Annotated in this window: 167 protein-coding genes and 3 pseudogenes (1 of these 170 only partly in view); 95 read left to right on the top strand and 75 right to left on the bottom strand. The window is 73.2% G+C overall.

Annotated elements, in window-relative coordinates:
• Window positions 1-997, bottom strand: a 997-nt coding sequence (locus ABD332_RS28310) for an intradiol ring-cleavage dioxygenase (RefSeq protein ID WP_344505242.1), incomplete at its 3' end; no start/stop codon positions are given.
• Window positions 998-1,322: 325 nt separating this feature from the next.
• On the opposite strand from ABD332_RS28310, the gene ABD332_RS28305 reads away from it, so the two are divergent.
• Window positions 1,323-4,553, top strand: a complete 3,231-nt coding sequence (locus tag ABD332_RS28305) for a GH92 family glycosyl hydrolase (RefSeq protein WP_344505241.1) — start codon at window positions 1,323-1,325, stop codon at window positions 4,551-4,553.
• A 170-nt stretch (window positions 4,554-4,723) separates the two neighbouring features.
• Here the strand turns inward: ABD332_RS28305 and ABD332_RS28300 are convergent, their stop codons facing one another.
• Together ABD332_RS28300 and ABD332_RS28295 are read right to left on the bottom strand one after the other, a co-directional pair.
• On the bottom strand, window positions 4,724-5,623 hold the full coding sequence (locus tag ABD332_RS28300) for a CE1 family esterase (protein ID WP_344505240.1): 900 nt from the start codon (window positions 5,621-5,623) through the stop codon (window positions 4,724-4,726).
• Window positions 5,624-5,665: 42 nt separating this feature from the next.
• Complete coding sequence (locus ABD332_RS28295; RefSeq protein ID WP_344505239.1) at window positions 5,666-6,085, bottom strand: hypothetical protein; 420 nt, start codon at window positions 6,083-6,085, stop codon at window positions 5,666-5,668.
• Between the two features lie 112 nt (window positions 6,086-6,197).
• Between ABD332_RS28295 and pdxR the strand changes: the two genes are divergently transcribed.
• Window positions 6,198-7,613 (top strand): MocR-like pyridoxine biosynthesis transcription factor PdxR, encoded by a 1,416-nt coding sequence (gene pdxR, locus ABD332_RS28290; RefSeq protein ID WP_344505238.1) that lies wholly within the window; start codon window positions 6,198-6,200, stop codon window positions 7,611-7,613.
• Window positions 7,614-7,653: 40 nt separating this feature from the next.
• The gene (locus tag ABD332_RS28285; protein ID WP_344505237.1) at window positions 7,654-9,294 is read left to right on the top strand and encodes a DUF6461 domain-containing protein; all 1,641 of its coding nucleotides are present in this window, start codon (window positions 7,654-7,656) and stop codon (window positions 9,292-9,294) included.
• Between the two features lie 5 nt (window positions 9,295-9,299).
• Here the strand turns inward: ABD332_RS28285 and ABD332_RS28280 are convergent, their stop codons facing one another.
• Both ABD332_RS28280 and ABD332_RS28275 read right to left on the bottom strand, forming a co-directional pair.
• Entirely contained in the window at window positions 9,300-9,470 is a 171-nt protein-coding gene (locus tag ABD332_RS28280) for a hypothetical protein (protein WP_344505235.1), read from the bottom strand.
• Window positions 9,471-9,534: 64 nt separating this feature from the next.
• Window positions 9,535-11,319: a putative bifunctional diguanylate cyclase/phosphodiesterase gene (locus ABD332_RS28275; protein WP_344505234.1), complete on the bottom strand. Its 1,785-nt coding sequence runs from the start codon at window positions 11,317-11,319 to the stop codon at window positions 9,535-9,537.
• A gap of 254 nt (window positions 11,320-11,573) precedes the next feature.
• Between ABD332_RS28275 and rph the strand changes: the two genes are divergently transcribed.
• The 5 genes and pseudogenes from rph to ABD332_RS28250 all read left to right on the top strand — a co-directional run bounded on the left by rph (window position 11,574) and on the right by ABD332_RS28250 (window position 17,368).
• Window positions 11,574-14,117 (top strand): rifamycin-inactivating phosphotransferase, encoded by a 2,544-nt coding sequence (gene rph, locus ABD332_RS28270; RefSeq protein ID WP_344505233.1) that lies wholly within the window; start codon window positions 11,574-11,576, stop codon window positions 14,115-14,117.
• Window positions 14,118-14,175: 58 nt separating this feature from the next.
• A pseudogene (locus tag ABD332_RS60115) lies at window positions 14,176-14,637 on the top strand (FAD-binding protein); the annotation flags it as partial.
• Window positions 14,638-15,232: 595 nt separating this feature from the next.
• The gene (locus ABD332_RS28260; RefSeq protein WP_344505230.1) at window positions 15,233-15,532 is read left to right on the top strand and encodes a BBE domain-containing protein; all 300 of its coding nucleotides are present in this window, start codon (window positions 15,233-15,235) and stop codon (window positions 15,530-15,532) included.
• 69 nt (window positions 15,533-15,601) lie between these two features.
• Window positions 15,602-16,279: a GNAT family N-acetyltransferase gene (locus ABD332_RS28255; RefSeq protein WP_344505228.1), complete on the top strand. Its 678-nt coding sequence runs from the start codon at window positions 15,602-15,604 to the stop codon at window positions 16,277-16,279.
• Window positions 16,280-16,543: 264 nt separating this feature from the next.
• Window positions 16,544-17,368: a hypothetical protein gene (locus tag ABD332_RS28250; RefSeq protein ID WP_344505226.1), complete on the top strand. Its 825-nt coding sequence runs from the start codon at window positions 16,544-16,546 to the stop codon at window positions 17,366-17,368.
• Here the strand turns inward: ABD332_RS28250 and ABD332_RS28245 are convergent.
• A complete protein-coding gene (locus ABD332_RS28245; RefSeq protein WP_344505224.1) occupies window positions 17,338-18,813 on the bottom strand; it encodes an MFS transporter in 1,476 nt (491 codons plus the stop codon). The genes ABD332_RS28250 and ABD332_RS28245 overlap by 31 nt on opposite strands.
• Before the next feature lie 61 nt (window positions 18,814-18,874).
• Between ABD332_RS28245 and ABD332_RS28240 the strand changes: the two genes are divergently transcribed.
• The 5 genes from ABD332_RS28240 to ABD332_RS28220 all read left to right on the top strand — a co-directional run bounded on the left by ABD332_RS28240 (window position 18,875) and on the right by ABD332_RS28220 (window position 22,673).
• Window positions 18,875-19,486, top strand: coding sequence for a TetR/AcrR family transcriptional regulator (locus ABD332_RS28240; protein ID WP_344505223.1), 612 nt, complete (start codon window positions 18,875-18,877; stop codon window positions 19,484-19,486).
• Window positions 19,487-19,585: 99 nt separating this feature from the next.
• Entirely contained in the window at window positions 19,586-20,248 is a 663-nt protein-coding gene (locus tag ABD332_RS28235) for a DUF4097 family beta strand repeat-containing protein (RefSeq protein WP_344505221.1), read from the top strand.
• 14 nt (window positions 20,249-20,262) lie between these two features.
• On the top strand, window positions 20,263-21,240 hold the full coding sequence (locus ABD332_RS28230) for an ATP-binding cassette domain-containing protein (RefSeq protein ID WP_344505220.1): 978 nt from the start codon (window positions 20,263-20,265) through the stop codon (window positions 21,238-21,240).
• Complete coding sequence (locus ABD332_RS28225) at window positions 21,240-22,016, top strand: ABC transporter permease (RefSeq protein ID WP_344505219.1); 777 nt, start codon at window positions 21,240-21,242, stop codon at window positions 22,014-22,016. The genes ABD332_RS28230 and ABD332_RS28225 overlap by 1 nt, the downstream gene beginning before the upstream one ends.
• Before the next feature lie 3 nt (window positions 22,017-22,019).
• Entirely contained in the window at window positions 22,020-22,673 is a 654-nt protein-coding gene (locus ABD332_RS28220; protein ID WP_344505217.1) for an ATP-binding cassette domain-containing protein, read from the top strand.
• A 77-nt stretch (window positions 22,674-22,750) separates the two neighbouring features.
• Here ABD332_RS28220 and ABD332_RS28215 read toward each other — a convergent pair whose 3' ends face one another.
• Window positions 22,751-25,804, bottom strand: coding sequence for an AfsR/SARP family transcriptional regulator (locus ABD332_RS28215; protein WP_344505215.1), 3,054 nt, complete (start codon window positions 25,802-25,804; stop codon window positions 22,751-22,753).
• 9 nt (window positions 25,805-25,813) lie between these two features.
• Entirely contained in the window at window positions 25,814-25,969 is a 156-nt protein-coding gene (locus ABD332_RS28210) for a hypothetical protein (RefSeq protein WP_344505213.1), read from the bottom strand.
• Window positions 25,970-26,103: 134 nt separating this feature from the next.
• On the opposite strand from ABD332_RS28210, the gene ABD332_RS28205 reads away from it, so the two are divergent.
• The 5 genes from ABD332_RS28205 to ABD332_RS28185 all read left to right on the top strand — a co-directional run bounded on the left by ABD332_RS28205 (window position 26,104) and on the right by ABD332_RS28185 (window position 30,241).
• Window positions 26,104-27,255, top strand: a complete 1,152-nt coding sequence (locus ABD332_RS28205) for a hypothetical protein (RefSeq protein WP_344505211.1) — start codon at window positions 26,104-26,106, stop codon at window positions 27,253-27,255.
• A gap of 121 nt (window positions 27,256-27,376) precedes the next feature.
• On the top strand, window positions 27,377-27,787 hold the full coding sequence (locus ABD332_RS28200; protein WP_344505210.1) for an ATP-binding protein: 411 nt from the start codon (window positions 27,377-27,379) through the stop codon (window positions 27,785-27,787).
• A 31-nt stretch (window positions 27,788-27,818) separates the two neighbouring features.
• A complete protein-coding gene (locus tag ABD332_RS28195; protein ID WP_344505208.1) occupies window positions 27,819-28,745 on the top strand; it encodes a GIY-YIG nuclease family protein in 927 nt (308 codons plus the stop codon).
• A complete protein-coding gene (locus ABD332_RS28190; protein WP_344505207.1) occupies window positions 28,745-29,215 on the top strand; it encodes a hypothetical protein in 471 nt (156 codons plus the stop codon). The genes ABD332_RS28195 and ABD332_RS28190 overlap by 1 nt, the downstream gene beginning before the upstream one ends.
• 171 nt (window positions 29,216-29,386) lie before the next feature.
• Window positions 29,387-30,241 (top strand): formate/nitrite transporter family protein, encoded by an 855-nt coding sequence (locus ABD332_RS28185; protein WP_344505205.1) that lies wholly within the window; start codon window positions 29,387-29,389, stop codon window positions 30,239-30,241.
• Here ABD332_RS28185 and ABD332_RS28180 read toward each other — a convergent pair whose 3' ends face one another.
• Window positions 30,242-31,711: a hypothetical protein gene (locus ABD332_RS28180; RefSeq protein WP_344505203.1), complete on the bottom strand. Its 1,470-nt coding sequence runs from the start codon at window positions 31,709-31,711 to the stop codon at window positions 30,242-30,244. It abuts the gene before it with no gap.
• A gap of 81 nt (window positions 31,712-31,792) precedes the next feature.
• Here ABD332_RS28180 and ABD332_RS28175 point away from each other — a divergent pair, with 81 nt between their 5' ends.
• On the top strand, window positions 31,793-32,077 hold the full coding sequence (locus ABD332_RS28175) for a helix-turn-helix domain-containing protein (protein ID WP_344505201.1): 285 nt from the start codon (window positions 31,793-31,795) through the stop codon (window positions 32,075-32,077).
• 84 nt (window positions 32,078-32,161) lie between these two features.
• Here the strand turns inward: ABD332_RS28175 and ABD332_RS28170 are convergent, their stop codons facing one another.
• The 3 genes from ABD332_RS28170 to ABD332_RS28160 all read right to left on the bottom strand — a co-directional run bounded on the left by ABD332_RS28170 (window position 32,162) and on the right by ABD332_RS28160 (window position 36,192).
• Window positions 32,162-33,631, bottom strand: coding sequence for a glycosyl hydrolase family 18 protein (locus ABD332_RS28170; protein WP_344505199.1), 1,470 nt, complete (start codon window positions 33,629-33,631; stop codon window positions 32,162-32,164).
• Window positions 33,632-33,742: 111 nt separating this feature from the next.
• Window positions 33,743-34,663: a carbohydrate-binding protein gene (locus ABD332_RS28165; protein WP_344505197.1), complete on the bottom strand. Its 921-nt coding sequence runs from the start codon at window positions 34,661-34,663 to the stop codon at window positions 33,743-33,745.
• Window positions 34,664-34,716: 53 nt separating this feature from the next.
• Window positions 34,717-36,192: an ankyrin repeat domain-containing protein gene (locus ABD332_RS28160; protein ID WP_344505195.1), complete on the bottom strand. Its 1,476-nt coding sequence runs from the start codon at window positions 36,190-36,192 to the stop codon at window positions 34,717-34,719.
• A gap of 102 nt (window positions 36,193-36,294) precedes the next feature.
• Between ABD332_RS28160 and ABD332_RS28155 the strand changes: the two genes are divergently transcribed.
• Both ABD332_RS28155 and ABD332_RS28150 read left to right on the top strand, forming a co-directional pair.
• Window positions 36,295-37,323 (top strand): Gfo/Idh/MocA family protein, encoded by a 1,029-nt coding sequence (locus tag ABD332_RS28155; protein WP_344505193.1) that lies wholly within the window; start codon window positions 36,295-36,297, stop codon window positions 37,321-37,323.
• A 189-nt stretch (window positions 37,324-37,512) separates the two neighbouring features.
• On the top strand, window positions 37,513-38,094 hold the full coding sequence (locus ABD332_RS28150; RefSeq protein ID WP_344505192.1) for a hypothetical protein: 582 nt from the start codon (window positions 37,513-37,515) through the stop codon (window positions 38,092-38,094).
• A 44-nt stretch (window positions 38,095-38,138) separates the two neighbouring features.
• Here ABD332_RS28150 and ABD332_RS28145 read toward each other — a convergent pair whose 3' ends face one another.
• Window positions 38,139-39,413, bottom strand: coding sequence for a protein kinase domain-containing protein (locus tag ABD332_RS28145; protein WP_344505191.1), 1,275 nt, complete (start codon window positions 39,411-39,413; stop codon window positions 38,139-38,141).
• On the opposite strand from ABD332_RS28145, the gene ABD332_RS28140 reads away from it, so the two are divergent.
• Window positions 39,390-39,704 carry a hypothetical protein gene (locus tag ABD332_RS28140; RefSeq protein ID WP_344505190.1) on the top strand — a complete coding sequence of 105 codons (315 nt, stop codon included), beginning with the start codon at window positions 39,390-39,392 and terminating at the stop codon, window positions 39,702-39,704. The two genes, ABD332_RS28145 and ABD332_RS28140, sit on opposite strands and share 24 nt — an antisense overlap.
• Before the next feature lie 335 nt (window positions 39,705-40,039).
• Window positions 40,040-42,163: an MMPL family transporter gene (locus ABD332_RS28135; protein ID WP_344505189.1), complete on the top strand. Its 2,124-nt coding sequence runs from the start codon at window positions 40,040-40,042 to the stop codon at window positions 42,161-42,163.
• A gap of 43 nt (window positions 42,164-42,206) precedes the next feature.
• Here the strand turns inward: ABD332_RS28135 and ABD332_RS28130 are convergent, their stop codons facing one another.
• A complete protein-coding gene (locus ABD332_RS28130; protein ID WP_344505188.1) occupies window positions 42,207-42,881 on the bottom strand; it encodes a 2OG-Fe(II) oxygenase in 675 nt (224 codons plus the stop codon).
• On the bottom strand, window positions 42,878-43,702 hold the full coding sequence (locus ABD332_RS28125) for a tryptophan 2,3-dioxygenase (protein ID WP_344505187.1): 825 nt from the start codon (window positions 43,700-43,702) through the stop codon (window positions 42,878-42,880). The genes ABD332_RS28130 and ABD332_RS28125 overlap by 4 nt, the downstream gene beginning before the upstream one ends.
• A 266-nt stretch (window positions 43,703-43,968) precedes the next feature.
• Between ABD332_RS28125 and ABD332_RS28120 the strand changes: the two genes are divergently transcribed.
• The 3 genes from ABD332_RS28120 to ABD332_RS28110 all read left to right on the top strand — a co-directional run bounded on the left by ABD332_RS28120 (window position 43,969) and on the right by ABD332_RS28110 (window position 48,099).
• Complete coding sequence (locus ABD332_RS28120; protein WP_344505186.1) at window positions 43,969-46,194, top strand: MMPL family transporter; 2,226 nt, start codon at window positions 43,969-43,971, stop codon at window positions 46,192-46,194.
• Window positions 46,195-46,258: 64 nt separating this feature from the next.
• Entirely contained in the window at window positions 46,259-47,431 is a 1,173-nt protein-coding gene (locus ABD332_RS28115) for a sensor histidine kinase (protein ID WP_344505185.1), read from the top strand.
• On the top strand, window positions 47,428-48,099 hold the full coding sequence (locus ABD332_RS28110) for a response regulator (RefSeq protein WP_344505184.1): 672 nt from the start codon (window positions 47,428-47,430) through the stop codon (window positions 48,097-48,099). The genes ABD332_RS28115 and ABD332_RS28110 overlap by 4 nt, the downstream gene beginning before the upstream one ends.
• Here the strand turns inward: ABD332_RS28110 and ABD332_RS28105 are convergent.
• The 3 genes from ABD332_RS28105 to ABD332_RS28095 all read right to left on the bottom strand — a co-directional run bounded on the left by ABD332_RS28105 (window position 48,096) and on the right by ABD332_RS28095 (window position 54,297).
• A complete protein-coding gene (locus ABD332_RS28105; protein WP_344505183.1) occupies window positions 48,096-49,064 on the bottom strand; it encodes a serine hydrolase domain-containing protein in 969 nt (322 codons plus the stop codon). The two genes, ABD332_RS28110 and ABD332_RS28105, sit on opposite strands and share 4 nt — an antisense overlap.
• Window positions 49,065-49,202: 138 nt before the next feature.
• On the bottom strand, window positions 49,203-49,997 hold the full coding sequence (locus ABD332_RS28100) for an alpha/beta hydrolase fold domain-containing protein (RefSeq protein WP_344505182.1): 795 nt from the start codon (window positions 49,995-49,997) through the stop codon (window positions 49,203-49,205).
• 40 nt (window positions 49,998-50,037) lie between these two features.
• Entirely contained in the window at window positions 50,038-54,297 is a 4,260-nt protein-coding gene (locus tag ABD332_RS28095; RefSeq protein ID WP_344505181.1) for an MBG domain-containing protein, read from the bottom strand.
• A gap of 153 nt (window positions 54,298-54,450) precedes the next feature.
• Between ABD332_RS28095 and ABD332_RS28090 the strand changes: the two genes are divergently transcribed.
• Window positions 54,451-55,128 carry a hypothetical protein gene (locus ABD332_RS28090; protein WP_344505180.1) on the top strand — a complete coding sequence of 226 codons (678 nt, stop codon included), beginning with the start codon at window positions 54,451-54,453 and terminating at the stop codon, window positions 55,126-55,128.
• 76 nt (window positions 55,129-55,204) lie between these two features.
• Window positions 55,205-56,467: an ammonium transporter gene (locus ABD332_RS28085; protein ID WP_344505179.1), complete on the top strand. Its 1,263-nt coding sequence runs from the start codon at window positions 55,205-55,207 to the stop codon at window positions 56,465-56,467.
• 88 nt (window positions 56,468-56,555) lie between these two features.
• Here ABD332_RS28085 and ABD332_RS28080 read toward each other — a convergent pair whose 3' ends face one another.
• Entirely contained in the window at window positions 56,556-57,257 is a 702-nt protein-coding gene (locus ABD332_RS28080; protein WP_344505178.1) for a TetR/AcrR family transcriptional regulator, read from the bottom strand.
• 67 nt (window positions 57,258-57,324) lie between these two features.
• Here ABD332_RS28080 and ABD332_RS28075 point away from each other — a divergent pair, with 67 nt between their 5' ends.
• The 5 genes from ABD332_RS28075 (at window position 57,325) to ABD332_RS28055 (ending at window position 64,514) form a co-directional block, all read left to right on the top strand.
• Window positions 57,325-58,524 carry an FAD-dependent monooxygenase gene (locus ABD332_RS28075; RefSeq protein WP_344505177.1) on the top strand — a complete coding sequence of 400 codons (1,200 nt, stop codon included), beginning with the start codon at window positions 57,325-57,327 and terminating at the stop codon, window positions 58,522-58,524.
• Window positions 58,525-58,587: 63 nt separating this feature from the next.
• Window positions 58,588-60,417, top strand: coding sequence for a glycoside hydrolase family 15 protein (locus tag ABD332_RS28070; protein WP_344505176.1), 1,830 nt, complete (start codon window positions 58,588-58,590; stop codon window positions 60,415-60,417).
• Complete coding sequence (locus ABD332_RS28065) at window positions 60,417-61,757, top strand: glucose-6-phosphate dehydrogenase (protein WP_344505175.1); 1,341 nt, start codon at window positions 60,417-60,419, stop codon at window positions 61,755-61,757. Before ABD332_RS28070 ends, ABD332_RS28065 begins: the two co-directional genes overlap by 1 nt.
• 2 nt (window positions 61,758-61,759) lie before the next feature.
• Window positions 61,760-63,499 (top strand): IlvD/Edd family dehydratase, encoded by a 1,740-nt coding sequence (locus tag ABD332_RS28060; RefSeq protein WP_344505174.1) that lies wholly within the window; start codon window positions 61,760-61,762, stop codon window positions 63,497-63,499.
• Window positions 63,486-64,514, top strand: coding sequence for a C-terminal binding protein (locus tag ABD332_RS28055; RefSeq protein ID WP_344505173.1), 1,029 nt, complete (start codon window positions 63,486-63,488; stop codon window positions 64,512-64,514). The genes ABD332_RS28060 and ABD332_RS28055 overlap by 14 nt, the downstream gene beginning before the upstream one ends.
• Before the next feature lie 49 nt (window positions 64,515-64,563).
• Here ABD332_RS28055 and ABD332_RS28050 read toward each other — a convergent pair whose 3' ends face one another.
• Both ABD332_RS28050 and ABD332_RS28045 read right to left on the bottom strand, forming a co-directional pair.
• Window positions 64,564-65,241, bottom strand: coding sequence for a response regulator (locus tag ABD332_RS28050; RefSeq protein WP_344505172.1), 678 nt, complete (start codon window positions 65,239-65,241; stop codon window positions 64,564-64,566).
• The gene (locus ABD332_RS28045) at window positions 65,238-66,398 is read right to left on the bottom strand and encodes a sensor histidine kinase (protein WP_344505171.1); all 1,161 of its coding nucleotides are present in this window, start codon (window positions 66,396-66,398) and stop codon (window positions 65,238-65,240) included. The genes ABD332_RS28050 and ABD332_RS28045 overlap by 4 nt, the downstream gene beginning before the upstream one ends.
• 131 nt (window positions 66,399-66,529) lie before the next feature.
• On the opposite strand from ABD332_RS28045, the gene ABD332_RS28040 reads away from it, so the two are divergent.
• Together ABD332_RS28040 and ABD332_RS28035 are read left to right on the top strand one after the other, a co-directional pair.
• A complete protein-coding gene (locus ABD332_RS28040) occupies window positions 66,530-67,441 on the top strand; it encodes an ABC transporter ATP-binding protein (protein WP_425552296.1) in 912 nt (303 codons plus the stop codon).
• The gene (locus tag ABD332_RS28035; RefSeq protein ID WP_344505169.1) at window positions 67,438-68,286 is read left to right on the top strand and encodes an ABC transporter permease; all 849 of its coding nucleotides are present in this window, start codon (window positions 67,438-67,440) and stop codon (window positions 68,284-68,286) included. Before ABD332_RS28040 ends, ABD332_RS28035 begins: the two co-directional genes overlap by 4 nt.
• Window positions 68,287-68,386: 100 nt before the next feature.
• On the opposite strand, the gene ABD332_RS28030 is transcribed toward ABD332_RS28035, so the two are convergent.
• Window positions 68,387-69,040, bottom strand: coding sequence for a peptidoglycan recognition protein family protein (locus ABD332_RS28030; RefSeq protein ID WP_344505168.1), 654 nt, complete (start codon window positions 69,038-69,040; stop codon window positions 68,387-68,389).
• Window positions 69,041-69,249: 209 nt separating this feature from the next.
• Between ABD332_RS28030 and ABD332_RS28025 the strand changes: the two genes are divergently transcribed.
• Entirely contained in the window at window positions 69,250-69,969 is a 720-nt protein-coding gene (locus ABD332_RS28025; RefSeq protein WP_344505167.1) for a lysozyme, read from the top strand.
• Window positions 69,970-70,343: 374 nt separating this feature from the next.
• Here ABD332_RS28025 and ABD332_RS28020 read toward each other — a convergent pair whose 3' ends face one another.
• The gene (locus ABD332_RS28020) at window positions 70,344-70,679 is read right to left on the bottom strand and encodes a hypothetical protein (RefSeq protein ID WP_344505166.1); all 336 of its coding nucleotides are present in this window, start codon (window positions 70,677-70,679) and stop codon (window positions 70,344-70,346) included.
• Between the two features lie 164 nt (window positions 70,680-70,843).
• Between ABD332_RS28020 and ABD332_RS28015 the strand changes: the two genes are divergently transcribed.
• The 4 genes and pseudogenes from ABD332_RS28015 (at window position 70,844) to ABD332_RS28000 (ending at window position 77,282) form a co-directional block, all read left to right on the top strand.
• Window positions 70,844-74,527, top strand: a complete 3,684-nt coding sequence (locus ABD332_RS28015) for an nSTAND1 domain-containing NTPase (protein WP_344505165.1) — start codon at window positions 70,844-70,846, stop codon at window positions 74,525-74,527.
• Window positions 74,524-75,252 (top strand): DUF1963 domain-containing protein, encoded by a 729-nt coding sequence (locus tag ABD332_RS28010; protein WP_344505164.1) that lies wholly within the window; start codon window positions 74,524-74,526, stop codon window positions 75,250-75,252. Before ABD332_RS28015 ends, ABD332_RS28010 begins: the two co-directional genes overlap by 4 nt.
• A gap of 315 nt (window positions 75,253-75,567) precedes the next feature.
• Window positions 75,568-76,722: pseudogene (locus ABD332_RS28005) on the top strand (diguanylate cyclase domain-containing protein); the annotation flags it as partial.
• Between the two features lie 374 nt (window positions 76,723-77,096).
• Complete coding sequence (locus tag ABD332_RS28000; RefSeq protein WP_344505163.1) at window positions 77,097-77,282, top strand: EAL domain-containing protein; 186 nt, start codon at window positions 77,097-77,099, stop codon at window positions 77,280-77,282.
• A gap of 81 nt (window positions 77,283-77,363) precedes the next feature.
• Here ABD332_RS28000 and ABD332_RS27995 read toward each other — a convergent pair whose 3' ends face one another.
• Window positions 77,364-77,933 carry a dihydrofolate reductase family protein gene (locus tag ABD332_RS27995; RefSeq protein WP_344505162.1) on the bottom strand — a complete coding sequence of 190 codons (570 nt, stop codon included), beginning with the start codon at window positions 77,931-77,933 and terminating at the stop codon, window positions 77,364-77,366.
• A gap of 285 nt (window positions 77,934-78,218) precedes the next feature.
• Here ABD332_RS27995 and ABD332_RS27990 point away from each other — a divergent pair, with 285 nt between their 5' ends.
• Window positions 78,219-79,802, top strand: coding sequence for an ABC transporter transmembrane domain-containing protein (locus tag ABD332_RS27990; RefSeq protein ID WP_344505256.1), 1,584 nt, complete (start codon window positions 78,219-78,221; stop codon window positions 79,800-79,802).
• Window positions 79,799-81,505, top strand: a complete 1,707-nt coding sequence (locus ABD332_RS27985; RefSeq protein WP_344505161.1) for an ABC transporter ATP-binding protein — start codon at window positions 79,799-79,801, stop codon at window positions 81,503-81,505. Before ABD332_RS27990 ends, ABD332_RS27985 begins: the two co-directional genes overlap by 4 nt.
• Before the next feature lie 159 nt (window positions 81,506-81,664).
• Here ABD332_RS27985 and ABD332_RS27980 read toward each other — a convergent pair whose 3' ends face one another.
• The 4 genes from ABD332_RS27980 to ABD332_RS27965 all read right to left on the bottom strand — a co-directional run bounded on the left by ABD332_RS27980 (window position 81,665) and on the right by ABD332_RS27965 (window position 85,755).
• Entirely contained in the window at window positions 81,665-82,627 is a 963-nt protein-coding gene (locus ABD332_RS27980; protein WP_344505160.1) for a nitroreductase family protein, read from the bottom strand.
• Window positions 82,628-82,712: 85 nt separating this feature from the next.
• Window positions 82,713-83,783 carry a GNAT family N-acetyltransferase gene (locus ABD332_RS27975; RefSeq protein WP_344505159.1) on the bottom strand — a complete coding sequence of 357 codons (1,071 nt, stop codon included), beginning with the start codon at window positions 83,781-83,783 and terminating at the stop codon, window positions 82,713-82,715.
• Entirely contained in the window at window positions 83,780-84,232 is a 453-nt protein-coding gene (locus tag ABD332_RS27970) for a DUF4188 domain-containing protein (RefSeq protein WP_344505158.1), read from the bottom strand. The genes ABD332_RS27975 and ABD332_RS27970 overlap by 4 nt, the downstream gene beginning before the upstream one ends.
• Window positions 84,229-85,755 carry a phenylacetate--CoA ligase family protein gene (locus tag ABD332_RS27965; RefSeq protein WP_344505157.1) on the bottom strand — a complete coding sequence of 509 codons (1,527 nt, stop codon included), beginning with the start codon at window positions 85,753-85,755 and terminating at the stop codon, window positions 84,229-84,231. Before ABD332_RS27965 ends, ABD332_RS27970 begins: the two co-directional genes overlap by 4 nt.
• A 110-nt stretch (window positions 85,756-85,865) precedes the next feature.
• Between ABD332_RS27965 and ABD332_RS27960 the strand changes: the two genes are divergently transcribed.
• From ABD332_RS27960 to ABD332_RS27950, 3 genes are read left to right on the top strand one after another with little or no spacing between them, the layout of a single operon-like run.
• Window positions 85,866-87,476 carry an amidohydrolase family protein gene (locus ABD332_RS27960; RefSeq protein WP_344505156.1) on the top strand — a complete coding sequence of 537 codons (1,611 nt, stop codon included), beginning with the start codon at window positions 85,866-85,868 and terminating at the stop codon, window positions 87,474-87,476.
• Window positions 87,477-87,515: 39 nt separating this feature from the next.
• Window positions 87,516-88,337 carry a hypothetical protein gene (locus ABD332_RS27955; protein WP_344505155.1) on the top strand — a complete coding sequence of 274 codons (822 nt, stop codon included), beginning with the start codon at window positions 87,516-87,518 and terminating at the stop codon, window positions 88,335-88,337.
• On the top strand, window positions 88,334-88,996 hold the full coding sequence (locus ABD332_RS27950; RefSeq protein ID WP_344505154.1) for a tyrosine-protein phosphatase: 663 nt from the start codon (window positions 88,334-88,336) through the stop codon (window positions 88,994-88,996). Before ABD332_RS27955 ends, ABD332_RS27950 begins: the two co-directional genes overlap by 4 nt.
• Here ABD332_RS27950 and ABD332_RS27945 read toward each other — a convergent pair.
• Entirely contained in the window at window positions 88,952-89,494 is a 543-nt protein-coding gene (locus ABD332_RS27945; protein WP_344505153.1) for a MarR family winged helix-turn-helix transcriptional regulator, read from the bottom strand. The two genes, ABD332_RS27950 and ABD332_RS27945, sit on opposite strands and share 45 nt — an antisense overlap.
• 60 nt (window positions 89,495-89,554) lie before the next feature.
• Between ABD332_RS27945 and ABD332_RS27940 the strand changes: the two genes are divergently transcribed.
• Entirely contained in the window at window positions 89,555-90,370 is an 816-nt protein-coding gene (locus ABD332_RS27940) for an LLM class flavin-dependent oxidoreductase (protein ID WP_344505152.1), read from the top strand.
• Here ABD332_RS27940 and ABD332_RS27935 read toward each other — a convergent pair.
• Both ABD332_RS27935 and ABD332_RS27930 read right to left on the bottom strand, forming a co-directional pair.
• Entirely contained in the window at window positions 90,367-91,164 is a 798-nt protein-coding gene (locus ABD332_RS27935; protein WP_344505151.1) for an SDR family oxidoreductase, read from the bottom strand. The two genes, ABD332_RS27940 and ABD332_RS27935, sit on opposite strands and share 4 nt — an antisense overlap.
• A gap of 120 nt (window positions 91,165-91,284) precedes the next feature.
• A complete protein-coding gene (locus ABD332_RS27930) occupies window positions 91,285-92,121 on the bottom strand; it encodes an alpha/beta fold hydrolase (protein ID WP_344505150.1) in 837 nt (278 codons plus the stop codon).
• A 56-nt stretch (window positions 92,122-92,177) separates the two neighbouring features.
• Between ABD332_RS27930 and ABD332_RS27925 the strand changes: the two genes are divergently transcribed.
• From ABD332_RS27925 to ABD332_RS27905, 5 genes are all read left to right on the top strand, one after another.
• Window positions 92,178-92,780, top strand: a complete 603-nt coding sequence (locus ABD332_RS27925) for a TetR/AcrR family transcriptional regulator (protein WP_344505149.1) — start codon at window positions 92,178-92,180, stop codon at window positions 92,778-92,780.
• A gap of 1 nt (window position 92,781) precedes the next feature.
• The gene (locus ABD332_RS27920) at window positions 92,782-94,056 is read left to right on the top strand and encodes a lanthionine synthetase LanC family protein (RefSeq protein WP_344505148.1); all 1,275 of its coding nucleotides are present in this window, start codon (window positions 92,782-92,784) and stop codon (window positions 94,054-94,056) included.
• A 296-nt stretch (window positions 94,057-94,352) separates the two neighbouring features.
• On the top strand, window positions 94,353-94,862 hold the full coding sequence (locus ABD332_RS27915; RefSeq protein WP_344505147.1) for a hypothetical protein: 510 nt from the start codon (window positions 94,353-94,355) through the stop codon (window positions 94,860-94,862).
• A 122-nt stretch (window positions 94,863-94,984) separates the two neighbouring features.
• The gene (gene fxsT / locus ABD332_RS27910; protein WP_344505146.1) at window positions 94,985-98,821 is read left to right on the top strand and encodes an FxSxx-COOH system tetratricopeptide repeat protein; all 3,837 of its coding nucleotides are present in this window, start codon (window positions 94,985-94,987) and stop codon (window positions 98,819-98,821) included.
• 34 nt (window positions 98,822-98,855) lie between these two features.
• Window positions 98,856-99,941, top strand: coding sequence for a CapA family protein (locus ABD332_RS27905; RefSeq protein ID WP_344505145.1), 1,086 nt, complete (start codon window positions 98,856-98,858; stop codon window positions 99,939-99,941).
• 27 nt (window positions 99,942-99,968) lie between these two features.
• On the opposite strand, the gene ABD332_RS27900 is transcribed toward ABD332_RS27905, so the two are convergent.
• On the bottom strand, window positions 99,969-101,027 hold the full coding sequence (locus ABD332_RS27900) for a hypothetical protein (protein ID WP_344505144.1): 1,059 nt from the start codon (window positions 101,025-101,027) through the stop codon (window positions 99,969-99,971).
• A 164-nt stretch (window positions 101,028-101,191) separates the two neighbouring features.
• On the opposite strand from ABD332_RS27900, the gene ABD332_RS27895 reads away from it, so the two are divergent.
• Together ABD332_RS27895 and ABD332_RS27890 are read left to right on the top strand one after the other, a co-directional pair.
• Window positions 101,192-102,418, top strand: a complete 1,227-nt coding sequence (locus ABD332_RS27895) for an ROK family protein (protein ID WP_344505142.1) — start codon at window positions 101,192-101,194, stop codon at window positions 102,416-102,418.
• A gap of 47 nt (window positions 102,419-102,465) precedes the next feature.
• Window positions 102,466-102,954, top strand: a complete 489-nt coding sequence (locus ABD332_RS27890; protein ID WP_344505141.1) for an LGFP repeat-containing protein — start codon at window positions 102,466-102,468, stop codon at window positions 102,952-102,954.
• On the opposite strand, the gene ABD332_RS27885 is transcribed toward ABD332_RS27890, so the two are convergent.
• The gene (locus ABD332_RS27885) at window positions 102,951-104,618 is read right to left on the bottom strand and encodes a right-handed parallel beta-helix repeat-containing protein (protein WP_344505140.1); all 1,668 of its coding nucleotides are present in this window, start codon (window positions 104,616-104,618) and stop codon (window positions 102,951-102,953) included. The two genes, ABD332_RS27890 and ABD332_RS27885, sit on opposite strands and share 4 nt — an antisense overlap.
• Window positions 104,619-104,726: 108 nt before the next feature.
• Between ABD332_RS27885 and ABD332_RS27880 the strand changes: the two genes are divergently transcribed.
• The 5 genes from ABD332_RS27880 to ABD332_RS27860 all read left to right on the top strand — a co-directional run bounded on the left by ABD332_RS27880 (window position 104,727) and on the right by ABD332_RS27860 (window position 110,732).
• Entirely contained in the window at window positions 104,727-106,613 is a 1,887-nt protein-coding gene (locus ABD332_RS27880) for a sensor histidine kinase (RefSeq protein ID WP_344505139.1), read from the top strand.
• Between the two features lie 148 nt (window positions 106,614-106,761).
• On the top strand, window positions 106,762-107,442 hold the full coding sequence (locus tag ABD332_RS27875) for a hypothetical protein (RefSeq protein WP_344505138.1): 681 nt from the start codon (window positions 106,762-106,764) through the stop codon (window positions 107,440-107,442).
• Window positions 107,443-107,453: 11 nt separating this feature from the next.
• Window positions 107,454-108,470: an NAD-dependent epimerase/dehydratase family protein gene (locus ABD332_RS27870; RefSeq protein WP_344505137.1), complete on the top strand. Its 1,017-nt coding sequence runs from the start codon at window positions 107,454-107,456 to the stop codon at window positions 108,468-108,470.
• Window positions 108,471-108,501: 31 nt separating this feature from the next.
• Window positions 108,502-109,482: a glycosyltransferase family 2 protein gene (locus ABD332_RS27865; protein ID WP_344505136.1), complete on the top strand. Its 981-nt coding sequence runs from the start codon at window positions 108,502-108,504 to the stop codon at window positions 109,480-109,482.
• Window positions 109,479-110,732, top strand: coding sequence for an ATP-grasp domain-containing protein (locus tag ABD332_RS27860; RefSeq protein WP_344505135.1), 1,254 nt, complete (start codon window positions 109,479-109,481; stop codon window positions 110,730-110,732). The genes ABD332_RS27865 and ABD332_RS27860 overlap by 4 nt, the downstream gene beginning before the upstream one ends.
• Here the strand turns inward: ABD332_RS27860 and ABD332_RS27855 are convergent.
• The 7 genes from ABD332_RS27855 to ABD332_RS27825 all read right to left on the bottom strand — a co-directional run bounded on the left by ABD332_RS27855 (window position 110,693) and on the right by ABD332_RS27825 (window position 120,240).
• On the bottom strand, window positions 110,693-111,586 hold the full coding sequence (locus ABD332_RS27855; RefSeq protein ID WP_344505134.1) for a hypothetical protein: 894 nt from the start codon (window positions 111,584-111,586) through the stop codon (window positions 110,693-110,695). The two genes, ABD332_RS27860 and ABD332_RS27855, sit on opposite strands and share 40 nt — an antisense overlap.
• Window positions 111,583-112,170, bottom strand: coding sequence for an RNA polymerase sigma factor (locus ABD332_RS27850; RefSeq protein WP_344505133.1), 588 nt, complete (start codon window positions 112,168-112,170; stop codon window positions 111,583-111,585). The genes ABD332_RS27855 and ABD332_RS27850 overlap by 4 nt, the downstream gene beginning before the upstream one ends.
• Before the next feature lie 50 nt (window positions 112,171-112,220).
• Window positions 112,221-113,510 carry a phenylacetate--CoA ligase family protein gene (locus ABD332_RS27845; RefSeq protein WP_344505132.1) on the bottom strand — a complete coding sequence of 430 codons (1,290 nt, stop codon included), beginning with the start codon at window positions 113,508-113,510 and terminating at the stop codon, window positions 112,221-112,223.
• Window positions 113,497-114,741, bottom strand: coding sequence for a hypothetical protein (locus tag ABD332_RS27840; RefSeq protein ID WP_344505131.1), 1,245 nt, complete (start codon window positions 114,739-114,741; stop codon window positions 113,497-113,499). The genes ABD332_RS27845 and ABD332_RS27840 overlap by 14 nt, the downstream gene beginning before the upstream one ends.
• Window positions 114,742-115,148: 407 nt before the next feature.
• Entirely contained in the window at window positions 115,149-115,664 is a 516-nt protein-coding gene (locus tag ABD332_RS27835; RefSeq protein WP_344505130.1) for an SMI1/KNR4 family protein, read from the bottom strand.
• 229 nt (window positions 115,665-115,893) lie between these two features.
• A complete protein-coding gene (locus ABD332_RS27830) occupies window positions 115,894-119,472 on the bottom strand; it encodes an AfsR/SARP family transcriptional regulator (RefSeq protein ID WP_344505129.1) in 3,579 nt (1,192 codons plus the stop codon).
• A 162-nt stretch (window positions 119,473-119,634) separates the two neighbouring features.
• Window positions 119,635-120,240 (bottom strand): VOC family protein, encoded by a 606-nt coding sequence (locus ABD332_RS27825; RefSeq protein WP_344505128.1) that lies wholly within the window; start codon window positions 120,238-120,240, stop codon window positions 119,635-119,637.
• A 225-nt stretch (window positions 120,241-120,465) separates the two neighbouring features.
• Between ABD332_RS27825 and ABD332_RS27820 the strand changes: the two genes are divergently transcribed.
• The 3 genes from ABD332_RS27820 (at window position 120,466) to ABD332_RS27810 (ending at window position 122,211) form a co-directional block, all read left to right on the top strand.
• Window positions 120,466-121,185, top strand: coding sequence for a winged helix-turn-helix transcriptional regulator (locus ABD332_RS27820; protein WP_344505127.1), 720 nt, complete (start codon window positions 120,466-120,468; stop codon window positions 121,183-121,185).
• 72 nt (window positions 121,186-121,257) lie between these two features.
• Window positions 121,258-121,608: a DoxX family protein gene (locus ABD332_RS27815; RefSeq protein ID WP_344505126.1), complete on the top strand. Its 351-nt coding sequence runs from the start codon at window positions 121,258-121,260 to the stop codon at window positions 121,606-121,608.
• 129 nt (window positions 121,609-121,737) lie between these two features.
• A complete protein-coding gene (locus ABD332_RS27810; protein WP_344505125.1) occupies window positions 121,738-122,211 on the top strand; it encodes a hypothetical protein in 474 nt (157 codons plus the stop codon).
• A gap of 20 nt (window positions 122,212-122,231) precedes the next feature.
• Here ABD332_RS27810 and ABD332_RS27805 read toward each other — a convergent pair whose 3' ends face one another.
• On the bottom strand, window positions 122,232-122,744 hold the full coding sequence (locus ABD332_RS27805) for an SRPBCC family protein (protein ID WP_344505124.1): 513 nt from the start codon (window positions 122,742-122,744) through the stop codon (window positions 122,232-122,234).
• A gap of 83 nt (window positions 122,745-122,827) precedes the next feature.
• A complete protein-coding gene (locus tag ABD332_RS27800) occupies window positions 122,828-124,024 on the bottom strand; it encodes a cellulose binding domain-containing protein (protein WP_344505123.1) in 1,197 nt (398 codons plus the stop codon).
• A 128-nt stretch (window positions 124,025-124,152) separates the two neighbouring features.
• Between ABD332_RS27800 and ABD332_RS27795 the strand changes: the two genes are divergently transcribed.
• The 3 genes from ABD332_RS27795 to ABD332_RS27785 are packed head-to-tail and all read left to right on the top strand — an operon-like array spanning window position 124,153 to window position 126,633.
• On the top strand, window positions 124,153-124,953 hold the full coding sequence (locus ABD332_RS27795) for a hypothetical protein (protein WP_344505122.1): 801 nt from the start codon (window positions 124,153-124,155) through the stop codon (window positions 124,951-124,953).
• The gene (locus ABD332_RS27790; protein WP_344505121.1) at window positions 124,889-125,248 is read left to right on the top strand and encodes a PadR family transcriptional regulator; all 360 of its coding nucleotides are present in this window, start codon (window positions 124,889-124,891) and stop codon (window positions 125,246-125,248) included. The genes ABD332_RS27795 and ABD332_RS27790 overlap by 65 nt, the downstream gene beginning before the upstream one ends.
• Window positions 125,245-126,633 carry a permease prefix domain 1-containing protein gene (locus ABD332_RS27785; RefSeq protein ID WP_344505120.1) on the top strand — a complete coding sequence of 463 codons (1,389 nt, stop codon included), beginning with the start codon at window positions 125,245-125,247 and terminating at the stop codon, window positions 126,631-126,633. The genes ABD332_RS27790 and ABD332_RS27785 overlap by 4 nt, the downstream gene beginning before the upstream one ends.
• Here the strand turns inward: ABD332_RS27785 and ABD332_RS27780 are convergent.
• Together ABD332_RS27780 and ABD332_RS27775 are read right to left on the bottom strand one after the other, a co-directional pair.
• On the bottom strand, window positions 126,626-128,089 hold the full coding sequence (locus ABD332_RS27780) for a sensor histidine kinase (protein WP_344505118.1): 1,464 nt from the start codon (window positions 128,087-128,089) through the stop codon (window positions 126,626-126,628). The genes ABD332_RS27785 and ABD332_RS27780 overlap by 8 nt on opposite strands.
• 1 nt (window position 128,090) lies before the next feature.
• Window positions 128,091-128,768 (bottom strand): response regulator transcription factor, encoded by a 678-nt coding sequence (locus tag ABD332_RS27775; protein WP_344505116.1) that lies wholly within the window; start codon window positions 128,766-128,768, stop codon window positions 128,091-128,093.
• A 154-nt stretch (window positions 128,769-128,922) separates the two neighbouring features.
• Here ABD332_RS27775 and ABD332_RS27770 point away from each other — a divergent pair, with 154 nt between their 5' ends.
• The 4 genes from ABD332_RS27770 to ABD332_RS27755 all read left to right on the top strand — a co-directional run bounded on the left by ABD332_RS27770 (window position 128,923) and on the right by ABD332_RS27755 (window position 132,888).
• Entirely contained in the window at window positions 128,923-129,933 is a 1,011-nt protein-coding gene (locus ABD332_RS27770) for an ABC transporter ATP-binding protein (RefSeq protein WP_344505114.1), read from the top strand.
• A complete protein-coding gene (locus tag ABD332_RS27765; RefSeq protein WP_344505113.1) occupies window positions 129,930-130,835 on the top strand; it encodes an ABC transporter permease in 906 nt (301 codons plus the stop codon). Before ABD332_RS27770 ends, ABD332_RS27765 begins: the two co-directional genes overlap by 4 nt.
• Window positions 130,836-130,840: 5 nt before the next feature.
• Window positions 130,841-131,314: a hypothetical protein gene (locus ABD332_RS27760; RefSeq protein ID WP_344505112.1), complete on the top strand. Its 474-nt coding sequence runs from the start codon at window positions 130,841-130,843 to the stop codon at window positions 131,312-131,314.
• A 104-nt stretch (window positions 131,315-131,418) separates the two neighbouring features.
• Window positions 131,419-132,888, top strand: a complete 1,470-nt coding sequence (locus ABD332_RS27755; protein WP_344505110.1) for an SMI1/KNR4 family protein — start codon at window positions 131,419-131,421, stop codon at window positions 132,886-132,888.
• A 544-nt stretch (window positions 132,889-133,432) separates the two neighbouring features.
• On the opposite strand, the gene ABD332_RS27750 is transcribed toward ABD332_RS27755, so the two are convergent.
• The 6 genes from ABD332_RS27750 to ABD332_RS27725 all read right to left on the bottom strand — a co-directional run bounded on the left by ABD332_RS27750 (window position 133,433) and on the right by ABD332_RS27725 (window position 137,472).
• On the bottom strand, window positions 133,433-134,071 hold the full coding sequence (locus ABD332_RS27750) for a hypothetical protein (RefSeq protein ID WP_344505108.1): 639 nt from the start codon (window positions 134,069-134,071) through the stop codon (window positions 133,433-133,435).
• Between the two features lie 140 nt (window positions 134,072-134,211).
• Window positions 134,212-134,934 (bottom strand): nucleotidyltransferase domain-containing protein, encoded by a 723-nt coding sequence (locus tag ABD332_RS27745; protein ID WP_344505107.1) that lies wholly within the window; start codon window positions 134,932-134,934, stop codon window positions 134,212-134,214.
• A gap of 197 nt (window positions 134,935-135,131) precedes the next feature.
• Entirely contained in the window at window positions 135,132-135,347 is a 216-nt protein-coding gene (locus ABD332_RS27740; RefSeq protein WP_344505105.1) for a zinc-ribbon domain-containing protein, read from the bottom strand.
• The gene (locus ABD332_RS27735) at window positions 135,341-136,282 is read right to left on the bottom strand and encodes a hypothetical protein (RefSeq protein WP_344505104.1); all 942 of its coding nucleotides are present in this window, start codon (window positions 136,280-136,282) and stop codon (window positions 135,341-135,343) included. The genes ABD332_RS27740 and ABD332_RS27735 overlap by 7 nt, the downstream gene beginning before the upstream one ends.
• Complete coding sequence (locus tag ABD332_RS27730) at window positions 136,279-136,593, bottom strand: PadR family transcriptional regulator (RefSeq protein ID WP_344505103.1); 315 nt, start codon at window positions 136,591-136,593, stop codon at window positions 136,279-136,281. The genes ABD332_RS27735 and ABD332_RS27730 overlap by 4 nt, the downstream gene beginning before the upstream one ends.
• Before the next feature lie 21 nt (window positions 136,594-136,614).
• Window positions 136,615-137,472, bottom strand: coding sequence for a DNA-3-methyladenine glycosylase family protein (locus ABD332_RS27725; RefSeq protein WP_344505102.1), 858 nt, complete (start codon window positions 137,470-137,472; stop codon window positions 136,615-136,617).
• Between the two features lie 64 nt (window positions 137,473-137,536).
• On the opposite strand from ABD332_RS27725, the gene ABD332_RS27720 reads away from it, so the two are divergent.
• Window positions 137,537-138,478, top strand: coding sequence for a helix-turn-helix transcriptional regulator (locus ABD332_RS27720; RefSeq protein ID WP_344505100.1), 942 nt, complete (start codon window positions 137,537-137,539; stop codon window positions 138,476-138,478).
• On the opposite strand, the gene ABD332_RS27715 is transcribed toward ABD332_RS27720, so the two are convergent.
• Entirely contained in the window at window positions 138,475-138,792 is a 318-nt protein-coding gene (locus ABD332_RS27715; RefSeq protein WP_344505098.1) for a hypothetical protein, read from the bottom strand. The two genes, ABD332_RS27720 and ABD332_RS27715, sit on opposite strands and share 4 nt — an antisense overlap.
• A 111-nt stretch (window positions 138,793-138,903) precedes the next feature.
• Here ABD332_RS27715 and ABD332_RS27710 point away from each other — a divergent pair, with 111 nt between their 5' ends.
• The gene (locus tag ABD332_RS27710) at window positions 138,904-139,437 is read left to right on the top strand and encodes a hypothetical protein (protein WP_344505097.1); all 534 of its coding nucleotides are present in this window, start codon (window positions 138,904-138,906) and stop codon (window positions 139,435-139,437) included.
• A gap of 820 nt (window positions 139,438-140,257) precedes the next feature.
• Here ABD332_RS27710 and ABD332_RS27705 read toward each other — a convergent pair.
• A pseudogene (locus tag ABD332_RS27705) lies at window positions 140,258-140,974 on the bottom strand (IS256 family transposase); the annotation flags it as partial.
• On the opposite strand from ABD332_RS27705, the gene ABD332_RS27700 reads away from it, so the two are divergent.
• On the top strand, window positions 140,960-141,295 hold the full coding sequence (locus ABD332_RS27700) for a hypothetical protein (RefSeq protein ID WP_344505257.1): 336 nt from the start codon (window positions 140,960-140,962) through the stop codon (window positions 141,293-141,295). The pseudogene ABD332_RS27705 and the gene ABD332_RS27700 sit on opposite strands and share 15 nt — an antisense overlap.
• 92 nt (window positions 141,296-141,387) lie before the next feature.
• Here ABD332_RS27700 and ABD332_RS27695 read toward each other — a convergent pair whose 3' ends face one another.
• Window positions 141,388-142,782 (bottom strand): MFS transporter, encoded by a 1,395-nt coding sequence (locus ABD332_RS27695; RefSeq protein WP_344505095.1) that lies wholly within the window; start codon window positions 142,780-142,782, stop codon window positions 141,388-141,390.
• Window positions 142,783-142,841: 59 nt separating this feature from the next.
• Here ABD332_RS27695 and ABD332_RS27690 point away from each other — a divergent pair, with 59 nt between their 5' ends.
• A complete protein-coding gene (locus tag ABD332_RS27690) occupies window positions 142,842-143,423 on the top strand; it encodes a helix-turn-helix domain-containing protein (RefSeq protein ID WP_344505093.1) in 582 nt (193 codons plus the stop codon).
• Between the two features lie 43 nt (window positions 143,424-143,466).
• On the opposite strand, the gene ABD332_RS27685 is transcribed toward ABD332_RS27690, so the two are convergent.
• The 3 genes from ABD332_RS27685 to ABD332_RS27675 form a co-directional block, all read right to left on the bottom strand.
• Window positions 143,467-144,198, bottom strand: coding sequence for a CbtA family protein (locus ABD332_RS27685; RefSeq protein ID WP_344505092.1), 732 nt, complete (start codon window positions 144,196-144,198; stop codon window positions 143,467-143,469).
• A gap of 14 nt (window positions 144,199-144,212) precedes the next feature.
• On the bottom strand, window positions 144,213-144,428 hold the full coding sequence (locus ABD332_RS27680; protein ID WP_344505090.1) for a CbtB domain-containing protein: 216 nt from the start codon (window positions 144,426-144,428) through the stop codon (window positions 144,213-144,215).
• A 248-nt stretch (window positions 144,429-144,676) separates the two neighbouring features.
• Complete coding sequence (locus ABD332_RS27675; protein ID WP_344505089.1) at window positions 144,677-145,723, bottom strand: type III secretion system chaperone family protein; 1,047 nt, start codon at window positions 145,721-145,723, stop codon at window positions 144,677-144,679.
• Window positions 145,724-145,823: 100 nt separating this feature from the next.
• Between ABD332_RS27675 and ABD332_RS27670 the strand changes: the two genes are divergently transcribed.
• Entirely contained in the window at window positions 145,824-146,228 is a 405-nt protein-coding gene (locus ABD332_RS27670; RefSeq protein ID WP_344505088.1) for a hypothetical protein, read from the top strand.
• Here the strand turns inward: ABD332_RS27670 and ABD332_RS27665 are convergent.
• The 3 genes from ABD332_RS27665 to ABD332_RS27655 all read right to left on the bottom strand — a co-directional run bounded on the left by ABD332_RS27665 (window position 146,207) and on the right by ABD332_RS27655 (window position 147,855).
• A complete protein-coding gene (locus ABD332_RS27665; protein ID WP_344505086.1) occupies window positions 146,207-146,827 on the bottom strand; it encodes a hypothetical protein in 621 nt (206 codons plus the stop codon). The genes ABD332_RS27670 and ABD332_RS27665 overlap by 22 nt on opposite strands.
• Window positions 146,828-147,098: 271 nt before the next feature.
• Window positions 147,099-147,431 (bottom strand): ArsR/SmtB family transcription factor, encoded by a 333-nt coding sequence (locus ABD332_RS27660; RefSeq protein WP_344505085.1) that lies wholly within the window; start codon window positions 147,429-147,431, stop codon window positions 147,099-147,101.
• On the bottom strand, window positions 147,418-147,855 hold the full coding sequence (locus ABD332_RS27655; protein ID WP_344505083.1) for an SRPBCC domain-containing protein: 438 nt from the start codon (window positions 147,853-147,855) through the stop codon (window positions 147,418-147,420). The genes ABD332_RS27660 and ABD332_RS27655 overlap by 14 nt, the downstream gene beginning before the upstream one ends.
• A gap of 86 nt (window positions 147,856-147,941) precedes the next feature.
• Here ABD332_RS27655 and ABD332_RS27650 point away from each other — a divergent pair, with 86 nt between their 5' ends.
• Window positions 147,942-148,427 carry a YfbM family protein gene (locus tag ABD332_RS27650; RefSeq protein ID WP_344505081.1) on the top strand — a complete coding sequence of 162 codons (486 nt, stop codon included), beginning with the start codon at window positions 147,942-147,944 and terminating at the stop codon, window positions 148,425-148,427.
• A 28-nt stretch (window positions 148,428-148,455) separates the two neighbouring features.
• Here ABD332_RS27650 and ABD332_RS27645 read toward each other — a convergent pair whose 3' ends face one another.
• Window positions 148,456-151,935, bottom strand: coding sequence for a discoidin domain-containing protein (locus tag ABD332_RS27645; RefSeq protein ID WP_344505080.1), 3,480 nt, complete (start codon window positions 151,933-151,935; stop codon window positions 148,456-148,458).
• A 240-nt stretch (window positions 151,936-152,175) separates the two neighbouring features.
• Here ABD332_RS27645 and ABD332_RS27640 point away from each other — a divergent pair, with 240 nt between their 5' ends.
• A complete protein-coding gene (locus ABD332_RS27640; RefSeq protein ID WP_344505078.1) occupies window positions 152,176-153,084 on the top strand; it encodes an aminoglycoside phosphotransferase/kinase family protein in 909 nt (302 codons plus the stop codon).
• A 90-nt stretch (window positions 153,085-153,174) separates the two neighbouring features.
• Window positions 153,175-153,558 carry a hypothetical protein gene (locus tag ABD332_RS27635; RefSeq protein WP_344505077.1) on the top strand — a complete coding sequence of 128 codons (384 nt, stop codon included), beginning with the start codon at window positions 153,175-153,177 and terminating at the stop codon, window positions 153,556-153,558.
• Between the two features lie 190 nt (window positions 153,559-153,748).
• On the opposite strand, the gene ABD332_RS27630 is transcribed toward ABD332_RS27635, so the two are convergent.
• Genes ABD332_RS27630 through ABD332_RS27620 form a run of 3 tightly spaced genes read right to left on the bottom strand, consistent with a single transcriptional unit; the run spans window position 153,749 to window position 155,118 of the window.
• Window positions 153,749-154,204 carry a DUF4259 domain-containing protein gene (locus tag ABD332_RS27630; RefSeq protein ID WP_344505076.1) on the bottom strand — a complete coding sequence of 152 codons (456 nt, stop codon included), beginning with the start codon at window positions 154,202-154,204 and terminating at the stop codon, window positions 153,749-153,751.
• A gap of 9 nt (window positions 154,205-154,213) precedes the next feature.
• Window positions 154,214-154,729, bottom strand: coding sequence for a DinB family protein (locus tag ABD332_RS27625; RefSeq protein WP_344505074.1), 516 nt, complete (start codon window positions 154,727-154,729; stop codon window positions 154,214-154,216).
• A gap of 26 nt (window positions 154,730-154,755) precedes the next feature.
• On the bottom strand, window positions 154,756-155,118 hold the full coding sequence (locus ABD332_RS27620; RefSeq protein ID WP_344505071.1) for a group I truncated hemoglobin: 363 nt from the start codon (window positions 155,116-155,118) through the stop codon (window positions 154,756-154,758).
• A 114-nt stretch (window positions 155,119-155,232) separates the two neighbouring features.
• On the opposite strand from ABD332_RS27620, the gene pgm reads away from it, so the two are divergent.
• Complete coding sequence (pgm, locus tag ABD332_RS27615; protein WP_344505069.1) at window positions 155,233-156,858, top strand: phosphoglucomutase (alpha-D-glucose-1,6-bisphosphate-dependent); 1,626 nt, start codon at window positions 155,233-155,235, stop codon at window positions 156,856-156,858.
• Window positions 156,859-156,933: 75 nt separating this feature from the next.
• On the opposite strand, the gene ABD332_RS27610 is transcribed toward pgm, so the two are convergent.
• Entirely contained in the window at window positions 156,934-157,554 is a 621-nt protein-coding gene (locus ABD332_RS27610; protein WP_344505068.1) for an adenylate kinase, read from the bottom strand.
• 178 nt (window positions 157,555-157,732) lie between these two features.
• The gene (locus ABD332_RS27605) at window positions 157,733-158,110 is read right to left on the bottom strand and encodes an FKBP-type peptidyl-prolyl cis-trans isomerase (RefSeq protein ID WP_344505067.1); all 378 of its coding nucleotides are present in this window, start codon (window positions 158,108-158,110) and stop codon (window positions 157,733-157,735) included.
• Between the two features lie 137 nt (window positions 158,111-158,247).
• On the opposite strand from ABD332_RS27605, the gene ABD332_RS27600 reads away from it, so the two are divergent.
• From ABD332_RS27600 to ABD332_RS27590, 3 genes are read left to right on the top strand one after another with little or no spacing between them, the layout of a single operon-like run.
• Complete coding sequence (locus ABD332_RS27600) at window positions 158,248-158,820, top strand: hypothetical protein (protein ID WP_344505066.1); 573 nt, start codon at window positions 158,248-158,250, stop codon at window positions 158,818-158,820.
• A gap of 56 nt (window positions 158,821-158,876) precedes the next feature.
• Complete coding sequence (locus tag ABD332_RS27595) at window positions 158,877-159,467, top strand: hypothetical protein (RefSeq protein WP_344505065.1); 591 nt, start codon at window positions 158,877-158,879, stop codon at window positions 159,465-159,467.
• A gap of 35 nt (window positions 159,468-159,502) precedes the next feature.
• Complete coding sequence (locus ABD332_RS27590; RefSeq protein ID WP_344505063.1) at window positions 159,503-160,090, top strand: hypothetical protein; 588 nt, start codon at window positions 159,503-159,505, stop codon at window positions 160,088-160,090.
• Here the strand turns inward: ABD332_RS27590 and ABD332_RS27585 are convergent.
• Window positions 160,087-160,755 carry a type 1 glutamine amidotransferase domain-containing protein gene (locus ABD332_RS27585; protein WP_344505061.1) on the bottom strand — a complete coding sequence of 223 codons (669 nt, stop codon included), beginning with the start codon at window positions 160,753-160,755 and terminating at the stop codon, window positions 160,087-160,089. The two genes, ABD332_RS27590 and ABD332_RS27585, sit on opposite strands and share 4 nt — an antisense overlap.
• Before the next feature lie 70 nt (window positions 160,756-160,825).
• Here ABD332_RS27585 and ABD332_RS27580 point away from each other — a divergent pair, with 70 nt between their 5' ends.
• The 6 genes from ABD332_RS27580 (at window position 160,826) to ABD332_RS27555 (ending at window position 168,695) form a co-directional block, all read left to right on the top strand.
• Complete coding sequence (locus ABD332_RS27580; protein WP_344505060.1) at window positions 160,826-161,686, top strand: LysR family transcriptional regulator; 861 nt, start codon at window positions 160,826-160,828, stop codon at window positions 161,684-161,686.
• 9 nt (window positions 161,687-161,695) lie between these two features.
• Entirely contained in the window at window positions 161,696-163,093 is a 1,398-nt protein-coding gene (locus tag ABD332_RS27575; RefSeq protein WP_344505059.1) for a sigma 54-interacting transcriptional regulator, read from the top strand.
• Between the two features lie 4 nt (window positions 163,094-163,097).
• Window positions 163,098-165,059 (top strand): vWA domain-containing protein, encoded by a 1,962-nt coding sequence (locus tag ABD332_RS27570; RefSeq protein WP_344505058.1) that lies wholly within the window; start codon window positions 163,098-163,100, stop codon window positions 165,057-165,059.
• A 77-nt stretch (window positions 165,060-165,136) separates the two neighbouring features.
• Complete coding sequence (locus ABD332_RS27565) at window positions 165,137-165,292, top strand: DUF6131 family protein (protein ID WP_203853177.1); 156 nt, start codon at window positions 165,137-165,139, stop codon at window positions 165,290-165,292.
• 1,119 nt (window positions 165,293-166,411) lie between these two features.
• Complete coding sequence (locus ABD332_RS27560; protein ID WP_344505056.1) at window positions 166,412-167,863, top strand: hypothetical protein; 1,452 nt, start codon at window positions 166,412-166,414, stop codon at window positions 167,861-167,863.
• Between the two features lie 346 nt (window positions 167,864-168,209).
• The gene (locus tag ABD332_RS27555) at window positions 168,210-168,695 is read left to right on the top strand and encodes a peptidase inhibitor family I36 protein (RefSeq protein ID WP_344505055.1); all 486 of its coding nucleotides are present in this window, start codon (window positions 168,210-168,212) and stop codon (window positions 168,693-168,695) included.
• 43 nt (window positions 168,696-168,738) lie between these two features.
• On the opposite strand, the gene ABD332_RS27550 is transcribed toward ABD332_RS27555, so the two are convergent.
• Window positions 168,739-170,565, bottom strand: a complete 1,827-nt coding sequence (locus tag ABD332_RS27550; protein ID WP_344505054.1) for a tetratricopeptide repeat protein — start codon at window positions 170,563-170,565, stop codon at window positions 168,739-168,741.
• Window positions 170,566-170,649: 84 nt separating this feature from the next.
• Between ABD332_RS27550 and ABD332_RS27545 the strand changes: the two genes are divergently transcribed.
• Complete coding sequence (locus ABD332_RS27545) at window positions 170,650-171,996, top strand: hypothetical protein (RefSeq protein WP_344505053.1); 1,347 nt, start codon at window positions 170,650-170,652, stop codon at window positions 171,994-171,996.
• A 3-nt stretch (window positions 171,997-171,999) separates the two neighbouring features.
• Here the strand turns inward: ABD332_RS27545 and ABD332_RS27540 are convergent, their stop codons facing one another.
• Genes ABD332_RS27540 through ABD332_RS27530 form a run of 3 tightly spaced genes read right to left on the bottom strand, consistent with a single transcriptional unit; the run spans window position 172,000 to window position 174,501 of the window.
• Window positions 172,000-172,506, bottom strand: coding sequence for an NUDIX hydrolase (locus ABD332_RS27540; RefSeq protein ID WP_344505052.1), 507 nt, complete (start codon window positions 172,504-172,506; stop codon window positions 172,000-172,002).
• Complete coding sequence (locus tag ABD332_RS27535) at window positions 172,493-172,879, bottom strand: PPOX class F420-dependent oxidoreductase (protein WP_344505051.1); 387 nt, start codon at window positions 172,877-172,879, stop codon at window positions 172,493-172,495. The genes ABD332_RS27540 and ABD332_RS27535 overlap by 14 nt, the downstream gene beginning before the upstream one ends.
• Window positions 172,876-174,501: an ABC-F family ATP-binding cassette domain-containing protein gene (locus tag ABD332_RS27530; RefSeq protein ID WP_344505050.1), complete on the bottom strand. Its 1,626-nt coding sequence runs from the start codon at window positions 174,499-174,501 to the stop codon at window positions 172,876-172,878. Before ABD332_RS27530 ends, ABD332_RS27535 begins: the two co-directional genes overlap by 4 nt.
• A 125-nt stretch (window positions 174,502-174,626) precedes the next feature.
• Between ABD332_RS27530 and ABD332_RS27525 the strand changes: the two genes are divergently transcribed.
• The 3 genes from ABD332_RS27525 (at window position 174,627) to ABD332_RS27515 (ending at window position 179,441) form a co-directional block, all read left to right on the top strand.
• Window positions 174,627-176,735 carry an MDR family MFS transporter gene (locus ABD332_RS27525; RefSeq protein ID WP_344505049.1) on the top strand — a complete coding sequence of 703 codons (2,109 nt, stop codon included), beginning with the start codon at window positions 174,627-174,629 and terminating at the stop codon, window positions 176,733-176,735.
• Between the two features lie 1,726 nt (window positions 176,736-178,461).
• Complete coding sequence (locus ABD332_RS27520) at window positions 178,462-178,800, top strand: hypothetical protein (RefSeq protein ID WP_344505048.1); 339 nt, start codon at window positions 178,462-178,464, stop codon at window positions 178,798-178,800.
• The gene (locus tag ABD332_RS27515; RefSeq protein ID WP_344505047.1) at window positions 178,797-179,441 is read left to right on the top strand and encodes a nucleotidyl transferase AbiEii/AbiGii toxin family protein; all 645 of its coding nucleotides are present in this window, start codon (window positions 178,797-178,799) and stop codon (window positions 179,439-179,441) included. The genes ABD332_RS27520 and ABD332_RS27515 overlap by 4 nt, the downstream gene beginning before the upstream one ends.
• 48 nt (window positions 179,442-179,489) lie before the next feature.
• On the opposite strand, the gene ABD332_RS27510 is transcribed toward ABD332_RS27515, so the two are convergent.
• Complete coding sequence (locus tag ABD332_RS27510) at window positions 179,490-179,759, bottom strand: hypothetical protein (RefSeq protein ID WP_344505046.1); 270 nt, start codon at window positions 179,757-179,759, stop codon at window positions 179,490-179,492.
• A 199-nt stretch (window positions 179,760-179,958) separates the two neighbouring features.
• Here ABD332_RS27510 and ABD332_RS27505 point away from each other — a divergent pair, with 199 nt between their 5' ends.
• The 3 genes from ABD332_RS27505 (at window position 179,959) to ABD332_RS27495 (ending at window position 183,539) form a co-directional block, all read left to right on the top strand.
• The gene (locus ABD332_RS27505; protein WP_344505044.1) at window positions 179,959-182,130 is read left to right on the top strand and encodes an acyltransferase family protein; all 2,172 of its coding nucleotides are present in this window, start codon (window positions 179,959-179,961) and stop codon (window positions 182,128-182,130) included.
• Window positions 182,131-182,223: 93 nt separating this feature from the next.
• Entirely contained in the window at window positions 182,224-182,934 is a 711-nt protein-coding gene (locus ABD332_RS27500; protein WP_344505043.1) for a sigma factor-like helix-turn-helix DNA-binding protein, read from the top strand.
• Window positions 182,892-183,539 carry an FAD-dependent oxidoreductase gene (locus ABD332_RS27495; protein WP_344505042.1) on the top strand — a complete coding sequence of 216 codons (648 nt, stop codon included), beginning with the start codon at window positions 182,892-182,894 and terminating at the stop codon, window positions 183,537-183,539. Before ABD332_RS27500 ends, ABD332_RS27495 begins: the two co-directional genes overlap by 43 nt.
• 12 nt (window positions 183,540-183,551) lie before the next feature.
• On the opposite strand, the gene ABD332_RS27490 is transcribed toward ABD332_RS27495, so the two are convergent.
• Genes ABD332_RS27490 through ABD332_RS27480 form a run of 3 tightly spaced genes read right to left on the bottom strand, consistent with a single transcriptional unit; the run spans window position 183,552 to window position 185,661 of the window.
• Window positions 183,552-184,781 carry an ATP-grasp domain-containing protein gene (locus tag ABD332_RS27490; RefSeq protein WP_344505041.1) on the bottom strand — a complete coding sequence of 410 codons (1,230 nt, stop codon included), beginning with the start codon at window positions 184,779-184,781 and terminating at the stop codon, window positions 183,552-183,554.
• Window positions 184,684-185,412: an alpha/beta hydrolase gene (locus ABD332_RS27485; RefSeq protein WP_344505039.1), complete on the bottom strand. Its 729-nt coding sequence runs from the start codon at window positions 185,410-185,412 to the stop codon at window positions 184,684-184,686. The genes ABD332_RS27490 and ABD332_RS27485 overlap by 98 nt, the downstream gene beginning before the upstream one ends.
• Window positions 185,413-185,661 carry a PspC domain-containing protein gene (locus ABD332_RS27480; RefSeq protein WP_344505038.1) on the bottom strand — a complete coding sequence of 83 codons (249 nt, stop codon included), beginning with the start codon at window positions 185,659-185,661 and terminating at the stop codon, window positions 185,413-185,415.
• Window positions 185,662-185,768: 107 nt separating this feature from the next.
• Here ABD332_RS27480 and ABD332_RS27475 point away from each other — a divergent pair, with 107 nt between their 5' ends.
• Entirely contained in the window at window positions 185,769-187,637 is a 1,869-nt protein-coding gene (locus ABD332_RS27475) for a hypothetical protein (protein ID WP_344505037.1), read from the top strand.
• A gap of 35 nt (window positions 187,638-187,672) precedes the next feature.
• Here ABD332_RS27475 and ABD332_RS27470 read toward each other — a convergent pair whose 3' ends face one another.
• Window positions 187,673-188,815 carry an AI-2E family transporter gene (locus tag ABD332_RS27470; protein WP_344505036.1) on the bottom strand — a complete coding sequence of 381 codons (1,143 nt, stop codon included), beginning with the start codon at window positions 188,813-188,815 and terminating at the stop codon, window positions 187,673-187,675.
• Window positions 188,816-188,901: 86 nt separating this feature from the next.
• Here ABD332_RS27470 and ABD332_RS27465 point away from each other — a divergent pair, with 86 nt between their 5' ends.
• Window positions 188,902-188,978: the start of a lysophospholipid acyltransferase family protein gene (locus tag ABD332_RS27465; RefSeq protein ID WP_344505035.1), read on the top strand. Its footprint extends 637 nt past the window's final position; 77 of the gene's 714 nt are visible here — the first part of the coding sequence; the start codon lies at window positions 188,902-188,904; its stop codon lies off the right edge, out of view.

Below are 188,978 nucleotides of genomic sequence, written 5' to 3'. Positions count from 1 at the left end.
CCTCGCGGCCCGGCGGCGGCCCGCTCGGGCGCGGGCCGCCCGAGCCGCCCGGGCCGCCGCCGGGAGGGGCTCCGGACGGGGCGCCGTCACCGCCGCCGCCGGGAGGGGCGCCGCCGCCGGTCGGGGTCGTCGTGGTGTCGACCTTCGCCGTCAGGGAGACCGAGTAGCCGCCGGTGACGTCGCCGGTGACGGTGCCGAGCTGGAGGGCGCCGCCGTCGTTGCCGAAGACGTTGTCGTTCTGCAGGGTCACCTGGGACAGGTTCTGCACCGAGGCGGAGTAGCCGGTGGTGGCGTACACCGTGTCGCAGACGTCCTTCGGCAGGGCGACCTGGGAGGTGGCGATGGCCTTGGACGCGTCGGCGATGCTCGCCTGGTCCGGGTACACCTCGAAGTGGATGTGCGGCCAGCGGCCCGAGTAGCAGGCGGGGAAGACGCTGGTGAACTTCACCTTGCCCTGCGCGTCGGCGATCTGCACGCCGCGCAGGTAGTTCTGGTCGGTGACGCCCTCGGAGTACAGCGAGTACCGGCCCTCCCGGTCGCAGTGCCAGACGTACACCGCCACGCCGGCGAACGGCGTGCCCGCGCCCTTGGCGAGGTCGACGATGCTGAGCTCCAGCGTCATCGGCACGCCCGCCGCGGTGCCGCTCGCGGTGCCGAAGGACGAGCGGATGTCGCTGCGCACGACGCCGCTCGTGGTGAGCACGTTCGGCCCGTTGGAGCCGTCGCCCGGGTACGGGCCGGCGGTCTCGTCAGGGATCTCACCGGTGGTGGACGTCGCACCCGACGAGCTCGCGCCGGCGCTGGGCGTCCCGCTGCCGCCGGTGTCGTCGGAGTCGCAGGCGGCGGTGAGGCCGATCGCCGCGGCGCCGAGGCCGAAGACCCGCAGCAGCTGCCGGCGCCGGACCATCGTGCCGAGGTCGAAGCCCAGCCCCTGGTCGTACAGGTCCTCTTCGGGCCGGGAGTACGCGCGGCCTTCGTATGACGGTGCCTGTTCCACGATCAAACCTCCCTGACGGTCGCTTGCCTCACAACCTGACCGTCGAAGCTGGCAGCCGCCTGGCAGCGACCTGCAACCGAACCTCGTAACGTATCGACTACCGAGCGTAGTCAGTACCGAGGTTCGGTAAAAATTTGGCCTTCGTGTTGAATGGAGGTGGGGAAGTGTGCGCGGACGTGTTGGTTTTGAGGCGTACTGTTGCACGCTCGGTGCTGACCAACGTGCGATTCGTGATGCGATGTCGCAGGCATCGAGGCTGGTATTGACGTCGATGCGCGGTTCTGTGCAATCTTGACGAAACCGCCGACACCCGCGAGGTGTGACCATGTCGCAGCGCCGCCGCGCCCGGAGCTGGGTGGCCCTCGCCGCCATGGCCGCCGGGCTGTTCACCGTCCTGTCGCCGCCGCAGCCGGCGGCCGCCGCCGGGACCGGCTTCAGCTCCGGCTTCGAGGCCGGCGACCCGCAGCCCACCTGGACCAACAGCGTCGACAGCAGCGCCGGCGTCGGCGGGTACTGCTGCGGCCTCACCGGCATGGAGAGCGGCACCCGCAACGAGTCCGCGCACACCGGCACCGCCGCGCTGATGTACTCCGGCGCCGACACCAGCGCCACGACCAGCTACTCCTACAACCGGGTGTTCGACGTCGACATTGCCGTCGGCGCGGCCACCACGCTGTCCTACTGGGTGTTCCCGCAGGGCGGCGGCAACCTCGACGTCGCCGTGGACCTCGTGTTCACCGACGGCACCCGGCTGCGCGACTCGGGCGCCGTGGACCAGCACGGCGTCCGGATCCACCCGCACGACCAGGGCACCGGCTGGGTCCTCAACTTCGACACGTGGAACTACGTGACGTCCAACATCGGCGCGAAGGTCGCCGGCAGGACCATCGACCGGATCCTCGTCGGCTACGACAAGCCCGAGGGGACCGGCACGTTCCGCGGGTACTTCGACGACATCACGATCGCGGCCAACACCGCCGGGCGGCTGTCGGACCTCGTCGACACGCGCCGTGGCTCCGACTCCACCGGCGACTACTCGCGGGGCAACACGTTCCCGGGCGCGACCGTCCCGCACGGGTTCAACTTCTGGACGCCGGTGACCAACGGCAACAACGACGGATGGCTGTACGAGTACAAGGCCACCACCGTGCAGGGCTTCGCGATCAGCCACCAGCCGAGCCCGTGGATCGGCGACTACGGCCAGCTGCAGATCATGCCGATGACCGGCGCGCTGAAGACGACGCCGGACGCCCGCAAGTCCACGTTCAGCCACGCCAACGAGGTCGCGAAGGCGCACTACTACAAGACGCGCCTCGACACGTACGGCATCACCGCCGAGATCGCGCCGACCGACCACGCCGGCGTCATGCGCTTCACGTTCCCCACCGCGTCGGACTCGACGATCCTGTTCGACGTCGTCGACAGCGCCGCCGGCTCGTTCGCCGTCGACACCGCGAGCCGGACGATCTCCGGCTACGCCGACCACCGCGGCGCGAAGCTGTACTTCTCCGCGACCGTCGACACCGCGATCGCCGCGTCCGGCACCGGCGGCACCGGCTGGGTCCGCTTCGCCACCGGCGCGAACCAGCAGGTCACACTGCGCGTCGGCACCAGCTGGATCAGCGTCGCGCAGGCCGCGGCGAACCTGAGCCAGGAGGTCGGCGGCAAGTCCCTGGACACCGTGCGGGACGAGGCGCAGGCCCAGTGGGACGCGACGCTGGGCAGGATCCGCCTCGAAGGCGCGTCCGGCGACCAGCTCGTCACGTTCTACTCCAACCTGTACCGGACGTTCATGTACCCGAACAACCGCGCCGAGATGGTCGGCGGCGTGCGGCGGTACCACAGCCCGTACGACAGCCAGCTCCACGACGGGCAGATGTACGTCAACAACGGCTTCTGGGACACCGCCCGCGCCGAGTGGCCGCTGCTGACGCTGCTGGAGCCCACCCGGGCCGGGGAGATGCTCGACGGGTTCGTCAACGTGTACAAGACCGTCGGCTGGACGCCGAGCTGGTCGGGGCCGTGGAACCGGGCCGCGATGCCGGGCACCAACCAGGACCTCGCGTTCGCCGACGCCTACATGAAGGGCGTCCGCAACTTCGACGTGAACGCCGCTTACGCGTCGATGGTGAAGAACGCCACCGTGTACTCGCCGATGATCAACGGCCGGGTCGGGCTGGACGTGTCGACGTTCAAGGGCTACCTGCCCTCCGACGTCCGCGGCGACTCGGCGTCGTGGACCCTGGAGAGCGCCACCAACGACTTCGGCATCGCGCAGATGGCGCAGGCGCTCGGCCGCACCGACGACGCGGCCTACTTCCGCAACCGGGCCCTCGACTACACGAACCTGTACTCGCAGTCGGTCGGGTTCTTCCGCGGCAAGCAGAGCAACGGCGCGTGGCGCACCAGCGACGCCGACTTCAAACCCAACCGGTGGGGCTGCGAGTTCGTCGAGGGCGCGCCGTGGCACTACGCGACGCCGGCGCCGCAGGACCCGCAGGGCATGGCCAACCTGTACGGCGGCCGCGCCCAGCTCTCCGCGAAGCTCGACGGCATGCTCGCCGCGCCCCGCGACTACCTGCCGGGCTGCTACGGCGGCACCATCCACGAGATGCGCGAGACCTACGACGCGAACATGGGCCAGTACGCGCACGCCAACGAAGAGACGCACCACATGCTCTACATGTACAACTACGCCGGCACCCCGGCGAAGACGCAGAACGCGGTCCGCACCACGCTGCAGCGCTACTACAACTCCGGCGCCGGGACCGGTGGCGGCTACCTCGGCGACGAGGACAACGGGGAGATGTCCGCCTGGTACATCTTCTCCGCGCTCGGCTTCTACCCGGCCCGCATGGGCAGCACCGACTACACGATCGGCGCGCCGCTGCACGCGAAGGCGACGGTCAACCTGGAGAACGGGCGCACGTTCACCGTCAACGCGCCCGGGGTCAGCGACACCAACCGGTACATCCAGAGCGCCACCCTCAACGGCGCCACCTACACGAAGAACTACCTGACCCACGCCGACCTCCTCGCGGGCGGCACACTGAGCTTCGTGATGGGGCCCAACCCGTCCTCCTGGGGCACCGGCGCCAACGACGTCCCGGCGTCCATGACCACCGGGAGCGCCGTGCCGGTGCAGCAGAAGGACAAGGCGACCGGCAGCACCGTCACCGTCACCGGTGAGAACCCGCCGGGGGAGAGCAAGGCCGCCCTCACCGACGACAGCTCGATGACCAAGTGGCTCGCCTTCGCCGCCACCGCCACCATCACCTGCCAGCTGTCCGGCGCGACCACGGTCCGCCAGTACACCCTGACCTCCGCCGACGATCTACCCGGCCGCGACCCCAGGAACTGGGTCCTGCAGGGCTCGAACGACGGGGTCACCTGGACGACGGTGGACGCCCGCGACAACGTCGACTTTGCCGACCGTCGACAGACGCGGGCGTTCACCGCCCCGGCCACCGCGACCTACTCGCGGTTCCGCCTGCAGATCACCGCCAACCACGGCGCCGCGGAGACCCAGCTCGCGGAGCTGCAGCTGCTCGCCTGACCCGGGCCCGACCGCGCCGGCCGTGCCCGTCAGCCGGCCGGCGCGGCGCGCTCGGACCCCACCGATCCGGTCAGCTCTGCGGTGGGATCGCACGGACCCGTGGCGAAGTCCGCCGACGCGGAGGCCCTGCGGGTGCTGCAGGGCCCCGCCTGGTGCCGTGACCCGCGCGCCTACCGGGACTGCGCCAGCAGGTGGTCGAGGACCGACGCGGAGAACGTGGCGGACAGCGCCGGCACGTGCCCGCCGTCCTTGATCGTCCACAACGTCACCAGGCTGCCCTGCCGGCAGCCGGCCTGATACGTCGTCACCGTGGTCTCCGCTCCGGGGAGCGTGGCGTCGAGGTCCAGCGGCGCCGACGCGGCCGCGGCCTGGTCCGTGCAGCCGTCGTACTCCCGCCACCGCTCGACCGAGGCCGCGGCGGACGGGTATGCCTGGCCGCCGTTCGTGCCCCCGTCGAAGCGGATGGTGTCGTCCGCGGTGCCGTGGATCTGCAGGACGCCGACCGGCCGGGACGGCGCGCACCCGGCGGCGTCCAGGTCCACGGCCCCGGCGAGCGAGACGATCGCCGTGACACTGTCCGCGTGCTCACACGCCATGCGGTACGCCATGAACCCGCCGTTGGAGTGCCCGACGAGATAGACGCGGCTCGCGTCGACGGGGTGCGCGGCCTTCACGGCGTCGATCAGCCGTTGCAGGTAACCGGAGTCGTCGACGCCGGAGCGTTCGAAGTCGCAGCACGCGCTCGTCGCGTTCCAGAACCGCTGGCCCCGGGCGTTCCTGGTCCCGTCCGGCACCGCGAGGAGAAACCCGCGCCGGTCGGCCTCGGCGGTGAACCCGAAGTACCGCTCCGCCTCGGCCCCGCCGGACCGGTACCCGTGCAGCAGCACCACCAGCGGCAGCTTTGTCCCCGTGGCGTACGAGGTGGGCAGGTGCAGCTGGAACGGCCGGCCGTCGAGGGCGACGGTCAGCGTCGCCCCCGGCCCGTCCGCCGGTCGCTCGACCGGCGGCGCCGCGGAACACGCCGCCAGCCACCACACCAACCCGACGATCAGCACCCCGACTCTCGTCATTCCGCCGATCCTGCCCGGCCGGACGTGGTCAAGGGAAGCCCTTTACCTCGTCAGCAGCTCGCTGGTCGTCCATTGCGTGTTGCCGATCCGCATGTGCCCGACCCAGCACGAGTTGTACGAGATGTACTTCGCCCGGCTGCCGTACCTGGTGCCCGGCACGGTGATCGAGCCCTGGTACACGAGCTCCTTCACCGTCCCGCACGCCGACAGGTACAGGCTGATGGAGCGGTCCGGGCCGGAGTTCTTCCGGTACGACGTCATCACCGTCGCCGTGCTGTTCAGCGCGCCGTTGACGCTGATGCACAGGGGCGAGCCGGAGATGTCGTTGCACCTGGCCCAGCCCGCGGCGACGGTGACGTCGCCGGGCTCCGCGGCGTGGGCCGGCGTCGCGAACACGGTCAGCGGCAGGACCGCCGCCGACATCAGGGCGACCGCCGCGCGGGCGCCGATGTGCGGTTTCATGATGCTCCGTCCTGTGGTCCGTCGAGGTCGTGACCACGACGCTACGGTGGGGACCTGGACGTCCATCAGGTCCAAGTCCGCAGGGTTCGACCAGACCAAGTGGAGGTGGGCGGTGGAGCTCTTCCTCGACCCGGACGACCCGCGCAGCAACACCCGGCAGCTGTACGAGCAGATCCGCGACGCGATCGACAGCGGCGGGCTCGAACCCGGCGACCGGCTCACCCCGACGCGGACCGTCGCCGCGGAGTTGAGGATCGCGCGGTCGTCGGTCACCGAGGTGTACGAGCGGCTCACCGCCGAGGGACACATCGAGGGCCGCGCCGGCGGCGGCAGCTTCGTGCTGGCGGGCGCCGACCCGGTCCCCAGCGGGCCGCCCCCGGCCGCCCTCGAGCCGACGCCGCTGGCCGCGTCGCTGCGCCGGTACGACCAGCGTCCGGAGACCGTGGCGCGGTTCGACCTGCGCTCGGGCCGGGTCGACCCGGCGCTGTTCCCAACCGCGGCCTGGCGGCGCTGCGTCGCGGCCGCGGCGCACGGGCCGGCGACGCATCACGGCGACCCGGCCGGCAACGAGGACCTGCGCGCGGCGATCGCGCATTGGATCGGCATGTCCCGCGGCGTGACGGCCGGCCCGGAGCAGGTCGTCGTGACGTCCGGCGCGGCGCACGCCGTCGACCTGGTGACCCGCGTCCTGGCCGAGCCCGGCGACGTCGTCGCGATCGAGGAGCCCGGCTACCCGCCGGTGCACGAGCTGCTGCGCTCCCACGGCGCGGACGTGGTGCCGGTGCCCGTGGACGACGACGGCATCGTCGTCGACGCGATCCCGCCGGCGGCGCGGCTCGTCTACGTCACGCCGTCGCACCAGTACCCGCTCGGCGTGGTCATGGCCCGGTCCCGGCGGGCGCAGCTGCTGCGATGGGCCGGCGCGCACAACGCCGCGGTGCTCGAGGACGACTACGACACCGAGTTCCGGCACACCGCCCGGCCGCTGGAGCCCCTGTTCCGCATGGACCGCGACGGCCGCGTGATCTACATCGGCACGTTCAGCAAGACGCTCGGCGCGGCCGTGCGCGCGGGGTTCCTGGTCACCCCGCCGACCCTGGCACCGGCGATCACCGCCGTGCGGCAGGCCGTCGACTGGTGCCCGCCGCCCCTGATCCAGGACGCGCTCACCGCACTCATCGCCGGCGGCCACTTCGGCCGGCACCTGCGGCGCGCCCGGGCCGCGTACAGCCGCCGCAGGGACCGGCTCTGCCGCGAGCTGCGCGCCCGGCTCCCGGCCGGATACCACCCGCTGCCCGCGCAGGCCGGGCTGCACCTCACCGTCGTCGGCCCCGGCACCCCGCCGGACGCCGCCTTCGACGGCCTGGCGGAGGACCACGGCATCCTGCTGAGCTCGCTGCGCCGCACGTACCAGCGCCGGCACCCACGGGACGGGTTCCTCGTCGGCTTCGGTGGCCTGCCGACCGCCGACGTCACCCCGGCGATCACCGGGCTGTGTGCGTGGCTGTCCGGGGAGCGGCCGCGCTGAATCGCCTGCGGCCGGGCGGTCCGCGGGGCACAGTGGAGCTGTGGTCGCAGGGGTCGAGCAGGTGCTGCCGCTCGACTTCTGTGTCACGTTGGTCCGCGGCGCGGGGCCGGACGAGGTCATCGGCATCCTCGGCGGGGCCGACCCCGTCCCGATCGTGTCCGCGCAGACGGCGCTGCTGGCCGAGGACGCCGTGCGGGAATGGGTCGACGAGGACGGGGCCTCGCACCCCACCGACCTCAAGTACGTCGTCGCGACGCGGCTCGGCGACTGGACGATGGTCATCGAACCCAACGGGTACCTGTGCACGGACCGCGACGTGGTCCGGGCGCTGTCCGCGGCCGGCGAGCTGGTGTCGTTCTACTACAACGAGAACACCACACCGAGCTTCACGTGGGCGGCCGGCGGCAGCGAACTGGTGTGCTTCAACCCGGGGTACCCGGACGACCCGTACGGCGCCGAGCCCGGGCGGCTCGACGGGCTGCTCACCGAGCTGGGCTTCACGTTCGGCGGCTACGGCGAGGACCTCGACGACGACGGGAACGGCTTCGACGCGGACTTCCAGGAGCGGACGTTCGCGTTGATGGAGCGGATGACCGGCGTACGGTGGGACATCGAGCTCCTGGACGCCGCGACCTTCCACTGCGCCGGCGTCGGCGGCCCGGGCAGCCGGGTCGCCACGGAGCCGTGGTACGCCGAGGTGCGGGAGGAGCTTACGGCCTGCGCGCAGGACCCGTACGGCTGGAACGACCACGACTTCGGGGACTTCGCAGGGTGGCGGCGGCGCGGGGTCACCGACCCACGGGTCAAGCGGGCGCTCGGCCACGCCGGGACGACCGTGCTCGACGAGGACCGTGCCCTGGCGCTCGCGCTCGCGTTCGCCCCGGCCGGGCTCATCGAACGGATGGATCTGTGGGTTCGGCAGCAGCCGTACCGGGTCGTCGGGCGCCTTGACGAACCCTGGCACGGCCCGGCGGAGGACCTGTGCTGGCAGCTCGCCACTGCGGACGGGGGCGGGTCCACGGCGGAGCGGATCGCGGACCTGTGGCGAGACTTCCCCGAGCTGCGCGACGTCGTGATCCCGCCCCCGCAGCCCCCGCCGCCCGAGCGCGCCGCCGTGCGCCGCAAGCGGGAGGCGCGGGAGCGCGACGAGGAGCGGTGGCGGCTGGAGGACCTGCGCACCACGTGGGGCGGGCGGATCCCCACCGATCCGCGGCTGTTCGAGCCGGACGTGCAGCTCTACACGCTGGGCCTGGTCCCGTACGACCGGGACCTGATCGACCGGATCGCCGGGTCCGACGCCGGGACGCAGCGCGCGATGGCGTTGTGGGCGGCACGGTTCTGCTGCACCCGGTCCGGCCTGATCGACAAGGACTGGGCCGAGGCCGGGCTGATCGCCCTGGAACGCGGCGCGCCGCCACCGTCCTGGCTCGCCGACCACGACGCCGCGTACGCCCACTGGCGCGGGGTGCCGCGGGAGTCCATCGTGCACGTCGGGAGGCTGGGTCTCAGCGGCGAGGAGCCACCGCCGCCCGACCCGGAGCTCGCCGCGCTGCACGCGCTGGTCCACGCCCACCACGACGACCCACTGATCGCCGCCATGGCCACCGTCCGCCCCGCGGTGCAGTTCGGCGACCCGCCCGCGGTGATCGCCGCCTTCCGGGCGGCGTTCGACCTGCCGTAGGGGCGCTACGAGGGCTTGTTGGCGATCGCCGTGCCGTTGTCGAGGCGGTTGTTCGTCCAGACGTTCGCGACCCGGATCTCCAGGTCGCACTTCACGAGCTTGGCGCTGATGACCGTCCCGGCCTTGGTGATCGTGCACGGCCCGTCGTACCTGCCGAGCGTCACCCCCGCCGGCACGCCCGCGGTGTCCCGCTTCTCCGTGGGTACTGACGACTCGCACCGCCGCGAGCGAGGCGGCGGGTCAGACGCGGTGGCGGCCGGCTGTGGCGGGGCGGGCGGCCGGCTCGGCCGGGATGCTGGCGACGCCGCGGGGGCGGGCGCCGGTGCGGAGCAGGGCGGTGAGGTGCTCGGCGGGGGCGGGCAGGCCGAGGTGATAGCCCTGCGCGAACCGGACGCCGAGCTGCCGCAGCGCCTCCAGCTGCTCGTCGGCCTCGACGCCCTCGGCGGTGACGTCGATGCCGACGCTGCGGCCCAGGTCGCCGAGGAGCTTGACGACGGCGAAGTCGCTGCGGTTGTCGAGCATGCCCGCGACGAACGAACGGTCGATCTTCACGCCGGTGACGGGCAGGGCGGAGAGGTTGCGCAGGGTCGCGGAGCCGGCGCCCATGTCGTCCAGGACGATGCCGACGCCGGTGTCGCGCAGGTCCCGCAGCCGGCCGGCGGCGTCCTGCAGCTGGGCGAAGTCCGCGGACTCGGGCAGCTCGACCCGCAGCCGGCTGGGCGCGGAGCCGTTGCGGCGCAACGAGTCCAGCACGAGCGAGGTGAACTCGGCGGCGCCGAGCGTGTCGATGGTGAGGTTGACGTTGACGCACCGCGGCGCCCGGTCGCCGAGCACCGCGTCCCACCGTGCGACGTCGGCGCAGGCGCGGTCGAGCACCCAGCGGTCCAGCTGCGGCAGCTGCCGGAGCCGGCGCAGCTCCGGCAGGAACCGGTCCGGCGTCAGCAGCCCCCGTAGCGGGTGCTGCCAGCGGACGAGCGCCTCCACCGACCAGACGCGCCCGTCGTCGATGCCGATGATCGGCTGGTAGAACAGCCGCAGCTCGCCCCGGTCCATCGCGGCGAGCACGTCGTCGTCGCGGCCGTCGGTGAGCGCCCCGACGCCGTGGACCGTCTGGACGCGGTCGGCGCCGGCCTGCTTCGCGCGGTACATCGCGGCGTCGGCCTCCCGCAGCAGGGTCGCCCCGTCGGCGCCTGGCCCGGCCACCGCGACCCCGACGCTCGCCGTGCTGTGCGCGCCCGCGGGCAGCGCCGGATCGGTCGCGGCGACGGCCCGGCGGAACCGCTCGCCGAGCGCGAGCGCCGCATGGTCCTGGCGCGGGCCGGCGACGCGGGTGAGCACCGCGAACTCGTCGCCGCCGAGCCGTGCGACGACGCTGCCGGGGTCGGCGGCGGCGGTGAGCCGGTGCGCGACGGAGACGATCAGCCGGTCGCCGACCGTGTGCCCGAGCGTGTCGTTGACGTGCTTCATGCGGTCGAGGTCGAGGTACACGACGGCGAGGCCGGTCTGGTCGCCGTCGCGGCAGGCGGCGGTCAGCCGGTGCAGGAACCGCGCCCGGTTCGCCAGGCCGCTCAGCGGGTCGCGGATCGCCTGGACCGCCATGAGCGCGGCGAGCGTCTCGTACAGCCGTGCCGCGGACACCCGCGCGAGCCGGCCGTCGGGGCGGCGGACCAGCACGTCGTCGTAGCGGCGCACCTGGTCCCGGCGGCTCACCTGCTCGCACACGTCGGCGACGAGCGCGGTCTCCTCGACGATCATCGGGGCGGGGTCGGCGGTCCGCCCGGCCGGGGTCCTCGCCCACAGCGCCCGCCCGTACCCGAACGGGCCCGACATCAGCTGGGCGAAGCGGCTGCGGCTGATGAGCCCGATGCCGCCGTCGAGGTACATGACCGCGACGCTGTGCAGCGACGGGTCCGCGCGGAACATCAGGTCGAGGTCCTCGCACCGCATGGTGGACTCGACAACGCCGACCGGCCGCGCGAGTGGCCCGACCGTGTCGGACGGCATGGCGGCATCCCCGTGATCCACGGCGTCAATCATCAGCGAGCAAACCCGTGGCACCAAGGGCTGTACTCGCCGGTAATCGGCCTGTCACCTGCTATTCAACCGGCGCAGCGGCCCGCATGCGGACGGCCACCGACGGTGCTCGGAAGCGGGCCCGGAAACAACGAAAGGCAAGGAGATAACCCCTCGCCACTCTTAACGTATACCGCACCGGGGGTCTTGCGGCAAGACCCGGGTCCTGGCGCAGAATCGTCGGCCGGAGCGAGGGGGGATTCGGAATGCCCGAGCAGTACGTGCTGGGTCTGGACGAGGTCGACGAGGCGAGCATCGATGCGGTCGGTGGTAAGGGCGCGCACCTGGGCGCGCTGATGAGGATCGGCGGCGTCCGCGTGCCGCCCGGCTTCTGCGTCACCACGGCCGCTTTCCAGCGGGTGATGGCGGCGGTACCGTCGCCGGACCCGGCGGCGCCGAACGCGCGGATCCGTCGCACGATCGAGGACGCCGCGTTCCCGGACGACGTGGCGGCCGCGATCACCACCGCCCTGGGACGGTTCGGCGCGCAGGTGACGTTCGCCGTCCGGTCCAGCGCGACCGCCGAGGACCTGCCGTCCGCGTCGTTCGCCGGCCAGCAGGACACCTACCTCAACGTGCCCGCCGCCGAGGTGCTGCGGCACGTCAGCCGGTGCTGGGCGTCGCTGTTCACCGACCGCGCAGTGCTGTACCGGCGACGCAACGGCATCCCGGACGGCGCGGCGCACATGGCGGTGGTGGTCCAGCGGATGGTCCTGCCGGAGGCGTCCGGCGTCATGTTCACCGCCGATCCCGTTACCGGCGACCGGCGGTCCGTCTGCGTCGAGGCGGTCAACGGACTCGGCGAGGCGCTCGTGTCCGGTCTGGTGAACGCCGACTCGTACACGGTGCGCGGCGGGACGATCGTCGCCAGGACGATCGGCGTCAAGCGGCTCGCCGTCGACCCCGCGCCGGCGGGCGGCACGTCGGAACGGGAGATCGACCCCGACGAGCAGGCCCGGCCCGCGCTCGACGACGCGCAGGTCGTGCGGCTGGCGGAGCTCGGCCGGCGGATCGAGACGCACTTCGGCCGCCCGCAGGACATCGAGTGGTGCCTGGCCGGCGACGACCTGCACGTCGTGCAGAGCCGGCCGATCACCACGCTGTTCCCGATCCCGGAGACCACCGACGGGGCCAACCACGTGTACCTCTCCGTCGGCCACCAGCAGATGATGACCGACGCGATGAAGCCGCTCGGGCTCTCGTTCTGGCAGATGACGACCCCCGCGCCGATGGCGGAGGCCGGCGGCCGGCTGTTCGTCGACGTGACCGCGCGGGTCGCCGCGCCGGCCGGCCGGGCCGCGCTGCTGGAGATGATCGGCAGGTCCGACCCGCTGACCGGCGACGCGCTGCGGACCGTCCTGGACCGCGACGGGTACATCGCGCCGGCGCTGGACGGGGCGGCCCCGCCCCTGCTGCCGGCCGGCGCCACGCCGGAGGAGCTCCCGACCGACCCGGCCGTCGTCGTCGACCTGATCGCGCAGCACCAGGCCTCGATCGCCGAACTGCGGGAGGCCATCCGCCCGCTGTCAGGGACGGCGCTGCTCGACTTCGTCCAGGCCGACCTCCAGGAGCTGCGGCGGCTCCTGTTCGACCGGCGCAGCCACCAGGTGTTCATGTCGGCGATGGAGGCCGCCTGGTGGCTCAACGAGCACCTCGAGACGTGGCTGGGGGAGAAGAACGCCTCCGACCCGCTGACCCAGTCGGTGCCGCACAACGTCACGTCGGAGATGGGCCTGGCGCTGCTCGACGTCGCCGACGTGATCCGCCCGCACCCGGACCTGGTGGCCTACCTGGAGCACGCCGAGTTCTCGTTGGAGGACATGGCGAAGCTGCCCGGCGGTCCCGAGGCGCGCGACGCCATCGAGGCGTGGCTCGACATGTACGGGATGCGCTGCGCCGGCGAGATCGACATCACCCGCCCGCGCTGGAGCGAGGAGCCCTCGACCCTCGTGCCCGTGATCCTCGGCAACGTCAGGAACTTCGAGCCGGGCGCCGCCGCCCGGCGCTTCGAGGAGGGCCGGCGGGACGCCCTCGCAAAGGAGCACGAGCTGCTGGAGCGCCTGCGCGCCCTGCCGGACGGCGCCGCGAAGGCCGGCGAGACCAAGCAGAAGATCGACCGGGTGCGGACGTTCATCGGGTACCGCGAATACCCGAAGTACGGGATGGTCAGCCGCTACTTCATCTACAAGCAGGCACTGCTGGAGGAGGCCGGCCGCCTCGTCCGCTCCGGCGTGCTCCGCGACCGCGACGACATCTACCAACTGCGCTTCGACGAGCTGCACGACGTCGTGCGCACCGGCCACGCCGACGCGTCGCTGATCGACCGCCGCAAGGAGGACTTCCGCTCGTACGCGACGCTCACCCCACCCCGCGTGCTCACCTCGGACGGCGAGGCGATCACCGGCGCGTACCGCCGCGACGACGTCCCGGCGGGTGCGCTGGCGGGACTGCCGGTGTCCGCGGGCGTCGTCGAGGGCCGCGCCCGCGTCGTGCTGGACCTCGCGCACGCCGACCTCGAGCCGGGCGACATCCTCGTCACCGCCTACACGGACCCGAGCTGGACCCCGCTGTTCGTGGCGATCGCCGGACTGGTCACCGAGGTCGGCGGCCAGATGACCCACGGCGCCGTCATCGCCCGCGAATACGGCCTTCCGGCGGTCGTCGCCGTCGTCGGCGCCACCACCGCCATCGAGGACGGCCGGCGCATCCGCGTCCACGGCACCGACGGCTACGTCGAGATCCTGTCCTGAGGCCGGGTGCCCGATTCGTTCAAGCGCCGCCCCCGCCGGCCGTCGTACCGTCGCAGCCATGACGCAGACGACGGCGGCCGGCTGGGCGGCGCTCGCCCGGGTCGCGGACGAGGTGGCGCTGCCGGGGTCCGCCCGGTTCGAGGCGCTGCGGCGGCCGGCCGACCCACGGTTCCACCACGTGCGGCCCCTCGCGGTGGTGCGGTGCGGCACGCCGGCGGCCGTCGCCGCGACGGTCGCGTTCGTCCGGGAGGAGGGACTGCCCGCCGTCCTGCGCGGCGGCGGGCACGACTTCGCGGGCCGCTCCACCACCACCGGCGTGGTCATCGACCTGGCGCCGATGCACGCGGTGGCGGTGGGTGACGGCATGGTCCGCGTCGGCGCGGGGGCGACCCTCGCCGGCGTGTACGACGCGCTCGACGGGACCGGCCGGACGATCCCGGCCGGCTGCGGCCCGGGCGTCGGCATCGCCGGCCTGACCCTCGGCGGCGGGCTCGGCGTCCTCGGCCGCCTGCACGGCCTCACCTGCGACCGGCTGCGCGCCGCGGAGGTCGTCCTCGCCGACGGCCGGGTCGTCACCTGCGACGAGCGCACCCACGCCGACCTGTTCTGGGCGCTGCGCGGCGGGACCGGCCGGTTCGGCGCCGTCACCGCGCTGACGTTCGCCACGGTGCCCGCACCGCCGATGCTCGGCTTCCGGCTGGCCTGGCCGCCGCGTCACGCGGCCGCCGTCGTGCGGGTGTGGCAGGCGTGGGCGCCGTCGGCACCCGACGAGCTCGCCGCCAGCCTGCACCTCACCGTGCCCGCGGACCCCGCCCTGCCACCCGCCGCGTCGGTGGTGGGCACGATGGCGGGCCCGCCGGCCGCGGCGGACGCCGTCCTCGACGAGTGCGTCGCGCTGGTCGGCGCCGCGCCCGCGTCCGACGAGCGGCGGGCGGCGGGCGGCGTCGCACCGCGAGACGAAGCGGCTGCTGGCCGCCGGCGCGGACCACACCGGCCGGCACACGTTCAGCAGGTCCGGGTTCTTCGCCCGTCCGCTGCCCGGCGCGGCGGTCGACGCGCTGCTCCGGCAGCTGACGGAGGGCCGCCGCCCGGGGCAGTCGCGGACCCTGGACCTCATGCCGATGGGCGGCGCCTACAACCGCGTCGCGCCGCACGCCACCGCGTTCGTCCACCGCGCCGAACGGTTCCTGCTGCACCACGTCGCCACCGCCGACCCGGGCGACGCACCCGAGGCGCTGCGGTGGCTGGACGGCTCCTACCGGCTGCCCGCGCCGTGGCGGTCCGGTGGCGTGTATCAGAACTTCCCCGACCCGGACCTGCCCGACGCCGCCGAGGCGTACTTCGGCGCCAACCTGCCCCGGCTGCGGGCCGTCAAGGCGGCGTACGACCCGGACGGGTGCTTCGGGACCCTGTAGATCACGGTGCCGGGTGCTCACCGTGGATCGCGGGCCTGACAGGATGATCGTCCACGACGAGGGGGCGACATGGTGGAAGTACTCGACGATCCGGTGGGGCAGTCGCTGCGCGGCGCGCACGCGCACCTGGCCCGGCGGGTGGGCGACGCCGCGACGTACCAGGAGGGCGTCTCGACGTTCGTGGCGGTGCCCGTGCGGCCGACGGCGGCCGACTGGGACGACCTGGCGCGGCTGCTGGGCAGCGGCGGGTTCGCCGACCTGTTCAGCGCCGACGTCACGCCGCCGGCGTCGTGGGAGCCGGTGTTCGAGCTGGACGGGTTCCAGATGGTCCTCGACCGGGCGGAGCCGGAAGCTCCCGCCGATGGGGTGGTGGAGCTCGGCCCGGGCGACGTCGAGGAGATGCTGGCGCTCACCGAGCAGGCGCGGCCCGGGCCGTTCTGGGCGCGGACCGCCGAGCTCGGGGCGTTTCACGGCGTGCGCGAGGACGGCGCGCTGGTCGCCATGGCCGGCGAGCGCCTCCGGCCGCCGGGATGGACCGAGATCAGCGCCGTGTGCACCGCCCCGAGCGCCCGCGGCCGTGGCCTCGCCGCGCGCGTGACGAGGGCGGCCATCGACCGGATCACCGGCCGTGGCGAGCGCCCGTTCCTGCACGTCGCGTCGAGCAACACTGGCGCGATCCGGGTGTACGAACGACTCGGCTTCGTGGTCCGCCGGCCCGTCCGGTTCCACGGCTACCGCGTGCCCTGAGCGTGTACCGCGCCGTGTACCCCCGCGGCGGCGGGACGGGCATCCGCCGGTGCGGCATCGCCCGGTCGCGATGTTCCAGACATCCACCGCCGTCGCGGTGGGTGGCGCGCGCCGGTCGGCCGCGCCGGCGAGCCGTGGGGGCGGGCCGCCCGAGCGATGGGGCGGGGCGCCCGAGCCGGGCGGGCGCCGGGTGGTGGCCCGTCGCCCGATGACCGTCCGCAACCGCCGTGCCACGCTCGGCTCACCAGCGGACGGGAGGCGGCGATGTCGGGTTCACCGGGAAGCGTCAGGAACGGCACGGACAGCTTCAGCATCTGGCGGGTGCCCAACTTCTTCTTCCAGCCCCGTGGCATGTACCTCGGCGGGCTCGACGAGGCGATCGGCGGGCTGAACCGGCTGCGCTCGCTGCTGGGCCTCGCGACGCTCATCGTCGTCGCGATCGTCTACCAGGGCTTCGGCCGGGTCGTGAGCGCGCCGTACCAGCCGGGGCAGGCCAAGCCCGAGGCCTCCAACGCCGTCGTCAACGGCCGCGTCTACACGTTCGCCGCCGCCGAGGACCGGCTCGGCGAGATCGCGCTGTCCGCGATCCTGACCGCTGTGGCGGGCATCGGGGTGTCCGTGGTGGTGAGCCTGGCCCTCGTCGTGGCCGCGCGGCGGGGCGCCCGGCTCGCCACCGCCCGCCAGCTGCTGTGGCCGATCGGCACGGTGGTGGTCTTCGTGGCCTACTTCTGGAGCTTCAGCGTCGCGTTCCCCTGGCTGGACGCCCGCCTGCCCGGCATCGTGAACTTCCTGATCCTGATCCTGCCGGTGATCTGGTTCTTCAAGTCGATCTGGCTGGTCGTCACCGGCCTCTTCCGCGCCGACGACGGGCATCCGCTGCTGGCGCCGATCACCTCGACGATCACCGCCTGGATCTTCGGTGTGCTGGCCGTGCGCGGGGCGCAGCCGGTGGGGATGCCGCACCCGGTCTGGCTGGTCACGGTGCTCGGCGGGCCGCTGTCGATCACGGTCGTCGCCTGGATCGCGACGCGGCGGCTGAAGCGGCTGTACCCGGAGAGCTACCCGTTCCGCGACGGCCCGCTGGCGTGAGCAGGCTGCCCGCTGGCACCGGCGGAGCGGGGCGGTGCTGAGGGTGTGGCGGCGCGGCGGGTGCGCAGGAGGGCCCAGCCGACGAGGGCGGCGGCGGCCGTCGTCAGCGTCAGGCCGGCGACGGTGACCGCCCCGTCGAACTGGGCGGTCTGCGCGGCGCTCCAGTGCGGGGCGGTGATGGTGCCGGTGAAGAGGGCGGCGAGGATCGTGCCGGTGACAGCGATGCCCGCGCCGGAGGTCACTTCGGTGGCGGTGTCGGTGAGGGCCGCGCCGATCGTGGTGCGCTCCGGCGGCAGGCCGCGCAGCACGTTCACGCCGGCGACGACGCCGACGACGCGTAGGCCCGCGGCGACCAGTACCAGGGCGGCGGCGACGAACACGTAGCCGGCGCCGTGCAGGAGGGTGAAGACGGCGAGCCCGGCCACGACCGAGGTGGCGCTGATCCAGGCGGCCCGCTCGAGGCCGACCCGCCGCACGAACGGGTCGACGAACAGCCCGCCGGCGATGAGGACGGCGACCTGCGGCAGCATGCCGAGCGCGGCGTGCGCGGGCGTCCAGCCCCGGCCGAGCTGGAGGTCGAGGGTCACCATGTAGCCGAGGCCGGCCGTCGCCAGCCCCGCGGCGGCCTTGTACGCCAGGCCGCTCGACACCAGCGGGTGGGCGACGAGGCGCAGGTCGAGCAGCGGGTGCCGGGCGGTCCGCTCCCGCACGACGAACAGGGTCGCCGCGGCGACGGCCCCGACGGTCGCCGCCCACCCGGCCCGCGGGCCGTCCTCGACGAACAGGGTCGGCGCGAGCAGCGTCAGCACGATCGTGGCCGTGCCGAGGACCGCGCCGGGGACGTCGACCGGGTCGCGGTGCAGCCCGGCCGGCGTGTCCGGGGCGATGCCGGCCCGGACCCCGACGATGGCGAGCACCGCGATGGGCGCGTTGACCAGCAGGAGCGTCTGCCAGGGCAGGGCGGCGAGCACGAAGCCGCCCAGCGAGGGGCCGACCGCGAGACCGGCCAGTCCGACGGTCGAGATGAGGGTCATCGCGCGCACACGCAGGCGGTCGTCGTCGAACAGCCGGAAGGCGAGGGCGGCGGAGCCGGGGGTCGTCATCGCCGCGGCGACGCCCATGACCGCCCGGACGGCGATGAGCTGCCCGGCGGTCGTGACCAGCACCGTCGCCAGGCTCGCGGCGCCGAGCAGGGTCAGGCCGGCGAGCATGACGCGGCGGCGGCCGAACCGGTCGGCGACGGCGCCGAAGGCCAGCATCAGCCCGCCGAACGCGACCGAGTACGCGCCGGTGACCCACTGCAGCGCGACGGTGGAGGTGTGCAGGTCGCGGCCGATGGTAGGCAGCGCGACAGTGAGGATCGAGTTGTCGAGCATCTCGAACAGGAACACGGCGGCGAGCCCGGTCAGTGCGGGCCACGCCTGGCGGAGCGAGGTGGGGGCCATGGGTAGAGCGTAACCCAAACTTAGAGTCCACCCTAGAAATGTGGTGCGGTACACTTCAGGAATGGCTGGCACCGGACTCCGTGACCTGAAGAAGGCGCGCACGCGCCGGCTCATCGCCGAGACCGCCGCCCGGCTCTTCGCGGAGCGCGGCTACGAGCGGGTGACGGTGAGTGAGGTCGCCCGCGCGGCGGAGGTGGCGGAGCAGACGCTCTACAACTACTTCCCGACCAAGGAACACCTGGTCACCGACCGTGAGCAGCAGATACAGGACCAGCTGGGCGACCTGATCCGGGCCCGGCCGGCGGGGACCAGCCCGGCCGCCGCCGTCCGCGGCTTCGTCCTGGAGACGGTGGCGGCGATCCGCGACATGCCGGCCGAGCTCGCCCGCGGCAACCTCGGGTATCTGGCGGCGATCAGCCCGGCCGTGCACCGGCTCGCCCTGGAGATGAGCGACCGGCAGGCCACCGCGCTCGCCGCCGCCATCGCCGAGACCTCCGGCGTCGCGCCGGAGGTCGCCCGCCTGCAGGGGATCGCCCTCGCCGGCGTCTTCCAGATCCTCATCAGCGAGTCCGGGCGCCGCACCCGCGACGGCGAGTCGCCCGCTGACATCGCTGACGCGCTGTATCCGCAGGTGGACGGCCTCCTGGCCGAGCTGGACCGCTGGCTGCGGTAGCCGGGATCTGCGCGCTGTCAGTGCGCTGTCAGCGGGGCTCGCGATGGTCCTTGTGCACGCCAGAACGGCGGGCACACGGACCAGGGAAGCGAGCCCACCATGCAGACGTTCGACACCCCCGCCCCCATCTCCGCCGTCCTCGACATCCCCGCCGGCCGCGTGCGGTTCATCGCCGGCGACCGCGCCGACACGACCGTCGAGGTGCTGCCGGCCGACGCCGCCAAGGGCCGCGACGTCAAGATCGCCGAGCGGACGACCGTCGAGTACGCCGACGGCGTCCTGCGGATCGAGGCCGACGCCGGGCACCAGATCCTCGGGGCGTCCGGCTCCGTCGACGTGACCGTCCAGCTGCCGGCCGGGTCCCGGCTCGAGGTGAAGGCGGCCAGCGCCGACCTGCGGGCCGCCGGCCGGTTCGGCGACGTCGCCTACGACGGCGCGCACGGCGCGGTCGACCTCGACGAGGTCGGCAGCGTCCGGCTCACCACGCTCGCCGGCGACGTCAGCGTCGGCCGCCTCAACGGCCCCGCACAGATCAGCACCGCCAAGGGCGACATCCGCATCACCGAGGCCGTCCGCGGCGAGGTCGTGCTGCGCACCCAGGCCGGCGACGTGACGGTCGGCGCCGCGCCGGGCGTGTCCGCCGCCCTGGACGCCGGCACCAGCCACGGCCGCATCCACAACGCGCTGAGGAACACCGGCACCGCCGACCTGACCATCCGCGCCACCACCGCCACCGGCGACATCGCCGCCCACAGCCTGTAGAAGGAGCCACCACCATGACGAACCTGGCCATCGCGGCGCACGGACTGCGCAAGTCCTACGGCGACAAGCTCGTGCTCGACGGCGTCGACCTCGAGGTCCCCGCCGGCACGATCTTCTCCCTGCTCGGACCGAACGGCGCCGGCAAGACCACCGCCGTCAAGATCCTCTCCACGCTCGTCTCGCCCGGCCCGGGCTCCGGCGGCATCCGGATCGGCGGACACGACCTCGCCGCCGACCCGCAGGCCGTGCGCGCCGCGATCGGCGTCACCGGCCAGTTCTCCGCCGTCGACGGGCTGATCACCGGCGAGGAGAACATGCTGCTCATGGCGGACCTGCACCACCTGTCCAAGCGCGACGGCCGCCGGACCGCCGCGCAGCTGCTGGAGCGGTTCGCGCTCACCGACGCGGCGCAGAAGCCCGCCTCCACCTACTCCGGCGGCATGAAGCGCCGCCTCGACCTCGCCATGACCCTGGTCGGCCACCCTCGGGTCATCTTCCTCGACGAGCCCACCACCGGCCTCGACCCGCGCAGCCGGCACAACATGTGGCAGATCATCCGGGAGCTCGTCGACGACGGCGCCACCGTCTTCCTCACCACCCAGTACCTGGAGGAGGCCGACCAGCTCGCCGACCGGATCGCGGTGCTGCACGGCGGGAAGATCGTCGCCGAGGGCACCGCCGGCGAGCTGAAGCGGCTCGTCCCCGGCGGGCACGTCCGGCTCCGCTTCACCGACCCGGTCGCCTACCAGGCGGCGGGCCTGGCGCTGCGCGACGCCGCCCGCGACGACGAGTCCCTCGCGCTGCAGATCGCGAGCGACGGCAGCCAGCGGGACCTGCGGTCCATCCTCGACCGGCTCGACGCCGCCGACGTCGAGGCCGACGAGCTGACCGTCCACACGCCCGACCTCGACGACGTGTTCTTCGCCCTGACCGGCGACGCCCGCACCGACGCCCACACCGACGCCCACACCAATGACAAGGAGACTGTGTGATGAACGCCCTCGCCATCCGGGATTCCGGCACGATGCTGCGCCGCAACCTGCTGCACGCGCGCCGCTACCCGTCGCTGACCCTGAACCTGCTGCTCACCCCGATCATGCTGCTGTTGCTGTTCGTGTACATCTTCGGCGACGTCATGGGCGCCGGCATCGGCGGCGGCCGCTCGGAGTACATCGCCTACCTGCTGCCGGGCCTGCTGCTGATGACCATCGGCAGCACCGTCATCGGCACCGCGGTCTCCGTCTCCAACGACATGACCGAGGGCATCATCGCCCGCTTCCGCACGATGGCGATCCACCGCGGCGCCGTCCTCATCGGCCACGTCATCAGCAGCGTCCTGCAGTCGGTGGCGAGCGTGGTGCTCGTCGGTGCCGTCGGCGTCGCGATCGGCTTCCGGTCCACGGACGCCTCGGTCCTGGAGTGGCTGGCCGCGTTCGGGCTGCTGGTGCTCTTCGCCCTCGCGGTCACCTGGATCGCGGTCGGGATGGGCCTGATCAGCCCGAGCGCCGAGGCGGCCAGCAACAACGCGCTGCCGCTGATCCTGCTGCCGCTGCTGTCCAGCGCCTTCGTGCCGATCCACGCCATGCCCGGCTGGTTCCAGCCGATCGCGAAGTACCAGCCGTTCACGCCGGCCATCGAGACCCTCCGCGGCCTGCTGCTCGGCACCGGCATCGGCTACAACGGGTGGCTGGCGGTCGGCTGGTGCGCCGGGCTCGCGGTGCTCGGCTATTTCTGGTCGACCTCGAAGTTCAACGGCGACGCGCAGTAAGCGATGCGGTACGCGATCGAGGCCGGCGGTCTGGTCAAACGGTTCGGGGACGCGGTGGCGCTGGACGGGGTGGACCTGCGGGTCACCGCCGGACAGGTCACCGCCGTCCTCGGCCCCGCCGGGGCGGGCAAGACGACCCTCCTGGCAGTGCTGGCGGCGTCGGTACGACCTGACGCCGGCTGGACGAAGACGGCCACGCCGGTCCTGCTGCTCGACGAGCCCGCCGCCGACCCCGCCGCCGACCCCGCCGATGACCCCGCCGATGACCCGGCCCGGGCCGGCACGGTGCTGTTCACGACGCGGGACCCCGCGCAGGCCGAGCGGTGCGCCGACCGGATCGTGGTCCTGGACCGGGGCCGCGTGCTCGCGGAAGGCCGGCCGGGGGAGCTGCGGCGGCGCGTCGGCGGCCAGATCCTGCACGTCCACCCGTCGGTGCCCGCAGACACGGACGCGATCACCCGGATCCTCACCGAGCTGACCGGCGCCGTCCCGGCCCGCGACGCCGGCGGCCTGCTCACCGTGCCGGCCACCGACCCGATGCTGCTGTCGGCGCTGGTGCGGCGGCTGGACGCGGCCGGCGTCACCGCCGACGAGCTGGGCCTGCGCCGGCCCACCCTCGACGAGGTCCTCGCCGCGCTCACCGGGTCGCCGGAATGACCTCCCGCGACCGCCGGTCAGCCGATGGCTCGGCCGGTGACTCGGCCGGTGGTTCAGGCGGTGGTTCAGCCGGTGGTTCAGGCGGTGGCGAGGGCGACGACCCGGGCGATCGCGTCGGGTCGCGGCGTGCCGGCGCCGCGCCGGAACGCCTCGGCGTAGCCCTCGTCGCCGAGCCGGGCGGTCAGCCGGTCGGCGAGGGCGCGCAGCTCGGGCTCGCCGTGGTCGAACTCGCCGCGGATCACCTCGCTCATGCCGAGCGCCGCGGCCGCGTCCCCGGGCCGGTCCCGCAGCGCGAGGAGCCCGGCGAGCAGCTCGGCCGCCCACGCCAGACCGGCGCTGTAGGCCTGCGCGACGAGCGACGCGACCGCCTCGGGCAGCAGCGCCGCGGCCGGCGTCACGTCCCCCTCGGCGAGACGGTTCTCCAGCCGGGTGCTGACGATGAGGTCGCGGGCCAGTGGCTCGGGGATGGCGCCGCGCCGCACCAGCGCCTCCAGCTCGTCGAGGGTCCGGTCGGCCTGCGCGAGGTCGCCGGCGAGGCGGTGCACGTTGGCGAGGCCGACCAGGATGTTGACCTCCATCCGGCGGTGGCCGCGCTCGCGGGCCCGGCGCTGCGCGGCCCTGATGTCGCGCAGCGCGCCGTCGATGTCCCCGCTGCGCCGGCGCTCCCGGGCCAGCCGCGCCCGGCTCAGGTACAGGTAGTCCTCGACGCCGAGCTCGGAGCTGAGCACGACGGCCCGCTCGAACGCGGCGATCGCCGGGCCGTGCTCGCGCCGCAGCGAGTGGTCGCGGCCCAGCGGCAGCAGGCTCAGCACGAGCCCCCACCGGTCGCCGACCGCCTCGAACCCTTCGAGGGCGGCACGCCGGGACGCGGCGCCGGAGCGCAGGTCGCCCTCCTCGGTGAGCAGGAAGTCCTTCGCCCAGTGCGCGCTGGCCCGGATCCACGGGTCGGGCGAGTCCAGCGCCTCGAGCAGGTCGGACTCCTCGGTGGTGTGCGCCAGCTGCGTCATGCGCATCAGCGGCCGCGCGGGGTGGAACTCGCGGGCGCCGGCCGAGTCGACGTCCATGCTGGCCCGCACCACCCCGAACGCCGTCCGGGCCTGCTGCGGCAGCGCGCCGCCGTAGCGCAGGTACGTCTCGAACTGGGCCGTCATGCCGCTCATGCCCCAGTACCAGAACATCGCGCCGACGAACCGCTCGGCCGTCGCCGTGTCGCCGGCGTCCACGGCCAGCCGTAGCGCGTGCGCGAGGTTGTCGTGCTCGGCGTCGAAGACCGCGATCGCCGCGAGCTGGTCCCGGGTGCGCAGCAGCGGGTCGTGCTCCTCGGCGAGGTCCCGGTAGTAGCGGCAGAACCGCTCGCCGATGTCGTCGCCCTCCTGGCGGGTCAGCGCGTACGCGCGGACCGTCTCCAGCATCCGGTACCGGTCGCCGGACCGTCCGGCGATCGACTTCTCCACCATCGCGTCGAGCACGTAGAAGATGTCGCGGGCGGGCAGCGTACCGTCGGCGCAGACCGCTTCCAGGGCCGCCGTGGTCGCGCCGCCAGGGAAGGTCGCCAGCCGGCGGGCGAGGACCCGCTCCGGCTCCTCGAGCAGGTCCCAGCTCCATTCGACGACGGCGAGGAGGGTGCGCTGGCGGGGGAGCGCGGACCGGCTGCCGGAGCTGAGCAGGCGGAACCGGTCGTCGAGCCGCCGGGCGATCTGGTCCACGCTCATCGACCGCAGCTTCGCGGCGGCGAGCTCCAGCGCGAGCGGCATCCCGTCCAGCCGCCAGCAGATCTCCACCACGTGGTCGACCGTCGACTCGTCGAGCGCGAACCCGGGCCGCACCGTCGCCGCGCGGTCCACGAAGAGCCGCACCGCCGCCGCCCGGGCGGCCTCCTCGGGCTCCACCGAGTCGCGGGGCACCTCGAGGGGCCCTAGGTGGCACAGCGCCTCACCGGTGATGGCGAGGGGCTCGCGGCTGGTGGCGAGGACCCGCAGCCGCGGCAGCCGGGTCAGGAGCTGGTCGGCGAGCTCGGCGGCGGCGTCGACGAGGTGCTCGCAGTTGTCCAGCAGCATGACGGCGTCGCCGACGTCGAGCAGCTCCACGACCCGGTCGAGGGTGGTGTGGCCGCCCTCGTAGAGCCGGCCGTCGGAGGCGTTGAGGGCGGCGACGACGGCGTCGGCGAGGTGGTCGGGGTCGCTGACCGCGGCGAGGGACACGAACCACACCCGCTGCCGGGCGGCCCTCGCCGCCTCCAGCACCAGCCGCGTCTTGCCGGCGCCGCCGGGACCGACGACGGTGACGAGCCGGTTGGCGTCCAGGAGCGCGGCGAGCTGCGCCAGCTCCGCGTCCCGGCCGACGAAGCTGGTGAGCTGCGCCGGCAGCCGGTTCGGCGCGACCGTCTCGGCCCGCCTGGCGGGCTGCTCCATCTCGCCGCGCAGCAGCGCCAGGTGCAGCTCCTTCAGCGCGGCGCCCGGGTCGACGCCGAGCTCGTCGCCGAGCCGGCCCCGGATCTCCTCGTACACGGCGAGGGCGTCGCTCTGGCGGCCGGTCGCGGCCAACGCCTGCATCCGCAGCCCGGCGAGGCGCTCGCTCAGCGGGTGCTCGGCGGCCAGGGCGCCCAGCCGCGGCAGCACCTCGGCGGGCCGGCCCAGCTCCAGCTCCGCCTGGAACAGGTCCGTGGCGACGTCCCGCCGGCGCTCGTGCAGCCCGGCGGCGACGGTCCGCGCGAACGGCGCGTCCTGCAGGTCCGTCAGCGCCGCGCCCCGCCACAGGCCGAGCGCCGCGTCGAGGGTGACGGCCGCCTGCGCGGGCGCTTCCCGCCGGCCCTGCGCGGCGAGGTCCTCGAACCGGTGCGCGTCGACGTCCTCCCGACGCACCGTCAGCCGGTATCCGCCGGCGACGAGCTCCACGCCGCCGGCGTCGCCCAGCGCGCGCCGCAGCCGGGACACGAGCCCCTGCAGCGCGGCAGCCGCCCCGGCCGGCGCGTCCTCGCCCCACAGGTCGTCGATCAGCAGCTCCGCCGACACCGGCCGGCCCGCCTCGAGCGCCAGCCGGGCGAGCAGCATCCGCAGCCGCACCCCGGCGATCTCCACCGGCGCCCCGGTCTGCGTATGGACCTCAAGTGGGCCAAGGACGGCAATTCGCACGGCGCAAAGCTAACCAGACCGCGCCTCGTCGATGCCGTGAGGTGCGCACAGCACGCTCCGCAGCGCGGCGGGCACGGGGCGTTCGCCGGAGCCGTCGGGGGCGACGGTGACATACACGATCTTCGCGGCGCAGGTCTCGACGCCGTCGCGGCGGACGCCTTCCACGGCATGACGAACGCGTCCATGACTGACGATCCTGCCGCACGGCGCTCCGGTGGTGGGGTGCCGCCCGTCACGACGGGGCGGTCGGCGAGGTGGCGATGTGTTACAAAAGGCGTCCAACGGGGGGAGGGCACGGCATGCGCCGTCAGTTCGTGGTGCTCGCAGCGGTGGTGATCGGCCTGGCGGGCTGCGGTTCGGGCGGGGGCTCGAAGGCGTCGCAGGGCGCGTCGTCCTCGCCGTCGCCCCAGCCGCCGCCGAAGGTCGCGGGCAAGCTGCTCGTCACGACGACCGGCGGGCTGAAGCTGCTCACCCAGGAGGCCGACGGGCACCTGTCGATCGCGCCCTTCGACGTGCCGCGCTCCTCCGACTTCGAATACGAGGTCACCGCCGACCACAAGACGTTCGTCTACCGCAGCGGCAAGGTCGTGACGGCCCGAACCATCGCCGACGGCAGCGAGCGCAAGGTCGCCGGGGACGCGTCGACCAACAAGCTGTGCCTGCGCACCTCGCCGGACAGCAAGCGGGTCTCGTACCTGCGCGGCGAGGAACTCGTCGTCGCCGACTTCGCCGGCAAGGTGACCGTCGTCGACAAGGTCAAGTCGGCGAAGTACACGCTGGGCGCGACGACGGTGACGGCCACGACCGAGCTGGACTGCGGCGAGTGGCTGGACGACACGCACCTGAAGTTCGACCGGCGCAAGGCCATCCCGGACAGCATCTCGGTCGACATCACCGCCACGGCGCCCGTCATCAAGGCCGACACCACGACCGTCGCGGTGCTCGGCGGCAAGACCCCGAAGCTGGTGGACTCGCCGGGCATGTGGCACCCCACCGCCGAGTGCGGCAAGCGGGTCGCGGCCACGGCCGGCTCCACCAAGGACGCGCTGCACCTGCGGGAGCGCACAGGCGACGCCGAGCTGAGCAAGGCCGGCACCTTCACCGGCTCCGACATCGCGCTCGCCGGCACCACCGGCGGCACCCACAGCGTGCTCTTCGTCCCCGGCAGCTGCCGTCCGCTGCTCTACACCATGGAGAAGCGCACGTTCCAGTCCATCGACCCCGCGACGCGGGCGATCGGCGCCGAGCCGACCGTCACCCTGCCCGACGGTGGCATCGACGTCCGCCTGTACGACGACCCGCAGACCTGGCAGCCGGTGAAGGACGCCGAGGTGCTCGCCGCGGTCGTCGACAAGCAGATCGTCATCGTCGACCTCGCCGCCCGCACCGCGAAGCTGGTCCCGGCGGACGGCCTGGACGCCTCCGCCCGGGTCATGGCCTGGCTGCCCTGACCGCAGCGGGGTTTTTCCGCTCCCGACCCGGCGACGAACCGGCCGTCGCGATCGTTGGCCGTTACGGGTGGGCGTTCGCGGGGTACCCCGTGCGGCATCCGGACGAGGCGGGAGCGAGCTCATGACCGACGCGGTGCATCTGCAGATGTCGCTGGATCTGCCGCGGGAGTCGGCACGGGTGGGGCAGACCCGCCGCATGCTGGACGGTGCCCTGGCCGGGGCGGGCGTCGAGCAGGATTGCCGCGACGACATCCGGCTGGCGCTGACCGAGGCGTGCACCAACGTCATCGAGCACGCCGGCCTCGCCACGACGTACCACGTCGATGTGAGCGTGGACGGCGACCGCTGCGTGATCGAGGTGACGGACGACGGCGGCGGCTTCGACCCGGCCGGCGTGCGGCCCGGCGACCTGTGGTCGGACTCGGGGCGAGGGCTGCAGCTGGTCGCGGCCGTGGTGGACGGGCTCGACGTCGTGTCGGTCGACGGGACCGGGACGCTGCTGCGCTTCACCAAGCAGCTCACCTGGCGGTGACCGCCCAGCTGGGGACCGTAGGATGCCGGGCGTGACGACGGCGGCGCGGGCGGCGGTGGCGAGCCTGCCGAAGACGCCCGGTGTGTACCGGTTCCGCGACGAGAGCGGCAAGGTCCTGTACATCGGGCGCGCCACCGACCTGCGGCAGCGGGTCGGCTCGTACTGGTCGGACCTGCGCGGCAGGCGGCACCTCAAGCGGATGGTGACGCAGATCGTGCGGGTCGAGGCGGTCGTGTGCGACTCGGTGCACGAGGCGGCCTGGCTGGAGCGCAACCTGCTGGAGCGGTCGAAGCCGCGCTGGAACCGGATCCGCGGCGGCCTGGAGGTGCCGATCTACCTGCGCCTCGACCGCCGCGGCGGGGTGCCGCGGCTCGTCGTCGACTACGGACCCTTCACACCCGATGTGCAGGACGTGTTCGGCCCGTACCTGGGCGGGACGAAGGCGCGGCTGGCGCTCAACGGGCTGGGCCGGGTGCTGCCGCTCGGGTACACCGGCGACCGGCTCACCGGCTCGGAGCGCGACATGGCCCGCATCCGCGGGGTCGACGCCGCCGACCGCGACACCCTCGTCGCCACCACGGCCGGGTTGCTGCGGCGGGAGCGGGCCGCGATCGACGCGGTGCGGGAGCTGCTCACGCGGCAGCGGGACCGGGCGTCGGAGGGTCTCGCGTTCGAGGTCGCGCAGCGTGTACAGGAGGAGCTCGAGGCGATTGACTGGCTCGTCGCGGAGCAGAAGGTGACGGTCGACGGCGCCGCCGACTGTGAGGTGTACGGCTGGGCCGACGACCTCCTGGTCCGCTTCCACGTCAAGGGCGGCCGGCTGTGCACCTGGACGCAGCGCGACTGCCGGGAGGCCAACGCGCAGCGGTTCCTGGAGCGGACGCCGGAGGCATGGGCGCCGTTCGCGGCCCGCAGCGCCGAGCTGGCGAGCCGGCTGGCCGTCGCGCACGCCCGCTGATGGACCGGCCGCGCTTCCAGGATCCGCAGGTCAGCCTGTACGAGCTGGCGGCGGACGACATCCTGGTGGTGTGCCCGCGCTGCGGCGGCCGCGCCGTGAACGCCGCTCGGCCCACCGGGAGCCGGTGGGTGGCGTCGTGGCCGCGCCGGCTGACGTGCGCCGCCTGCGGCTACGCCGCCGCGTGGGAGCCGGCCGGGGCGACCTCCGTGTGGGGCGGCCCGGTCGACCCGTTCTTCGGCGGGCCGCTGTGGTTGCGCGCCGAGTGCTGCGGCGGGCGGGTCCTGTGGGCGTTCAACCGTCGGCACCTGGACATCCTCGGCGGCTTCGTCGGCGCGAAGTTGCGCGAGCGCGGCCCCGGCCCGGGCGGGTTGACGCTGGTCGCGCGGCTGCCGGCCTGGATGACGGCGGCGAAGCACCGCGCGGAGATCCTGCGCGCCGTCGACCGGCTCCGGGCGACGCTGGAGAACTGACGTCGCACTGGGTGTGCGCCGTCTGTGAGCGCGACGTGACCCGGGGCTTTCGAGCGCGCAACATGTTGGTAACAGGCACTCCGCAGACTCGACCCGCACCGGAAACGTCCGAGCAATCAAGCCTGCGGCGCCCCCTGATCCATTCCTGAGCCGCCCCGGAGGAGCAACGCTGTGTCGTATGTGACCCCACCTGAACTCGCCAAGAAGATGATCGACGCCGGTGAGGCGAAGGTCTTCATGTCCACCCGGGACACGCTGATCCGGGCGTACATGGCGGGTGCGATCCTCTGCCTCGCCGCCGCGTTCGCGGTCACGGTCACCGTGCAGACCGGCCAGCCGATCGTCGGGGCCCTGCTCTTCCCGGTCGGGTTCTGCCTGCTGTACCTACTGGGCTTCGACCTGCTCACCGGCGTGTTCACGCTGGTGCCCCTCGCGCTGATCGACAAGCGGCCCGGGGTGCGCTTACGCGGTGTGCTGCGCAACTGGGGGCTGGTCTTCGTCGGCAACTTCGCCGGCGCGCTGACCGTCGCCGTGATGATGGCGGTGATCTTCACCTACGCGTTCACGGTCGAGCCGAACGCCGTCGGCCAGGCGCTCGGCAAGATCGGTGAGAGCCGGACGGTCGGCTACGCCGACCACGGTGCCGCGGGCATGCTCACCCTGTTCATCCGTGGCGTCCTGTGCAACTGGATGGTCTCGACCGGCGTCGTCGCCGCGATGATCTCCAGCAGCGTGTCCGGCAAGGTCATCGGCATGTGGATGCCGATCCTGGTCTTCTTCTACATGGGCTTCGAGCACTCCATCGTCAACATGTTCCTCTTCCCGTCCGGGCTGATGCTCGGCGGCGACTTCTCGATCGCGGACTACTTCATCTGGAACGAGATCCCGACCGTCATCGGCAACCTCGTCGGCGGCATCACGTTCGTCGGCCTCACCGTCTACTCGACGCACGCCCGCACCGGCGCCTCCCGCCGCGCGCCCGTCGCCGAGCAGGCGGCCGAGGAGGCACCGGTCCTCGTCAAGTAGCTACGGGTACCCGCCGAACGAGTGGCCGCCACCACCCATGCTGCTCGGCCAGGTGGTGACGTGCACACCCGACCGGTAGCGCTCCGGGGGCGGCTCGTAGGGCGGCCACGGATCGTCGCGCCCGTTGCGCTCGGCGACGGTCCGGAAGTGCTCGTGCTCGTACGGGTGGCGCCGCTCGGCCAGGGCGGCGCGCAGCTTCGTGCCGTCGGGGTCCTCCCGGTCGTACCGGTCGAACTGCTCGGTGAGGAACAGCAGCGGGAGCAGGGCACGCTCGTCGTCCTCGGGCAGGTAGCCCGCGTCGACGACGGCCGCGACCGCCTCCGGCTCCAGCTTCACCGCACGGGCCAGGACCCCCCGGCGCATCCACAGGCGGCGGAGGTCCTGCATCGAGTCGCCGGTCCCGGCGCCGAGGTCGCGCAGGGACCGGCGGACCGCCGCGGCGACGTCCTCGGGCGGGTCGGTGTCCAGGAGCGCCAGCACCAGGCCGACGACGGTGTCCTCCCTGATCTCCGGCTTGTCGAGGGCGCACGCCAGCTGCAGGACCCGCCCGTCGGGGTCGTGCTCGCGGTACGCGTCGAACTGGCGGGTGAGCAGCAGCAGGCCGGACGTCCAGGCGGACCGGTAGCCGGCGTCGCGGGCCGCGGCGGCCGCCTCGGGGTTGCCGAGGACCGCCTGGTCGCACACCACCGCGACGGCCTTCGGCGACGTGAACCCGCGCAGCGCGTGGCGGCACAGGTCGAGGGCGTCCTCGGGCAGGTCGGTGCCCGCGTACTCGACGAGGCGCCCGGCGAGCGCCCCCTGGTCGAACGCGGGCAGCAGGTCCGGCCGCTGCTTCAGCACCGCGAGCAGCGCCAGGTCGACGTCGCCGGGGTCGGCGGGCGGGCGGGGCAGCTCGGGGTTGGCCAGGACGATGCGCAGCAGCGCCCCCTGCTCGCCGAGCCACATGTCCTGCCGCGCGTCCCGCCCGGCCGGCGCGGTGCCGATGAACCGGTGGCCCGGCCGCGCGTACGGCCGGACCGCGACCTCCAGGGCGTCCAGCAGCCCGGGCTGGTCCGTGCCCGCCAGCAGGTCCGCCAGCCGTTGCCGCAGGCCCTCGTCCGGGAAACCGACGGCGGCCTCGACGATGCGCTGGACATACGGGTCGCCCAGGTACACGCCGCTCGGCGGGTCCGCGGCGGTCTGCGGCAGGCACGCGGTCAGCCGGACCTGCGGCCGGTAGGTCGAGGTGGGGTCCGGCTCGAGCAGGAACTCCAGCACCGGGGCGACCCGCGCCGGCTGCTCGTGGTTGCCGAAGCGGAACGACGCCGCGCTGAGCAGGAACCACGCCCCGCGCCACACCTTCTCGCGGTCGTCCCCGCCGGCCGCCCACCACCGCTCGACCCGCTCCCGGGCCCGGCGGTCGCCCTCGTACACCGCGGCGGCCAATGCGTGCTGGACCCGGTCCTGCCTGCTCGATCGACGGAACACCATCGTCCCATCATGCTATCCGCGCAGCCGCCGCGCCCCGCGGTCGTGCTTTACCGGGATGGCATTCATCGGCATGCTTGGATGATGGACGACGCCGTCAAGTTGGGGGCACTGCGCAGGCGGCTGGCCGAGGAACTGATGGAAGCCCATCGGGAGGCCGGGGAACCTTCGTACAGTGCGATCGCGGGACAGGTCGGGATCTCGAAGTCGACCGTGTTCCGGGTGCTGAACGGGATCGGTGAGCGGTCGCCGAAGTGGCACCACGTCGACGACATGCTCGAGGTCTTCGGGCGCAGCGACCGGGAGGTCGAGCGGCTGCGCGCGCTGTGGGTCGAGATCCGCGCGCTGGAGAAGGCCGCCGGACCGTAGTGACGGGCCGGAAAGCGGCCGCGCCGCCGCAGCCCGGGACCGGCTGCGGCGGCGCGACGTTGGTCAGGCGAGACCGTTCAGGCGTCAGGCGAGACCGTTCTTGATGGCGGTGATGAGCTCGCCGTTGCTGGTGTCGCCGGAGAACTCCCAGAAGAAGGCTCCGCCGAGGCCCTGCTGCTTGGCGTAGGTCATCTTCCCCGCGATGGTGGCCGGGGTGTCGTAGCCCCACCAGTTGCTGCCGCACTTGGCGTAGGCGGTGCCGCCGGCGGTGCCGGTGGCCGGGCAGGAGTTCTTCAGGACCTTGTAGTCCTCGATGCCCTGCTCGTACGTGCCGGGCGCCGGGCCGGTCGCGGTGCCGCCCGGGCCGGCCTGGGTGACGCCGGTCCAGCCGCGGCCGTAGAAGCCGATGCCGAGGAGCATCTTGCTGGCCGGGACGCCCTTGGACTTGAGCTTCTGGATCGCCGCGTCGGACCAGAAGCCCTGCGTCGGGATGCCCGAGTAGGAGTTCAGCGGCGAGTGCGGGGCCGTCGGGCCCTGCGGGCTGAAGGCGCCGTAGTAGTCGTAGGTCATCGGGAAGACCAGGTTCAGCTTGGAGATGCCGGCGGCGTAGTCGGCGGCGTCGAGCTTGCCGCCGTTGGAGCCGTCGGCCGAGATCGCCGAGGTGACCAGGAAGTTCTGCCCGAACTTGTTGCGCAGCGCCGTGATGACGTTGTTGTAGCTGGCCGGGCCGCTGGCGTCGCAGCTGAGGCCACAGGCGTTCGGGTACTCCCAGTCGATGTCGATGCCGTCGAAGACGTCGGCCCAGCGGGAGTCCTTGACCAGGTTGTAGCAGGAGTTCGCGAAGCCGGTCGGGTTCGCCGCCGCCTGCGTGAAGCCGCCGGACCAGGTCCAGCCGCCGAACGACCAGATCACCTTGATGTTCGGGTACAGCCGCTTGAGCTTGCGCAGCTGGTTGAAGTTGCCGCGCAGCGCGCCGGTGTCCCAGGTGTCCGCGACGCCGTCGACCGAGTCGGCCGCGGTGTACGCCTTGTCGTAGTCGGCGTACGAGTCACCGATGGAGCACTGCCCGCCGCTGGTGTTGCCGAAGGCGTACAGGATGTGGGTCAGCTTCGCCGCCGAGCCACTGGTGACGATGTTCTTCACGTGGTAGTTGCGGGCGTAGACGCCCCACTCGGCGAAGTAGCCGACGACGTTCTTGCCGCCGGGCGGCGGCGGCGAGGTGGGCGGCTGCGACGTCGGCGGCTGCGAGGTCGGCGGCTTCGAGGTCGGCGGCGGGGTGGTGGGATCGGTCCCGCCACCGCAGACCCCGTTGTCGGCCCACACGCCCCACTGGCCGCTGGCGGTCGGCACCTCGTTCGTGGTCCACCACTTGGCGGTGTAGTTGTGGCTCTGGTACGAGACGACGTTGTCCTTGACGTAGACGGCCGACGCGCTCCATGCCGGAGCGCATGCGGCGGCGGCGTTTGCCTGGACCAGTGGCACGATAGCGGTCGCTCCGGCCACGGCGGCGACGACGGCCCCGACCAGGAGGACCTGGCGAAGGGATCGTTTCACGTTCACCTCACCAACAGTTAGGAAACTTTGTTAAAAGCGTGTTGAGACGGTAGACACATCAACAACCGTCAGTCAAGACGGCGATCGATTTCGGCACGCCGCGGCCCGGGGTCAGGGCAGGGACAGCACGATGCGGTCGACCGACGGCGCGTGCCCGTCGGGGTTGGCGACCGAGATGGTGTTGCCGCCCTTGCGCAGCTGGACCTTCAGCGTCGACGCGGTGCAGCACGTCGAGCCGCCGTCGAGCGTGACCCGCTGCGGATCGCGGCCGTCGACCGTGACGACGGCGGTCCTGGTGCGCTCGTTGTCGATGTTCACGTGGTAGAGCTTCAGCGTGTACGTGCCGGCGACCGGGACCTCGACGTTGTTGAACGTCAGCACGCCGTCGCCGGCGCGGCTGCCCCAGTCGCCGAGATTGCGCACGATCGAGCCGCCCGAGGCGCCGGGGTAGCGGTCCACCCACGCCGAGCCGCCGAGCGTGTTGCCGGGCGCCTCGGCCTCGAACGAGACCGGCCCGAATTTCGGCGGCGGGGACGTCGTCCGCGCGGCGGCCGGGGACGGCGACGCGGGCGCGGCCTCCGACGGCGTGGCCGGCGCGGGGTCCGGCGTCAGGGACGGCGCGTCGGTGGGTGACGGGGCCGGCGCGGGCAGGCCTACCGGCGGGGTGACGGGAGTGGGATCGTCGTCGCCGAAGTACGCCGCCACGGCCAGGATCACCAGCAGCGACACGGCCGCGGCGACGCCGGCCACGATCAGCCGCGACCGCCAGAACACCCATAGCCCGCGCAGTTCCGACGGTTCGTCGGCGACGTGCCAGCCGTCGCGGTCCGGCGCCGCGGCCCAGTCCGCCGCGTCGCCCGGCGTCTCACCTACAGGGACGGGCTCGTCCTGGATTATGGGAACGGGAGTGGCTGCGTCGGCCGGTTCGGGGCGGAAGGTCCCACCGGCCGCGGGACGGTCCGGATCGGCGCCGAGCCCGGCGAGCCACGGGGGCACGCGCAGCGGTTCGGCGTCTCCGTCGCCATCCGTCATGGACCACGAAGATAGTCACCCCGGTGCCCCTTCGCCAGCCGGGAGACGCGCCGTCATGCCCGCAGCACGGCCGCCGCCTCGGGGGTGCCGGCCAGGTCCGCGGGGCGCTGCCCGCGGTGGTTCACCGCCCGCGGGTCGGCGCCGGCCCGCAGCAGCGCCTCGACCAGGTCGGCGGCAGCGTCCGACGACGACCTCGCCGCCGCGTGCAGCGGTGTGTCGCCGGTGTTGGTCCGGGCGTGCACGTCCAGGCCGAGGGCGAGCAGGCGGGGCAGGATCCGCGCGTGGTCGAGCGAGCCCAGGGCGTGCAGGAGCGTGCCGCCGCCCCGGTCCGCGGCCGGCGGGAACCCGTCGCCGAGCAGCCGCAGGACGCCGTCGGTGTCGCCGTACGCCACCCGCTGCCAGAGCTCGTCGTGCAGGTCCTGGACCGGCGGTGGCAGCAGCCCGGAGTCCGCCCGGCTGCCGGTCCGCCAGCCCAGCAGGACGTCGGCGCAGCCCTCCGCCGGTCCGCCGAGCGCGGCCAGGGCCTCCTCGCGGGCCAGGTCCCGCGGGTCGTGGTCCAGCGGGTGCCACTGGCCGTCGCGGGCGGCCAGCCGGTGGACCCGCCCGCCGCACTCCACCGGCACGACGGCGGGCACCAGCGGCCCGTGCCGCGGCGGCGACTGTGGACGGCCGGGCAGGAGCGCGTCGTGGACGAGCGGATGCAGGGCGTCGGGATCGATGAGGCCGTGGCGGACGAGCTCGGCGTCGAGCGGCTCCTGCCAGTCCGAGATCTGCAGCAGCGGCGCGTGTCGCGGCGGAGGCCCGGCGACGATCGTCGGCCGCTCCCTGAGGTCCAGCCAGCCCTCGCCCAGGTCGACCGTCCCGCCGGGGCTGCCGTGCCGGTGCAGCAGGGCGCGGGCGGCCGGCACCAGCCTCGACCAGACCAGCGGGTGGCTCGCCAGGCTGTCGTCCGACCCCTGCTCGGCCAGGCCGGTGGCGTCGATCCCGGCGGCCGCGGCGGCTTCCCGCTGCCGGCCGGTCGCGTGCGGGCAGGCCGCGTCGGTGCTGACCGGCTCCGGCCCGCACAGCCCGCGCAGCCCGGGCGCCTGCCGGACGTCCCACAGGTGACGGTCGACCAGCGGGGCGACGGGGGAGACGCCGCCGAATCGCAGCCGGAACAGCCGCCGGCCGCCGCTCCTCGGCCCCGAGGCCAGCAGGATGCCGAGCCCGCCGGCGAGCCGGGTCATCGGGACGGGGCGGCTGGCGGCCGGCCACGAGTGGTGGCCGTGCAGCGGCTCGTGCCAGCGCAGCAGGTCGGGCGCCAGGTGCCGCAGGTCGTCCTCGACCGCGGCGGCGACCGCGCGGCCGTGCTCCCACTCGACGGCGCGCAGGTCGATGTCGGGCGTCACGTGCGCGGCGGCGCAGGCCCGGCGCCAGTCCCCGGCGAGCCGGCGTTCGGTCGCCGCGTCGATCATGGCGGGCGGCACCCCGTACCGCCGGTGCCGCAGCCACCTGCGCAAGGTCTGCGCGCTGGGCGGCATGGCGGACATCGGCGCTCCCGGGGTCGGTGGACGGCCGCCAACGCTATCGCGCCGGGTCCGGATCTTCGTCGTGTAGCTTCGGGGAGGACCACACCCGACGTGAGGACGACCGTGAGCACTGCACTGCCCACCGCGCGCACCGCGGACCCCCAGGACGCGCCGCCGATCAAGTGGGGCGTCATCGCGCCCGGCTGGATCGCGGACCAGTTCGCGGGCGCCGTCCACCGGCACTCGAGGTCGCGGGTGGTCGCCGCCGGCTCCAGCTCGCTCCAGCGCGCCGAGGAGTTCATGGCCCGGCACGGCGGCGGCCGCGCCTACGGCTCCTACGAGGCGCTCGTCGCCGACCCCGACATCGACGCCGTCTACGTCGCGTCGCCGCACAGCCACCACCACGAGCAGACCCTCCTCGCGCTGCGCGCCGGCAAGCCGGTCCTGGTCGAGAAGGCGTTCACGCAGAACGCGGCCCAGGCGGCGGAGCTCATCGAGCTGGCGCGCGGCTCGGGGCTGCTGCTGATGGAGGCGATGTGGAGCCGCTTCCTGCCGCACTACGACGTCGTGCGGCAGCTGCTCGCCGACGGCGCGCTCGGCGACGTGCAGACGGTGATCGGCGACCACGGCCAGCACTTCGACATCCCGCCGACGCACCGGCTGCTCAACCCGGCCCTCGCCGGCGGCGCCCTGCTCGACCTCGGCATCTACCCCGTCTCGTTCACCTCGTTCGTCCTCGGCGCCCCCGAGGAGATCCAGGCGACCGGCACCATGACCACGACCGGCGTCGACGCCCAGGTCTCCGCGGTCCTGCGGACCGGCAGCGCCCACGGCATCGTCTCCACCACCCAGACGGCCGCGTCACCGACCACCGCGAGCATCTCGGGCACCGCCGCCCGGATCGAGCTCGCCGGCCCGTTCTACCAGCCGCAGGCCGTCCGCCTCACCACAGTCACGGGCGACGTCAGCGAGTCCGCCCCACCCGCGATCACCGGCCACGAGGGCCTCGTCCACCAGGCGGCCCACTTCGCCGACCTGCTCACCGCGGGCGCCACCGACTCGCCGCTGCTGCCCCTCGCCGAAACCCTGACGATCATGCAGACCCTCGACGAGATCCGCCGCCAGATCGGCCTGACCTACCCCAACGAGTAACACCGCCGCTCACCGTCCACGCATGGCCGTCGACCTGCTCATACGCGGGGCGGCGGCCATCTGCGTGCGGTCCGGTGCCTTCCGGCGGGCAGGCCTGCCCACCGGAAGAGGCCGATGCTCCGCAGACTCCTCGTCGGAGGCCGCGCCAAGGGGTCTCCGACGCGGGAGGACACGAGAGGAGCAGCAATCATGCGATCGATCCCTCGGAGGTTGGGCGTCTCGCTGGGTGCGCTGGCGGTGGCGGCCGGGCTGGTCGTGACGGCGGGAGCGGGACCGGCGTCGGCGGCGGGTGAGCGGAAGTCGATGTGCTCGGCGTACACCAACTTCACCATCTGGCAGACGAGCAACGAGTGGGCCCGGGTCAGCGAACGGACCTGCGTCGACTGGATCAACTACGGCAACCAGGTGCGGGCGCGCGGGGAGTTCCGCATCGACTGGCCCGTCGACTGCAGCGTGTCGCTGCCGCCGGGGGCGAGCTGCCCGTTGAGCCGGCTCACGAAGGCGAAGAACCTGGCGCTGCACGAGCTGCAGGTCAGCATCGGCTGGAACCTCGCCGGCCGGGTCAGCCAGGGCACCTGCACGTGGAAGAAGCAGTACCGCGCGCCGAGCGTGCTGACGACCACGGCGCCGACGTTCAACTGCCAGTCGAACTGGTACAGCCACCCGCGCGGCACGTACACCGCCTGGACCAGCGCCATGGGCGACGTGATGAGCGACGGGGACGGCTGGCGCACGCTGCCCCGCGACCAGCACGGCGTCAGCTTCGGCTAGCGCCACCCGGAGGGCAGGCCGCGCGGACGGAGTGGTCCGCGCGGTCAGCCCGTGTACTGGAAGGCCAGCTCACCGGCGCTTTCCGCCTGCATCTGCAGCTGCCACCGGCTGTCCGCCGGCACCGCCGTCGACAGCGTCACCCAGGCACCGCCGCCCGGCAGCGCCATCCACGCGCTGCAGCCGGTGACCGTGGCGCCGTCGGGGGTTTCGGTGCAGGACCGCGCGTAGGTACGGGCCGGCGCCGAGGTGAGCCTGATGTGGATGTCGCGGCACGCGGCGCTGGTGAAGTTCGGACCTCCGGCGACGACCTCGTTGGCGGCGACGTTGAAACCGCCGTCGACGGCCGTGGCGTAGCAGCCGTCACCGTCGTTCGACGAGACGGGCTTGCCGGTCGCGGGGCCCGGTCGCGGGGGACTCGGGACGGTGATCGTCCCCTGGATGGTGCTCGCCGAGATGAGCGTCGGCAGCGGCGACACGCCGACCGAGGGGGTCGGACTGGCGGTCGCCGACGGCGACGGTGACGGTGCCGGCGACGCGGTGGCGGCCGACGATGCGACGACGACTCCTGACGCCGGATTCGTGGCTGCCGAGTCGGGCGCGGCGTCGCGGGTCGGTGAGTTCAACCACCAGGCCGCGGCGCAGGCGGCGAGCACCGCGACTCCCGCCGTCGCCAGCGTGGCGGTCCGGCGGCGCCTCGCCGGCGCCGGCCGGCGACCTGCGGCAGCCGGCACCGCCGTCCGCGGGCCCTCGTCCTGCGCGGGCCGCTGCGGGGCCGCAGGCGGCACCGGCTGGCGCGAGCCGGCCAGCGCGGCCCGGAAGGCGGCGACGTCCACCGGACGGTCCACCGGCCGCGCGGACGATGCCCGGGTCAGCAGCGCGTTGACCCGTTCGAGGTCATGTGGCGCGAAGAGCGTGTCGATGACGAGCGCCGCGGCGTAGATGTCGCTGCGGACCGTCGGCTGCCCGGCCGCGAGCTCGGGCGCCAGGTAGGGGCCGGTGCCGGCGAGGTTGTGCTCCGTGTGCGCCGCCACCGCGGCCGTCACGCCGAGGTCGCAGAGCTTCGCCCGGCCGCCGTCCAGCAGCACGTTCTCGGGTTTGATGTCGCGGTGCAGGTGACCGCTGCCGTGGATCGCGCCGAGGCCGGCGAGCAGGTCGTCGGCGATCGCGAACGCCTCCTCGACCGGCACGTCGCCACGGCGCAGCCGGGCGGCGAGGGACTCCTCGCAGAGGTCGCTGGCCAGCCACATGGTCGCGGCTCCGGGCGCCGCGGCGGCCCGGAGCCGGATGATGTTCGGGTGGCCGGCGAGCGCCTCGAGCACCGCCACCTCCCGGCGAAATCGTTCCCTGGTCTGGTCAGCACGGCCAGCGGCGCCGGCACGCTGCACGCCGAGCCCCGGGCCTGCCCGTCGCGCCTGCGCCGCAGCGGCGGCTCCGGCGGGTTCCCCGGCGTCGCGATCTGCAGCTCGTGCGTGGTCGACAGGTTCCGCACCCAGAGTTCGTCGCCCCATCGCCAGATCTCCCCGGCGACCCGCGCGAGCGCTGTGCCGTTGTGCGCCGACCAGATCACGATGTCGCAGGCCCGGTCGTCGCGTCCGAACGTCCTGCGGTGACCTTCGGCGTCGAACTCGTACAGCTCGTCCTGGCCGGGGTCGTCGGGATCAACGATGTTGGTGACGGTCAGCAGCGGCGTTCGCATGGTCGTGGCCCTTCAGATCCGAGGACACAGGTGTGGCACGACCTTGCACCCGGCAACGGCTGCGCGGTGGGCAGCCCTGCCCGTCGGCAGCTGGCTCTGGAACGACACGGCGCCGGCAGTCATGACCTCCACGACTACCAGGCACCGGCCTTGTCCAGGGTCCGCCGAACCGGCACTCCGGCGGCGCCGTTCGCTGATCGCCGACCCCGCCCGAGCAACCTTCCGCGCCGTCTGGCAGGTTTCTGCTCCATGGGTTTCATGGCGGGGCTGGGCGGCTGGTGCTTCCGGAACCGGTGGTGGGTGCTCGGGGCGTGGCTGGTCGCGGTGATCGGCGGGGTCCTGGCGGCGGGGCCGCTGCTGGACGCGATCTCCGAGACCAACAGCGTGCGCAAGAAGGTCGAGTCGATCGAGGCGTACGACCTGATCGGCACCGCCGAGGACTCGTCCGGGCAGGTCGTCGGGCTGGTGGACGCCGTCGACCCGAAGGCGGAGGACGTGCGGGCGGCCGTCGACGCGGCCGCCGGGCGGCTGCGCGGGGTCGAGCACGTGCGCAAGGTCGACGCGACGGCGGTGTCGGCCGACGGCCGGGCGCTGCTCGTGGTGGCCACGCTGGAGAAGGTCGACAAGCCGACCCGCAACGCCGCCGTCGACAAGGTCGAGGCCGAGCTCGACCGGCTCCGCGGCGAGCTGCCCGCGGGCGCCGCGGTCCGGGTCGGCGGGTCCGCGACGATCAGCCGGGACGCCGGGCGGACCCTCGACGGCGACCGGAGCCGCGCCGAGCTGCTGTCGCTGCCGTTGACGCTCGTCGTGCTCGTCATCGTGTTCGGCGGTCTCATCGCGGCCGGGGTGCCGGTGCTCGCCGCGGTCGTGTCCGTCGCCGCCGTCTTCCCCGTCCTGTACGTGTTCACCACGTTCACCGACGTGGACTCCAACGCGCTGACCGTGGCGTCGCTGCTCGGGCTGGGGCTGTCCGTCGACTACGGGCTGCTGCTCGTGGCCCGCTACCGCGAGGAACTGGCCGCCGGGTTCGACCCCGGCGACGCGATCGGCCGGGCCTGGGCGACCGCCGGGCGCACCATCCTGTTCAGCGCCCTCACCGTCGCCGCCGCGCTCGCCGGGCTCCTCGCCTTCTCGGTGCGGCAGCTGACCGCGCTCGGCGCCGCCGGTGTGTCGATCGCGCTGGTCGCGATGCTGGTGTCGCTGACGTTCACGGCGGCGCTCATCGGCCTGGCCCGCAAGCGGCTCAAACCGGCCCGCCGCGCCCGGCGGGACGAGGCCGGGCGCGGGTTCTTCGCCGCCCTCGCCGCGCTGGTGCAGCGCCGGGCGGCGCTCGTCGCCGTGGTCACCGCGGCGCTGCTGCTCGCCGCCGGCCTGCCGCTGCTGTCGGCGACCGTGAAGCTGCCAGGCCTCGAGGGTTTCCCACGCAGCATCGAGTCGGTGCGGGTCGCCGACGAGCTCAAGACCCGGTTCGGCCGGGCGTTCGCCCCGACGCTCACGGTCGTCGCCCGGACCGGCGCCGCGGAGCTCGACGCCTACGCCGCCCGCTGGTCCGGCGATCCGGCCGTCGGCAAGGTGCAGCCGGCGAAGCCCGTCGGTGACGGCCTCGCCGCCGTCGAGCTGAGCCTGCGCGGCGGGGCGCAGGACGACGCCGCCCAGGAGCTCGTGCTGCGGTTGCGCGCGGACCGGCCCGCCGGGGTGCAGTCCTGGGTGACCGGTGACGCCGCGGTGCTGGTGGACCTCGTCGACCTCATCGTCGACGACCTGCCGCTCGCGCTGGGCATCACCCTCACCGCCATGCTCGTGCTGCTGTTCGCCATGACGGGTTCGCTGGTCGTGCCGGTGAAGGCGATCCTCGCCAACGTCGTCTCCCTCGGCGCGACCCTCGGCGTCATGGTCGCCGTGTTCGAGCACGGCTGGCTCGCCGGCGTCCTCGGCACGCTCACCGTCGGCGGTCTCGACCCGTTCGTCGTGGTCATCCTCTTCGCGTTCGCGTTCGCCCTCTCCATGGACTACGAGGTGTTCCTCCTCGGCCGTGTCAAGGAGTACGTCGACGGCGGCGACGACACCGACACCGCCGTCCGCCGCGGCCTGCAGCACACCGGCCGCGTCATCACGTCCGCCGCGCTGCTCATGGTCATCGTGTTCGGCTGCTTCGCGGCGGCGCAGATGGGCAGCATCGAGCAGATCGGCCTCGGCCTGACCACCGCCGTGCTCATCGACGCGACCGTGGTGCGCTGCCTGCTCGTGCCGGCGACGATGACGCTGCTCGGGCGGTGGAACTGGTGGGCGCCGGGACCGCTGCGTCGCCTGCACCAGCGGGTCGGCCTGAAGGAGACGACGCTGCCGGAACGGGAACCGGTGACGATCGCCTGAGCCGGCGCCCGGACAGCTGCCCGTCGGGCCCGGAGCGCCTGCGTCAGCGGCCGAACAGCTGCTCGTCGAGCCCGGAGGGCCGGATCGTCTCCGGGCACGACGGGGAGTAGTAGTTCATCGTGAGCACGGCGCGCACGGCGTCGTCGCGTCGCAGCGGCTCGACGTAGTGGGCGTGCCGGCGGGCGTCGAAGAAGTACAGCTGGCCCGCCGACGGGTAGATCCGCATGGCGTCCGCGTCGACGCCGGCGACGTCCCGGGCGGCGCGGTCGCGGGCGACGACGAGGCCGCCGCCGGTCTCCTCGGTGCACGACGTCAGGTACAGCAGCCCCTGCATGGGGTTGCTGTCGACGTGGCACGGGTACCGCATCGTGATCCCCTGCTGGATGTTGAGGCTCAGCGCACGGTTGTCGCTGCTGGTCTCCTCCAGCTTCTCCTCCGCGGTCCGCTCGCCGAGCTGCTTGAACCAGCCGCTGTACAGGTCGAAGGTCCACGGCGCGGCCAGGCGCAGCACCTCGCCGTCGACGCTGTGCATCGGGATCTCGGCGTCGGGGATCTCCCGGGCGGTGGACATGGTGGGCCGGAAGACGCGCCGGACGGCGTGCTCGCGGGCCACGTCGAGCAGCGCCGCGTCCCAGCCGTCGGGCAGCAGGTGCCCCACGTCGTACACGTGCCAGTGGAAGGGCAGGTCCTGCGGCGGCTGCCAGGCGGTGCCGGTCATCGGTGGGTCCCTCCGCATGCCTGTTGCTTGGCCATCGACTCGTGGTGGTCCTGCACGGCCTGCCACAGCCGGGGGAAGCGCATGTGCGCGACGAACCGGTCGAGCACGCCGACGGACCGCCCGGTCAGGCTGAGCGGAGCGGTGCCGTCGTCGAGGGTCGGGTGGCCGCCGAGGCGGGCCCACACCATCCGCTGGTGCTCCTGCTGCCAGCCGAGCATCGCGTCGTCGAGGTCCAGCATCTCCAGCGCGACCGCCCGCAGGTCCGGGTGGGCCTCGCCGGCGTCCAGCAGCTCCGCCTCCGACGCCGCGCCGGCGGACTCCATCGCAGCGCAGAAGCAGCGCCACAGATGCCGGCACGCCTTGTGCAGGTTGCGCATACCGGGTGAGTCCAGGCCGCTGCCGCCGTCCGGGAGCGTCGCCCGGATCTGCAGGAACTCGGTCTGCGGAATGCCGGACCGGACCTGGCCGAGATGGGTGACCGTCAGCCGCTGCAACTCCGTCGCGCGGCGCACCAGGCGGTGCGCGGACCGGTGATTCCCGGCGCGCAGATCATCTGCGGCGCGGACGATGTCGAAATGCATGTTGTACCAGAGCAGTTCCGCGGTGAGATGCAGCGTCTGGAACAGCAGGAAATCGGGGTGCGGTATTTCCGGCAGCGGGCGCAATGCCCTGACCGCGTCGGTGAACCGCACCACTTCGTCATATGCGGTCGGCCCGCCGACGGCGAAGACCGGCCCGGACATTCCGTGCTCATGCTGGTTGTCGCCGGCCATATAAACGGTCCGCTCCGCTTCTACCGCATGAAGCAATACGCCGTTCATGCGTATTTAACAAGCATCACTTGATGCATTTCCGGGCGTCACGCTACCGAGTTTTAGTGACGGGTGTCAATGATCGAATACTGCGTCCGCATGACCTTGGACTCGGGGAACCGGTTCGGATTACGTAGCCGGCCGCCCGGATGTGCACGACGACACGGGACACCCCCGGACGGCATCGTCAAGGCTTCCAGAAGATCCGGATTGGAGACCTCGTGGCGGCGATGTTGGCTCGGCTCGGCCGTTGGTGCTTCAGACGCCGGGGACCGGTGGTCCTCGCCTGGCTGGCCGTCCTCGCGGGGGTGGTCGTCGCGGGGCTGACCGCGCCGCCGGCCCCCGACGACGACTTCTCCGTGCCCGGCGTCGAGTCGCAGCTGGCGTTCGACGTGCTGCGGGAGCGGTTCCCCGGGATCACGGCCGACGCCGGCGGCGCGACCGTGGTGTTCGTGGCGCCGGCGGGCCGGCAGGTGACGGACGAGCCCTACCGGGCGGCCGTCGAGGCGGCGGCCCGGCGGCTCGCCGGCGGCGGCCAGGTGGCGATGGCCGGCGACCCGTTCGAGGACGGCGCGGTCAGCGGCGACGGCTCGGCGGCGTACGTCAACGTCACCTACACCGTCACGGCCGCGCGGGTCAGCGCCGCCAGCCGCGCGGAGCTCGCCGCGGCGGCCCGCGAGGCCAGGGTCTCCGGGCTCACGGTCGAGGCCGGCGGCAGCGCACTGGAAGGGGAGGGCGGCGGCCCGGCGGGCACCGCGGAGCTCGTCGCCGTCGCCCTCGCGGCGGTCGTCCTGCTGATCACCCTGGGGTCCCTGGCGGCGGCGGGCCTGTCGCTGCTGACCGCGCTGCTCGGGGTCGCGGTGAGCATGCTGTCGATCCTCGCCCTCAGTCACGCGTTCGGGCTGTCCGCGACCACCGGCACGCTCGCCCTCATGCTCGGCCTCGCGGTCGGCATCGACTACGCGCTGTTCGTCGTGACGCGGTACCGCGAGGAGCGCGCCCGCGGCCTGCCCGCCGAGGAGGCGGTGTTCCTCGCCGCCGGCACCGCCGGGTCCGCGGTCGCCTTCGCCGGCCTGACCGTCGTGATCGCCCTGGCGGGCCTGGCGGTGGTGGGCATCCCGATGCTGACCAAGATGGGCCTGACCGCCGTCGGTGCGGTGTCGGCGGCGGTACTGGTGGCGCTGACCCTCGTCCCCGCCGTCCTCGGGTTCGCCCCGGAGCGGGTCCTGTCCCGCGCCGCCCGCCGCGCCCCCGCGATGGCCTCAACCGGCCGCGGCGGCCCCGCGATGGCCTCAACCGGCCGCGGCGGCCCCGCGACGGCCTCAACCGGCCGCGGCGGCCCCGCGACGGTCGAGGCCGGACGCGGCGGTGCGAGGTGGGCCCGGTTCGTGCTGCGCCGCCCGGTCGCCGTGCTGCTCGCCGGGGTGGCGCTGCTCGGCGCCCTCGCCGTGCCCGCCGCGGGGCTGCGGCTCGGCATGCCGGGCGACGAGGCCCGGCCGGCGACGACCACGCAGCGCCGCGCGTACGACGCCCTCGCGACCGCGTTCGGGCCGGGGTTCAACGGCCCGCTGATGTTCGTCGTGGACGCCAAGGGCGCGCCCGACCCGCAGGCCGCGGTCGCCGCGATCGCCGGCCGGGTCGCCGCGACGGCCGGGATCGTGTCCGTGTCGCCGCCGCACTTCAACGACGCCGGCGACACCGCGATCCTCGACGCCGTGCCGTCCACCGCCCCGACCGACGCCGCGACCAAGGACCTCGTCCGCGACCTGCGCGCCGCCCGGACCCGGCTGGCCGCCGGCACCGGCGCGACGTTCCAGGTCACCGGCACGACCGCGGTCAACATCGACCTGGCCGGCAAGATCCAGGGCGCGCTGCTGCCGTACCTGGCCACCGTCGTCGGGCTCGCCGTGCTGGTGCTGCTCGTCGTGTTCCGGTCGATCCTGGTCCCCGTCAAGGCGGCGCTCGGGTTCCTGCTCTCCGTGCTGGCCGCGCTCGGCGTCCTGGTGCTGGTGTTCCAGCGGGGCTTCGCCGCCGACCTGCTCGGTGTCGCGCAGACCGGTCCCGTCATGAGCGCGGTGCCGATCTTCCTGATCGGGATCGTGTTCGGGCTGGCCATGGACTACGAGGTGTTCCTCGTGTCGCGGATGCGGGAGGCGTACGTCCACGGCGAGACGCCGCACCAGGCGATCGGGACCGGGTTCCGGCACAGCGCCCGCGTCGTCGTCGCCGCCGCGCTGATCATGATGGCGGTCTTCGGCGGGTTCATCAGCGAACCGGACCAGTTCATCAAGATGATCGGGCTCAGCCTGGCCAGCGCCGTGCTCTTCGACGCGTTCGTCGTCCGGATGGCGATCGTCCCCGCGGCCCTGGCGCTGCTCGGTCACCGCGCCTGGTGGCTGCCGCGCCGCCTGGACCGGATCCTGCCGAAGGTCGACGTCGAGGGCGAGCGCCTCACCCGCGACCCGGTCACGCCGGAGCTGGTGTCCAGTCACGAACGGTGAACCCGGACCGGGCCCGTCCCGGCCCGGGAGATACTCGACGTCGGCGGCACGATGAGGAGCGCGGATGGTCAGCCTGGAGTACGCGGAGCGGCATCCGCGGCTGACCGACGGCGTCATCGCGGTCGCGCTGCTGGCCGGCGCGGTCCTCGGCGCGCACCTCGTCGGCCCGGGCGAGGGCCGCGCCGAGCACGTCTGGGTCGCCGACGTGCTGGCCGGGCTCGCCTGCCTGGCGCTGCTCAGGGCGCGGGAGCACCCACGGGCCACGGTCGTCGTCACCGCCGCCTGCGCCGTCGTGCTGGGTGGCCTCGGCTACCTGCTGACCCCGCTGCTGCTCGCGCCGGTGATGGTCGCGCTGTACTGGCTGGCCGCCTCGACCTCGTCGCGGACGGCGTGGACCTACGGCGGCGTGACGACCGCGCTGGTCGTGTGCGCCGCCGTCGGCGTCGACCACCTCGACGGGACGGTGCTGCTGCGGGTCATCGGGCCCGCGCTGTGGCTGCTGCTGCCCCTGTCGATGGGCAGCCGGTCCCGGCTGCGCCGCGCCTACCTCGACGCGGTCCACGCCCGCGCCGAGCACGCCGAGCGGACCCGCGAGGAGGAGGCGCGGCTGCGGGTCACCGAGGAGCGCATGCGCATCGCCCGCGACCTGCACGACGTCGTCGCCCACCACATGGCCGTCGCCAACGCCCAGGCCGGCACGGCGGCGCACCTCCTCGACGGCGACCCGGCCCTCACCCGGAAGCTCCTCGCCGACCTGCAGGTCACCACCTCGTCGGTCATGCTCGACCTGCGGCACACCGTCGGCGTCCTGCGCCAGGCCGGCGACGCCGACCCCCTCGAGCCCACGCCCGGGCTCGCCCGGCTGCCGGAGCTGCTGGAGGTGTGCGGGTCGGCCGGGCTCGCCGTCGACCTCTCGGTCGAGGGCGAGCCGCGCCCCCTGCCGCCCGGCGCCGACCTGACCGCCTACCGGATCATCCAGGAGGCCCTGACCAACGCCACGAAGTACGCGGCGCCGGCGACCGCCTGCGTGCGCCTGCGGTACACCGGCGGCACCCTCACCATCACGGTCGCCAACGCCACCCGTACCGGCGGGACGGCAGCGGACGGTGCGGGCTTCGGCATCGTCGGGATGCGCGAGCGGGCCCACGCCATCGGCGGTGACCTGCGGGTCAGCGACGGCGGCGGCGGGTTCGAGGTCGTGACCACCCTTCCGCTGCGGGCCCGGGAGGCGCCGTGACCATCCGCGTCCTGCTCGCCGACGACCAGGCGCTCCTGCGCGGCACGTTCCGGCTGCTGATCGACTCCTGCCCGGACCTGTCGGTGGTGGCCGAGGCCGCCGACGGTGCCGCCGCCGTCGAGCTCACCCGCCGGCACCACCCCGACGTGGTCGTGATGGACGTGCGGATGCCCGGCACCGACGGCCTGGCCGCCACCGAGGCCATCTGCGCCGACCCGGCCCTCGCCGGCACCCGGGTGCTGATCCTCACCACCTTCGAGAACGACGAGCACGTCGCCCGGGCCCTGCGCGCCGGCGCCAGCGGGTTCCTCGGCAAGTACGTCACCACCGACACGCTGCTGGAGGCGATCCGCGCCGTCGCGGCGGGCGACAGCCTGCTGTCCCCGGGAGCGACCAAGGCCCTGATCGCGCAGTTCCTCGCCGCCCCGCGGCCGGTGCCCGTCGTCACGCCCGAGCTGCGGGACCTGACGAACCGTGAGCTGGAGGTCATGAAGCTGGCCGCCGACGGCCGGTCCAACGACGAGATCGCCGCCGAGCTGCGCCTCAGCGTCCTCACCGTCCGCACGCACGTGCAGCGGGCCATGACCAAGCTCGGCGCCCGCGACCGGGCCCAGCTGGTCGTCCTGGCGTACAAGAACGGCCTCGTCCCACCGTCCACGCCGGGTTAGCGCCCCATCGCGTCCGCGACGGTCGTCAGCAGCTCGTCGCACCACGCGGCGAACGGCTCGCGGGGTGTACGGACCGGGTGGATGCGGTTGCTCAGCACCACCACGCCGTAGCCGCGGGCGGGCTCGAGCCAGATCCGGTTGCCGACGAACCCCGACATGCCGTAGCCGTCCGCGCCCGCGCGGGGCCCGCCCAGCCCCCGGGTGGGCGCGAGCCACCAGCCGAGGCCGAAGCGCTCCCCACCGCCCTCCGCCCAGCACTCGCGCACCGACCGGTGCAGCGCCGGGGTGCTCACCCGCTCGCACAGCCAGTCCTGCCCGATCCTGGCCACCTGCCCGATCGTCCCGAACGCGCCCGCGTGCCCGGCGACGCCACCCATCGCCGCGGCGTTCTCGTCGTGGACCTCGCCGCAGATCAGCCGGCCCCGCCAGGCGCACCGCTCGGTGGCGACCGCGGGTCCGGGCAGCGGCGCGTACCGCAGACCGTGGCGCCCGGCCGCCTCGGTCAGCGGCCGGCCGGTGAGCGCCTCGACCATCGCGCCGAGGACGATGAAGTTCACGTCGCTGTACGCGGCCCCGGCGCCGACGGTCCGCGTCCGCAGCGCCGCCGCCACGACGTCGGCGCCCTCCCTGAAGAACGGGACGGTGGCGGGCAGCCCGGCGTCGTAGCTGAGCAGCTGTGCGATGGTCGCGCCGGCGAACGGCGCGTGCCGCGCGCCCGGCCACGCGGCGCCCAGCGGCTCGTCCAGCCCGATCCGCCGGCCGGCCACCAGATCCAGGACCGCGGGGACCGTCACGAGGACCTTGGTGAGGCTCGCCAGGTCCCACCAGTCGTGCCGGGTGGCGGGCCGGCCGGTCTCCAGGTCGGCGACCCCGTGCACGACCTCTTCCAGCTGCGCGTCCCGGGTGAACACGGCCACCGCGACGGCCGGCATCGGCGCCTGCCGCACGAGCGCGTCAATGGTCATCGCCTGAGTCTGCCTTGCGCCCGGCCGCGACGGGCGTCGTGCCCGCGCGGCCGCCCGGCCGCGTCACTGCAGTGCGTCGGCATGGACGACACTGCCGGGCCCGACGTCTGCGGTGCCGCGGGCCGGATGTGGCTGCCGTCAGCGCAGGACGTCGTCGAGGAAGTCGGCGCCGGCCTCGGTGAGGGTGCCGACCTCGACGGTGGCGCCGGTGAAGACGTGGCCGGCGCCGTCGACGGGGAGGACGTCGCAGCGGACACCCTGGGCGCGCAGCGCCTCGGCGAAGCCGGTGGCCTCCTCGAACGGGACGGTCTCGTCGTCGGTGCCGTGGACGAGCAGGAACGGCGGCGCGGCGGGGTGGACGTTGTGCAGCGGGCTGGCGTGCCGGGCGAACGCCTGCCGCTCCGCCAGGGGGCCGCCGAGGAGGATCGCCGGGAACATGAACGGGTCGTCCTGGCGCGGGACCGTGGAGAGGTCGGCCGGGGCGTACCAGAGGATGACGGCCTGGATCGCGGTGTCGCCGGTGCCGGTGAGGGCCGCGACCGCCGCGATCTGGCCGCCGGCGGACTCGCCGAGCACGGCGAAGCGGGCCGGGTCGAGGCGCAGCGCGGCGGCGTGGTGGCGCAGCCAGCGGACGGCGGCCTCGACGTCGGCCTGCTGCGCCGGGTAGGTGGCCTCGAGGGCGAGGCGGTAGTCGACGTCGGCGACGGCGTAGCCGCGGGCCACCATCCGCTCGTGGAACCGCTGGTCGACCGTCCATACGCGGCTGCCGGTCATCCAGCCGCCGCCGTGGATCCACAGCACCACGGGAAACGGGCCGTCGCCGGGCGGCACGTGCAGGTCCAGGTGCAGCGGCCGGTACCCGAGCGGCGTGGAGACCACGCAGTTGGCGTGGGTGAGCGTCTTGCGGGGTTCGGGCACGGGATGGAAGGTCACGGCGCCTACCCTACGAGAACGCGTCGCGGCGGCGCTGACCCTACGAGAACGCACCGAGGGCCGCGGCGATGCCGACGGCGACGACCGCGCCGCCGGCGAGCTCGCGGCGCCAGGTCTGCTCGCGCTCCTCGCCCTCGCGGCCGAACAGCTCGACGAGCGAGAACACCAGGCCCGGCAGGGACAGCAGGACGAAGCCGTTGACGATCCGCGCCGCCGGGTCGTCCAGCAGCCAGGCGAGGGCGAGGCCGGAGACGGTGCCGACGAGCATCATGAAGACCGTCTTGACGACGCGCTTCGGCAGGACGCGGAAGAGCCGCGGCTTGTTCGGGAACGCGTCCTCGTACACGCCGAGGACCTGCGGCACGAGGAACAGCGCGGCACCCGCCCACAGCTGCCACGGCATGCCCAGGAACGGAACGGCGACGAAGACGAACAGCGCGGTGCGCAGGCCGATCGCGGCGAGCCGCTGCACCTTGCCGGGCTTGGGCAGCTTCTCCGGCCGGACGGCGCCGAGCCGCGCCGGGTACGCCCAGCCGGCGACGCCCTCCAGCACGATCCGCACGGCGATGGCGGCGAGCGCCGCGAGCGCGATCCGATCCGCGGACCCGGCGATCGGCAGCTCGTGGCCGGCGAGGCCGTCCAGCGCGCCGATGCTCTTCTGCACGGCCCAGCCGCCGGTGAGCGACGCGATGAGCACGTCGCCGCCGCGGGTCCACCAGTCCAGCCCGCGCCGCGGCGGCGGCCGACGGAAGGGGCGCACGACGCCGGCGAGCAGCGCGATCGCGAACCACAGCGCGCTCACACCGAGCAGCAGGCGCAGCGTGCCGGTCGAGGTGACCCCGCCGGCGGCGGCGACGACCGCGCCGAACGCGACGGCCGCGGCGAGGCCGGCGAACGCGTCGAAGATGCCGAGCACGACGAGCGCCAGCATGAGCCCGGCGGGCGGCAGCGGCGAGCCGTGGCCCTGCACGCCGGCGACGGCGCCGAGGACCGCGCCGGCGGCCGGCACCGCCCACCAGGCGCCGCCGAGCATCGCCCGCAGGTAGGAGCCGTCGGTGAGGAGCCTGGCCAGCAGCGGCGACTTCGGCGCGACCCGCTGCGGCAGGTCCAGGCTGCGCCGGTCGAGCCAGCCGGTCGGCAGCAGCCGCCAGCTGGACGAGTTGTCGCCGCGGCCGCTGCCGTCCCACTTCTCCTTGAAGTGCTTGGACGAGCCGGAAGCGATCTTGCCCGCCTTGCGGGATTCGGCCTTCGTACGGACGGTGCCGCCGCCCGCGACGGCCACGCCGCCCGCGCCGGCGGTGATGGCGAGGAGCGTGAAGCCGGCGACGGCGGTGTTGACGACAGCGTCCGCGTGCGCGGCGGGCAGGTACGCGGGGAACTGGGCGAGCACGTCGACGGCGGCCGGGAGGGCCGGCGCCGCGACGGCGGGCCGGTCGACGCCGGGCGGTGCGACGGCGACGGGCGACACCGCCGGCGCGGAGGGGATGTCGGAGAGCAGCAGCCCGACGCTCAGCGACCGCTGCGCGCCACCGGCGGTGACGCCGTTGACCTGCAGCGCGTGCCGGCCCGTGGGCAGCGTCGCCGGCACCGGCAGCTCCGCCGTGACGGTGCCGCGCTCGTCGGTGGTCACCTGCCCGATCAGCACCGGGTCGGAGAACAGCCACACGTCCGTGCGGGTCTTCGCGGCGAACCCCGTCATCGTCACCGACACGCGGTGCCCGCGGTCCACGACGAGGTTCCCGCCGGCGTCGAGCGGCTGCCGGGTGGAGTCCGCGCCGACCGCGGCGACGGAGGCGGTGAAGCCGCTGCCGGTGAGCGTGACGCCGCCCCCGGTCGCGGGCGCGAGCGTGACGGCCGCCGGTACACCATCCACAGTGGACATCGTGGCGTTGGGCGCGAGCGAGGGCCGGGCCCCCGTCGCCGGGTCGGCCACCGGCACCGCCGCCGCCTGGGCGACGGTCAGTGTCGCGACGACGGGGGCCGCGACCCAGTCGGGGTTGTCGAGCGTGGCCACGACCCGGTACGTGCCCGGCGCCGACGGGACCCGGGCGCGGGCGTCGTAGGTGACGGCGGTCCCGGTCAGCCCGGCCGGCGTCGTGCTCACCCGCACGGCCCGCGGGCCGCCGTCGGACACCTGCGAGAGCCCACCCACATGCAGCGTGGCGGTGCCGGGGGAGACCGGGACGGTGGCGGTCGCGGCGGTCGCCGGCAGGTGCGACTCGTCGCCCGGCTGGGCGGCGGTCACGGTGCAGGTGCCGGTGTGCACGGGCGCCAGCGCGGTGCCCAGCGCGCAGGGGCCCCCGACGGTGACCTGGACGGGCAGCCCGGCGCTGGACGTGGCGGTGACGGCGCCGGCCGGGCCGCCGACGGTGAGCCGCCGCGGCGCGGTCAGGGTCACGGCCTGCACGGCGCGGGCCACCTCGACGGAGCGGACCACGGCGGGCGCCGCGAGCCGGTTCGCGTCGCCGTCCTGGTGCGCGGTGACGGCGCACTCGCCGCCCCGCACGAACGCGAGCTCGCCCGCGCGCACCTCGCACCCGCCGGTGGCGGTGAACCGGACCGGCAGCGCCGACGAGGCGGTGGCCCGCAGCGGGCGCGGCGCGTCGCCGAACGTCGCGGCGTCCAGGCCGGCGAAGTCGACAGTCTGCGCGGCCTTCGCGACCGTCAGCGTCGCGGTGAGCCTCCCCTGGTGGTGGGCGCCGTCGACGGTGGCGACGACCCGGTAGGTGCCGGCGGCGGTCGGCGGCGTCCTGGACCCGTCATAGGTGATGTCGACGGCACCGGCGGTGGACGGCTCGACGGTGACGGTCGCCGGCCGGGGCGCGCCGCTGTACACCTGCGACAACCCGCCGAGCGTGATCGTGGCGGCGCCCTTGGCCACGGCGAACGACCGCGTGACCGGCGCAGCGGCGAGACGGTCGGCGTCGCCGGGCTGCGTCGCGGTCACCGTGCACTGGCCGACGCCGGTGACCGACAGGGTCACGCCGTCCACGGTGCAGGGGCCGCCGGCGTCGAACCGGACTGGCAGCCCGGCCCCGGTGGACGCGGCGAGGCGGACGGGTCCGGCGCCGTACCTGCGGCCGGTGAGTTCCGGGAACGTGATGGTCTGCGGCGCCCTGGCGACCACGAGGGTGCCCGAGGCGGTGCCCGTGTGCGTCGCCGACGTGTACGTCGCCCGCACCGCGTAGCTGCCGGCGTGCGCCGGGGCGGTGGCGGCGCCGTCGTAGGTGACGGACATCGTTCCCGTGCCAGGATCCGGGTCGGCGGACGCGGTGACGGCGCGCCCGGAGCCGTCGTACGTCTGCGTGAGCCCGGCGAGGGCCACCGACACCGGCGCCTTGGCCACCTGGAAGACCCGGGTCACGGGCGGCGCCGCGGTGTACGTGCCGTCGCCGGCCTGACTCGCGGTCAGCGTGCAGGCGCCGACGGCGGTGACGGTCACGGTGTCCCCGGACACGGTGCACGCGCCGGCGGCGGCGAGGGTGACCGGCAGCCCGGACGATGCGGCCGCGCCGGCTGGGAACGGCGCGACCCCGTAGACGACGTCGCCGGGTGCCGGGAAGTCGATGGTCTGCGCGCCGGGCGCGCTCGGCTGCCCGCCGCGGACCCGGTGCACGTACCGCCCGCCGGACCTGTGCACCAACCCGGTGCCGGTGTTGGCGTCGACCAGGGCGCCGGCGACCCCCGAGCCCGGGTACACGTACGTGAAGGTGCCGTTGGAGTAGCCGACGGTCAGCCCGCCGGCCGGCTCGTATGCCAGCCGGTCGTAGTTCATGACGATGTCGAAGTTCCCGGCGCCGGTGTCCGACCGGTCGACGAGGACCAGCTGCGAGCTGTTGAGCCGGTCCGAGCCGTTGTTGTAGTAGCCGACGTCGACCCAGTTCACGCAGTAGGCGGGCCGCCCGGCGTACGTGATCGGGCCGAACGACACGGGCTTCGTCCCGGCCGCCCGGGTGTCGACGTCGAAGAACGCGACCGCGATGATCGGGCTGCCGAACGCGGCCAGGTCCAGCCCCGAGAACCCCGTGTACGGGCCGCCGAACGTAACGTCGCCGTTGTTGTTGACGTACATGCTGTCGTACGTCGTGCCGAAGAAGTTGACCGGGAACCCGAGCGGCACCGCCCCCGACGACCCGTCGTCCGTGCGCGCCGCGACGGTCGTGAGGCAGCCGGGATCGGTGACGACCGCGCCCGGTCCGGCCGCCGCGGCCGGCCCCACCCCGGTCCCGAGGCCGATGCCGAGGAGCGCCGCCTGCGTCGCGAGCAGGACCAGCGCCAGGAAACGGTCTCGACGGGTCATAGGCGCCGTATCGGCACCCTGCCCCGCCCGCTTGATCGTCCACCGGTTGCGTGCTCGGTGCCGGGCGGTTGCCATCACCGGGCGACGATCCTCCGGACCCGCTCACCCGCGCGGGGTGATGATCATCGGCGGCCCGCATCCGACGCTGGCGCAGTGAGTCTGAGCGATTTCGAGCGGGAGCGCCTGTTGACGGATGCACTCATGTACGAGGGGCAACAGCACTGGCTGCACTACCGGCACATCGAGCAGGAGCGCAACCAGTTCCTGGGGTACTTCTTCACGCTGCTCGTCGCGATCGTCGGGTTCTTCGTGGCGATCAGCGCGCAGATGGCGAACTGGGAGGACGTCGCGGTCGGGGTTTCCTCCATGGCCTGGGCGCTGGGCCTGGTCAGCCTGCTGATCCTCGCCAGCGTGCGGAAGTTCGGCGCGGCGCTGCGGGCGTACGACCGGGACATCGCCCGCATCCGGGCGTCCCTGTTCGCCGCCGCCGACGGGAAGCGGACCCATCTGGCGACGGACCGGGTCACCGTAGGGGGCGGGGTACGGCCCACGACGCTGCACCGGATGTTCGATCCCCAGTTCACGGCGGAGGCGATCGTCGGCACGACCATCGCGGTGGCGTTCGGTGTGCAGGTCGTCGTGGCGGCCGGCACCCTGCTGTCCGACTCCTTCACGGTCACGCAGCGGGCGTTCGCGTGCGGCCTCGTGTTCGCCAGCGTCGCCGGCGCCGTGGCCGCGGTCCGGATGTGGCTGCGGCCCGGGGAGACCCACCTGGCAGGTCAGGGGTGTGACGGCGGAAACATGTTCGAAACGCGGACGTACAACGGGTGAAACGCATTGCCGCGACGCTGCATGCCACGCGATCAACGGCGATCACGGACCACACCCGAAGAGAGAGGGTCCGTCGATGCCGGAGGGGTTCAGCTCGGGCGACACCGCCTGGTTGCTGGTGAGCGCGGCGCTGGTGCTGCTGATGGTGCCGGGGCTGGCGCTGTTCTACGGCGGCATGGTGCGCATCAAGAGCGCCCTCAACATGCTCATGATGTCGTTCGCCTGCCTCGCCGTCGTCACCGTCGTGTGGGTCGTCGCCGGCTACTCGCTCGCGTTCGGCAAGGACTCCGCCGGCGGCCTCATCGGGTCCCTGGAGCACGTGGGCATGGCCGGGATCGGCCCCACCGACCTCACCGGCTCGGTGCCGACCATGGCGTTCGCGGGTTTCCAGCTGATGTTCGCCATCATCACCGCGGCACTGCTGAGCGGGGCGATCGCCGACCGTGCCAAGTTCGGCGCCTGGGTGGGGTTCGTCGCGCTGTGGGTGCTGCTGGTGTACGTCCCGATCGCGCACTGGGTGTTCGGCGGCGGCTGGATCGCCACCCACCTGCGCATCCTTGACCTGGCCGGCGGCACCGTCGTGGAGGTCAACTCCGGTGCGTCCGCGCTCGCCCTCGCCCTGGTGCTCGGGCCGCGGCTGGGCTTCCGCACCGAGGCGATGCGGCCGCACAGCCTCCCGCTGGTGATCCTCGGGGCCGGGCTGCTGTGGTTCGGCTGGTTCGGGTTCAACGCCGGCTCCGCGCTGACCACCGGCGGCGTCGCCTCGACCGCGTTCCTCAACACGCAGGTCGCCGGCGCCGCCGCGGTCGGCGGCTGGCTGATCGTCGAACGCTGGCGCGACGGGCACCCGACCACCCTCGGCGCGGCCTCGGGCGCGGTCGCGGGCCTGGTCGGGATCACGCCGTCGTGCGGCTCCGTCAACCCGCTCGGCGCCCTCGTCATCGGCGCCGTCGCCGGCGTGGCCTGCTGCTACGCCGTCGGCCTGAAGTACAGGCTGGGCTACGACGACTCGCTCGACGTCGTCGGGGTGCACGGCGTCGGCGGCCTCATCGGCACGGTGCTCATCGGGGTCCTCGCGACCGCGGTGGTCACCGGCGGCGAGGACGGCCTCGTGTTCGGCGGCGGCGCCGGTCTGCTCGGCCGGCAGGCGCTCGCGGTGCTGGTCGTCGCCGTCTACGCGTTCGGCGCCACCTGGCTCGTCGCGAAGGCCGTCGACCGCACCGTCGGCTTCCGGGTCGCCCCGGAGCACGAGCGTGGCGGCCTCGACCTGGTCATCCACGCCGAGAGCGCCTACGAGCAGCACCCCACCACCGGCGGGCGGATCAGCCACCTCGCGTAGCCGTCCCATCGCGCCGCGCGGCGCCCGCAGGTGCCGCGCGGCGGCGGCCGTCCACTGTGGATGGCCGCGGGCTCCGCCGGCCGGCGGTTCAGTGCCGGCGGCTGTCGATGAGCAGGCCGACGCCGTCGAGGATGCGGGCGAGGCCGAAGTCGAGCGCCTGATCCTGCCCTCCGGTCGTCCGGATCGAGGCGAGGGCGGCGGTCACCGCCGGGAACCGGTCCTCGCGCCCGGCGAGCACGGCCTGCATCGGCCCGCCCAGCTCGCTCTCCAGCCCGTCCGGCGCGGACGCCGCCGACATCTGCTGGGCCAGGTTGCGGACGTGGCCGCTGAGCGTGGCCGCCACGTCGAGCATCTCGCCGCCGTGCAGCCCGGTGCCGGTCAGGGCGGCGACCGCGCGCTCCAGCCAGGTCAGCTCGCAGGGGCCGAGCACGCGCGCGCCCACGGCGGCCTCCAGCGTCCACGGGTGCTCGCGGAACCGCGTGAACAACGCCTTCGCCCAGGCGTCGAGGGTCTCCCGCCAGTCCGCGCCCGGCACCGGGTCCGGCGGCGCGCCGACGGCGGTGTCGAGCATCAGGGCCACCAGCTCGGTCTTGCCGGGGACGTACCGGTACAGCGCCATCTTCGTCACGCCCAGGCTCTCGGCGACGCGCTGCATCGTGGTCGCCGCCAGCCCGTCGGCGTCGGCCGCGGCGATCCCCGCACCGGCGATGGCCGCCAGCGTCAGCGTCGGCCGCGGCCCCCGCCGCGGCGGCTCCGCCGGCTCCCACAGCAACGTCACCAGATCTCGCATGGTTGCCTTCCTCTCGAAACTGTGTCTAGCATACTCTGTATCCGACGGACACAGTTTGGAGAATGCCATGTCCACCACCGCGCTTCGTTCCCTCCGTGTGCTCGTCAGCGGTGCCGGGGTCGCCGGGCCTGCCCTGGCGCTCCGCCTCGCCGAGCACGGCGCCCAGGTCACCGTCGTGGAGGTCGCACCCCGGCTGCGCAGCAGCGGCTTCGCCGTCGACTTCCGCGGCCCGACCCACATGGCCGTCCTGGAGCGGCTCGGCGTCCTGGCCGAGCTGCGCGCACGCCAGACCCACGGCGGCGCCATGACCTGCGTCGGCGAGGACGACCGGGAGATCTTCACGCTGCCCGCCGCGTTCGCCGGGGGTGACCTGGAGGTGTTCCGGCGGGACCTGTCGCGCGTCCTGTTCGACCGCGGCGCGGACCGGGTCGAGTACCTGTTCGGCGACACCGTCACCGGTCTGCACGACACCGGATCCGAGGTGCGGGTCCAGTTCCGCGCGGCCGGCACCCGGACCTTCGACCTCGTCGTCGGGGCCGACGGCATGCACTCGGCCGTCCGCCGGCTCGCGTTCGGTCCCGAGCAGGACTTCGTCCACCGGCTCGGCTACCACATCGCCGGATGGGAGCTGCCGAACACGTTCGGGGCGCCGGCCGGCGCGAGCCGCTACTTCACCGTGCCCGGCCGGACGGCGAGCATCTCGGCCGACCCGCACGACCCCTCCCGCGCCACCGCGCTGGCGGTCTTCCGCACCGGCGACGCAGACGGCGGCGGGGACGTCGACTGGCACGACCAGGACGCGCAGAAGAAGCTCGTCGCGCACGTGTTCGCCGGCCTGCCCTGGCACGTGCCGGCCCTGCTCGACGCGTTGCCGGACGCCCCCGACCTGTACTTCGACGCGATCGCCCGGGTCAGCGCCCCGAGCTGGACGCGCGGGCGGATCGCGCTGCTCGGCGACGCGGCCTGGGGTGTCACCCTCGGCGGCATGGGCGTGGGGACGGGCCTCGTCGGCGCCCACGTCCTCGCCGGTGAGCTCGCCGCCGCCCGGGGTGAGCACCGGACCGCGCTCGCCGCCTACGAGCAGCGCATGCGCGCATACGCGGGACGGTGGCAGAAGGGCGCCAACCCCGGTCGGTTCCTGGCACCCGCCACCGGCTGGGGGCTCGCCCTGCGCAACCGGCTCTTCGCCACCAGACTGGTGCAGCGGTCCATGGTCGCCGGCACGAAACGCCTGGCCACCGATGCCGCCCTCCCCACCTACCCGTGACGTTACGGGTCGCCGCGGGCGGGTAGTGCGGCGCCGGAACCCACGCAGCCCTGGAGGCAGGACATGGTGGATGCCGAGCCGGCGTTCCGGCCGGTGCGCCCGCGGGACGGATTTCCGGCACTGGAGGATCTCGGGCTGATCGGGGACGGCGCGACCGCCGCGCTCGTCGGGCTCGACGGCGGCGTCGTCTGGCTGTGCGTGCCCGGGTTCGACGCGGAGCCGCTGTTCTGCGGGCTGCTGGACCGCACCGGCGGCGGGCGCTTCGAGGTGGCGCCGGACGGTGTGGTCGAGGCGCGGCAGCGGTACCTGGGCGACACCGGCGTCCTCGTGACCGAGCTGCGGACCGCGACCGGGCTGGTGCGGCTGACCGACGCCCTCGCCCTGCGCTCCGGCGCGGACCTCGCCGACGACACCCCCGCCGACCGGGGTGAGCTGGTGCGGCTCGTCGAGGTGCTGGACGGCACCGCCGAGGTGCGGGTCGACCTGGAGCCGCACGGCGGCGCCATCGCCCGGGCCGCGCTCGGCGGGCTGGAGATCCAGGCGGCGCTGCTGCCCGGCGTGCGGCTGCACCTGCGGTCCAGCCACCCGCTCAACGGCGGGCTGCGCAACCGGTACACCTTGCGCGGCGGCGACCGGATGGAGCTGGTGCTGTCGTGGGGGCGGGTCCACCGCCACCACCGCCTCGACGCCGGCGAGAGCCTCGATCAGACGGCCGCGGCGTGGCGGCGCTGGATGACCGGCTTCGACTACGCCGGGCCGCAGGAGGCGCTGGTCCGCCGGGCCGCCGTCACGCTCAAACTCTGCGACCACTGGGTCAACGGCTCGATCGTGGCGGCGCCGACGTCCTCGCTGCCGGCGCCGGTCGGCGGCGTGCGCAACTGGGACTACCGGTACACCTGGATCCGCGACGCCGCGTTCGCCGTCTTCGCGATGCGCCGCATCGGCTTCGGCGGGGAGGCCGACGCGTTCCTCGGCTGGGTCCTGGACGCGTTCGAGCAGAGCCGTCGGCCGAGGATCATGTACACGCCGGCCGGCGGGCCCGTGCCCGACGAACGGGTCGACCCGGGACTGCGCGGCTACCGCGACTCCGCGCCGGTCCGCTGGGGCAACGGCGCCGCCGACCAGCGCCAGCACGACGTCTACGGCGAGATCCTCGACTGCGCCGACCAGTGGTCCCGGGCCGGCGGCAGGGTCGAGCCCGGGCTCTGGGACGGCCTCGCCGGCCTCGCCGACGCCGCCGCCCGCACGTGGCGGCAGCCCGACCAGGGCATCTGGGAGGTCCGCAACGAGGGGCACGTCTACACGTACTCCGCGGCCATGTGCCAGGTGGCGCTCGAACGGGCGGCCGGCATGGCCGAGCGGCTCGACCTGCCCGGACCGGCGCCGCGGTGGCGGGCGACCGCCGACAGGATCCGCCGGGCGATCGTCGAGGACGGGTGGGACGACCGCGCGCAGACCATCACCGAGCACCTCGGCAATGGCGGCGGGGTCGACGCGAGCCTGCTCGCCCTGCCGCTGCGACGGGTGATCCCGGCCGACCACCCGCGGATGGTGGCGACCACCAGGGCCGTCACCGAACGGCTCGGCGCCGGCGGCGGGCTGCTGCACCGGTACCGCCACGACGAGTCCCCCGACGGGATCCCCGGCGACGAGGGCGCGTTCCTGCTGTGCAGCTTCTGGCTCGTCGACAACCTCACCGGCCAGGGCCGCCTGGAGGAGGCCGCCGCGCTCTACACGTCGCTGTGCGACCGGGCCAGCCCGCTCGGGCTGCTGCCCGAACAGATCGACCCGGCGACCGGCGAGTTCGCCGGCAACTTCCCGCAGGCGTTCAGCCACATCGGCGTGATCGCCAGCGGGGTCAACCTGTCCCGAGCCATGGCGGGAGTCTCGTGATGCTTGGTGAGCTCGTGATCCTCGGCGCGACCGGGGACCTGACCGCCCGGTTCCTGCTGCCGGCTCTCGGCGCGCTGCGCTCCGGCGGGCACCTCGGCGACGGGTTCCGGGTCACCGGCGTCGGCCGGGAGGACTGGACCGACGACGCCTTCCACGCGTGGGCGGCGCAGCAGCTCGACCGGCACGCCCCCGACATCCCGCCGGACCGCAGGCGCGAGGTGGTGGCCGCCTCCCGGTACCACCGGGCCGACGTCACCGACGCCCACGCCCTCGCCCCCGTGATCCCGCACGACCGGCCGGTCGCCGCGTACCTCGCGCTGCCGCCGTCCATCTTCGCGGCGACGGTGTCGGCGCTGCACGCGGCCGGGACCGCGAGCGGCAGCACCGTCGTGCTGGAGAAGCCGTTCGGCGAGAGCCTCGACGACGCCATCGAGCTCAACCGTCTGTTGTCGCGGCTGTACCTGGAGCGCAGCATCTTCCGCGTCGACCACTTCCTGGCGATGGGCACGGTCCTCAACCTGCTCGGGGTCCGGCTCGCCAACCGGGTCCTCGAACCGCTCTGGAGCAGCGCCCACATCGAACGCGTCGACATCGTCTGGGACGAGTCCCTCGCCCTGGAAGGCCGGGCCGGCTACTACGACGGCGTCGGCGCGCTCAAGGACATGCTGCAGAACCACCTGCTGCAGCTGCTGTGCCTGGTCGCGATGGAGCCGCCGATCAGCCTCGGCGACCGGGACCTGCGCGACCGCAAGATGGACGTCCTGCGCTCGATCCGCCCGCTGACCCTGCACGACGCCGCCGAACGGTCGCGGCGGGCCAGGTACACCGCCGGTGGGGGCGTGCCCGCCTACGTCGACGAGCCGGGCGTCGACCCGATGCACCGCACCGAGACGTTCGCGGAGCTGCGGCTGGAGATCGACAACTGGCGGTGGCGCGACACGACCTTCCGGCTGCGGACCGGCAAGGCGCTGCGCACCGCCCGGCAGGAGGTCGCGATCCACTTCCGGGAGGTGCCGCACCTGCCGTTCGCCGGCGACGTCCAGGCGGTGCCCAACGTGCTGCGCTTCGGCCTCGAGCCGGAGTCGGTGTCGCTGCACCTGACCGGCACCACGACCAGCGGCGACGTGCTCACCCCGCTGACCCTCGCCGCCACGCCCGCGCCCGCGCACCTGCCGCCGTACGGGCGGCTGCTGCTCGACGTGCTCAACCGCGACCCGGCGCTGTCGATCCGCGCCGACGAGGCCGAGCAGTCGTGGCGGGTGGTCACGCCCGTGCTGGAGGCCTGGGCCAAGGACCTCGTGCCGCTGTCGGAGTACCCGGCGTTCGCCTGGGAGGTGTGACCGTGGACCTGCGCAGCCGGCAGTGGTGGGACAACCCCGCCAACCCCGACATGACCGCGCTGTACCTGGAGCGGTACCTGAACTTCGGCCTCACCCGCGCCGAGCTCCAGTCCGGCCGGCCGGTCATCGGCATCGCGCAGACCGGCAGCGACCTGGTGCCCTGCAACCGGCACCACGTCGAGCTGGCCGACCGGGTCCGCGACGGGATCCGCGACGCCGGCGGCATCCCCCTGGAGTTTCCGGTGCACCCGCTGCAGGAGACCGGCAAACGCCCCACCGCCGCCCTCGACCGCAACCTCGCCTACCTGGGTCTGGTCGAGGTCCTGTACGGGTACCCGCTCGACGGGGTCGTGCTCACCACCGGCTGCGACAAGACGACCGGGGCGTGCCTCATGGCGGCCGCGACCGTCAACCTGCCCGCGATCGTGCTCTCGGGCGGGCCGATGCTCAACGGGTACATCGGCGGCGAACGCGCGGGGTCGGGCCTCGTCATCTGGCAGTCGCGCCGGCTCCTCGCCGCCGGGAAGATCGACTACGCCGAGTTCATGGACCGGGTGGCGTGCTCCGCGCCGAGCGTCGGGCACTGCAACACGATGGGCACCGCCCTGTCGATGAACAGCATCGCCGAGGCGCTCGGCATGTCGCTGCCCGGCTGCGCGGCGATCCCGGCACCCCACCGGGAGCGGGGACAGATCGCGTACGACACCGGGCGCCGCGCGGTGGACCTCGTCAGGGACGACGTCACGCCGCGCTCCATCATGACCCGGGAGGCGTTCGAGAACGCGATCGCCGTCACCGCCGCCATCGCGGGCTCCACGAACTGCCCCATCCACCTCAACGCGATCGCCCGCCACGCCGGGGTCGCCCTGACGAACGACGACTGGGAGGCCGTCGGCGGCGGCGTGCCGGTCCTCGTCAACTGCGCCCCGGCCGGGACGTACCTCGGCGAGGACTTCCACCGCGCCGGCGGCATCCCGGCCGTGCTCCACACCCTGCTCGCCGTCGGGCGCCTGCACCCCGACGCTCTCTGTGTGAACGGCCGGACGATCGCCGAGAACGCCGCCCCCTCCTCGGACCCGTCGGTGGTCGCCGCCTCGGTCGACGACGCGTTCTCGCCGCGCGGCGGCTTCCTCGTGCTGCACGGCAACCTCTTCCGCTCGGCGATGATGAAGATGTCGGTGGCCACGTCGGCCTTCCTGCCCGCACCCACGGTGACGTGGCGCGCGGTCGTCTTCGAAGGGCCCGAGGACTACCACCGGCGCATCGACGATCCGTCGCTGGACATCGACGAGGGCTGCCTGCTCGTCGTGCGCAACACCGGGCCGATCGGCTACCCCGGCTCCGCCGAGGTGGTGAACATGCAGCCGCCCGCCGCCCTCATCATGCGGGGCGTCCAGGCGCTCGCGACGCTCGGCGACGGCCGGCAGAGCGGCACGTCCGACGCCCCGTCGATCCTCAACGCCAGCCCGGAGGCCGCGATCGGCGGCAACCTGGCGATCCTGCGCACCGGCGACCGGGTCACCCTCGACATGCCCACCCGCCGGCTGGACGCCGAGCTCACCGACGAGGAGATCGAAGAGCGGTGGAGCGCCTACGTGCCGCCGCCGCGCGTCGACCAGACGCCCTGGCAGGAGCTCTTCCGGGCACACACCGGCCAGATGGACACCGGCAGCTGCCTGGACTTCGCCGTCGAGTATCAGGACATCGTGCACACGAAAGGACTGCCCCGTGACTCCCACTGACTTCGCCCCCGGCGCCTCGGGTGCATCGGGCACGATCATGATCGCGGACTCCGACTTCGGCGACGTCTCGATCGAGCGCGACATCGCCTCCTCGGCCGGCTTCCGCCTGGAATCGCGCCAGTGCAAGACCGAGGAGGACGTCATCCGTTACGGTCGATCCGCCGACGGCATCCTCACCCAGTACGCCCACATCGGCGCGACCGCCATGGCGCACCTGCCCAACTGCCGCGTCATCGCCCGCTACGGCACCGGCGTCGACATCGTGGACGTCGACGCCGCGACCCGCCTCGGCATCCAGGTCACCAACGCCCCCAACGACTGGTGCGCCGACGAGGTCGCCGACCACGCCATCGCCCTCTGGCTGTCCGCTGTGCGCAACATCGTCTCGTACTCGGAAGCGACCCGCGCCGGCACCTGGCAGTGGCAGTCCGGCGCCCCGATCTGGCGCCTGCGCGGCCGCGTCTTCGGCATCCTGGGCTTCGGCGCCATCGCCCAGCTGATCGCCGACCGTGCCCGCCCGTTCGGCGTCGAGCTCATCAGCCACGACCCGTTCGTGGAAGCCGAGGTCCTGCGCGCCGCCGGGGTCCGCCCGGTCGCATTCGACGAGCTCGTCGCCGACTCCGACTACCTCGTCATCCAGGCCCCGCTGACCCCCCACACCCACCACCTCTTCGACGAGGCGACCCTCGCCCGCATGAAGCCGACCGCCGTCCTCGTCAACACCGCCCGCGGCCCCATCGTTTCCGACACGGCCCTGGCCCACGCCCTCACCAACCACACCATCGCCGCGGCCGCCCTCGACGACCTGGAGGAGGAGCCGGCCAAGCAGCGCGACTGGCAACCGGACAACCCCCTCCTGCACCTGCCGAACGCCATCGTCACCCCGCACGCCGCCTACTACTCCGAACAGTCCATGCGCGCCGTCCGCACCCTCGCCACCGAGGAGGCCGTCCGCGTTCTGACCGGCCGGCCCCCGCACTCCCCGGTCAACACCCTGGGCCCCAACGAACTGTGAACCCGGCTCCGGCGGCGGTGAGACTGCGTGGAGAACCGGACCCGGGATCTCAGCGCTGGGGCGCGACCAGCCCGGCGTCGTACGCGGCGATCACCAGCTGCAATCGGTCCCGGGCACCGAGCTTGGTCAGCAAACGCGCCACGTGCGCCTTCGCGGTGGCGACGCTGACCACCAGCTCGGCGGCGATCTCGCCGTTGGACAGGCCGCGGCCGACCAGTGTCAGCACCTCCCGCTCCCGCTCGGTCACACCGGTGAGCACCGGGCGCGGGCGGGCCGGTGTGGGCCGACCGGCGAACTCGGCGATCAGCCGGCGCGTGACGCTCGGCGCGAGCAGCGCGTCGCCGGCAGCCACCACCCGGACCGCCCCGAGGATCTCCTCCAGTGCCATGTCCTTGACCAGGAAACCGCTCGCCCCGGCCCGCAACGCGCCATAGACGTACTCGTCATCGTCGAACGTGGTCAGCACCAGCACCCGGGTCGCCCCGCCGGCCGCGGTGATCCTCCGGGTGGCATCGATGCCGTCCATGCCCGGCATTCGGATGTCCATGAGCACCACGTCCGGCCGGAACTGACGAACCAGTCCCACCGCCTCCGCGCCGTCCGACGCCTCGCCCACCACCGCCATGCCGGGCGTGTCGTCGATGAGCACCCGCAGGCCCGCGCGGATCAGCGGCTGGTCGTCGGCGAGCACGACCCTTACGTGTACGGCGCCGCCCGGCGCGTTCACGCGACACCCGCCGGCGTCGGGAGCCGAGCGAATACCCGGAAGCCTCCGCCCGGGCACGGACCCGCGCTGAGCTCTCCACCGAGCATCGCGGCCCGCTCCCGCAAGCCGGCGAGCCCGAAGCCCGGGGCCGCCACCGCGTCGCCGTGTCCCGGGCCGTCGTCGGCCACCTCGACCGCCAGGTCCCGCTCGCCATAGTCCACGGTCACCCGGCAACGGGCGGCGCCGGCGTGGCGTACCACGTTCGTCAGCGCTTCCTGCACGATCCGGTACGCCGACAGTTCGATCTCCGGTGGCAGCAACCGCTGCTCGCCGCGCCGGGAGAGCTCCACCCGCACCCCGGCATCCGCAGTGGACTCCGCGAGCCGGTCGAGGTCCGCCAGACCCGGCGCCGGGTCCCGAGGCGGCACGTCCCCCGTGGCGTCCGGACCGGCCCCGCCAGCCGGGCGGCGCAGCGACACGAGCGTGCGGCGCAGCCCGGCGAGGGTCTCCCGGCTGGTCGCCTCGATCGTGCGAAGCGCCAGGCGGGCCTCGTCCGGCCGGGTATCGATGACCCGGGCACCCATGCCGGCCTGGATGGCGATGATCCCGACGCTGTGCGCGACCATGTCGTGCAGTTCGCGGGCGATGTGCAACCGCTCAGCTGTCACCGCCCGCTCGGTCGCCTGCGCCGCGATCGCGGCCGCGTGCTCGCGGCGCTGCCGCGCCGAGTTGCCGATCGCCCACGCGGCCACCCCGGTCAGCGCGACGATCGCCACGGTGCTGCGGTAGAGCTGGTCACCGGTGGCGTAGAAGCTCACCGCGGCGACCTGAACGGCGACGACCATCGCGGCCGCGGCCAGCGACACCCGTCGCGGCCGGGCCGCCGCCGTCACCGCCAGCGCCACGTCCACCGCGAGGACCTGACTGTATGCGACCCCCCATACATGCGCGGTCACCGTGACCAGCCACGAACCGGCCAGCATCAGCGCCAGCACCGGTAACGGGTACCGCCGCAGCAAGCCGGTCGGCAGCAGCAGTGCCAGCATCGGCAGCAGCGTCCCCCGGTACTCCGGCACCATGGTCAGCAGCACGACCGGGTACGCCGCCGCGCCGCACCAGGCCAGCACCGTCCAGGCGAGCGAGGCGGGCGGGCGCGTCGGCGATCCGGGGTCGGGCATGCGGCGATGCTATGCGAGGCGGCGGCGCCCGGCATCGGCCTGCGGGCGTACGCCCACGGGCTACCCCTGCGCCGGCCGTTGTGTGCCGCGGCCCGATGCCCGGAGCAGGATCACCCGGCACGGTGAACAGCGTGATCGAACTACGCCACCTCACCAAGCGGTACGGCCGCACCACCGCGGTCGACGACCTCACCTGTACCATCGGGCCCGGCCACGTCACCGGCTTCCTCGGCCCCAACGGCGCCGGCAAATCCACCACGCTCCGGCTGATCCTCGGCCTGCACGAGCCGAGCGGCGGGACCGTCACCGTGAACCGGGTCCGCTTCCGGGACCACGCGCGAGGGCTACGCCACGTCGGCGCGCTGCTCGACGCCGGCGACGTGCACGGCGGACGCAGCGCCACCGCGCACCTCACCGCGCTCGCCGTCAGCAACCGCATTCCCCGCCGCCGGGTGGCCGAGGTGCTCGCCGAGGTCGGCTTGAGCGCTGCGGCCCGGCGCCGGGTCGGCGGGTACTCCCTGGGCATGAAGCAGCGGCTCGGCATCGCGGCCGCGCTGCTCGGCGACCCGCCCGTGCTGCTGTTCGACGAGCCGTTCAACGGCCTGGACCCTGAAGGGGTGCGCTGGGTGCGGGAGCTGTTCGGCCGGCTCGCCGCGCAGGGGCGGACCGTGTTCGTCTCCAGTCACCTGATGAGCGAAATGGAGCACACCGCCGACCGGCTGGTCGTCATCGGCCGGGGACGCCTGATCGCCGAAGAGCGCTTGGCTGACTTCGCCGCCCGCAGCGCCAACCCTAGCGTCACCGTACGTACGTCCGCCCCGGCCGCGCTCGGGGCGGCGCTGGCGGGGGCCGGCGGCGCGGTCGACACCGACGGCACCGGCACCCTAACGGTGACCGGCCTGGCCGCGGAGCGAATCGGCGAGCTCGCCGCCGCCCGGGGCATCGCCGTGCACGAGCTGTACACCCGCACGTCATCATTGGAGGAGGCGTTCATGCGGCTCACCGCCGACAGCGTGGAGTACCAGGCCGGGGAGGAGCGATGACCGCCCTGCGCACCCGGACGGCCTCGCCCACCGCCCGGCCGGCGGAGACGGAACCGCGTGCCCGCTTCGCCGACCTGCTCGCCGCGGAGTGGATCAAATTCTGGTCACTGCGCTCCACGGCCGGCGGCCTGGCGCTGATCGCGGTGCTGATCGTCGGCTCGGCCGTGCAGCAAGCGATGTACGACCGGGACAACTGGGGCCGGTGGAGTCCCGAGGAACGGGCCGCGTTCTACCCGCTGCGCGACGCGTTCGTCCACAACTCGTACCTGGTAGCCATGCTGGCCGCCGGCGCGATCGGGGCGGTGACCCTGGTCAGCGAGTACGGCAGCGGCCTCATCCGCACCACATTCGCCGCGGTGCCCGCCCGGCGTTCCCTGCTCGCGGCCAAAGCTTGCGTCCTGGCCGGCGTCATGTCCGCCCTCGGCGCGCTCATCGCGGTCTCGGCGTTCCTCGCCAGCCAGGCCATCCTGGCCGACCACCACGCCGGGCTGTCGATCCGCCATCCCGGCGTACCCCGGGCGATCACAGGCTGCGCGCTGCTGCTGCCGGTCTGCGCGCTGGTCGGCATGGGCATCGCCGCACTGCTGCGCCACCCCGCCAGCACCATCGTCACCACCACCGGGGTCCTGCTGTTCCTGCCCCTGTTCTTCAGCCCGGAACATCGGTGGAGCCGGGAAGCACGAAACACCATGCCACTCGTGGCCTACGACCGGCTGACGGATATCAACCCGCACCCATGGGGCCTGTACCCGCCAAGCCTGGCCGAGGCGTGGGCCGTGTTCGCCGCCTGGCCGCTCATCGCGCTGCTGATCGGGCTGGCCGTCGTGCACCGCCGGGACGTCTGACGCCGGCCGGCGAGTGCGGGGCTGCACCGGTGGAAGCCGGCGAAGAACCGGGGCCGGACCTGGTGCCACCCCGTGATGCGGCACCAGGCGCAATCAGGGGTCAGAGGCGGGCGGCCACGGCGGAGCGGAGCTCCGGGAGGCGGGCGTGGAGCAGGCCTGGGCACTGGGTGTTGTTGAAGTCCTTGTGGCCGTAGATCTCGGTGGCGGGGATGCCGTACTGGTGGCAGGTGAACGCGCAGAAGGCGATCAGGCTCGACCACAGCGCGGCCGGGGGTTGTTCGGTGAGGTAGGTGCCCTCGTTCTCGATGCCGATGGCCTGGTCGTTCTGGCCGACGCAGTGGGCGCCCTGCACCATGGTCTGGCTGTGCAGCAGCGCGTACAGGCTGCCGTGGCGGCCCTCGGTGAGCCAGCCGCCGCGGCTGTTGGTGAAGTGCTGGCCGCTGTCGATCCAGCCGTTGCCGTCCATGTGCAGGTCCTGGATCTCGCGGGAGGCGGCGAAGGCGTGCGCGCGGGACGTGTCGGTCGAGTTGGCCAGCGCCGTGTGGTGCACGATGATCTTGTTCGGGCGGTGCTGGACGATGGTGAGCGGGCCGGCCGGTGGGCGGGCTCCCCAGGCCCCGCAGCTGTCGATCGACGGCTGGTCGGGTGCGGCCAGCGCCGCGCCGGCGGAAGGGTCGGCGACGGTCAGCAGCGCCGCGGCGCCGCCGAGCAGGACGGCGCCGCGCAGGGCGTCGCGACGGGTGAGACGGGCCATGGCGCGAGCCTCCCGGAACGTCGGTGCTAACTTACCGGATCCATAGAAGTTCGTAAACTTCCTGCACCGCGGCACATTACACCTGCTCAGCGCGCTGTGTCCATCGAAGTCTGTCACGACAAATTTAGATGGATGCCTATTGAAAGTTTCCCACCACCGTGAGCTAATCGGCGAAGCTATCTGCCACCACCGGAGCAAGGAGGCGCATCGTGTCCAAGAGAGCCCTGGCGGCACTGTCCCTGGCGGCCGCCCTCGTCACCACGGTCCTCACCGGCAGCCCGGCCTCTGCCGCCACCGTCACCTACGGCCAGGACGTCTCGGGCCATCAGGGCAACGTCAACTGGGCGGCGCAGTGGAACGCCGGCTCGCGGTTCGCGTACGTCAAGGCGACCGAGGGCACCTACTACACGAACCCGTACTTCGCCCAGCAGTACAACGGCTCGTACAACATCGGCATGATCCGGGGCGCCTACCACTTCGCGATCCCGAACGGCGGCGGCGGGGCCGCGCAGGCCGACTACTTCGTCGCGCATGGCGGGGGCTGGTCCAAGGACGGCAAGACGCTGCCCGGCGCGCTGGACATCGAGTACAACCCTTACGGCGCAACGTGTTACGGGCTGTCGCAGGCGAGCATGGTGAGCTGGATCCGCGCGTTCCTCAACCAGTACCACACCAGGACCGGCCGCTGGGCGACCATCTACACGACGACCGACTGGTGGGTCACCTGCACCGGCAACTACAGCGGCTTCTGGGCCAACTCGCCGCTGTGGCTCGCCCGGTACAGCAGCAGCCCCGGCACTCTGCCCGCCGGCGCGCCGACGTGGTCGTTCTGGCAGTACTCGAGCACCGGCCCGTTCGCCGGCGACTCGAACCAGTGGAACGGCGCCCTCGACCGGCTCAAGGTCATGGCCTGCAACGGCCCCTGCTGAGCCCAGCGCCCGCGCACGGCACGAACGCCGGCGCCTGACAGCACCGCACCTGCGCCGAGCCACCGCGTCACAGCGGCAGAGGGATCCCCTCGCCGCAGCGGGGCTCGGCGCAGGCCCGCATCAGCCCGAGGACGCGCACCGACGCCCCGTCCAGCGAGTCCGTGGACGGTGCGACCGGCGTGGACGGTGCGGCCGGCGTGGACGGTGCGGCCGGCGTGGACGGTGCGGCCGGTCCCCGCCCGCGGGACCTGCGGGCGGGGACCGGCCTGGAGGGGGAGTAATGCCTCAGCCAGGGCGGACGCCCGTGCCGTCCCTGTGGTGACGGCCCGGCGTTCGCCGGCATGCCGGGCGCCGTTACAACGGAACGGTCCTCCTCACGGATGGGTCGCCTTCAGGACACCCTTGTAATAGACCTCGACACCGCCGGACTTGTACGACGTGCCCAGCGTGCAGCGCGCGTAGGAGCCCCGGGTGTCGCCGGCCCAGCGGAACTGGCCGTAGTACGGCTTGCTGCCGCTGGACTGGGCGGCGCACTTCACGAAGCCGCGGTACTGCCAGTCCGGTCCGTTGCCATCACACCAGCCCCCGTATTGCTGCGGATGACACTCACCGATCCAGCCCTGATCGGCGTGCGCGGTGGCACCCCCTGCCACCGTGAGCGCGGCGGCCGCGGCCACCGCGACGCACGCCCCTGCGATCCGTCGAATCATCGACACCTTCCTTCCCGGTGGACGGCAATGCCCTGGTCGGCGGATTGCCTTGCCTCGTCCACCATGGACGGTGCGGGAATTGACCGACAGTGCACCGGGCGCCGGACAAACAACGCCGGACAACCCGCGGTATCGTGCTGACCCCAGATCGCGGAGGTGCAATGGTGGGCCGACCCGAGAAGCCGGTGGATCCTCAGGCCGGTCCGGTGCAGCGACTCGCGTGGCAGCTGCGGCAGCTGCGCGAGCAGGCCGGCAGCCCGAGCTACCGGACCCTGGCCCGCCGGGCCCACTACTCGGCCAGCACGCTCGCCGAGGCGGCGAAGGGCGACCGGCTGCCGTCGCGGGAGGTCACCGTCGCCTACGCCGAGGCGTGCGGCGGCGACCCCACCGAGTGGAACGCCCGCTGGGAGGCCGCCGCGGCGGACCGGCCGGCGCGGACCGCGCAGGTCGAGGAGCACTGCCCGTACCGGGGACTCGCGGCCTTCCAGCCGGAGCAGGCCGAGTGGTTCTTCGGCCGGGCCGAGCTTATCGACCGGCTCCGGGCGAAGATCGACCGGCTGCCGGTCGTCGGCGTGTTCGGGGCGTCCGGCAGCGGCAAGTCCTCCCTGCTGCGGGCCGGCCTGATCGGCACCCTGCCGAAGACGTGGCGCACGATGCTGATGACCCCGACCGAACACCCCCTCGACGCGTTGTCCGACCTGGTCACGAAGTTGTCCGGCGCCGACCGGCACCGCGTCCGGGAGGAGCTCGGCAGCGACCGGTCCGCCCTGGACGTCGCCGTGCGCGGCGCGCTCGCGGCCGCGCCGCCGGACACCCGGGCACTGCTCGTCGTCGACCAGTTCGAGGAGGTGTTCACGCTGTGCGCCGACCCGGACGAGCGCCGCACGTTCATCGCCGCGCTGCTGGACGCCGCCCGCGGCGAGGACCGCCGCACCACGGTCGTGCTGGGCGTGCGCGCGGACTTCCTCGCGCACCTGAGCCGGCACGCGGACCTCGTCGACGCGCTGCGCGACGAGGCGCAGCTGCTCGTCGGGCCGGTGACCGGCGGCGAGCTGCGGGAGATCATCACCCGGCCGGCCGCGCTGGCCGGGCTGAGCGTCGAGCCGGACCTGGTCACCACGGTCCTCGCGGACGCGGCCGACGAGCCCGGCGCGCTGCCGCTCGTCTCGCACGCGCTGCTGGAGACCTGGCAGCGCCGCGACGGCGCCACCCTCACCCTCGCCGCGTACCACGCCGGGGGCGGGGTCCGCGGCGCGATCGCACAGACCGCGGAGCGGGTCCACGCCGGCCTCGACCCGGCCGAGCAGGCGGCGACCCGCCGGATCTTCCAGCGGCTCACCGCCCTCGGCGACGGCACCGAGGACACCCGCCGGCCGATCGCCCGAGCCGAGCTCGACGGCGTCGCCGACCCGGGCGTCACCGCCGTGGTCCTGCACGAGCTCACCGACGCCCGCCTGGTCGTCCTCGGCGACGGCACCGTCGAGGTCGCGCACGAGGCCCTGATCCGGGCCTGGCCGCGGCTGCACCGCTGGCTCACCGACGACCGCGCCGCGCTCGTCGCGCACCGGCGGCTCACCGACGCTGCCCACACGTGGCGGACGCTGCACCGTGACAGCGGCGCCCTGTACCGGGGGGCGCAGCTCGCCGCCGCGCAGGGCCTGACCGGGCTCAACCAGCTGGAGTCGGCGTTCCTCAGGGAGAGCAACGACCTGGCCGAGGCCGAGCAGGCCGGGGTCCGGCGGCAGGCGCGCCGGCTCAAGCGGCTCGTCGCCGGCATGGCCGTGCTCCTGGTGCTCGCCGTGCTCGGCGGCGCCGTCGCCACCCGGCAGCGCCAGGACGCGCGTCGGCAGCAGGTGGCGACGCTGGCCGAGGAGGTGTCCCTGCGCTCCCGGTCGCTGCTGGCCACCGACCCCGAGCTCGCCGGCCTGCTCGCGGTCGAGGCGGAGCGCCTGCACTCGACCACCGAGTCCCGCGGCGCCGTGCTCAGCGCCGCCGTGGCACCGCGCCGGCGCGAGCTCAACGTCGGCGGGCCGTCGATCTACGCCGTCGCCTTCGACCCCGGCCGCACGCTGCTCGCCTCCGCCGCCGGCGACGGCGCGATCGGCCTGTGGGACCCCGTCCGCGGCACCCGCACCGGCACGCTGACCGGGCACACGGGGCGGGCGGCGAGCGTCGCGTTCAGCGGCGACGGCACCCGCCTCGCGTCGGTCGGGATCGACGGCGCCAAGGGCTCCGTCATCGTCTGGGACACCGCCACCCGGCGGCAGCTGCACCGCTTCGACGCCGACGGCCTCGGCTCGGCGATGGCGTTCAGCCCCGACGGCATGACCGTCGCCGTAGCCAAGGGCGCAACCATCGCGCTGTTCCACGTCGGTACCGGCGGCACCACCGTCCTCTCCGGACTGGGGCACGCCGTGGCGTCGGTGACCTTCAGCCACGACGGGTCGCTGCTCGCCGCCGCCGGCGGTCAGGCGCCCAAGGTGTGGGACGTGGCCGCGGGCACCGTCGTGGCCGAGCTGCCCACGCAGCACGTGTTCTCCGTCGCGTTCGCCGGGGAGGGGTTCACCCTGGCCGCCTCCTCGGAGGACCGGGGCGTCACCATGTGGGACGTCACCGGCGGGCGGGCCACGGCCCTGCCGGCGCTGCCGGGCAACGGCGGATACTCGTGGGCCATCTCCGCACCGGCCGGCGGCCGGCTCGCCGTCGCCGACGAGAACGGCGCCATCACCGTCTGGGACCTGCGTCGCCGCGAACCCCTCGAGACGCTGCAGGACCGCGGCCGCACCGAGACGGTCACCGTCGTGCTGAGCCGGGACGGCACCTACCTGGCCTCCGCCGGCTTCAACGGCACGATCGTGGTGCACGACCTCGCCGCCCGGCCGTTCGGCGCGTTCACCGCCCGGGTGCACGACGTCAAGGTCAGCCCCGACGGCACCACCGTCGCGTCCGCCGGCAGCGACGGGACGGTCCGGCTGTGGGACACCGCCGGGAAGGCGTCGACCGTCCTGAGTGGACACGGCGACGAGGTCCAGGCCGTCGCGTTCCACCCGGGCGGACAGATCCTCGCCGCCGTCACCCGAACCAACACCGTCACCATCTGGGACGTCCGGCTGGGCAAACCCGTGACGGCGCCGCTGCGCACCAACGGGTCGGGGGTCACCACCGACCTCGCCTTCGACCCCACCGGCGGGTTCCTCGCCGCGGCGACCCTCGGCCCCTCGATGTGGGACGTGCGCGACGTCGGCGCGCCGGTCGACCGCACCGCGTCGCTCGACCCGCGGATCGTCACGTCGCTGGTGTTCACCCCCGACGGCCGCCGCCTGGTCGGCGCGAGCGCCGGCGGCTACGTCAACACGTGGGACACCGCGACCGGACGCCTGCTGAGCCGGGTCAACACCGGGCAGAGCGCGGTGCAGGACATCGCCGTCAGCCCCGACGGCGGCCTGCTCGCGACGGCGGGCGACACCCGGACCGTCAAGCTGTGGGACACCGCGACCGGCCGGGAGCTCGCCGTCCTCAGTGGACACACCGCGCCGGTGCAGGTGCTCGCCTTCGACCGGGACGGCCGCCGGCTCGCGTCCGCGGGCGACGACCACTCCGTCATCGTGTGGGACGTCGCCGGCCGGCGGTCCGTCGCCACCCTGACCGGCCACACCGCGCGGGTCCGCGGGCTCGCGTTCACCGCGGCCGGCGCGCTCGTCTCCGGCGCCGAGGACGGCCGGATCGTCAGCTGGTCATTCGACGTCGTCGCCGCGCGGGACCGCATCTGCGCCGGCCGCGCGCTGACCCGGCAGGAGTGGGCCTCGCACCTGCCGTCGGCCCCGTTCCGCCCGACCTGCGGCCGGTGAGCACTCGGAGGGCAGGCCGGGACGCCGAGCTGGATCCGTCGATCGTCGCGGCGGTCCTGGCCCTCGCACGGCCCGCGCTGGAGCTGGCGGTGCTCGAGGACTGGGAGCACGAGGACGACGAGATCGCCGACGGCGGCCGGTACGCCGGCAGCTACGGCGGACTGCCGCGCCTTCCGCCCGGCGTCGACTGGCCGGCCGTCGGCGGCGAGCCGCTCACCCTCCTCGCCCAGCTGCGCTGCGACGCCCTCGCCGGCCTGCTGGGCGCGGAGTGGACGCTGCCCCGTGACGGCCTGCTGCTGTTCTTCGCCGCGGTCTGGCGCGACGAGCCCGACGCCGGCAGGGTGCTCCACGTGCCCGACGCCGCGCCGGTACAGCAGGCGCCAGAACACGCGGAGGTCGTCCCGGCGCAGCCGCTCGGCGCGTGGCCGGTCCGGTCCGTGCCGGAGCTCGACGACCCGGCGCTGCGCACCCTGCTGCACGCCACGGGCCCGGCGCTCATCGACGTGCTCCGGGCGCTCGCACCGGAACACACCCCGCACCAGGTCCTGGGCCGGCTCGGCGACGGCTACCACCCGCAGCGGCCCGGCACCAGGCCGCTGCTCCAGCTGGAGGGCGAGGAAGGCACCGCGTGGGGCGAGCTGGTCCGGCTGGCGTTCGTGGTCCCCGACGACGACCTGCGGCAAGGCCGGCTCGACCGGGTCCGGATGACCTACGAGGTCGCCTGACCGCTCGCCGGCCTCGCATCGCCGGGGTTGCCATCGCGGCGCAAGTCGGGTGCGCGCATTCAGGTGCCGGCCGGACCGCCGATCGTGCCCGGCGTGACCGCCGACCATCGCGCCCCGCTGCGCCACGTCGCCGCCACCTTCGGCGTCACGGCCGCGGGCGCGCTCTGGTACGTGCTGTGGACGGTCACCGGCATCGGCCCGGCCGCCGTGTCCTACCTGCCGCTGCCCCTCGCCGCGGCCGGCGCCGCCGCGGCGGTGCTCGACCTGCTGCGCCGCGCCCCGCTCACCCCGCCGGCCGTCCGGTTCTGGCGGCTGATGCTGGTCGCGTTCGGCCTCGTCGGCGCCGGGTACACGGTCCTCGCCGTCGCCGGGTTCCGCGACACGTCGATCCTGCCGCCGATGCCGCTGCCGGCGGCAGCCCTCGCCGGCGCCGGCTTCCTCACCGCGATGTGGGCGATGGTGCGGGTCCCGCTCGGCATCGCCAGCGCCGGCGAACGCTGGCGGCAGTGGCTGGACCGCGCGATCGCCTTCCTCGGCTGCGGCACCGTCCTGTTCCACTTCGGCCTGGCCCCGGTGATGACCGCGGCCACGCCGTGGAGCACGCAGACCATCGTCCTGCTGGGGCTGTCGCTCGCGCTCGCCGCCGGCGGCATCACCAAGGTCGCCTACATCCGCGGCGGCCCCATCGACCGGTCCGCGCTGCGCCTGATCGGCTCGACCGGCCTGACCGGCGCCGTCGTCGCGCTGCTGCTCATCCACGGCGGCGACGCCGGCTCCGTCGCGGACCAGGCGGTGGTCATGCCGTTCGCGGCGGTGCTCGGCGCCCTCGCCGTGCGCCGCCAGTGGCAGCACGCCGCCGCCGGACGTGGCCGCGCCGGGGCGTGGCTGCCCTACCTGGCCGTCGCCGCCGTCGACGTGCCGCTCATCGCCGTCATCCCCGGCGAGCTGACCACGGCCGACCGGTTGGTGATCGCGGCGTCGGTACTGGTGACAGGCCTGGTCACCGTCCGGCAGTTCGTCGCGTTCCGGGAGAACGCGCGGCTGCTCGCCGACAAGCGCGCCTCCCAGGAACGCCTCGAGCACGACGCCACCCACGACGGCCTGACCGGCCTGCCCAACCGCGCCCTGTTCCGGCAGCGGCTCGCCGCCCAGCTCGAACGCGGCGACGCCACCGTCCTGCTGGTCGACCTCGACGACTTCAAGACGATCAACGACTCCCTCGGCCACGACGTCGGCGACCACCTCCTCATCGCGGTCGCCGCCGTGCTGCGCCGCGAGACCGGCACCGACGGCCTGCCCGTCCGCCTCGGCGGCGACGAGTTCGCCGTCCTCGTCACCGACCCGACCGCGCTCGGCGAGACGATCGCGCAGCGCGTCCTGGACGCCTTCACCGGCCCGCTGAGCCAGCACCGGCTGCTCGTGCACGCCAGCGTCGGCATCGCCACCGCACCCGCCGGCACCGCGCTGGACAGTCTCCTGCGCGACGCCGACGTCGCCATGTACGCCGCCAAGCAACGAGGCAAGGCCAACTGGGTCCGCTACCACGACGGCATGGCGCAGCCCGTCGCCAGCCACGCCCAGCTCGGCGGCGAGCTGTGCCGCGCCCTCGACGCCGGCGAGTTCACCGTGCACTACCAGCCCATCATCGCCATCCGCACCGGCCGCATCGTCGGCGTCGAGGCCCTCGCCCTCGACGACTTCGGCACCGGTGAGTCGTCCCTCAGCCTGCTCCGGGCCTTCCCCGCCGCCATCATCAAGCTCGACAAGTCCTTCGTCGACGGCATCGAGCTCGACCCCCAGGCTCCCCGGAAGCCGACGCCAGGCAGGCCGTCGCCCGCGCGGTCGTGCAGCTCTCCCTGGCCCTCGGCCTGGACACCGTCGCCGAGGGCATCGAGAACGCCGCGCAGGCGGACCGCCTCATCGAGCTGGGCTACTCGCTGGGCCAGGGCTACCACCTGGCCCGCCCCATGCCCGCCGCCGAGATGACCCAGCTCCTGTCCACTCAGCGCGACCTCGTCTCCCCGTCCTGACCCTCCTCGGCGACGAGTGCTCGCCGTTGCGCGATCAGCGAATCCTGAGAGGCAGCGGCCAACGCGCCAGGACGAGTCACGTCAGGCCGTTGCTCGCGTGGGCCGGTATCGCAGGGCGATCACCCCCGACCGGAACTCGTGGCGGTCCACGAGCTCGAGCTGGATGCGTTCGCGCAGGCCGGTGAGCAACGTCGGTCCGTGTCCGGCGAGGACCGGCTGTACAACGAACACGTATTCGTCGATCAGTCCCAGATCTGCCAACGCCAGGGGGAGTGTCACGCCACCCATGAACAGGCCTTCGCCTGGCTCCTGCTTGAGCCGTTGAACGGCTTGCTCCAGGTCGCCTCGCACCAGCTCGGCGTTCCAGTCGGCACCGTTCAGCGTGCTCGACACGACGTACTTCTTCGCCTGGTCGATGGTCTCGGCGAACGGGATCTGCCACTCGCCCATCCAGTCAGGCCAGGCGCCTGTGGCCGGCTGCCGCCACGCCGACTCCATCATCTCGTAGGTCACCCGGCCGAAGAGCAGGGCGTCGGCTCGTTGCATCTCAGCGGTCCAGTACCGCATCGACTCCTCGTCCGGGGCGATCCCTGCCTCGTGATGGCAGCAGCCGTCGAGTGTGACGTTGATCGAGTATCGAAGTGGTCTCATCTCGTTGTTCTCCCTTGATCCGCGCAGCGCGTTTTCACCGGTCCGTACTCAGACTGCTGTCGGCGCCATTTCTCATCGGTGTCCGACCCCACCTCCTTAACACCGTCCGTAGACCGAGCGCGCGACCGGCGTCCGCTGTGGGTGGGATATCGCTGACCGCGAACGTCTCGGGCGGGCGGCGTACGGGGTGCATGGGGCAGCATTGGAGGGATGGAGGTCGGGGGGTCCGCGGGGTTTCTGGTCCGGCTCGGGTGGCAGATCAGGGGCAGGGTCGCGCTCGGGGCGATGTTCGGGTCGCTGTGGTTCATGGGGCTGGCGTTCATGCCGTTCCTGATCTCGCAGGCGATCGACAGGGGGTTGCAGTCGCGGCGGCCGGTGGCGCTGGCGGGGTGGGCCGGGGCGGTGCTGGTGCTGGGGGTGGCGAGCGCGGGGCTGGGGATCATGCGGCACCGGAGCATGACGAAGTTGCGGATGACGGCGGCGCTGCGGACGGCGGATCTGATCATGACGCATGCGACGCGGCTGGGGGCGGCGTTGCCGCGCGGGGTCACGGCGGGGGAGGTCGTCACGATCGGCATCTCCGACGTGTGGACGATCGGGCGGGCGATGAACGTCGGTGGGGTCGGGGTGGCGTCGACGCTGGCGTACACGGTGGTGGCGGTGCTGCTGGCCCGGACGTCGGGGACGCTTGCCGTGGTGGTGCTCGCCGGGGTGCCGGTGCTCGTGCTGCTCGTCGGGCCGTTGCTGCGGCGCACGCAGCGGGCCGGGCTGCGGTACCGGGACCGGCAGGGTGAGCTCAACGCGCGGCTGGTCGACGTGCTGGGCGGGCTGCGGATCCTCAACGGCCTCGGCGGCAAGGACGTCTACCACGGGCGCTACCAGGTCGGGTCCGCGCTGCTGCGGGACCAGGGCTACCGGGTCGGCGGCCCGTCCAGCTGGATCGGGGCGCTCGGCGGCGGGCTGCCGGTGGTGTTCCTCGGGCTCGTCGTGTGGCTCGCCGCGCGGCAGGCCGCGGCGGGGGAGCTCACGGCCGGTGAGTTGGTCGCGGTCTACGGGTACACCGCCATGCTCGTGATCCCCGTCGATGTGATGATCTTCTGTGCGTTCGATGCGACGCGGGGGCTCGTCGCGGCGCGGCGGGTGGTGGACTTCCTGAAGCTGCCCGTCGACGACCCGGGCGGGAAGGCCGCGCCGGACGGGCCGGCCACGCTGCGGGACCCGGAGTCCGGGGTGGTCGTGGAGCCGGACCGGCTGACCGCGCTGGCCGGGGCGCGACCCGAGGAGTCGGCGGCGGTGATCGACCGGCTCGGGCGGTACGGGCCGACCGACGTCACCTGGGGGGACCGGCGGCTCGCCGAGATCGCGCAGGCCGAGGTGCGGGCCCGGATCCTGGTCGCCGAGCACGACGCGGACCTGTTCGCGGGGCCGCTGCGGGAGGTGGTCGCCGGCCGCGACGAGCCCGACGACGACCTGGTCAGCGCGGCGATCCGGACCGCGGTCGCGCACGACGTCGCCGCCGAGCTGGACCGCAGGGTCGAGTGGGGCGGGCGGAACCTGTCCGGCGGGCAGCGGCAGCGGGTGCGGCTCGCCCGCGCCGTCCACGCCGACCCGGAGCTGCTGCTGGTCGTCGAGCCGACGTCCGCGGTCGACGCGCACACCGAGGCGGCGATCGCGGAGCGGTTCACGGCCGCGCGGGCCGGGCGTGGCACCGTCGTGGCCACCACGTCGCCGGTGCTGCTGGACCACGCCGACGTGGTGCACTACCTCGTCGACGGCAGGGTCGCCGCATCCGGTACGCACCGCGCGCTCCTCGCCGCCCAACCGGGCTACCGGGCACTGGTGACCCGCGCGTTCGGCGACGACGCATGACGACGACCCTGCCGATCGCCGGCCAGCGGGTGGTCGGGCGGGCGGCGCTGCGGCTGATCGCGGCCGACAAGCCGTCCGTCGTCGCGATCCTCGTGCTCAACTCCCTGGCGGCGGTCGCCGGGCTCGGCGCGCCATGGCTGCTCGGCCGGATCGTCGACACGGTGACCGGCAAGGGCGGCGCCGTCGACCGGCTCGCGCTCGCGGTGCTGGCGTGTGCCGTCGCGCAGCTGCTGCTCACCCGGTTCGCGCTCGCGATCGCGTACCGGTTCGGCGAGCGTACGGCGTTTCGCATCCGGGAGGACTTCCTCCGGCGCGCCCTCGCCCTGCCGGCGGCCGTCGTCGAGCGGGTGCCGGCCGGTGACCTCGCCGCGCGGGGCACCACCGACATCGACGCGGTCGCGTCGACACTGCGCGACGTGCTGCCGGGCATGACCGTCGGCGCCGTGCAGATCGTGTTCATCTGCTCGGCGCTGCTGGTGATCAACCCGTTGCTCGGTGTGGTCGGCGTGCTCGGGCTGTCGGGGATCTGGTTCGTCACGAGGTGGTACCTGCGCCGGGCCCGCACCGCGTACCTCGCGGAAGGGGCGGCCAACTCGGTGCTCGCCGACGAGCTGAGCGCCACCACGGCCGGTGCCCGCACGATCGAGGCGTTCGCGCTGCGGGAGCGCCGCCTCGCCGCCGGGCACGCCGCGATCGCCGAGACCCACCGCACCCGCCTCGCGACGCTCGGGCTGCGCACGGTGTTCTTCCCGCTCGTGGAGACGTCGTATGCGGTGCCGGTGGTCCTCGTGCTGCTGGTCGGCGGCATGCTGTCGATCGGGGGCCGGGTCAGCCTCGGCACGGTCGTCGCCGCCGTCCTCTATCTGCGGCAGCTCGTCGGCCCGCTGGACAGCATCCTCATCTGGATCGAGCAGCTGCAGAGCAGCAGCGCGTCGTTCGCCCGCGTCGAAGGCCTCGCCGCGATCCCGGCGGCGGCCCCGGCCGCGACGGAGGCGCCCCGCGACGACCGGATCGAGGTGCGCGGCGTGCGGTACGCGTACGAGCCCGGACATGACGTCCTGCACGGCGTCGACCTCACCATCCGCCCCGGTGAACGGCTCGCGATCGTCGGCCTGTCCGGCGCCGGGAAGTCGACGCTGGGCATGCTCGTCGCGGGCGTGGACCGCCCCACCGCCGGCACCGTCACCGTCGGCGGCGTCCCGATCGCCGACCTGCCACCGGACGAGCTGCGCCGGCAGGTCGTGCTCGTGACGCAGGAGCACCACGTGTTCCGCGAGTCGCTGCGCGACAACCTCATCGTGGCCGCCCCCGACGAGGAGCTTCACGAGGCGCTGAAGACCGTCGGCGCCGACTGGGCCGACGACCTCGACCGTGACCTGGCACTGCACCCGCTGGACGGCGCCCAGGCCCAGCAGGTCGCGCTGGCGCGGGTGGTGCTGTCGGACCCGCACACCGTGATCCTCGACGAGGCCACCGCGCTGCTGGATCCGACGGTCGCCCGGACGGCGGAGCGGGCCCTCGCCGCGGTGCTGCACGAGCGGACCGTCATCGCGATCGCGCACCGCCTGCAGACGGCGCACGACGCCGACCGGGTCGCGGTGATGGAGGACGGCCGGATCATCGAGCTCGGCACCCACGACGAGCTCGTCGCCGCCGGCGGCCCGTACGCCGCCCTCTGGCACTCCTGGCACGACGGCGTGTGAGGCACGCCAGCGTGTGAGGCACGACGGCGTCTGATGTTGGGCGGTGTGTGATGCTGGGCGGCATGACCGTCAGCGACGACGCGGACCGCCGGTTCGTCGCGGCCGGCCAGCAGACCCTGATCCGGATCGCCGCGGCACCCAGCGAGCCGGCTCAGCGTTCTACGCCGACGGGATACGGGCCGAGCGGACCGGCGGCTGGAGCGGCCGGCCGGTGCGGAACACGGCGAGGGGTGCCTCGTCGGGCGCGAGGCCGAGGCGCTCGGCGAGCCGGGTGCCGGTGGCCGTGCAGTCCAGGAGCTGGCTCAGCGGGTGGACGGCGAGGCCGCGCTCCGACAATGCCAGCCACACCCGCACGAGGGCGCGCCCGTGCTCGATCACCTCTTCCGGGGTGACGGCGCTGCCGACGAGGACGAGGACGCTGCCGTCGTACCGCAGCAGACCCTTCGACGCGGCGGCCAGCAGCGCGGGGCCGCCGAGCCGGCGGGTGACCCGGTAGGCGCGCGGCCCGATCATCGCGGCCAGTCCGGACGCCTCGACGCGGGACATTGCCATCGCGCGGTCCGTGAGGCCGTCGAGCCGGTACCGCGGATGCTTCGGCGACAGGCGCATCCACTCCCGCAGCTCGGCGACGACGGCGGGGGTGCCGAACATCCACCGGTCCGCCGCCGCGAGCGGCTTGACGAGCGAACGGCTGGGCAGCTGCCGCAGGTCGGCGCCGAGCCCGGCCAGCGCGGCGAGCGTCGCGGTGTCCAGGGTTCCGGGCGCGTACCCGCCCCGCGCGCAGCCGCGCTGCCGCACCGACGCGAGGGTAAAGGGCGTCTCGTACACGGCGGAATCCGGCACCAGGCGGGCGGCCCGCAGCGAGGCGCGGTCGACGGACACCGACGCCCGCACCGGCAGGCCCGCGTCCGCCGCGACGATCAGGCAGGTCTCGACGAACGCGCCGAGGGAGAGGAACAGGTCCCGCCGCGTCGGGTCCGAGTCCGGCAGCGCCCGCGAAGGGTCCCAGTGCACGTCGACCGAGTCGTCGCCGTACCGCAGGACCCACGGCTGCGTGTTGTGCGCGCTCGGCGCCCGCCGGCAGTCGTCCTCAAGCGCCCGGAATTCGGAGACCCAGGTCATGCCGTCACCTCCGCTGCGCTCCGGCGCCGGCCTGACCGAAAGACCGCGCCCATGATTCGCAGCCCTCCGCTGCGCTCCGGCCCGCTCATGCCACCGCCCGTTCGTAGAAGGTGTAGCCGTGCAGCGGGCGGCCGCCCATCCGCCGGTACTGCGCCGCGGACGCCGGGTTGTCGCGCTCCACGTACGTGCTGCGCAGCGTGCGGTAGCCGCCGGCGCGCAGCCCCCGGTACAGCTCGCGGGACAGCAGCGTCAGGTAGCCGCGGCCCTGCTCGTCGGGGACGGTGCCCTTGATGATGAGGACGGCGTCCCGCCGGTGGCGGTTGCGGGTGGCGAGCAGGCGCAGCTGGTTGAGCACGCCGAGCCGGCCGCCGACCTTCATGAAGAACTCCGACACGTCGGGCACGGTGACGATGAACGCGACGGGCCGGCCGGCCTTCTCCAGCCACAGCAGCAGCGCCTCGTCGAGCAGGAACGACAGCCCGTCGGTCTGCTTCGCCAACTCGTCGGCGTCGATCTCGGTGTAGTAGCCGAGCTGCGCGAACGACGCGTTGAGCATCTCCCGGAGGATCGGCAGCTGCGCCTTGAACCGGCGGCGGGAGCCGTGCCGCACCACGAGGTCCTCGGCGGCGATCCGCGCGTCGTCGAAGGCGAACTCGCCGCCCGCGCCGACATCGCACAGCCACGTGTCGGCCTCGAAGCGGCGGGTGAAGCCGTGCCGCTCGTACGAGACGGGGTAGTGCGGCGGGTTCCAGGCGGAGTCGATGAACCCGCGCTCGTCGAAGCCCGACGTGATGACGCCGCCGGTCTGGTTGGGCAGCAGCCCGACCGGGCCGAACAGCGCCTCCGTGTCGCGGCCGCGCTCCGCGACCAGCTCGAACAGCGCCGAGGCCGCGGCATCGTCGGCGAACTCGGTGAGGCCGAAGAGCTGGTGCCGCCGGCCGAGCTTCGCGTCGAACTTCGCGTTGCGGTGCAGGGTCGTGCGGCCGACGACCGTGCCGGACGCGTCGCGGGCCAGGAACAGCTCGACGTCCTTGAACCCGGCGATGACCGAGTCGGCCAGGGGCACGTACCGGTCCCGCGGGTGCAGCCGCAGCGGCAGGTCGCAGAACGCGCGGAGCCCGGCCCGGCCGGTCACGGGCTCGATGTGGACGGTCACGACGCCGGCCGGTGCACGGCTGGGCCGTCCGTCTCGCGGGACAGCGGCGTGTAGGTCTCGATGTGCGCCATCGTATTGCCCTCGGCGCGCCAGACGCCGTTGGTGTAGCCGCTCTCCTCGGCGTTGTAGAGCCGGATGTAGCCGCCGGTGGCGTTGCGGGTGCCGTTGTCGGTGATCCAGCACATGAGGTCGCGGTGGTGTTTGGTGCGCGCGAACTGCAGCAGCGCGTCCCGGTCGCGGAAGAACGCGATGGTGCCGAGCGTGAACGGCCACTGCCAGTAGACGGTGTGCCAGCAGTACCCGGGCAGCCGCTTCATCTGGCGCACCATCTTGAACCAGGTGAACGTGAGGATGAAGATCGAGTGCGGGCCGCGGTAGCGGGTGGCGCCGACGAACATCGCGGTCGCCTGCCCGACCGGTGGCACCTTCGAGAAGTCGGTGGTCCTCATGCGGCGCTCCTGGCCAGGTAGACGTTTTTGATCTTACCGTTGCTGGCGGCGAACGGTCCGGCGCCGTGCTCGTGGACGCGCACGCGCAGGTCCGCCGCGCTGGGGTCCTCGGCGAGGGACTCGGCGAAGTCGCGGCTGACCTCGGCGAGGTAGCGCACCACGCCGCGCCGGCACACGTCGGCCAGCTCCTCCTGTTGCTGCTGCGTCAGGTGTACGGCCTCGCGCAGCTGGATGTGGATCACCGGGCGGCTCTCGAGGTCGGTGTGCTCCTCGAGCGTGAGGCAGAAGCTCTGGATCTGGTGGGCGAGGGGGTTGTCCTGGTACAGGCCGTTCTCCACGTCCTGCGGGTAGATGTTCGCGCCCATGTACGAGATCGTGCTGTCCTTCCGCCCGAACAGGAACAGCAGCGGCAGCTTCATCCGGTCGCCCTCGAACGCGCGCTGCATCTCGGCGTCCTTGCCCACGATGCTGGTCAGCTCCGCATAGGACATCAGCTTGCCCTCGTCGCCGATGTTGTAGCGCACCTTCGGGTTGAGCACCGCGGTCGTGTTGATGGTGCAGAGGATCTCGCCGTCGGCGGTGGTCTCCAGGTACGTCTCGAGCGGGTTGTACTGGAAGATCATCGGCAGCCGGTGCTCGTCGGCGCCGAGCAGCGCCTCCCGCAGCGCCTGGTCGGTGCGCAGGCGGCGGCGCAGCCACACCGTCAGGTCGGTCTCGCCGCCCATGCCGATCGTCAGGTCGCTGGCGCCGTAGCCGGAGCGCACCTTCGTGAACCGCTGCTCCAGGTAGTCGCGCAGCGCCTCGGTCATGCCCTCGCCGCCGACCAGCGCGGACAGCTTGTAGGGCGCCCAGTCGAAGCCGACCGCGTCCATCTTGTCCAGCAGGTGCTTCAGGAACGGCGGGTAGGCGGTGATGACGTAGTCGAAGCCGGGCCCGAAGTGCCGCAGCGTGTCGATGATCTTGTCGAGGTCGGGCCCGGTGTTCTTCACCATCGCGACGCGGGCCATCGCGATGCCGGTGTTGGTGCCGGTCGCCCACGCGCCCATCGAGTAGGCGTTGATGACGAACCGCCGCTTCGACGGGAACACCAGCGTGGTGTAGCCGGCGAGGTTCTTGTGCACCGTCCCGAGCTCTTTCTTGCTGCGGATCCAGTTGTACGGCTGGCCCGACGACCCCGACGACTCGTCGACGACGCTGCCGGCGATCTCGATCCGGCCGTGCCAGCAGCGCTGCTCCTCCGGGTACGCCTTCACGTAGGTCAGCTTCGCGGTCGGCGGGTAGGACGTCAGGTCGAACCAGCGGAACCGCCAGTCGTTGCGGCGCAGGAAGTCGCCGTACGCGGGCACGTCGATGGCCGCGAACTGGCACGTCATCCACGCGTGCAGGCGGGCGAACCGGGCCATCCACGGCCGGTAGTTGCGGGCCATCAGCCGCCACACCGCCGGGTGCACCCGGTAGATCGCGTACAGCCAGGTCAGCCCGAAGCTGCTGATCCGAAGCACCCATTGGCGCACGAACGTCACGACTGTTCCCTTTCTCCCTGACCATCCACACGGACCGGTTACATCCTCGGTTGCCGGCCGTCGTGGCGCCTGAGCCGTCGTACTCGCATCCGGGTAAGTATTGTTGCCGCATGGCCGGGACACTCATGACCGGAGCGACGATCTGGGCCGGCCCGACCTGCACCCCGCAGCCTGGCTGGCTGCTGGTCACCGGCGACAGGATCACCGCCACCGGCGCGCACGACACACCGCCCCCGCCGGCGGACACCATGATCGACGTCGCAGGGTGTCACATTCTGCCCGGGTTCGTCGACACACACCTGCACGCCACCGTTGTCGGGTGGCAGACGCTCGGCGTCGACGGCTCCGCCTGGACCTCGCTGCCCGCGGCGCTCGCCGCGATCGGGGTGGCGGCCGCGGCCGACCCGCACGCGCCCTGGCTGCTGGTTTGGAACGCCCGGCCGTTCCGGTGGCCGCAGCGGCGCCTGCCGACCGCCGCCGAGCTCGACGCCGTCGCGCCCGGCCGTCAGATATTGGTCAGCGGCGTCGACGTCCACCGGGGCACCGTCTCCTCCCAGGCGATGCGGGCGCTCGGCATCACCACGCGGCGGGCCCAGGACGGCGACGTGAGCCTCGACCGCCGGGGCCGGCCGACCGGGGAGATCTGGGAGCAGGCCTACGGCGAGGCCCTCGCCCGCGCGCTCGCCTCCGCCCCCGGCGACCCGGTCGCGCTGACCCGCCAGGCCCTCGACCGGTGCGTGTCGCTGGGCATCACGCACGCGCACGAGGCGTACGTCCCGCCGCAGCACCACGAGCGGATGCTCGGCCTCGCGGCGCCCGCATCGCCGCGGCTGTCGTGGGCGGTCGGTGCCGGCGAAGGGCTGCTCAGCCCCCTGGAAGGGCCGTCGGTCGCGCCGGACGGCGACTACGGGGCGAGCGGGCGCGAGGCGAAGCTGTTCCTCGACGGCGGCGACCGGTGCGCCGTCTGCATGCCGGCCCGCGCGCTCGGCCGGCTCACCTGGCAGGCCGTCAAGGAGACCGTCGCCGCCCGGCACCCGGGCCCGCTGCGCGACGCGATGCGCCGGCGCACCACCGTACAAGGGCGGACCCTGCGACTGGAGTACCTGCGGTACTCGGACCGGGAGCTCGCCGACCTGCTGTCCGCGTACCTGTCGGCGGGGCTGCGCCCGCGGATGCACGCGCTCGGCAACCTCGCCGTGCGGCAGGCCGCGACCGCCCTGCGCGCCGTGGGAGCCCCCGCCGGCGCCGCCGTCATCGACCACCTGGTGCTCCTCGACCCGGCGGCCGTCGACCTGGTCGCGGCGAGCGGGGCGTGGGCGACGGTGCAGCCCGGCTTCCTCACCACGTTCGGCCCGCAGATCGTCGACGGCGGCACCGACCGCTTCCTGACGGTCGTCGGCGGGCGGTCGCTGCTGGACGCGGGCGTGCCGCTGACCCTCGCCTCCGACCACCCGGCGGGGCCGCTCGACCCGCTCGGCAACCTCAGGCTCGCGGTGCGGCGGCCGATCCAGCCGGCCCAGGCGCTGACCCCGGCGGAGGCGGTGCGGGCGCTGACCGTGACGGCGGCCGCGTCCCTCGGCGCGCCGGGCGCCGGCGGCCTCGCCGCGGGGGAGACCGCCGACCTGGCGATCTGCGACGGCGACCCGTTCGACCCCGCGACCCGCGTCACCCAGACCTGGATCTCCGGCCGCCGCGTTTGGCCCGCGGCCGCCACCGGGTAAGTTGCTCCGATCGACGGGTTCGCACTGGGAGACCACGGATTGACCGAGGCGCTGACGCCGCGCTGGCAGGAGGCCGACGAGGCGGTGCATTCGCTGGTCGCCGTCCTGGTGGCGGAGGCCGCCCGGACCGCGGACCGCAGCGCCCGCAAACGCCCCCGCGGCCGGACGCGGTCGAAGAGCACGCGCCGGCACATCGCCGAAGTCGTCCGCGCCCACAAGCTCGCGCCGGGGCTGCGGGTGGACCGGAACATGGTCGCGGCGCTGATGCTGGGCCACCGCGACCTCATCAGCAACCCGGTCCTCGTCGTGGCGGTCGCCCAGGCCTGCGGCATCATCACCGGCCGGAAGCTGGCGCCGAAGCGGGCCGCCCGGCTGCGGGCGGCCAGCGTCCGCGTCGGGAAGCTCATCGCCCGCGCGAACGCCGAGACGATCCGCGTGCCCGCACCCCGGCCCGCTCCGGTCCCGCCCGTGCCTTCGGTTCCGTCCGTGCCTTCGGTTCCGTCCGTGCCTTCGGTTGAAGTTGCGCCTGCCCTCGACGTTTCGCCTGTACCTGACGCCGCCGTGCCCGTGCTGGGGGCCGCATCCGTCCCCGAGTCCGCGCCCGTACCGCACGACACGCCCGTGCCGCATGTCGTGCCGGTGCCGGAGGCTGTGCCCGTGCCCGTGCCCGTGCCCGGGGCCGGGGCCGCGCCGGTCAAGGTCGAGGCCCGGCCGTCCGCGAGGAGGGCGTCGCGAGCCGCGGCGAGGGTGGCGGCACGGAAGCGCCGCCACCGCCGCCAGCGGGCCCGGCGGAGGTGGCTCCTCGTGGTCGGCGCGCTGCTGGTGCTGGTCGTGGCCGTCCTCGTCGGCCTGGCGTCATGAGGTTCACCCCGCTGCCGTGGCCCGGGCTGCGCAACGCCCGCGACCTCGGCGGCCTGCCGACCGCGGACGGCGGTCAGGTCCGGCACGGCGCCGTGGTGCGCGCCGACTCGCCGCACCGGCTCACCCCCGACGGCGTGGCCGCGCTGCGGGCGCACGGCGTCACCCGCATCGTCGACCTGCGCAGCGCCGACGAGGCGTTCCTGCGGCCGAACGTCCTGGCCGCCGACCCGATGTACCGGCTGGTCCCGTTCACCGACCCCGACGACGACCCCGCCGACGAGTTGTGGGACCTGGCCGGCATCGACGAGCTGTACCGCTGCCGCATCGCCGGCGACGCCCGGCGCATCACCACCGCGGTCGCCGCCGTCGCCGACGCCCCGCCGGGCGCGGTCCTCGTGCACTGCCAGGCGGGCCAGGACCGCACCGGCATGCTCGTCGCCCTGCTGCTCCGCGTCGCCGCCGTGCCCGACGACGTCATCGTCGCCGACTACACGTTCTCGTCGGTGTGCTGGGAGTCGCCGGGCGAGTGCGAGCCCGAGTCGATCCAGGCGGTGCTGGACCTCGTCGACGAGCGGTGGGGCGGCGCCGAGGGCTACCTGCTCGCCCACGGCCTGTCACCCGACCGTCTCGGCGCCCTCCGGAGCAGGCTGCGCGACTGACCCGCCCGCCGACCGGCGGCGGCGTGGGGGAGTGGGCGGCGTCGCGTCGGTGAGGTGGGCGAGGACCTTGTCGGCGATGCGGCCCAGCGCGGCGACGTCGGACTCGTCGAGGACGTCGATGAAGTGGCGGCGGACCGAGGCGACGTGGTGGACGGCGGCGTCCTGGACCGTGGCCCAGCCGTGGTCGGTGAGGATGACGGTGGCGCTGCGCCCGTCGGTGGTGGAGGGGCCGCGGGCGACCAGGCCGCGCTGCTCCATGCGGCTGACCTGGTGGGACAGGCGGCTCGTCGACCAGCGGATCGAGGCGGCCAGCTCGCCGAGGGGGAGGCGCCGGTCGGGGGCCTCGGAGACCGCGGTCAGCACGTCGTAGTCGGCGTCGGACAGCCCCGAGTCGGCGCCGAGGTCGCGGGTCAGCTGGAGGTCGAGGAGGCCGCGCATGCGCCGGTACCCGCGCCAGGTGTGCATCTCGGCGTCGGTGAGCCAGCGGGGTTCCGTCATGCCGCCAAGCCTAGGCGATCTGCTTGACGTGTCAAACTAAAGCGAGCTAGCGTGCATGACATGTCAAGCATCAGGGTTGGGGTCGACGTGCCCGCGTCGACGGCCGTGGACCCGGTCGCGGCGGCCCGCGCCGCCGAGGCGCTCGGGTATGACTTCGTGTCCACGTCCGACCATCCGAGCGGCACCGATCCGAGCCACGAGAGCTGGACGATGCTCGCGTGGATGGCGGCGCACACCGAGCGGATCGGGGTCATGCCCAGGGTGCTCGGGGTGCCGTACCGGCGGCCCGCCATGGTCGCCAAGATGGCCGAGACCCTCGACCGGCTCAGCGGCGGCCGGCTGATCCTGGGGCTCGGCGGCGGCTCGTCCGACGAGGAGTTCCGCGCGTTCGGCATCGACGTGCCGTCGCCACGCGACAAGGTCGACGGCCTCGCCGAGGCGATCGAGATCATCCGCGGCCTCTGGACCGGCCCCGCCACCACGTACACCGGCCGCATCCATCACGTCGCCGCCGCGCCGATGGAGCCGAAGCCGGACCGCCGGATCCCGATCTGGCTCGGGACGTTCGGGCCCCGCGCCCTCGACGTGACGGGGCGGCTGGCCGACGGGTGGATGCCGTCGCTGGGGTACGCGTCCCTCGAGGCGCTCCCCGCGATGCGCGACCGGGTCCTGGCCGCGGCGGAGCGGGCGGGGCGCTCGCCCGAGGACATCACCTGCGCCCTCAACGTCGAGGTGCGGGCCGGCGACGACACGGCGGACCGTCTGCGGGCGCTCGTCGCGATGGGCTTCACGGTGCTCAACCTGAAGGTGCCCGGCCCGGGCCGGGACGAGCAGGTGGAGCGCCTCGCCCTCGAGGTGCTGCCGCAGCTGCGCTAACGGCGCAGGTCGTGGCGGCGGTGGGTGGCCTTCGACACGAGCGAGGACGGCATGAGGCGGCGCAGCGGGAAGACGACCGGCGCGTTGCTGCCGACGGCGTAGAACGCCTTCGGCCGTGGCGCCTCGACGGCCTTGACGACGGTGGCGGCGACCCGCGCGGCCGGCACGCCCTTGTGCTCGTTGCGGTCGAGGGCGGCCAGCATCCGCTCGAAGTCCGCACGGTGCGGGGAGTCGTCGGCGACGTACTTCGTGCGGCGCTCGCTGATGCCGGTGCTGATCGAGCCGGGCTCGACGGTCGTCAGCCAGACGTCGAACGGTGAGTACTCGTGCCGCGCCCCCTCCGCGAAGCCTTTCAGAGCGGCCTTCGACGCGACGTACGACGAGCGGTACGCCAGCGGGAAGGACGCGAGCATCGACCCGACCATCACGACCCGGCCGTGCCGGCGCTCCCGCATGCCGGGCAGGAGCAGCTGGGCGAGCCGGACGGGCCCGAGGACGTTGACCTGGAACAGCCGGCGCAGCGCGTCGGCGGGGAGGTCCTCGAACGGGCCGGACTGGCTCTCCCCGGCGTTGTTGACCAGCACGTCGACCTGGCCGGCGGCCGCGGCGAGGGCCTCGATGGACGCGTCGTCCTCGAGGTCGAGCGGCAGGAGCTCGACCCCCTCGGGCGGGTCCTGCACGGACGCGGGGTGGCGGCTGGTGCCGACGACGCGGTAGCCGCGCGCGGCGAGGGCGGCGGCCGTCGCCTTGCCGATGCCCGACGATGCCCCGGTGACCAGCGCGGTGCGATGCATCGCTGCACCATATCGCCGTCAGGCGGCGAGGGCGATCTCGGCCGCGACCCGGTCCGGCTCGTCTCGCTGTCAGGCGGCGAGGGCGATCTCGGCCGCGACCCGGTCCGGCTCGTCTCGCTGTCAGGCGGCGAGGGCGATCTCGGCCGCGACCCGGTCCGGCTCGTCGAGGGGCAGGAACGTGCGACCGCCCGCGACCTCGACGAGGTCGGCGTCGGGGAACGCGTCGCGCAGCCGCCGGGCGAGGCTCAGCTTGAAGAACAGGTCGGCGTCGCCCCAGACGAGGCGGACCGGCTTCGTGAAGGTGTGCAGCCGGGTCGAGACGTCGAGCAGCTCCGCGGGCGAGATCCCGCGCAGGAACGCGGCGGTGTCGCGACGGATCGCCGCGTCGGCGCGCAGCGGCGCGACCCAGCGGGCGGTCAGGGCGGCGTCGAGGGGGTCCCGGGCCAGCCCGCCGTAGCCGGCGATGGAGTGGCGCAGGGCCTTCGCCCGTACCGACGCCGCCAACATGCGCAGCCGAGCGGGCCGCCGACCGGCCTTGACGAGCAGGCCGATGGGCGCCGGAGGGAACTGGTCGAACGCGTCGCAGTTGGTCAGGACCAGCCGCCCGATGCGCTCGTGCCCGGCGTCGATGAGGAACTGGCAGATCGCGCCGCCGGTGTCGTTGCCGACGAGCGTGACGCCGGTCAGGTCGAGCGCGGCGATGAAGTCGCCGAGGAGCGCCGCGATGCCCCGCGGGGTGAGGTCGGTCCCGGGCGGCCACGGCACGCGGTGCGACCCGAGCGGCAGGTCCGGCGCGTAGCTGCGGATGCCGCGGGCGGCGAGCGCGTCGGCGGTGCGGGTCCACAGCTCGGCGTTGACGAGCAGGCCGTGGACGAGCACGACCGGCGGCAGCGCGCTGTCCTCCGGGCCGGTCACGCGGTATTCGATGCGCCCCTGCGGGATGTCGACGGCGGGCATGGCGCCTCCTCGCGATATGTTCAGTGCATGGCACAAGAAACATACGTACTGTCTGTATGAAAAGCAACCGCCGAACCCAGGAGCAGCGTTCGGAGGCGACCCGGGCCGCCCTCATCCAGGCGGCCAGGCCGCTCTTCGCCGCGTCCGGCTTCGCCGCCGTGGGCACCGAGGCGATCGTCCGCGCCGCCGGCGTCACGCGCGGCGCGATGTACCACCAGTTCGCCGACAAGACCGACCTCTTCGCCGCGGTGTTCGAGGCGGTCGAGGCGGACCTGACCCGCCGCATCGACGACGCGGTGGGCGGCAGCGGGCTGACCGACCCGATCGCCCTCATGCGCCTCGGCGCGGCGACCTGGCTGGACGCGTGCGCCGAGCCGGAGGTGCAGCGCATCGTGCTGATCGAGGCGCCGTCGGTCCTCGGCTGGGCCCGCTGGCGGGAGATCAGCCTCCGGTACGGGATGGGCCTCGTGCAGAGCCTGGTCAGCTACGCGATCTCGGTCGGCCGGATCGCCGAGCAGCCACCGGAGCCGCTGTCGCACGTGCTCATCGGCGCCCTCGACGAGGCGGCGCTCTACCTGTCGCAGGCCGCGGACCCGGTGCGGGCCCGCGCGGACATCGGCGCGGTCCTCGACCGCGTCATCGACTCCCTGGCGGTGTGACGTGACCTCCTATCAGGAGCTCGGCGAGGCCGCCTGGGCGTGGACGCTCGCCCAGGTCGGCACCGACGACGACGGCCCGGTGCTGCCCGGGCCGGACCGCGACCGCGAGACGGTGTACGCGGGCGTGCCCGGCCTGGCGCCCGTCCTCGCCGAGCTGCGCCTGCACCGGCCGCTGACCGGCGCCGAGGCGGCGCTCGCGGACGGGATCGTCGCGCGCGTGACGGCCGGCGTCCCGGACCGGGTCGAGCCGTCGCTGTACGACGGCCTCGCCGGCGACGTCACCGTGCTGCGCCTGCTCGCGCCCGGCTCGGAGCGGATCGCGCTGGAGCGGCTCGCGCACCTGCGCACCCCGGACGGCTGGGAGACGACGTTCGACATCAGGCCCGGCAGCCGCGCGCCGCTGACCGACGTCGTCATGGGCACCGCCGGGATCGTGCACGCCGCCACGTGGGCCGGCGGCGACCTCGCCGACGCCATCATGACCACGGGCGGCGAGGCCCTGCTGCGGGCCGCCGAGCCGACGGCGCACGGGCTCGACTGGCGGATGTGGCCGGGGCACCGCTCCAGCAACCCGAACTTCTCGCACGGCACAGCCGGCGTCGCCGCCGCCCTCGCGGTGGCCGGCCGGGCGCTGGACCGGGCCGACTTCGTCGACGCGGCGCGGCGCGGCGGCGAGCACCTGGCCGCGATCGCGGACCTGTCCGGCGACGGGTTCGCCGTCGAGCACACGATCCCGCGGTCGCAACGGGAGGTGGAGCCCGTCACGTACAACTGGTGCCACGGCCCGGCGGGCACCTCACAGCTCTTCCCGGCCCTCGCCGTCGCCGGCATTCCCGAGGTCGGCGGCTTCCCGGTCGACGACCTGCGCCGCCGCTGCCTGCACTCCGTCCTCACCTCCGGCGTCCCGGCCCGCCTGCGCCCCGGCTTCTGGGACAACGACGGCCGCTGCTGCGGCACCGCCGGCGTCGGCGAAATCCTCCTCGACGCCGCCCAGTCCACTTCGGACGTTTCGCTGCTCGCGGCCGCCCGCACGATGGCCGACGCGTTGGCGGAGCGCGCGCTGTTCGACGAGGCGGGCGCCCACTGGCGGTTCGTCGAGCACCGCCAGGACCCGCCGCTGCTGCCGCCGAACCCCACCTGGATGCAGGGCTCGGCGGGCATCGCCGCATTCCTGCTCCGCCTCGCCCGCGTCGACCGCGACGGCCTCACCGCCCCCGCCGTCGACCGCCCCGACCAGTGGTGGACCGTCCCGCCGGCGGTGCGGGCCGCCTCGTGAACCCGCCGCGCCGGGCAGTGCCACGCTCGCCGGGGTCCGGACTCCGTCAGGCAGGGGCTCCAGCAACCGTGGTTGCGGCACTGGCTGCTGTCGCACCAGCCGGACACGGACCCGCCGCCCGACCTGGGCCACCTCGCGGCACTGGCCGGCGCCGCCGCGGTCCGTGCCGGCACGGACGCGCGGCTGTGGGTGCCGGTCCGCGACGGGGTGGTCCACCTGCCGGGGCTCGGCAGCGCCGTGACCGGTCCGCGCCTGGCGGTGCCACGCTGTCGGTCACCCCGGTCGGCTTCACCGTGGTGGCGTCCGGGCAGGCACCGGTCGCCGTGTCGTGGCTGGAGGACCGGCCCGCCGCGGGGCCGGGCTGGTTGCCGGCACGGCACGCCGGACCCGCCGGCTGGCGCGTGCTGCTGGACGACCTTGACCCCGGCCGGGACTGCCACGGCTGGGCTGTCACCGGCCGCCTCGGCGACGCCGACGTCACCGCATGGGACGGGCGGCTCAGCGAGGCGTGGACGGTGCTCGCCGAGCAGGCACCCGAGTACCTTCCCGCGTTGCGCGCCGGGGTGCGCACCGTCGTGCCGCTGCGGGCCGACCCCGGCGGCGCCCTGCGCAGCGCCACCCACCGCGACGCGTTCGCGGCGGTCGGGTTGGCCGAAGCGGACGGGGCGCAGACGGCCGTGCGGTCCAGCAGTTCTTCGACGACCTGTCCCGGGAGCTGCGCCGGCTGCTGGGCATCGACGGTGAGCGCAGCGTCGGCTTCCTGGACTGGCCGAGTTCGTGTCCCACATGCCGCAACTCATCAGTGAGGCGGTCCGTCAGTACCTGAAGAACGCACCGTCGAGATCCTCGCGCCAGATCCCGTCGCGGCGGTTGCGCCTGACCACCGGCGAGCAGTCGTCCGACCCCACCTTCTGAGAGCGAGTCGATGATGGATCGCAACGGTCAGGTGATCACCTTCTACTCGTTCAAAGGCGGCACCGGCCGGACCATGGCGGTGGCCAATGTCGCGTGGATCCTCGCCGAGCGGGGCAAGCGTGTGCTGGTGGCGGACTGGGACCTGGAGTCGCCTGGCCTGCACCGGTTCTTCAACCCGTTCCTGGACGAGGCCGCGGTCCGGCAGCGTGCCGGTGTGATCGACATGATCCGCGAGGTCGAGAACAGGGCCATCAACGCCCAGCAGCCGCGGGAGTTGCCGGCGGGCTGGGAGGCGCACTTCGCCAACACCCAGAGGTTCGCGTTCTCGATCGAGTACGACTTCGCCGAGGGCGGCAGCATCGACTTCCTGTCCGCCGGCCGGCAGAACCAGGACTACAAGCCGACCGTCGGCGCGCTGGACTGGGACGCCTTCTACGACAACCTCGACGGCGGCAAGTTCTTCGACGCGCTGCGCGCGGACATGAAGCGCAACTACGACTACACGCTGATCGACGGCCGCACCGGCCTGAGCGACGTCGCCGACATCTGCACCATCCACCTGCCCGACATCCTCGTCGACTGCTTCACGCTCAGCGAGCAGGGCATCGACGGTGCCGCGTCGGTCGCCCAGGCGGTCAGCCAGCAGTACCACAACCGCAAGATCCGGGTGCTGCCGGTGCCGATGCGGGTCGACCTCGCCGAGAAGGACAAGGCCGAAACCGGGCGCTCGCACGCGAGGCTGCGCTTCGCCGGCCTCCCCAGCGGGCTCAGCGACGCGGACCGCGACCGCTACTGGTTCGACGTCGAGGTGCCCTACCTGGCCTGGTACGCCTACGAGGAGACACTCGCCACCTTCGGCGACCAGCGCGGGGCGAAGACGTCGCTGCTCACCGCCTACGAGAACATCACCGCCGAGGTGACCGACGGCGAGGTCACCTCCATGCCGCGGCTCGACGAGACACTGCGGACGCAGTGGCGGGACCGGTTCCAGCGCAAGCGGGCCGTGTGGACCGCCGAGATCGTGCTGCGGCACGCCCCGCGGGATCAGGTGTGGCACGAGTGGATCGAGCGGCTGCTCGCCGCGAGCGGCGTCACCGTGCTCGACCCCGCGCAGGCGCAGCGGTCGACCCGGCCGCCGCGGTCCATGGTGATCGTGTCGTCGTCCTATCTCGAGGCGGGCCTGCCGCTGCCGGAGGGCTCGCTGGCGGTCTACGTCGACGAGACCACGCCGCTGCCGGAGCTCGCCGCGGACACCTCGGTGTTCCTCAGCGGGCTGTCGGCCAGGGACGCGGTCGAGAAGGTCACCGGCCTGCTCGGCCGGCCCGCGCCGGACGCCGACGCCGGGCGCTATCCCGGCAGGGGTCCGGACGTCACCAATGCGCCGGTCGCCAACGTGCAGTTCACCGGCCGGGACCTGACGCTCAGCGGCCTGCGCGCGGCGCTGCGTCAGGCCCGCCCCGGCAACCCGGCCGTCGCCGTGCTGTACGGGCTCGGCGGCGTCGGCAAGACCCAGGTGGCGCTGGAGTACGTGCACCGCTTCGGCGCCGCCTATGACCTCGTCTACTGGATCAACGCCGAGCCGAAGATCCTCATCGACAGCGCCTTCGCCGACCTCGGCGAGCGCATGGGCCTGCCCCGCCTGCAGAACGTGCCGCTGAGCATCCGCGCCGTCCTGCAGGCGCTGAGCCGCACCACCGACTACGCCCGCTGGCTGATCGTGTTCGACAACGTCGACGAGCTCGCCGACATCGAGAGCTTCCTGCCGTCCGGCGGCCACGGCCACGTCATTGCCACCACCCGCAACCAGACGTGGGGCGACAGCGCCGAGACCCTCCCGGTCGAGGTGTTCACCCGTCAGGAGAGCGTCGCGCACCTGCGCCGCCGGGTGAAGGACATCTCCGTCGACGAGGCGGCCCAGATCGCGGAGCTGCTCGGCGATCTGCCCATCGCCGTCGCTGTCGGTGGCGCGCTGCTCGCCACCAGCGGCACGACTCCGGCGCAGTACCGGGGGCAGATCGCCGCCGGTGAGACCGACGCCGCCGTCAACGCGGTGTGGGAGCTGTCGCTCAACCGGCTCCAGGCCGAGTCGCCGGGCGCCTACCGGCTACTGGAGGTCTGCTCGCTGCTCGCCCCAGCCATCGCGCTGGACCTGCTGAACAACAACTCGATGCTGGACCTGCTGCGGCGCACGGACGCGACCCTGCCCCGGCGCCCCAGCGCCGCCAAACTCATCCAGCAGCTCAACCGGCTGGCACTGCTCAAACTCGACAGCAGCGCCCGCCGCGTCCAGGTGCACCGGATCCTGCAGAACGTCGTGCGTGCCCGGATGCCGCGGGAGGAGATCGAGTCGACCCAGCGCGACATCCTGCAGGTGTTCGCCAAGGTGCGCCCCGAGGACGACGTGGACAACGCCAGCACCTGGGACCGGTACCGGATGCTCTGGCCGCACCTGGAGGTCGAGGCCGGGCCCGAGTCCCCGGTCAGGTCGCTGTTCGACATGGCCCTCGTGTCCGACGACCCGGCCGTGCTGGAGTTGATCGTCGACCGCATCCGCTACGTGTGGGTCCGCGGCTCGTTCATGCAGAGCCACGACCTCGCCGTGCGGATCGAGCAGGCCTGGCGGGAGCGGCTTGCGACGCTGACCGACGCGGCGGAGCGGGAGCGGCTGCTCGTGCCGCTGCTGCGCGCGCAGTTCAACCACGCCAACGCGCTGCGCGACCTCGGCCGGGTGCTGGAAGCCCGCGACTTGGACACCGAGACGCTGCGGCAGCAGACCGAGCTGCTCGGCGACACGGCGTTCGACACGCTCATGACGGCCGGTGGTCTCGGCGCCGATCTGCGCGCGCTGGGCTACTACGGGCAGGCGCTGGAGCGCGACCGCACCACGTACGCGGCCTGGTCCCAGGAGTACGGTGAGTACTACCCCAGGACGCTCGCGGCGCAGCACAACCTCGCCTCGTCGCTGCGCCTGGCCGGCCACTTCGCCCTGGCCTGCGAGCAGGACGAGCAGGTCGTGCAGCTCGGCGAGGTCGTCCTCGGCCGCCGGACGTTCTTCCACCTCTTCTCGCAGGGCTCGCTCGCCCGGGACCTGCGCGAGCTCGGCGACTACGACCGGTCGATCGGCCTGCTGCTGGAGGTCGTCGCCGGATTCGGGGAGCTCCGCGGCGACGAGGCGGTCTGGACGCTCAGCGCCCGGGTCAACCTCGCGGTGTCCATCCGCAGCGCCGGCCGCGCCCACGAGGCCCAGCCGATCCTGGACGACTGTTACCGGACCCTGGACCGCCAGTTCGGCGCCGACAACCCCGACACCCTCGCCTGCCGGCTGAGCCGTGCCACGAACCTGCTGTCGCTGCAGAAGACTGCGGAGGCGCGGTGGGAGACCGACGCGGTCCGCGCGGCGTACGCCAGCTTGCTCGGCCCTCAGCACCCGCACACGCTCGTGTGCGAGAACAACCTCTCGGCGATCGAGCGGGCGCTCGGCAACCTCGACGCCGCGCTGGTCGCCGCCGAGGCGGCCTGCGAAGGGCTCACCGCCGCGCTGCACGACCGGCACCCGTTCCTGCTCGCCGCCCAGATGAACCTGGCGGTGATCCTGTATGAGAACGGCCGCGTCGAGGAGGCGGTTGCCCTCGCGCTTCGGGTTGCCGACCTGACCGCCGACGCGCTCGGCGTCAGGCACCCCGACGCCCTGCGGGCCCGCGCCAACGCCTCCCTCACGGACTCACCCACGGGCGTCGACCCGCAGGTCCTCGCCGACCTCGATGCGGCTCTCGGCGACCGGCACCCAGTAGTGAAGGCGGTGCAGGAGGGCAGGCTCCTGCACCGCCTCCTGGACCCGCACCCGTTCTAGGCCGGACGGGCGCCGGGCTCGTACGCTGAGCGCCGTGAAGGCGGTGGCAGTGGTGGCGGCGGTGCTCGCGGGGTCGGCCTTGCTCGCCGGGTGCGGTGCGGAACCGCCGCCGGCGCCCATGTCGCCGTCGGCCGGTCCGTCGACCGGTCCGTCGGTGGGGCCAGCGTCGCCGTCGGGGCCCGCGTCGCCGTCGGTGCCGGTGGAGCTGACGCTCGCGTTCGGTGGGGATGTGCACTTCACCGAGCGGACCGCCGGGCTGTTGAAGGACCCGGCGACCGCGGTCGGGCCGATGGCCGAGGTGCTGTCGGCGGCCGACCTCGCCGTGGTCAACCTGGAGACGGCGGTCACCACGCGGGGGACGCCGGAGCCGAAGGAGTTCCACTTCAGGGCGCCCGTCACGGCGTACGACGCGGTCAAGGCAGCCGGGATCGACGCCGTCTCGATCGCGAACAACCACGCGCTCGACTACGGCAGGGTCGGGTTCGCCGACACGCTGGACGGTGCGGCCGCGAAGGGCATGCCGGTGTTCGGGGGCGGGCGGACGATCGACGAGGCCTACGCGCCGCTCATCCTGACCGCGCGCGGGGTGCGGGTGGCGATCGTCGGCTTCAGCCAGATCCACACCCTCGCGGAGAGCTGGAAGGCCGGGCCCGCGACGCCCGGGATCGCCGTCGCGTGGGACGTGCCGCGGGCCGTCGCCGCGGTGAAGGCCGCGCGCGAGCGGGCCGACGTCGTGGTCGTGTTCAACCACTGGGGCACGGAGCGCGAGTCGTGCCCGAACGACAACCAGAAGACCTTCGCAGCCGCGCTCGCCGAGGCCGGCGCCGACATGATCATCGGGGCGCACGCGCACGTGCTGCAGGGCGACGGGTGGCTCGGGCGGACCTACGTCGCCTACGGGCTCGGCAACTTCGTCTGGTACGTGGGGTCCGCCGACACCGGGGTGCTGAAGGTGCGGGTGCGCGGCCGGGACGTGGTCGGGGCGGAGCTGGTCCCGGCGGTCGTGTCCGGCACCGGCCAGCCGAAGGCGCTCACCGGTACATCGGCCGCCGCCGCGACCAAGCGCTTCACCGACCTGCGGCGCTGCACCGGGCTGGTGCCCGCCCCGCCCGCGGCCTGAACGACGGCCGGGGCGGGCACCAGGGTTTCAGACCGCCGCGTTCGCGCTGACGAGGAAGCCGGTGTTCACCCGGGCGCCGCCGCTGTCGTAGCAGGCGACGTCGCGCACGATCGTGTCCGTGGCGCTGTGGACCCACGGCGCGAGCAGGTTGCAGAACTCCGACGTGCCGCCGGACGCGGTCACCTGGACGGTGTCGGGCAGCCCGACCAGCCGCGGGAACGTGACGAGCGACAGCCCGACGCCGGCGCCCATGAGCGTGTTGACGCCGAAGCCGGCCTGCGAGTTGAAGTTCGTCGACGGCGGGCCGACCGGCGGGCGGAACCACAGGTAGCCGAAGTAGCGCGGCGGCCAGCCCGCACCCCACAGCGACTGGTTGTACTGGTAGGACAGCGTGAACCGGGTCTTGAACGGCGCGCCGGTCGACGTGAAGCAGGCGACGTACGCGACCTGGCCGGCGGGGCTCGACGTCCAGTTGCGCACCTTGCACCGCGCCGGGGTGCTGTTGACGGCCGTCACCTGGAGGCTGCCGTCGATCGGGCCGGCGGTGCTGAGGCCGGGCAGCTTGACCTCGTAGACGCCGCCGCCGAGCGGGGTGACGCCGTTGACGGCGCCGGAGGAGTTGAACTGGTCGACCATGGTCCCGGTCGCGTCGTTCCAGTCCACGTAGCCGAACCGGCCGTTGATCGCACTGCTGATGGGGGCGGAGCTGCTGTCGAACAGGGCGGTGAAGGCCGTCGCCACGAGCGCACCGCCGGGCTGGGAGCACTGCACGACGACGATCTCGTCGGTGCCGGACGGGCCCCACTTGACCGCCTGGCAGAAGCGCGGCCCGGAGTTGATCGCGGTGACGTGCACGACGCCGCCCTTGGCGGCCTGACCGGGGAACTTGATCGTGTAGATGCCGACCGGACCGGGGGAGACGCTGGTCGCCGCCGGCCACGTGCCCGACGGGACCGTGGCGGCGCCGTTCCACAGCACGAACCCGACCGCGTCGGGCAGCGCCGCGGCGGCGGGCGAGACGGCGCCGAAGACGGCGGCGAGCGTGGTGACCAGGGCGATGAGCAGGGCGGGAAGCTTCCTGCGCATGTTGACCCTCCTCCTGGCGGAAAGGAGTGGACAGGACACCGCGAACGCAATCACATCTATCAATATCCTGGGAGTGATCAGACGCTATACCGACAGTGCCGTTCCGGCGGCTCCGGCCCGACCCGAGGAGCCGGGTCGCGGCCCGTGGAGGCACGATGGTGGCCATGGACCTTGGTGGCGTGGGGCCGGCGCATGAGACGACGGACCAGCTGGCGGTGCGCCGCGCCAACCTGAGCCGGACGCTGCGCCACATCCGCGCCAACGGGCCGAGGTCGCGCGCGGCGATCGCCGCGGCCACCGGGCTGCACAAGACGACCGTGTCGAGCCTCGTGGAGGAGCTGCTCAGCCGGCGGCTGGTGCGCGAGACCGGGCTCGAACGCTCCGGCACCGCCGGCCGTCCGGGCCGGGCGGTGGCGCTGTCACCGGAGTTGGGCGCGGTCGGCATCGAGATCAACGTCGACTACCTGGCGGTCCACGCCTGCGACCTCACCGGCCGGACCGTCGTCGAGCGGCGGGTCGGGTTCGACGCGCGGCGCCGCGACGTCGAGGGGTGCCTGGACGACCTGGCGGCGGCCGCCGACCGTACCCTCGCCGAGCTCGCCGACCACGGCGTGACCCCGGTCGGCCTGACCGTCGCGGTCCCCGGCCTGGTCGACGTCGCGCGCGGCGTGGTGGTCGTGGCGCCGAACCTCGGCTGGCACGACGTGCCCGTCGTGTCCCGTCTCGCCGCCGGCCTCGACCCCGCGCTGCAGGTGGGGGTGGACAACGACGCGAACCTGGCGGCCCTGGCCGAGTACACGTGGGGTGTCGCCGCCGGCACCGCCGACCTCGTCTACCTGACCGGCTCGGTCGGCGTCGGCGGCGGGGCGATCGTCGACGGCCGGCTGCTGCGCGGCGCCGACGGGTTCTCCGGCGAGATCGGCCACCTGCCCGTCGAGCCCGTCGGCGACCCGTGCGGCTGCGGCCGGACCGGCTGCTGGGAGACCAAGGTCGGCCTCGCCGAGCTGGTCCGCCGGATCACGCCCGAGTTCGCGTACGGCCTCGGCGACGGCCCCGTCCCCGACCCCCGCGAACGCATCGCCGAGGTGCGCCGCCGGCTCGACGCCCGCGACCAGGCGGCCCTGGAGGCGGTCGCCGGGATCGGCCGCTGGCTCGGCCACGGCGGCGCGATCCTGGTCAACCTGTTCAACCCGCGGGTGGTCGTGCTCGGCGGCTACTTCGCCGACCTGGCCGACCACCTGATCCCCGCCGCGCAGGCGCAGCTCACCCGCCTCGCCATGGCCTCCCCGGCCGCCCGCTGCCACTTCGTCGCGTCCGACCTCGGCTTCACCGCCGCCGCCCGCGGCGGTGCCGGCGCCGTCATCGAGCGGATGATCGAAGTCCCCACTTGAGCAGAACGCCGGTCGATCGCGGCATCGCCGGCTGTCACAATGTCCGGATGACGGGCCTCCCCGGTGCTCAGGGCGTCCAGAACGGCGATCACGACGTCCAGTGGGACTTCTGGTGGCACGACCGGCACATCGACGCGGCGACGCCGGAGGCGCTGTCCGCCGAACGCGTCCGCGAGCAGCACGCCGCCGGCGCCGCGATCGGGGCGTTGTACGAGCGGATGCACGGCACGACGGGCTGGCTGGGCCTCCCGACGTCCCTTGAGATCGACGCCCGGGCGGAGCCGGGAGAGGAGTGGTGCTGCTACGCCACGTTCGAGGGCGGGGCGATCTACTGGAAGAGCGCCCACGGCGCCGTCGCGGTGTCGAGGGTCGTGGCGGACCTGCTGGCAGGCGATGCCGGACTGGCCCGGAAGCTCGGCTTCCCGGTCGCCGCCGAGCGGCCGATGCTGCACGACGTCGACGACGGGGTGCAGCACTTCGAGCACGGGGTGGTGACGATCCGCGGCGGTGTGGCCGAGGCGTGGGTTCGGCCTTAGGGAGTCGGGTCGAGGCCGAGGTTGCGGTACCAGACGCCACCCGCGGGCGGGGTCGTGAAGGCGGTCGCGGCGACGGTGTTGCCCTCGAGGTCGTTGTCGTGGACGCGGGGTGACATGCAGGTGCCGTGGGCGGTGGTGCGCAGGCCGTGCGTCTGGGTCCGGTGTCCGCCACGGTCCCACACCCGGTTGTCCCGGATCGTTGGCGTGTCGGTGCGGGCCCCGAGGGTGATGCCGGCCCGCGCCGGTGGCGCGTCCGGCAGCCGGTACGCGGTGCCTTGCCGCGGCGTGGCCTCCGGCCAGGCGGTGGCCGCGCCGGGGCGGACCGGCGCGAGGACGAGCTCGGTCGCGGTGTTGGCCACGACCACGGCCCGCTGCGAGCCCGCGGCGACCATCTTGCCGGCCTGCCCGTCCGGCACCCAGCCGGCCGACGCGTCGCGCACCGACAGCCGCTCGTACACGACGGACGCACCGCCACCGGTGGACGCGGGCGACACCTGGCGGCCGTTGCCGCGGACCCGGTTCCCGGCGATGCAGGCGTCCACGACGGGGGAGTCGACGAACACGCCGTCGAGGGCGTTGCCCCAGATGTCGTTGCCGGTGACGGTGATGTCCGCGCACGAGTGGTCGGCGTCGCCGGGCAGGGGCGGGACGCCGCGGACCGACGGTCCGAGGTTGTGCTGCCAGTACCCGTAGCGGCCGTTGCGACTGATGCGGTTGCCTTCCACGGTGTACGGGCCGGGCGTGTTGCCGATCGCGACGCCGTCCCACACGTTGCCGTCGATGACGCAGCCGGTGGCGATGCCGCCGCGTCCGGCGACGGACGACGTGCCGAGCGCCGAGACGTCGAAGCCCGCCTGATGGTTGGCGGTCATCGTGCACGCCGACACGACGAGCCCGTCGGCGCCCCAGTCGGAGATGCCGAAGCGGTTGCCTTCCGCGTGGCAGCCGACGACGCGGATGCCACGCGGCGGGGTCCAGTGCCACTTCTGCAGCTCGAAGAAGATGCCGCTGGTGCCGTTGCCGACGGTCGTGCACGCGGTGACGGCGAGCCGCTCGGTGTCGCCCCAGCCGCCGATCCCGATGCCGATGCCGGCGCCGCCCTCCTCCTCGCCGTTGTTCAGCCGGCCGCAGCGCACGGCGCGGACGGCGTCCACGACGGTGTCCTGCAGGAAGTCGCAGCCGAACCCGGTCGCGCCGGTGTCGTGGATGTACAGGTCGTGGAATCGGCCCCGCAGGACGTACTGCAGGAACAACCCCTTGGCCGCCACGTCGTAGGCGGGCAGGGTGACGCCCGAGCCGTCGATCTCGAAGTGCGCGAAGGTGCAGTCGGCGAGGTGGTTGTCGCGGCCCGCGCCGTGCTCCCGGGTGGTGAAGACGGCGAGCGGGGTCGGCCCCGTCGGCCGGGACGGGTTGGCCAGCAGGAACCGGGTGGCGCCCGGCCCCGCACCGATGAGCGACACGCCGCTGCGCCACCTGATGCCTTCGTCGTGGATGGCGTACGCCCCAGCCGGGCAGACGATGGTGCGGGGCTGGCCGTCCGCGGCGTAGGCGGCGCCGAGGCTCTCGACGAGCGCGGCGAGCGCCGGCCGGTCGTCGGTGGTCCCGTCCCCGGCGAGCCCGTGCGTCCTGGCGTCGGCGACGAGTGGTTCGGCGATCCGAGTCACCGCGGTCGCCTACCCACCTGACCGTGCGCAAACGTGGTCAGCCCGCCCAGGCGTGAGCGGCACCGCAGCGGGCATGGAGTGAGGGCATCGCAGCGGGCGGGAGTGGGCATGAGTGGGGCGAAGGGTGGGCTCATCCGCCGGATGGTGCTGGCGACCTGCGTGCTGGTGGTGTTCGTCGGCGGGGCGTTCGCGACGCTGCTGGTGTCGATCAGCGAGAACCGGGAGACGGCCCGGCTGTCCCAGCGCTCGCACGAGCTGTTCGCCGCCGCCGACCAGGTCAACCGGCACACCATCGAGCTCCGCGCGGCCCAGGAGTCCTACGCGCTGTCCGGCGACAAGGAGTTCCTCGCCAGGTGGCAGACGGCGCACACCGCCCTGGTCGAGTCGAACCAGCACCTCGAGGCCCTCGCCACCACCGACACCCAGCGGCAGCAGACGCGGCAGATCGCGCAGACCAGCACGGCGTTCGCCGACGAGGTCTCGCGGCCCGCGGTGGAGGCGGCGCAGCGCGGCGACGCCGGCGCCAAGTCGGCATCGGTGCTGCTGGAAGGGGACCGCCGCATCGACCAGCTCCACACCGACCTCAGCGTGCTGCGGGAGACGGAGCGGGACGTCATCCAGGCCCGCGACACGGAGACCGCCGCGACGGCCAACCGGGAGATGATCGCGATCATCGCGGGCATCGCCGGGTCGGCGCTCGCCATCGCGCTCGTCGGCGGCTACCAGACCCGCCTGCTGGTGCAGCCGATCCGCCGGGCCGCCGCGATGGCCGACCGGCTCGCCGGCGGCGCCCTGGGCACCCGCATGCCAGAGACGGGCAAGGCGGAGATCGGCCGGCTGGAGCGGTCGTTCAACGTGATGGCCGAGGCACTGCAGCACAGCGTCGGGACGCAGTCGGCGCTGCGGCGGGTCGCCACCCTCGTCGCCCACGGCGGCACCCCGGGCGAGGTGCTGGCGGCGGTCGTCGAGGAGCTGGGGCGGCTCGTCGGCACGGGCGCGGCGCGGATCGTGCGGTTCGAGGCCGACGGCACCGCGACCGTCGTCGCGGCCTGGGGGGCTCCGGACCCGGAGATGCCGGTCGGCGCGCGCGTGTCCCTGGGCGATGACACCGCCACCGGCATCGTCCAACGCACCGGGCAGACCGCCCGGATGGGCAGCTTCGACGGGGCGACAGCGCTGGTCGCCATCCACGCGCGGGAGCTCGGCGCGCACGCGTCCGTCAGCGCCCCGATCAGCGTGGCCGGCCGCCTCTGGGGCGCGGTGACGGTGTTCGCGATGGGGGACCAGCCGATGCCGCCGGACGCCGAGGAACGCCTCACGGCGGCCACCGACCTCATCGGCACCGCCGTCGCCAACGCCCAGGCCCACGACGACCTCGCCGCGTCGCGGACCCGGGTGGTGCTCGCCACCGACGAGGCCCGCCGGCGCATCGAACGCGACCTGCACGACGGCGTCCAGCAGCGGCTGCTGTCACTCGGCCTCGACGTCCGCCGGATCCAGCACACCGTGTCGGCGCGGCAGCCCGAGCTGCGCGCGGAGCTGTCGGAGGTGGTGGACGGGATCAACGGGACCGTCGACGACGTGCGGGAGATCTCGCGGGGCGTGCACCCGGCGATCCTGACCGAGGGCGGCCTGAAGCCGGCGTTGAAGGCGCTCGCCCGGCGGTCCGCGGTCGATGTGGACGTCGACCTCGACCTGGCGGACCGGCTGCCCGGACCGGTCGAGGTCGCCGCGTACTACGTGGTCGCCGAGGCCCTCGCCAACGCCGCGAAGTACGCGTGCGCCACCCGCATCGAGGTGCGCGGGGCGGTGCGGGACGGCCGGCTCGACGTGTCGGTCCGCGACGACGGCGTCGGCGGCGCCGACCCGGGCCGCGGATCGGGGCTCGTCGGGCTCGCCGACCGCGTCGAGGCGCTCGGCGGCACGATCCGGGTCGACAGCCCCGCGGGCCGCGGCACCCATTTGCGGGTACAGCTGCCGCTTTTGCACACCTGAATGCTCCTTAACCCATTTCGTGCACCCCTTTCCCGCTCCCTCGATCATTGCCGCGTGTCAATATCATCTCCGTGACGGCAATGACGCTCACGTATGCTTCGGGCTGTTCGGGCCACGCGTCCCTCACCCGATCGGGGAGCAACTGCCGATGAGTCAGGTCCTCCGCCGTAACGCGGCGTTTCTCGTCCTGGTGGCGCTCGCCGTCGCCTGCGCCGCCGTGGTGTGGTTCGTCCTGCCGCACGACCGCGAGGTCAAGTCCCTCGCGATCTTCCTGTTCAAGCTGCTGCCGTTCGTCTTCGCCGCGGAGGCGATCGCCCGCCTCGACGTCGAGCTGGCCCGGCGGCTGCACCTGGTGCGGATCCTGGTCCCGGCCGCGTTCTGCGTGTTCTTCCTCTACTTCGTGCCGAAGATCTTCTTCTACCTGGACGATTTCCCGACCGTCTATTACCACATTCTCGTGCTGACGCCGATCGTCATCATGTCGCTCACCCTCGCGTACCGGCTCGGCGGCGGCACACCCGGCAACGCCCGCCGGATCGCCTACGCGATGCTGCTCATCATGGTCTCCGGTCTGGAGGACCTGGCGTTCCTCACGGTCAACGACCACACCGACCCGCAGTGGGCGACCATCCCCGACGTGTGGACCTGGGCGTCGCACATGACGGTGTTCCTCGGCCACCCGCCGACCAAGTACGAGGCGTACGCCTTCATCGCCGTCCACGTCGTCCTCGTCATCCTCGTGCTGGCCGCGCCCGACCGGTGGTTCCGCCTCGGCCGGGCGAAAGGTGACGCGCAGGCGCCGGCAGCGACGCAGTCCACCAGCGTGTGAGGAGACGGGCCATGCCGACACCGACGTCGCTGGTCACCGGGGGCGCCGGGTTCATCGGCGCGAACGTGGCCCGTTGCCTGCTCGCCGGCGGCCACCGCGTCGTCGTCCTCGACGACCTCAGCGGCGGATCGCCGTACAACGTCCCCGACGGCGCCGTCTTCCGGCGCGGCAGCGTCTGCGACCCGGCCGTCGTCGACGCGCTCTTCGCCGAGTTCGGGTTCGACTACGTGTTCCACTTCGCCGCGTACGCCGCCGAAGGGCTCAGCCACTTCATCAAACGGTTCAACTACACCAACAACGTGCTCGGCAGCGTCACCCTCATCAACGCCGCCGTCAACGCGGGCACCGTCCGCTGCTTCGTGTTCACCTCGTCGATCGCCGTCTACGGCAGCAACCAGGTGCCGATGAGCGAGGAGCTGGTGCCGGCGCCGGAGGACCCGTACGGCATCGCGAAGCTCGCCGTCGAGCAGGAGCTGCGGGTCACCCACGACATGTTCGGGCTGCCGTACGTCATCTTCCGGCCGCACAACGTCTACGGCGAATACCAGAACATCGGCGACCGGTACCGCAACGTCATCGGCATCTTCATGAACCAGGCGCTGCGGGGTGAGCCGTTCACCGTGTTCGGCGACGGCGAGCAGGTCCGCGCCTTCACCCACATCAGCGACGTCGCACCGGTCGTCGCCCGGTCCGTGACCACCCCGGCCGCCTACAACGAGACGTTCAACATCGGCGGCGACAGCGTCTACTCGCTCAACGCGCTCGCCCGCGCGACCGCCGCCGCGATGGACGTGCCGCTGCGGGTCACGCACCTGCCCGCCCGCAACGAGGTCCGGCACGCGTACGCCGACCACACCAAGGTGCGCAAGTGCTTCGGCCTGGATGAGGGCGAGGTGCCCCTCGAGGCCGGACTCGCGGCCATGGCGGCCTGGGTGCGCGGGCAGGGGCCGCGCGAGCCGTCGGTGTTCGACGCGATCGAGGTGCGGCGTAACCTGCCACCGTCATGGCGGGCCGTGCTGCGCGACTGAGGTCATTGTCCGAGGTGTACGGGGAGGTCGCATGCGTGAGATCCCACGGCAACGGTCCGGCGAGCCGGCGCCCGCTTCGCTGACCGCGTTCATCCCGTGCTTCAACGAGGAGGGGCAGGTCGACGAGGTCCACGCGACCATCGACGCCGAGCTGTCCGGCTACCCGGGGCTGGAGATCCTGTTCGTCGACGACGGCTCCACCGACGGCACCCTCGCCAAGGTGAAGGCCCTCGCCGCCCGGGACCCGAGGGTGCGGTACGTGTCGTTCTCCCGCAACTTCGGCCTCGAGGCCGCGCACGGCGCCGGGTTCCGCTACGCCGGCGGCGAATGGGTCGTGCAGCTCGACGCCGACCTGCAGTCACCGCCGGCCGAGGCGCCGAAGCTCATCGCGAAGGCACTCGAAGGCTACGACGTGGTGTACGGGATCCGCCGCGAGCGGCACGACCCGCTCTTCCGCCGCCTCGGATCCGCGGCGCAGCAGCGCCTCGCGCAGCGGCTCTTCGGCGTCGACCTCGTCTACGGCTCGTCGGTGTTCCGGGTCGTGCGCGCCGCCGTCGCCCGCCGCGCCGTCGACATGCGCCTGGCCACCCCGTACTTCGTCGCGACGATGCCGCTGCTCGGGGCCCGCTGGGCGACCGTCGACGTCGCGCACCGGCAGCGGCAGGACGGCGGGTCGCGGTGGGCGGTGTGGCGGCTGTTCTCGCACAGCGCCGAGCTGTTATTCGGCTTCTCGCTGCGGCCCCTGGTGTGGCTGTACGCGGCGGTCGCCTGCGCGGTGCCGGTCGTGATCGCCGCGGGACGGCCGGGCGTGGTGGCCGGGGAGGTGGTGCTGCTCGCCGCCGTCGGGATCCTCGCCGCCTATGTGCACCGTCTCGTGCGCGGCTCGGTGCGGCCCAGGCTGTACTACGTGCGGGAGGCCAACATTCCCATCGAGCCGGGGGACATGCTGTACGCGGCACCCCCGGGGTCAGCCGTCTCCGGCCGTCTCGCTGAGACGGAGGCCGCGCGATGATGCTCATTCTGGGGGCGAGCGAGGACCAGCTGCCCGTCTACCTCGAGGCCCGCCGCCGCGGCATCCCCACCATCGGCGTCGACATGCGCACCGACCGGCCCGCGTACCCGTACGCCGACGTGTGGCTGCCGGTCAGCATCAAGGACCACGAGGGGATCGTCGCCGCGCTCGACGGGCGCCGCCCGACCGCCGTGGTCGCCGCGGCCAGCGAGGCCGGCCTGTGGACCTGGCACGAGCTCAGCCACCGCTACCGCCTGCCGTTCCGGTTCCCGGCCGCCGCGGCCCGCGCGTCGCTGGACAAGGCCGCCTTCCACGACGTCGTGCGGGCGACCGGCGTCCCCGGCTACCACTGGCGGCGCAGCGCCGACCGGGCCGTCCTGACCGCCGCCGCGCACGACATCGGCTTCCCCGTCGTCGTCAAGCCACCGGACACCTCCGGCAGCAAGGGCATCACCCTCGTCTCGCACGCTTCGGAGCTGCCCGGCGCGTTCGACTACGCCGCCCGCTTCACCGCACCCGGCGGGCCGCTGCTCGTCGAGGAGTTCGTGTCGGGCCGCAACCTCACCGTCGACGTGTTCATGCGGGCCGGACGGGTCGCGTTCGCCGGCATCACCGAGAAGCGGATGGTGCCCGGCCCGCGCTTCGTCATCGGCGGGCACGCCGCGCCCGCCACCATCGGTCTCGCCGTCCGCGGCCGGCTCGTCACCGCGGCCGGCCGGCTGTGCCGCGCGATCGACCTGTTCGACGGCCCCGCCAACTTCGACGTCATCCTCCGCGCCGACGGCTCGTTCGCCGTCCTGGAAGCCAACGCCCGCCTGTGCGGCAACGCCTTCCCGTTGCTGATGCGGCACATGTACGGCGTGGACACCGTCGCCGCCCTGGTCTCGATGGTCCTCGGCGAGCCGTTCGACCTCACCCCGACCCAGGAGCACGCGGGCATCATCCACGTGCTGGCCTCGCCGCTGCCCGGCGACGCGATCCTCACCGCGGTCGGCGGCGTCACGGAGGCCCGGCAGCTGCCCGGTGTCGTGTGCTGCGAGGTGTACGCGGAGCCGGGCGCGACCGTCCACCCGTTCGACCAGGCGGCGAACAAGATCGGCTACCTCGTCGTCACCGGCCCCGACCCGGCCACCGCCCAGGTCCGCCTGGACGCGGCCCTCGCCGTGCTCCGGCTGGAGTTCACGGCGAGGGTCCCGGTCGGCCGGCTGGGTCAGTCGACGAGCGTGGTCGTCCACAGCGACAGCGAGTAGGAGCTGCCGGCCACGGTCATCGCGCCGGCGATCCGGACGTGCTCGTCGAGGATCAGCCGGTGCGTCTGGTCGCCCTTGACGGTGATGGAGAGGGCGCTGTGCCCGACGTCGTCGATGGTCTCCCGGCCGAGGGTGACGCCCGGCAGGCCGGTCAGGATGCGCAGCAGCGCCGACCGCAGCGCCGGCGGGGTGATCACGTCGGCGGTGCGGGCGAGGTCGCTCACCAGGTTCCAGGCGAACCAGGCCCGCACCTCGTCGGTGCAGCCACTGGGCGGGCACGGCGCGTCGAGCAGCATCGTGCGCAGCCTGCCGGGGTCGGCGGCCAGGCCCGCCAGGTACTCGGGTGTCGGCTGGCGCAGCGACGGGCCGTCCTTGGCGAACGTGGTCCGTTGCTGCTGCACGTACTCGGCGGCGGTGGTGGTCAGGATCAGCCCCTCGGGTTCGTACAGCGACGTCTCGGTCCGGCGGATCCCGTTGTCGAACAGCCGCACCTCCGACCTGATGTGCTGCCCCGCATGGACCTCGGCCGCCGCCGGGCCGGCCAACGCCAGCCGGACCAGCGCATCGACCGGGCGCGCCCACTCCTCGGCTGAGGCCGGCAGGCTCGGCGTGCCCGCGCCTCCGGGCCGCAGCGGAGCCGTGTCGGTGCCGCGGGCGACGAGCGCGACGGCGACGACCAGGCCCACCACGACGACGCCGGCGAGGGCGGGCACCCACGACCTCGCCGGTGAGCGTCGCGCTGTCCTTTCGCCGGTGCCCGCGAGCACCCGCGCCCGGGCGCGGGCAAGGTTGGCCGGCTGGTCGAACCGGGCCCGGAGCGCGCGGATCTCATCGATGTCGCGAACGTCGTTCACGGTGTGCTCCCAGAGTCAGCGTCGGAGTCGGAGTCAGGCGGTAGGTCGATCGCGGCGCGGACGCTCGCCCGGGCCCTGCTGAGCGCGGACCGCACCGAGCCGATCGGGATGTCGAGCGCCACGGCGATCTCGGCATAGGACAGCTCGGCGATCGCGAACAGCAGCAGGACGTCACGCTGCCGGCGCGGCAGCGCGGCGAGAGCGCCGGCGAGCCGGCGGCCGGTCCTGGTCGCGTCGACCCGTTCCGCGCTGCGGGTGTCGTGCGAGTCGACCACCCCCGTCACACCGCCGAACGGGTCGACACCGACCCTGGCCAGGGCCCGGTAGGCCCGCACCTCGTCCCGCCGGTGCCGGCGCAGCAGGTTGGTCGCGATGCCGTACAGCCACGCGAGGGGCTCGCCGGGCCCGGCGATGCGGTCCCGGTGCCGGTGCGCGACCAGGAACACCTCGGCGACGAGGTCCTCGGCGGCGACCGGGCCGACGCGGTGGGCGCAGTACCGGTAGACACGCTCGCTGTATGCGTCGAACAAGGCCGCCACATCCGGTGGCGAGACGTCACGCGCCCCGGTCGTCAGTGCGTTCATGCCCTGTTTCTGCCCGGAGTGCCCGTGCCGGTTCCCCTGCCGCTGCTCCGTCAGGCCGCGGCCGACCGGTTGACGGCGACCGCGGGCGCGTACTCGCTCTGCACGAGCTGGCCCTTGCCGCCGGCGGTGAGGGGGATCCGGTCGCTGAGCCGCATCTCCAGCGGCAGGTCGCCGCCGGCCCGTTCCCGCAACGTCCGCGCGGTGCCGGCCAGGACGGTCTCGGCGGGCAGCGTGCCGTCCGGCACCACATGGACGCGGATCGTCCCGGCCGCGTCCTGCCGCACGAACATCTCCGCGACGCCCGGCTCGTACATCGCGACCCCCAGGAACACGTCGCCGAAGACCTTCCGGCCGTCCGGCAGGACCACGGCGTCGTTCATCCGTCCGCTGGTCAGCTTCAAGGTGCGGAACCGGCGGCCGCACGCGCACGGGTCCGGCTGGATCGCGCCGAGGTCGCCGAGCGCGTAGCGGACCAGCGGCATCGCGCGCTCGCCGAACGCGGTCACCACCACCTGCCCCTCCTCGCCGTCGGGCAGCACGGTCCCGTCCTCGGCGACGATCTCGACGAGCACGCGGTCCTCGGCCAGGTGCGCCCCGCCGCGGTGGCACTCGAACGAGATGTTCAGCGTCTCGTACGCGGAGTACTCGTCGCGGACCGGCACCCCGAGGCGCTCCTCCAGCATGGCCCGGCACGCCGGCACGAGCAGCTCCGACTCCGTCAGCACCAGCCGCAGGTCCTTGCGCAGCGCGGCCCGCTGCTCCTCGGTCATCGTCCGCACCAGCTCGCGCAGGTGCACCGGGTAGCCGATCAGCACCTTCGGTCGGTACGCCAGCAGCCCGGCGACCCAGTCGGCCGGGGGTGTCGTGGTCAGGATGACGTGCCGGCGGAACAGGCCCACCTTCTCCACCAGGCGGCCCGGCATCGGGAACGGCTTGAGGTGCGCGAGCCGGTCCCAGGGCAGGTAGCGGCGGGTCGCGAAGAACCGGCGGACGCACGCGGCCATGTGGTAGTCGTGCGCGTTCATGTCGTGCCAGCCGGTGACCCGGTGCCCGGTGGTGCCGCTGCTGGAGAACTCCACGCATCCGCCCGTGTCGACACCGTCCGCGACGAACTCCCGGTTGGGCGTGGCGCGCATGATCGCCTTGGTCAGCAGCGGCAACCGGGCCAGGTCCTCGATACCGGCAACCTGCGGCAGCCTGCCACGGTAATACGGCACGTGCGCGTTCGCGTGGGCGAGGAACCGGTTCAGCCGGCGCAGCTGGAACCGCCGCAGCCCTGACCGGGTGCCGTACTGCCGCAGCAGCGTCACCGGCACGTACGCCATCTCACGCAGCAACATGGACGTCCTCCTCGACGGGGGTGCGGCGGGCCGGCCGGGCGCGCTTCCCCAGCCGGACGTGGAGCGTGGCGGCCTGCGCGATCTCCGCGGCGGCGAGCGCGATCAGCAGCCCGACGCCGCCGCTGTACGGCACGGCGACGAGCCCGGTGACCGCCGCGGCGGCCAGGCCCATGGCGGCGGCCAGGCCGGTGATCCGGGGTGACCGCGCGTCGGAGTTCTCCACCAGGTAGCCGGCGAAGATGGTCGCCACCAGCATCGGGGTACGGGCGGCGAACAGCACCGCCCACAGCACCACACCCTGGCGGGCGTCGGTGGCGGACACCAGTACACCTGCGGCGGCGACATACGCGAGGTCCGCGGCGATCACCCAGCGCGTGATCCGCCGGGCCGCGTCCCTGCCCGCCGCACCGCGGGCGCCGAGCAGCCGCACCGACGCCCACGGGGTGTAGACGCGCAGCAGGTACAGCAGGAAGTTGATCCCGGCGGACCAGACGACGTCGACGGCGACGAGCGGCCCGACCTGCTCCTTCCACGTCGACACCGTCAGCAGCGCCACCAGAACGCCGGAGCACAGGTACATGCACACCTCGGGGCCGCCCATCAGCGCCACCGTGCACCAGATCCGCCGCAGGAACGCCGGCCGGTGCCTGATGGCGAGCGACGGCCGGCCGAGCCGCACCAGCAGCAGCAGGCACAGCACGGTCTCGGTGCCGACGAGCGTGGCGACGTACCCGAGCGGCCCGAGCCCGAGCGCGACCAGGCCGAGCAGCACCCCCTGCACGACGGTCAGCAGGAAGAACGCCCGGGCGTCGTACCACGGCCGGCCCACCGCCCGATGCAGCCCCACCAGCAGCAGCAACGTCCCGGTCATCGTGCACAGCGCCGCGACACCCACAAACACCGCGACCGGCCCGCCCGGCGCGACGAGCGCGGCGACCACGAACGCGACGAGCGGCGGCACCGGCAGCACCCACAGCAGCGCGGCGGCGGCACGGAGGATGAGCGGGCCGGTCCGCGGCGCCCGCGGCAGCAGCTTCAGGACCGTCTTCTCAGGCCCGGAGACGAGCAACGCGACGACCCACGAGAAGATGGCGACGGCACCCGCGTAGGTCGCGTACCGCTCGGTGCCCCACAGCGGCAGCAGCGCGACGGTCGCCACCAGCTGCGCGGCCCGGTACGCCCCACGGCCCGCGAGCAACGAGACGACGGTCCGCACCCCGATCCGCTCCATCCCGTCCAGTCTCCACACCCCATGGGCATCCGTCTATGCGGGCCGGGTGTCCACTCTCGCGGCGCTCGCCCCGTCGCCGCTCGTCGCTAGGGGGCTGGTTGAGATCCCGGGTGGAGCTGTTCGAGGCGATCCGGCGCGACGCGCGCCGTGAAGCGCTCTCGGATCCGCGCGCTGGCTGAGCGGCATGGTGTGCATCGGCGCACCGTGCGGGAGGCGCTGCGCTCGGCGCTCGTCGAGGCCGCCGGCGGCAGCAACTCACCCAGACCATCGCCCGCTACGGCCGCGTCGACCTCCTCTACATCGACGAACTCGGGTACCTGGAGCTCTGACCGGTCTCCTTCGAAGACCAGTCGCTGCACGCTTGTAGTCGGCTCGACCCACGGCCCTCGGCCGGACCCGCCGCAGGCTCACTCGGGGAAGGCGGCGGACGCTGTCAGACGCTCGACGAACGCACGAAAGTCGGGTGCGAGCAGGAGTTCGTGGTTCATCTCGTCGTCGATCCACACAACCGAGGGGTTGCCTGTCGGTCCACACTTCCGGTAATCGAGGGCGATCCAGCAGTGCCCGTCACCGCTGAGCAGGACGACCGGTGACGGAAGCCCCCATTCCTGCACCAGATACGGGGTGTCGAGCAGCGTCATGGTCTCGGCTTGCCCGCCCAGGCCGATCCCATACAGGCGTTCAAAGGGGACATGATCGTCTGCATAGAAATTCGTCTCGGCAGGGCATGCATCCCACGAATCGGCGATCACACCGCCGTTCTGGAGCCGAAGCAGTCGCAGGAGATCAGGCGGCAACGTGACATCGAGGTGTCGCTCCGCGGCGACGACCAGTTCGTCCGTCAGCGGCGGCAGCCGGAGACGCTCACTGTCCGGGTGCCAGAAACCAGCCGCGACCTGTTCGAACGACCCCACGCCGATCATGATCTCATCCGCGACGATTCCGCGTCGCCGGTGTCAGTCAGTCGACGGCTCATGCGCGGCAGCAGCCCAGGTGGGGCCGGGGTTGGCCAATGTGCACTGTCACACGCATCGCCACGCATCTGTTCACCTCCGGCCGACGCGTCGCAGCATCACAGCGGCGCTGACGGCACCTGCGGGCGCCTACGACCGTCCCGACGGGGCCGCCCGTGACCTCACAGCCATCGGCCGCCTATACGGCGTGCGCGGTGTTCGACGTGTGCCTGCCGCCCTCGGCAATTTCGGGATTGTCATTACCGGTAATCGCGGTCTTCGCGCGGGCGACCGGTGCGTCGGGGTGGCCGAGCGCGTCGAGCAGCGCGGCGGCGCGCAGCCAGGCGGTGCGGGCCTCGGCGGTCCGGCCGAGCGCGGCGTACGTGTCGCCCAGGTGGCCCGTCACGACCGCCTCTTGGTAGCGGTCGCCGTGCTCACGCAGCAGGGCCGCCGCGCGCCGGTAGCAGCCGACCGCCTCGTCGGGCATGCCGCTGCGGTGCCGGGAGTACGCCAGAGTATCCCACGTGATGCCCTCGCCGTGCCGGTCGCCGAGCCGGCGGTGCAGCTCGATCGCCTGGGCGCAGCAGGCGAGCGCCTGCTCGTGCTCGCCGAGGTGTGCGAGGTGCCAGCCGAGCGCGTTGAGGGTCTGCGCGCGCCCGTGGTCGTGGCCGGCCGCCTCGAACATCGCCAGGGCCCGCCGGTCGTCCGCCAGCGCCCGGCCCGGCTCGCCCTGCCACGCCGACACCCGTGCCAGCCCCCGGAACGCGAACCCCTGCCCGGCCAGGTCCCCGAGCCGCCGCGACGCCGCGAGCGCCGCCCGCAGCTGGTCCCGCGCCTGGTCGAAGCAGCGCAGCCAGGTGTACGCCCGGGCCAGCCCCCGCAGCGAGTGCGCGATCGCGGCGTCGTCGCCGAGCCGCTGCGCCGACCGCAGCGCGGTGCGGTGCACGTCGGCCTGGGCGTGCCAGTCGCCGCGCTGGTCGAGCACGTACACCAGGGCCCACGCCAGCTGCCACGCGTGCCGGTCGAACCCGGCGCCGGCCGCGTACCGAATTGCGGACGCCAGCACCTGGTCCTCCGCCGCGAACCACGCCAGCGCCGCCCGCCGGTCCGGACACGCCTGCGCCCCGACTCCGGGCAGCGGGTCCCGCAACGGCTCCAGCCGCAGCGCCGCCGCACACGCCTGCCGCACGTAGTGGTCGAGCAGCCGCTCCACCGCCGGCCGCGCGCCGTCGGTCCCGGCGGCGAGCTCCATCCCGTACAGGCGGACCAGATCATGCATCCGGAACCGCCCGGGCGTCTCCTCGGCGAGGAGGTTCGCGTCGAGCAGCTCCCGGACCGCGGGCCGCAGCGCCTCCGGCCCGCACCCACTCATGCTGGCCGCCGCCCCCGCACCGATGTCGGGCCCGGGCGCGAGGCTCAGCCGCCCGAACAGCGCGCCCGCCGCCGCCGACAGGTGCCGCACCGACCCGGCGATGGCCGCGCGCAGGCTGACGGCAAGGTCCCCGGCATCGAGCGCGTCCAGCCGGGTCCGCCGGGCCCGCAGCTCGTTCACGAGCGTGGCGAGCCGGCAGTGCGGGTCGGTGGCAGCCCGCGCCGCGACAATTCCCAATGCCAGGGGCAGCCCGCCGCACAGGGGCAGCAACGCCCGGACCGCCTCCGGCTCGGCCTCGGCGCGCGCCGCCCCGAGCCGCGCCCGTAGGAGTTCGGCCGCGTCCGGATCGGTCATGCACTCGAGCGTGACGGGATGCGCGCCGTGCGCGGCGACGAGCCCGGTCAGCCGCCGCCTGCTGGTCACCAGCACCGCGACCGTCGGCGTCCCCGGCAACAGCGGCACCACCTGCGCGCTGTCGTGAGCGTTGTCCAGCAGCACCAGCATCCGCCGGTGCGCCACCAGCCTCCGGTACAGCATCGCCTGCTCGTCCGCCCCCGCCGGCAGCGCATCCGCGGCAACCCCGAGCGCGGTGAGGAACATCCGGGTCGCGACCGACGGGCACAGCGGCTCCCCGGCCGGATCGAACCCGCGCAGGTTCACGGACAACTGCCCGTCGGGAAACATCCGCCGGTGCTCATGCGCCCACCGCAACGCCAACCACGTCTTGCCGATCCCGCCGGCCCCGCCGATGACGACAATCCCCCTGGTCGCGTTCGCCGCGTCGGTACCGTCATCGCCGGCCTCACCGAGGTCACCCCCTCGGGTGGCGCCCCGCAACGCCGTCGTCAGCTCCGCAAGCTGCGCCTGCCGCCCACTGAACACCCCCGGCGACCCCAGCACCCCCGGCACGCTCGCAACCCCGAGCCCCGCCGGCAATACCTGAATCCCGCGCCCGTCCTGCACGCTGACCGCGACCCGCGTGCTCGACGCCCCGCGCCCCTCGTGCAGGTCGACCGCCGCGGGCGTGCTCGACGCCCCGCGCCCACCGTGCGTCCCGACCGTTGCCGGCGCGCTCGACCCACCACCTGCGGTCGACCGGTTCGCTGCGCCCGGCCCGGCGTCGGTGGCAGACCCGCTGGCGGTGGTTGATCCGTCGGCTGTGGTTGACCGACTTGTCCCGTCGGCTGCGCTCGATCCGTTGGCCCTGCTTGACCTGTCGGCTGCACTTGATCCATCGCCTGCGTTTGTCCTGTTGGCCGGGCTTGATCCGTCGGCTGTGCGCGTACCGCCGGTTGTGCTCGATCCGCGGGCTGTGCTCGATCCGCGGGCTGCGCTCGATTCGCCTGCTGCGGCCGACCCGCTCAGGGGGCCCTGCCGGCTGGTGCTGCCGTCCACGTCCATCAGACCCTGTGCGGTCGGGCGGTCCGCCGCGTCGTTGACCGCCCCCGCCGCCGGTATACATGGTCCGGGCTCGTCCACCTGTATGGTCGGGGTGCCGGGTGCCTCCGTTGCGAGCGGAGTGCTCCGGGAATTCCGCCTGACCGGCAGGTGAGCGGTGGGTTGCTGATTGCTGGTTATGGCAATCCCGTTGGCGGCGGGCGTCTGCGGGTCATTACCGATTACTGGATTGCTGGTAATGGCAATGGTGGAAAGCGGTGGGGACAGGGCGGGGTCGGCTTGCAGGATCTGGCGGTGCAGGCGGCGCAGCTGCTCGCCGGGCTCGATACCGAGCTGGCCGGCCAGCTGCCGGCGCAGCGCATCGTAGCGGCCGAGTGCCTCGCCCCGGCGGCCGCAGCGGTACAGCGCCAGCATCGCCGACGCCGTGATCGCCTCGTCGAGCGGGTCGGCGTCCGCGCGGTCGAGCAGGCCGTCGACGACCGACGCGTGCCGTCCGAGCCGCAGCGCCAGATCGTCCCGGCGCTGTTCGGCGGTCCGCCGGCGGCGGTGGAGGTCGCGGCGGACCGAGTTCAGCCAGGGGGTGTCGAGGCAGCCGAAGGCGTCACCGGTCCACAGGCGAAGCGCCTCGTCGAGCAGCGAAGTCGCCGCCGGGACGTCGTCGGTGCCGGCCGCGCGGCGGACGAGATCGTCGAACTGGTGCAGGTCCACGGCGAGCGGGTCGATCTGCACCACGTACCCGGACGGCCGGCGCACGACCGTCCACCCGCCGGGCGCCAGGCTCTGCCGTAGCCGCGACACGTAGCTGTACAGCGCCTCCCGCGGGTGGCGGGGGAGCCGGTCGCCCCACGCCCGGTCCAGCAGCACGTCGGCGGGGACCGGGCGCCCGGGCTCGACCAGCAGCGCCGCCAGCACGCATCGCTGCCGCTCGTGCCCGATGTCGACGTCCACGGCCTCGCCGCGTTCGCCGTCGGTCCACGCCCCGACGTCGCCCAGCAACCGGATTCGCATCACCCGCATTCACCTCCCGTTGCCATGACGCACGTGCATCTCGGCCTTGCGGGAGCCCTGTGTCGAGAAGCCGACGGGGTTCAATCGGCCGCGGCCGGCGCGGCGGCGGTCACACCGCCGAACCGGCGCCGGCCACGAGCGCGGCGAACGCCCGGTTTGCCGTCAGGCGTCGAGACCCGCGGCGCGGGCCATGTGGGCGGCGTACCAGGACGGCCAGTCGTCGTCGTGGTGACCGAGCTCCTTCTCGTACACGCCGTGCGCGGTGGCCGCGTCCCGCAGCGCCTGCTCGACCTCGGCGACCGACTCGTACACGACGTGGCTGACCCGACCGGGCTGCCGGGAGGTGACCTCCTGCAGCACGAACGCGTTGCCGTCGGGGTCCTCGAAGGACAGGAACGAGCCGTACGACTGCCGCTGCGGATGCGGTCCCGCGACCCGGGCCGTCGTGCCCGCGTGATGGAACACCCCACCCGCGTCGTGGAACACCTCGCTCACCGCGACCCCGCGCGCCACCAGGTCGTCGTGCGCGGCCACGATGTCGTCGACGACCAGGTGCACGCCCTTCGCCGACCCGGGCGCCGCGTCCGTCACGCCGGACCCGACGATGATCGACGCCGCCGAGCCGGGCGGGGTGAAGTGCACGACCCGGAACCCTTCGGGCCCGCTGAAGTCGACGTCCTCCCGGAACCCGATCCGCGTGTAGAACTCCTTCGCCCGGTCCACGTCCGAAACCGGCAGCACCACGATTTCGAGCTTGTAGTCGACCATCTGTCCGCTCCTTCTTGCCGTACCCCCGCGATGCCCCGCGGCATCTGCTGAAGACTGTCGCGCGGAAGCGCCCGGGGTCGCCCCGGTGGAGGACCCTGGCGGGCACCCGGGTCAGCCCCCCGTGCACACCGGCGGCGCGCGGCAGGGCGGAAGTCCGGAACGGTACTGCGACATGTCGGGCGTTCGGAGACAGGCCCGAAACAATGATGGGGGACGCTGCATGGCGTGGAGATCCTGGTGGTGACGGGTATGCAGCCGGTGGGGCGGGTGTTGCCGGCGTTGGACCTGCTGACGCACGGTCGGCGGGTCGCGGGATACGACGTGCAGGCGTGCCTCACCGGGACCGAGCCGGACGTGGTGCTGGTCGACGCGCGCCGGCAGCTGGCGGAGGCGCGGGCCTTCTGCCGGGCGGTGCGCGGTTCGGCGGTGCGGACGCCGGTCGTCTTGGTGGTCGAGGAGGCGGGGCTGGTCGCCGTAGCCGCCGACTGGGGCTTCGACGACGTGGTGCTGGCCGGCGCGGGCCCGGCCGAGATCGACGCGCGGCTGCGGCTCGTGACGCAGGCGGCGGCGGTCGCGGCGAAGGCGGCCACGAGCGTGATCACAGCGGGTGCGCTGCACATCGACCCTGACACGTACGCGGCGAAGCTCAAGGGCCGGGCGCTGGACCTCACGTACAAAGAGTTCGAGCTGCTGCGGTTCCTGGCGCGGCACCCCGGCCGGGTCTACACCCGTGACCAGTTGCTGCGGGAGGTTTGGGGGTTCGACTATTTCGGCGGCCACCGGACCGTCGACGTCCACGTGCGGCGCCTGCGGGCGAAGCTCGGCAGCGAGTACGAGTCGATGATCGGCACCGTGCGCCAGGTCGGCTACACCCTGGTCCTGCCGCCCCGCCCCGAGCTCGAGCCGCTGGCCGAGCAGACGGAGCCGGTGTTACAGCGGGCGTGACCCGGTAGGAGCTGTGCGGCGGGTCACATCGGAGCGTGTCACGTTCCGATGGGGCGGCACGTCTGACAGCGCATGTTCGCAACCTATGTCACGCTCACGATCGTCGCCGCGTTCTTCAGCGGGAGCGCCGCCGTCACGTACCTCATCGGCCACGACTACCCGAAGGCCCAGGCGGAGATGAAGCGCCTGCCGCAGTCCTGGGTGCCGCGGCTGGGAGCGACCCTGGCCGCCGGTTCGCTGGGGCTGCTCGCCGGGTTCGCGGTGCCGGTCGTCGGGACCCTGGCCGCGGCCGGCCTGGTGCTGTACTTCACCGGGGCGCTGATCGCGCACCTGCGGGTCGGGTCGCGGCAGCTCGTCGGGTGGGCGGTGTTCTTCGTGACGATGGTGGCCACGCTCGTCGTGAACGTGGCCTACCACTGGTGACCGGCGGCGCCATGGTCCGCACACCATGAGCGCGCCACCCACTCTCACCACCTCCAGCGTATGGCGGCCCGCGACCATCCGACGACCGAACGCGAAACACCTTTGCCGCGGCCGGGTACGGTGCCCCGCATGGGGATGTACCTCGTCGACGTCCGGCCGGGGAACTGGGAGTACGCGACGCAGCTCGACCGGGCCCTCTCGGAGCGGGGGCTCGGTGCGTACCCGGGGCCGAGCCAGGAGGGAGCGGACCGCTTCGAGGAGAAGCTGTCGCCGCCGATGGACGGCTTCGCCGACCTGTGCGAGCGGCACGGCGCCACGGACGTGCTGGAGGCCGCCCTGTTCGTGCCGGTGCCGTTCGACGGGCTGATCACCCTGCCGGTCGGCAACGCGTACGACGACGAACGCACGGTGGTGCTCAGCTCGCACCGGCTCCGGGACCTGGTGGCGCCGCTCGTCGCCGACGTCCGGCTGCCGTCGCCCCTGCCGCGCGGCCCGCTCGCGCTCGTTACCGGCATCGACGATCCGGTTGCGTTCTATGTGGCGATGTACCGGCAGTCGGCCGAGCACTCGCTGCGGCACGGCTGCCCGCTCACGTACATCTGAGGCCTCCCGACCGGCCCAGGTCATGGGCGGGCGGCTCCGGCGGCGGGCCGTTCGTCCTGGTTCCGGGCCTCGATCGCCGCGACGGTGCTGCGCAGCGCCTTGCGCAGCTGCCCCTTGGCGACGCTGCCGAGCAGGACGCCGATGATCCGGCCCTTGAGGTTCCTGCCTTCGCGGACCACGATCGCGTCGACGGCGGTGGTGCCGTCAGGGCGCCTGGTCAGCGTGTACGTGTGGCCCGACGCGCCGCCCCACACGTTGGAGTCGGTGGTCCGCATCGTCACACGGTGCGGGTCGGACCAGTCGTAGCGCAGGCGTTCCCACACGCCGCCCGAGCCCTCGGTGACGTCGGCGTGGTCGGGGCCGAGCTCGTGCACCTTCAGGTACTCGTCGGAGCTGGCGGGGAACAGCCGCTGGCGGCCCGGGCCGAAGTCGGTGAGCCCGGCGACGAACTGCTCCGGCGTTGCGGTGATGGTCTCGCTGAGGTGGATGGTGGACATGTCGCGCTCCTGTTCGTCGGCTGCCGACAACTGCATCGGCTGACGACAGCGTGCCCGGCCCGGGTGGTCCTTCGGACCCGTGGAACACCCGGGCCGGCACACTGGTGACGCCGGACCGCTCAGGCGAACGCGCAGGTGACCGCCGGCGCGGGGTTCGTGGTGGTCCAGCTCGCGATGAACCCGAACGACGTGGACCCGCCGGCCGGCAGCGCACCGTTGTAGGCGGCGTTACGTGCCGTGGCGACCGCGCCCGTCTGCGTGACGGTGGCGTTCCAGGCCTGGCTGACCTGCTGCCCGCCGCTGAACGTGAGCGTCGCCGTCCACGCCGAGGACGCCGCCGCCGACGCGTTCCGGACGGTGACCTCCCCCTGGAACGCGCCGCTCCACTGCGAGACCAGCTTGTACTCGGCGACGCACTTCGCGCCGCCGGCAGAGGGCGACCCGGACGGCGAGGTGGACGGCGACCGGGACGGCGACGTGGACGGTGACCGGGACGGCGACGTGGACGGTGACCGGGACGCGGAGGCCGACGCCGACGGTGACACCGACCGGGACGGTGACGGCGAGGCCGACCGGGAACCGGACGGTGACGGCGTGACGCCCGAGAGGACCTGCGTCACGGCCGGGAACCAGCGGTCGGCCATCTTCTGGAAGCCGGCGTCGTTGGGGTGCACGCCGTCGCCGGTGTCCGTGGCCGCGTCGAACCCGGTCCACAGGTCCGCGACGACGATCGGCGACTGCGCGGTCGTCAGCCCCGCCGCCCACCCGGGGATCGCCGCGTTCAGCGCGACCACGTCCGCCGGGCACGTCGCGCACGCCGACGCGCTCATCGGGATGATCTGCGCGACCACGATCCGCACCGCCGGGTTCTGCGCCCGCATCTGGCCGACCAGCTTCGTGAACGCGGCCAGCTTCGTGGCGGTCGGGATGTACCCGCCCCACATGTCGTTCGTGCCGAGATGCATCAGCACGACGTCGGGCCGGGCCGCGGCCAGCCACGGCGGCAGCTGGTTGTTGTCGGCGATCCCGGTCGCCGAGAACCCGCCGTGACCTTCGTGGTCGAAGTCGTAGGCGTACCCGGGATTGCACCCGCCGCCGTCGGACACCCCGCCGACGAAGTCGATGTTGGTGTATCCGCTGGTCTGCAGCCGGTGCCACAGCTTGGCCCGCCAGCACCCCGGACCGGCGGTGATCGAGTCGCCGAGCGGCATGACCCGCACGGCCGCCGCCGCCGACACGGCCGGACGGGCAACGACGAAGGACGCCGCGACGAGGAACGCGGCGAGGGTGACGTACATGATGGAACGCAGCGACATGAGAGCACACTTCCTAGGCAAGACGGACGTGCAACAGCACCTGCCCGGCTCCCATGGCATCGCGCGCCGTCGATGCTACCGCACCTGCCCTCGCGTCATCGTCCGCGGCGCCGGTACGGTGTGCCGCCATGGGCGCTCTCGGGCTGCACCTCGGCCTCACGATCCCGCCGGCCTCCGGTGACGCACTGCTCCGCGACGTCTGGGACGTCCTCGCCGGCCGGATGGCCCGCCTCGCCGGCACCGCGCCCAGCGAGGAGATCCTCGCGTACTACCTGGCGTTCCAGTCCTCGGACGGCCTCGCCGACGGCACCTGGTCCGCCACCGCCGGCGCCCTGCAGTTCGCCTTCACCGACGCCGCCGGCCTGTGCGTCGTGGAGATGTACGCCTGCCACCACTGGACGTCCCTGACCGTCCTGGACCGGTGGCCCGCCCTGACCGCCCTTGCCGCCGACCACGGCACGGACCTGGTCCCGCCGTTCGCCACGGACGCGGAGACGGTATTGCGCGAAACCCTTGCGGGCGGCGCCGACCGGGTCTTCTTCCACCACTTCACCGACGAGCACCACGAACGCCTCGGCCACGCCCTGACGGCCGAAGCTCCACAGGACGACCACGAACTGCGCTTCTACGCCCTCGACGAGGCGACCCGCGCCCTGAAGGACACCGGCGCCGACCGCCGGCGCCTCACCGACCTCATCACCACCGGCCGGTGCGCCTGCGACGTCTGCCAGAACCTGCGTTACCTCCGCGACCTGCCCCGCGCCCGCGGCCAGCACGAGTTGCGACCCACCGTCACGCCATTGTGGACGGTTCTACCTAGCAGTACTATGCATCATACTTCTAGGGTATCCAGGGGTGGTCCCGGTGAAAGTGGCGAAGGATCTGGTCGCGGCGTCGGCGACGCCGATGGTGCTCGGGATTCTCGCTGAGGGCGACAGCTACGGCTACGCCATCCTCAAGCGGATCAACGAGCTGTCCGGCGGGGAGCTGGACTGGACCGAAGGGCTGCTGTATCCGTTGCTGCACCGCCTCGAACGGCTCGGGCACGTCGAGTCGAACTGGAAGGCGGTGACCGGCGAGCGGCGGCGCAAGTACTACCGGATCACCGAACAGGGGCTCGCGGAGCTGGCGGAGCAGCGGCGGCAATGGGACACCGTCGTCGACGCGCTGCGGGAAATCTGGCGGGCCCCGCTGGCCGTCGCACCGGTGGAGTGCCCGTCATGACCGACTTCGAAGCGCTGGACCAGCCTGACGAGGCCCTGGAAGCGCAGATCGCGCAGTGGCGGGAGTACGTCGAACGGCGGCGCGAACTGAAGACCGCCGACGCCGACGAGCTCGAGGACCACCTCCGCGGATCCGTCGACGAGCTGGTCGAGGCCGGGTTGAGCGGCGACGAGGCCTTCCTGGTCGCGGTCAAGCGGATGGGCAGCCTCGACGAGCTGTCCCGCGAGTTCGCCCGGGAGCACTCCGAGCGGCTGTGGAAGCAGCTGGTGCTGACCGGCCCGGACGGTGGTGCGGCCGCGGGCGAGACGGGGGCGCGGAAGACGCTGTGGGTCATGGCCGGCTGCGCGGCCGGGGCGGCGGCGACGTTCAAGCTGCCGGAGCTGTTCGGGGCCGACCTCGACGAGGACGGACTGTTCTACGCGACGAACATCAGCCTGTTCGCGCTGCCGTGGCTCGCCGGGTTCCTCGCCTGGCGGCGGCGGGCCCGGCCGGGGCTGATCGCGCTGATCGCCGCGCTGTTCGTGCTCGGCGCGGTCGCCGCCAACGTCTACCCGCTGGACGAGGGATCCCAGTCGCTGGTCATCACCGCCATCCACCTGCCCATCGCGCTCTGGCTGGTCGTCGGGCTGGCGTACGTGGCGGACGACTGGCGCTCGACCCGCCGGCACATGGACTTCATCCGGTTCACCGGCGAGATCGTCATCTACTTCGTGCTCATCGCGCTCGGCGGCGTGGTGATGGTCGCGTTCATGGTCGGCACGTTCAAGGCGATCGGCGTGCAGCCGGAGCGGTTCATCGTCGAGTGGCTGGTCCCGTGCGGCGCGATGGCGTCGGTCGTCGTGGCCGGGTGGCTCGTCGAGGCGAAGCAGAGCGTCGTGGAGAACATCGCGCCGGTGCTGACCCGGCTGTTCACGCCGCTGTTCACGGCCGTGCTGGTCGCGTTCCTGGTCGCCGTGGGGGTGACCGCGGCCCGCATCGACGTGGAGCGTGAGGCGCTGATCCTGTTCGACCTGCTGCTGGTCGTGGTGCTGGGGCTGCTGCTGTACTCGATCTCGGCGCGGGACCCGCTCGCCCCGCCCGGGCTGTTCGACAAGCTGCAGCTCGCGCTGGTCGTGAGCGCCCTGGCCATCGACGCGCTGGTGCTGATCGAGATCACCGGTCGGGTCACCGAGTTCGGCACCACGCCCAACAAGGCCGCGGCGCTCGGCGAGAACGTGATCCTGCTGGTCAACCTGGCCTGGTCGGCGCACCTGCTGCTGCGGTTCATCCGGAGGCAGGGCCGGTTCGCGGCGCTGGAGCTGTGGCAGACCCGCTTCCTGCCGGTGTACGCGGCCTGGGCGTGGGCAGTGGTCCTGATCTTCCCGCCGGCGTTCGCCTTCATGTAAGGGCGTCGTCCGCGCTTGGTTCGGGTGCCGCGGGGAGCAGCACGGTGATCGTGGTGCCGATGCCGGGGTGGGTGCACGGCACCTGGGTGGGCTGCGGGTGGTGGTGGGCGGTGCCGGAACACCAGCGCAGCCTGCCGCCGTGCGCGGTGGCGATGGCGTCGACGAGGGACAGGCCGAGTCCGGTGCCGGGGGTGGTGCGGGCGGCGTCGGCACGGGCGAAGCGCTCCGCGGCGTGCGGCAGGAACTCGGCCGGCATGCCGGGGCCGGCGTCGTGGACGGTGAGCCGCGCCCAGCCGTCGGTCGCGGAGACGGCGACGGTGACAGGTGCCGCGCCGTGGCGCAGGGCGTTGTCGAGCAGGTTGGTGAGGATGCGGTCGACGCGGCCCGGGTCGATGCGGACCGGCGGCGCGGGGCCGAGGTCGGTGCGCACGGCGCCGTCGGTGAGGCCGGCGGCGGCGCGGTGCCGCCGGACGGTCGGCGCGACCGTGCGAGCGAGGTCGGTCGGCGGGGTGCCCGCCGCGGGTGCGGGCTGCACGCCGACGTCCAGGAGGGAGTCGGCGAGGGCGATGAGCCCGGCGGTGTCCGCGGCGGCGGCACGCAGCGCCTCCTCCAGCTCGGCGGCGGGGCGCGGACGCCGCAGCGCCAGCTCCAGCTCGGCGGCGAGCAGGGTGAGCGGCGTACGCAGCTCGTGGCTCGCGTCGCTGACGAAGCGCCGCTCCCGCTCCAGGGCCGCGTCCAGCGCGGTGAGCATGTCGTTGAGGGTGCGACCGAGGCGGGTGAGCTCGTCGTCGCCGGCGGGGACGTCCAGGCGGACACCGGCGGCGCCGTCGGTGATGCGGGCGGCCTGGGCACGGTACCGCTCGACCGGGTCGAGCGCCGCCCGCGCGAGGCGGTAACCGACGAACGAGGCGACCGCCAGGGCCGCGAGGTTCGCGAGCGCGAGCTGGGCGATGAGCTCCCGGAGGGCCTCGTCGCGCTGGTCGCGCCGCACGGCGACCACCACGACGGCCGGCTGCCCGGCCGGCGGTGCCGGGTCCGTGGACAGCGGGGTGGCCAGGACCCGCAACGGTTCGGGGCTGATCGGCAGCAGCGTGCCGTGATCGGCGCGGACCGGGCCGCGCCGCGCGGCCGCGACCTGCCCGGCGGTGAGCAGCGGCCGCCCGGCCAGGCCCGGGCTGGCCTGCAGGACGGTCCCGGCAGGGTCGAGGATCTCGTACAGGCCGCCGGAGACGACCGCGGGATTGCGGGGGCCGAGCGTCCCGTCGTGCAGGGCGGCCGTGACCGCGGCGCTCTCGGCGGCGAGGTCGGCGTCGAGGCGGCGGTCGAGGGCGTACTGCACGCGCAGGTACACGAACCCGCCCGCCCCGGTGAGCACGACCAGCATGGCCGCGGCGAACCCGGCGATCAGCCGGACGCGCACCGGCAGCCGCCGCCACCGCACCGACCCGGGCGCCACCTCAGCCGCCGTCCGGGCGTAACCGGTAACCGGCGCCGCGCAACGTCTCGATGGCGTGCCGCCCGAACGGCTTGTCGACCTTGCCGCGCAGGGTGGCGATGTACACGTCGATGACGTTGGAACGCAGGTCGGTCTCGCCGTCCCACACCTCGTCGAGGATCTGGTACCGGGTGACGCACTGCCCGGCCCGCGCCATGAGCAGCGCGAGGATGTCGAACTCCCGGGCCGACACGTCGATCTCGGTGCCGCCGCGCGCGACCCGGCGGGAAGCGGGGTCGAGGGTGAGGTCGCCGGCCGTGAGCGTGGCCGCGGCCGCGTCGGCGCTGCGCCGGTGCAGGGCCCGCAGCCGGGCGAGGAGCTCGTCGAACGAGAACGGTTTGGTGAGGTAGTCGTCGGCGCCCGCGTCGAGGCCCGCCACCCGGTCGGGGACCTCACCGCGGGCGGTGAGCATCAGCACCGGCACCCGGTGCCCGGCCTGCCGCAGCCGCTGGCAGACAGCGACGCCGTCCAGGCCGGGCAGCATCACGTCGAGGACCACGGCGTCGAAGTGGCCACCGGCCGCGGCGAGCAGCCCGTCCGGGCCGGTGAACCGGGTCTCGGTGTCGTGGCCGGCCTCGGTCAGGCCGCGGGCGAGCAGCTGAGCGAGGCGCCGCTCGTCCTCCACCACCAGTACGCGCATGCCGCCCAGTGCATCACGCCGCCGCGGACGTTCATCCGCTTTTCATCTTCGGCGGCCTGCCGTCCGATGGCCGGGTGGTGTGCGGCCCGCATGACCTGTGGCCTGCCGTGCGGCTTCATGTCTGTTTCATGTCGCCTCCGTACCGTCGGCGGCCATGAGCGATGTGCTGGCGGTCAACGCCGTCGACCTCACCAAGACGTTCGGCCCGCTGACCGCGGTCGACCACATCAGCCTGCAGGTCGCCCAGGGCGAGGTCTACGGCGTCCTCGGCCCCAACGGTGCCGGCAAGACCACCGTGCTGCGCATGCTGTTCGGCCTCATCCGCCCCGACAGCGGCGTCCTTGAGGTGTTCGGCCGTTCCTGGCCCCGCGACGGGGTGCGGACCCTGGACGGGGTGGCCGGCTTCATCGAGAGCCCGAAGCTGTACCCCGGCCTGTCCGGACGGCGCAACCTGCAGCTCCTCGCGGGCCTCGACGGACTGGACGGCGCGACCGCGGCCCGGCGGGTCGACGAGGTCCTCGACACCGTCGACCTGCTCGGCCGGGACCGGGAGAAGGTCCGCGGCTACTCCTTCGGCATGCGCCAGCGCCTCGGCGTGGCCGCCGCCCTGCTCCGCGTGCCCCGCCTGCTGGTCCTGGACGAGCCCGCCAACGGCCTCGATCCCGCCGGCATCCGCGACATGCGCGCCCTCGTCAAACGCCTCGCCGGAAGCGGCATGACGGTCCTGCTGTCCAGCCACGACATGGCCGAGGTCGAGCAGATCTGCGACGACGTCACCATCATGCGCACCGGCCAGGTCGTCTACCACGGCTCCATCGCCGGCCTGCGCGATCGGGCGCCGGTCCCGGCGCACCGGCTGACGACCACCGACGACGACCGCGCGGCCACCCTTGCGGGCGCCCGCGGCCTGGAGGTCGAGCCGGCCGCCGGCGGCCTCGCGGTCCGCGGCGACGAGAAGGCGCTCGACGCGCTCATCGCCGACCTCGTCGGCGCCGGGATCGGGCTGCGCGGCCTGGCGATGTCCGAGACGCCCCTGGAGGCGCTGTTCTTCATGCTCACCGAGCGCCCGCCCACCGCGCCCACCGTGTCCAGCGCGTCCACCGATCCCTCTGCGGCCACCGCCGACCAGGGCCGTCACGCCGTCACGTCCGGAGCCCGCCGATGACCCACACTGCCACCGGCCGCGACACCGCCACCGGCCACAACGCCGTCGCCGTCGCGACGCACACCGCCGGCCACCACGAGCGGGCCCGCCGCCCCGGCACCCTGACCGTGCTGCGCTGGGAGGTCGCGAAGCTCGCCGCGCAGGCCCGCGCCCGCTACCTCCTGCTGGGCTGCCTGATCGTCCCGCCGGTCATCGTGGCCGTGTTCACCGGCCAGCAGCCGCCGTCGGACACCATCTACGGCCGGCACATCCACGAGAGCGGCCTCGCCGACGCGCTGCTCATCCTCGCCTTCGCCCACCAGTGGCTGCTGCCGCTGCTGGCGTCGCTGGTCGCCGGGGACATCTTCGCCAACGAGGACGGCCACGGCACCTGGAAGACCATCCTGACCCGCTCGGCGAGCCGCGGCCAGATCTTCGCCGCCAAGACGCTGACCGCCGCCGGCTTCAACCTCCTCGCGCTGCTCGTCCTCGCGGCCAGCACGATCGCGGGGAGCCTGCTCATCGTCGGCACCCAGCCGCTGCCCGGCCTGTCGGGCCAGCTCATCCCGGCCGGGACCGCGCTGCCACTGGTCGCCGCGGCCTGGGCGACGGCGATCGCGCCGCTGCTCGGCTTCACCGCGCTGGCCCTGCTGCTGTCGGTACTGTCGCGCAATCCCACCGCCGGGGTCGCCGCGCCGGTCGTGCTCGGCTTCGCCATGCAGCTGCTGTCCACGCTCGGCGGCCTGGACCTGGCCCGGCGGCTGCTGCTCACCACGGGCTTCGAGGCCTGGCACGGCCTGTTCACGCAGCAGCGGTTCACCGGCCCGATCGTGCAGGCCGGCGCGGTCGCTGCCGGCTGGGCCGTCGTGTGCCTGCTCATCGGTTACCTGGCGCTGCGCCGCCGCGACGTCATCGGAGGCTGACCGACATGCACCGCACCACATCGCGCATCCGCCGGCTCGGCCCGACCACGGCCGTCCTCGCCGTCGTCGCGGCCGTGTTCGCCGCCACCGCCGGCCACGGCGGCGAGGACATCACCAAGCCCCGCCTCGAACGTGCGATCGCTCCGACGTTCGCCAACCTCTACGTCCAGCGCTCCACGATCCTCGGCAAGACCGGCGTCACCGTCGCCTCGATCGACGCGCACGCCGCCTGCGACCGCGGCGGCCCGAAGGTGCCCGACACCGGGCCCGGCGCCAACTGGATCTGCATGATCACGTTCACCGACGACGCCGGCCAGCGGCAGGAGGGCAAGTTCGAGGTCACGGCCAACGCCGACGCCACCTACGTCGCCGGCGGCCCGTCGAAACTGGTCGGCCTGGCCACCATCACCGACACCCGCGGCGTCGACGTGACCAACCCGGCGTTCGAGTTCGACGGCGCGTTCGACCCCGACACCTGACCGGCGCCGCGGGGCACATGACGTGGCTGCGGCCGGTGAGCCGGTCCCCGGGCGACCCGGCCGCAGCCACCTTCCCGGATTGTCGCGGCTTATGATCTCTTGCCATGGCGGCAGACGGGGTGGCTGAGGCATTCGAGCGGTTCGCGCGGCACATGTACGAGCAGGCGCCCGACGGCTGGCACACGGCGGTCCTGTCGGCCGACATCGTGCGCAACGGCCACGGCGGCGAAGGGGTCCGCTACCTCCGCGAGGACGGCACCGGCATCTATCAGCCGTCGATGGACCACCGGGCGGTCGGACCGGTCCTCGTCGAACTGTTCCACGACCTCGCCGCCGGCGAACGGTTCCGCAACGTGCTGGCGCACCTCACCCTCGACGCCGCCGGCCGGTTCGACGCGGCCGCCCGGTTCGACCTGCGCGGCTCCAACGTCGGCAACACCTACACCGCGGTGCTCCGCGACGGCCTGCCCCCGGAGTCGCTCGACCCGGAGCCCGTGGCGGCGGACCCCTCGTACGCCGGCGACCCCGACCGGGCCGTGACGCTCCTGCGCGCGCTGGACCAGGCGGACCTCAACCCGCCGGCCACCGAGGAGGCCATCGCCGCGGCGGAGGCGGCACTCGGCTTCCCGCTGCCGCCGGACCTGCGCGCGCTCTACACCGTCGCGGACGGCGGCGGCGACGACATCATGGACGGCCTGCGGTGGCTGACGCTGGCGGGGCTCGGCAACGCCGACCTCACCTCGGCACCGCAGCCGGGCGGCTGGACGACCCGCTGGGACCGGGTCGTGCTCGACGCCGAGCCGTTCGACACCGTACGCCGGGCCACCGGCCGCCCCGGATGGATCCCGTTCGCCGAGGACTACGACGGCAACTTCCTCGCCGTCGACCTGGCGCCGGCCCGGCTGGGCCGCCCCGGCCAGGTCATCCGGATCGGCAACTCCCACGCCGACGGCCCTGAGTACGTGGCCGACTCGGTCACGTCACTGCTCGCCGGAGCCGCCGCCGACCCCGACGCCGACGCCGAACCGGTGGTGGTCGGCCCGCACAGCCTGCGGCCCACGGCGCAGGCTGTGCGGCTGAAGGGGGCCGGCATCGACAGCGCACCGCTGGCCGGGCTGCGCCACCTGCGCCGGCTGTGGTCCAGCGGCCCGATCGACCTCACCCCAGTGCGGCACCTGCCGGTGGAGTGCCTGCAGATCAACGTCGGCAGCTCCCTCGCCCCGCTGGCCGGCCACCCGACCCTGCGGACGCTCACCCTGTGGCCCGGCGCCACCCCGGTCACCCTCGCCCCGCTGCGCGACGTGCCGAACCTGCACGGTCTCGCCCTGGCCGGCGCCGCCACCGTCACCGACCTGGAGACCGTCGCCGAGCTGACCGGCCTGTGGTACCTGGAGCTGTCGTTCGACCAGTGGCAACGGATCCGTCCGGCGCTCGACCGCCTCGACAACCTGCACGCGGTGACGCTCGGCGGCAACCCCACCGCCCGCCAGGCGATCGAGTGGCGGTCGTTCTTCGACTCCGACCCACACGTCACGGCCCGCCTGTCCCGCGCCGCGACCGGCCTGGCCGGTTAGGGCGCAGCCAGCGGATCGCGAGGTCCGGCGCCGGCGCGGCAGCAGGTGCCGTGCGCCGGCCGAGGCCCACGGCGGGTTCGACTGGAAACCAAAAGCCGACTCGACGCTCGCGCGGGCGCATCAGCACGCCGCCGGGGCGCGGAAGGGGAGATCCGCAGGCTGAGCCGCCCGGCCGACCACACGTCGGGCCGGTCCCGCGGTGGGCTGACCGCAAGGTCCACCTGGGTTGCGAGCAGAGGGGCAGAAGCCGCTGTCGATCATGCTGACCGCCAGATCGGGAGGCCCTCACCGACAATCCGGTGGCGTCGCTGGCCCAGGCCTCGGTGGCCCAGCCGGTGGGGCGTGCCGGCCGCGGAAACGGCCGGACGACGGTGGACCAAGCGCATATGCCGAGAGTGAACCGGGCGGCGTTACGGACCCGCAGTCGGAGGACGGACCAGGTCGCCAACCGGGCGTGGAAGGACCCCACGATGTGCGGCCACCCGCGTCCGACCCCCGGGTTGAGGGTGTCGGCACCGGAGGCGTCGTGGGTGGACGCGTGGGCCTATCCCGTCACGGATCCTTCCGTCGCGCTGAAGGCCCGGAAGCCCTCGATGTAGGCGGCGTCCACGGCGGGCAGCGGGAAGCTCTCGTTGTCGGCGAACCAGAGCTCGTTCTCCAACCAGTAGCGGCACAGGAACGCCTCGAACGACTCGCCGCAGAAGACGACCTCGTCCGGTCCGGGCTCGCCGTCCGGGTCATCCCAGTCCTCCGGGACGTCAGGGTCGTCGTACGCGGACGGGCCGAAGTGGCTCGGCGAGCACACCACGGCGTGGTCGCTGCCGTCAGCGGCGACGTACAGGTACCAGTACAGGCATCCCTGCTGGTCGGCGAGGAACCGGATCAGATACCCGTCGGCGCCCGGTGCCGCGACGGGTGCGGCACTGACGTCGACGAAGCACGCCGTGCACGAGCGGATCCTGCGCTGTAACTCGCCGTCGCCCGCGAACTTCACGAACGCCGGCGGCAGCGGCAGGCCCAGCGCCGCACACGCGGACAGCAGCGCGGGGAGCTCCTTCGCCGGGGCCGAGCCGATGCCCCACGCGTCGGGTGCCGGCTGTGAGGCGAGCCAATCCAGGTCCCCGGACATCGCGAACGGCACGGGCGGCAGATCGTCGAACTCATACCTGCCATAGGTGCTCATCGGCGTCCTGCTGACGCCCCACCAGAACGGACGAAACGGCGAATCCTGCGCCAGCACCGAGCACCTCCGAACCACACCCCGAACCCGACGCCGTCAACATAGCGCCCGGGTACGACAAGAATCCGGCGGCGAGAGACCCGCTACCTGGCGGTCGCGGCCCTGCAGGTGCGGCGGGTGTCGCGCCACGCGATCCAGGCCGCCCGCAGCCGGGGCGACGCGACGGCCTCCCCGCGGCGGCGGGCGCGCAGCTGCCCGACCAGCCACGCCGGCGCGGCCGCCTGCTCGACGGCGAGGGACTTCGTCAGCAGCTCACCGGTGCGCAGCGCGTGCCGCCCCCGCGCCATCGACGTGAGGCCGAGGTCGATCATGAGCGGGCTCAGGAAGATCCACGGCCGCCGTGACGCCCACGCCCAGTAGCCGGTCAGCTCCGCGCGGGCCGCCTCCCGCACGTCGTCGCCGGTCACCGCCGGGAACAGCGCCTGCGGCGCCCGCCCGAACACGGCATACCCGTGGTGCGCCAGCTCGGCCCTGGAGACCAGGGACAGGATTCTCAGCACCAGCAATCCGTGTGTCCACGTCGGGTGTTGTACGCCGATGCCGTCGCGCCCGCCGACGTCGACGTAGACGCAACCGAGGTCGAGCCCCGCGGCCGTCGTGGCATCCAGGCGGCGGTGCAGGGCCGCCAGCTGAGCCTGCCGGTCGTCGCCGACGGGGCCGTCGGTGACCGCGACGAGGTCGAGGTCGCTGACGCCCGGCACGTAGTCACCCGTGGCCAGCGACCCGGCGACTAGCAGGTCGGTGACCCAGCCGAGCGCCCGCAGCTCCTCGCCGAACGCCGCGAGCGCTACCGCGTGGTCGGGCATGTCCAGCGCATCATGTCGGAGGGCCCCTTCAGCTCGCCGCCGCCCGGCAGCGACACCAGCGTGCCGACGGCCGTCGTCCCGTCGGCGCTCATCCCGCTGTACAGCATGAGCGCCCGCGACCGGCCGGGCAAACGGCAGCGGCGCCGGTGCGCGACCGATTACCGGTTAGCGGATTGCAGGAAACCGGTAATGGCGACTCAGTGGACGTTGGCGGGGTCCACGTCGCGGGAGGTGGCGCAGGCGGTGCACTGCACCGTGTGCTTCACGCGCAGCGGGATCAGCGGGATGAAGAACAGCGACAGCTTCAGGACCCGCTTGTAGAGCGGGTGGGCGGCCGTGTTGCCGCAGTGGGGGCAGCGCAGGGTCAAGGTACGCAGGTGGGTCACGCGCCAGCCCCAGCCGAAGATCAGCACGCGGCCATCGTAGCGGCGGGGCGGCGGGTCGTGACGGCGGCGGCCGTGAGGGTGAGGGCGGACAGGCAGGCGAGGAAGAGCATCGCCACGTACGGGTCCTGGATCTCGATGCGGCTGTTCGCGAGGTCGTCCGCGGGGGTCAGGGCGGCCGGGACCAGGTCGGGGATGAGGCGCGGCGGGCCGTACACCGACAGGAGCACGACACCGCCGAACACCAGCAGCGGGGCGAGCACGCCGACGGACAGGGCCGCGAGGGCGCCGCCGCGGGCGAGGAGGGTGGCGGCGACGCCGCAGCCGATCGCGAACAGGGCGCCGCCGACGTTGGTGGGCAGCGGCGGGAACGCGACCTGCAGCGCCAGCCAGACCCCGGCGGCGGCGCACGCCGCGGCGACGCCGGCGGCCAGGGCGCGGCCGGTGACGGCGGTGCGGGCGGCGGTCAGGGCGAGGAACCCGATCAGGTAGCTGGTCAGGAGCACCGCGAAGATCGGCACGGCGGTGCGGGCCTGCTCGTCGGGTGGGCCGTGGTGGCCCGCGGCGGCGGCGAACGCCGCGGTCAACGCCGCGACCAGTAGGCAGCCGCCGGCGCGGACGGCGCGGGCGGTCCGGCCGGCGGCGACCGGGCCGAGCGCGCGGGCCGCGAGGGCGACCGCGAGCAGGAGCGCGATGACGCCGACGACGCCCCACCGCAGCGGCTGGTACGCGATGCCGGCCGACCACCGCAGCACCCCGGCGAGGACGGCGACCGCCGCGAGCGGGTAGGCGAGCGTCCGCAGCACGGCCGGCTGGCAGACGACCGCCGCCACGCAGCCGAGGGCGTGGCTGCGCCGGTCGCGCCCGGGCGGGATCGCGGCGGACTCGGCCAGCATCGCGCGGCCCCAGTCGCGCCGCGACGCGGGCAGCAGCCGTACGACGAGGGCGAGCAGGGCGGCGCTCACCAGGCGGCCCTCGGCTCGGTCCGTGTGGGCCGGACGGGCGCCGCGAGAGGCTCGAGGTCGGCCGCCGCTGTCACGCCGGCGCCGGTCAGCCGGTACAGGTGCCGTGGCGGTCTCCCGTGCGGCGGGTCGGTCTCCCAGGACGCCTCGAGCAGGCCGCGGTCGGAGAGCCTGATGAGGATCGGGTAGAGGGAACCGGCCTTGAGCCCGACCTCCTGGCCGAGCTCATAGCCATACCGCCACTGCGTGGGGTCCGCGGCCAGCGCGCGCAGCACCGCTGCGGTCTGCGGGGACGGGCGCCTGACTCGCTGCACACGCTAACTCTACCTATGTAGTCAAGCGGCCGCGCGGGCCCTCCGTTCCGCCGCGTGGATCAGGACGGAGCACCACATCCGGTATGGCCTCCACGCGTCCGTCACGCGGGCGATGTCCTCGTCCGTCGGGGCGGCCGGCAGGTCGTACCGACGCCGCATCCCGGACATGGTCATCTCGTCGCCGGGCAGGGCGTCGACGAGACCCGCGCCGCGCATCACGATCGCCGTGGCGAAGAAGTCGCCCACGCCGCGCAGCCGCCGCACGTCGGCGAGGGCCTGCCGGACGGGGAGGCTCCGCAGCCTGGCCCGGTCGAGCAGCCCGTCGAGGGCCGCCTGCGCGACGCCGTGCAACCGCCGCACCTTCTCGCCGTCGATGCCGGGGACCTCGGTGATGCGCAGCAGGCGCTGCGGCGACGGGAACGCGTGCGCGGTGACGCCGCCGATCTCGAACGCCTCGCCGTGCTCGCGGGCCATCCGCTGCCGGATCGCCCGGCCCTGCTCGATGCGCATCCGGTGGGCGATGATGAACGCGCAGGCGGCCTCGTAGGGCGAGTGGAAGAGCACGGGGCGCAGGTGGGCGTGCTGCCGCTGCAGGGCGCCGATGACCGGGTCGCGCTCGCCGACCTGCGGGTAGCCGCTGCCGTCGACGTCCAGGGACAGCACGGCGAGCGCCTGCCGCCACGCCTCGTCCGGCCCCTGCACCTCGCCCTCGACCCGGTCGGGCGCGGTCTGCCGCAGGAGCACGGCGGCGGAGTGCGTCCAGCCCTCGACGGGGAACGCCATGACGATCGTCCGGTCGTCGCCGGCCGGCTGGATCCACCCGCCGAAGTACTCGTTCTGCCTGGCCAGGTCGTAGGGCCCGGTGATGTGTGCGTCCATGCGTGCAGCGTGCTCCGTAGAACCAGACAACCCCTGTCATGTTTCAACGGATATTCTTCGGCTCGTGCGCGCCGATCGACTGTTGTCCCTGGTCCTGCTGTTGCAGGCCCGCCCGTCCTCCGCGGCGCCGGAGCTGGCCGCGCGGCTCGGCGTGTCCGTGCGCACCGTCCTGCGCGACGTCGCGGCGCTCAGTTCCGCGGGGATTCCGGTGTACGCCGAGCGAGGGCGCGGCGGAGGAATCCGGATGCTGCCGGCGTACCGGGCAGGCCTCGCCCACCTGAACGCCGCGGAAGGCACCGGCCTGGCCGTCGGGCAGTCACGCCTCGCCGGCGAGCTGGGCCTCGGCGACGCCCTCGACACCGCCATCGAGAAGATCATCGGCGCCGGCGGGCAGGCACTGCGCGGCGGCCTGGCCCAGGGCCGCCGCCACGTGATCGTCGACGTCGACCCGTGGATGCGCTCCGGCGAGGCGGTGCCGCTGCTGCCCGCCATCCACGACGGCCTGCTGCGCGGGCGCTGCCTGTCGCTGGACTACGAGGACAGCGACGGCGCCCGCTCGCGGCGGACCGTCACCCCCGCCGGCCTGGTCGCGAAGGCGGGCATCTGGTATCTGGTCACGTCGGAGCCTGCGCTGGTACGGGTGTCGCGCGTCCACGAATGCACGGTGCTGCCCGCGCCGGCGGTGCTGCCCACCGGCTTCGACCTGGACGCGGCCTGGGCCCGGCTGCGCGACCGGGTCGAGGCGCGCCCACGACCGCTGACCGTGCTGGTCTCGGTGTCGCCGCCCGCGGTCGCGCTGGTGCGCCGGGTGCTCGCCCGCCACCTGGCCCCCGCCTCCGGCGCTTCTTCGTCGCACCTGGTGCGGCTCTCCTTCGCCGGGGTGCCGCACGCGGTCGGCAGCCTGCTCGGCTTCGGCGCCCAGCTGACGGTCGTGGACCCGCCGGCGGTCCGCACCGCGATGCGGACCGCCGCGGAGGCCGTCGTCGCGCTGTACGCCGACCCTTAGTCCTTGAGCGGCAGCTCGCTCAGGAGCGTGAACTCGTACTCGATCTGGCCCGCGTCCGCCGGGTCGTCGGACGCGACGAGGTAGGACTCGACGCGGAAACCGAGGTTGAGCACGTCCGCGGCCCGGACGTGCTCGACGAGGTCCTCGGCCGCAGTGAAGTACGTGGTGTAGATGACCGACGGGCCGTCGCCCGGCTCCCCGGCCGTGTCCTCGCCGGTGTCCTCGGCGAGTTCCTCGCCGGTCTCCTCGGTGACGTCGTCGGCGTCGGCGTATGCGTCGGTGGTGGCTTCTTCTGAGGTGATGTCGATGGTCACGGCGGGAGCCTACGCGCCGCTGTGGCGAGTCTCATCTCGAGCGGAAAATGTCGGTGGTCGCCTCTATGCTCTGCTCGCTTTGGTTTTCCTCACGGGGGAGCGCGACCCACCATGCAGTTGCGACGCACCATCCTTGCCCTGGCCCTGTCCACGACGGTGGCCCTGACCGCGGCCTGCTCCTCCGAGGACCCGTCGCCCGCCGCCCAGGGCTCGGCGAACGCTGCCGCCAGCGCGGCCGGCACCAATGCGGCCGGCACCAGCGCCGCGGCCGCCCCGTCGCAGTCCGTCGACCTGAAGGCCAACACGGAGGCCGTGTGCAAGGCGGTCGTCGCGGCGTATGACAAGGAGAAGGAAGCGGTCGTCGCCGTCCTCACCGAGCTGCTCACCGCCGCCGCCAAGGACGACAAGGCCGCCATGGCCACGGCGAAGTCGAAGGGCAAGGTGGTCTTCGACCGCCTGAGCGCCTCGGTCAACGCCGAGCTCGAGAAGGCCGCCGACCCGCAGGCGAAGGCCGCCCTGCAGAACTTCGTGAAGGCATTCTCGAGGGTTCTCGAGTCCGACAACCTGGCGAGCGACGCCTTCCAGACCGAGATGGACAAGGCAACCGCCGAGGCCACGAAGTACTGCCCCGCCCTGGACGCCTGACCTACGCCCCAGCCGCCCAGCCGCTCGCTTCGGACGCTCAGCCGCACGGTTGGCCACTCACCGCGGCCGACCGTGCGGTGCCCGCTCCGCCCGGCCAGCTGAGTCGGCGCCTGCCGACGCTGCACGGCGCTGACGGGCGGCGCCGTGCCGATCGCGCACTCCCGCTGTTGGCCTTGGTACGGACGAGGTGGCGGCTCGCTCCAGACGGCTCAGTGGGCAGTGGCCACCCCGCCGCGGACGGCGAGCCGCAGACCTTGAAGCCCATCGGCCCCGGCGCGTCGGCCGCGGCCGGCACAGGTGCAGCACCACGGCGCCGGCGGTGCCGTCGGTCATCTGGCGGCCTTCGCCGTGCTGACGGTGGCATTGCTGCGGTCGCTCGACCAGGTGGGCGGTGGCCGGTCCGTCCTGGACAGCCGGGCCAGGGGTGACAGCTTGTTTCAGACGTGCGGCAGCGGAACGTCTCGTAGGTCGGCCACGTCTCCGAGTGGGCCGACGGGATCCACGTGAAGGTGCGTCTCGAGGAGGACAAGCTCTGCCTGCTGGTGACCGTCGAGGTCCATGCTGAAGGTCACCAGCAGGCAGTCGCCCTCGTCGACAGCTATCGCACGCCGAGTGGCTCGTGTACGGACCTGTTGCGTGACTGCGCCCGCTGCGGAGCTCGCGGTCGGTGACGGCGTGTCGGGGTGCCGGACCGTCCGGCACCATAGCCGTGTGACCAAGGGGCCGTGTAGCCGCGCCGGGGCGACCTTCGGCGACGGGCAAGGGTCGCGTCCGCTGGCGTGGTGTAGGAACGGCCAGGGTAGATCCAGATTGTTGGATGTTAGGCCGCTGCGAGTTCGGCGGCGGCGGGTTCGGGGTGGTTTCCCTCGGTGGTGATCAGGGTGAGTCGTGCCTTGGCGAGGATTTCCAGGCCCATGTAGCGGCGTCCTTCGGTCCACTCATCGGTCTGCTCGGCGAGGACCACGCCGACGAGGCGGATGATCGCGGCGCGGTTCGGGAAGATCCCGACGACGTCGGTGCGGCGGCGGATCTCCTTGTTCAGCCGCTCTTGTGGGTTGTTCGACCAGATCTGGCGCCAGACCTCCCGCGGGAATTCGGTGAACGCCAGGAGTTCTTCACGGGCGTCGTGGAGGTGCTCCGCGGCGGCGGGGAACCGTTCGCCGATCGCGGTGACGGCGCGGGTGTACTGGGCTCGGACAGTGTCGGCGTCGGGCTGGTCGAAGATGGTGCGGACGAGGGTCGCGACCCACGGCTGCGCCGTTTTCGGGACCTTCGACAGCAGGTTGCGCAGGTAGTGGGTGCGGCAGCGTTGCCAGGCGGCGCCGGGCAGGGCGGCGCCGATGGCGTTGACGAGGCCGCGGTGGGCGTCGGACACGACGAGCCGGACCCCGGACAGCCCCCGGGCGGTCAGCGAGCGCAGGAACGCCAGCCAGCCGGCGCCGTCCTCGTCGGATGTCACGTCCAGGCCCAGGACTTCCCGGCCGCCGTCGGCGTTGACGCCGATCGACGTGGCGGCCCGACCATGAACATCTATGACATCTACGGCGCGAACGCCTGCTCCGCCGCCGAACTGGCTCGCATCGTCGCGGACCGTCTCGGCCTGACCTTCGCCGGACACGAGAGCGACTACCGGGGGATCTACTACCGCGCCGAGGCCCCGCCGTGCCAGATCGAGGTCCAACCCAACGCCATCCCAGGCGACGATGGCCAGAACGATCTCTACGCACCCGATCACCCGTGCATGCGGACACGCCTGCTGGTGACCGGCTCCCAGCGGTCACCAGGCTACGATGCAAGGCTCAATGCCCTCGACGCTCTCCAGCCACTCGAACGAGAGTCGAGTTTGAGGGTCCGCTGATCCACAACTTCTGACGATTCCTTGTAGTCGATTGCCGGTAATCGGTTGCAGGTAATTGGTGGTCGGGCGTGGTGCGATGCGAGGGCGGCGTCCTACGCGTGGCTGGTGGCGGGGCGGGTTGTGGGTTGTGGGGTGGTTCGCAAGGTGGGGGAGAGCTTGGCGACGGCGAGCAGGACGGCGCCGCAGGTGGCGACCAGCAGCCAGCCGGGGCGGGACGCGGCGGGCAGGCCCGCGGGGGAGGACGACGCGACCAGGCCGCCCGCAACCGCGATTCCGAGGGCCGCGCCGAACTGGCGGGCCGTGGAGGTGATGCCGCCCGCGACGCCCGAGCGGGACGGTGGGAGGGCGGCGACGGCGGTGTTCGTGATCGGGGTGTTGGCGAAGCCGATGCCGACGCCGAGCAGCAGGAACGCGAGCAGCAGCACCGGCAGGGCGGTGTCGTCGGACAGGGTGGCCAGGCACAGGCCGCCGGCAAGGACGAAGGCGCCCGCGAGGAGCAGCGGCGGGCGCGGGCCCGCGCGGCCGACCAGGTAGCCGGACAGCGGCGCGCACACCGTCGCCGCCAGGGCCATCGGCAGCGTGACCAGCCCCGCGGCGGCGGGTGACAGGCCGCGGGTGTGCTGCAGGTAAAGCGTGCTCAGCAGCAGCGTCAGGTTGAGACCGGCGAAGAGCACGACGGCGCCCAGGACGGCGGCGGTGAAGGGGGCGTGGCGGAAGAGGCGGACGTCGAACAGGGGCGACCGGCGGCGCAGGGACGTGACCACGAACCCGGCGGCGGCGGCCAGGGTGACCGCTGACAGGCAGACCGAAACCGGAGCGGTCCAGCCCGCGTGCGGCGCCTCGATGAGCAGGGCCACGGACCCGCCGGTCAGCGCGACCAGCAGCACCTGCCCGGGCACGTCCACCGGGCGGGGCTGCGGGGACCGGGACTCCGGCACGTACAGGGCGGTGAGGGCCAGGACCGCGGCGATGAGCGGCACGCTGACCCAGAACACCGACCGCCAGCCGAGGGCGGAGACGAGCGCGCCGCCCGCGACTGGGCCGGCGGCCATGCTGGCGCCGAAGATCGCGGCCCACACGCCGATCGCCTGGGCGCGCTCCTTCGGGTCGGTGATGACGCTGACGACGATCGCGAGGGCGACGGGGCTGAGCATCGAGCCGCCGACGCCCTGCACGACGCGGGCGGCGACGAGCCACCCGAGGGACGGCGCGGCCGCGCACGCCACCGAGGCGAGGGCGAAGACGACCAGGCCGATCTGGAAGATCCGGCGGCGGCCGAAGCGGTCGGCGAGGGCGCCGGAGGAGATGAGCAGGCTCGCCAGGACCAGGGTGTACGCGTCGACGGTCCACTCCAGGCCGCGGGTGCCGACGTGGAGGCCGGCGCCGATCGACGGCAGCGCGACGTTGACGATCGTGGTGTCGAGCCCGACCAGGAACAGGCTCGTCGAGCAGATGGCGAGAACGGTCCAGCGCCGTGCGGTGTCCATGGCCACGATGATCGGCGCGCACCTCGTACAGGCCGCAGAGAATTTGCGAAGATTGCAAAATGGACGCCGAGGTGGAGCGGCTCATCGACGGGATCGGGCCGCGGCTGCGGGAGCTGCGCCGCCGGCGGGGGCTGACCCTCGAGGCGCTGTCGGCGCGGACCGGCATCTCCGTCAGCGGACTGTCGCGGCTGGAGTCCGGGAAGCGCCGCCCCACGCTGGACCTGCTGCTGCCGCTGGCCCAGGCGCATCAGGTGGCCCTCGACCAGTTGGTGGGGGCACCGGCGACGGGGGATCCCCGGGTACACCTGAAGCCCCAGCGAAACCGGAGCGGCAGCGTGGTCGTCGCGCTGACGCGCTACCCGGGACCGGTGCGGGTGTTCAAGCAGGTGCTCGAACCGGGCGAGCCCAGGCTGGTCACCCACGAGGGCTACGAGTGGCTGTACGTCCTCGCCGGCGAGCTGCGGCTCATCCTCGGCGAGCAGGAGCTGACGCTGCGGCCGGGGGAGGTCGCCGAGTTCGAGACCCGCACGCCGCACTGGTTCGGCCCGGCCGGCGAGCACACCGTCGAGGTCCTGCACATGTTCGGGCCCCAGGGGGAGAAGGCGCGGGTGCGTGCGAGACCCCGCTCCGGGAAACAATGAAGGCGGCGGGGCAACGCCCCACCGCCTTCAGGAAACGAACCGGTCAGACCGCGACCGGGTGCGCGTCGGCCACGACCGGGCGCTGGCTGCGCTCGGTGAGGTAGCCGAACAGCAGGCCGAGCGTGGCCCAGGTGACCGCCTGGGTGCCGAGCGACGCGAGCCGGAACTGCCACAGCAGCACCGGGGAGAAGCCGTCGGGCACCTCGTTGACCGCGGGCAGCAGCGCGATCGCGACACCCACGACGGCCGCGGCGCCGACGACCGCGAGGATCGTCGCGTTCCACGTGCCGAAGCGCGGCTGCAGCGACCGGCTGACGACGATCGCGCCGAGCACGGCGGCGACCCCGATGACGATCATCAGGAAGTACAGGCCGGTCCGCTGCTGCAGCGTGTCGGGGTTGCCGGTCGCGGGCGGGTTGGCCGGGTACTTCAGGAACGGCACGAGCGCCACCCCGACGAACCCGGCGAGGGCGACGACCGCGGCCGTGGCGCGGGCGCTGATCCGGCCGATGCGCCCGAGCGTGACCGCGACCGCGATGGCGAACAGGCCGCCGATGGCGACGCCGTACACGACCGAGGCGGTGGCCAGGCCGAGCGTGCTCTGCACGGTCCGGCTGACCGGCCCGTGCTCATGGTCGGTGGCGTGGACCTCTTCGAACGCGATCGCGTCGTTGATCGGGCCCTCGCCGAACAGGTAGGCGAACAGGAACGCGGCGACACCGGCGACCAGGCCGGTGATCATGCCGCGGACCAGGAGTGTCCGGGCATTCAACATGCTGGCGCCCCGGCTCAGTGGCAGGGGAAGCCGAGCAGGTGCCGGCCGTCGTGGACGAACTCGTGCACCGTCGAACCCGAGACGACCGAGGTGATGCCCTGCTCGGCGCCGACGAAGTAGAGCAGGACGACGGCGAGGACGACGCCGAACGTGGCCCACGGCAGGATCTGCCGCAGCGGGATCGGGGCCGGTGCGGTGGCCGGGGTGGGAAGAGCCGAGATCGATGCCATGATGCAGCCTCCTGCGGGATTTCGCGTCCCATCGAGCGTTGTCGTGACCGTGCCCGGGTCTGACTCCCACCTGCGTGGTTACAGCGGCGCGACCGTGCCGGGCTTGCACCGGCTTCCGTTCACTGTCACGTGTATGTTTCGGACGGTACGGACGCGGTTCCGGCGTGTCAATCGGACAGCGCCTCCGTCAACCCGCCGGTGGGCGCCGCACCGCTGGTCAGCGCGGCCGGCGCCCGGGGGCGAGGTGATCAAGTTCTCGGCGGGGTGAGGGCGACGAGGTCGGTGCCGACCTTGTGCAGTCCGTCGAGCCGCCGGTCGAGGGACGCGCCGCTCGGGCTGAGGAACTCGGCGTACTTCGCCCAGACGGACCTGCCGTTCGCCATGAACGCCCACGGGTAGTGCTTGTCGGCGGCGGCGACGACCTGCGGGCCGTGGTCCGCCCACTGCGGGTCGGTGCCGCCGGTCAGCCGCGCGCCCTCCTTCTCCTTCGGCTGCACCGACAGGCTCGGCACCTCACCTGGCAGGGCGAGCACCAGCGCGGTGTGCCGGTTGTCCTTCTCGGTGAAGTCGAACACGTAGAACGCGCGGTCGCGGTACGTGCCGCTGACGACGGCGCCCGCGGACGGCTGCGACTGCGACCAGCCGAGCCGCTGCGCGAGCGTGGGGTCGGAGTGTTCGAAGGTGTAGCCGCGCCGCTTCGCCCACCGCTTCCGGCCGATCCGCGTCCGCACCGACGACACGAACCCGGCGCCCGAGATCAGGCAGATCAGCGTGCCGCCGCCGCCCGCGATCCACGCGCCGGTCCCGCCGTCGGTGAAGGCCGTGTCCCACCCGAGCACAGCGGTCACGCCGGTGACGACGAAGATGAAGAAGCGGGTCTGGTACGGGGCGATCGCCGCCTGCGGCTCGTCGGCGCCGTACCGGATCACCTCGATCAGCGAGAGCACGAAGTACAGCAGCGTCAGCCCGCCGATCAGCAGCGCCGCGGTGCCGGCGATCCGCCACGCCCGGTCCCGGCCGGCGAGCTTCTCCGGGGAGTTCTGTCTCGCGTGCCGGTCGACCATCGTCTGGTAGGAGCCGCCCTCGTCGCCGCTGCCGCCGAAGACCAGGCACGTGTCGCGCGGCCGCATCGTCTTGCCGTCGCAGGTCGGCGTGTAGTCCGCGATGCGCTGCGCCGACTCCTGCTGCCGCTGCGCGGCCGTGCTCGTGCCGGCCGCCACCATCTGCCATCCGGCCAGCAGGAAGACGCCTGCCAGGACGATCCGGACGAGTAACCCCGTGTGCCGTCGCTTCACGCCGGCATGTATAGCAGCCGATGCCTGGCCGCTGCTGCCCCGTGGCCCGGGATGCGTGATGACCGCTGCCGGGATCGAGGCGTCACGATAGGCTCGGACCGTGGGCGTCATGATGGACTACTTCGCCGCGACCGAGCAGGAGCTGGCCGCCCTCGACCTCGATCTTGGCCCGGCCGGCAACGACTGGCCGTATGTCGACTGCAAGGGCTGGATCCTGGAGGTCGAGGAGTTCGCCGCGGAGATCGACGGGCGGGATCCGAGCGAGTTCGGCCGGGACGAGCCGCTGCGCGGCGCCGACGACCCGGAGTTCCTGGGCCCGTGGACGGTGCGGATCAACGCGGAGCTCGTCGACGCCCTCACCCGGCTGGAGGAGGGGCAGATCCGCGGCTACGCGGACCGGTTCCTGCTGGAGGACTGGGAGGCCGGGCGGCTCGTCGCGCTCGCCGGGCTGGCCAGGTCCGCGGTCGCGCAGGGGCGGGCGCTCTACTCCTGGTCGTCGGTGTAACCGGGCACGAGCCGGCCGTCGGCGTGGTCGGACGCGGGCCGGTCGTCCTTGTCGTTCTTGTAGCCGGACACCAGCAGGGTCCACAGCTGCTCGCGAACCTCCGGCGGGAGCCGGTGCCCGAGCTCGCGGCGCCGCAGCAGCACGAACCCGTTCGGGTCGCGCGGCCGACCGGTGCGGGCGAACTCGATCGCCTGCACGGCGAGCGCCGGCTCCGGCCACGTGCCGTCGGGCGCCGTGTGGATGGCGTCGACGGCCGCCGCGGCCCGCGCGTCGACGTCGTCGATCAGCGCGTACTCCGCCCCGTCGGCGGGCCAGCGCTGCGCACGCAGGTCGATGTCGCGGAAGTCCACGTCGACGAGGTCCGCGTCGGTGAAGTCGTTGCCGCGCCATTCGTTGCGGGCGCGGACCGGGCCGCCGTCCGCCCCGCCGGGAGCGCCGTTGAATACGGTGTGCCACACCCGGCCACGGAACACGCATTCCACGAACTCCGCGCATTCGGTGTCAAGCTCCCGGATCCGGGCACCGTCGAACAGGCAGCGCTCGAAGCGTGCGTCGCCGAGGTACGTGTTGCCCAGCGGGAACCTCGTGCGGTGGAACACGCAGTCGACGAATCGCGTCTGGCCCTGATGGCCGACGCTGAACTTTCCGAAAGAAGTTTCCGAGAAGTTACATCGCAGAAATGTTCCGCCATAGGCACCGAACGTGTCGAACGAGCGACCCGAGAAGTCGACGTCGGCCAATTCTACGTGACGGTGTTCCACCCTCAGCAGATCCACGTCTGGACGTTACCAGCCACCCGCACACCCGGCCGGAGTCGATTCCCGACCCCAACCGTTCGGCGCCGAATGTGGTCTTTGTCCGGTACGGCGCTCAGCCGTCGAGCCGGTCCCGCAGGGCCAGCAGCGGCCCGTCCCAGTCCCGGGCCAGGGCGGCGAGGAACTGCTGCGCCACCTTCATCGACGCCGAGTCGAGGCGGAACCGGACCCGCCGCCGCTCGCCCGGCTCGGCGACCACCAGGCCCGCCTCGGCCAGCAGGCCCAGGTGCTTGGCGATCGCCTGCCGGGTGATCGGCAGCTGCCCGGCGAGCTGGGTGGCGGTGGCCGGCCCCCCGGCCGCGAGCGCGGCGAGGATCCCCCGCCGGCTCGGGTCGGCCAGGGCGACGAAGACCTCCTGCGCCACCGCCTCCGGATCAGGCCTGCCCATCGAGGTACGCGACGAGCTCGCCGAGCTCACTGGTCCAGCCCTTGGTGTTTCCGGTGTACGCGGTGTTGTGCACGGTCTCGTCCGGCACCTGCGCGAATCCGCTCTCGATCATGGTCAATGTGGTGCCGTCGGCGGAAGGCGTGAGTGTGAACTCCACCTGGTTGCGTCGCGGGTCCTCCTGGGGAAGGCCGTAGATCGGCCAGGTGTAGGCGAAGACGTGCGGCGGCTCGACGCGCGTGATGGTGAGGGTGGCGGTGTCGCCGCTGTCCCAGATGAGCCTGGCCGTGCCGCCGACGCGCAGGTCGACCTCGGCACGGTTGCCGAACCAGGTGCCGAGGCCCTCGGCGGTGGTCAGCGCCGCCCACACCTTCTCCGGCGGGTGGGCCAGCTGCAGGGTGCGCTCGATCCGGTCGGGGAATGTCATGTCCGCCTCCATATAGCAACCGTTTGGTTGCTTCTGAAGTTATAGCAATCACCTGGTTGCGTCAAGCGGACCGTACGATCACCGGCATGCTGGGAGTGCACTTCGCCATCACCGAGCAGCAGGAGCGCAAGCTGCTGCAGGCCGCCGAGAAGGGCGACGACGCGGTCGGGGGGCTGGTCGGCGACCTTGAGGAGGAGTGGGACGACGACGCCATGAAGGTCGACTCCGACAAGGCCTGGGACGCCGTCCACCGCTGCCTGGGTGACGGCACGCTGGATCCGGACGGCGGGGAGTACCCGCTCACGCACGCGGTGCTCGGCGGGCGGGACCTGCACGAGGACTACTACGTCATCTACGTCACCGCCGACGAGGTCCGCGACGTCGCCGCGGCCGTGCGGGGACTGGACCGGGCGTGGCTGCGCGAGCGGTTCGACGCGATCGACGACCCGGACTACCGCGGCGCCGGCGATGCCGACGACTTCGAGTACACCTGGGACAACTTTGCCGACATCCAGGCCTTCTACGCCCGGGCGGCGGACGCGGGCAGGGCGGTGATCTTCACGGCCACGTGAAGACCACCGCCCCGCTGCTGGGGAAGGGTCAGGCGATCGGCTCGACCCAGATGTTGCGGTAGAACAGGTTGGCGCCGGGGTCGCCGTGGTCCTGCAGGCGGATCTTGCCGGCGGACGGGCCCTCGGCCGCGCCGTTGCCGGTCGGACCGTCGATCGCCACGTTGTTGTGCACCGTGACGCCGTTCCACACGACCGTGACCCGGGCGTTGTCCGTCTTGGTGCCGGAGGCGTTGTACTTCGCCGCGCGGAACGTGACGTCGTACGTCTGCCACGTCTGCGGTGCGGTCGCGGCGTTGCTCGTCGGCGCGATCTTGTTGTAGATCGACGCGCAGGTGTCCAGGCCGGGAGCGGAGGGGACCCCGAACGAGTCGAGCACCTGCAGCTCGTAGCGGTCCTGCAGGTAGATGCCGCTGTTGGCGCGCTGCTGCCCGGTCACGTCGGACGGCAGGTTGGGCAGCCAGAACTCGATGTGCAGCCGGAAGTCGCCGAAGCTCTCCCTGCTGCGGATGTCGCCGCCGAGCACCTCGACCCCGCCGTTGCCCAGCGGCCACGTCACCGCGGCGCCGCCGGAGCCCTCGAACCTGCTCATGTTCTGGCCGTCGAACAGCACGACCCGGCCGGGGTTGGCGCCGCCGGACGCGTACGCCTCGAACTCGTAGATCCGAGCGGCACCGTTGCCGTCGCTGGCCGGGGTGGTGACGTTCAGCCGCAGGTACCGCGCCTGCACGGCGGTGAAGTCGTGCGTCGTGGAGCCCAGCGTGTTGCCGGTGACCGTCGCGACCGTCGTCCACGCGGTGCCGTTGGTGCTCACCTGCAGGTTGAAGTCGCGGGTGTTCCAGGCGCTGTTCTCGCCGCCGGCGCCGGCGTGCTTGAGCATGATCCGGCCCACGCTCTGGCTCGCGCCGAGGTCGACCTGCATCCACTTCGACGCGCCGAGCGAGCACCACTTGTCGGTGTTGCCGCCGCTGACGCTGCCGTTGACCGCCTTGTCCGGGCCCTCCGCCGTGGCGCACGAGCTGTCGGCCGTGGTGGCCTTGCCCTGCGCCAGGTTCCCGGTCGCCGGCGGCGCCGTGCCGCCGTACGCCTCGAGCTCGTAGACGCGCGCGGCGGCGTTGCCGTCACTGGCCGGGGTGGTGACGTTGAGCCGGATGTAGCGGGCCTGCGTCGCGGCGAAGTTGTGCGTGGTCGTGCTCGCCGTGTTGCCGGTGACGGTCGCGACCGTCGTCCACGCCGTGCCGTTGGTGCTCACCTGGACGTTGAAGTCCCGGGTGTTCCATGCCGTGTTCTCGCCGCCGGTACCGGCGTGCTGCAGCACGACCTTGTTCACGCTCTGGCTGGCGCCCAGGTCGACCTGCAGCCACTTGGTGGCGCCCTGCGAGCACCACTTGTCGAGGTTGCCGTTGGTGGTGGTGCCGTTGACGGCCCGCTGCGGGTTCTCCGACGTGCTGCAGGAGCTGTCGGCGGTGGCGGGCTTGCCCAGCGCGAGGTTGACCGGCGGGACCTGGCCGGGGATCGCGTTGAGCGTGTACCAGACCTCGGTGCTCCACAGCGACTGGCCGTTGGCGGCGGCGAACGGCTTGGGCGAGCGGATGTGCACGACCCGGCCGGCCTTCAGCCCGTTGATGACCAGGGTGACCTTCTTGCCGTCGGCGGACAGCGTCGCCGAGGACACCGTCAGCGTCTCCTCGTCGATCTTCGGGCCGCCGTAGGCGGCGGTCGGTACGTACCGCCACTGCTTCACCCGGTACTTGCTGGCCAGGGCACTGGCGGTGGCGGCCGACAGCGGCTGGGTGTACTCCAGCTCGAACCCGTTCGACGTGGCCCGGGTGGCGAGGATGTCGAAGACGTTGTTGCCGTTCGGGGTCAGCTTCTGCAGGCCGTACAGCAGCTTGCCGGACTGGCCCCAGTTGCCGCCGGCACCGAGACCGCCGACGTACACCGCGCCGTCCGGGCCGACGTTGACCTCGGAGACGCCGGCCTCGAGGCCCTGCGTGAGCCGGAACAGGGCGCCCTGGTACTCGCCGTTGACCTTCTCCACGTAGGCGCGCTGCAGGCCGCCGTAGGTGACGTCACCGATGAGGAACTGCCCGGAGTACAGGCCGCTCTGCATCAGCATCGGGGTGCTGGGGGAGTTGCCGATCTCGTTCTGCGGCAGCCACAGCACCGGCTGGCTGATCGGCGCGTTGTCGAACGGGCCCTGCGGGTTGAGGAAGTGGTTGTAGAAGCGGCCCTGCTGGATCTGCAGCAGCTTCGACGCGGGCTGGTAGCCGCCCTGGTTGTCGGTGACGAAGATGCTGTTCTCCGGCCCCCAGCCGATGCCGTGCGGCGTACGCAGGCCGCCCGCGACGTAGGTGACCTGGCCGTTGCTGGCGTTGATCTTGATCGTGGTGCCCCGGTTGGCGATGCCCTGCGGGTTCGTCGTCGCGCCGCCGTAGTCGATGGACACCGACAGGTTCACGTAGAAGAAGCCGTCCTGGTACAGCAGACCGAACGCGAACTCGTGGAAGTTGCCGTCATACGGCCAGGTCGCGACGGTCTGGTACTGGTCGGCGACCTCGTCGCCGGTGGTGTCGACGAGCCGGGTGAGCCGCGCCTTCTCCGACACGTAGACGACGCCGTTGACGACCTTCAGACCCATCGGCTCCTTGAGGTTGCTGCCGATGCGCTTGGTGGTGACGTTGGCCGGCGAGGTCGCCCCGCCGGTGTTGCCGAGGATCCAGACCTCGCCCGCCTGGGAGGTGCCGGACTGGTCGCTGCCGCCCCAGGTCGAGATGACCATGCGGCCGTCGGGCAGCCAGTCCATGCCGGTGACCTTCGGCTCGAAGCCGCTGGGCCGCAGGTTCGTCAGCGTGAAGTTCGGGTGGACCGAGGTCAGCGGCAGGCCGTCGCCGGGAGAGTCGCCGGCCGTCTCGCACTCCTTGCGCCCGGGCGCGGTGACCCGCACGACCCCGGCGTCGGTGCTGAGCACCGAGTTGGGCACGGTCACGAACGACGACGAGCCCGGGGTCTGCCACTGCAGCGTGAGCTGCTGCCCGCCGCCCGCCTCGAAGAAGTCGATGCGCAGCGAGTGGTACCCGGTGCCCAGCTGGACGGCGCCGTCCTTGGCGGTCGCGCCGTGCAGCCCGTCGTGGTTGATGACAACGTTGTCATCGACCACGAGACGCGAGCCGTCGTCGCTGATCAGCCGGAACGTGTAGTTGCCGGCCGTGGCGATGTTGACGTTGCCGATGACCTGCGTGAGGAAGTTGTCCTCCAGACCGAACTGGGCCGAGGTGGTCCAGTCGACGGTCGGCATGAGCTTGTCGACGTTCGGCGTCTGTGCGGCCTTCAGCGTGCAGAGGTTGCTGAGGGGTGTCTGCAGGTCGAAGGTGCGCATCGTGACGCCGGGCTCCTGTGGCGGCGGTGCGGCGGCGGCGCCGGCCGAGGGCAGGACCAGCGCCGTGGCGACAAGGGTGGAGGCGAGGGCACCCACGATCGGGATGCGCATGCGCCGGGGCGGGACGGGCACGGTTCCTCCAGGGAAGCGGGACGCTCCGCCCGAAGCACGGCATGCCGCTGACGACGGCGCGCTTCGGACAACGGGCGGGCATCAGTGTCGATGTCCTGCGGGTTGCCTGGCACGCCGATGCCTGGCGCGGTCAATCTATGGGGCTTTCATATCTGTGTCTAGATGTTTCGATGGGGATGCGCGAACTTTCTTACACCGTGATCGGAAGATTTAAGTTTTGCGATCGCATAAGTTGGTCGGGTGACGTTCGACGTTGACCGATGGTGCCGGCGCCACCTCGGCGCACCCGTCGCGGAGGTCGTGTTCAGCGGCGGTCATCTGTCGCGTGTGTACGGCGTCCGCCTGGCCGACGCCCGTGCCGTGGTCGTCAAGGCGCGGGCGCACTCGCCGCGGCTGGACGCGTGCACGGCGGTCCAGCGAGCACTGTGGCAGGCGGGGTTCCCGGCACCGGAACCCCTCGCCGGCCCGGTCGCCGAGGACGGCGTCGCGGTGACCGCCGAGGTGCTCGTGCCCGGGGGAGCGACAGCGCCGTTGACCGAGCCCGCGCGGCGGTTCGCGACGCTGCTCGCCCGGTTCGTCGCCCTCGCCCCGTCCCCGTCGACCCTCGGCACCCTCACCCCCGCGCCGCCATGGACGGCGTGGGACCACGACGTGCCCGGCATCTGGCCGGCCGCCGACGACCGCGACGACGACCTCAACGCCGCACCCCCGACGCCGTGGCTCGACGAGCTCGGCGCCCACGTCCGGGTGCGCCTCACCCGCTTCGCGCAGACACCGGCCGGCCGCCGGCTCGTGACCGGCCACGGCGACTGGGAGGCCCAGAACCTCCGCTGGACCGGCGACGACCCCCTCGCCGTGCACGACTGGGACAGCGTCATCGCCGCCCCCGAGGCCGTCGTGGTCGGCCTCGCCGCCGCCGTGTGGCCCTGCGGCATGGTGCCCCGCGCCGCCACCGTCGACGAGACCGCGGAGTTCCTGGACGAGTACCAGCGCGCCTCCGGCCGCGTCTGGCCGCCCGACGAGCTCGGCGCGAGCTGGGCCGCCGGCCTGTGGGTCTCGGCGTACAACACGAAGAAGGCCACCCTGGACGGCCTACCATGGCTGTCCCAGGACGAGGCCGCCCGCCGCCTCACGCTCAGCGGGACCTGAGCAGGGCCCCGCACGATGTCGAGTCGCCCTCCGCGCGGCAATCGCGTCCGCTTGATCCGTGAGTGAGACCGACAGGAGACGAGTGGCACCGTGAACCTCCTCGGACGGATCATGTTCGCCGTTCCCAACGCAGTCGTGTTCATCTGCGACTTCAACAACCGGCGGCCGTCGCCGGAATGGGACGGTCCGGAGCAGGTTGTGGCCGCCGGATCCGTGGAGGCGATCCAGATCAGCGTCGTCCACGGGCAGGTGGGGCTGGCCGACATCCGCGTGGGATGGGGTGAGCCTTCCGCCGGACTGACCGCTGCGTACGAGGGCGGGCTCGACCTGGAGTTCGGACAGCTGATGGTGACCGACGTCGACGACGAGAACGCGCTGGTGATCGGGGTCGAGCCCGGACGGAGGACGGTCAGGGTGTTCATCGACTCGGCGCCCTGGCCGTCCACGATCGAGATACTCATCGACCAGCCGTGATGGCAGGCAGCCGCGCGGCGGCTCGCGTTCAGCGGGACCTGAGCAGCAGCACCCCGCACGAGACGACGAGGCAGACCAGCCAGGCCGCGAGTGTGACCAGCCCGCGCCGCCGCCGCGTCCGGGCGCCGATCTCCCCGTCGACGTCCACGCCCGGCAAGGTGGCAACGGTCGATGCGGCCGCCGCCCCCGCTCACAGGTCGAACAGTGTCTCGCGCTGCGGTGGGTCCAGCACCTTCCGGAGGCTGAGCACGGTCCGGCGCCAGGCCGGGGCGTTCTCCGGGTCGGCCCAGTCGTCGTCGTGCCACGCCTGGGTCGCGGTGATGCGGTCCAGCGCGTCGACGGCGAGGCCAGTGAACGACCGCGGGAACGGCGGCATCGCGGTGGTGGGTCCGTAGGAGCCGTGGATCGGCTCGCCGCCCTCGCGCTGCGCCGCGACCAGCGCGGCCGCCGCCACCGCCCGCGCGGCCTCGATGACGCCGAACTCGCCGCCGGGGCAGGAGGCGATGTCGGCGTCGGTGGTGGCGGCGGTCCGCGTCAGCAGCTCGCCGACCATGGCGACACGCTGCTCGGGCGCCGCCTCGTCGAGCTCGCCGGCGAAGTCCGCCGCGGCATCGTTGCCGAACGGCGTGCCGTCCCAGAAGCTCACCGGACGGGGTCAGCCGGTTTCGCCGTCGATGCGCTGGCGGAGGAGGTCGGCGTGGCCGTTGTGGCGGGCGTACTCCTGGATCAGGTGCAGATAGACGGCGCGCAGGGACATCGGGCCGCGCAGCGAGTCGATGAAGCTGTCGTCGAGGGAGGCGGACGCTACCGCGGCACGGGAAGACCGCCATTCGGCGACGAGCCGGTCGTAGTCGGCCTCCGCCGTCTCGCCATCGGCCTCGTCGAAGGCGGCGTCCTTCGCGTCGGCGCGGCGGTACAGGAACGGCACGGGCGTGCCGCGGAAGCGGGTGTTGAACCACTCACGCTCGACGTCGGTGACGTGGCGCAGCAGGCCGAGCAGGGACAGGGTCGACGGGGGACAGGAGCGCTGCGCCAGCTCCTCGCCGGTCAGGCCGGTGCACTTGCCCACGAGCACGGCGCGTTGCCAGTCGAGGAAGCCTTCGAGGAGGGTCCGCTCGTCGGCGACGAGCGAACCCCCGAACGGTGGCGGCTCGGGTGCGGTCCACGTCATAGGTGGATCATGCCATGCGCCGAAACTCAGCCGAGGATGTCCGGTTTGACCGAGAGGAGGGTGTCCTCGACGGCGGCGACGACGTCGCGCGGGGCGTGGGCGAGGAAGAGCGCGGCGAGGGCGAGGTCGACGACCCGCGTGTAGTGGGCGTCGGTGACCCCGAGGCCGCGGTGCGACTCGCCGAGTTCGCGGCCGGTGTACTCGGCCGGCCCGCCGAGCACCTGGGCGAGCAGCGCCGCCATGTGCCGCTTGAGCGACTCGACGGTGACGCGCTCGAAGTAGGGGGACAGCTCCTCGTCGGTGAGGATCCACGTGTACAGCTGGTCGACGACGTGCTTGATGGCCGGGCCGCCGCCGACCCGGGCGTACATGGAAACCGCGGTCGTCATCATCGCCTCACTGGGGTGAAAGGGCATCGACGGGCGGCAGTGTAGCCACGGTTTGTTTCGGCCGATGACCGAGTCGTGTCGCAGCGGGAACGGTGACGTGGCAACGTATGCGGTATGTCCGTCCATCCCCGCGCCGGAGCTCAGGCGCAGCGCTCCGACCTCGTCGACGTCCCGCGACTCATCACCAGCTACTACGCCGAGCACCCAGACGTCGAGGACCCCGCGCAGCAGGTCGCGTTCGGCACGTCCGGGCACCGCGGTTCAAGCCTGCGCCGCTCGTTCAACGAAGACCACATCGTCGCCGTCAGCCAGGCGATCTGCGAGTACCGGGCGGCCCAGGGGTACACCGGGCCGCTGTTCCTCGGCAAGGACACACACGCCCTGTCGGAGCCCGCGACGGTCAGCGCCCTCGAGGTGTTCGCGGCCAACGGGGTGCAGGTGCTCGTCGACAGCCGCGACGGGTACACGCCGACGCCGGCGCTGTCACACGCGATCCTCACCCACCGGCACCTCGGGGCGGACGGGGTCGTGGTCACCCCGTCGCACAACCCGCCGGAGGACGGCGGCTTCAAGTACAACCCGCCGCACGGCGGGCCCGCCGACACCGACGTCACGAAGTGGATCCAGGACCGGGCCAACGCGCTGCTCGCCGACAACCTCAACGGCGTCAAGCGCATCCCGTACGCGCGGGCGAAGGAGGCGGCCGGACGGTTCGACTTCCTCGCCGCGTACGTCGACGACCTGCCGTCCGTCATCGACATGGCCGCGATCGCCGACGCGAAGGTCCGCATCGGTGCGGATCCGCTCGGCGGGGCCAGCGTCGCGTACTGGGGCGCCATCGCCGAACGGCACAAGCTGGACCTGACCGTGGTCAACCCCGACGTCGACCCGACGTTCGGGTTCATGACCCTCGACTGGGACGGCAAGATCCGGATGGACTGCTCGTCGCCCAACGCGATGGCGTCGCTGATCGGCAAGCGCGCCGACTACCAGGTGGCGACCGGCAACGACGCCGACGCGGACCGGCACGGGATCGTCACCCCCGACGCGGGCCTGATGAACCCCAACCACTTCCTCGCCGTCGCCATCCAGTACCTGTTCCAGGCCCGCGACGGCTGGCGCGCCGACGCGGCCATCGGCAAGACGCTCGTGTCGTCGTCGATGATCGACCGGGTCGCGGCGGATCTCGGCCGGACCCTCATCGAGGTCCCCGTCGGGTTCAAGTGGTTCGTGCCCGGGCTGCTGGACGGCTCCGTCGGGTTCGGCGGCGAGGAGAGCGCCGGCGCGTCGTTCCTGCGCCGCGACGGACAGGTGTGGACGACGGACAAGGACGGCCTGCTGCTGTGCCTACTCGCCGCGGAGATCATCGCGACGACCGGCCGGTCGCCGAGCGAGCACTACGCCGACCTCGTCGCGCGGCACGGCGCCCCGGCGTACGCGCGGATCGACGTCGCCTCCACCCGGGAGGAGAAGGCGGTGCTGGGCAAGCTGTCGCCGGAGCAGGTGACGGCGACCGAGCTGGCCGGTGAGCCGATCACGGCGAAGCTGACCGCCGCGCCCGGCAACGGCGCCCCGATCGGCGGGCTGAAGGTCGTCACCGCGTCCGGCTGGTTCGCGGCGCGGCCGTCCGGGACCGAGGACGTGTACAAGGTGTACGCCGAGTCGTTCCAGGGCCCGGAGCACCTGGAGCGCATCCAGCAGGAGGCCCGCGGCGTCGTCTCCGCCGCACTCGCCGGCTGACCGGAGCCGGCAGGGAACGCGAAGGCCCGGCCGCCGCGGCGGCCGGGCCCTCAAACGACTTCGAGCAACGGTGGATCAGGCGGCGCGGGCCGCGGCCGGACGCTGCTTGAACGCCCGCTGCAGCTGCACCACGATCGACCACGTCACCTCGCCGACCGGGCGGGCGCCGTTGACCTGGATGAGCAGCTCACGCTGCTGGTAGTAGTCCAGCAGCGGCCGGGTCTTCTCCTCGTACACCTTGATGCGGTGCTTGATGACGTCGACGGTGTCGTCTGCGCCGCGGGCCCGGGCCAGCATCCGGCGGGTCAGCTCTTCCTCCGGGACGTCGAGATGGACGGCGATCTGCACGCCGACGCCGAGGGCACCGGCGGTGCGGTACGCCGCCTCGGCCTGCTCGACGGTCCGCGGGAAGCCGTCCAGGACGTAGCCGCCGTCGGTGTTCGCCGCGAGGACCGGTTTGCGGAGCATGTCCATGATGATCGAGTCGGGGACCAGCTCGCCCTTGTTGACCAGCTCCTCGACCGTGCGGCCGATCGTCGTGCCCTCCGCGATGTTCCTGCGCAGGAGGTCGCCGCTGGCGATGTGGGTGATGCCGAACTGCTGCGCGATGAGCTGCGCCTGGGTGCCCTTACCGGCCCCGGGTGCGCCGATCATCAGGATCCGCTTCGCGCGTGGTGCCGCCGACTGCATTGTCATCTGCACACCCCTTCTTGGCGTTTGAGGTGAAAAAGGTGGTGAAACGGGTGCCGGCCGACGCCGATGGTCCAGCATCCCACCTCGATGTCCGAGGTGGGCTGTGTGTCAGCTGTGAATTACCGCATTGCGATCCATGGGTCCGGTAGGGAATACCGGACCCATGGATGGGTAACCGGACCTACCGGGTGCCGAGCAGGTCCACCACGAAGACGAGCGTCTCGTTGGGCTTGATCAGGCCGCCGCCGGCACCCCGGGCGCCGTAGCCCAGGTGCGGCGGGATGACCAGCTTGCGCCGGCCGCCGACCTTCATGCCGGCCACGCCCTGGTCCCAGCCGGCGATGACCTGGCCCTGGCCGAGGCCGAAGTCGAACGTGCCGCCACGGTTCCACGACGCGTCGAACTCCTTGCCCGTCGACAGCGAGACGCCCACGTAGTGGACGCTGACCTGCTGACCCGGGCGGGCCTCCGCGCCGTCACCGACGGTGAGGTCCTCGATCACCAGGTCGGCGGGCGGCGGGCCGTCGGGCAGGGTCACGTCGGGCTTGCTGAGCGCCATGCGAAAACTCCTCGGCGGGATGCGGTTGCTGCGGTACCTTGCAGCGTCCATCCTGCCGTACGCGCTGACGTGTGGCGCGCGACCACCCCGCAAACAGCCCTTGGATGAGGCGGAGGGCGCGTCGTACATTGAAGGCGATGACGGACGGCAAGCGCCCCTGCGCGCCGGTGCGGCAAGCGTACTGGCTGGTCATCGGCGCCCTCGCGCTGGCCGCGACGCAGGCGGTCGCGGCCGCGATCCTCCTCGCCCGGTTCGGCGCCGTCCACCGGGCACACGGGCCGTGGTCGGTCGCCGAGCAGGCCCAGGCCGACAGCGTCCACGCCCGGCTCGCCGTCGCCGTCGTCCTCGGCGCCGGGATCGCCGTCCTGCTCGCCGGCGCCGCGCTCGCCGTCCCGCGCCGCACCACCCGCACCCGCACCGCCGTCGGTGGCGCCGCCGCGTTCGCGGGGACCGCGCTGCTGCTCGGCGTCACCCTCGCCGCCGACAACGCGGTCCTCGCCGCCGGTGCCGCGGAGCTCGCGGACCTGGAGCGGCTGCTGCCGGTGTGGTTCTCGGCACTGTCGTCGGGCGTGGTCACCGGCGTCGTCGTCCTGCTCGGCGCCGCGCTGCTGCGGATGGGCCGGGACGCCGCCGTCGAGTACTACCAGCACCACCGCCCGCCGACCCGCTGGCGCGGGTTCACCTCCTGGCACGACATCGTCAACCGGTGATCACGGCTTGGTGAACGGGGTCGCCCGGCGCGGTGGCGGTCCTTACCCTGGCGGCGGTGAACGACGACCTCCGGCTCGACCCGCCGCCCGCCGCCGTCCGGCAGGCGTTCTGGCTCGCCGCCATCGGGCTCCTGCTGATCCTCGCCAAGACCGTCGCCGGCGCCACGCTCCTGGCCGGCTTCGACGACACCTACCAGGCCATCAAGCCCTCGAACCCGTTCGACGTCGGCGACGAGGTCGCCGACGCCATCGAGCTGCGGCTCACCGTGGCCGTGCTGCTCGGCGCCGCGCTGACGCCCCTGCTCGGTCTCGCCACGGCCGCCGTCGCCCGGCGCGCCGACACCAGCCGCGGCCTCGTCGGGGTCCTGGCGCTCGTCGCCGGCGGCGCGCTCGTCCTGGGCGTGGTGTTCAGCCCCGAGAACGCGGCCAGCCCCTTCGACGCCGCCTCCCTCGCGTGGCTCGAGACGCTGATCCCCGCCTGGTTCCAGACGCTGTCCTCGGTGGCGGTGTTCGGGGTGGTGCTGCTGTTCGGCGTCGCGTTCCTCCGGATGGGCCGGCCGGCGGCCGCCGGGTACTACCAGGACTACGATCCGGACGCACGGTGGGGTGGCTACGGGTCCTGGCTGGATCTCCTCCGCCGCGGCTGATGAGCGCCCACCCGGCGCGGCCTACCCTGGACGGGATGGCCGCCAGCCCAGCCCAGCGCCGCCGCCCGGCCGCCCCCGTGCGGCGGGCGTTCTGGCTGGTCGTGGCCGCGATCGTCCTGCTCGGCGCGCAGACCGCCGCGGCCGCGGTGCTGCTCGCCCGGTTCGCCGGGGCCTACGCCGCGCACGGCCCGTGGAGCATCCGCGAGCAGGAGCAGATCGACAGCATGCACATCCGGCTGGCGCTCACCGTCGTGCTGGGCGCCGGGATGGCGTTGCTGCTCGTCGGCGTCGCGACGGCGGTCCCGCGCCGGCACACCGGCACCCGGCTGCTGGTCGGGTCCGCAGCCCTGCTCGCCGGGGTCGTGCTGCTGCTCGGTGTCGTCGTCAACCCCGACAACGCGCTGCTCGCCTACGGCGCGGCCGAGGAGCAGCACCTGTACAAGGTGCTGCCGCTGTGGTTCTCCGCGCTCTCCTCGACCGCGGTCACGGGCGTGCTGGCGGCGCTGACCGCCGCGTTCGTGCTGCTCGGCCGGGACGCCGCCCACGACTACTACCAGTACCACGGCCCCGACAACGCCTGGACCGGCTTCAGCGGCTGGTCGGCCGGGACCCGCCGGACCTAGGCTCGGGCGTCGAGGAGGGTGTCGGGGAGGGCGTCGAGCATCGCCTCCGCCACGCCGGTCGCGCTGGCCGGGTTCTGGCCCGTGACGAGGCGGCCGTCGCGGACGACGTGCGGCTGCCACGGCGCCGCGCCGGTGTGCCGCGCGCCGAGCGCCTCGAGGCGCCGCTGCAGGGAGAACGGCACCACCTCGGTCAGCCCGACCGCCCGCTCCTCCTCGTCGGTGAACCCGGCGACGTCCCGGCCCGCGAGGAGGTGCCCGCCGCCGGTCAGCGTGACGCCGACCAGCCCGGCCGGCCCGTGGCAGACCGCACCGACGACGCCGCCCCGCTCGTACACCTGCCGCACCAGCGACTGGAGCGCCGTGCTGCCGGGGAAGTCCCACATCGTGCCGTGCCCGCCGGCCAGGAACACCGCGGCGAACGCGGCCGGGTCGACGTCGGCGACGGCCGGGGTGTCGTGGCCGAGTGCGGCGAGGAAGTCCTCGTGGCCGTCGGTGCCGCCGTCGCGGGGCGGGTCGCCGCCGAGGACCGACGCCACCGTCACGGTGTGCCCGGCCTTCGTGAACACCTCCCACGGGTGCGCCGCCTCCGACACGTAGAAGCCGGTGCTCCGGCCGGTGTCGCCGAGGGTCGCGTGGCTGGTCAGGACGATCAGTGTCGCTGTCATGCGGACAGCTTCGCCCGCCGGAAGCCATCGGCGCCAATAGTCTCAGCCGGGCATTACCATAGGAATTCCTATGGCGATCTCCCTCGACCTGCTGCGCACGTTCCTCGCCGTGCACCGGGAGGGCTCCGTCACCGGCGCCGCCCGCCGCCTCGCCCTGTCGCAGCCGACCGTCACCGCCCAGCTCCAGGCCCTCGAGGCGGCGCTCGGCCGGCCGCTGTTCGTGCGGCAGCCCCGCGGCGTCACCCCGACCCCCGCCGCGGACCTGCTCGCCCGGCAGGTCGCCGGCCCGCTCGACGACCTCGCCGGCGTCGCCGAACGCCCCGAGGAGGGCACCGTCCGGCTCGGCGGCGCCGCCGAGTTCCTCACCGACCTGGTCCTGCCCGCGCTCGCCGGGCTCGTCGCCGGCGGCCTGAAGCTGCGGGTCACGCTCGGCCTGTCCGACGACCTCGCCGACGCGCTCGGCACCGGCGCCCTCGACCTGGCCGTCCTCACCAGCCGCCCGCGCCGCCGCCAGCTGCGCGCCGAGCCGCTCTACGACGAGGAGTTCGTGCTCGTCGCCGCGACCGCCCGCGACGTCGCGACCACGCCGCTGGTCAGCTACGCCGAGGAGCTGCCGATCATCCGCCGGTACTGGCGCAGCGTCTTCGACCAGCGGCAGCACCGCACCGCCGACGTGGTCGTGCCCGACCTGCACGCCGTCCGCGCCCTCGTCCTGGCCGGCGCCGGGTGCAGCGTGCTGCCCGAATACCTGGTCCGGGCAGACCTCGAGGCGGGCCGCCTGGTGCTGTTGCACGACCCGCCGGTTCCGCCGCTGAACACGCTGTTCCTCGCCCACCGCGACGGCCCGCTGCCCCCCGCCGCGGCCGCGGTCCGCGCCCGGCTGCTGGCCACGTTCCGCGGTGTTTCGCCAACCGAAACGTTGCCGCGCTAGGTTCGAGCGGTGACCCAGCCTTTGGACCTGCCCCGCACCGTGGGCGAGCTGCGCGCCAGCGGCCACCGGTTCCGCACCGTCAAGGAAGAACTGCGCGACAACCTCCTCGCCAAGCTCCGCAGCGGCGAGCCCCGATTCCCCGGCGTCGTCGGCTACGACGACACCGTCCTGCCCGAGCTCGAGCGGGCCATCCTGGCCGGCCACGACCTGGTCCTGCTCGGCGAGCGCGGCCAGGGCAAGACCCGCGTCATCCGGGGCCTCGTGTCGCTGCTGGACGAGTGGACCCCGGTCATCGCCGGGTCGGAGCTCAACGAGCACCCGTATGCGCCGATCACGCCCGCGTCGCGGCGCCTCGCGACCGAGGCCGGCGAGGCGCTGCCGGTCGACTGGCTGCACCGTTCGATGCGCTACGGGGAGAAGCTCGCCACCCCGGACACGTCGGTCGGCGACCTGATCGGCGACGTCGACCCGATCCGGGTCGCGCAGGGCCGGACCCTCGGCGACCCGGAGACCATCCACTTCGGACTCGTCCCGCGCACCAACCGCGGCATCTTCGCCGTCAACGAGCTGCCCGACCTCGCCGAGCGCATCCAGGTGTCGCTGCTCAACGTGCTGGAGGAGCGCGACATCCAGGTCCGCGGCTACCAGCTGCGCCTGCCGCTGGATGTGCTGCTCGTCGCCAGCGCCAACCCTGAGGACTACACCAACCGCGGCCGGATCATCACGCCGCTCAAGGACCGCTTCGGCGCCGAGATCCGCACCCACTACCCCCTCGACCTGGAGCTGGAGACCGACCTGATCCAGCAGGAGGCGCAGCTCGTGGCGCAGGTCCCCAGCCACGTGATCGAGGTCCTGGCCCGGTTCACCCGGGCCGTGCGCGAGTCGCCGGCGGTCGACTCCCGCTCCGGCGTGTCGGCCCGCTTCGCCATCGCCGCGGCCGAGACCGTGGCCGCGTCCGCGCTGCGCCGCGGCGGGCTGCTCGGCGACGACAAGCCCGTCGCCCGGGTCGGCGACACGGTCAGCGTCACCAGCACCCTGCGCGGCAAGGTCGAGTTCGACAGCGGCGAGGAGGGCCGCGAGATCGAGATCCTCGCGCACCTGCTGCGCACCGCGACCGCCGACACGTTCCGGTCCCGGCTCGCCGGCCTGGACCTGTCCGGCTTCACCGACCTCGTCGCCGAGGGGCAGGTCATCGAGACCGGCGAGCTCGCCGGCGCCGACGACATCCTGCAGCAGGTCGGCACCGTGCCCGGCCTGGCGAAGGTCCTGGAGCGGCTCGGGCTCGGCGACGCGCCCAGCCGCGGCGAGGCCGCCGCGGGCATCGAGTTCGTCCTGGAAGGCCTGCACCTCACCAGACGGCTGTCCAAGGACCTCACCGAGGACGGCCGCACCGTCTACGGAGGCTGAGCACGTGCGTCACAACAGGTTCCGGTACGGGGCGTGGCGGGGCGGGCCCGACCCGCTCGCCCCGCCGTATGACGTGCGCGCCGCCGTCGATCAGGTCGGCGCCGAGGTCCTCGACGGCGGCAGCCTCCGCGACGCCCTGCGCAACCTGCTGCGCAATGGTCCCCAGGGGCCCGACGGCGGCCGCGGCCTCGACGACCTCCTCGCCAGGGCGCGGCGGCTGCGCCGGGAGGCTCTTCGACGCGGCGATCTTGATGGCGCTGTCACCCGTGCGCAACAGCTCCTCGACCAAGCGGTCGCCACCGAACGCGACGCTCTGTCAGCGGTCGATTCTGACGACGCCCGCTTCGCGGAGACACAGCTGGCCAACTTGCCGCGGTCGACATCTCGCGCAGTTGCTGAATTGTCCGAATACAACTGGACTTCGCCCGAGGCGAAGGCGCTCTACGACCAGATCCTCGACCAGCTGCGCGACGAGGTCGTCGGGCAGCGGTTCCAAGGGATGAAGGACGCCCTGCAGGACCCGGCGACGCGCGAGCGCATGCAGCAGATGCTGCAGGACCTCAACGGCCTGCTCGCCAAGCACGCCCGCGGGGAGAACACCGACGACGCGTTCGCGCAGTTCATGGCGCAGCACGGCGACTTCTTCCCCGAGCGGCCCGGATCGGTGGACGAGCTCGTCGACGCGCTCGCCCGCCGCGCCGCCGCGGGGGAGCGGCTCATGCGCTCGCTCAGCCCGCAGCAGCGCGCCGAGCTGCAGTCGCTGATGGAGCAGTCCCTCGGCAGCCTCGCCGGGGAGATGGCCGCCCTCACCGACAACCTCCGCGCGCTGCGCCCCGACCTGAACTGGGGCCGCGGCGAGCGGGTCCGCGGCGACCGCGACCTCGGCTACGGCGAGGCCGCCGGCGCCCTGGAGGAGATCGGCGACCTCGACGACCTCATCGACCAGCTCGGCCAGGAGCACCCCGGCGCCACCCTCGACGACGTCGACGTCGAGTCCGTCGAACGGCAGCTCGGCCGCTCCGCCGCCGACGACCTGCGCCGGCTGCGGGAGCTGGAGCAGCAGCTGCGCCGCCAGGGCTGGGTCACCCGCGGCGCCGACGGGCTCACGCTCAGCCCGAAGGCGCTGCGCCGGCTCGGCGGCACCGCCCTGCGGACCGTCTTCGCCGACCTCACCGCCGGCCGGCGCGGGCAGCACGACCTGCGCGACGCCGGCGCCGCGGGCGAGCTCACCGGGGCGTCCCGGCGCTGGCAGTACGGCGACGAGCAGCCGATCGACGTCGTGCGCACCATCGGCAACGCGGTGCGCCGCCAGGCCACCGGCGGCACCGCCGTCCTGCCGATCGGGCTGGACGTCGAGGACTTCGAGATCGCCGAGACCGAGCGGCGGGTGTCCGCCGCCGTCGCGCTCTGCGTCGACCTGTCCTTCTCGATGATGGCCGACGGCCGGTGGGGCCCGATGAAGCAGGCCGCGCTGGCGCTGTCCCACCTCGTCGCGACCCGCTTCCCGCAGGACGCCCTCCAGATCATCGGGTTCGGCCGGTACGCGACGAAGCTGTCCGTCGAGGAGCTGGCGGCCGTCGAGCCCGACTACGTGCAGGGCACCAACCTGCAGCACGCGCTCATGCTCGCGGGGCGGCACCTGCGCCGGCACCCGGGCTCCGACCCGGTCGTCCTCGTCGTCACCGACGGTGAGCCGACCGCGCACCTGCTCGAGGACGGCACGTCGTACTTCCGCTGGCCGTCGACCCGCGAGACGGTCACCGCGACCGTGCACGAGGTCGACCAGCTCACCCGCTACGGCGCGGTGCTCAACCTGTTCATGCTCGGCGAGGACCCCGGCCTGCGCCGCTTCGTCGATGCCGTCGCCCGGCGCAGCGGTGGGCGGGTCTTCACCCCGGACGCCGATGACCTGGGCAAATACGTCGTCTCCGACTACATCCGAGCCCGCCGGGGCCGCCGCGGGTGATCGGTGTTTCAGAAGTCGAGGGGGAGGGGTACCTGAAGAACGTCCATGCAACACCCCCTCCTCCCCGGGAGCTGAAGATGATCGTCCTCGGCCTGATCCTGTTCCTGCTCGGGCTCTTCCTGCACGTCGGCATCCTGGAAACGATCGGCATCGTGTTGCTGATCGTGGGCGCGGTGCTCTGGATCCTGGGTGCCGTCGGCCGTCCCCTCGCCGGACGCCGTCACTATTGGTGACCCTCTTACGCAACCCGATGGCCGGCGGTCCCCCCCGCCGGCCATCGCCGTTTCCGGGCACTTGCCGACTATGGCCATACGGCCCTATAGTGGAGTCGCTGGCGCCGCGACGGCCCGCCGAGTTCTCAGCGCATTCTTTCTGCCCTTACGCAAAGAATGGCGCTGACCTGCGGGCGCCCGCCGGCTTCGTTCGGATGCGAAAGGTCGGCGGCGGCCCGCAGAATTCGCTGGGATTGATCGCTATTTCCGGCGCTTCCCGCCTCTCATGATGTTGGCTTGTCACCCGGGTGAATGATCCACCCGGGGCAGCGGTCCGACGCCATGGAGGCTCGAATGCGCACCACAGGACATCGGCACAAACGCACCGGGGCAGCGGCCGACGCGGCCCTCATTCTCGCGGCGCTCGCGGCCGTCTTCGGGTTCGCGGCGCTCGCGGTGGCCTGGGGGCTGGACCCCATCCAAGTGGCCGCGCTCGTCGCGGCCGTCACCGCCGCCGCCGGGCGGCTCGTCTCCCGGGTCAGGCCCCGCCGGCCTGGTGGGACGCAGTGGGGGCCTTCCGCTGCAACGGAAGACCCCCGTCCCCAGATCGCTGAACCCTCGAGAAGGTCCGACCGGGAGCTCCACGGTCCTTACGACGGCCCGCTCGGCGGGTCGAGTGACCGTTACGTCACTGAATGCGGCGACGTTACCTCATTGTTGTCATCGCATCCAAGACCCGACAGTGTGGATGCGAATGAGGTCACGGCAGTGACGTCCGCCGATACGGTAGAAGCCGATGAGCCGGTCGGCGACGGTGGCCACCGACTGGACAGTCACACCTCCGCCGCGCGGCCAGTCCGGTCCCGACCGGCCTACTGATCGGTAGGCAATTACTCGCGACGATGTGTCGGCAATCCGGACCGCGCATGACTGGTAACCGCGCGAGCCGGATGGCAAACTGCCGCAAGTCGGGATGCGTGCCGTGCGGCTGCAAACGGACGGCGCCATGACGCTTCCCCCGACCCGCAGATCGCTGATCCAGGTGAGGCGACGCCCTACCGCCCCTCAGTAGGGCGTCCCCGCCGGAGCGAACACCCTCGAGAACTGTCGGAAAGCACCGGAACGAGAGCGAGCCCGTCCATGCTCGACGCCCGTGGCGATGACGGCCACGCACCCCACCCCACCGACGCACGACGCCGCGGCCGCCCGGTCAAACCGGTGGTCGGCTACCACCCGCCCGCCGACTTCGCCCACCGGATGCGGCGGGCCCGCGAGGCGGACGGCAACCCGTCCTACCAGGTCATGGCGCAGCGCGTGAACAGCAACCAGACGACCCTGTCGAAGGCCGACAGCGGCCTGCAGATCCCGTCCTGGGAGCACCTCGAGCTGTACCTGAAGAGCGTCAACGAGGACCCGTCCACCTTCGACGAGTGGCGCGCCGCCCGAGCGGACGCCATCAGCCGGGCGGCCCGGTTCCAGCCGGACCTCGGCGACGACGCCGACCGGCTCGCGGCGCGGCGCGCGCTCAGGTCCCTGATCGCGGCGCAGGGCGTCGACGAGCAGACCATCGGCCGGCGCCGGGCGGAGACCGAGGAGCACGGCGCGCCCGCCGAGCTGCCGGACCCCGTCCCGGCGGCGCAGCGGCTGCGCCCCCGGCCGCTGCTACCCACCCGGTGGACCGACGACGAGCTGCTGTGGCGGCTGTACCTCAGCGGCGGCACCCCGGACGCGGCCGAGCAGTGGAAGGCCCGCCTCGAGCAGCTGCCGCCCGGGCCACCGCCGTGGCGCCGCCGCGGCGTGGTCGTGCCGGCCGTCGCTGCGGCCCTGGTCGTCCTCACGGTCGCGGGCCTGTGGCTGGCCGGCGGCACCGGCGATACGCCGGCCCGCACCGGCGTCGCGGCGTCCGGCGGGCCGGCGCGCACGCCGACCCCGCCGCCACCGACCCTCACGCCCGGCGCGCCGGCCCAGGCGGAGCTCGACGCCGTCATCGCCGCGATCGACCCGGCCGAGGCGGCGGCGGGCGACCACGCGCACGTCGACGTCGTCATCACCACCTACGGGCCGCCGCCGGAGTACCTGAACACCACGAGCAACGTGAACGAGGAGCTCGACTGGTCGCCGGCGGCACCCGGCCGGGTCAGGACCTACGGCACGGGGGCGACGTCGTCGCCGGAGCCGCTGCCGCCGGGCCCGCCCGCCGGGGCGGCCGGGCCGCCGAGCGCCGACCCGGTCCAGCTGCAGCGGACCCTGGAGGGGGTGGAGCGCCCCGGCGCCGCGGCACTCCTGCGGCGGCTCGGGGAGCTGTGCGTCGCCTACCCGCTGCGCGCGCCGGAACGCATCGCGGTGCTGCGGATGCTGCGCGGCACGCCCGGCCTCGCATACCGGGGCAAGACCATCGCTGACCGGCTGGGGCTGCCCGGCAAGGCGTTCAGCGCCGACGGCCCGGACGGCGTCCGCGAGACGGTCGTGTTCGACCCCGGCACCGGCCGCCTGCTGGTGCACGAGTCCACGATCCAGCGGCAGAACGGTGTGCCGGTGACCACCCGGCAGATCGTGTACGTGCGTTCGGTGTGGGACGACCAGCCGGACTGAGCGGTGCTGCAACTTGCAGATCGGGCCGGTCGCCCCCGTGGCGGCCGGCCCTCGGTCACCGTCCGTCAGTCGCGCCGCGACGGCCCGCAGGTCGGCGAGCCCGCGACAGGACGTTACGGTCCGTACGACGATTGATAAATCGTTGAGAATTCGACGGAGGTGACGAGCAGGCAGTACGCCGGAACGTATTCATTCATGGCACAGTCTGTACACGGCCATGGTGACCACGCTCGGTGGCGAATACGGTCGCGCCAACGGCGTGCACCTGGAGCGGTCCGGGGGGATCCGCGGGTGACACGCAGTCACCGCACCGCGTCCCGGTCCGCTGAAACGTGGGGGTTCAGCCATGATCCGTGCCCTGACACTCGCCTGCTTCGCCGTCGTGGCGATCACCACGACCGCCGCGCCCGCCGCCGCGGCACCCGTCACCGCCGGCGCCGCGTCGTACCTCGCCGAACACCCCGGCGGGACGGTCGTCGGCGCCAACGAGATCAGCTACGACGGCGGCCGGTTCGTCGTCACGCTGGCGCCGCCCGCGCCGTCACCCGAGCACGTCGACGCGTACGTCGACTGCCCGTCGGGATGGTTCTGCTTCTACGACCGCGCGGACTTCGGCTACCCGCGCGGCAAGCTGTCCTCGTGCGGGTGGCAGAGCCTCGCCACGTACGGCTGGCAGGGCCGCGTCGAGTCCGCCTACTACAACCTCAGCCGGGGCAGCGTGCAGTTCTTCGACTACGGCACCGGCCTGTTCAGCGTCGGCGTCGGGTACCGGTCGATCGACTTCGTCGGCGGCGCCACGAACCGCGCCACCGACGTGTACCGCTACTGCTGACGCCGCCTGAGGCCCGGGCGCGACACACCGGGCCACCCCGGCGCTACTGCTGACGCCGCCGGAAGAGCCGGCCGAACCGTGACGGGGAGGCCGGCTTCTCCGTGCGGGCGGGCGCCGCCGGTACACCCGACACCTCACCGGCGAGGGCCAGCATGTCCGGGACCATGCCCGGCACGATCCGCACCAGCGCCGACAGCGAGTCCCTGATCGTCACCGCCCTGGTCCGCGACGCCCGCACCGCGGCCAGGAACCGGCGGCCGACCGTGTCACAGACCTCCACCCGGCACGCCGGGTCCAGCCACGCCGCGACCGTCAGCGCGAAGAGCGCCGCCTCCGTCGTCCAGTCCTCGACGCCCCACGCGAGGTCGGTCAGCAGCCGCCGCTGCGCTGCCGTGTCGCCGGGGTCGGCCGGGTTGCGCAGCTCGCCGCAGTGCAGCAGGCCGAGGCACGCGAACACCTGCGCCGACCGCTCCCACCAGCCGTCGGGCAGCTCCGCGAACCGTTCGGGCCGCGCCGGCGGGTGCACCAGCAGCGACAGCAGCTGCTCGACCGGCAGCTCGCCGAGCGGCATCGCGTGGTCGTAGGCGGCGACCGGGTGCGGCCACACCGGACCGGCGATCCCCGCCAGGAGCGCCTGGCTGGCCGCGGCGGCGGGCTCGACCGTCGGATAGGCGGTGGTCCCGTCGTACCGCCACAGCACCCGCACCTCCCGCAACGGCCGCACCAGGTCGGCGGCGGGCGCGCCCTCCACCCGCACGGTGACGCCCGGCAGCTGTCGGCGCAGCACCGCGAGGGCGCTGGGCACCTCGAGCGCCGACAGCGACATCCCGCCGTCCATCGTGCCCCGCTCGCCGGCCGGGATCCGGTGCAGCGTGTTCACGCACGCCTCGGTCGGGCCGGTGACCCGGCCGAGCCAGGGGAGCCGCTCGCACGCCTGCGCCAGGTCGGCGTGCTCGTGGCTGACGACCGGGTGCTCGCGGATGAAGTCGGCGAGGGCCACCAGGTGCCGCGCGTCACCGTCGCGCTGGAACCGCAGCCGGTGCACGGTGTGCACCGCACAGTCGTAGTCCGACCGGCGGCGCATCCCCTCCTCCAGCAGCTCGATCGCCTCGTCGACGCGGCCGGAGTCGGCGAGCCAGTTGGCCATGTCGGCGCACAGGTCGACCTCGTCCGGCGCCGCCCGCCACGCCGCGCGCATCACCTTCAGCGCCGCGTCGAGGCGGCCGTCGGCGCGCAGGGCGTACGCGTACCAGACCGACGTCAGCTTGTCCGGGTGCAGCCGGTGCCCGCGGGCGCCCCACCGGACGGCCTCCGCCGTGTCGCCGAACCGGCGGCCGAGCCCGGCCGAGGCCCCGTGCAGCAGCGCGTGGTCGGGGTGGGCGCGCAGCGACCGGCGGGCGAGGTCCAGCCACACCTCGTTGGCCTTCGCCACCGGCGGCGGCGCCGGGTCGCCGAGCCGCTGCATCACCCCGACGAAGAGCCTGGCGAGGTCGTCGGGGTCCAGGCCGGCCGGGTCGGCGGCCCGCACCCAGCTGACGTCCGCCCACGGCTGCTCCGGGTCGAACCCGGTCGCCTGCGCCAGCATCCGCAGCGCCCCGATCGGGTCGGCCTTCGCCGTCACGTGCGCCCGCGCCACGACCGTGCCGATGAACGCCGGCTCCCGCAGCGGGAACAGCTCCGCGACGTCGCCGCCGGCCCGGACGGTCAGCGCCGCGAGCAGCTCGTGCACCTCCGGCAGCCCCGGCGCCCACGCGATCGCGCCGGCGATGTGGTTGGCGGCGTGCTCGAGGTCGTCCTCGGCGAGCGCCACCCGCGCCAGGGACAGCTCGCCGTGCGCCTGCGCCACCGGGTCTTCGACATCGTCGGCCACCCGCGGAGAGTAGAGCACGCCGAACGGATGACGTCGGGCGGCGTGTGGGCAGCGTCGGTCGTCGATGCGCGGTAGCGTCGCCGCATGACCGAGGTCCGACCCATGCGCGAGCTCGCACCGCACCTGGTCTGGGAGGCGGTGCTCCTGCTCGCCGCCGGCGCCGTCGTCGCCGGCCTGCTCAACGCCAACTCCGCCGTGTTCAGCCGCGGCCAGTCGTGGGCGGGGCTCGCGATCCTGGGCTTCGCCGCCTGCGGCCTGGCCCTGTCGCTGCGCACCGCCACCCCCAACCTGGCGATCGGCTCGATCGCGGTCCTCGCCGGCTGGGTGTACGCCGACCAGGTGAACGACGGCACCTCCGTGCCGGCCGCGTTCCTGGTCGCGGTCCTCGCCGCGTTCGGCGTCGGCCTGGCGCTCGCCCTGCTCACCGGCCTCACCGCGCTGCCCGCGTGGGCGGTGACGCTCGGCGGCGGGTTCGTCGTCTCCGCGGCGCTGCTGCAGGCCACCGAGGGTCGGCTGGTCCCGGTCACCGGCGCCGCCCGCGCTTCCGGCGGCTTCGGCGCGTGGGTCGCCGTCTTCGTCGCCGGGTCGATCGCGGGCGCCGTGCTGTTCGCGCTGCCGGCCGTCCGCCGCGGCCTCTCCGCGAACCGTCCCTCGGGCGGCGAGGACCCCGCCCGCTGGCGGCCGGCGAAGCTGACCGGCGCGCTGGTCGGGGTGGCCGGCTCGGCGGCGCTCGCCGGCGTCGCGGGGGTCTTGTCGACGCGGCTGACCAGCGCGGCCGTGTTCACCGAGACGGGGCACCTGCCGTATGCGCTCGCCGCGGTGCTGCTCGGCGGGGTCAGCGTGGTCGGCCGCCGGGCGGGCGTGTTCGGCGTCGTCCTCGGTGTGTTCATCGTCGACGGGGTGCGCCGCTGGCAGCTGATCGAGGGGGCGCACGCGGCGACGACGCTGCTGACGACCGGGCTGCTCGCGGTGGTGGGGCTGCTCGCGGTCTGGCTGCTGGAGCTGGTCGGGCGCCGGCTGGCACCACTGGCGGCCGCCCCGGTGGGGAGTCCTGCCACCGGTGTCCTGCCGGTTGCTCCTGGGTTCGCGCCGCCGCTGGTGTACGACGTGAGCCCGCCCCTGTCCGGACCGCCCTCCGGGTATCCGCCGGGTCCGGCGCCGGCGGGAATCCCGGCGCAGTCGACCGGCTTTCCCGCGCCGCCGCCGCCGACCGTGGACGGTCCCGTGTTCGGGCAGCCGACGTACCCCAGCCCGCCGCCGGAGCCGCACCCGGGTGCGATCCCGCAGCCGTGGACGGTCCCCAGCATGGGCGGTCCCGCTCCGCAGGTGCCCTCGCAGCCGGCCTCGCCGCCGGTCAGCGGCCCGCCGAACTCGGACCCGCCGGCCGGCTACCCGCAGAACCCGCCGCCTGCCTGGCCCCCGCAGAACTGACGGTCACATCGACGGCTCGACCAGCGCGGGGTGCCGGGACCCGGGCGGGGCGAACCACGCCTCCTTGGCGTCGCGCACCGCCATCTCCACCCTCAGCCGCGAATAGGGCTCCATCGGCGGCAGGTCGGCCGGGTCGAACCAGCCGACCTCGAGCGACTCGTCGTCGTTGACGGTGGCGGTACCGCCGGCGACGCTGCACAGGAACGTCACATTCAGGTATTCGCACCGGTCGCCGTTGGGGTAGTGCACGGGGTGCATGGCGACGCCGAGGAGCCGCTCGACCCTCACCTCGACGCCGGTCTCCTCCCGGACCTCGCGCACGACCGCGTCGGCGGGCTGCTCGCCGGGCTCGACCACGCCGGCCAGGACCGCCCACCCGCCGGTGTCGCTGCGGCGGGCGAGCAGCAGCCGGCCGCGGTCGTCCACGACGATCCCGCTGACCCCGGGCAGGAGCAGCAGGTCGTGCCCGATGTGCGCGCGCATGGTCCGGACGTATCTAGGAACTCCCATGCGGCGAACCTACCCGGACCGTGCCCAGCACCCGTGTCACCGTCACCACGATGACGACCCGCTGCGGGTTGGGGCGGGGCGTCCTGTACCGGTCGGCGTAGCGCCGCTCGGCGTCCGCGACCGCCTCAGGGTCGGCGTCGATGACGGCGGTGCCTTCCAGGGTCGTCCAGCGACGCCCGTCGACCTGGCAGATCGCGACCCGCGGGTTGGCGCGGACGTTGCGGACCTTCTGCGACGTGCCCGACGTGATGATCCGGGCGATGCCGGTCGTCTCGTCGTAGGTGGCGCCGACGGGCGCGACGTGCGGGGTGCCGTCCCGGCGGATCGTCGTGACCGTGCACAGGTGCCGTTCGGTCCAGAACTCCTCGCTCACCTGACCGTGACCTTCCCGTCGTGCACGTCGACGTGCCGGGTCGTGTGGACCGCCGCCAGCATCCGCCGGTCGTGGGTGACCAGCAGCAGCGTGCCGGGGTACCCGTCGAGCGCGGACTCCAGCTGCTCGATCGCCGGCAGGTCCAGGTGGTTGGTCGGCTCGTCGAGCACGAGCAGGTTTACGCCGCGCCCCTGCAGCAGCGCCAGCGCCGCCCGGGTCCGCTCGCCGGGTGACAGGCTCGCCGCGGGACGCAGCACGTGGTGCGCCTTGAGGCCGAACTTCGCCAGCAGCGTCCGTACGTCGGCCGGCTGCTGGTCCGGCACGGCCTCGCAGAACGCGTCCAGCAACGGTTTCGCCCCGACGAACAGGCCGCGGGCCTGGTCGACCTCGCCGACGACGACGCCCGGCCCGAGCGCCGCGGTGCCGCTGGCCAGCGGGACGCGCTTGAGCAGCGCGGCGAGCAGCGTGGACTTGCCCGCGCCGTTCGCACCGGTGATCGCGACCCGGTCCGCCCAGTCGACCTGCAGGTCCACCGGCCCGAGCGTGAAGTCCCCGCGGGTCACGACCGCCCGGTTGAGCGTCGCGACGACCGCCCCGGCGCGCGGCGCGGCGGCGATCTCCATCCGCAGCTGCCACTCCTTGCGCGGCTCGTCCACCACCTCGAGCCGCTCGATCAGCCGGTCGGTCTGGCGGGCCTTCGACGCCTGCTTCTCCGTCGACTCGATCTTCTTGCCCTTGCTGACCTTGTCGTTGTCGGGCTGCTTGCGGCGGGCGTTCTTGACGCCCTTCTCCATCCACGCGCGCTGCATCCGGGCCCGCGCCTCGAGGTCGGCCTTCGTGTCGGAGTACTCGTCGTACGCCTCCCGGGCGCGCCGCTTCGCGATCGCCTTCTCCTCCAGGTACGCCGCGTAGCCGCCGCCGAAGAAGTTGACCTGCTGCTGGGCGAGGTCCAGCTCCAGCACGCCGGTGGCCGTGCGGGCCAGGAACTCCCGGTCGTGGCTGACGATCACGGCGCCGGCCTTGAGGCCCTGGACGAACCGTTCGAGCCGCTCCAGGCCGTCGAGGTCGAGGTCGTTGGTGGGCTCGTCCAGCAAGAAGACGTCGTACCGTGACAGCAGCAGCGACGCCATCCCGGCGCGGGCCGCCTGCCCGCCGGACAGCGCCGTCATCGGCAGGTCGAGGTCCACGGCCAGCCCGAGGTCCGCCGCGACGGCCACGACGCGCTCGTCGAGGTCGGCGCCGCCGAGCGCCAACCAGCGCTCCAACGCGTCGGAATACTCGTCCGGGTCCTGCTCGATCCGCTCCGCGGCGGCGTCCATCCGCCGCTGCGCGTCGGCGACCCCGGTGCGCCGGGCCAGGAACTGCAGCACCGTCTCACCCTCGCGGCGGTCGGGCTCCTGCGGCAGATAGCCGATGATCGCGGTCGGCGGGTTGAGCCCGAAGCCGCCCGCCTCGGTCGGCAGCAGCCCGGCGAGCGTGCGCAGCAGTGTCGACTTGCCCGCCCCGTTGGCCCCGACCAGGCCGATCACGTCGCCGGGCGCGACGACGAGATCCAGCCCGGAGAACAACGCCCGATCGCCGTGACCGGCCGCGAGCTCCTTCACCACCAGCGTGGCGCTCACCAGTTACCTCCGCAGTTTCTGTCGTACCCCGCGCATATTGTGTCTCAGTGCGCGTCACTGGGTAGGCGGGAGTAGCCTGATTTCCGGAACGCCATCGGCTCGTAACGTTTATTTGGGGGACCGCCTTGAGTTCGACGACAGGCGAAGACACGCTGACGCACCGCCAGATCATGACGATCCTCGGCGGGCTGATGATGGCGATGTTCCTGGCCGCGCTCGACCAGACCATCGTGTCCACGGCGATGCGCACCATCGCCGACGACCTGGGCGGATTCTCCATCCAGGCGTGGGCGACGACGGCGTTCCTCATCACGTCGACGATCGCGACCCCGCTCTACGGGAAGCTGTCGGACATCTACGGCCGCAAGCCGTTCATCCTCTTCGCCATCGGCATCTTCATCCTCGGCTCCGTGCTGTGCGGCATCGCCGGGACGATCTACCAGCTGGCCGCCTACCGCGCCGTGCAGGGCATCGGCGCCGGCGGCCTGTTCTCCCTCGCGTTCGCGATCATCGGCGACATCGTCCCGCCCCGGGAGCGCGCCAAGTACCAGGGCTACTTCCTGGCCGTCTTCGGCACGTCCAGCGTCCTCGGCCCGGTCCTCGGCGGCTTCTTCGCCGGCACCGACGAGATCCTCGGCGTCACCGGCTGGCGCTGGATCTTCTACATCAACGTGCCGATCGCCCTCGCCGCGTTCCTCGTCGTCATGCGTGTGCTGCACATCCCGCACCGCCGCCAGGACCACCGCATCGACTGGCCCGGCGCGGTCGCCCTCATCGTCTGCCTCGTGCCGCTGCTCACCGTTGCCGAGCAGGGCCGCGAGTGGGGCTGGGGCTCCGGGCGTTCCGTGCTCTGCTTCGCCATCGGCGCCGTCGGCCTGGCCCTGTTCCTCGTCGCCGAGTGGTCCTACAAGGACGAGGCCCTGCTGCCGCTGCGCCTGTTCCGCGGCCGCACCTTCTCCGTCGCCTCGACCAGCAGCTTCATCCTCGGCATGGCCATGTTCGGCGGACTGCTCACGCTCCCGCTCTACCTGCAGATCGTGAAGGGCGCCACGCCCACCGAGGCCGGCCTCATGCTCCTGCCGCTCGTCCTGGGCATCATGAGCGGCTCGATCATCTCCGGCCAGGTCATCGCCCGCACCGGCAAGTACCGCAAGTTCCCGATCATCGGCTCGCTGCTCATGGTCGCCGCGCTCGCCCTGTTCTCCCGCATCGGCGCCGACACCCCGCTGTGGCAGACCATGCTGGTCATGGCCCTGATGGGCCTCGGCCTCGGCGGCAACATGCAGCCCGTGATCACCGCCGCCCAGAACGCGGCGAACCCCCGCGAGATCGGCGTCGCCACCTCCACCGTCACGTTCTTCCGCTCCATGGGCGGCACCCTCGGCGCCGCCGTCTTCCTCTCCGTCCTGTTCAGCCTCCTGCCGGACAAGATCAAGGGCGCCTTCACCGCAGCCCAGACCACCCCCGAGTTCCAGGCCGCCGCCCGCGCCCACCCCGACCAGGTCCAGGCCATCCGCTCCGCCGGCACCTCGGGCAGCGCGAGCGCCTTCAACGACACCTCCTTCGTCAACCGCCTCGCCGACGCCCTCTCCCACCCCTTCAAGGTGGGCTTCTCCGACGCCATGAGTGTCGTGTTCCTGGTCGCCGCCGGCATCATGGTCGTCGGCTTCGTCGTCATCCTCTTCCTGCCCGAGATCCCCCTCCGCTCCCTGTCCGCCGCCCAGCAACGCGCCGCCGAAGACGCCGCCTCCGGCGCTCCCTCCACCACCGGCGCTCCTTCGCCCGCCCCCGGCACTCCTTCCACCGTCGCCTCGGGCACTCCTTCCGCCGTCGGCTCGGTTGCTTCGCCCTCCGCCGCCTCGGGCGCTTCTCCCACCGCGGCCTTGGATGCTCTGCCTGCCACGGACGCTGTGCCCAACGGCGCACCCGCCTCTGCCGCCCCGGGCGCCTCGCCTGCGGCCTGGGGCGCTTCGCCCGCCGCCGACGCTTCGTCGGCCGCCCCCGCCACTTCCACCTCGACTCTGTCCGGCAACGGCCGGCCAGCCGCCTCAGGCGACAGCAACGGCAACGGCTCGGGTCGCATCACCGATCTCAAGAAAGCGGCGACGGGCGCCCACGCCGCGGAGGGCATCGCCGACGCCCACCCGGATCACGCCCCCCACCATGCCGCCGGCGCCCATGAGGCCGACGGCCAGGCCGCCCACGGCGAGGTGGAGCCCCGCCACGCCCGCTGACCTGCCCGCCACCCGCTCCTGACCCCACCCGCTGCCCGCGCTGCGACCAACCACCGCCGGGCGCCGGCCGCGGTGGTTGGGCCTGGCAATGGCCGCCCGCGGGGGGGCCGTTGGTCGGCCTCGCCGTTGGTGGCGGCGGGCAGCGGTCACGGCTGTCCGCGTGGCGGTGCCCGCCGCGTCGAGCTGGCTGCGCCTGCGGCGGGTGGTCCGTGGTGGGGAGCCCTGCCGCGCCCCGCTGACCTGCCCGCCGCTCGCTCCTGACTGACCTGTTGCCCCGGGTCGCGACCCACCACCGCTGGGTAACAGCCGGGACCCTAGCCCTGGCAACGGCCCGTCCTGGGGTGGCCGTTGGTTGGCCTCGCCGTGGTGGCGGCGGGTGGGTCGTGGTCGTGTGCGTGGCGGAGTCCGAGTGGGTCTCGTTGGCTGCGGGTGGTCGCGGCTGGTCCGTGGTGGGGAGCCCTGCCGCGCCCGGCTGACCTGCTCGCCGCTCGCTCCTGACCCACTTGCTGCCCGGGCCGAGACGGACTACCTCTGGGCGGCGGCCGCGGGCCCCTGGACCCGGCGATGGCCGTCCTGGGGTGGCCGTTGGTTGGCCTCGCCGTGGCGGAGGCGGGCAGTGGTCGTGGCGGTGTCCGTGGCGGTCCGTGGCGGTGTCCGCTGCGTCGAGGTGGCTGCGCCTGCGGCGGGTGGGCGGTGGTGGGGAGCCGTGCCGCGCCCGGCTGACCTGCCCGTCGCTTGTTCCTGACCCACCTGCTGCGCGCGCCGCGCCCGCTGACCTTGCCGCCCGCTTGCTGCTCACTCGTCCGCTGGCCCCACTGCCTCCCGCTACCGCCCAGCCGCGGACGCCCGGAAAGGGCGAACGCCCGTGAGCGGCAACAGACTGGGCTCGGGTGGCGTTGGTTGGAGCGGCCCAAGGTGATTGCGCTGGCCGCTTCTGCATCACGGCATGAGCGCGACCGCTGACCTCGCCCCCGCGGGTAGCAGACGCCGTGGGCAGGATGCTGTGGGGCGGGGCCGGGGTCCGTCTGCAGCGGGCAGCGAGCCGAGGTGAAGGCGCCGGCGTGGGTGCAACGGTCGATCACACGGAGTCGGGCGATGGCATCAGCCCGGGTCGGCCAGCGAGGTCAAAGCAACCGGGTTGGGGGCCGACGCTGCGTAGCGTTGCCGATCCGCACCACCTGCATGGTCCGCATCCTGTCGCCGGTGTCCATGAGGCCGATGGCGAGACCGCTCATGGCGAGCCAGGACCGTGCCACGCCCTCCTGTCTCACTTCCCGCCCCGCTCCTCACCTCCGCCACCATCGCCAGGGCTGACCCAGTAGCCGCCCGGCCACGACAGGCATGGTGGCAGACCAGCCCAGGCCCCAGCCGAGGTGGATGGTCGAGGTGGGCATGAGCAGCCGCGACGTGAGCCGTAGCCGTTCGACGTGCGCCGTCCGACAGCCCGCGACAGACGTTGGTCAATGCCCCGGTATGTGGCCTTTGCGCAATCGACGTTGCGCGATCCACGTACAAGATGATCTCTGAAATGAGGGTGGATCGCGCAACGTCGATCTGATCTGGGCGGTGAGGCGGCGGTCGAGGGGCTGTCCACCTAGTATCCTAGGAAGCGGGAGGCGCAGAGCGCCGCGTCACACGTGTGGGACCCGCCGCGTCGGTGGTAGGGCGGACAAACGGTGCAGCGGTACACTGGCCGACTACAAGGGACCATGGAAGGGCCGGGGCGATGCAGGACGAGACGGATCCGGGGCGCGTCGCGTTTCTCGCGCGGCCGCATCGGCCGGCGCTTGTGTCCCGGACCCTTGCCGAGCTGCGGGGGCCGGTCCGCGGGGTCGTGGAATTGCCGCAGCGGTTGATGTGGAATCCGCGGCGGGACTTCGACCTGGACAAGCCTGACCTGCTGCTGTGGATGTACGAGAACGTGCTGCGGGAGGCGATCCGCGTCGAGGAGCTGCGGCGCTGGGTCAACGGGCGGCGGCTCGTCAGGGTGTGGCCCGAGCTGAACCTGCCGCGTGGGGTCCGGCTGGCGTGGGAGGCCCGCCATCAGCCACTGCGGCTGAGGTGAGCACGACCGACCCGTTCTACACCGAGGTTGCCAGGATCGCCCTTGCGGTGGGGGAGCGGCACGGGTTCGTGCTCGGGGGCGGGTTCGCGTGGCTGATGAGCGGTCTTGTGTCGCGGCCGACCGAGGACGTCGACCTGTTCACCGACACCGACGGCGGGGCCGGGCGGGCCGCGGACGCGGTGTGCCGGGCGTTGCGGGGCGCGGGGTACACGGTGCAGGAGGAGGAGGCCGATGACCTTCTCGACCTGTTCGCCGGGTTCGACCAGCGGGAGTTCACCGTCGGTGACGGCGCCAGGACGGTGCGGTTGACGCTGAGCCGGCTCGACCGGAGCGAGAGCCCGGTGATGATGGACGTGGGCCCGGTCATGCACCGTGACGACCTCATCGCCACGAAGGTGGCGGCGCTGGTGAACCGGCGGGAGGTGCGGGACTACATCGACGTGGCCGCGGCGATCCAGCACTACTCCGTGCCGCAGTTGCTCGAGCTGGCCCGGCGGCAGGACCCGGGGCTGGAGGACGAGGACGTGTCCGCCGCGGGCCGCTACCTGGACCGGCTCGACGACGGCCGGTTCGCCTACTACGGACTGGCCCTGGACCGCGTCGCCGAGCTGCGGCAACGCCTGAAGAGCTGGCCGAGATAAGCGAAACGTATTAAGCGAAACGTATAAGCGAAACGGATAAGCGAAACGTCAGGCGCGGGCCAGCGAGGCCTCGTTCGACAGCACGTCGGCGAAGCCGCGCAGCGTGCGGTCGACCTGGCGGCGGGCGGCCTGGCCCTTGCCGGTGACGTACGCGGAGCCGGTCAGCTCCATCCGTTCGCGGCCGTTGGTGCCCAGGACGCGGGTCAGCAGGACCTTGCCAACGCCGTCGACCTCCATGACGACCGGGTGGGCGCGGTGCTCGCCGAGACCGCACCGGTGACCCCGGGCGCACCATTCGGGGTGGTCGTACGGACGCATGAGGCAACCTCCAGAAGATGAGAACGCGTCAACTTCATCGACGGTACGAGCGGTTACCAGCACGTACTACGGATTGTGACGTGGGCTACCGCAGCGTCACCGGTACGAGGGAACGGCGCCGGTGAGCCGGGTCACCTGACAGGCAGGCGCCGGGAGGCACCCGCTACCGTGTGCCGGTGCCGAACCGCCGGAGGGGTTGTTGACCACCTATCAAGCGCAACGGCGATCCACGGACGTCAACCCAGAAGGCCCGCGGCGCCCGCAGGGCAAGCCGCAGGCGCCGGCCGCGGACCGGTTCCGGCCCGACATCGAGGGCCTCCGCGCCGTCGCGGTGCTGCTGGTGGTCGCCAACCACGCCGGTCTCGGGCTCGTGCACGGCGGGTACGTGGGCGTCGACGTCTTCTTCGTCATCTCCGGGTTCCTCATCACGCTGCACCTGTTCCGGGAGCTGCAGCAGACCGGGCGGATCCGGTTCGGCGCGTTCTACGGGCGGCGGATCGTACGACTGCTGCCGGCGTCGACCGTCGTCGTCATCGCCACGGTCGCGGCCGCCTGGACGTGGATGTCGCCGGTGCAGGCGAAGGCCGTGGTGTTCGACGCGCTGTCGGCGGCCGCGTACGGGATCAACGTGCGGCTGGCGGTCCTCGGCACCGACTACCTGTCCGCGGAGCTGGAGCCGTCGCCGCTGCAGCACTTCTGGTCCCTCGCGGTCGAGGAGCAGTTCTACTTCATCTGGCCGCTGCTGCTGCTCGCCGCGGCCAGCAGGACGGCGAGCCGCCGGCGGGCGGCGATCGCGCTCACGGGGCTGGGCGTGGTGTCGTTCGCGGTGTGCGTGTGGCAGACCGGGCACTCGCAGCCGTGGGCGTACTTCGGGATCCAGGCCCGCGCGTGGGAGCTGGCGGCCGGCGCGCTCATCGCCCTGGCGGCGGAGCGGCTCAAGGCCGTGCCCGGCGCGGCGGTGGCGACGTGGCTGGGTGTCGGCGCGATCGTCGCGTCCGCGGTCATGTTCGACGAGACGACGCGCTTCCCCGGCATGGCCGCGCTGCTTCCGGTCGGCGGCGCGGTGCTCGTCATCGCCGGCGGCACCGCACGACCCAGACACGGCGCGGTCGCGATCCTGGGGACCGCGCCGATGCAGGCGATCGGCAAGCTCTCCTACAGCTGGTACCTGTGGCACTGGCCCGCGCTGATGCTCGCCCCGCACGTCGCCGGCCAGGAGCTCGGCACGTGGACGAAGGCGGCGGTCGCGGCCGGCAGCCTGATCCCCGCCTGGCTGTCGCTGCGCCTGGTGGAGAACCGGGTCCGGTTCAACCCCGTGTTCAAGCGCCGCCCCGGGCGGGGGCTCGGCCTCGGTGCCACCCTCACCGCGCTGACCTTCGGTGCCGCGGCGATCTTCCTCGGGCTGCCGAACGAGGTGAAGGGTGAGGGCACCGCCCAGGACACGGCGAAGGCCCTGTCGCAGCAGCCCGCGGTCTCGGAGGCGCAGCAGCTGGCCGACGCGCGCAAGAAGCTCCTCGAGCTGATCGCGACCAGTGCGACCGTGACCGCGATGCCGCAGAACCTGACGCCGCCCGTCACCGCCGCCGCCAACGACCGCCCGGAAGGGTCGAAGGGCTGCCTCGCGTCGCTCGACGAGACGACTATCAAGACAGCCCTGAGCCAACAATGCGATAGACACGGCGACCCGCAGGGCACGGCGACGATGGTGCTGTTCGGCGACTCGCACACGGAGCAGTGGTTCGACGCCTTCGACGCGGTGGCGAAGAAGCGGCACTGGCGGCTCGTCGTGCTCACGAAGTCGGGGTGCACGCCCGCTGACGCGTACACGATCAAGATCAACGCGCGGCGGGCGTTCACGGAGTGCGCGACGTGGCGCGAGGAGGCGTTCACGAAGATCAAAGAGCTCAAGCCGGCGTTGGTACTGCTGTCGACCCGCACATACACGGACCCGCCCGTCGACAAGGCCGGCGCGCCCGCCGGGGACAAGGCGGAGGCCGACGACCTGTGGTCCGCCGCGCTGATCCGCTCCGCGAAACGCATCCAGCAGCTGGGCGCGAAGCCGGTCATCATGCAGGACACCCCGGACCCGCGCGGTACCAGCGTCCCCGACTGCGTCGCCGCCCACCCCGCCGCGATCCAGCAGTGCGCGCTGAAGGTCACCACCGCGATCTACGCGAGCCGCAGGACCGCCAACGCCGACGCTGCCAAGGCGGCCGGCTTCCCGGTCATCGACCCCACCACCTGGTTCTGCACCGACACGGTCTGCCCGGTCATCGTCGGCAACGCTCTGGTGTACCGCGACGGCAGCCACGTCACGGCCAGCTACGTCAAACTCCTCACCCCGCTGCTCCAGGCGGAGCTGCCGAAGTAGCATCGGGCCGATTCGCTGATCCGAGGGGGCGGGAGGTCGGGGCGTGGAGCTGGCGGACGCCGGCTGCGCGCCGCCGCGGCCGACCTGTCCCAGGTGCGGGACCTGCGGGCCTGGCTGGTCACCGTGGCCGCCCGGACGTCCTACAACGTGCTGAAGTCGGCGCGCGTCCGGCGCGAGTCGTATGTCGGGCCCTGGCTGCCCGAACCGCTGCTGACCGGGCCCGACGCCGCCGCTGCGGTGCTCATGGACGAGTCGGTGAGCACCGCGCTGCTGGTGGTCATGGAGACGCTCACGCCCGCCGAACGCGTCGCGCTGGTGCTGCACGATGTCTTCGACGTTCCGTTCGGCCGGATCGCCGGGGTGCTCGGCAGCACGCCCGCCGCCGGCCGCAAGCTCGCGTCCCGGGCACGGGCCCGGGTCGCCGCGGTCCAGGAACGGCCCCGGGTGTCCAGGGCCGAGACCGAACGCGTGCTCAAGGCGTTCAAGGCGGCAGCCGACGCGGGGGACATCGCCGAGCTCGTCCAGCTGCTGGATCCCGGGGCCGTCCATGTCGCCGACGGCGGCGGCAAGGTGACCGCCGCGCGCAGGCCGGTCCGGGGCGCCGAGACGATCGCCCTGCTGGCGGTCAGGCAGATCGAGATCAGGCGCCCCGACACGTTCCAGATCGTCGAGGTGAACGGATCGCCGGCCCTGGCGACCTTCTGCGGCGACGTGCTGGTCTGGCTCGACACCGTGGAGATCGCCGACGGACGGATCACGACGTGGCGCAGACTGGCCAATCCCGAGAAGCTCGGTCACATCTGAACCCGCTGCGTGGGGAGATCGAGGCGGCGCTGGACGAGCTGGGCGTCGAACGCCGCCTCGGGACGACGGTGACGGAGATCGGCGATGGATACGCCGTCCTCTCCGACGGCACCAAGGTCGAGGCGGACGCGGTGGTCTGGTGCGCGGGGATCACGGCCAGCGAGCTCACCCGGCAGATCTCCGGCGACGTCGACGATCTCGGCCGGGTGCCGGTGGACCGGCAGCTGCGCGCCCTTCCCGAGGTGTTCGTGGCCGGGGACACGGCCGCGGCGGCGTTCGACGCCGAGCACACGGTCATGCAGGCCTGCCAGCACGCCACCCCGTTGGGCAAGGTCGCCGGGTACAACGCCGCGGCCGACCTGCTCGGCGTGCCGTTGCGCGACTTCACCCCCGGCCCGTACGTCACCTGCCTGGACCTGGGCGGTGCCGGCGCGGTCTTCACCCGGGGCTGGGACCGCAGGGTGATGGCCTCGGGCGCCGCCGGCAAGGAGGTCAAGCAGCGGATCAACCAGCACATCCACCCGCCGGTCGACGACGCCGCGAAGATCCTCGCGGCCGCCGACCGCGTCCACATCGAGCTGCCGTTCTTCCCGCGCGACGAGTAGAACGTGGCGGGATCAGTGGGTGTTCTCGTGCTTCCACAGGTCGATGAGGCCGCGGAAGTGGGCGATGAACCGGTCGTGCTCGTGCGGCGGGTACGTGGCGCGCACCGTCGACACGAGCAGGTCGTCGAAGTCGGGGGACGCGACCCACTCGGCGACCAGCGCCGGCACGTGCGGCAGTGCGGTGTCGCAGAACTCGCGGTAGTCGTCGACGGCGAGGTAGTCGTCGGCGATGCGGCGGTACGCCGTGAGCTTGTCGCGGTAGCCGAGCGACGCGTCGTCGGCGACGGTGAAGTAGCGGGCCGTGTCGAGGTCCAGGCCGGGGCGCCGGCCGGTGACGACGCAGAACGCGGACCAGCGCACGAGCGCCGTCATCGCCCACGGGAAGTAGTAGTGCAGGCTGGTGAGGGCGACGTCCGGGCACGCGTTCGCGTAGTCGATCGGGTACACGACGCCGTCGCGGACGAGGGACTCGCACGAGTTGAACTCCCAGCGGAAGAACGCGTTGACGAGCCGGGAGATCGTGACGACCTCGTCGCCGACCGTCGCGTCGAGGAAGTCGTGCTCGACCGCGTACCGCTCGTGCATCGGCAGCTCCGGCCGGAACTTCATCACCATCGTCTCCGGGCCGATCGTCAGGGAGCGGGTGAAGACCTCGTACCCCTCGATCGACTGCTGCAGGTGCATGAGGCGCTCACCGGACTGGTCGTAGGCGGTGTGCAGCGCGGTGGAGTCGGCGATCCGGGACACCCCGACCCAGGCGCCGCCGTCGTAGGGCTTCATGAACAGCGGGTAGCCGATGCGGTCGGCGACCGCGTCGAGGTCGAACGGCTGGTTGTAGCGTTCGGCGGTGTACGCCCACTTCGCGTGGTCGACCGGGTTCTTGTAGGGCACGAGGACCGTCTCCGGCACGTGCAGCCCGAGGCGCATCATCGCGCAGTACGCGGCGTGCTTCTCCATCGACTGGAACGTGAACGGGCTGTTGAGCAGGTACACGTCGTCCATCAGCGCGATCTTCTTCAGCCACTCCCGGGGGTGGTAGTACCAGTACGCGAGACGGTCGATCACGAGGTCGTGGGTGGGCCGGTCGCGCAGGTTGAACGGCTCGATGCTCACCCGCGCGGTCCGCAGCCGATGGTCGGTGCCGTCACGGCCGCGGATCGGGCCGATCCGGCCGATCAGCGTCTCGAACGCGCGGGGCCAGTCCTGCTCCGTGCCGAGCAGCAGGCCGATGAGATGGTCCATCCGTGAACTCCCGTCCATCCGTGAACTGCCGCAGCAGTGGTGGCAGGTGCGGGCCGAGCGCGTCGCGCCAGGTCGTCATCGAGTGACCGCCGGGCACCTCGATCAGCGGCACGCCCAGCCGCCGCGCCATGGCCCGGTTGTTGTGCAGGTTCTCCTCGTCCCGCCCGCACGTCAGCACCGTCTCCGCCGCGGTCGGCGCGGCGACGTCGACGAAGTCCAGGATCCGCCGGTACCGCGGAAACCCCGACTCCTGAGGGTCCAGCTCGGCGGTGAAGAAGCTCCCCGACTGCAGGAACAGCCCGGCGAAGGTGCCGGGCCGGTGATGCTCCGCGTGCAGCAGCGCGAGGGCGCCGAGGCTGGCGCCGAGCCCGACGCGCGGGCCGGCCGGCAGCCGCGGGAGCACCCGGTCGACGAGGGCGTCGGCGTAGGCGGGGTTCGCGGAGTACCACTCGTTGCGGTCGCCGGGGGACAGCAGCGCGACGTGCGTGCCGCGGGCGAGGGTGGACAGGGCGGCGCCGTCCTCGTAGGCGGGTCCGTCGTGCGCGACGAGGACCACGGGCGCGCCGCCGGCCGGCGACACCACCCGGACCTCCAGGGTGCCGCCCAGCACCGGCACGCACAACGCGGTCACTCACGCACCATAGGGCAGGTGCCCGCCGGACGCAGGGCTCACGGGCTTGACGTCCGGCGGGGTGTCGGGCATGACGATCCACAGGATCGGGTACGCGAGGACCGCGGTCCCGCCGGTGAGCAGGACGGCGAGCAGGAACACGGCGCGGGCCATGGTCGGGTCGACGCCGAAGTACTCGGCGAGGCCACCGATGACCCCGGCGAGGGTACGGTCGGCGCGGGAACGGCGGAGGCGCTTGATCTCGGTCATGTGCTCAAGGTTGCCCGCCGGAGCCGCCCGGCGACCTCGGGTGAGGCCCTGAACGATCCCTGAGACGCCACCCCGAGCGGGTGACCGCCTCCTCTACGATCGCAGTCGTGGACGTCGATGATCGGGTGCGCCAGGCGTTCGCGGCGGGGGAGCGGCTGAGCCTCGGCGGCGCGGAGGTCGACGCCGCGCTGCTCGTGGAGCTGCTCACGGCGGAGCCGCCGAGCCGGCGCGCGGCGCTGCGACTGCACGCGGCGAAGGTCACCGGCCGGCTGGTGCTGTCGTTCGCCGAGGTGACCTGCCCGCTGCTGGTCCAGGAGAGCGAGTTCGCCGAGGCGCCGGACCTGTACTGGGCGCGGCTGGCGTTCACCGGCTTCCGCGACACCACGATGCCGGGCCTGCAGGCCGCCGGCGTGACGATCGCCGGGCACCTGCGGATGTCGGGCGTCCGCAGCACCGACATGATCAACCTGAGGGACGCGAAGATCGCCGGTGGGCTGCTGCTGGAGCGGGCGCGGCTCAGCGCCCCGGGCGGCACCGTCCTGTCCGCGGAGCGCAGCCAGATCGGCGGGGACCTCGTCGCCGAGGAGGGCTTCCGCGCCGACGGCACGATCCAGCTCTTCCAGGCCACCGTCACCGGCGGCGTGCACCTCGACGGCGCCACGATCGTCGCGCCCGCCGCCGCGGCCACGCCGCCGGACAGCCGGGCGGCCGCCTCCCGGTTCGGCGGGCGGAAGGGCCTGGACCTGGACAGCGCCACCGTCACCGGCGGCGTGTTCCTGCGCCGCGCCGACGTCGAGGGCGAGGTGAGCCTGCGCCACTGCACGGTCGGCGGGGTCGCCACATTCTCCGGCGCCACCCTGCGCAACCCCGGCGGTGTCGCGGTACGGCTGGACCGGGCCGACGTCGGCGGCGGCGTCCACCTGCTCGGCGGCGTCAAGGTCGACGGCGAGACCCGCCTCGTCGGCGCCCGGGTCGGCCGGGGCCTGCGGATGGCCGGCGCGTCCCTGAGCAACCCCGGCGGGCTCGCCCTGCGCGCCGACAGCTGCACCGTCGAGGGGCCGGTCGAGGGCCGGGAAGGGTTCACCGCGACCGGCGGGGTGTCGCTCGTCGAGGCGCGGGTCGGCGGGGCGGTGTTCCTCGAGGGCGCCCGCCTCGACAACCCGGACGGCACCTCGCTGCGCGCGACTGGGATCGTCACCGGGTCGCTGATGAACTGCTGCACCGGCTTCACCGCGACCGGGCGGGTCTCGATGAGCGCGGCGCGGATCGGCGGCAAGCTGTGCCTGCAGGAGGCGCACCTGGCGGCGCTGAAGTGCACCGGCGCGGAGGCCGGCGAGGTCGACCTGCGCTTCGCCGCCCCGCCGACCGGCCCGGTCGACCTGCGCTACGTGCGGGCCTCCCTGGTCCGCGACGACCCCGCCACGTGGCCCGCCGACCTGCGGCTGGACGGCCTCACGTACCAGACGCTGGACCCGCTGCTGGAGCCGCGGCGGCGCCTGGACTGGCTCGCCAGGACCGCGGACGGCCTGCCGCCGCAGCCCTACGAGCAGCTCGCCGCCGTCTACCGGCAGCTCGGCCACGACGACGACGCCCGCACCGTCCTGCTCGCCAAGCAGCGCCGCCGCCGGGCGACCCGGCCGTGGTGGACGCGGTCCTGGGGCTGGCTGCAGGACGTGACCGTCGGCTACGGGTACCGGCCGCAGCGCGCCGCGGGCTGGCTGCTGGCGCTGCTCGTCGCCGGCACGACCGTGTTCGCCACCTGGCGGCCGGCGCCGGTCGATCCCGGTCAGGCGCCGGAGCTCCACCCGCTGGTCTACACCCTGGACCTGCTCCTGCCGATCATCGATTTCGGACAGGAGTCGGCGTTCCGGCCGACGGGTGCCGGGCAGTGGCTGGCGTTCGGCCTCATCGCCGCCGGCTGGACCCTCGCGACCACGGTCGCCGCCGGGTTCACGAGGGTCCTGAGCCGCAACTGACCGCCGGGACCGAGGCCGCGATCGGGACGACCGGGCTACCGGGCGTCCTGGCGGGGGATGAGGACCTCGCGGACGATGAGCTGGATCGCGGCGACGACCGGGATCGCGATCAGCGCGCCGACGACACCCATGAGGGCCACGCCGAGCAGCACCGACAGGATCGCGGCGAGGTCGCTGACCTTCACCGCCCTTCGCATCACCGTCGGGTAGATCAGGTAGTTCTCCACCTGCTGGTAGATGACGAAGAAGATGACGCAGGCGATGCCCGCCGGGATGCTGGTGGCGAACCCGACGATGCTGACCACGACCGCGCCGAGGGTGGCGCCGATCTGCGGGATGAGGTCGGTGATCGCGACCAGGACCGCCAGGGCGTAGGAGTACTTGATGTCGAGGATCAGCAGGAACACGAACGACGAGATGCCGGCGATGACCGCGATCGCGAGCGCGCCGCCGAGGTAGGCGCCGACCTTCATGAGGATCTCGTCGCCGAGCAGCGCGACCCGCGAGCGGCGGGAGGCGGGGACGAGCTTGTAGCCGCCCTCCTTCAGCCGGTTGAACGCGGCCATGAAGTACAGCGTCAGCACGACCACGGTCACGATGTTGAACAGGGCGCCGAAGACGACCTGCGCGCCGCCCCAGACCCCGCCGAGCGCCTTGGTGACGTTGCCGGCGGTCGCCACCGCCTTCAGCTGGTCGAGCAGCTTGTAGTCCTCGTTGAGCTTGTTGAGCTGGTCCTGGTGACGCAGGTTGTCGATGTAGGTCGGCAGGTTCTCGACCAGCGCCCCGGTCTGCGTCACCAGCGGCGGGATCAGCGCGAGCAGGCCGCCGCACAGCAGCAGCATCGCGCCGATGCCGACGGTCGCGACGGCGAGGACCCGGGGCACGCCCCAGCGGGTGAGGCGGACGACGGCGGGGTTGAGCCCGATCGCCAGGAACATCGCGATGAAGATGAGCACCAGGATCGACCGGACCTGGTCGACCGCCTGGTACAGGCTGTACGCCAGGAGCAGCCCGAGGCCGCCGAACAGGCCGATGAGCAGCGGCGAGCGCCGCATCGGCGGGCCGGGCGTGCCGAACCGCGGCGGCGGCACGACGATGATGACGTCCTCGTCCGCGACCGGCGGGTCCCCAGGGGTCTCCTCTTCAGGTAGTTCTTCGAGGTCCTGATCGACCGACATCCCGGGCTCCCGCTGCAGACGATGAAAGAAACGACCTTGGGGCAGGGTACCGGGTGACGTCCAGTGAAGGTCGGTAGCGTAATGGGATGGCTGATCTCGTGTACCCCCCGGTCATCGCGCTCGCGAAGACGATGTTCCGGCTGCTCAACATGCGTATCACCGT

The organism is Dactylosporangium maewongense (assembly GCF_039531485.1).
GTDB lineage: Bacteria > Actinomycetota > Actinomycetes > Mycobacteriales > Micromonosporaceae > Dactylosporangium > Dactylosporangium maewongense.
The sequence above is the reverse complement of the archived record's forward strand: the minus strand, read 5'-3'. Positions and strand labels throughout refer to the sequence as shown.

Coding starts and splice junctions, on each gene's coding strand:
- ABD332_RS28305 (WP_344505241.1), top strand. CDS start 1,323: ATGTCGCAGCGCCGCCGCGCCCGGAGCTGGGTGGCCCTCGCCGCCATG.
- ABD332_RS28300 (WP_344505240.1), bottom strand. CDS start 5,623: ATGACGAGAGTCGGGGTGCTGATCGTCGGGTTGGTGTGGTGGCTGGCG.
- ABD332_RS28295 (WP_344505239.1), bottom strand. CDS start 6,085: ATGAAACCGCACATCGGCGCCCGCGCGGCGGTCGCCCTGATGTCGGCG.
- rph (WP_344505233.1), top strand. CDS start 11,574: ATGCCCGAGCAGTACGTGCTGGGTCTGGACGAGGTCGACGAGGCGAGC.
- ABD332_RS28260 (WP_344505230.1), top strand. CDS start 15,233: ATGCCGATGGGCGGCGCCTACAACCGCGTCGCGCCGCACGCCACCGCG.
- ABD332_RS28255 (WP_344505228.1), top strand. CDS start 15,602: ATGGTGGAAGTACTCGACGATCCGGTGGGGCAGTCGCTGCGCGGCGCG.
- ABD332_RS28250 (WP_344505226.1), top strand. CDS start 16,544: ATGTCGGGTTCACCGGGAAGCGTCAGGAACGGCACGGACAGCTTCAGC.
- ABD332_RS28245 (WP_344505224.1), bottom strand. CDS start 18,813: ATGGCCCCCACCTCGCTCCGCCAGGCGTGGCCCGCACTGACCGGGCTC.
- ABD332_RS28240 (WP_344505223.1), top strand. CDS start 18,875: ATGGCTGGCACCGGACTCCGTGACCTGAAGAAGGCGCGCACGCGCCGG.
- ABD332_RS28235 (WP_344505221.1), top strand. CDS start 19,586: ATGCAGACGTTCGACACCCCCGCCCCCATCTCCGCCGTCCTCGACATC.
- ABD332_RS28230 (WP_344505220.1), top strand. CDS start 20,263: ATGACGAACCTGGCCATCGCGGCGCACGGACTGCGCAAGTCCTACGGC.
- ABD332_RS28225 (WP_344505219.1), top strand. CDS start 21,240: ATGAACGCCCTCGCCATCCGGGATTCCGGCACGATGCTGCGCCGCAAC.
- ABD332_RS28220 (WP_344505217.1), top strand. CDS start 22,020: ATGCGGTACGCGATCGAGGCCGGCGGTCTGGTCAAACGGTTCGGGGAC.
- ABD332_RS28205 (WP_344505211.1), top strand. CDS start 26,104: ATGCGCCGTCAGTTCGTGGTGCTCGCAGCGGTGGTGATCGGCCTGGCG.
- ABD332_RS28200 (WP_344505210.1), top strand. CDS start 27,377: ATGACCGACGCGGTGCATCTGCAGATGTCGCTGGATCTGCCGCGGGAG.
- ABD332_RS28190 (WP_344505207.1), top strand. CDS start 28,745: ATGGACCGGCCGCGCTTCCAGGATCCGCAGGTCAGCCTGTACGAGCTG.
- ABD332_RS28180 (WP_344505203.1), bottom strand. CDS start 31,711: ATGGTGTTCCGTCGATCGAGCAGGCAGGACCGGGTCCAGCACGCATTG.
- ABD332_RS28175 (WP_344505201.1), top strand. CDS start 31,793: ATGGACGACGCCGTCAAGTTGGGGGCACTGCGCAGGCGGCTGGCCGAG.
- ABD332_RS28165 (WP_344505197.1), bottom strand. CDS start 34,663: ATGACGGATGGCGACGGAGACGCCGAACCGCTGCGCGTGCCCCCGTGG.
- ABD332_RS28160 (WP_344505195.1), bottom strand. CDS start 36,192: ATGTCCGCCATGCCGCCCAGCGCGCAGACCTTGCGCAGGTGGCTGCGG.
- ABD332_RS28150 (WP_344505192.1), top strand. CDS start 37,513: ATGCGATCGATCCCTCGGAGGTTGGGCGTCTCGCTGGGTGCGCTGGCG.
- ABD332_RS28135 (WP_344505189.1), top strand. CDS start 40,040: ATGGGTTTCATGGCGGGGCTGGGCGGCTGGTGCTTCCGGAACCGGTGG.
- ABD332_RS28130 (WP_344505188.1), bottom strand. CDS start 42,881: ATGACCGGCACCGCCTGGCAGCCGCCGCAGGACCTGCCCTTCCACTGG.
- ABD332_RS28125 (WP_344505187.1), bottom strand. CDS start 43,702: ATGAACGGCGTATTGCTTCATGCGGTAGAAGCGGAGCGGACCGTTTAT.
- ABD332_RS28115 (WP_344505185.1), top strand. CDS start 46,259: ATGGTCAGCCTGGAGTACGCGGAGCGGCATCCGCGGCTGACCGACGGC.
- ABD332_RS28105 (WP_344505183.1), bottom strand. CDS start 49,064: ATGACCATTGACGCGCTCGTGCGGCAGGCGCCGATGCCGGCCGTCGCG.
- ABD332_RS28095 (WP_344505181.1), bottom strand. CDS start 54,297: ATGACCCGTCGAGACCGTTTCCTGGCGCTGGTCCTGCTCGCGACGCAG.
- ABD332_RS28085 (WP_344505179.1), top strand. CDS start 55,205: ATGCCGGAGGGGTTCAGCTCGGGCGACACCGCCTGGTTGCTGGTGAGC.
- ABD332_RS28080 (WP_344505178.1), bottom strand. CDS start 57,257: ATGCGAGATCTGGTGACGTTGCTGTGGGAGCCGGCGGAGCCGCCGCGG.
- ABD332_RS28075 (WP_344505177.1), top strand. CDS start 57,325: ATGTCCACCACCGCGCTTCGTTCCCTCCGTGTGCTCGTCAGCGGTGCC.
- ABD332_RS28070 (WP_344505176.1), top strand. CDS start 58,588: ATGGTGGATGCCGAGCCGGCGTTCCGGCCGGTGCGCCCGCGGGACGGA.
- ABD332_RS28065 (WP_344505175.1), top strand. CDS start 60,417: ATGCTTGGTGAGCTCGTGATCCTCGGCGCGACCGGGGACCTGACCGCC.
- ABD332_RS28045 (WP_344505171.1), bottom strand. CDS start 66,398: ATGCCCGACCCCGGATCGCCGACGCGCCCGCCCGCCTCGCTCGCCTGG.
- ABD332_RS28035 (WP_344505169.1), top strand. CDS start 67,438: ATGACCGCCCTGCGCACCCGGACGGCCTCGCCCACCGCCCGGCCGGCG.
- ABD332_RS28030 (WP_344505168.1), bottom strand. CDS start 69,040: ATGGCCCGTCTCACCCGTCGCGACGCCCTGCGCGGCGCCGTCCTGCTC.
- ABD332_RS28020 (WP_344505166.1), bottom strand. CDS start 70,679: ATGATTCGACGGATCGCAGGGGCGTGCGTCGCGGTGGCCGCGGCCGCC.
- ABD332_RS27995 (WP_344505162.1), bottom strand. CDS start 77,933: ATGAGACCACTTCGATACTCGATCAACGTCACACTCGACGGCTGCTGC.
- ABD332_RS27990 (WP_344505256.1), top strand. CDS start 78,219: ATGTTCGGGTCGCTGTGGTTCATGGGGCTGGCGTTCATGCCGTTCCTG.
- ABD332_RS27985 (WP_344505161.1), top strand. CDS start 79,799: ATGACGACGACCCTGCCGATCGCCGGCCAGCGGGTGGTCGGGCGGGCG.
- ABD332_RS27980 (WP_344505160.1), bottom strand. CDS start 82,627: ATGACCTGGGTCTCCGAATTCCGGGCGCTTGAGGACGACTGCCGGCGG.
- ABD332_RS27970 (WP_344505158.1), bottom strand. CDS start 84,232: ATGAGGACCACCGACTTCTCGAAGGTGCCACCGGTCGGGCAGGCGACC.
- ABD332_RS27960 (WP_344505156.1), top strand. CDS start 85,866: ATGGCCGGGACACTCATGACCGGAGCGACGATCTGGGCCGGCCCGACC.
- ABD332_RS27950 (WP_344505154.1), top strand. CDS start 88,334: ATGAGGTTCACCCCGCTGCCGTGGCCCGGGCTGCGCAACGCCCGCGAC.
- ABD332_RS27945 (WP_344505153.1), bottom strand. CDS start 89,494: ATGACGGAACCCCGCTGGCTCACCGACGCCGAGATGCACACCTGGCGC.
- ABD332_RS27940 (WP_344505152.1), top strand. CDS start 89,555: ATGTCAAGCATCAGGGTTGGGGTCGACGTGCCCGCGTCGACGGCCGTG.
- ABD332_RS27935 (WP_344505151.1), bottom strand. CDS start 91,164: ATGCATCGCACCGCGCTGGTCACCGGGGCATCGTCGGGCATCGGCAAG.
- ABD332_RS27930 (WP_344505150.1), bottom strand. CDS start 92,121: ATGCCCGCCGTCGACATCCCGCAGGGGCGCATCGAATACCGCGTGACC.
- ABD332_RS27925 (WP_344505149.1), top strand. CDS start 92,178: ATGAAAAGCAACCGCCGAACCCAGGAGCAGCGTTCGGAGGCGACCCGG.
- fxsT (WP_344505146.1), top strand. CDS start 94,985: ATGGATCGCAACGGTCAGGTGATCACCTTCTACTCGTTCAAAGGCGGC.
- ABD332_RS27900 (WP_344505144.1), bottom strand. CDS start 101,027: ATGCGCAGGAAGCTTCCCGCCCTGCTCATCGCCCTGGTCACCACGCTC.
- ABD332_RS27895 (WP_344505142.1), top strand. CDS start 101,192: ATGGACCTTGGTGGCGTGGGGCCGGCGCATGAGACGACGGACCAGCTG.
- ABD332_RS27890 (WP_344505141.1), top strand. CDS start 102,466: ATGACGGGCCTCCCCGGTGCTCAGGGCGTCCAGAACGGCGATCACGAC.
- ABD332_RS27880 (WP_344505139.1), top strand. CDS start 104,727: ATGAGTGGGGCGAAGGGTGGGCTCATCCGCCGGATGGTGCTGGCGACC.
- ABD332_RS27875 (WP_344505138.1), top strand. CDS start 106,762: ATGAGTCAGGTCCTCCGCCGTAACGCGGCGTTTCTCGTCCTGGTGGCG.
- ABD332_RS27870 (WP_344505137.1), top strand. CDS start 107,454: ATGCCGACACCGACGTCGCTGGTCACCGGGGGCGCCGGGTTCATCGGC.
- ABD332_RS27865 (WP_344505136.1), top strand. CDS start 108,502: ATGCGTGAGATCCCACGGCAACGGTCCGGCGAGCCGGCGCCCGCTTCG.
- ABD332_RS27860 (WP_344505135.1), top strand. CDS start 109,479: ATGATGCTCATTCTGGGGGCGAGCGAGGACCAGCTGCCCGTCTACCTC.
- ABD332_RS27850 (WP_344505133.1), bottom strand. CDS start 112,170: ATGAACGCACTGACGACCGGGGCGCGTGACGTCTCGCCACCGGATGTG.
- ABD332_RS27845 (WP_344505132.1), bottom strand. CDS start 113,510: ATGTTGCTGCGTGAGATGGCGTACGTGCCGGTGACGCTGCTGCGGCAG.
- ABD332_RS27840 (WP_344505131.1), bottom strand. CDS start 114,741: ATGGAGCGGATCGGGGTGCGGACCGTCGTCTCGTTGCTCGCGGGCCGT.
- ABD332_RS27835 (WP_344505130.1), bottom strand. CDS start 115,664: ATGATCGGCGTGGGGTCGTTCGAACAGGTCGCGGCTGGTTTCTGGCAC.
- ABD332_RS27830 (WP_344505129.1), bottom strand. CDS start 119,472: ATGCGAATCCGGTTGCTGGGCGACGTCGGGGCGTGGACCGACGGCGAA.
- ABD332_RS27825 (WP_344505128.1), bottom strand. CDS start 120,240: ATGGTCGACTACAAGCTCGAAATCGTGGTGCTGCCGGTTTCGGACGTG.
- ABD332_RS27815 (WP_344505126.1), top strand. CDS start 121,258: ATGTTCGCAACCTATGTCACGCTCACGATCGTCGCCGCGTTCTTCAGC.
- ABD332_RS27810 (WP_344505125.1), top strand. CDS start 121,738: ATGGGGATGTACCTCGTCGACGTCCGGCCGGGGAACTGGGAGTACGCG.
- ABD332_RS27805 (WP_344505124.1), bottom strand. CDS start 122,744: ATGCAGTTGTCGGCAGCCGACGAACAGGAGCGCGACATGTCCACCATC.
- ABD332_RS27800 (WP_344505123.1), bottom strand. CDS start 124,024: ATGTCGCTGCGTTCCATCATGTACGTCACCCTCGCCGCGTTCCTCGTC.
- ABD332_RS27795 (WP_344505122.1), top strand. CDS start 124,153: ATGGGCGCTCTCGGGCTGCACCTCGGCCTCACGATCCCGCCGGCCTCC.
- ABD332_RS27785 (WP_344505120.1), top strand. CDS start 125,245: ATGACCGACTTCGAAGCGCTGGACCAGCCTGACGAGGCCCTGGAAGCG.
- ABD332_RS27775 (WP_344505116.1), bottom strand. CDS start 128,768: ATGCGCGTACTGGTGGTGGAGGACGAGCGGCGCCTCGCTCAGCTGCTC.
- ABD332_RS27770 (WP_344505114.1), top strand. CDS start 128,923: ATGAGCGATGTGCTGGCGGTCAACGCCGTCGACCTCACCAAGACGTTC.
- ABD332_RS27765 (WP_344505113.1), top strand. CDS start 129,930: ATGACCCACACTGCCACCGGCCGCGACACCGCCACCGGCCACAACGCC.
- ABD332_RS27760 (WP_344505112.1), top strand. CDS start 130,841: ATGCACCGCACCACATCGCGCATCCGCCGGCTCGGCCCGACCACGGCC.
- ABD332_RS27755 (WP_344505110.1), top strand. CDS start 131,419: ATGGCGGCAGACGGGGTGGCTGAGGCATTCGAGCGGTTCGCGCGGCAC.
- ABD332_RS27750 (WP_344505108.1), bottom strand. CDS start 134,071: ATGAGCACCTATGGCAGGTATGAGTTCGACGATCTGCCGCCCGTGCCG.
- ABD332_RS27745 (WP_344505107.1), bottom strand. CDS start 134,934: ATGCCCGACCACGCGGTAGCGCTCGCGGCGTTCGGCGAGGAGCTGCGG.
- ABD332_RS27725 (WP_344505102.1), bottom strand. CDS start 137,472: ATGGACGCACACATCACCGGGCCCTACGACCTGGCCAGGCAGAACGAG.
- ABD332_RS27710 (WP_344505097.1), top strand. CDS start 138,904: ATGCAGTTGCGACGCACCATCCTTGCCCTGGCCCTGTCCACGACGGTG.
- ABD332_RS27700 (WP_344505257.1), top strand. CDS start 140,960: ATGAACATCTATGACATCTACGGCGCGAACGCCTGCTCCGCCGCCGAA.
- ABD332_RS27695 (WP_344505095.1), bottom strand. CDS start 142,782: ATGGACACCGCACGGCGCTGGACCGTTCTCGCCATCTGCTCGACGAGC.
- ABD332_RS27690 (WP_344505093.1), top strand. CDS start 142,842: ATGGACGCCGAGGTGGAGCGGCTCATCGACGGGATCGGGCCGCGGCTG.
- ABD332_RS27685 (WP_344505092.1), bottom strand. CDS start 144,198: ATGTTGAATGCCCGGACACTCCTGGTCCGCGGCATGATCACCGGCCTG.
- ABD332_RS27680 (WP_344505090.1), bottom strand. CDS start 144,428: ATGGCATCGATCTCGGCTCTTCCCACCCCGGCCACCGCACCGGCCCCG.
- ABD332_RS27660 (WP_344505085.1), bottom strand. CDS start 147,431: ATGGGCAGGCCTGATCCGGAGGCGGTGGCGCAGGAGGTCTTCGTCGCC.
- ABD332_RS27655 (WP_344505083.1), bottom strand. CDS start 147,855: ATGACATTCCCCGACCGGATCGAGCGCACCCTGCAGCTGGCCCACCCG.
- ABD332_RS27650 (WP_344505081.1), top strand. CDS start 147,942: ATGCTGGGAGTGCACTTCGCCATCACCGAGCAGCAGGAGCGCAAGCTG.
- ABD332_RS27625 (WP_344505074.1), bottom strand. CDS start 154,729: ATGACGTGGACCGCACCCGAGCCGCCACCGTTCGGGGGTTCGCTCGTC.
- ABD332_RS27620 (WP_344505071.1), bottom strand. CDS start 155,118: ATGACGACCGCGGTTTCCATGTACGCCCGGGTCGGCGGCGGCCCGGCC.
- pgm (WP_344505069.1), top strand. CDS start 155,233: ATGTCCGTCCATCCCCGCGCCGGAGCTCAGGCGCAGCGCTCCGACCTC.
- ABD332_RS27610 (WP_344505068.1), bottom strand. CDS start 157,554: ATGACAATGCAGTCGGCGGCACCACGCGCGAAGCGGATCCTGATGATC.
- ABD332_RS27605 (WP_344505067.1), bottom strand. CDS start 158,110: ATGGCGCTCAGCAAGCCCGACGTGACCCTGCCCGACGGCCCGCCGCCC.
- ABD332_RS27600 (WP_344505066.1), top strand. CDS start 158,248: ATGACGGACGGCAAGCGCCCCTGCGCGCCGGTGCGGCAAGCGTACTGG.
- ABD332_RS27590 (WP_344505063.1), top strand. CDS start 159,503: ATGGCCGCCAGCCCAGCCCAGCGCCGCCGCCCGGCCGCCCCCGTGCGG.
- ABD332_RS27585 (WP_344505061.1), bottom strand. CDS start 160,755: ATGACAGCGACACTGATCGTCCTGACCAGCCACGCGACCCTCGGCGAC.
- ABD332_RS27580 (WP_344505060.1), top strand. CDS start 160,826: ATGGCGATCTCCCTCGACCTGCTGCGCACGTTCCTCGCCGTGCACCGG.
- ABD332_RS27565 (WP_203853177.1), top strand. CDS start 165,137: ATGATCGTCCTCGGCCTGATCCTGTTCCTGCTCGGGCTCTTCCTGCAC.
- ABD332_RS27560 (WP_344505056.1), top strand. CDS start 166,412: ATGCTCGACGCCCGTGGCGATGACGGCCACGCACCCCACCCCACCGAC.
- ABD332_RS27555 (WP_344505055.1), top strand. CDS start 168,210: ATGATCCGTGCCCTGACACTCGCCTGCTTCGCCGTCGTGGCGATCACC.
- ABD332_RS27545 (WP_344505053.1), top strand. CDS start 170,650: ATGACCGAGGTCCGACCCATGCGCGAGCTCGCACCGCACCTGGTCTGG.
- ABD332_RS27540 (WP_344505052.1), bottom strand. CDS start 172,506: ATGGGAGTTCCTAGATACGTCCGGACCATGCGCGCGCACATCGGGCAC.
- ABD332_RS27520 (WP_344505048.1), top strand. CDS start 178,462: ATGCAGGACGAGACGGATCCGGGGCGCGTCGCGTTTCTCGCGCGGCCG.
- ABD332_RS27510 (WP_344505046.1), bottom strand. CDS start 179,759: ATGCGTCCGTACGACCACCCCGAATGGTGCGCCCGGGGTCACCGGTGC.
- ABD332_RS27490 (WP_344505041.1), bottom strand. CDS start 184,781: ATGGACCATCTCATCGGCCTGCTGCTCGGCACGGAGCAGGACTGGCCC.
- ABD332_RS27480 (WP_344505038.1), bottom strand. CDS start 185,661: ATGACCGAGATCAAGCGCCTCCGCCGTTCCCGCGCCGACCGTACCCTC.
- ABD332_RS27470 (WP_344505036.1), bottom strand. CDS start 188,815: ATGTCGGTCGATCAGGACCTCGAAGAACTACCTGAAGAGGAGACCCCT.